This is a genomic window from Enterobacter sp. Cy-643, assembly GCF_011752815.1.
Lineage (GTDB): Bacteria > Pseudomonadota > Gammaproteobacteria > Enterobacterales > Enterobacteriaceae > Cedecea.
On the sequence record NZ_VWWV01000006.1, the window covers coordinates 1 to 175,954 of the forward strand.

Consider the following 175,954-nt stretch of genomic DNA (forward strand, 5'->3'; position numbering starts at 1 on the left):
CTTCAGAACGGCGATGATCTGGTGTTCGGTGAATCGGGCTTTGCGCATGGCGATCTCCTCCGGGGACATAATCAGTATGCCGGAAGATCTCTAAATGTGAATGGTCCGGTTTGCCGGGATGCTTACATAATAAAGCGAGGCAAATTGCAACACAAGCAAACCCGTCTGACGCAGTGGTCGCGCTATGATATTTTGAGAAGATCCTATGAAATTATTAGTCGGCTAATCATTGAACTAAACAGATCATCCAGAGAGCCAAGGATATTTTAAGCATGGGGATGTAAACTGGAACGTGAAGAGAAGTGACACCTATGAGGCGGATTATGGGAATGAAGAGAACCTTACTTTGTGTGCTGGCATGCTGGGCGCATTGCATTAACTTTGGATGAGAAATTGAAGACAGACAGCGCGGAAATCTGCTTATATAGTTGTGCCACTTATGAAAATATAGTGACACTGAAACCACTACAGCTATGCCGCTGCACAATAACCTTAAAGGAGGATCAACTATTGAAAGAGAATAAAGATGTGCGTAACTAAATTAAAAAGGGAGATATTCCTCCCTGTTTTTAATCTGTAATTTTTGTAATTTCTTTGATCAGAAACATAAGCATATGTCGAAAATGATGACCAACTCGATCATACTCCAAAATTTCTTCAGTATCTGAAAAATTATAGTTATCACTACCTTTACAATGGTAATGATACTGTTCGCTTAATATATCCTCGTATCGATTATTTTTCTGATAAATATAAAGATCAATACTTAGATGACTGATCTTATTAAGGAGATTTAACTGAAACTTAAGATCCTCGTTGACCTTAAATAAAAGTAAGTTATGATTTTCGTCTTCTTTTAGTATCTCAATTCCATTACCAAGACTTTTTAACTGTTTAACTGCCTCGGTATAATAAAAACATTTTACATTTTGTATATCTTCAGAAGCTTCGCTAAAACTTCTCATTAAACCCATATCATCTCTATAATCAGAGACTGAAATTTTTTTCACACCCATGACCTCTTTCTCTATGTTAACATTAAAAATAGAATATTCGGTTCAAGCTAAATATGTTATTTTGGATAATAGCTTGCTTCACAGTTTCTACAATACCAGTGTTCACTGGTCCCCCAAGATGGGTTAGCTTTGGCAACACTTAAATGAAACACCAAAGAATTTTTTTCGTAGCATTTAGTGCAAAAAGGTGTTTCATCTCCTTCCAACCAATAAATATTGCCATCAAAAATCGGTTTGTTTTTTCCCTCAAGTTTAGCTTTCAGAGATTGAATCTCTTCTTCTTTGTTTAGCAAAACAGCCTTGAGGCTTATAAATTCGCTTTTTACTTCTACCAAGTCATCCAACAAGTCAATCAACGTATTGCGCATTTCTGCTGCATTAAGTTCATCATCCCCTTTTTTACGGAGATTGCGAACCAAATCAACAGATTTGTTAACAAGCTCAAGAGTACTAGAGATAGCAGCTAAAGAAGCTGGATCAGACATGAAATAACCTCTTTATAAAATTGAGATTGAAAGGATTATAACCATTCCTTCGTGAGGAAAAACCATCTTCCATATAAACCGTCATCTAAACCCTGTAGACATGAAAGAAAGATCTTTAATTTACAATCACTTCAGCCTATATAATATATAGTAGTTACTATTACACTTTATAATCAATTTCTTGATCATCAAGTTCTCCATGCCTAGAAATCTTGATTGAAAAGCGTTTGAATGTTTTGAAAAATTCCTCAAATGTCATTTCAACTTTTTCTCTTCTTAATTCCTGGTTGTCGTCAAAAACATAGGCTTCAACATCAAAGAAACGCTCTGCTGAGTAAAATGAAATACCCTTAACTACCTCACCATCATTCAGCATCCCTTTATTTCTCAGGAAATCACTAAAATCTTCCTGATCAGCGCTATCCGCTGCAACACTACCTTTCCAGTCGTCATACTGAACATGAGCTTTAAAGTGTTCTTTTTCCATATTATTTTTCCTTATCATGTATGTAATCAAAAGAAGATTAGCGTAGATCTTGGATAATACAAGCCATAAAGCCTGTTTAGTGGTAAATGCAACAACCGGAGCTTAACAATTTAATCAGGTTATCAGAGGTATAACACCTTATTACTCAGCATTTTTCTTTGATACGGTAGATATTATACACAGCAGTTACACTGACAACAAGAGCAATGGAATAGAGTAAAGCGCGAAAAAAGCAGCCCCTCCTTAACTTTATTTCTGCCATAATCATTAACCTAGCAATTAGCTTCTAAATCTTTGAAAACAACGTCGATCAATCTCTTCTGCTAATCTGGTATACATCTCTCCATAATTTAATCGTCCCATATCTGAGGAAATTCTCCAACCACACCCCTTGAAATTACACTTAATAATAGGAAATGGGACATAGTTATCGAAATCAACGCTAGAATGTTGGCTAAGAAGGCCTCCACATTTTGGGCACCTCATATGAAGGTTATTTAAAGAATAACCTCTATCTCCTAATCCTCTAATCCATTCCCAGGAAACTATAATTTCAAAAATAGTATCCGATGTATAATCCAAAAAACTCCCTTTCTGCACTGAAGCTTTCGATGAGATACGACGACGCATTACAAATCCAACAGTCGGCAAAATTACTAGCAATAGTATCGATAAGATAAGGATCGCCCATAAAGGCATTGTTACCGAAAAAGTAAGGATGGCCATTAACCATTGGAAGAACTGCTTAACGTAGTTCCATAGCCACACAACGACAGCGATCCCACCTCCACCAGTGATAAGTGCAACAATAACACCCGATATACTGTCTTTGCTAAGGTCTTTCCACCATGCCATAGAAATTCTTCTTATTTAACCTATTCTTTATGCTCAATTTTACAGCGAATCAGATTTAAGACAATAGTAACCATAAAGCCCCGTTAGTGGTATGGAGACAAGCGGAGCATAGCGACTTCATCAGATTGTCAGAAGGATCACACCTTATCAGGGTGCTCGTGTACCTTTCGGAGCGTGAGCGAAACGCTGGCAGAGCCGGATCTGTAGCTACCGGAGCATTAAGCATTACCACTATTTACCTGTTTACGTGACTCATAGGGCCACACATCGGGCTTAAATGCGTATGATCAATCTGTTTGGGAGTTGTGCCAGGTATGCGGCTTTTTGTTCGTTGTTGTGCTGTCGCGGTAAGAACGTGGAACCACCGCCAGCGTGATGATATGCTCCCTTGTACCACAGACCAATCACGCGACAGGTGCGGGCGTAGAACAATGGGTAGTTTAAGTTGTACCTGCTTTAGCGGGGCAACGTAACTAACTGATAAATCGTGATTTATTGATTTATCAGGAGACTGGAGCGGGCGAAGGGAATCGAACCCTCGTATAGAGCTTGGGAAGCTCTCGTTCTACCATTGAACTACGCCCGCTTTGAGGTGTGTTAGGCATTATAGACTTTCAGCTCGCGCTGGCAAGTGTCTTTGTGTCCAGGTGATGGTTTTTCAAGCACTTTTTAGATTAACACGAGGGTTTGAGGTAGCGCTGTGGGTCAATAGCGGTGGCCCGATAGCGAATCTGGAAGTGCAAACGCACCGAATCCGCACCCGTGCTGCCCATCGTGGCAATTTTCTGCCCGGCCTTCACTTTCTCTCCGGTATTCACCAGCATCGTATCGGTATGAGCATAAGCGGTGATGTACTCTTCGCTGTGTTTGATCATCACCAGATTGCCGTAGCCGCGCAGCTGGTTGCCGACGTAAACCACCGTTCCCGCACCGGAAGCATAAATGGGCTGCCCGCGAGAGCCTGAAATATCAATGCCTTTATTGCCTCCGTCACTGTCGGAGAACGGTTCAATAATGTTACCCTTCGTCGGCCACAGCCAGCAGCGAGCCCCCACCGGCGGCGGTGCTACTTTGGCAATGGTCGTATTTTGCGAACGAGAAGGCGCGCTGTTTTTGGCCGTTGCGGTATTTTTCGGTCTGCTTGCAGCGCCTGAGCCTTTGATCCGAATACGCTGTCCTACCTGGATGGTATAAGGCGCAGGGATCCCGTTCAGCCGGGCGAGCTCACCCACGCTGCTGCCGGTCATTCTGGAAATTTTTGAGAGCGTATCACCGCGCTTCACGGTGTAAACCGCGCCGCTGAAGGTGCCTTCGTTTCGGGTACTTTTGGCTGATTTTGAGGAGGAGCAGGCCGTCAGCATCAGGCTCGTCATGATAATGAAAGCGATGATGTGCCAGCGGTTAAAAATGCTTTCCTTGCGCAAACCAGTCCCCGGAAATGTTGATGAGCTTGAGGGAAATCCCCCTCCTTGCGGAGAGGGATGAGGGCGTTACTTAGTCGGACGCAGAGCCGGGAACAGGATAACGTCGCGAATAGTGTGGCTGTTGGTGAACAGCATAACCATACGGTCGATACCGATGCCCAGACCCGCCGTTGGCGGCAGGCCGTGCTCCAGCGCGGTGACGTAATCTTCGTCGAAGAACATGGCTTCGTCGTCGCCAGCCGCTTTCGCGTCAACCTGATCCTGGAAACGCTGCGCCTGGTCTTCTGCGTCGTTCAGCTCGGAGAAGCCGTTGCCGATTTCACGGCCGCCGATGAAGAATTCAAAGCGGTCGGTGATTTCCGGGTTTTCGTCGTTACGGCGCGCCAGCGGAGAGACTTCAGCCGGGTATTCAGTGATGAAGGTCGGCTGAATCAGGTGGCTTTCTGCAACTTCTTCGAAGATCTCGGTCACTACGCGGCCCAGGCCCCAGCTCTTCTCAACTTTGATGCCGATGCTTTCCGCGATGGCTTTCGCAGAGTCAAAGTTATCCAGATCGGCCAGGTTGGTTTCTGGACGGTGCTTTTTAATAGCTTCACGCATGGTGAGCTTTTCAAACGGCTTGCCAAAGTCGAAGGTTTCTTCGCCATACTGCACTTCGGTGGTGCCCAGCACGTCCTGAGCCAGAGTACGGAACAGGGATTCGGTCAGCTCAATCAGATCTTTGTAGTCCGCGTAAGCCATATAGAGTTCCATCATGGTGAACTCAGGGTTATGACGCGGAGAGATGCCTTCGTTACGGAAGTTACGGTTGATCTCGAAGACGCGGTCGAAACCACCCACCACCAGGCGTTTCAGGTACAGCTCTGGCGCAATACGCAGGTACATGTCGATGTCCAGCGCGTTGTGGTGAGTGATGAACGGACGAGCGGATGCGCCGCCAGGGATCACCTGCATCATTGGGGTTTCAACTTCCATGAAGTCGCGGCCAACCATGAACTGGCGGATACCGGCCATGATTTTAGAGCGGATTTTAAAGGTGTTGCGGGACTCGTCGTTAGCGATCAGGTCCAGATAACGCTGGCGATAGCGGGTTTCCTGATCGGCCAGGCCGTGGAACTTGTCCGGCAGCGGGCGCAGCGCTTTGGTCAGCAGACGCAGTTCGGTACAGTGAATGGACAGCTCGCCGGTTTTGGTTTTGAACAGCTTGCCGCGCGCGCCGAGGATATCGCCCAGGTCCCACTTTTTGAACTGCTCGTTGTAGATGCCTTCCGCCAGGTCGTCACGGGAGACATACAGCTGAATACGGCCGCCAACGTCTTGTAAGGTCACGAAGGACGCTTTGCCCATGATACGGCGGGTCATCATACGGCCAGCCACGCTTACCTCAACGCCCAGGTCTTCCAGCTCTTCGTTCTCTTTCGCATCGAAGTCAGCGTGCAGTTGGTCTGAGGTATGATCGCGACGGAAATCGTTCGGGAATGGGATACCCTGCTCACGCAGAGCCACCAGCTTCTCACGGCGCGCTTTCAGTTCATTGTTAAGATCGGCTGCTGCGTCAACGCCCTGTGCTTGTTGTTCAGACATGTTGGTTCCTCATAACCCTGCTTTCAAACTTGCTTCGATAAATTTGTCCAGATCGCCGTCCAGCACCGCCTGCGTATTGCGGGTTTCAACCCCGGTACGCAGATCTTTAATGCGGGAGTCGTCGAGGACGTAAGAACGAATCTGGCTGCCCCAGCCGATATCCGATTTGTTGTCTTCCAGAGCCTGCTTCTCAGCATTTTTTTTCTGCATTTCCAGCTCGTACAGCTTCGCCTTCATCTGCTTCATCGCCTGGTCTTTGTTCTTGTGCTGAGAACGGTCATTCTGGCACTGGGTCACGGTGCCGGTTGGAATATGGGTAATACGTACCGCAGATTCCGTACGGTTAACGTGCTGACCACCCGCACCGGATGCGCGATAGACGTCAATGCGCAGATCCGCCGGGTTGATGTCGATATCAATGTTGTCATCCACTTCCGGGTAAACAAACGCGGAGCTGAACGAGGTATGGCGGCGGCCACCGGAGTCAAACGGACTCTTACGCACCAGACGGTGAACGCCGGTTTCGGTACGCAGCCAGCCAAAGGCATAGTCGCCCTGAATGCGGATGGTCACGGACTTGATGCCCGCCACGTCGCCTTCGGACTCTTCAATAATTTCGGTTTTGAAACCACGAGCTTCTGCCCAGCGCAGATACATACGCTCCAGCATGCTTGCCCAGTCCTGCGCTTCCGTACCGCCGGAACCGGCCTGAATGTCGATATAGCAGTCGGCGCTGTCGTACTCGCCGGAGAACATGCGGCGGAATTCAAGCTGCGCCAGTTTGGCATCCAGCACTTCCAGCTCGGCAACGGCCTCGTTAAAAGTCTCTTCGTCGTCGGCCTCTACTGCCAGATCCAGCAAGCCGGAGACATCTTCCAGGCCCTGAGACATCTGATCTAACGTGTCGACAATGGCTTCCAGCGAGGAACGTTCTTTCCCCAGCGCCTGTGCGCGTTCAGGTTCGTTCCAGACATCGGGCTGTTCCAGCTCGGCGTTTACTTCTTCGAGGCGCTCTTTCTTGGCATCATAGTCAAAGATACCCCCTAAGAACGTCGCTGCGCTCTGTGAGGTCCTGGATGCGGCTTTTTACCGGGTTAATTTCAAACATGCTTAATTTCTTATGTTGATTTCAGAAGACGAAATGCGGTCGTAAACCGGAAAGTTTACCGGATTTACGCCGCATTTTGTAGCATTGTCCCTGATATATAGCCAAGTAATTCACGCTGGAGCAGCGTTGAGAATGCGGGCTAGATCGGCCAGAGATGATCAATTAAAAGCTGCACGCTTCGGTTGCCGCGAAACTCGTTCACGTCCAGCTTGTAGGCCAGCTCAACTTCGCGCACGCCGTTGTCCGGCCAGCGGGTGGTATCCACGTTGAAGGCGATACCGTCCAGCAGTGGGCCACCGCCGACAGGCTCCACCATCACCTTCAGGTGGCGCTCGCCCACCAGGCGCTGCTGGAGAATGCGGAATTTGCCGTCAAACAGCGGCTCCGGGAACATTTGCCCCCACGGTCCGGCATCTCTGAGCATCTCCGCCACTTCGAGCGTCATCTCCTGAGCGGACAGCGGGCCATCGGACCAGATTTCTCCCTGTAACAACGCCGGATCCAGCCACTCACCGACCAAATCACCAAAGCGCTGACGGAACTCCTCAAAGCGAGCCTCTTCCAGCGACAAACCTGCGGCCATGGCATGACCGCCGAACTTCAGCATCATGCCCGGATAAAGCGTGTCCAGACGTTCTAAGGCATCGCGCATATGCAGCCCCTGAACCGAGCGGCCGGAGCCTTTAAGCGTGCCGTCACCCGCAGGCGCGAACGCGATGACCGGGCGGTGGAAACGCTCTTTGATGCGCGAGGCCAGGATGCCGACCACGCCCTGATGCCATTCCGGGTGATACATCGCCAGCCCGTAAGGCAGCGTTTCGCTACTGCGCTCCAACTGCTCGCAAAGAGTCAGCGCTTCGACCTGCATACCCTGCTCAATTTCTTTCCGCGTTTGGTTCAGCGCGTCCAGCTCATTAGCCAGCATGCGTGCTTCGCCAATGTTTTCGCTAAGCAATAACGCCACGCCAACTGACATATCATCCAGCCGGCCTGCGGCGTTCAGGCGCGGCCCCAGGGCAAAGCCCAGATCGCTGGCGGCGATCTTTTGCGGTTCGCGGTTTGCCACTTCGAGCAGCGCGCGAATACCGGGACGGCATTTCCCCGCGCGAATGCGGCTGAGTCCCTGCCAGGTCAGAATGCGGTTGTTGGCATCCAGCGGCACAACGTCCGCCACGGTGCCCAGGGCGACTAAATCGAGCAGTTCAGCCAGGTTCGGAATGGCAAGGCCACGCTGCTCGAACCAGCCGCTATCACGCAGATGGGTACGCAGCGCCAGCATCAAATAAAACGCAACGCCAACGCCGGCCAGGGATTTAGATGGAAATGCGCAGTCGGCAAGATTCGGGTTAATGATGGCTTCGGCGGCGGGCAGTGTTTCCCCCGGCAGGTGGTGATCGGTCACCAGCACCGGGATCCCCAACGCATGGGCGCGTTCAACGCCCGCATGGGATGAGATGCCGTTGTCGACGGTCACGATCACCTGCGCACCGCGGGCATGGGCCTGATCGACCACCTCCGGGCTAAGCCCATAGCCATCCTCAAAGCGATTCGGCACCAGGTAGCCAATATTCTCAGCCCCCATGCTGCGCAGGGCCAGGACGCTTAGTGCGGTACTGGTTGCCCCATCGGCATCAAAATCACCAACAACGATGATACGCAGGCCTTCGCGAAAGGCGTTATAAAGCATGACCACGGCCCGATCGATGCCGCTGAGCTGCTGCCACGGCAGCATTCCTTTTACGCCACGCTCCAGCTCTTGTTCGCCACGCACGCCCCGGCTGGCATACAGCCGCTGTAACAAAGGAGGCAGCGTAGCCGGAAGTGCCACCGAGCTGTCAACGACCCGGCGGCGGAGTTGCGTTTGCTGTTTCACCCGAAATTAACCACCCGCTTTCATTAACTGCTTGTGGGCATCCAGCATTTGCTTCATCTCTTTAGGCCCCTGATAACCCGGGATCATGCTGCCGTTGCTCAGGACGATCGCTGGCGTCCCTTGCACGCCAAACTGCACGCCCAGGTTGTAGTGGTTAGCCAGGTTAATGTCGCAGCTCGCCGGTGCTACATCACCGCCCTTCATTGCGGCATCGAACGCCTTGTTACGATCTTTCGCGCACCAGATAGACTTCATGTCGCTCTCGGCCTGGCTTTGCAGTCCCTGGCGAGGGAATGCCAGATAACGCACGGTAATCCCCAGCGCGTTGTAGTCGCTCATCTCTTCGTGCAGCTTGTGGCAGTAGCCGCAGGTGATGTCGGTGAACACCGTAATCACATGCTGCTCCTTCGGCGCTTTGTAAACGATCATCTCTTTTTCCAGCGCGTACAGCTTGCCGATTAACAGCTGGTTAGTCACGTTCACCGGCTGTGCGCCGCTCACGTCATACAGCGGCCCCTGAATCACATGTTTCCCGTCTTCGGTGACATAGAGCACGCCGCTATCGGTCAGGACTGTTTTCATTCCGGCAACAGGCGCAGCCTGAATCTCAGCCCCCTGCACGCCTAGTTTTGCCAGGGATTGTTTAATAGCGGCGTCATCCGCGTGAGCAAAACCGGAAACGGAAGCGGCCAGCAGCGGAAGCAGCCAAAAACCTTTTTTCATGAGGATTCCTTTATCTCTTGTGGCACTCACGCTCGAGGGTGGTGCTGTTGATGCAGCTGACGTAAACGCGCCGTCGCTACATGTGTATAAATTTGTGTGGTGGACAAGTCACTATGGCCCAACAGCATCTGTACGACACGAAGATCCGCACCATGGTTCAGCAGGTGCGTGGCAAAAGCGTGCCGCAGCACATGCGGAGACAGTTTTTCGCTGTCGATGCCAGCCAGCACGGCATAATGCTTAATGCGGTGCCAGAAGGTTTGTCGCGTCATTTGCTGTGCGCGATTGCTGGGGAAGAGCACATCCAGAGACTGCCCGTTTAACAACTCCGGGCGGCCATATTTCAGGTACTCTTCAATCCAGTACACGGCTTCTTCTCCCAGCGGCACCAAGCGCTCTTTGTTGCCTTTACCGATGACCCGCACCACGCCCTGCCGCAGGCTGATGTCGCTCATTGTAAGCCCAACCAGCTCCGAAACACGCAGCCCGGTTGCGTACAATACTTCAAGCATGGCTTTATCGCGAAGCTCGATAGGCTGATCGACACACGGAGATTGCAACAGCCGTTCAACCTGAGCCTCGCTTAAATCCTTCGGCAAACGCTGGGGCAGTTTGGGGGATGAAAGCAGCGCACTGGGATCGTCCTCCCGCATTTTTTCGCGATACAGGTACTGAAATAACCGCCGCATGGCGCTGAGCAACCGCGCTGAACTGGTGGCTTTATAACCGCCCTCAACGCGCTCGGCAAGCAGTGACTGGAGATCCGAAGCCTGAACGGTTAAAAAACTAAGCTGGTGACGCTGCAGCCACTCGGCCACCATAGTAAGATCGCGGCGATAGGAGCTGAGCGTATTTTCCGCCAGATTTCTTTCCAGCCACAGCGCATCGAGAAACTGTTCTATACGGATCTTATCCTGCTCCACGCTCCACTCCTGATTTGGCGAATTGTGTCCATTATGCATGATGGCGGACGGGATCTGGTACACTTGGCCATCTGCACGCGATTAAAATGAGTTGTTATTGCTATGAACATTGGTCTTTTTTACGGCTCCAGCACCTGCTATACCGAAATGGCCGCCGAAAAAATTCGCGACATCATTGGCCCGGAACTGGTGACGCTTCACAACCTAAAAGACGACGCTCCGGCCATGATGGAGCAGTATGACGTTCTGATCCTCGGCATACCGACCTGGGATTTTGGCGAACTGCAGGAAGACTGGGAAACTGTCTGGCCGCAGCTGGATGAACTGAACCTGGAAGGCAAACTTGTGGCGCTTTATGGTATGGGCGACCAGCTTGGCTACGGTGAGTGGTTCCTGGATGCGTTAGGCATGCTGCACGACAAACTGGCACCGCGCGGAGCACAGTTCATCGGCTACTGGCCAACGGAAGGCTACGAATTTACAAGCCCAAAACCGGTCATTGCCGACGGGCAGCTGTTTGTTGGCCTTGCGCTGGATGAAACCAATCAGTACGACCTAAGCGATGAACGCATTGAAACCTGGTGTGAACAGATCCTTGGCGAAATGGCTGAGCGCTTTGCTTAAACCTGCCCGCTTCTGCTCGCCTGTTGCTGCATCAGCAGGCGGCGCAGCTCTCGCCATTCGCCGATATCCATGCTGTCAGCCGCCAGCCAAAGATGCTGGCAGCGCTGTTTTCCGGCCCGTCGCAGTCTTAGCATCGCCCCGGTATCAATAATCCACGGATTTCCGACGATATCCCAGTCACGACCCTGCCAACGCAGACGAAAATCCGTCAGCAGTTTAATTTCGCCCTGGCGAGCGTGAATGCGGCGCTGGCTGCGTACGCTGTCGAAAACCACAAGGGAAAGCAGCAGCATCCAGACCAGCGTGTAGCTCATCGGCCACGGCATTAGCAGCACGAATAGCGCCACCAGGCCGTGGAGAAGCAACGACATCCATTGCGCACGCCAGGAAACCCGCAGATCAGATTGCCACAGGACCACGTTCTTTATTCCGCGTTTGGATCAGGGCAACCATACGTTGAAGCTCGGCATCTGCTGGTTTACCGTGGTTCATCAACCAGTTAAACAGGTCCGGATCGTCAGACTCAAGCAAGCGAACGAACAACTGCTTGTCGCTGTCGCTGAGCGTTTCGTATTCATGTTCGAAGAACGGCATAATCGAAATATCGAGCTCGCGCATTCCACGGCGGCATGCCCAGTGAATTCGGGCTTTATTATTGATATCCATGTGCACTTTCCTGCTTAGCCATCAAGTTGGGTACGGAGTTAGTGTAACGTGTTTTTGTCACCGGGATTACCTGAATGTTCCATTGTGCGCGTTTTCCCCACGCTAACCCGTGTAACAGCATCGATTGCACCAGATTTTCCGAGGCAACATGCAAACGCACAAATGGCTTTATCAAACTGCTTGCATTGCCCTCTGGCTCTTTTACCATTGAGAAATTAAACCGTTGGATAACCCGGGATCTTTGTTATGGCTTTTAATCCGTTTCCTCCTCGCCAGCCCAGTGCCGCCGCCCGCCTACCGCTGACGTTAATGACGCTGAACGACTGGGCTCTCGTGACTGCCGTGGGTGCAGATGCTGAGAAATACCTTCAAGGTCAGGTTACTGCCGACGTCGCTAAACTTGACGCAGGCCAGCATCTGCTATGTGCCCATTGCGATGCCAAAGGGAAGATGTGGAGTAACCTGCGCCTGTTCCATCGCGGTGAAGGCTTCGCGTTTATTGAGCGCCGAAACCTGCGTGATGCCCAACTCACCGAGCTGAAGAAATACTCCGTCTTCTCCAAAGTCACTTTTAGCGCGGATGACACCAGCGTCCTGTTAGGCCTGGCGGGTTTTCAGGCGCGCTCTGCACTGGCTGCTATCTTTGCTACGCTGCCGGATGAAGAGACTCAGGTTATCCAGCACGGCGAAACGACCTTGCTGTGGCTGAACCTGCCGGCTGAGCGCTTCCTGATTGTCACTGACGAAGAGACGGCTCAGGCGCTAACCGAAAAACTCACTGAAGAAGCGCAGCGCAATGATAGCCAGCAGTGGCTGGCGCTGGATATCGAAGGCGGATTACCGGTCATTGATAGCGTCAACAGCGCACAATTTATTCCACAGGCGACAAATATTCAGGCGCTGGGCGGAATTAGCTTTAAAAAAGGCTGTTACACCGGCCAGGAAATGGTTGCCCGAGCCAAGTTCCGCGGGGCAAATAAACGCGCACTTTGGCTGCTGTCCGGGAGCGCAAGCCGCGTGCCTGAAGCAGGCGAAGATCTTGAATTGCAGATGGGTGAAAACTGGCGCCGTACCGGCACCGTGCTGGCCGCTTCGCGATTAGAAGATGGCCGTCTTGTTGTGCAGGCGGTGATGAACAACGATCTTGAGCCTGACAGCGTCTTGCGCGTACGTGACGATGCAAACAGCAAGCTCGCGCTTGAGCCACTGCCTTATTCTCTGGAAGAAAACTAATCGAACGCTGAGCCCCGAAACCGGGGCTCACTATTTTGACTAGTTTGGCGCGTTAACGGATGTAGAGATAAATCGCGAGGAAATGGCAGACGCTGCCACCCAGTACAAACCCGTGCCAGATGGCGTGGTTGTAAGGAATGCGTTTGCAGACGTAGAAAATCACCCCAAGCGAATAAACGATGCCGCCAATCGCCAGCAGCGTAACGCTGCCGGGAGCCAGTTTGACCACCATCTGGTAGATAACCACCAGCGACAGCCAACCCATCAGCAGATAGGTCACCAGCGATAGCACCTTAAACCGGTGGGCAATGGTGAGTTTAAACAGAATGCCCGCCAGCGCCAGGCTCCAGATAACAATCATCAGCCCTTTTGATAGCGGCGAGTTGAGCCCCACCAGCAAAAACGGGGTATAAGTGCCGGCGATCAGCAGGTAAATGGCGCAGTGGTCGAACTTTTTGAGCCACCGCTTGGCCCGCTCGTGCGGAATGGCGTGGTAAAGCGTTGAGGCGAGAAACAGCAGGATCATGCTGCCGCCGTAAAGACTGTAGCTGGTAATTGCCGTTGCGCTGGCATTGGCATCGACCGCCTGCACCAGCAACAACACCAGGCCAACAATGCCGAACACCAGCCCAATGCCGTGGCTGAGGCTATTGGCTACTTCCTCTGCCAGAGAATATCCATGCGCGATAAGTGGTTTCCGAGCCATCTGGCTCCTCCCGAGATAAAGAAGAATAACGCAGCGTTCCTAGCCTAACTGAGAATGATTCCAGTGAACACATGTAAGCTAAAATAAATATGTGAACGCCTGTGACGACGCCCTTCGTCAGCCTGGAGGATTTCTTTTACAATCAAACGACAGCAAAAACGAGGGGAAACACGATGCAACAGGCATTTGGTGAAATGAGCGCAGTCATCCATTTCCTGATGGAGATTGATAAGCTGAAACTGGTTCAGCGTCGCACCAAAATCATCGGTCATGAAAGACATGAAAACTCTGCCGAGCACAGCTGGCACTTCGCTATGGCGGCAATGAGCCTCGCCCCCTGGGCAGAAAAAGAGGTGAATATTCAGCGCGTGATCCAAATGGCGCTGCTGCACGACATCGTGGAAATCGATGTTGGCGATGTGCTGGTTTATGACATTGCGGCCCGCGAAGCCATCGCCGAAAAAGAAGCGGCGGCAGCGCGTCGTCTGTTTGGTTTATTACCCTCGCCACAGGGGCCAGAATTTCTTTCACTGTGGCAAGAATATGAGGCCGGCACCACGCCCGATGCCCGCTTTGCCGGCGCGCTGGACCGCATTTTGCCTATTTTGCTAAACCTGCATAACGAAGGGCAAAGCTGGCAAGAGAATAATATTTCCCTGCAGCAGGTATTAACCCGCAATGCGCAGGTGGGAGAAAGCTGGCCGGAATTATGGCAACATGTCGAGCGTCAATTATACCAGGCGCAAGAGAAAGGCTGGCTGCGTTAGTTTCAGTCAGCCGTGAGCGCCGAACCAGCAGGAAGAAAAAGTATGTTTACCCATGCGGCAATCGCCACCCTGAACGGCCTCGAAATGATGGTGTACAACTTTGTCATTAAAAACAAAGACAAAGTCATGTATATGACCATCCGTGAGCTGGCGGATGCCGCAGGTGTCTCCACCACTACCGTGCTGCGCTTTTGCCGCAAACTCAACTGTGAAGGATATTCAGAGTTTCGCGTTCGCTTTAAATTATATCTGGAGCAAACCGAAACTCAGCCCGCTAATTTCGGCAGCAGCGAAATTATTAGTTTTTTCAAGAGTACAAATAATGAAGAATTCGATAACTTAATCGAACATGCCGTAGATATTATATGCTCCTCCGAACGTATTATTTTTGTTGGCGCGGGAACATCTGGTGCTTTAGCTAAATATGGCGCGCGGTTCTTCTCAAACGTTGGAAAATTCAGCAATCATATTGATGATCCCTATTTCCCGGTCACCAATGATATGGCACGTAATGCGTTAGCTATTGTGCTTTCTGTTTCCGGTGAGACGGAAGAGATCCTGCGCTTTGCCAGCCAGTTCAGCCTTCACAACTGCAAAGTGATGTCCATCACCAGCCACGAAAACTCATCGCTGGCGAAGCTGGCTGACTTTAATATCTCCTGGCATATTCCACCGGTGCGTATCGCAGGTGTGTATGACATCACCACACAAATCCCCGTTATTTATATTCTTGAAACCATTGGCCGTCGACTGGCAAAAAGAATGCTATAAAAAACACGCTGTTTTTTATTTGTGACAAATCACAATTCGCGCTATTTGTTATATCGTGACAATCCGCTTTCATTTGTTAGACTCCAAAGCAGAAATAATACTTTCAGCGCGACAGTGTAAAACTATGCACATTATTTTATGCGCTAACAATGAGATCAAAGAATATGAAACAACTTAAGTTACCGAAGGACTTTTTATGGGGCGGCGCAGTTGCCGCTCACCAGGTGGAAGGCGGCTGGAACAAAGACGGTAAAGGTCCAAGCATTTGTGACGTACTGACGGGAGGCGCCCACGGCGTCCCGCGCGAGATAACCCTGCAGGTCGAACCCGGCAAATACTACCCGAACCACGAAGCAATTGATTTTCATGGCCGCTACAAAGAAGACATTAAGCTATTCGCCGAGATGGGCTTCAAGTGTTTCCGTACCTCCATTGCATGGACCCGCATTTTCCCTAACGGTGATGAACTACAGCCTAATGAGGCTGGCCTGAAGTTCTACGACGATATGTTCGATGAACTGCTGAAATACAATATCGAGCCGGTCATCACGCTCTCCCACTTTGAAATGCCACACCATCTGGTCACCGAATACGGCGGCTGGACCAACCGCAAAGTGGTCGATTGCTTTGTTCGTTTCGCCGAAGTCGTGTTCGAGCGTTACAAGAGCAAAGTGAAGTACTGGATGACCTTCAACGAAATCAATAATCAGCGAAACTGGCGCGCGCCGCTGTTCGGCTACTGCTGCTCCGGCGTGGTTTACACCGAGCACGACAATCCGGAAGAGGTAATGTACCAGGTGCTGCACCACCAGTTTGTGGCGAGCGCAATGGCGGTGAAAATCGGCCACCGCATCAACCCGGAAATGAAGATTGGCTGCATGCTGGCGATGGTGCCACTTTATGCCTTCTCCTGTAAGCCAGAAGATCAGATGTACGCCCAGGAGTCGATGCGGGAGCGTTACGTGTTTACCGACGTACAGCTGCGCGGCTATTACCCGTCTTATGTACTGAACGAGTGGGAACGTCGCGAGTTCAACATAAAAATGGAAGCCGGTGACGAGCAGATCCTGCGCGAAGGCGTCTGTGATTACCTCGGCTTCAGCTACTACATGACGAACGCCGTTCAGGCCGAAGGCGGCACCGGCGATGCGCTTTCCGGCTTCCAGGGCAGCGTGCCGAACCCGCACGTTAAAGCCTCTGACTGGGGCTGGCAAATTGACCCGGTTGGCCTGCGCTATGCGCTGTGCGAACTGTATGAGCGCTACCAGAAACCGCTGTTCATCGTAGAAAACGGCTTTGGCGCTTACGACAAAGTCGAGGCGGACGGCACCATCAACGATGACTACCGCATTGATTATCTGCGCGCTCACGTTGAAGAATTGAAAAAAGCCGTGACCTACGACGGCGTGGATCTGATGGGCTATACGCCATGGGGCTGCATCGACTGCGTGTCATTTACTACCGGCCAGTACAGCAAGCGCTATGGCTTTATCTATGTGAACAAACACGACGACGGCACCGGCGATATGTCTCGCTCCCGCAAGAAAAGCTTCAACTGGTACAAAGAGGTGATTGCCAGCAACGGCGAGAATCTCTAAAGCAAAAGGCGCCTTCATGGCGCCTTTCAGACAGATGACAAACTTCTGGCAAGAGAAGACGCACCTGGCTGCTCGTAAATAAACAGGAAAATCAATTCATTGATTTTCGGCTGCTCACCACAAAGAGGGAAAAACCACGCTTTTTCCCCTTTGTCAGCAACCTCAAAGGCGCCTTCATGGCGCCTTCTTACTTAAACGGGCAAGCCAAACCGGAAACAGGCCCCCTGCTTTGGCTGGTCCACCAGCGAAATATCGCTGCCGTGCAATTGCAGCATCTGACGAACTATCATCAGTCCAAGCCCGCCCACCCTGAGCCGGGATTGATTCACAATCGAAGGCCGGACAAACAGCCCTTCTTTTAGCTCCTGCGGAATGCCTGGCCCGCTGTCGCTGACCTGCACCATGACTTTATCCACCTCTTTCCACAGCCGGACCGAAATCACGCCTTTGTCCGGCGTATGGCGAATGGCGTTGTCCAACAGATTGGTCAATACTCGCTCAATCATGCTGACATCGGCTTCAATTAGCGGCAATCCAGGCTGAATGTCGGCCAGTAGCTCCAGCTGGCGAGTTTGCGCCGGTAGCTCAAATTTCTGGAACACATCCTGCAGCAATTCGCTCAGGGAGAAGCTCTCTTTATGCGGCTTCACCACCCCGTATTCCAGCCGCGCCAGTTCGAACAGCGACTGCGCCAGCGCCCCAACCTTCTGACTCTGCGCCAGCGCAATATCCAGATAGCGCTTTTTCTCCGCTTCGCTCAGCGTCGCCGACATAACCGACAGGCTTTCCAGGTAACCATGCAGCGACGTTAGCGGCGTTCTCAGGTCATGGGAGATATTGGCGATAAACTCGCGCCGCAGCTGATCTTGCTGGGTCAGGCTATGCCACTGCTCGGAGATTCGCCCGGCCATGGCAATGACCCCGTGGCGCAGTTGAGCAAGCTCATCCCCATCTCCACCCGGTTTTTGCGGCAGAGCCGCCATCGCCTGCATTTCAGCCATTCCCCCTGATTCCAGCGCCTTAACGTGCTGCGAAAGTTCGCGAAGCGGGCGTGTGATCCAGCGAAACGCCAGGCCACCCACTACCAGCCCCAGCACGCAGATCAGGCTGAGCAGAAACAGACTTAGCTTCAGGACGGCATCAAACTGAGCGCTATTGGCAAGCTGATTGTAGGTCTCTCCCAGCAGCACCACGTACAAATAGCCTTCCAGCTTACCGTCCCGCATCATCGGCGCCACGCTAAAGACCTTCTGCCCGTCCAGGCTGCGCGGGTCGTCACCATAAAGCGGGAATTTGCCGCCGTTCAGCGCCGCCCGCAGCGGGGCGAGATCGACCTGATGGCGCTTGATGTGCCCATCCGGCGCCGCGTCGCCAATAATGTTGCCTTGTTTATCCAGCAGGTAAACTTCCACGCTGGGGTTAACGGCCATCAGATGGTCGAACAGCGTGCGAACCGAGTCTTTGTTCAGCCCATCCTGCCCGAGCAGCGGGTAGCTCTGGTTGATATGCTGCGCCAGGTCACCGGAAAGTTGCTGAATCACGGCCTGGCTGTACTGCGTGCTGGTACGCACCTGCAGCCAGCCCAAAAAGGCGCAGGCGGTCAGCAGCAGCACGGCAAAAACCAGCGTCAGGCGACGGGAAAGCGTAAGAATTCGCATAGGGTTACTCACGTATCAGGGCGGTAAACTTGTAGCCTTTACCCCACACGGTGCGAATAAAATTCGGCTCCGCCGGGTTATCTTCAATCTTGATGCGCAGCCGGTTGATGTGGGTGTTGACGGTGTGCTCATAACCTTCGTGCTGGTAACCCCAAACCTGGTTGAGCAGATGCAGCCGCGAAAACACTTTGTCCGGGTTGCGGGCAAAAAAGTAGAGCAAATCGAACTCACGCGGGGTGAGTTCTACGGGCATCTGGTTCAGCCGAACATCTCTGGCCAGCGGATCAATCGTAAGCGGACCAAAAGTTAGCGTGCCGGCGTCTATCTTAAGGTTTTGGCTCATCGCCTCCTGACGGCGGAACAGCGCCTTCACGCGGGCGACCAGTTCGAGCATTGAAAAAGGTTTTGCCAGATAGTCGTCCGCGCCCAGCTCAAGCCCCAGCACGCGGTGCGTTTCGCTGGAGCGAGCGCTGATCATAATAATCGGCGTGTAACGCGTCATGCTTCTGGCAAAGCGGCAAATCTCCAGGCCATCGACGCCCGGCAGCATCAAATCAAGAATCAGCGCATCCCAACCGCCCTGCCTGAGCTTTTCCAGTCCGACATTGCCGTCGGCGGCATGCACAATCTCGAAGCCTTCTTCCCGCAAATGCAGCTGCAGAAGCTCGGCGATATTTTCGTCGTCTTCTACGATCAGTATTTTTTTTGCCTGATTCACTTTGTCTGTCCCCACACGCTGGCATAGCCAAAGTTTACACAACTCGCGTCGGTTAAGTTGTCACATTTAATTTAACTTTGCGTGAGGCAATGGGGAACAAATCTGGCCAATACTCGCTGCATCGAATCACGAGGAAGCCGGACGATGGAAAGCTCAACGCTGCATACCGCCCCAACGCTTATTCACCCGCTATGGCTGAGGCTCTGCCACTGGCTGAATGCGCTGGCGATCCTGATTATGGTCACCAGCGGCTGGCGCATTTATAACGCCTCTCCACTGTTTCATTTCCAGTTTGCCAACGCATTGACGCTCGGTGGCTGGCTGGGCGGCGCGCTGCAGTGGCACTTTGCCGGGATGTGGCTGTTTGCGGTCAACGGCGTGATTTATCTGTTGTGCAATCTCTTCAGCGGCCGCTTTAAGCAAAAATACTGGCCCTTATCGCCTCGTGAATTCTTCCAGGACGCCTTTGCGGCGCTGCGGGGGAAATTAGCCCACGCTGACCTGAGCCATTACAACATGGTGCAAAAGGCGGCCTATCTGTTTGTTATCGCCGACAGCCTGCTACTGGTTGTTTCCGGCCTCGTCGTGTGGAAATCCGTGCAGTTTGCCCTGCTGCGAGAATTGCTTGGCGGCTATGACGCGGCGAGGTTGATCCACTTTTATGCCATGTCCGCCCTGGTCGGTTTCGTGGTGATTCATCTGCTGATGGTGGCGCTGGTGCCCCGCACGTTGCTCGCCATGCTCCGTGGCCGCTGAGGAAGAAACATGAGCGATAAAAACGAAATCATTAAAGAAGCGACGCAGCTGATTAATAAGCAGCTCACGCAGGAAGGCCGCCGTCGTTTTTTAAAGCAGGGCTTGACGCTCGGCGGCATCGCAATGCTCACCGGCTGCGATATCAGCGATAACGCCACGGTTGAAAGTTCTCTCAGCAAGATTTCACGTTTTAACGACCGCATTCAGGCCTGGCTGTTTAACGGCAGCCAACTGGCACCGGTTTACCCGGAAAGCATGATCGACGCTAACTTCCCGTTTAACGCCTTTTACGGCGAGGACGAAGCGCCGGACATCAACGGCGACAGCTACCGCCTGGAGCTTGCCGGGCTAATTACCGACAAGCGCCCGTGGACGCTGGCACAACTTCACCAGATGGCGCAGGTCAACCAGGTGACTCGCCATATCTGCGTCGAAGGCTGGAGCGCCATCGGCAAATGGGGCGGCGTCCCTTTTGCCCTGTTTCTGAAAGGGATTGGGGCCGACCTGCGAGCCAAATACGTCAGCTTTAAATGCGCGGATGACTACTACACCAGCATTGATATGGCCACCGCGCTGCATCCACAAACGCTGATTGCTTTAACCTGGGATGGCAAAGTCCTGCCGCGCAAATATGGCTACCCGATGAAACTGCGTATCCCTACCAAACTCGGCTACAAGAACCCGAAGCATATTCAGGTCATTGAAGTCACCAATCGCTACCCCGGCGGCTACTGGGAAGACCAGGGCTATAACTGGTTCGGTGGTAGTTAACTCTCTGTCTCACTGCAAAATCAAGGAAATACATCATGAAAAAGATCTACGCTGCCCTGCTGTGTTCCACCATGCTGTTCGGTATCGCCGGGGCTAACGCTGCGGACTCAATGAGTAAAGATTCTATGGCCAAAGACGGCATGGGCAAAATGACCCATACCTGTAAAGACGGCATGAACAAGGACGGTATGAAGAAAGATTGCATGTCCAAAGACGGAATGAGTAAAGACCATATGGGCAAAGACAGCATGGCTAAAGATGGTATGGCTAAAGACAGCATGAGCAAGCAATAAGCCTGCCGCTACGCCAGTCTCACCCTCTTCTGGCGTAGCGAACTCATTTCCCACCTGCCGCATCAATAAAGGTGCCGGTCACGTAAGAGGCTTTTTCGCTCAGCAGCCATAGAATGGCCTCCGCGATCTCTTCCGGCTGACCGCCGCGCTGCATCGGCAATGCCGTTTTCACCCGATCAACTCTCCCCGCTTCTCCGCCGGAAGCATGCATTTCGGTATAAATAAAACCGGGCCGCACGCCGTTCACGCGGATCCCCTGCGCGGCAACCTCTACCGCCAGCCCGGTGGTCAACGTATCGACGGCACCTTTGGACGCGGCATAATCAACATATTCCCCAGCAGCGCCTAAGCGCGACGCGGCAGAAGAGACATTCACAATGGCGCCTCCTTCCCCACCGTGACGCCAGGCCATGCGCTTCACCGCTTCCCGGCAGCAGAGAAAATACCCGGTAACGTTTGTCGTCAGCACGCGATTGATACGTTCCGCCGTAAGGTTTTCAATGGTCGATTGCTGGAACAAGATCCCGGCGTTATTCACCAGCGCGGTCAGCGGCCCAAATGCGTTATCGATTTCGGCGAACATCGCCATCACCTGCAGCTCATCGGCAATATCCGCCCGCAGCGCCAGCGCTTCTCCGCCCTGAGCAATGATTGTATTAACCACTTCATCCGCAGCCTGCTTATTACGGAGGTAGTTCACCACCACTTTATAACCATGCTGAGCCAGCAAAAGCGAGGTTGCTTTACCTATTCCCCGGCTGCCGCCGGTAACCAAAGCTATCTTCATGTGACTCTCCAGAAATAAGAAAGGGCACCGAAGTGCCCCTGGTTCAATCTGTAAAAACTATTCGTACTCGCTCATCGGCACGCAGGAGCAGAACAGATTGCGGTCGCCATAAACGTCGTCAAGGCGTTTCACGGTTGGCCAGTATTTATTGCCGTGGCCGGCCGGGAAGACCGCCAGTTCGCGGGTGTACGGATGCGCCCACTCGGCAACGATTTCGTCCTGAGTATGCGGCGCGTTCACCAGCGGGTTGTCTTCCAGCGGCCATTCGCCTGCAACGACGCGGTCGATTTCGCTGCGGATGGACAGCATCGCATTAATAAAGCGATCCAGTTCCATTTTGCTTTCGGATTCGGTTGGCTCAACCATCAGCGTGCCCGCCACCGGGAACGACATGGTTGGCGCGTGGAAGCCGAAGTCGATCAGACGCTTGGCGATATCCAGCTCGCTGATGCCGGTTTCTTCTTTCAGCGGACGAATATCCAGAATACATTCGTGAGCCACGCGGCCGTTCGCGCCGGTGTACAGCACCGGGTACGCGGACTTCAGGCGGGTCGCGATGTAGTTGGCGTTCAGAATCGCTACGGAGCTGGCTTTCTTCAGGCCATCCGCGCCCATCATGCGGATGTACATCCAGCTGATTGGCAGAATGGAGGCGCTGCCAAACGGGGCGGCGGACACCGCGCCTTGCTGGGTCAGCATCTCTTCAATCTGCACCACGCTGTGGCCAGGCACAAACGGCGCCAGATGCGCTTTCACGCCGATTGGGCCCATGCCCGGACCGCCGCCGCCGTGCGGAATACAGAAGGTTTTGTGCAGGTTGAGGTGCGAAACGTCCGCGCCGATATAGCCCGGCGTGGTGATCCCCACCTGGGCGTTCATGTTGGCGCCGTCCAGGTAAACCTGGCCCCCAAACTGATGCACGATCTGGCACACTTCGCGGATCGTTTCTTCGTACACGCCGTGGGTGGACGGATAGGTCACCATGATGCAGGAGAGCGCTTCGCCCGCCTGTTCAGCTTTAATACGCAGATCCTGCAGATCGATGTTGCCCTGTTTATCACAAGCCACGACGATCACTTCCATACCCGCCATTTGTGCCGAAGCCGGGTTGGTACCGTGCGCAGAGCTTGGGATCAGGCAGATGTTGCGGCTGCCCTCGTTACGGCTTTCGTGGTAGCGGCGGATAGCCAGCAGGCCAGCGTATTCGCCCTGGGCACCGGAGTTTGGCTGCATGCACAGCGCGTCGTAACCGGTCAGTTTCACCAGCCAGTCGGACAGCTGAGCGATCATCTGGTGGTAGCCTTCCGCCTGGTTTGCCGGGCAGAACGGGTGCAGCTCAGCAAATTCCGGCCAGGTGATCGGGATCATTTCGGCCGCGGCATTCAGCTTCATGGTGCAGGAGCCGAGCGGGATCATCGCCTGGTTGAGCGCCAGATCTTTACTCTCCAGAGAGTGCATATAGCGCATCATCTCAGTTTCGCTGTGGTAGCGGTTAAAGACCGGGTGGGTCAGGATCGCGTCGTCACGCAGCATCGGAGCCGGAATGGATTGGCTGTCGTTCGCAACGTCGCGATCCAGCTTGTCGATATCCAGGCCGTGAGCGTCGCCCAACAGCACGTCGAACAGGGCAACAACATCTTCACGGGTGGTGGCTTCATCAAGAGTGATGCCTACCGCGTTCAGGATGTCGCTGCGCAGGTTAATTTCACGCGCTTCGGCGCGCGCCAGCACGGAAGCTTTGTCAGCCACTTCAACACAAAGGGTGTCGAACCAGTGTTTGTGACGCAGAACCAGGCCTTTCTGCTGTAGGCCTGCGGCCAGAATGTCGGTCAGGCGATGGATACGACCCGCAATGCGCTTCAGGCCGGCCGGGCCGTGGAAGACCGCATACAGGCTGGCAATGTTCGCCAGCAGCACCTGGGAAGTACAGATGTTGGAGTTCGCTTTCTCGCGGCGGATGTGCTGCTCGCGGGTTTGCATCGCCATGCGCAGCGCGGTGCGGCCAGCGGCATCGCGGGAAACGCCGATAATACGGCCTGGCATGGAGCGTTTAAATTCATCGCGAGCGCCGAAGAACGCCGCGTGCGGGCCGCCGTAGCCCATTGGGACACCGAAGCGCTGGGCTGAGCCGAAGACAATATCCGCGCCCTGTTTACCCGGTGCGGTCAGCATCACCAGCGTCATGAAATCTGCGGCTACGCTGACCACAACCTTGCGCCGCTTCAGCTCGGCAATCAGCGCCGTGTAGTCATGCACTTCGCCGGTGGTGCCCACCTGCTGAAGCAGCACGCCGAACACATCCTGATGATCCAGCACTTTGGCAGCATCATCGACAATGACGTCAAAACCGAAGGTTTCCGCGCGAGTACGCACCACGTCCTGCGTTTGTGGGTGAACGTCAGATGCCACGAAGAAACGGTTGGCGTTTTTCAGCTTGCTGACGCGTTTGGCCATCGCCATGGCTTCAGCTGCCGCGGTGGCTTCATCAAGCAGAGAAGCGGAAGCGATATCCATGCCGGTCAGGTCAAGCGTGACCTGCTGGAAGTTCAGCAGCGCTTCCAGGCGGCCCTGAGAAACTTCAGGCTGGTAAGGCGTGTAGGCGGTGTACCAGCCAGGGTTTTCCAGCATATTACGCAGAATCACCGGCGGCGTTTGTACCGCGGTATAACCCATGCCAATGTAAGTTTTGAAGCGTTTATTGCGGCTGGCAATGCCTTTTAACTCAGCCAGGGCAGCAAACTCGGTCGCTGCAGCGCCAATCTGAGGCGGCTCAGCAAGCTGAATGTCCTGCGGAACAATGCTGGCGATAAGATCGGTCAGCGTCTTCGCGCCGACGGTCTCCAGCATCTCTTGCTGCTGCTGCGCGTCCGGGCCAATGTGACGGTCGATAAACGCTTCGTGATTCTCTAACTGACGTAAAGACTGGGTCATGAGCGGTGATTCCTGAAATGGTTTCCCCTCCCCACCAGGAAGAGGGGTTTAAAAATTACTCGTCTTCTAACAGTGCTTCATAGGCAGAAGCATCCAGCAGCGCGGCAACCTGTGCTTCGTCGCTGGCTTTAATTTTGAAGATCCAACCTTCGCCGTAAGGCTCGCTGTTGACCAGCTCCGGGCTGTCGCTCAGCGCGTCGTTGACCGCAACGATTTCACCGCTGATTGGGGCGTAAATGTCAGAAGCCGCTTTCACGGATTCAGCAACGGCACAATCATCACCGGCAGAAACGGTGGCGCCCACTTCAGGCAGGTCAACAAAAACCATATCGCCCAGCAGTTCCTGCGCGTGTTCGGTGATGCCCACGGTGTAGCTACCGTCAGCTTCTTTACGCAGCCATTCGTGCTCTTTGCTGTATTTCAGTTCGTTCGGCACATTGCTCATTGTTTTCTCCTGATACCTGATTTCAAAATTTAAAGCGCGACCGGCTTACCGGCGCGAACAAAAATAGGTTTGGTGACTTTGACCGGCATTTCGCGGTTGCGGATCTGCACGATCGCCGTTTCACCGATGCCCGCCGGGACGCGAGCCAGCGCAATGCTGTAGCCGAGCGTTGGCGAGAAGGTGCCGCTGGTGATTGCCCCTTCGTGCGTATTGCCCTGCGCGTCGGTAAACCGTACCGGCAGCTCATTACGTAATACGCCTTTTTCGGTCATGATCAAGCCAACCAGCTCTTCGGTACCGTTCGCACGCTGTGCTTCCAGCGCTTCACGGCCGATAAAATCACGATCTTCCGGCTGCCACGCAATGGTCCAGCCCATGTTCGCGGCCAGCGGAGAAACGCCTTCGTCCATGTCCTGGCCGTAAAGGTTCATGCCCGCTTCCAGACGCAGCGTGTCGCGAGCGCCCAGCCCGCAAGGCTTAACCCCGGCTTCAACCAGCTGCGCCCAAAATCCTGCTGCCTTGTCGTTAGGCATCGCAATTTCATAACCCGCTTCGCCGGTGTAGCCAGTGGTGGCAATGAACAGATCGCCGGACTGCACGCCAAAGAATGGCTTCATGCCTTCAACGGCTTTACGCTGCTCTGCGCTAAACAGCGTGGCGGCTTTGGCCTTCGCATTCGGCCCCTGAACGGCAATCAGCGCCAGGTCGTCACGCACGGTAACGGACACGCCAAACGGTGCAGCGTGCTGGTTGATCCAGGCAAGGTCTTTTTCACGAGTAGCGGAGTTAACAACGAGGCGGAAATAGTCTTCGGTGAGGAAATAGATAATCAGGTCGTCAATCACGCCGCCGGAAGCATTGAGCATGGCAGTGTAAAGCGCTTTGCCCGGCTGGGTGAGTTTGGCGACGTCGTTGGCGACTAAGTAACGCAGAAACTCGCGGGTACGGCTGCCGTGCAGATCGACGATGGTCATGTGCGACACGTCGAACATACCGGCGTCGGTGCGTACGGCGTGGTGCTCATCAATTTGCGAGCCGTAGTGCAGCGGCATCATCCAGCCGTGGAAATCAACCATGCGGGCACCGCAGAGCGTGTGCTGTTCAAATAAGGGGGTCTGTTGAGTCATCTTTTCCTCTTTAACCATCTGGTTGCAAAGCGGATTTGGCTTTGCCAACCGTCAGACGAAACCCGGCATCGCCACCGTTCCCCGATAGCGACGCAAACGTTACCTTTGACCTGAACTTACCACCGAACGGGGGCGTAAACCATAAGCGAAAAACGGTCATTGCATTAGCTTATGACCAAAATGGGAGAGGAAGTGTGCAGAGTAATTCACTGTAAAAATGCGATTCACTCCACATTAACAGCAGGTATTTGATGTCGAATTTAGCACTAGCTAACATTTACGACCATTTCAGAAACAAATTAACTACATCGCAGAATTTGTAAGATTAGAAAATATAATCCGAGATTTGTCCTGAGATTAGAATATTTCAAACGAGGGCGAAGCATCCCTTCCCGGTCATCGGGAAGGGAAATGTGACGGGGTTATCACTATGGATTCCATCAGGTGGGTGAGTACTGCTCACACCTCTGTAGCTCGAAGTATGACGAGTATTTATTGCAGCCAGGATGGCAGATCTCGCAACCCCATCGCCTGACGAACCAGCTGAGGCTTAACCCCCGGCAGCGTATCGGCGAGCTTCAGGCCAATGTCTCTGAAAAGTTTTTTCGCCGGGTTGCTGCTGGCGAACAAATCGCGGAAGCCTTGCATACTGGCCAGCATCACCGCCGCGCTGTGCTTGCGGCTGCGCTCATAGCGACGCAGGTAGAGATGCTGCCCAAAATCTTTGCCTTCGCGATGCAGGCGGCGAATTTCCGCGATCAATTCCGCAGCATCCATAAAGCCGAGGTTGACGCCCTGCCCGGCCAGCGGATGAATGGTATGCGCGGCATCGCCCACCAGCGCCAGGCGATGACCGGCAAAGCTGCGGGCGTAGCGGCCCGTCAGCGGGAAGGTGCGGCGCTCGCTTTCAACAGAACACAGGCCGAGACGCATGTTAAACGCGACGGAAAGCGCCTGGTTAAACGCTTCATCGTCGGCCTGCTGCATACGCGCCGCTTCTTCCGGCGGTAGCGACCAGACAATCGAGCAAAGATGTGGGTCAGAAAGCGGCAGAAACGCCAGAATGCCTTCCCCGTGGAACACCTGACGCGCAACGGCCTGATGCGGCTCGGCGGTGCGAATCGTCGCTACCAGCGCATGGTGGTTATAGTCCCAGAACGTCAGCGGGATATCGGCTTTGTCCCGCAGCCAGGAGTTGGCGCCATCTGCGCCCACCACCAGTCTTGCGGTTAACATCGTGCCGTCCTTAAGGGTCAAGAACGCTTCGTTTTCACCCCAGGCAACCTGGTTAATGTCCACCGGAGCCATCAGGCTGATGTCGCTGCATTGCTCCGCACGCTGCCACAGCGCCTGGTGGATCACCGAGTTTTCGATGATGTGCCCCAGGTGGCTAAAACCGAAGCTCTTATCATCAAAGGCGATTTGCCCGAAGCTGTCTCGCTCCCAGACTTCCATCCCGTGATAGCTGCTGGCTCGCTCGCTGATTTTTGGCCACGCGCCCAAATGCGTCAGCAGCTTTTCGCTCGCCGCATTGATAGCCGAAACGCGCAGCTCCGGGGCAGCGTCAGGCCCCAGCGGCTGGGGAAGATGACTTTCAATGACCGCAACGCGCAGGCCGCTGCCCTGAAGCCCGCAGGCCACCGCCAGCCCCACCATACCGCCGCCGACAATCGCCACATCTACGCTTTGCAAATTGACTCTCCTTTAACGCGCCACCCAACCCAGGGTGCGCTGAGCCAGCACGTCTCGTGCCGGGGTGAAATGTTCCATCGCCATCAGGCCAAGGTTACGACCCGCCACCAGCGGTGCCCAACGATTAGCAAACAGCTGCACCAGCCCGTCAGTGACGCCGATGGTTGCTGCTTTATCTGCAGCACGACGCTGCTGATAAGCAGCCAGTACCGGGAAACTGCCGACATCTGTTCCCACAGCGTGCGCTTCTGCCAGCCCTTCAGCCAGCGACATAACGTCCCGCAGACCAAGATTGAACCCCTGCCCGGCTATCGGATGTAGCGTTTGCGCGGCATTGCCCACCAGCGCAAGACGATGGGATACGGTCTGCGAAGCCTGTTGTAACGCCAGCGGATAATGATGGCGAATGCCTGCATGGGTAATTCGCCCCAGCCGCCAGCCAAAAGCACGCTGCAGCTGCAGGCAAAACTCTGCTTCGCTCCAGCGCTCAACTTCCTCACGGGCGTCCAGCGCATGACACCAGACCAGTGAGCAGCGCCCGTCGGACATTGGCAACATGGCAATCGGCCCGTGCTCGGTAAAGCGCTCAAATGCCCGGCCATGATGGGGTTCAGAGGTGGTTACGTTGGCAATCACGGCGATCTGCTGGTAGCTCTGCGGCTGCCAGGTAATACCGCACTGCGCCGCCAGCTTAGAACGCGTACCATCTGCGGCAACCAGAACGCTGCCCTGCAGTTCAACGCCGTTATCCAGAACAACCTGCACGCTATGTTCGTGCCGGGTAAACGACGAAACGCGCTGCGGGCAGTGCAGCGTTACGCCCGGCGCTTTACGCAGCAGTCTAAAAAGACGCAGCCCAACGTCGTGCAGTTCCACAACCTGCCCAAGCGCGTCAATCTGGTAATCCTCAGCTTCAAGGGTGACGAAGCCGGCATGGCCTTTGTCGCTGACGTGCACGGTTTTAATTGCCGTGGCGCAGTCGGCAAGCGCAGACCATACGCCAATGCGGGCCAGCTGCTGCCGGGTGCCCTGGGCGAGCGCGATGGCTCTGGCATCAAAGCCCGGATGAGCGGCTGAGTCCGGGGCACTCGCTTCGATGAGATGCACCGGCAACTTACCCTGGGTGAGGGTTGAGATGGCTAACGCCAGCGTCGCCCCCGCCATCCCGCCGCCAACAATGATGACGCTCATGGCTGACGCGCCGCAGCCATCAACGCTTCGATATCGTCTGCCGACTTCACCACGCTGGCGGTCAGGTTCTCGTTGCCGTCTTTGGTGATCACAATATCGTCTTCAATGCGGATGCCAATGCCACGATACTGCGCAGGCACGTCCGCATCCGGGGCGATATAAAGCCCTGGCTCCACGGTGATGACCATGCCCGGCTCCAGCACGCGTGACCTGTCCTGCCCGTAAGCCCCCACGTCATGCACGTCCAGCCCCAGCCAGTGGCTCAGGCCATGCATGAAGAACGCGCGGTGAGCATTGTTGGCTATCAGATGATCAATATCGCCTTTCAGAATGCCGAGCCTCACCAGCCCCTTAACCATGATGCGCACCACTTCCGTCGTCACTTCCTGCATAGAAGTGCCCGGCCGGTAGAGTTTTAGCGAGGTTTCGAGCGATTCCAGCACGATGTCGTAAATTTCACGCTGTGCCGGGCTGAATTTGCCGTTAACCGGGAAGGTACGTGTGATATCGCCGGCGTAACTTTGGTATTCACATCCGGCGTCGATCAGCACCAAATCACCGTCGCGCAGTTCACTTTCGTTTTCAGTGTAATGCAGAATGCAGCCGTTCTCGCCGCCGCCAACAATGGTGGTGTAGGAAGGATAACGCGCGCCGTGGCGGGTAAATTCGTGATGAATTTCACCTTCAAGCTGATATTCAAACATTCCCGGGCGGCAGGCCTGCATGGCACGAGTATGCGCCAGCGCGGAGATCTCCCCGGCGCGACGCATAACGGCAATCTCTTCTTCGGATTTGAAGAGGCGGAGTTCGTGTACCGTTGGGCGCCAGTCGGTCAGTGTTGCAGGCGCAAACAGGTTTTGACGCGAACCGCGACGCAGCTTATCCAGCGCGGCAAAAACGATGCTATCCGCATATTCGTACTCGCCCTGAGCGTGGTAAACCACATCCAGGCCGTTTAACAGGAGATGTAATTGCTCACCAATTTCGCTGAAGGCCAGCGCGCGATCCACCCCTAACTTCTGCGGAGCCGCGTCCTGGCCAAGCCTGCGGCCAAACCAGATTTCTGCACTTTTGTCCCGCACGCGGTTGAACAATACGCTGTGATTGTGCGACTCATCGCTTTTAATGAGCACCAGCACGGCTTCCGGCTCGTTAAAGCCGGTGAAGTACCAAAAATCGCTGCTCTGCCGATAAGGGTATTCGCTATCTGCATTGCGGGTCGCTTCCGGGGCCGCGAAAATTAACGCAGCGCTGCCGGGCACCATTTTCGCCAGTAGCGCCTGGCGGCGGCGAAGAAATTCCTGCTGGGTCATCACATCTCCTGATTTTTTGATCGTTAGTGGAGCGTAGGTTTCCGTACCTCTGGCGCGGTCGGTGCCGCGTGAGTAAAGGTGTCGTGGCACAGCAGCGCGGCAACGCGCACATACTCAATGATCTCTTCGAGCGACATCTCCAGCTCTTCCTGGTCTTCGTCCTCGTCATAGCCTAGTTGGGCAATATTACGCAGATCGTCAATGGCTTCGCCGGTTTCACCGGTGACTTTGTCGAGCTTGCTCTGCATCACGCCGAGGCCCAGCAGGAAGTGGTTTACCCAGCCGGAAAGCGCATCGGCGCGATCGAAAACGGAGACATCATCCCCGTCCGGCAGGTAAAGCTGGAACAGGAAGCCTTCGTCTTCCAGCGCATCGCCAATGGCGCCGTGCATCTGGCGCAGCGGATCTGCGAGGTTCTGGCTAAAGGCCAGGCCTTCGTTGGTCAGGTCATGCAGCAGCGTTTGCCAGCTGGTGTCTTTGTTACCACCGCAAAGCATGCCGCTGATCAAGCCGTGCATTTCTGCAGGCGTCAGACCCACACCCTGTTGGTTCAAAAGTTGGCCGACTAAGTCGTAGTCCGGCATTGCGTTCTGTATTGACATGCGCATTCGTCATCGTTGGCAGGAATAGTGTGTGTTATGCTACCACCAGGACCCCCGCAGATACCAGAAAAGGGCTTGTATCTTGATATCGGGATAGCTATAGTGGCGCCCCTTCCGCTACCGGGGTCGGTGGCGTAAAGGCAGGCGAGTAAACAGCAGGAAGGTGGCATGTCTGCACAACCAGTCGATATTCAAATTTTCGGTCGTTCATTGCGCGTGAATTGTCCGCCTGAACAACAGGATGCGCTGAATCAGGCTGCGGAAGAGCTGAATCAGCGGTTGCAAGATTTAAAAGTTCGCACTAGAGTCACAAATACCGAGCAGCTGGTGTTCATCGCAGCACTTAATATTTGCTACGAACTGGCTCAGGAAAAGTCGAAAACCCGTGACTACGCCGCCAATATGGAAGAGCGTATTCGGATGCTGCAGCAGACCATCGAACAAGCATTGCTTGAGCAAGGTCGCATTGCAGACCGACAGGGTCCAAAGTTTGAATAACACTTCGCAGTTGACTATGGTAGAGTAACTTCGAAGACAAAATTTCTCTGAGATGTTTGCAAGCGGGCCAGTCCCCTGAGCCGATATTTCATACCACAAGAGTGTGGCGCTCCGCGGTTGGTGAGCATGCTCGGTCCGTCCGAGAAGCCTTAAAACCATGACGACACACTCACCTTGAACCAAGGGTTCAAGGGTTACAGCCTGCGGCGGCATCTCGGAGATTCCCTCTTTACTACCCGGCCATCATGACGCATATCCCGTTAACTTCAACGCTTCGTCAGGACATTCGCCAAACGATACGGCAACGACGCCGGTCGCTCACTCCCGCTGAACAACAAACCTTTGCCCTACAGGCTGCTGAACGCATGCTGGCGTTTGAGCCGGTTGTACGTGCTCAGACCGTGGCGCTGTTTCTCTCGTTTGACGGCGAGCTTAACACCACGCCGCTGATTGAGGCTTTATGGCGGGCGGGCAAAAACGTTTATCTCCCGGTGCTTCATCCTTTTAGCCCCGGCAACCTACTGTTTTTACGCTACACGCCGCAAAGTAACCTGGTCACCAATCGCCTAAAAATTCTTGAGCCTAAGCTGGATGTTCGCGACGTACTGCCGTTGAATGAGCTGGATGTGTTGGTGACGCCGCTGGTTGCCTTCGATGAAACAGGCCAGCGTCTGGGAATGGGCGGCGGGTTTTACGACAGGACGCTGCAGCACTGGCAGCAGCACGGCCTTTACCCGGTGGGTCTGGCGCATGATTGCCAGCGGGTTGAGACATTGCCGGTAGAACAGTGGGATATTCCTTTGCCTGCCGTGGTGACGCCATCGCGCCTTTGGCAGTGGTGATGCCTCTTCCCCCTTCGAGGAAGAGGCGACTCTTCAAATCAGTAAAGCAGGCGGGCACGGATGGTGCCCGGAATCGCTTTCATTGACTTCAGCGCTTTCTCAGCAATATCTTCCGGCGCATCAATATCAATCACTACGTAACCCATGTGCGGCGTGGTCTGCAGGAACTGAGCGGCAATGTTGACGCCCTGATCGGCAAAGATCTGGTTCAGCGCGGTCAGGATCCCTGGACGGTTCTCATGAATATGCAGCAGGCGGCTGGTAGTTCCCCCGTGCAGCGGCAGAGAAACTTCCGGGAAGTTAACCGCAGACAGCGTAGAGCCATTATCCGAGTATTTCGCCAGTTTGCCCGCCACTTCCAGGCCGATGTTTTCCTGTGCTTCCTGAGTCGAACCGCCGATGTGCGGAGTCAGGATCACGTTATCGAACTCGCACAGCGGGGAGTTGAACGGATCGCTATTGGTGGCAGGTTCGGTCGGGAAGACGTCGATAGCCGCTCCAGACAGATGCTTGCTGGAAAGCGCACCGCACAGAGCAGGAATATCTACTACCGTACCGCGAGAGGCGTTGATCAGCAGCGAACCCGGCTTCATCAGCGCCAGTTCGTTCGCGCCAATCATGTTTTTGGTGGAGGCGTTTTCCGGCACGTGCAGGCTCACCACATCGCTCATATTCAGCAGGTCGGAGAGATGCTGAACCTGAGTGGCATTGCCCAGTGGCAGCTTGTTTTCGATGTCGTAGAAGTAGACGTGCATCCCCAGAGATTCAGCCAGGATCCCCAGCTGGGTACCGATGTGGCCGTAGCCAATGATGCCCAGCTTTTTACCACGGGCCTCAAAAGAGCCTACCGCCAGCTTGTTCCACACGCCACGGTGCGCTTTGGCGTTAGCTTCAGGAATACCGCGCAGCAGCAGCAGCAATTCTCCAATCACCAGTTCGGCAACGGAACGGGTGTTCGAGAACGGGGCGTTAAACACAGGGATACCGCGCTTCGCCGCCGCTTCCAGGTCAACCTGGTTGGTGCCAATGCAAAAACAGCCCACGGCCACTAATTTTTCAGCCGCGGCAAAGATCTCTTCGGTCAAATGGGTGCGGGAACGCAGGCCAATGAAGTGAGCATCACGGATCGACTCTTTGAGCGCTTCGGAATCCAGCGCGCCTTTATGGAATTCAATGTTGGTGTATCCCGCTGCGCGAAGGCTGTCTACCGCCTTCTGGTGCACGCCTTCCACAAGCAGGAATTTAATTCTGTCTTTATCCAGTGATACTTTTGCCATTTCCCGACCCTATTTTCAGTGCTGTTGTGTTCGTTTTTAGGCAATGATGCGCCACCGCCTATAAGTTACCCTTCTGTCAAAATATCAAAATCTACGTTTGGGGCAATATGAACGATTGCGTCGCCGTATCGTCTGGCGGGAATAAGGCGGCGAGAGTCAGAATAAAATGCTGAGCGGGAGAGCGAACCAGGTATGAATCACAGTACTGTTACCAAAATGTGATATATGTCACCAAATATGCGGTTAAAATAATTTGTCATTTTTTATACGGTTTTTTGGGGCGCAGGACGCGCCCCAGTCAGATCATTTCATGATGGTTTTTACACCGTCAGCGGTGCCGATCAGCGCCACATCCGCGCCACGGTTCGCAAACAGGCCCACGGTGACGATGCCAGGAATACCGTTAATGGTGTTTTCCAGCTTGATAGGCTCCATGATGCTCAGGCCATGTACATCCAGAATGATGTTACCGTTGTCCGTGACCACGCCCTGACGATACTCCGGGCGCCCGCCCAGCTTCACCAGCTCACGCGCTACGGCGCTGCGCGCCATCGGGATCACTTCCACCGGCAGCGGGAAGTTACCGAGAATATCAACCTGCTTGGAGGCGTCCGCGATGCAAACAAACTTGTCGGCAACGGAGGCGATGATTTTCTCGCGAGTCAGCGCTGCGCCACCGCCTTTAATCATCTGCATCTGGTGGTTGATCTCATCTGCGCCATCAACGTAAACGCCTAATGAGTCCACTTCATTGAGATCGAACACATGGATACCAAGGCTTTTCAGTTTCGCGGTGGAAGCATCGGAGCTGGAAACAGCACCTTCAATCTGGTGTTTGATGGTGCCCAAAGCATCAATAAAATGCGCGGCGGTTGAGCCCGTACCCACGCCCACAATGGTGCCTGGCTGCACGTACTGGAGTGCTGCCCATCCGACTGCTTTTTTCAGTTCATCCTGCGTCATAATTTTATGCCTGTGATGTGGAAACTGACGCGCATTATAGAGCATGCGTCGGAAAAATGTCCCCGGCTTTGCCGCAATGCCGCCCTCATCACGTTCGAACGCCGTGTCAGTTTGCTGATTTGGTCTGAATCAGCGGCAAATTTATGTCATAGTGACTGCACGACGAAATCAGGAGCAGATGAACAACAATGAAACGCCCGGACTACAGAACGCTGCAGGCGCTGGATGCGGTAATTCGTGAACGAGGATTTGAGCGTGCGGCGCAGAAGCTGTGCATTACTCAGTCGGCGGTGTCACAACGTATTAAGCAACTGGAAACGATGTTCGGCCAGCCATTGTTGGTGCGTACCGTGCCGCCCCGCCCTACCGAGCAGGGCCAAAAGCTGCTGGCGCTTTTACGTCAGGTGGAACTGCTGGAAGAAGAGTGGCTGGGCGATGAACAAACGGGCTCCACGCCGCTGCTGCTTTCGCTGGCAGTTAACGCCGACAGTCTGGCCACCTGGCTGCTCCCGGCCCTGGCGCCGGTTCTGGCCGACTCCCCCATTCGCCTGAATCTTCAGGTGGAAGATGAAACCCGCACTCAGGAACGCCTGCGTCGCGGGGAAGTGGTTGGGGCGGTGTCCATCCAACCTCAGCCGCTGCCGAGCTGCCTGGTCGATCGCCTGGGCGCGCTGGACTACCTGTTTGTAGGGTCGAAAGATTTTGCCGAGCGTTATTTCCCTAACGGCGTCACGCGCTCTGCGCTGCTTAAAGCCCCTGCAGTGGCCTTTGACCATCTCGATGATATGCATCAGGCTTTTTTACAGCAGAACTTTGACCTGTCTCCCGGCAGCGTGCCGTGCCATATCGTTAACTCTTCGGAGGCCTTTGTGCAGCTGGCGCGCCAGGGCACAACGTGCTGTATGATCCCGCACCTGCAAATTGAGCGCGAGTTAAATAGCGGAGAATTAATCGACCTGACACCGGGTCTGCTGCAGCGCCGCATGCTCTACTGGCACCGCTTTGCGCCGGAAAGCCGCATGATGCGCAATGTGACGGATGCTTTACTGGAATACGGGCACAAGGTTTTGAGGCAGGATACGGAATAACGCGTTGATTAACCCCCGCCTGAATGGCGAGGGTTAAGGTGAAGATCACATCTTATTGAGCAGGTGCCGCCGGGGTTTGCGCGCCCTGTAGTTCAAACACCACATCGACCTGATCGTCAAACTGAATAGTCTGCTGATCGTAGGTATCCTGAGCGGAAGCCGGTGCTGCCGCGTCCGCTTTCATCATGCGAACCATCGGCGCGGGCTGGTAGTTAGAAACGTGGTAACGCACGCTGTAAACCGGGCCCAGCTTGCTGTTAAAGCCTTCGGCCAGCAGCTTCGCCTGGCGGGTTGCGTCATTAATCGCCTCTTTACGAGCTTTGTCTTTATACTCTTCCGGATGTGCAACGCCGAGCGACACGGAACGAATTTCGTTCAGGCCAGACTTCAGCGCCCCATCCAGCAGCTCGTTCATTTTATCCAGCTGACGCAGGGTGACTTCCACCTCGCGTACCGCACGATAGCCTTTCAGCTGAGTTTTACCGTCTTTCAGATAGTCATATTCAGGCTGAGTGCGCAGGTTAGCGGCATTGATGTCCTTCTTCTCTACGCCATTTTTCTGCAGGAAGGTCAGGTATTGCGCCACGCGATCGTCGGCCTGTTTTTTGGCAGAAGCGGCATCCTTAGCGGACACGTTGACTTCGATAGCGAGCGTGGCGATATCAGGTACGGCATCGACGCTGGCTGTCCCGGAGGTGACCACGTGAGGCCCGTTTGGCAACTCACCTGCCTGCACAGAAACAGAACCTAATCCCATTAACGCGGCTAATGCTAAAATTTTAAACTTCACTGTAACTCCTCCGTGCTACGTTCCACTGTGATTACGCCGATCAACAAACTCCCGGCGTCTGCCAGAAAGCTTAGCCTGTAATGGTAACTTGTCTATCAGATTATGGCGAATTAGCCCACCAGGGCCGCGATATGCTGCACGCCATCCCGGGCAAGTTGAGCGGCAATAAACCACATCACAATCCCCACCACGCCGTTGATAATGCGCTGTGCTTTGGCGGTACGCAGACGAGGAGCCAGCCAGGCGGCAAGAATAGCCAGACCGTAAAACCAAAGAATGGAGGCGCTAATAGTTCCCAGTGCAAACCAGCGTTTTGCTTCGTCCGCAAGCTGGCCGCCCAGGCTACCAAGTACCACAAAGGTGTCGAGATAGACGTGCGGGTTGAGCCAGGTCACTGCCAGCATGGTGACCACGATTTTCCAGCGCCCCTGCTTTAACACTTCGGCCGAGGCGAGTGCCAGGTTACTGCTCATAGCAGTGCGCAGCGCGCCCCAGCCATACCACAGCAGAAATGCAACGCCGCCCCAGGTGACCAGCGCCAGCAGCCAGGGAGACTGCATCAGAATGGCGCTGCCCCCAAAAATCCCGCCGCAAATCAGAATGATATCGCTCAGCGCGCACAGGGAAGCAATCATCAAATGGTACTGGCGACGAATACCCTGGTTCATCACGAAGGCATTTTGCGGCCCCAGCGGCAGAATTAACGCCGCTCCCAATGCAATACCCTGAAAATAATAAGATAACACGCGGCACACCCTTTAAATGTGAATCATTGAGCGTGAGTGTAATGCGCGAAAATTATTAGAGGAAATTGATATTTTTAATCGCTTATAAGAATGGCTAATTATTACAGGTAAAAATAAGGCCAGCGAAAGCTGGCCCCGAGGTTATGCGTTTTCAGAGTCTTTAATCTGGCGAACGTGAACGTCCATTTGCGGATAAGGAATGCCAATGCCGTTCGCATCGAGGGCTTTCTTAATGCGCTCCAGCACGTCCCAGTAGACGTTTTGCAGGTCACCGCTTTTGCTCCAGGCCCGTACCACAAAGTTAACGGACGAAGGGCCAAGCTCGTTAAGGCGCACGGTAATATCGCGGTCTTTCAGCACACGCTCGTCGCTGGTAATGATATCAGTCAGGATCTGCTTAACTTGATCGATGTCCGCATCGTAGGCCACGCCGATGATGAATTCGTTGCGGCGGGCAGGTTCCCGAGAGAAGTTAATGATATTGCCGGCGATGATTTTCCCGTTAGGCACAACCACGATTTTGCCATCCACGGTACGCAGCGTAGTGGAGAAGATTTGCACGTTCAGCACGGTACCCGCAATGCCACCGAGATCGACATACTCTCCGGTACGGAACGGGCGGAAAGTGACGAGCAACACGCCTGCGGCCAGGTTAGAAAGAGAGCCTTGCAGCGCCAGACCAACGGCCAGACCGGCGGCACCCAGCACGGCAATCACCGAAGCGGTCTGCACCCCGACACGGCTCAGGGCCGCAATTAGCGTGAAGGCAATAATCCCGTAGCGCACCAGCGCGGAAAGAAAGTCGGCGACGGTGCTGTCGATGCTGCGAGCCAGCATCAGGCGGTTAACGGCCCCTGAGACCAGACGGGCAACGATCATCCCGGCGATCAAAATGGCCACGGCGGCGACGATGTTTACCGCATAGCTCAGAAGAAGCTCCTGATTGCGAACCAGCCAGCCTCCCGCATTATGAATACTGTCTACTACGTTGAGATCTTCCATTTACAGTTCCTTGTCTGAAAAGTTTCTCCGCCCGGTAAGGCAGTTCAAACCGTAAAGGGTAAACAAAAACGCATGAATGTGCCAAGCAGGTCACAAAATTGATCTCAAATTGAGTATTAATGCAGCAAAAAAGGGAAAAACCCGGACGAATGTCCGGGCTAAAAGTGGGCTTACAACGTTTGCGTAAAGGTCCGGGAAATAACATCCTGCTGCTGTTCACGAGTGAGTGCATTGAACCGCACCGCATAGCCAGAAACACGAATGGTCAGCGTCGGGTAATTTTCTGGATGCGCGATAGCATCCATCAGCATTTCGCGGTTCAACACGTTGACGTTCAGATGCTGCCCGCCTTCCGTTTTCATATCGTGATGGAAGTAGCCATCAAGCAATCCGACCAGGTTCAGGCGGCGAACGGAATCATCTTTCCCCAGCGCAGCAGGCACGATGGAAAACGTGTAAGAGATACCGTCTTTTGCATAGCTGAACGGCAGCTTAGCCACGGAGGTTAACGAGGCAACAGCCCCTTTAGTATCCCGCCCGTGCATCGGATTCGCACCGGGTGCAAACGGCGTTCCTCCCCTGCGGCCATCCGGCGTATTTCCCGTTTTTTGCCCGTAAACCACATTCGACGTAATGGTCAAAATAGACTGCGTCGGCACGGCATTACGATAGGTTGGCAGCGCCTGGATTTTCTTCATAAAACGTTCAACCAGATCGCAGGCGATAGCATCCACGCGATCGTCGTTATTGCCGTATTGCGGATAGTCGCCCTCAATCACGAAATCCACCGCCAGCCCGGTATGGTCGCGCACCGGCTTAACCACGGCATGTTTGATGGCTGAAAGTGAATCCACCGCCACCGAAAGCCCGGCAATGCCGCAGGCCATCGTCCGGTAAACATCCCGGTCATGCAGCGCCATCAGCGAAGCTTCGTAGCTGTATTTATCGTGCATGTAGTGGATCAGGTTCAGGGCCGTCACGTACTGCACCGCCAGCCAATCCATAAAGCTGTCGAGGCTGGCCATCACTTTGTCGTAGTCCAGCACGTCGTCGAGCAACATTGGCGTTTTCGGCCCAACCTGGATCTTGAGCTTTTCATCCATTCCCCCGTTGATGCAGTACAGCAGCGTTTTTGCCAGGTTGGCGCGAGCGCCAAAGAACTGCATCTGCTTGCCAATCACCATCGGGCTAACGCAGCAGGCAATCGCATAGTCATCGCTGGCGAAATCGCTGCGCATGAGGTCATCGTTTTCATACTGCAATGACGAGGTTTCAATCGACACCCGGGCGGCATAAACCTTGAACGCTTTCGGCAATGTCTCAGACCAAAGGATGGTCAAATTCGGTTCCGGCGCAGGCCCCATGGTGTATAGCGTATTCAAATATCGGAAGGTGCTTTTGGTCACCAGCGTACGGCCATCCAGCCCTGTCCCACCCAGAACTTCCGTCGCCCAAATCGGATCCCCGGAGAACAGAGAATCAAACTCCGGCGTGCGCAGGAAGCGCACCATACGGATTTTCATAATAAAGTGGTCAATAAGCTCCTGCGCCTGTTGCTCACTGAGCAGGCCAGAGCGAATATCGCGCTCGATATAAACATCAATAAAGGTTGCAGTGCGCCCCAGCGACATCGCCCCGCCGTTTTGCGACTTTACCGCCGCCAGATACGCGAAATAAAGCCATTGTATCGCTTCCTGCGCGGTGCTCGCCGGCCTGGAAATATCGAAACCGTAGCCCGCGGCCATGTCCTGAATTTGCAGCAGCGCGTGGCGATGCTCCGCCAGTTCTTCACGCAGGCGAATCGTTGCTTCAAGATCTTCGCCACGTTCAAGCTTCTGCTGCAGGTCGGCAAACTGCAGCTCGCGTTCGCGGACCAGGTAAGCAATGCCGTACAGCGCAACACGGCGGTAATCGCCGATGATTCGGCCACGCCCGTAACCATCCGGCAAGCCCGTGAGTACCCCGGACTTGCGGCAACGCAGAATATCCGGCGAATAAACGTCGAACACGCCCTGATTATGGGTTTTCCGCAGCTCGGTAAACTGATACTCAAACTCAGGATCCATTTTGCGGCCATAGGCTTCAAATGAACTTTTGATCATATTGATGCCGCCAAAAGGATGCAGGGCGCGCTTTAGCGGCTGGTCCGTCTGAAGGCCAACAATTTTCTCATGCTGCTGAATAATGTAACCAGGGGCATGGGCGGTAATGGAAGTGGCCACGTTAGTGTCAAAATCGACCGGGGCGTGAGTGGCATTTTCAACGCGAATCCCCTCCATCACCTTTTCCCAGAGCGCCGTTGTCTCAGATGTTGCGCTCGCCAGAAACGCATCATCGCCCTCATACGGCGTGTAGTTTTGCTGGATAAAATCCCGAACATTAATCTCATGCTGCCAGCATTCCCCACGGAACTGCTGCCAGGCCTGAGCATAATTCTCATGGGAAATATCAATATCCATTTTCATTCATTCAATCCTCTGTACCGCAAATAAAATTAAGCGAATTCTGCAAGCCGGGATGCCTTGCCCAATTCTCGGGCATCAAGAGCAATCATTTTTTCTTCGTTGGTCGGAATAACCGCACACAGTACTGCAGAGTTATGGGTTGAAATAACACGCTCGCCGTCAGAATTAGGCCGCATATTTTTTTCTTCATTCAGTTCGAAACCGAACACCCGTAAACGTTGAATAACCAAACGACGAATAAGCGCGGAGTTTTCACCAATGCCACCGGTAAAAATTAGCCCATCAAAATGGGGCAGTGCAGTTGCGTGCCCGCCGATAGTTTTAGCAATACGATGCACAAACGTATTGATAGCCAACTCAGCACGAGTGTCCCCCTGCTGCCAGGCTTTTTCCAACGTTCTTAAGTCAGAAGATATACCTGAAAGCCCCAGCAGCCCTGACTCGGTATTTGCTACCTGCTCAAGATCGTCCAGCGACTGTCCTGTCTGCCTGGCCAGCCACACCATCGCTCCAAAGTCGACATCACCACAGCGTGTCCCCATGATCAAACCTTCCAGCGGCGTCATCCCCATAGAGGTGTCAACACTTTGCCCCTCAACAACCGCGCACACCGAAGCGCCGTTACCCAAATGCGCAATCACCAGCCCCGATGAACGTCCTTTCAATTCAGGTAGCTCGCTTGCCTGCATTGAAACATAGCGGTGAGAGGTTCCGTGGAATCCATACCGTCTGACGCCGTGCTCTTTAAAATAGCGGTATGGCAGGCCGTAGAGATAGGCTTCAGGGTTCATCGTCTGGTGAAAGCTGGTATCAAACACGGCAACCTGCGGCACACCGGGGAAACGTTGTCTGGCCGACGCTACCCCGCTGAGGTTGGCATAGTTGTGCAGCGGCGCGAGAGGAGAGATCGCGCGGATTTGCTCCACAACGTCGTCCGTGAGCAATACCGACTCGCCAAAAACAGCTCCGCCGTGCGCAATGCGGTGGCCTATATAGGCCACGCTTTCGGTCAAATTACGTCTTTCAAGCTGGAGGGCGATTGCCGCCAGCGCATCCTCATAATCAGAATGCGCCAGCTTCAGCGGCTCACCGCTATTAACGATAAGCATTGCGGCTTCGGTATTAATGCCCTCGCAAATACCTGTTAAAAGTGGCTCCATGGTTAATTCATCCAGCACGGAAAATTTAACCGAAGATGAACCGCAATTTATGGTTAATATTACCGGATATTCATTCATATTAACGTTCACTCATCCTGAGCCAATGACAAATAATTAAAAGATTTTGTATACGATATTAAGAATCGTCAGTAAGCCGATCACGGTAACAAAGATATTTTCAGTTCTGCCTTTATATTTGCTCAGCGCAGGAACCTTACGAATCGCGTACATCGGCAGCAGGCAAAGCAGCGAGGCAATAATCGGGGCGCCCATCGCTTCAATCAGGTCAAGAATATTTGGGTTGGCATAGGCTACAACCCAGGTTGACCCCATGATAAACACCATGCTGATCAGATTAAGTTTGCCCTCGGAAACCTTCGTTTTGTCACTCTTATAGCCAAACTTCAGGACCAGGCCATTCAACCCTTCCAGCGTGCCCAGATAGTGGCCGAAGAAGGATTTGAAAATGGCGACGAGGGCAATAATCGACGCGCCATATTCCAGCACCGTGGCAAAAGTCGACTTAGAGCCTGCCAGTGAAGAGAAGTGGTTAGCGAGATAGGAGAGCACCGGGATGTTCTGCGCTTTTGCTTCGGCCATATTCTGTGGCGACAGCGTGAAAAGGCAACTGAACGCGAAGAACATCACCACGCCAACCATCAACATGCTGGCACGTGAGATGATTTTTGAGCACTTATCCTCGGTATAGGCTTTACCGAAGTCCGCTTCGTACTCTTCGCGCTTCGACACCACAAAGGAAGAGACTATCGGTGAGAAGTTGAAGGAGAACACCATGATGGATATCCCGAGCCACACCGTCACCAGAATGCCATCGTGGCCGGTCAGCGCGATTTCACTCATGTTCACCTGCTCAATAACCGCTGAATTCCAGTACGGGATGAGCGACAGGGAAATAATGACCAGGCTTGCGATAAACGGGAACACAAGCCAGCTCATCACCTTCACCATGAGATCCTTGCCAAAGAAGATGACGAAGGCCATCAGCATCAGCAGGAAAAGCGCCACTAGCCCGCGATTTAAGGGCATCAGCTGGAGCTGATTTTCCCAGAAGGTCATGAAGGTGTTAGTAATGGTGACGCCGTAAATCCACAACAGCGGGCAAATCGCGAAGAAGTAAAGGAAAGTGATAACAACGCCACCCGTTTTACCAAAATGCTCCTCGACAACTTCGGTGATATTACCCGAAGGGTTGCTGCCGGAAAGACACAGCCGCGCCAGCGCACGGTGGCAAAGGAAGGCTATCGGATAGGCCAGAACAAGCATGATAAGTATTGGGATAAGCCCGCCGTAGCCCGCGCGAATCGGGAAAAACAGGACCCCAGCACCAATAGCAGTACCAAACAGACCTAAAGTCCAGGTGGTATCGGACTTACGCCACAGGGAGGACTCTTTTTGACCAACAAGGGTTGTTTCTGCATTACTCATAATGAAGATCCTTATTTAGACCAGGCAGGCTTCCGCTGCGCCAGTAATTTCAGAGACACGAGACAAATCGATATTTCCGCCAGAAATAATACTCACTGTCTTCCGGCCCTTAATATAATGATCAAGCTTTCCGCTCAATAAAGCGGCACAGGCAAGTGCCCCTGCACCTTCAGTGACAACTTTGTTTCTTTGAATCAGTGCGACCATGCTATTTCTAATTTCTTCTTCACTGACCAAAATAATATCGGTGACTAATTTTTTAACGATTTCGAAGGTTAACTTTCCTGGGCGAGCGACGTCACAACCGTCAGCCAACGTACCGCCCGCTCGATATGCGGTAATTTCGCCAGTACGGAAAGAGGAAGCCATGCCGTGGACGTTTTCTGCCTGCACGCCAATAATATTAATTGTTGGATTAATGGATTTAATGGCAACCGCAATGCCTGCAATCAGGCCGCCGCCGCCAATAGGCACAATCACGTTATCGACGTCGTAAAGATCTTCAAGAATTTCCAGGCCAATAGTCCCCTGCCCGGCAATGACTTTTTCATCATCGTAAGGTGGGATAAAGATACGCCCCTCCGTCTCAACAATTTCGCTGACCTTAGCGATGGTTTCGTTAAAATTATCGCCGTGGATAATCACTTGAGCTGAATAGTCGGTCGTGGCGGCGACTTTGGACTTAGGTGCACCTTTAGGCATCACCACTTTGCCGTTAATACCGAGCAGTGCGCACGACAGCGAAACCCCCTGTGCATGATTGCCTGCAGAACAGGCGACTACGCCCCGGGATCTTTCTTCTTCATTCAGCGAGCTGAGCTTATTAAACGCGCCGCGCATTTTAAACGAGCCGGTTCGCTGCATGTTTTCAAATTTTAAATAAATGTCCCCTTTACAGCATTCACTAAGATAATTAGATCTCGGCATTCCTGTTTTATACACAAAACCAGAAATTCTTTTTTTAGCGTCCAGGACATCGTTAATGGTAACTGGCAGTTCATTATCTATATGCATGTTAAGCTCCGTATCAAAGCAATAAGTGGCATTAGTAGCGGATAATAAAAATCCGCTATTTTTATTTAATGAGTAATAAGAAGTGATTATGCTAAAGCTAAGCCACCACCGTTAATTTGTTAAATTGACATTTATGACGTAATGAGTGAATTTTGGCTAACTCCACCAATGAAGCCGCTGATTTTTTTATACGGCAATTTTTTGACCATACCGCTGCATAGCGTGCAACAGGCAATTCATCCGTTAAGGGAATCTGAATAAATTCCTGAGAGCCAAAGGGGGCGATCATTTCTCGGGGAATAATCGTCAGAAAACCGGCGGTCAATACCATGTTATAAATGGTGACGACAGAGTCGGTTTTGATGATTTTATCGCTGGAGATATGGTTGTGTTGCAGGATGGTCAGAAGTTCACTGTAGTAGCCCATTTCGGTTTGAGGCAACACCCACTGCTCATGGCTTAATGAGCGGAGCGTCGTCACGCCTCCGCGCGTTCGTGTTCGACTGGCCACCAGAATAAATTCTGACTCAAACAGTGGTTCGATGTGCAAGTCCTGGAGCAGCATCTCATCGCTCAGCGTACCGATAGCAAAATCCAGCCTGCCATCACGTATCGCCGGTAAGAAGGAGCAAAGCTGGGCTTCAAACATTGAAACTTCAGCCTGTGGGTAGCACTCTTTAAAGGCTTTCATCATGCCAGGCAGGAAGGTAAAACCGATGAGCGAGGGATAACCGAATGAAACATCTACCGCTTCGCTTCCGACCAGGCTGTTCATTTCGTTGCACATGTTGCGCATTTCGCGGGTAATCGACTCGGCGTAACCGAGCAGTACTTTACCTGCAACCGTAAGCTGAACGCCGGTATTTTTGCGAATGATAAGCTCCAGACCAAACAAGGCTTCCATATCGCTGATAATTTTACTTACCGCAGGCTGAGTCAAACTTAGCTGCTTTGCAGCAGAGCCAAATGAACCACTCCTTACCACCTCCTGAAATACAACCAGGTGCTGTGTTTTAGGTAATGTCGTATTATCCATAAAGCGCCATGCCTAGTAAGTTATCAATGGCGGCGATCTTACGTATTCTCCCTGCTATGTTATGTGCGGCGACTCACAAGAGCTCAACCTGCATTAGCACAACAAACAACCATATAAATATAAAGCCATAAATAACAACGAGTTACTTTTTTATAATTCGCCATTTCCATGATTAAGGTCAACCAAAACATCCCGAATAAAATAAATTTATGGAGATAATAAATTCATATAACCGCCAATCAACGCTTATTTAAGAGTACAAATGTATAATTATTGACGTTAATTTACTCAGAATAAGATGCATAAAACAAAGAATTAAAAATGACTGCAAATATTACGATTTTATTTGAATATAAAAAAACCCGCCGAAGCGGGTTTTATCGAAGCAAGTACTAGCTCAAATTACAGAACGTCTACTGCGTTCAGCTCTTTGAATGCCTGCTCCAGGCGAACGATCATAGAGGTCTGAGCTGCACGCAGCCAGACACGTGGATCGTAGTATTTTTTGTTCGGCTGGTCAGCGCCTTTCGGGTTACCCAGCTGACCCTGCAGGTAAGCTTCGTTTTCTTTGTAGTACTGCAGGATGCCGTCCCAGGTTGCCCACTGGGTATCGGTATCGATGTTCATTTTGATAACGCCGTAGCTTACGGAGTCTTTGATTTCCTGAGCAGAAGAACCGGAACCGCCGTGGAAGACGAAGTTCAGGCTGTTGTGCGGCAGGTTGTGTTTCTTAGAAACATATTCCTGAGAATCGCGCAGGATGGTTGGAGTCAGAACCACGTTACCTGGCTTGTACACGCCGTGCACGTTACCGAAGGAAGCTGCGATAGTGAAACGTGGGCTGATTTTGCTCAGTTCGGTGTAAGCGTAATCAACATCTTCTGGCTGAGTGTACAGAGCAGAAGCGTCCATGTGGCTGTTGTCCACGCCGTCTTCTTCACCGCCGGTGCAGCCCAGTTCGATTTCCAGGGTCATGCCCAGTTTGGACATGCGCGCCAGGTATTTGGAGCTGATTTCGATGTTTTCTTCCAGAGACTCTTCGGACAGGTCAATCATGTGGGAAGAAAACAGTGGTTTACCGGTAGCGGCGAAGTGTTTTTCACCCGCGTCCAGCAGGCCGTCGATCCACGGCAGCAGTTTCTTGGCACAGTGGTCAGTGTGCAGGATAACCGGCACGCCGTAGTGCTCAGCCATCTGGTGTACGTGGTGCGCGCCAGAGATTGCACCCAGGATAGCAGCACCCTGTGGAACATCAGTTTTCACGCCTTTACCAGCGATGAAAGCAGCACCGCCGTTAGAGAACTGAACGATAACCGGGGATTTTACTTTCGCAGCGGTTTCCAGAACGGCGTTAATAGAGTCGGTACCGACGCAGTTAACGGCTGGCAGAGCAAAATTGTTCTCTTTTGCTACCTGGAAGATTTTCTGTACGTCGTCGCCAGTTACAACACCTGGTTTTACGAAATCAAAAATTTTAGACATGTTGATGTGTCCTGTAGGCCTTGGAAAAATCGAATCACCGTCCTGAATCTTGCCGGGCGGCAATAAATCAACGGGCAGGTTACCCTGCCCGTAGGAATTACTTCTTAGCGCGCTCTTCGAGCATCGCTACAGCTGGCAGTACTTTGCCTTCCACGAATTCGAGGAATGCGCCGCCGCCGGTAGAGATGTAGGAAATTTTGTCTGCGATACCGAACAGGTCGATAGCCGCCAGAGTGTCGCCGCCGCCTGCAATGGAGAAGGCTTCGCTGTCTGCGATAGCACGAGCAACGATCTCAGTCCCTTTACGGAAGTTAGGGAATTCGAATACGCCAACTGGGCCGTTCCACAGAATGGTTTTCGCGTTTTTCAGGATCACGGCCAGTTTCTCAGCGGAAACGTCGCCCATGTCCAGAATCTGCTCTTCGTCTTTGATGTCGTTCACAGACTTCAGGGTTGCGGTCGCAGTTTCGGAGAACTCAGTGGCAACACGCACGTCGGTTGGCACTGGAATATCGCAACGGGTCAGCAAATCTTTTGCGGTATCAACCAGGTCTGCTTCGTACAGTGATTTACCTACGTTGTGGCCCTGGGCTGCAACGAAGGTGTTCGCGATACCGCCGCCAACGATCAGCTGGTCAGCGATTTTGGACAGGGAATCCAGCACGGTCAGTTTGGTAGAAACTTTAGAGCCACCAACGATAGCCACCATTGGGCGAGCTGGCTCTTTCAGAGCTTTGCCGAGTGCTTCCAGTTCGTCTGCAAGCAGCGGGCCTGCACAGGCAACGTCAGCAAATTTAGCGATGCCGTGAGTAGAAGCCTGCGCACGGTGAGCGGTACCGAAAGCGTCCATCACAAACACATCGCACAGTGCAGCGTATTTTTTGGACAGCGCTTCGTCGTCTTTTTTCTCGCCTTTGTTGAAGCGAACGTTTTCCAGCACAACCAGTTCACCCGCGGCAACTTCTACGCCGTCCAGGTAATCTTTTACCAGACGAACCGGGTTAGACAGTTTGTCTTTCAGGTAGTTAACTACTGGCAGCAGAGAGAATTCTTCGTTGTACTCGCCTTCGGTCGGACGACCCAGGTGAGAAGTCACCATAACTTTAGCGCCCTGTTTCAGAGCCAGTTCAATGGTTGGCAGAGAAGCACGGATACGTGCATCGCTGGTGACTTTCCCGTCTTTAACCGGCACGTTCAGATCGGCACGGATGAATACGCGTTTGCCCGCCAGATCCAGATCGGTCATCTTAATTACAGACATGGTGAATCCTCTCGTTGATTCTTAAAGTTTTGCAGACGCAACGTGCGCCTTACCTGAAATCCATTGAGCCATAACCAACGTGGTGTCGAGCATCCTGTTGGCAAAGCCCCATTCGTTATCACACCAGACTAGAGTTTTAATCAGATGTTGCCCACTGACCCGCGTTTGCGTGCCGTCGACGATTGCACTGTGCGGATCGTGGTTAAAATCAGTAGAGACCAACGGTAATTCCGTATAGTCAACTATACCATGAAATGCTTCCTGTGCCGCTTTTTGCAGCAAGTGGTTGACTTCACATGCATTTACTGAATTTCTGACCGTCACACTCAAATCAATAGCCGTCACGTTTATCGTGGGAACGCGTACCGCGATCGCCTCAAAACGGTCATTAAATTGTGGGAAAATACGCGTGATACCGGCCGCAAGACGCGTATCCACCGGAATGATCGACTGACTCGCCGCGCGGGTGCGTCGCAAATCAGGGTGGTAAGCGTCAATAACCTGCTGATCGTGCATGGCCGAGTGGATAGTGGTGACCGTCCCGGACTCAATGCCAAACGCTTCATCCAGCAGTTTAATGATTGGAATAATACAGTTTGTGGTGCAGGAGGCATTGGAGACGATACGGTGACTGTCTTCGACCTGTTCATGGTTCACGCCGTAAACGACGGTCGCATCGAGGTCGTTACCGCCGGGGTGCGAGAACAAGACTTTCTTCGCCCCTGCCGCAAGGTGGGCTTCACCGTCAGCGCGGGAGCCGAACACGCCGGTACAGTCCAGCACGATATCAACGCCCAGCTCACGCCACGGGAGCGCTTCAATAGTCGGTTCGTGCAGCAGGCGAATGCTGTCATCGCCTACAAACAGGACTTCACGCTCCTGGCGCACATCCCAGGCAAAGCGGCCGTGGCTGGTATCGTACTTCAACAGATGCGCGATACCCGCAGCGTCTGCCAGTTCGTTGATTGCTACCACGGTAATTTCCGCACGGCGACCAGATTCGTACAAAGCACGTACCACGTTGCGCCCAATGCGACCGAAGCCATTAATAGCGATGCGTACGGTCATATCTCTCCTGCCAGAATCCCTGGGATTAAGTGGCTGACAGAGTAATCCAGCAACCGCCTGAGGGGAATCCTCGCACTCATGAAACTGCACTTGTTTGCTTAATTGTCGAACATTTATTCGACTGAAACGCTTCAGCTATGTTAAGCGAAAGCGGGAATAAAAGGAACGATACCCCAACATGCTCCGCTCAACTTCTGACGTACATCACAGTTTTGGTGGAATAACTGCAACTGAGCGCCGCAGTGGTGGAATAAAGAACAGGGCATAAGTGGAATAATCGGCATAAAAAAGGGCCGCCGAAGCGACCCTCATATTTAGCGAGACGGATTACAGAATCGCTTTAGCCTGTTTCACCACGTTTTCCACGGTGAAGCCAAACTCTTCGAACAGCAGTTCCGCTGGCGCAGACTCACCGAAGGTGGTCATGCCAACGATAGCGCCATTCAGGCCGACGTATTTGTACCAGTAGTCAGCGATGCCAGCTTCGATAGCCACGCGGGCAGAAACGGCTTTCGGCAGCACGGATTCACGGTAAGCTGCATCCTGCTTGTCGAACGCATCGGTAGACGGCATGGAAACCACGCGCGCTTTCACGCCTTCGGCAGTCAGTTTGTCCCATGCAGCAACCGCCAGCTCAACTTCAGAACCGGTAGCGATGAAGATAAGCTCAGGCTGACCTGCGCAGTCTTTCAGCACGTAGCCACCGCGAGCGATGTCTTTCAGCTGCTGCTCGGTACGATCCTGCTGAGCCAGGTTCTGACGGGAAAGAATCAGCGCGGTCGGGCCATCATGACGCTCAACGCCATATTTCCACGCCACCGCGGACTCAACCTGGTCACATGGGCGCCATGTGCTCATGTTCGGGGTTACGCGCAGGGAAGCAACCTGCTCAACCGGCTGGTGAGTCGGGCCATCTTCGCCCAGGCCGATGGAGTCGTGGGTGTAAACCATCACCTGACGCTGTTTCATCAGCGCAGCCATACGCACCGCGTTACGGGCATATTCTACGAACATCAGGAAGGTAGAGGTGTACGGCAGGAAGCCGCCGTGCAGGGAGATCCCGTTGGCGATAGCGGTCATACCGAATTCGCGCACGCCGTAGTGGATGTAGTTCCCGGCGGTATCTTCGTTAATCGCTTTAGAACCGGACCAGATAGTCAGGTTAGAAGGCGCCAGGTCAGCGGAGCCGCCCAGGAATTCCGGCAGCAGCGGGCCGAACGCTTCGATAGCATTCTGGGACGCTTTACGGCTGGCGATCTTGGATGGATTCGCCTGCAGCTTAGCGATGAACTCGTTCGCTTTCGCGTCGAAGTCAGAAGGCATGTCGCCTTTCACGCGGCGAGTAAACTCAGCGGCTTCCTGAGGGAAGGCTTTCGTGTAAGCAGCAAACTTCTCGTTCCATGCGGCTTCTTTAGCCTGACCTGCTTCTTTTGCATCCCACTGCGCGTAGATGTCAGAAGGGATTTCGAACGGTGCGTGGTTCCAGCCCAGCGCTTCGCGGGTCAGTGCGATTTCTGCATCACCCAGCGGTGCGCCGTGAGAGTCGTGGGTACCGGCTTTGTTCGGGGAACCAAAACCAATGATGGTTTTGCACATCAGCAGGGATGGTTTGTCGGTTACCGCACGCGCTTCTTCTACCGCACGTTTGATAGCCGCTGCATCGTGGCCGTCTACGCCGCGCACTACGTGCCAGCCGTAGGCTTCAAAGCGTTTCGCGGTATCGTCGGTGAACCAGCCTTCAACGTGACCGTCGATGGAGATGCCGTTGTCGTCATAGAACGCAACCAGTTTACCCAGCTTCAGGGTACCGGCCAGAGAGCAAACCTCGTGAGAGATGCCTTCCATCATGCAGCCGTCACCCATAAATGCATAGGTGAAGTGGTCCACGATGTCGTGACCTGGACGGTTGAACTGCGCCGCCAGCGTTTTCTCTGCGATAGCCATACCGACCGCGTTCGCAATACCCTGACCCAGTGGGCCCGTCGTGGTTTCAACACCGGCGGTGTAGCCCACTTCCGGGTGGCCCGGAGTCTGGGAGTGCAGCTGACGGAAGTTTTTCAGCTGTTCAATCGGCAGATCATAACCGCTGAGGTGCAGCAGGCTGTAAATCAGCATAGAACCGTGGCCGTTGGACAGCACGAAGCGGTCGCGATCGGCCCAGGATGGGTTCTGCGGGTTATGGTTCAGGAAATCACGCCACAGGACTTCGGCAATGTCGGCCATACCCATAGGGGCACCCGGGTGACCGGATTTGGCTTTTTGTACTGCGTCCATGCTGAGCGCACGAATAGCATTGGCAAGCTCTTTACGAGAGGACATTTTGACTCCAGATCGGATGGTTGAAGGTCGCGCCTTGACTACGATGCGTTATGGGCTACGCCCGAAAATGTGACAACAATGTACACCAGGGGAATGGTCATGTACATGCGGCGTGCCGTTGACAGGGTAAGAAATCTCTGGATAACGCTCGCAAGTTGCGCAACCTGATGCGCAGGCCATTTATTCTTCTTTATACTGAGTCTGGAGCCGCCTCGCCTGCGGTAAATCCGATTCTGTTTTTACCTATTATAAAGAAAGGAAAATGGCCATGAAGATGCGCCCAATATTGCTGAGCCTGAGCATCGCAGCCCTGCTGAGCGGCTGCCAGGGAATGGATTCCAACGGGCTATTAACCTCCGGAGCCGAAGCCTTTCAGGCCTACACCCTAAGCGACGCGCAGGTGAAAACCCTGAGCGATGATGCCTGTAAGCAGCAGGACAGCAAAGCCACGATAGCTCCGGCAGACAGCCCTTATACCCAGCGGCTGAACAAAATTGCCTCCGCGCTGGGCGATAACATTAACGGCCTGCCGGTTAACTACAAGGTTTACGTGACCAAAGACGTCAACGCCTTCGCCATGGCGAACGGTTGTATCCGCGTTTACAGCGGCCTGATGGATATGATGGACGACAACGAAGTGGAAGCGGTGATTGGCCACGAAATGGGGCACGTCGCGCTGGGTCACGTGAAAAAAGGGATGCAGGTCGCACTCGGGGCTAACGCAGCCCGTGTTGCTGCGGCATCAGCAGGCGGCGTGATTGGCAATCTGTCGCAGTCGCAGCTTGGGGATTTAGGCGAAAAACTGGTAAACGCTCAGTTCTCCCAGCGCCAGGAATCCGAAGCGGACGATTACTCTTACGATCTGTTGCGCAAACGCGGTATCAACCCAACTGGCCTTGCCACCAGCTTCGAAAAACTGGCTAAGCTGGATGAGGGCCGTCAAAGCTCCATGCTGGACGACCACCCGGCGTCTGCCGCTCGTGCCCAGCATATCCGCGACCGCATGGCGGCGGATGGCATTAAGTAAAGCAATACCGCCCCCAAGGGGGCGGTATTTAAAGGCTTATTCGCCTTTCTTGGCTGCCTGGATATACAGCATTTCCAGCGCCAGTGTCGCCGCAGCCAGCGCGGTGATTTCAGACTGGTCGTAGGCCGGAGCCACTTCCACCACGTCCATCCCCACGATGTTCAGATCTTTCAGGCCACGAACCAGCTTGATAGCACGGTCGGACGTCAGGCCACCAATCACCGGCGTACCGGTCCCTGGCGCAAAAGCGGGATCCAGACAGTCAATGTCGAAGGTCAGGTAAACCGGCATATCGCCGACGATCTGCTTCACCTGGGCAATAATATCGTCTACGCCACGATCGTTAACCTGGCAGGCATCCAGCACGGTGAAGCCGTTATCTTTGTCGAACTCGGTGCGAATACCAATCTGCACGGAGTGGTTCGGATCGATCAGGCCTTCGTTTGGCGCGGTGTAGAACATCGTGCCGTGGTCGAACTCGCAGCCATTCGCGTAGGTGTCGGTGTGCGCATCAAAATGCACCAGCGCCATTTTACCAAAGTGCTTCGCGTGAGCACGCAGCAGCGGCAGAGTCACGAAGTGGTCACCGCCGAAGGAAAGCATACGCTTGCCGGAAGCCAGCAGACGCTCAGCGTGCGCCTGGAGATTTTCGCTCATCTCACGGGCATCGCCGAAGGCGTAAACCAGATCGCCACAGTCCACAACGTTCAGACGCTCGCGCATATCGAAGTTCCACGGGAAGCGACTTCCTTCCCAGGCCAGGTTGGTAGACACCTGACGAATCGCTGCCGGGCCGTGGCGGCCACCGGCGCGACCTGACGTTGCTGCATCGAACGGAACGCCGGTGATCACCCAGTCCGCATCGCTATCGTACGGCTGGAAGTTCAGCGGGAAACGTAAAAAACCAAAGGCATTAGATACCAGGGAGTTATCGTATTTGTGGCCTAAGGTGCTCATTGTCTGACCTCTCGGTTGGGGTTAAAAAACGCCTAAAAAAAATCCCCTCCGCGTCGTTAAACCCGACGAGGAAGGGATTGGATTGGTGTACTGCTCTTTATTGCGCGGATTATCGCCGCTAATTCGGACTGGTTCAAGAGAGTATAGGCCATTGCGCGCGCTTTGCTCCTCTCCTCAAAGAGGAGAGGGAAAGCAATAGCTTACTCGTCTTCCAGATAGGTATAACCGTACAGCCCAGCTTCGAACTCTTCGAGGAACTGCTGCTGCAGCGCATCGTCGAGGCCGGTGTTCTTCACCTGGTCGCGGAACTGAGTCAGCAGCTTGTTCGGGTCGAGCTGCACGTACTGCAGCATGTCCGCTACGGTATCACCTTCGTCAGACAGCTCCACTTCCACGGAACCGTCAGGGAAGACGAAAACGTCCACCGCTTCAGTGTCGCCGAACAGGTTGTGCATGTTGCCGAGAATTTCCTGGTACGCCCCCACCATGAAGAAGCCCAGCATCGGCGGGTTCTCAGGATCGTATTCCGGCATCGGCATCGTTGTGGCAATCCCGTCACCATCAATATAGTGGTCAATTGCCCCATCGGAGTCGCAGGTGATATCCAGCAGCACCGCGCGGCGCTCAGGCGCATGGTTCAACCCTTCCAGCGGTAACACCGGGAACAGCTGATCGATCCCCCACGCATCCGGCATCGACTGGAACAGCGAGAAGTTGACGTACATTTTGTCCGCCATGCGCTCCTGCAGTTCGTCGATAATTGGACGGTGCGCGCGGTTGCTTGGATCAAGCTGCTTCTGCACGTCATGGCACATGTTCAGGTAAAGCTGTTCTGCCCAGGCGCGTTCCTGCAGGCTATACGCCCCGGAGGAGTAGCCGACGTGGATATCGTGCAGGTCCATCTGGCTGTCGTGCAGCCATTCACGCAGCGAGCGACGCGTCCCAGGCTGATGCATCTCCAGCCAGGTTTCCCACATGCTTTGCAGCGCGCGAGGGGCGTCATCCGCAGGCGGGGTCGCTTCGGTATATTCGTTACGCTCCACGCCGATAATATTGGAAACCAGCACGGTGTGGTGCGCGGTTACGGCGCGGCCAGACTCGGTGATCACCGTCGGGTGCGGCAGGCCATTCTCTTCACAGGCATCGCCAATCGCCCAGATGATGTTGTTCGCGTATTCATTCAGGCCGTAGTTAACGGAGCAGTCGGACTGAGAGCGCGTTCCTTCATAGTCCACGCCCAGGCCACCGCCAACGTCGAAGCACTGGATGTTCACGCCCAGTTTATGCAGCTCGACGTAGAAGCGAGCGGATTCACGAACGCCGGTGGCGATATCGCGAATGTTCGCCATCTGCGAACCCAGGTGGAAGTGAAGAAGCTGAATGCTGTCGAGGCGGCCGCGTTCACGCAGGATTTCCACCAGCTGCAGAACCTGATTTGCCGCCAGGCCAAATTTGGATTTCTCACCGCCGGACGACTGCCATTTACCGGAGCCCTGAGAGGCCAGACGGGCGCGAACGCCCAGGCGAGGGATCACATTCAGTCGCTCGGCTTCCTCCAGCACGATGCCAATTTCGGACATCTTCTCGATAACCAGGTAGACCTTATGGCCCATCTTCTCGCCGATCAGCGCCAGGCGGATGTATTCGCGGTCTTTATAGCCGTTACAGACGATAACCGACCGGGTCATGCCCGCGTGCGCCAATACGGCCATCAGCTCGGCTTTAGAACCGGCTTCCAGGCCCAGCGGTTCGCCGGAATGAATCAGCGACTCAATCACGCGGCGGTGCTGGTTAACTTTGATCGGGTAAACCAGGAAATAGTCGCCGTTGTAGCCGTAGGATTCACGCGCACGCTTAAAGGCGGCGTTAATCGAACGCAGGCGGTGCTGCAGGATCTGCGGGAAGCAGAACAGCGCAGGCAGGCGCTGGCCCTGAGCTTCACGCGCTTTCACCAGTTCGGCGAGATCCACGCGAGCTTCAGGAACGTCCGGGTCCGGGCAAACGCTGATGTGGCCCAGTTCGTTAACGTCATAATAGTTATTGCCCCACCAGGCAATATTGTATGTACGCAGCATCTTGCTGGCTTCCTCGGAGCTCATGGCAACCTCCTGAATGGAACGATGTACATCCTGCTCGCCCACTGACGAACCCGAAACAGAAGTGATTTTGTCAGTCATGGCGAACCTCAAATTTTGTCGATTGTGCAAAACAGTTGACTACTATCGCAGGGGTATCCTGCAATAACAACCCATTAACAGCGCGCATTGACAGCAGAAGACGCTGACAGCCAGGCTGTGCGACCGGTTTCATTTTCATATCATTGTAAAACACGTATCCGAACCCTGTATGACAGGACGGCGAAACCACGAGAAAACTCTTGTAATACAAGAGCGCCCTTGTTCAGTTACCACGGCGGATTACAAACCGGCCCGGGGATCCTGAGAAGCGCCGAGATGGGTAAAACATCGGCAAGTTTGAAAACATGAGATGCAGGCTGCGAGGAGCATATGCGCGCCAGAACGGCGGGCTGGGTTAAATGAATGACGGCGGTTCATTACTTGTATCACCTCCACGCATACGTTGAACATGTATGCGACAAGCCAAAGCTGCGAACACTGTACCTGACAGGCTCTAAATAATTGCTCAACCCGGCTGGAAGTGGGCAACACGAAACGTGTGCTTTTGATTAAGCCGCGCGCGCCGCTTTATACCTATATAAGGGGTAAAAAGCAAAACAAAATGTGTAAATTGCCAGCAGTGTCAGCTTCACTTTCCACTCAAGATTTATCACATGTTGCCGTTACCCTAAAAAATTCTGGCTATCTGCCGATTGTCTAATCTAAAATGGCCGTCCAGATGTTAATCCATCTATACTGATTAACTGTTAGACTGCCTGTTTTTCAATCTGTGGCAATAAGTTCCCGGGTTGGTCTATCTCGCCACCGCTGTGGCGCAGAGCAGCAGCCTGAACTAAATAAATCCTCTTAGGGTGAAGAAAATATGGCTAAACACCTTTTTACGTCCGAGTCTGTATCTGAAGGGCATCCTGATAAAATTGCTGACCAAATCTCCGACGCCGTCCTTGACGCGATCCTCGAGCAGGATCCGAAAGCGCGTGTAGCCTGTGAGACCTACGTCAAGACCGGTATGGTTCTGGTTGGCGGCGAAATCACCACCAGCGCCTGGGTTGATATCGAAGAAATCACCCGTAAAACCGTGCGTGAAATCGGCTATGTGCATTCAGATATGGGCTTTGACGCCAATTCCTGCGCCGTTCTGAGCGCGATTGGTAAACAATCCCCGGACATCAACCAGGGCGTTGACCGTACCGATCCGCTGGAACAGGGTGCGGGCGATCAGGGTCTGATGTTTGGCTATGCGACTAACGAAACCGACGTGCTGATGCCAGCGCCAATCACCTACGCACACCGTCTGGTGCAGCGTCAGGCTGAAGTGCGTAAAAACGGCACCCTGCCGTGGCTGCGCCCGGACGCGAAAAGCCAGATCACCTTCCAGTACGACGACGGTAAAATCGTCGGTATCGATGCGGTTGTGCTGTCCACTCAGCACTCTGAAGACATCGCGCTGAAAGACCTGCAGGAAGCGGTGATGGAAGAGATCATCAAACCTGTTCTGCCGGGCGAATGGCTGAACGCCTCCACCAAATACCACATCAACCCAACCGGCCGTTTTGTTATCGGTGGGCCAATGGGTGACTGCGGTCTGACCGGGCGTAAAATCATCGTTGATACCTACGGCGGCATGGCTCGCCACGGCGGCGGTGCATTCTCCGGTAAAGATCCGTCTAAAGTTGACCGTTCTGCGGCCTATGCAGCGCGTTATGTAGCGAAAAACATCGTGGCCGCTGGCCTGGCTGACCGCTGTGAAATTCAGGTTTCTTACGCCATCGGCGTGGCAGAGCCTACCTCCATCATGGTGGAAACCTTCGGTACCGAGAAAATCTCTACCGAGCAGCTGACCCTGCTGGTGCGCGAGTTCTTCGACCTGCGTCCATATGGCCTGATTCAGATGCTGGATCTGCTGCACCCGATCTACAAAGAAACCGCCGCTTATGGTCACTTTGGTCGCGAACATTTCCCGTGGGAAAAAACCGACAAAGCTGCACTGCTGCGTGAAGCCGCTGGCCTGAAATAATCTGCCACCGCTTTGTGCTCTAAAGGCCAGCTTATGCTGGCCTTTTGCTTTTTGGTGATGCGTCACCAGGCCTTTCTTCGCCCATCTTCCCGTTTCTTCCACAGCACTTTGAAACCGATTACACATACCAGGTAAGAACATTCACGCTATTTTCATTCAAATATGTTACAGCCACTTCATTTGTTACATAACGCTTCATATTGCACCAATTTTAAACCATTAAATTGGTTTTAATCGCTATTAACGCCATGTTTTATCTGTTTGCAGTCTCTTTTTGATCCATTACCTCAGTGTAAACGATTACATTGCTGTGATTGTAATCACACACTTCCGCCGTTTACTGCCCTATCCTTAAAAACGTCAAATTCGAATAATCCACCTGGAGGGCGATATGCCTGACAATAAAAATATCGGGCGCTCAAACAGGCGCTCAAACAAAAGCATGACCTTTTTTGTCTGCTTCCTTGCCGCGCTCGCCGGCCTGCTGTTTGGCCTGGACATTGGCGTGATTGCCGGTGCGCTACCGTTTATCGCTAAAGACTTTTCCATCACCTCCCACACCCAGGAATGGGTCGTTAGCTCGATGATGTTCGGGGCTGCCGTTGGGGCCATTGGCAGCGGCTGGCTCTCTTTCAAACTGGGGCGAAAATACAGCCTGATGATTGGTGCCGTGCTGTTTGTGCTCGGCTCCCTGTTCTCAGCCTTTGCGCCTAACGTTGAAGTGTTAATCATATCTCGCGTCCTGTTGGGCCTGGCCGTCGGCGTCGCGTCCTACACCGCGCCGCTTTACCTGTCAGAAATTGCACCGGAGAAAATTCGCGGCAGCATGATCTCCATGTACCAGCTGATGATCACCATCGGTATTCTGGGCGCTTATCTCTCCGATACCGCTTTCAGCTACACCGAATCCTGGCGCTGGATGCTGGGAATCATCACCCTGCCGGCCCTTCTGCTGCTGGTTGGCGTCTTTTTCCTGCCGGACAGCCCGCGCTGGTTTGCCGCCAAACGCCGCTTCCATGATGCTGAACGCGTGCTGCTCCGCCTGCGCGATACCAGCGCTGAAGCGAAAAAAGAACTGGAAGAAATCCGCGAAAGCCTGAAGGTCAAGCAGAGCGGCTGGGCGCTGTTTAAGGATAACGCCAACTTCCGTCGCGCGGTCTTTCTTGGCGTGCTGCTGCAGGTGATGCAACAGTTTACCGGCATGAACGTCATCATGTACTACGCGCCAAAAATCTTCGAAATTGCCGGATTCGCCAACACCACGCAGCAAATGTGGGGCACCGTGATCGTCGGCCTGATTAATGTTCTGGCCACCTTCATCGCTATCGGCCTGGTCGACCGCTGGGGGCGTAAGCCTACGCTGGTTCTCGGCTTCCTGGTCATGGCCGTTGGGATGGGCGTGCTGGGCACCATGCTACACATCGGCATTCATTCCCAGGGTGCGCAGTACTTCGCGGTTGCCATGCTGCTGATGTTTATCGTTGGCTTCGCCATGAGTGCAGGCCCGCTGATTTGGGTGCTGTGTTCCGAAATCCAGCCGCTCAAAGGACGCGATTTTGGTATCACCTGCTCCACCGCCACCAACTGGATTGCCAATATGATTGTCGGCGCCACCTTCCTGACCATGCTGAACACGCTGGGCAACGCCAACACCTTCTGGGTTTATGCGGCGCTGAACCTGTTCTTTATCGTCCTGACGCTGTGGCTTATTCCTGAAACGAAACATGTCTCTCTGGAACACATCGAACGTAACCTGATGAAAGGCCGTAAATTACGCGAAATCGGCGCACATAATTAAGCCCGAATGCCCCTTCCCGCTACGGGAGGGGGCTTGCACCGTGCCTTCTCCCCGATTATTCTCTGCCGTTATGAAAGCCCCCCGACTCCCCATCGCTCTCCAGCAAGCCGTAATGCGCTGCCTGCGCGAAAAACTCCAGCAGGCTAACGCGCACTTAGGCCGCAGCTATCCCGAGCCGAAAGTCGTCTATCAGCAGCGTGGCACCGCCGCCGGCACCGCCTGGCTGGAAAGTAACGAAATTCGCCTTAATCCCGTCTTATTGATGGAAAATCAGCAGGCTTTTGTCGATGAAGTCGTCCCCCATGAACTGGCTCATTTGCTGGTCTGGAAGCACTTTGGCCGCGTCGCCCCTCACGGCAGAGAATGGAAATGGATGATGGAAACCGTGCTCGGCGTCCCGGCCCGCCGCACGCATAAATTTGAAGTCGATTCGGTGCGCAAAAATACCTTCCCCTATCGCTGCCCTTGCCAGCAGCATCAGCTCACCGTGCGCCGACACAATCGGGTCCTGCGCGGTGAAGCCGAATATCGCTGCACGCATTGCGGCCAGCTTTTAAAACCCGACGTTACAACCCCATGTAATTAATCGTTTATTTCTGGAATTTTTACACCACCGCTGATTGAAACTGGATATCCGATCAGGTAGGGTGCGGGCACGTTTTAGTAAGGATTCTTGAAATGTCTCGCAAAATTTCTTGGGCTGTTGCATTCGTTGCAGCCTTCAGTTCGCTTCCCGCCTTCAGCAACGGCATCAATAGCTTCGCACAGGCCAAAACCGCAGGCGTCAAGGTCAACGCCGATGCTCCGGGCGACTTCTACTGCGGCTGTAAAATTAGTTGGCAGGGTAAAAAGGGGATCCCGGATCTGGCGTCCTGCGGCTATAAAGTGCGGAAGAATGAAAACCGAGCCACTCGCATTGAATGGGAACACGTCATGCCAGCCTGGCAGTTTGGCCACCTGCTGCAATGCTGGCAGGATGGTGGGCGTAAAAACTGCGCTAAAGATCCGGTCTACCGCAAAATAGAAAGCGATATGCACAACCTGCAGCCTGCCGTGGGCGAGGTTAACGCCGACAGAAATAACTTCATGTACAGCCAGTGGAACGGCGGCGAAGGCCAATACGGCCAGTGCGCAATGAAAATTGATTTTAAGGATAAAGTGGCCGAGCCTCCGGAACGCGCAAGAGGCGCGATTGCTCGTACCTATTTCTACATGCGCGACCAATACCAGCTTTCGCTTTCTCGCCAGCAGACTCAGCTATTCCAGGCATGGGATAAGCGCTACCCGGTCAACACCTGGGAGTGCGAACGGGATGAGCGCATTGCGAAAGTCCAGGGCAATCATAATCCATATGTGCTGCGGGCTTGCCAGGCGCGAAACAGCTAACCTACACTAGCGGCAATTCTTTATTTGCTGTGACGAATATCGCCCTCGACCTACAGAACAAGGGGGCGAAAATCCCCTCTCCCTTTTTGGGATAGAGTCAGGATAAGAGCCCATTCCTGCAGCGCAACTAACCGGAACTCACTTCATGCGTATACCCCGCATTCACCATCCTGAAAATCTTTCCGTCGGCCAGGACGTTGCCCTGAGCGAAGATGCGGCTAACCACGTTGGACGCGTGCTGCGCATGGGCGCGGGCCAGGCCATTCAGCTGTTCGACGGCAGCAATCAGGTGTTCGACGCGGAAATCGTGCAGGCGGATAAAAAAAGCGTGCGTGTTAAAATCCTGGCGGGCAACGTGGACGACCGTGAATCACCGCTCTGGCTGCATCTCGGCCAGGTCATGTCCCGCGGCGAAAAGATGGAATTCACCATTCAAAAAGCCGTGGAGCTGGGTGTGAACGAGATTACACCATTGTTTTCCGAGCGCTGCGGGGTAAAACTGGATGCGGAAAGGCTGAACAAGAAACGCCAGCAGTGGCAAAAAATTGCGATTGCCGCCTGCGAGCAATGCGGCCGCAACCGGGTGCCAGACATTCGCCCGGCGATGGACCTGGCCGCCTGGTGCGCCGAGCAGGATGACGCCCTGAAGCTCAATCTGCATCCGCGAGCCAGCGCCAGCATCAACACGCTGCCGCAGCCGGTTCAACGCGTCCGGCTGCTGATTGGCCCGGAAGGCGGCCTGTCTGCGGATGAGATTGCCATGACCGCAGAGCACCAATTTACTGATATTCTGTTGGGACCGCGCGTTCTGCGTACTGAGACCACCGCGCTCACCGCCATCACCGCACTGCAGGTGCGCTTTGGCGACCTGGGCTAAAGGAGAACAACAATGATCAAGCTCGGCATCGTGATGGACCCCATCGCACACATCAACATTAAAAAAGACTCCAGCTTTGCCATGCTGCTGGAAGCGCAGCGTCGTGGTTACGAACTGCACTACATGGAAATGGCCGACCTGTATCTGAACAATGGTGAAGCACGCGCCCGTACGCGCCTGCTCAGCGTCGAGCAGAACTACGATAAGTGGTATGAGTTTGGCAGCGAGCAGGATATCGCCCTGGCCGACCTGAACGTGGTGCTGATGCGCAAAGACCCGCCGTTCGATACTGAATTTATCTACGCCACCTATATTCTTGAGCGCGCAGAAGAGAAAGGCACGCTGATCGTGAACAAACCGCAGAGCCTGCGCGACTGTAACGAAAAGCTGTTCACCGCCTGGTTTGCCGACTTAACGCCGGAAACGCTGGTCACCCGCAACAAAGCGCAGCTGAAAGCCTTCTGGCAGCAGCACGGCGACATCATTATGAAACCGCTGGACGGCATGGGCGGCGCGTCTATTTTCCGCGTGAAGCAGGATGACCCAAACATCGGCGTGATTGCCGAAACGCTGACCGAACTGGGCACCCGCTACTGCATGGCGCAAAACTACCTGCCGGCTATCAAAGACGGTGATAAACGCGTGCTGGTGGTAGACGGCGAACCGGTACCTTACTGCCTGGCGCGCATTCCGCAGGGCGGTGAGACTCGCGGCAACCTGGCCGCCGGTGGCCGCGGTGAGCCGCGTCCGTTGACCGAAAGCGACTGGGAAATTGCCCGTCGAGTTGGGCCAACGCTGAAGGCCAAAGGGCTGATTTTTGTTGGTCTGGATATTATCGGCGATCGCCTGACCGAGATTAACGTCACCAGCCCAACCTGCATCCGCGAAATCGAAGCTGAATTCCCTGTGTCGATCACCGGGATGCTGTTCGATGCCATCGAAAAACGCCTCGCTCACTAAGCACATCTGGCGGGTAGCTGTTACCCGCCTTTCCCCTTCGAAGGCACGATTCACGGCGGGTAGCCCGCCTTCCTTCATTAGTGGTAAGCTGACCACACTTCGCGCAGCCACTGCCGCTTTTATCAACCGGGATCAGAACCTCTGACAATGAATTTACAGCATCACTTTCTTATTGCCATGCCGGCTCTCCAGGACCCTTTATTTAAGCGCTCCGTAGTCTATATCTGTGAATACAACGATGAAGGCGCGATGGGGATTATCATCAATAAACCGCTGGAAAACCTGCAGGTTGATGGCGTTCTCGAAAAGCTAAAAATAGAACCAGACCCGCGCGACGAAACCATTCGCCTGGATAAACCCGTTTTCATCGGCGGCCCGCTGGCGGAAGATCGTGGCTTTATTCTGCACTCGCCGCCGGATAACTTCGGCTCAAGCATTCGCATCTCCGACGACACGGTGATCACCACTTCTCGTGATGTGCTGGAAACATTAGGCACAGCTAAACAGCCGAAAGAGGTGATCGTTGCCCTCGGCTATGCTTCCTGGGAAAAGGGGCAGCTTGAGCAGGAGATCATGGAAAACTCATGGCTGACGGCGCCCGCCTCAGCCGAGATCTTGTTCCATACGCCCATTTCAGAGCGCTGGCGCGAGGCCGCCCGTCTGATTGGCATTGATATCCACACCATGCCAAACGAAGCGGGGCACGCCTGATGAGCAGCGGAACTTTAATGGCTTTTGACTTTGGCACTAAAAGTATCGGTGTCGCTATCGGCCAGCGTATTACCGGCACTGCGCGCCCGTTAACAGCGCTTAAGGCGCAGGACGGCACCCCGGACTGGAACGCGGTAGAAAAAATCCTGAAAGAGTGGCAGCCGGAAGAAGTGGTTGTTGGCCTGCCGCTGAATATGGATGGGACCGAACAACCCCTGACGGCGAGAGCGCGCAAGTTTGCTAACCGCCTCCACGGCCGCTTTGGCGTAAAAGTCTCTCTGCAGGACGAGCGCCTGAGCACGGTCGAAGCCCGCGCCGGGTTGTTCGAACACGGTGGTTTTCGCGCCCTGAACAAAGGCAGCATAGACTCCGCCTCGGCGGTGATTATTCTTGAAAGCTGGTTCGAGTATCACCCGTGAAAAACTTAACTGCCGGGCGCGTCATTCCCCGCGTTCAGCAGTTCATGCCTTGCGGCAATCGCCAGAAAATGGCTGCGGTCCCGGTAGCCTGAGGAAGGCTGCTTTACCCGGGAATCAATCCGCCGCAGCAGCGCGTCCGGCAACATGATGTTTAGCCGCTGCTGCTTTCCTTCCAGCGCGGATAAATCCACATCAACCAGCAGCCATTGCTGGCAGTAGCTGTACTCCGGGTCTGCGGCATAAGCAAAAGGCCCGGCGTCACACAGCAGAGTAATGTCTTTGCCGCTCTCCACCATTAAATCCACAATCGACAGCACCGCGTCCTGCACCATCGGGGCGATATCTGCCTGGCTATCTGCTGCCGATACGCAGCCAAATTCATCATTGCATAACGCGGGCACGATCAGGCCAAACGCTTCATTTTCAGCTGCGGGTAATTCCACACCAACGGAAAAAAACATCATCAACCTCCGGCAGCGACAGGCTAAATGCCTGCCATTTTACGAATGGATTTGACGGTACCAGCGGGCAAATCCTTTTTAGGATGCGGAACGGGGAATGTTCTTCCGGTTGCGGGTGACCACCAGATCCAGTGACTGCCCCCGGAACGCCTGACGGGTTCGCAGCCTGCAGCCCTCAATTCCTTTATCAGCTCAGCGGAGGTCATCATGCTCTCCCTGAGCAATGATGAATATACACACCAATACACATCATAGCAATAAAAGCGTTCAAGATATCGCCTCCCATGGCCCGCTGACTGCATGATGATGTCCAGCAATCCTACCTTCGCGCAGCAGCAGCGCTTCACTCTGGCTAAAGCTTTGCATGCCGTGCTGCTGGCCGGTTTGCAGCACGCCAGGAAGTTGATGCGTCTTCCCTTCCCGAATCAAATTTGCTACGGCCGGGGTATTGACCAAGAGTTCGTACAGCGCCACCCGGCCACCATCACTTGCCGGCACAAGCTTTTGTGCCAGCACCGCTTTCAGGCTCCCGGCAAGCTGAGTTTGAATCAGGCTTTTCTCCTGAGCAGGGAACACATCCACCAGTCGTTCTACCGCCTGAGCAGCACCGCGTGTGTGCAATGTAGCCAGAACCAAATGCCCTGTTTCTGCCGCGGTCAACGCCAGGCCAATTGTCTCGCTATCCCTAAGTTCGCCCAGAAGAATGACGTCAGGATCTTCCCTTAAAGCGGCTTTTAGCGCCGCAGCATAGCTTTCGCAGTGCAGGCCGGGTTCGCGCTGCTGAATCAGGCAGCGATCAGAGGCGTGAATAAATTCGATAGGGTCTTCCAGCGTGAGCACATGGCCCTCAAGATGTTGATTAAGGTGCTGGATCATCGCGGCAAGGGTTGTAGACTTCCCGCTCCCGGTAGCACCTGTCACCAGTATCAGCCCTTCACTTTCCCGTAAAAGCGCCTTCAGTTGGGACGGTGCACCAAGCGTATGCAGATCCGGGCAAGAAGACGCCAGTAATCTCAGCGCCAGCGAATACCCCTCCTGATGACGAAAAGCATTGCCGCGGAGCCTGATACCGTTCGTGAGCGTGAGCGAAAAATCGAGCTGCCCGGCTCGATGAAGCTGCAACTTTTGCTCTTCACTTAACCATCTGTTGAGAACGTCTTCGACCTCCGGCACGTGCTCCGGACACACTTCCAGCCTGCCACACTTTCGCCAGCGTGCCGCCTGCCGCGCGCACAGGTGTAGATCGGAGACATTATGCTTTACACTAAGGGCCACAATTTCTTCGATATCCATATCACTTCCAACGATCATGAATGAGATAGCGCACAATCTGGCACAGGTACATGGGAAAATCTCAGCCGCGGCAGCACGTTGCGGCAGAAACCCCGAAGAAGTGACTCTGCTTGCGGTCAGCAAAACCAAGCCTGCGAGCGCCCTCGCAGAAGCGATTGCTGCCGGGCAACGCGCCTTTGGCGAAAACTATGTGCAGGAAGGCGTGGATAAGATTCACCACTTTGCTGAACAAGGCGTAACAGGGCTGGAGTGGCACTTTATCGGGCCGCTGCAGTCGAACAAAAGCCGCCTCGTGGCGGAAAATTTTGACTGGTGCCATACCGTCGATCGGCTGAAGATTGCCAGCAGACTCAGCGAACAACGCCCGTCGACGTTGCCGCCACTAAACGTACTGATTCAAATTAATATCAGCGACGAAAACAGTAAGTCCGGCATCGCGTTGAGTGAGCTGGAGCAGTTAGCTGCCGACGTGGCGGCCTTACCGGGGCTGACGCTGCGGGGCTTGATGGCCATTCCTGCGCCAGAACCGGATTACGAGCGCCAGCTTGCCGTTTGCCGCAAAATGGCAGAGGCCTGCAATGCACTCAAAGACCGCTTTACCACGGTCGATACATTATCTCTCGGCATGACCGATGACATGGAAGCCGCGATTGCCGCAGGCAGCACCATGGTGCGCATTGGAACCGCTATTTTCGGCGCGCGGGATTATTCCGCTCGTTAATCACCATCATTTTTGAGGAAAACCATGCTTACGTTGACTTTCCTGGTCAAAACCCTGATTGAGCTTTACGTAATGGTGCTGCTTATCCGTATCTGGATGCAGTGGGCGCGCTGTGATTTCTACAACCCGTTTGCCCAGTTCATCGTTAAAGTTACCCAGCCCGTTGTCGGCCCGCTTCGCCGCGTACTGCCATCCCTGGGCCCAATTGACACCTCATCCCTGCTGGTGGCATTTATTCTCACCACGCTGAAATTCCCTATTCTGCTGCTGATCCAGTCCGGCGGGCTGTCGCTCGATCCGTTAAACTTACTCATCGGCGTTCTGTCGCTGCTGAAATCAGCCGGTACCCTGGTGTTCTGGGTGATCATCGTTCGTTCCCTGATGAGCTGGATAAGCCAGGGCCGCAGCCCTATTGAATACGTGCTGATGCAAATGACCGAGCCAATGATGGCGCCGATCCGCCGCATCTTGCCTGCCATGGGCGGCATTGATTTCTCCGCCATGGTTGTCATTCTTATTCTTTATGCACTGAACTACCTCGGTATGGACCTGTTCCCTGGCCTTTGGTACGCCATTTGAGTGCTGTGACCCAACAGCCTGACGGGCTGGTTCTGCGGCTGTATATTCAGCCAAAGGCCAGCCGCGATAGCCTTGTCGGTGCACATGGCGACGAGTTAAAAGTCGCCATCACCGCGCCGCCGGTAGACGGGCAGGCCAACGCTCACCTGGTAAAATATCTGGCGAAACAGTTCCGGGTAGCAAAAGGCCAGGTAGTGATAGAGAAAGGCGAACTTGGTCGCCATAAACAAGTTAAAATTATCGACCCGCAGCAGATCCCGACGGAAGTCGCGGCATTGATTGCCCCCCTCGAATAACACAGGACTGACTATGCAAAAAGTCGTATTAGCTACCGGTAACGCCGGTAAAGTGCGTGAACTCGCCGATCTGCTGGCGGATTTTGGCTTCGATGTGGTCGCGCAAACCGAGCTGAACGTTGAATCTGTCGAAGAGACGGGCCTGACCTTTATTGAAAATGCGGTTCTCAAGGCTCGCCATGCGGCGAAAGTGACCGGGCTTCCTGCGCTGGCCGACGATTCCGGTCTGGCGGTGGATGCGCTGGGTGGTGCACCGGGTATCTATTCCGCACGCTACGCGGGTGAGGATGCCAGCGACCAGCAGAACCTCGAAAAGCTTCTGGCAGCGCTGAAAGATGTACCGGACGAAAAACGCCAGGCTCAGTTCCACTGCGTGCTGGTCTTCATGCGTCACGCGGAAGACCCAACGCCGCTGGTATTCCACGGCAGTTGGCCAGGCGTGATTACCCACGCGCCAGCCGGGCAAGGTGGCTTTGGCTACGATCCTATTTTCTTTGTTCCGTCCGAGGGGAAAACCGCGGCGGAGCTAACCCGCGATGAAAAGAGCGCGATCTCCCACCGTGGGCAAGCGCTGAAACTGTTACTGGAAGCAATGCGTAATGGCTAATTTGCCACCTCTGAGTCTCTACATTCATATCCCCTGGTGCGTACAGAAGTGCCCGTACTGTGACTTCAACTCCCATGCGCTGAAAGGCGACGTGCCGCACGACGAATACGTGAGCCATTTGCTGCGCGACCTCGACCGCGACGTGGCGCTTGCTCAGGGGCGTGAGGTAAAGACGATTTTCATTGGCGGCGGCACGCCAAGCCTGCTGTCCAGTGAAGCCATGCAAACGCTGCTGGACGGCGTGCGCTCACGCCTGAAGCTGGCAGACGACGCAGAAATTACCATGGAAGCCAACCCCGGCACGGTCGAAGCTGACCGCTTTGTTGGCTACCAGAAAGCGGGCGTGAACCGGATTTCCATCGGTGTACAAAGCTTTAGTGAACCTAAATTAAAACGCCTGGGCCGCATTCATGATGCGGGCGAGGCCAAACGTGCCGCGAACCTGGCCAGCGGTCTCGGGTTGCGCAGCTTTAACCTTGACCTGATGCACGGCCTGCCCGATCAGTCGCTCGAAGAGGCGCTGGACGACCTGCGCCAGGCTATTGCCCTGAATCCCCCGCACCTGTCCTGGTATCAGCTGACTATCGAACCGAATACGCTGTTTGGCTCACGCCCGCCGACGTTACCGGACGACGATGCGCTGTGGGATATCTTCGAGCAAGGCGATAAGTTACTGACCGCCGCGGGCTACCAGCAATACGAAACTTCCGCCTATGCTAAGCCGGGTTATCAGTGCCAGCACAACCTGAATTACTGGCGTTTTGGCGACTATCTGGGCATTGGCTGCGGCGCCCACGGTAAAGTCACCTTCCCGGACGGACGCATTACCCGCACGGCGAAAACGCGACATCCGCGCGGCTACATGGAAGGAAAGTACCTCGACCGCCAGCATGACGTTGAGCAGGCAGATAAACCGTTCGAATTCTTTATGAACCGCTTCCGCCTGCTGGAAGCCGCACCACGCAGCGAGTTCACCCTTTATACCGGTTTAGATGAAGCGATAATTCGCCCGCAGTTGAATGAGGCGCTGGCGAAAAACTATATGACGGAAACGGATGAGTACTGGCAGATAACCGAGCACGGGAAGCTTTTTTTAAACTCCCTGCTGGAGCTATTCCTTGCCGAGTAAGTTTTGTCTGTAACGCCCTGGCCGTTCGGCCAGGGCGGTCGTACGGGTTAGTACTGGTTAAACATGGTCTGAATCTGCTTCGGATCTTTGGTTTTAGTCAGCGCCAGCTGCAGCAGCACGCGGGCTTTCTGTGGGTTCAGCGAACCAGAGGCGACAAAGCCATACTTCCCGTCATCCACTTCCGCGTCACGGGTGGTGTAACCTGTTGGCACACGCGAGGCACGAACCACAACGGTTCCCTTATGCGCTGCGGTGGCAAGAGTATCAAACACTGCTTTATACAGATTACCGTTGCCGACGCCGGCGCTAACGATCCCTTCATAGCCCGCATCCACCAGCGCTTTCGCCGGCAGGTCTGAGGCGTTGGCGTAGTTATAAATGATACCCACCTTTGGCAGCTCGCTCAGCGTCGATACGTCAAACGGTGTGTACGTGGTGTGCTTTCGCACCGGAGTACGCTGATAGTCAATTTTGCCATTATGGATATAGCCCAACGGGCCAAAGTTGGCGGACTTGAACGTCGCCACATCAGTGGTATTTGTTTTGATGACGTCGCGCCCGTCCAGTACGGTATCATTCATCACCACCATTACCCCACGATTGGCCGACTGCGGATCCACAGCGGCAACCACCGCGTTATAGAGGTTAAATGGGCCATCGGCGCTCATTGAGGTAGACGGGCGCATAGCGCCAACCAGCACCACCGGCTTATTACATTTCACCGTTAGGTCGAGGAAATAGGCGGTTTCCTCCATCGTATCCGTCCCGTGAGTAATAACAAACCCGTCGGTCTTATCGCAGTCGGCGTTAATTTTCTTCGCCAGCGTCAACCAGACCCGATCATTCATATCCTGCGAGCCGATATTAACGACCTGCTCTCCCTTCACCACCGCCAGATTTTTTAGCTGCGGAACCGCGTTAACTAAATTCTCTACGCCGACTTTACCGGCGACGTAATTGGATTTCGTTGCCGAGTCACCGCCCCCGGCAATGGTGCCACCGGTTGCCAGGATGGTTACCTGAGGCAAAGCGAGGGCCGCCCCGCTGAACCCCATAACTACTGTGAGAAGCACCGTTTTTCCAAAAAGCTCCATGTTATTTCTCCAGTTATGTGAATGTGCCGCATTATCCCAACCCCTAAGATGAATAATGTGACAGCAGCCCACTAACTAGATAAACACACTTTTATAATCGCAATTATTAGATACAGAAACCAAAAATAGCGATGTATTGATGACATTACTTCTCACAGCCATTCATCGATTTCACGAATAGGATCGCCGGAAGTCTGATTCCATTATTTAGCTTTAGCGCTGGTGGGGGAAAGTGTCTGGCAGAGCAATGAGGGCGAACGAGCACTATCTTTGCGGCCATCAGGCGCCTGAAGAGCCGGGCCTTTTGATACCACGGCCCCTCTCGGGCGCCAGGCCCTCAGAGGAGTGATGACGGAGTTTCAGCGCTCCCGGAAACCGAAAAGCTGCCGCGGGGGAAGAGGCCGGAAGGTCGCCGGCCCCGGATTTACTTGAGCTCGCTCACCAACGCCTTGCGGCTCTGTTCAAGGGCGATCACACGGCCACACACGTCTTTACCAAACTGCTGGAAATCCGCTTCCTGATTATTCCACTCATTCTGAACCGCCGTTTGCAGGCCGCCCAGATTGCCCAGCACATTCTGCAGTGGGTTGCCGCCACCTTTCAGTACCGCCTGAGCGCCCATTTCATTAATGCTGTCCTGCAGAATGCCGCCCATCGCCTGGTTCACCAGCTGCTGGCCGTCGGCTCTCACCTGGTCCACCGCTTTATAGTGGAACGTCAGCCCGTCCTGGCGGCGTTCAATAATCCGGTTCATCTGCTCTTTTAGCTGGGCATCCAGTTTGGTCAGGCGATTACGCATGCTGCTGCTTTCCCCAACCTGTTTAGCAATAATGCCATCCAGCGCTATGCGGCTTTTCTCCACGCGGGCGCGGGCGCCGTTATCGATCCACGGTAAATCCGTGCGTAGCGCTTTCTGATAGTTCAACGCCTGCTGGCGCTGCGCGGCAGTCAGCGTCTTCTGAACACCGTTGTATTTCACGCTGCCGTCAGGCGCGATGACCAGATTGCCGTTCTCACCCACAACCTGCACGGACTGCGGGTTAATGACCACGTCATCGCGTGGATTGACGCTGCACTGATAGTCCGCGTGTGCCGAAGCGGCGGTGACCAGCAGCGCGCCTAAAAGAACCTTACGGATCATATTCTCTCCTGAAAAATCAGCTCCTGAAAAAAAGGCCGGTTAATTAACCAGCCTGTTTTTTACTAAAGCTTAGTCCCACCAAACGTCGAACAGATCGCTGATGCGAACATCTTCGAGCTTGCGGTCTTCTAACCATTTACGCACCAGCGCCTGATGCTCTTCGGTGCATTTGCCAATCTCTTCCATGCACACCAGACCTTCCCAGACCAGATAACCGCTGCCGTCAAACGCCAGCTTGTTCGGCGCAATCACTTCGGCGATCAGCTCGTCCACGGTTTTATCAATTTGCTCTTCGGAAGTGCCCTCCGGGAAGCGCCAGGCAATCGAGAAGCCCAGTTCCTGGAACTCTTCGATGTGCATTTTCTTACGCAGACGACGGCTACGATTCTTTGCCATTATTTCACCCTCTCGAACATTAAGTCCCATACGCCGTGACCAAGACGATGGCCACGTTGTTCAAATTTGGTTACCGGACGTGAGTCCGGACGCGGTACGTAGTCGTGACTCTCCGACTGGTTTTTATACCCTTCGATAGAGGACATCACTTCGAGCATATGTTCAGCATAAGGTTCCCAGTCGGTAGCCATATGGAACACGCCGCCCAGCTTCAGCTTGCGTTTTACCAGGTCAGCAAACGGTGCCTGAACAATACGGCGTTTATTATGACGTGCTTTATGCCATGGATCAGGGAAAAACAGCTGAACCATGTTCAAAGAATTGTCAGGAATCATGTTTTCCAGCACTTCCACCGCGTCGTGGCACATCACACGAAGGTTCTCCACGCCTGCCTCATGCGCGGTGCTCAGACAAGCGCCCACGCCCGGCGAATGCACTTCAATGCCGAGATAGTTATGCTGCGGATTGGTTTGCGCCATGGTCACCAGCGAGGTGCCCATACCAAAACCGATCTCCAGCGTGACCGGCGCTTCGCGGCCAAAAATCTCGCTAAAGTCGGCAGGCTCGGCCTGGAACTCAACGCCCATCACCGGCCAGTAGTTATCCAGCGCATGCTGCTGGCCTTTTGTCAGCCGCCCCTGGCGACGGACAAAACTGCGGATGCGGCGCAGTACACGACCTTCTTCATTAAATTCCGGTGAAATGACGTCATTCTTCATGGTTTTCTTAACGCTTCGCTTAGTGTTCGGGAAACGGGCATTATCCAAAGTTAAGGGTGAGAAGCAAGTGGCAGAAAGTTCCGGTTTACAGCTTTACGCTGCTGTGCTGGAATCGGCTCCTTTATTACACCTTTGCCGGATATCCCGCGTTGACCATGCAAGCTCCTCAATTCGCCCAACAAGTCCTCGACTGGTACCACAAGTATGGGCGCAAAACGCTGCCGTGGCAGCAGGAGAAAACGCCTTATAAAGTATGGCTCTCTGAGGTGATGTTGCAACAAACCCAGGTCGCGACGGTCATCCCTTATTTTGAGCGCTTTATGGCGCGCTTTCCCACCGTAACCGACCTGGCCAACGCCCCGCTGGACGAAGTGCTGCACCTGTGGACAGGATTAGGCTATTACGCCCGCGCACGCAATCTGCATAAAGCCGCTAAGCAGGTTGCCGATAAACACGGTGGCGTTTTCCCTCAAACGTATGATGAAGTTGCCGACCTGCCTGGCGTCGGGCGCTCTACCGCAGGCGCGATTCTGTCTCTTTCGTTAGGTAAACACTTCCCGATTCTCGACGGCAACGTTAAACGTGTGCTCGCCCGATGCTATGCCGTTTCCGGCTGGCCGGGTAAAAAAGATGTCGAAAATCGTCTCTGGGAAATCAGCGAGCGCGTGACTCCGGCGCAGGGCGTCAGCCAGTTTAATCAGGCGATGATGGATCTCGGTGCCATGGTCTGCACTCGCTCAAAGCCCAAATGCGAGCTTTGCCCGCTGAACAACGGCTGCGTGGCTTATGCCAACCATAGCTGGGCGAACTATCCGGGCAAGAAACCTAAAGTGACGCTGCCGGAGCGCACCGGCTATATGCTGATGATGCAGCATGGCGATGAGGTCTTCCTGGCGCAGCGTCCGGCAGTCGGGCTATGGGGAGGCTTATTCTGCTTCCCGCAGTTCGCTGAAGAACAAGAATTACATGACTGGCTGGAGCAACAAGGTATTCCGGCAGATAATCTCACGCAGTTAACGGCTTTCCGCCACACCTTTAGCCATTTCCATCTGGATATTGTACCGATGTGGCTTCCAGTGTCGTCAATGGGCGGCTGCATGGATGAAGGCCCCGCTCTCTGGTATAACTTAGGCCAGCCACCATCTGTCGGGCTGGCAGCTCCCGTAGAGCGCCTGCTAAAACAATTACGTGCCGAACCGGTTGCCTTAGCGCCCGTTCGCGCCGAAGAAGAGGAATGATCATGAGCAGAACGATTTTTTGTACTTATCTACAGCGCGAAGCTGAAGGCCAGGATTTCCAGCTGTACCCGGGCGAACTGGGCAAGCGAATCTACAACGAAATCTCCAAAGAAGCCTGGGCGCAGTGGCAGTCCAAGCAGACCATGCTGATCAATGAAAGAAAGATGAGCATGATGAACCCGGAACACCGTAAAGAGCTGGAAAACGAGATGGTCAATTTCCTGTTTGAAGGGAAAGAAGTCCATATCGAAGGCTTCACCCCGCCAGAAAAACAGTAATCGTCGGCACCTTTTTGCAAACACAACACGCATACACGGAATGATGAAAAAACTTCTCGCGCTGGCTCTCGTGGCCCCGTTGCTGATCTCCTGCTCCAGTAAAAAAGGCGATGACGCTTTTAACGAAGCCTACGTAAAGGACACCAACGGGTTTGATATTTTGATGGGGCAGTTTGCCAACAACATCGAAAATATCTGGGGTATGAAAGAGGTCCTGATCGCTGGTCCGAAGGATTACGTCAAATACACCGACCAATATCTGACGCGGAGCCACATCAACTTTGACGAAGGTACCATCACCGTTGAGACCATCGCGGGCACCGATCCTGCCGCGCACCTGCGCCAGGCCATCATTACCACCCTGCTGATGGGAGACGATCCTGGCTCAATAGATCTCTATTCCGATGCCAACGACGTCCAGATCTCCAAAGAGCCGTTCCTTTACGGCCAGGTCGTGGATAACACCGGCCAGCCTATTCGCTGGGAAGGCCGTGCGACGAAGTTTGCCGACTATTTGCTGCAAACGCGCCTGCAAAAGCGCAGTACCGGGCTGAAAATCGTCTATAGCGTGACCATCAACCTTGTGCCTAACCACCTCGACAAACGTGCCCATAAATACATCGGTATGGTGCGTAAGGCGTCGAAGAAATACGGCGTGGACGAGTCGCTGATTCTGGCCATCATGCAGACGGAATCCAGCTTCAACCCGTATGCGGTTAGCCACGCGGATGCGCTGGGCCTGATGCAGGTTGTTCAGCACAGCGCCGGGGTCGACGTATTTAAGGCGCAGGGGAAATGGGGCAAACCAAGCCGCAGCTTCCTGTTCGATCCGGAAAGCAATATCGATACCGGCACGGCTTATCTGGCCATTCTACAGAACAGCTATCTGGGGCAGATTGATAACCCAACGTCACGTCGCTATGCGGTGATTACGGCCTATAACGGCGGCGCGGGCAGCGTGCTGCGGGTGTTCTCTAACGATAAGATGCAGGCGTTTAGCCTGATTAACAGCATGGCGCCAGGTGATGTCTATCAGACGCTGACCACGCGCCATCCGTCCGCAGAGTCTCGTCGTTACCTGTACAAAGTGAATAACGCCCAGAAGAGCTATCGCCGGCGGTAATTTACCCTCACCCTAACCCTCTCCCTAAAAGGGAGAGGGGACATTTCGGGACTGCCTTGCTTCACCCTTTTCTGCTCCCGCGGGGAGAGAGTAACTTTCCGGGACTACATTTATTCACCCTGCTTTGCTCCCTCGCCCCCTTGGGGAGAGGGCTGGGGTGAGGGGCGGTTCCCTCTTACTTCAGCATATAACCATACAGCCGCTTAATGCCGTCCGAATCCGTCTCGCTGTACACGCCCTGCAGTTCAGGAGAGAAGCCCGGGAGCATATTCACGCCCTCTTCCAGCGCCAGGAAGTAACGCAGCGCCGCCCCGCCCCAAACTTCACCCGGCACCACGCAAAGTACGCCCGGCGGATAAGGCAACGCGCCTTCCGCCGCGATACGTCCTTCGGATTCGCTCAGGCGCACCAGTTCCACATTGCCGCGAATAAACTCGATGTTGGCGTCCTGCGGATTGATCGCCACGGCAGGCAGGCTCTTCTTGCGGAACATCGCCTTCTGCAGCTCTTTGACCTCGAAGCTCACGTACAGATCGTGCATCTCCTGGCAGAGCTGGCGCAGCGTGTAGCCCTTGTAGCGCACCGGGTATTTCTGATAAATCGTGGGCAGCACGTCCGCCAGCGGCGTATCGTCCTCGATATGCTGTTCAAACTGCGCCAGCATGGCCACCAGCTGAGCCAGTTTCTCGTGGCTTTCCGCCGGGGTAAGCAGGAACAGGATCGAGTTAAGATCCGATTTTTCCGGCACAATTCCGTTTTCGCGCAGATAGTTAGCGAGTATTGCCGCAGGCACGCCGAACTCGGTGTAGCTGCCGGTTTCTGGATCAATACCCGGCGTGGTTAGCAGCAGCTTGCAGGGATCAACAAAGTATTCGTCTTTCGCATAGCCTTCAAAGCCATGCCAGCGCTCACCGGGTTCAAAGCTGAAGAAGCGGCGCTCCTGAGCGATCTTCTCCGTGGGGTGATCCTGCCACGGGCGCCCGGCCACTTCCGGCGGAATAAACGGTTTGATCATCTTACAGTTGGCGATAATCGCCTTGCGCGCTTCAATGCCCAGCGCCACGCATTCCGCCCACAGGCGACGGCCGCTTTCGCCCTCGTGGATCTTGGCATTCACATCCAGCGCAGCAAACAGCGGATAAAACGGGCTGGTTGAAGCATGCAGCATGAAAGCATTGTTCAAGCGCTTGTGCGGGCAGAAACGAGCCTGGCCACGAAGATGGTTATCTTTCTTATGGATCTGCGAGGTCTGGGAGAATCCGGCCTGCTGCTTGTGAACCGACTGAGTGACAAAGATCCCTGGATCGTTTGCATTCAGCTCCAGTAACAGCGGCGAACAGTCCGCCATCATCGGAATAAACTGCTCGTAGCCAACCCAGGCCGAATCAAAGAGGATGTAATCGCACAGATGGCCGATGTTATCCACCACCTGCCGGGCGTTGTAAATCGTGCCGTCATAGGTGCCAAGCTGGATAACGGCCAGGCGGAACGGTCTGGCCTCCTGCGCACGTTCAGGAGCCACTTCCGCAATCAGCTCCCGCAGGTATTTTTCATCAAAACAGTGCGCGTCAATACCGCCGATAAAGCCAAAGGGATTGCGGGAAGCTTCCAGATAAACCGGAGTCGCACCGGCCTGGATGAGTGCGCCGTGGTGGTTTGACTTATGGTTGTTACGGTCAAACAGCACCAGATCGCCACGCGTCAGCAGCGCATTGGTTACTACTTTGTTCGCCGCAGAGGTGCCGTTAAGCACAAAATAGGTTTTGTCGGCGTGGAATACTTTCGCGGCAAATTTCTGGGCATGCTTGGCTGAGCCTTCGTGGATCAGCAAATCCCCAAGCTTAACGTCCGCGTTGCACATATCAGCTCGAAACACGTTCTCGCCAAAGAAATCATAAAACTGCCGCCCCGCCGGGTGTTTCTTGAAGAACTTACCGTGCTGGTGACCTGGACAGGCAAAAGTGCTGTTGTCCATCGCCACGTATTTGGTCAGCGTGTTGAAGAACGGTGGCAACAGATCTTCTTCGTAGCCGCTAGCCGCGGTTTCCAGCTCCAGATAATCCTGCGCTTTCCCGGTAATCACGCCGGTTACCGCAGGCAAACCGTCAACGGCGGTTTCGCTAAAAATAAACACCGGTAAATTAAAACCCGTGCGTTTAAGCAAGGCCAGAATGCCGCTGCGGCTGTCCGCAACGGAGATGACAACTGCCGCCACATCGGTGAAGTCAGTCTCGTCGAGCGTGACCACTTCACGATGCGTTGAGAGTAATGCAGCCACGTTGTGGCTGGCGGCAATTTTCAGTGATTTCATAAGCACAAATCCCCGTCTGCAAGGATGAGTGAGTGCCAACCGGCACGGCAAAGGGAAAACTCCCCAACGAAGGCGTTCTGAAGGTCTTAGGTGTGAATCCACTTCGACCGCCAGACATCAGTAAAACCAGGCGATGCCTGATTTTACTGATGTCCTGCAGCAAGCAAGCATTGCCCTCACCGCATGGTGAGCAAGGGACTTCGGAAGGTTATAGCAGCACGGACGAGCGCCATCCCGAAAGATGCATGGGAATTGAGAGTGAACATCAAGGCGCCCCGTAGTAGATAAGAAAACTGGCGCAATCATGGCACCTTCTGCCAGGGGGTTCAACATGAAGTCTGTAACAGCCCGCACATAAATCATGCAAACGCACCGCACTGTGCAACAAAGCCATTGACGCGGAATGGGGTTTACGGTTTAATGCGCCCCGTTGCCCGGATAGCTCAGTCGGTAGAGCAGGGGATTGAAAATCCCCGTGTCCTTGGTTCGATTCCGAGTCCGGGCACCACTATTTAGAAGAACCCGCCTATGGCGGGTTTTTTGCTTTTGGCGATACGGACTCTGCATCGAACAAGTTCGATTATTCGCCTCATCCCTGAGGCTCACCCCTGCGGGGCCAGCACAAGTGCTGTTCAAAAACGTTCCCGACGTTTTTGTCCGAGTCCGGGCACCACTATTTAGAAGAACCCGCCTATGGCGGGTTTTTTGCTTTTGGCGATACGGACTCTCCATCGAACAAGTTCGATTATTCGCCTCATCCCTGAGGCTCCCCCCTTCGGGGCCAGCACAAGTGCTGTTCAAAAACGTTCCCGACGTTTTTGTCCGAGTCCGGGCACCAAATTCAGAAGAACCAGCCTACGGGCTGGTTTTTTGCTTTCTGAAATAGGTGAATGGCTTTCACTCAGATCCGCTTCAAAATCGTCAAATGTTACATTTTCAACTTCTCGTCCATAAAGCCTGTTGCGGAAATTCTACCGTGAACCCCATTCGGATTAATCATCATAAGCACCATATCCTCCCCAACGCTTAATTAAAGCATCAAGATGCCTTACAGATTCATCACCAGGTTTAAAGTGCCCTGATTCATTGGTTGCGAAGATTTTAAAAATGCCTCGAAAATCAGACGCAGCGACTATTTTTCCGGCTGCAATGATCTCTTCAGAATTGTTATAACCAAGCACATTAAATATTGCGGCATGAGTGACATAATACGAACCAACTCTAAGACACTCACCAAGTAAAAGAGTTCTCTGCTTGGTGACAATGAATTTCAGGTCATACTCTGGCACATCTATATCATCGCTCACCCAGCTTATATTGAATATATTTAAAAATGCTTTTAGCTGCACCAGACTTTTTATTTCTGCAATTTTTGGGTTAAGCCTGTCGATGGCTACCAATTCCCTTTCCAATCTACCCGGCATAAGATTAATATAACGCACTGGATCGTTATAAAATAAATCAACTGGAGATGATATTGTATTTTTATTTATACGTTTCCGTCCATAACATCCATTCAGAAATTTCATTCCCATAAACTCCATAAGTTATATAAAGCACTCCCGCAGCAACGAATACCAGACTTTACGACCCTATTTTATCGTCCAGGCATCACTAAACTGTTCGCCGCTGAAAAGCTCAGACAGCCCGCTAATCTGCTTTAACCGCAGCACTTCGTCAGCATCCATTCCCAATTCAGTGCCGATTTTTATATCATCCCAACCTAATCGGGAAAGGTCGCGAACAACATCGGACATCGCCGTTACCTGATGTTTTCCGCGTGCCCTGTTATGGCGGACCGTCACGGCGATACATTCGGCTTCGCCGCTGGATTCCAGGTTAACCACCGCAATCGGAAGAAAACCGTTAATTCTCTTTTTTGCCACTGGCGATGTTTTTCCCACCAGATGCCGGTGAAACCCATCCACAACCTGAAACTTATCTTTCAGCGGTGTCACCACAATCGGCTGAGTGAAACCATCTGTCTCGATTGAAAGCTGTAACAAGCTGCGCTCAACGGGCGCCATAACGTTAGGATTATAATCATTGGCCATAACCTCTCCCTCACGCACCCAAAGGACACAATCAACCGGCTCTTTTTTAAAAGGGCTGTGCTGATGCATAATTTTTTTGACTTCATTTATTGCGGCCACTTTTGATTCATCCGACTCGACGGAAGAAAGATAATTATTCAGTTGTTCTAATAGTGCATTAAGCATCAGAAAATCCCCCACATTTGCCTTTTCTTTTGTATCCGTTCGAGGTAGCGGTTGTAGTGCTGTGGCTTATTAGGGCTAAAGGAGAGCGACCGGCACCAAAAGTCATTCTTCAATATCGTCTTACATATCCTTCGCCACGACGGTATATCCTTCGATCCTGAATCTTTATCCTGCTCATCAGGAATATTTTCTGGAAACTCTCGTTCTCTATACCATTTTAAATAAATGGCAATTTTATTCTTGTAATGCTCCGCTGTTTTTTCCGGCATCGATGCCAGTAAAAACATGGCGTACTCTTGCCAGGTTAAATGGCTCGGTTTTGTGATGCTAGTATTGCGGGCATAGAAAGAACCGCTCTGATGCGCATAAATAGCGCCGCTGTTGGCGCCAGCCACGCGCATGCATACCCGAGACCAGGTTTCCGGCTCCAGAATATGGTAGAGCCAAAGCCCACGGCGCGCCTCCGGGCCAAAAGGTTCACACACCCTCATCGCTTTCATAGGGACACCGGCGCGATACATCAGGTCATAAAGCGGATTCCCGGCAGCTTTGTATTTGCCGTTAAAAATCCAGATATCCTGTACCTTCCAGTCGTACAAAGGATAAGCGACACAAAAATTCCCCTCCCGGCTGGCCGTAGTCCAGGGCTTATCATCGGCATAGCGCGTTTTTCTTTGTGAAGCCAGCGCTAAAAAACGGTTGAGGGATTCGTCGGCCCGGATGCCGGTTAACGTGGCCAGACCTTTATCGCCGGAAAGCCAGCGCGAGAACGCAGGCATAAACTCTTCAAAGGTCATGCCATAGCGATAGAAGGGGAAGAAGTTTGGATCGGTAATGGCGTCTTCCGGCGGCTGGCGAACCCATTCCACGCCCTCCTCCCAGCAAATCCATTCCGGCTGAGCCTGTGAAACCCCGTTCACCGTGGTTAGCGGCAAAGCGACCCAGTAAAAATGCCCAACGATATCGTCATATTGCTGCCTGAGCCGCGATACATGGTCGATGGTATACTGAAACTGAACCTCCCAGTCGATAAATAGCACGTCAAACTGGCGCTCCCGGCGGCGAGCGATTTCAGCCACAAGGTGAAAAAGCACGCTGGAATCCTTTCCACCGGAAAAAGAGACGCAGATCTGATCAAAGGTATCGAATACCCAATCAATTCTCTTTTTAGAAGCATTAAGAACATTTTCATCAAGAATGATTTTTTTATCTTTTCTCACAAAAACTCCCTTTTACTGCTGTCTCAACATGACTACGACAGCAAAATCCCTGCATTTCGTTCAATCCACCCAGGATATCTTAGCGCGCCAGCCTGGTAATATCCTCCACCAGGAAAACCACTCTACTCAGGATAAAACATTTATATAAATTATGATTCACATAATTTATATAAATGCCATCAATACCGCAGTGCAATTATGTTATATCCAGCCTCAACCCCAAACAATAAAAATTTAAAATCATTAAGAAAAAACCGTAATTAATTGAATTACCTACATTTAAAATGGGAACAAAAAGCACATCAACAAAAAATCAAAGAAGCCCCATCTACAGCCTGGCGTTAATTTGATTAAAATAATCGTAGATTAATAAAATGGATAACCACGATAGAAATAAGAAATAGCGCAGGCTATGCCGAAACAGAATAGATGAACTACCGTGGTATAAGCAGACGATTTGCCCGGAACGAAACAGCATCCGGGCCATCTACTCATCCTTAGGCCGCTAAACCGCTAACTGTCTTTCACCACAATCAGCGGCTCGATATCGCTCTCTTTTTTAATCACCAGCGAATCATCCCCACGCAGGCAAGTGCCGCCGTAGCTGCCGCCCACGGTAAAGGTGCAGACCTGGATGTATTTGCCATCCACCTTCGGCAGGCACCACAGCTGCTGATAGATGTTCTTGCGGTCAACAAACTTGCCGCTGGTTTTATCCAGCAGTTCATCGTGGTGGCTTATCAGATCGATATTGCTGCCGCAGCGCCCGGCAATCGGCTTCACCGCATAACCGGTTTTTGCCAGCAGGTCGTTCACCTCAAAATCCGTATCCAGCAGGTAACGATGGTTCGGGAAGAGCTGCCAGAGCACCGGCAGAATGGCTTTATTGCCGGGGATCACCGTCCACAGCGGCTCAAACACCAGCACTTCCGGGCGAAGTAAGACGTCAATCAGGCGTACTTCTCCCTGCGGATGGCCGGTGCGGATTGGCACTGCGGCATATTCGGTTTCGCTAACCTCACGAATTTGCTCAATCGCCGTTTCCCATGCCCAGGTTTTCCAGACGCAGTTTACCGCCCGCCCCTCATTATCAATAAGCTGCCCTGCACTATCCCAGCTTAACTCGCCCAGCCCGTGCAATATTTTGGTGTCAAACCCGGCCTGCATCAGTGAGCGCTGCATAAACAGTGCGTGGTAATCCTCCTCAGCGTCATTGTCCTGCATGATGTGGACAAACGGCCGGGCGCTGCTGTGCTTCCAGGCTCCGGTAAGTTCCCCCAATAACCCTTCCGCCGGATTATGTCCGGTGCCACGGTATCCCGTCTTAACCCACTCCTCAAGGATCAGCCCGCTCTCGGTGTGGCAGGAGGCAGAATCGGCGTTGTATTCGTACACCTTCAGCCCACGCTCATCCATGCAAAAATCCATGCGGCCGCTGACCATCTGATGGCGGCGCCACTGCCAGGAAAGCCTCAGACGCGGCCAGAGAATTTTGGGGATATCAAAAAGCGCCAGCAGATTGTCGTCTTTCAGCACTTTATCCGTGGCGTGCAGGTACATCAGGTGCAGCTCATTGGTGGCCTTGATCAGCTCCTGCTCGGCACTTTCCGTAATGGTGAAATACTGGCAGGGATCTTTATTAATAAAGTGGCCATTAGCCCGTATATAGGCCTGCTGGAGCTCATCTTTTTCATTCAGCCATTTGCCGTCAAACTGGCGCTTATTGGCCAGGCGGGCCCCGCCAATTTTTAGCGCTTCACCGCCGATGTCTGGCTGTGGCTCGCTGTGGGTCGTCTCCTCGGTCTGAATCATCCAGCCAAGAATCGACGTGTCGGCAAACGTATCCTGCAGCGTGTAGCGACCCTCGTGCTCAACCAGAGTTAGCTCGCGCGTCCACTGCTGCCCGGCCGGTAACGGTGCATGAATCACATTCTGCTCGGCAACGCGTACTTTATTGCCGATAAGCTGAGTGATCACCGCAACATGGCCGGTTTCATGAAACTCACCGCCCTTCTGCCAGATAAGCAGCGCGCCGGCTTCCGGCGCCCGTTTTGAGCCATTCGCAAAGGCCTGAAGCGGCAAGATATTGTCGTTCACCACCTGGCGTAAAAAGCGCAGCGAGAAGATTTCCCACGCCATATGAACGTCGGTAAAGACAAAGCCGTAGTTTAAGAAGAGGAAGCGGCGCGCAAACTCTACGCACTGCCATTTGTGGCCCATGTATTCGTTGCCGATGTAGCTGCGGAACTCAGCGTCTTCGGGATAATTTTTCGGGTCGAGGCTGCCGTAATTAGAGGAGTAAATCGCTACGCCACCCGGGGCATAGCCCAGAAGTGTACCGAAGGGCGAATCGTTGTCTGGTGTTCCTGTATGCATGTGTCCAACCTAAATCAGGCAGGCGGCAAAGGTCACGCGGATTGTCGTCTGCACGTTAAAATTAACCTGACAGAGAAGTCATCATACACCTCTGCCCGGCATTATGTGCAGTAGCGCTTCGCTTAAACAAAGTGCGTTTTGCCCAAAGAAAAAGGCCGCCTCATTGGGCAGCCTTTGTTGGTCGGTTTATTCGTTACTTCTGCTGAGCGCCGTACTCGCTGCCGTTAACCCAGGCGTGATCCTTCTCCCAGGTAAACATCCATTTCCGTACCGGCCCCGCCATCACGTTCAGGTAATAGCTGTCGTACCCGGCCATCGTCGCCACCGGGTGGTAGCCTTTCGGCACTTTCACTACGTCTTTGTCGTACACCGCCATGCACTCATCGAGCGCGCGGTCGTCGGTGTAAACGCGCTGCAAACAGAACCCCTGCGGCGGGTTGAGCCGGTGATAATAGGTCTCTTCGAGATAGGTCTCATTGGGCGGATTATCGGTATCGTGCTTGTGGCTCGGGTACGAGCTGGTGCAGCCTTCATTGGTGTACACCTCCACCACCAGCAGGCTGTCGGCGGGCTTATCCTCCGGCAGAATATTGTGGACATAGCGCTGGTTGTGGCCTTTGCCGCGCGCCTCGGCATCAATATCCTGCGGGGCAATCAACCGCGTGGCATAAGTCCCCTTACCCGGCGCGGCGCAAACGGCCAGTTCGAGCGCGGTGAGCGCCTGAACCTTGACCGCCTCGCCGGACGTCACGTACACAGCCCAGGGTTTACGGCGCTCAAACGGGCTCATGCGGTCGCCTATTTCAGGGAAGCGAGCGAGCGGCGTGTCCACCGTCGCACGCCCTGCGACCAGCACCAGGCAGCGCTCTTCTTCCACGGCGGGCAGTTCCAGAACCTGCCCTTCCTGAAGCTGATAAGCGGCAAATCCCACGTAGCCCCAGCCCGCGTTTTCCGGCGTGACGTACTGCGTCTGCCCCTGCGCGTCCGGCTGCTGCCAGCGGGAAAGTAATTCGGCCATGCTCCCTCCTTATATCAGCCCGGCTTCGCGAGCAAAACGGCTCAGGTTAGCGTGGCCCAGACGTGCGTAGGTCATCGGGTGCGCCACCGCCGGATCCTGCTCGGCCTCAACAACCAGCCAGCCCTGATAGCCGTGTTTTTTCAGCAACGCCATGATCGGCGGATAGTTCACGCAGCCATCGCCCGGCACGGTAAACACGCCGCTCAGGACCGCATCCAGGAAGCTGGTTTTGCGGTTTTTCACATCCGCCAGCACGCCAGCGCGCACGTCTTTGCAATGCACGTGGTTAATACGCGAGATCCAGCGCTCGGCCACCGCCAGCGGATCGGCCCCCGCGAAAGTCAGGTGCCCGGTGTCCAGCAGCAGCCCGACTTCCGGCCCGGTGTGAACCATCAAATTATTCACGTCATCCGCGCTCTCAATCACCGTTCCCATATGGTGGTGATAGGCAATTTGCACGCCCTGTTGCTGGGTATAACGGGCGAATGCGGTAAGCTTTTCGCCGTATTCCTGCCAGCGATCGGCCGGAAAACGGGGCCGTAAATGCACCGGGGTTTGCTGCTCCCCGTGAATGCAGTGGGTGACTTCGGCAAACACCAACACCTTCGCCCCCAGCTCGCGCAGCAGCGTCAGATGCGGCTGCACGGCCTCAATTTCCTGCTCAACGGAGCGCTCAAGCAGGCGGCCGGAATACCAGCCGGAGACCAGCTTCAAATCATGCTTATCGAGAATCGGCCCCAGCACGCCGGCCTCTCGCGGGAACTTATTCCCCAGCTCAAAACCTTCAAACCCGGCCTCTTTCCCTTCGCTCAGACAGGTTTCCAGCGGCGTGTCGGCGCCCAAAGAAGGCAGATCGTCATTGGTCCAGGTCAGCGGGTTAATGCCTAAATGCACGGTCATAATGCTCTCCTTATTGTTTATGCTGGCCGCGCTCGCGCCACAGGGCGATCAGCCGCAGGTAATTGTCACGAATGCGCGCCACCAGCTGCGCATCGTCGATATCGCGTTTTAACCAGGCCTGCGAGGCTTCGCCAAACAGCGTGCGCCCTACCGCAAAGCCTTTCACAATCGGGTAATTAGCGGCAGCGTTGAAGCCTTCACGCAGCACCTCTATCGGGGCATCCAGGCCGAGAATCACCACGCCGCGGCAGTGAGGATCCCGTTTTTCAACCAGCTCGCTCATGGCCGCCCAGCCAGCGCTGCTCAGCGGCGGCAGCTTCCACCAGTCCGGGTAGATACCAAGGTTGTAGAAGCGGGAAACGGCTCTGAGATAAAGCTCGTCGCTGCGCGGCATATCCGCCGGCAGAATAACTTCCAGCAGCAGCTCATGGCCCGACTGGCAGCAGGCGCGGTACACTTCAGCAATCTTCTGTTCCTGTTCCAGGCGCAGCGCGTGGGCGTCTTCCGGGTGGAAAAAGACCAGGCACTTAACGATGTGCTCCTGCGGCCAGCTAATCAGCTGCGAGCCGATGTTGCCATGTTCCATTTCCAGCGGACGCGACCCCGGCAGCTCAATCGGGCGGCCAATCCACCAGCCTTCACCGGTGATGGAATTTAGCGCGTCCAGGCCGAAGGTGCCGTCGCACAACAGCCCGGCCTTACCCTCCAGTTCAGCACGCTGAGCGGCTTCACGACTGGCTTGCAGAATCAGCTGTTTCAACACCGGAATACGGCGTAAATCTGCGCCGCTTTTCAGCGCCATCTCCTCCAGCTGGCTGCGGTGATCGAACGCCATCACGCAGAGTTCCGGCCACTGGCGTCGACGCGTGGTGACGCGGTGCAGGTGATTCAGGCGTGCGTCGAGATCCGGGCGAGGTACCTGATGTTCACGCGAAAGGTAATCATCCAGCTCGATTTTGCTCGGCATCGCCGGGGCGCAGCCGTGGCGTGAAACCACCAGTGCGCCGCAGGCATTGGCATAACGACAGGCCTGCTCCCAGCCTTCGTCATTGAGGTAACCACGCAGCAGGCCGGACATGAACGCATCCCCCGCGCCCAGCACGTTAAGCACTTCCACGCGCACGCCGCTGACGTTTATTCCGCCATCCAGCGAGTCAGGGATCAGCCCAAGGAACACGGAGCAACCTTGCGCGCCTCGCTTACAAACCAGCGTTGCTTCGCTGTTCTGACGCACTTTTTTCAGCGCCGCCAGCGTGTCGGTTGACCCACCGGCAATGTGGAACTCTTCTTCGGTGCCGACAATCACATCAAAAAGATGCAGGACAGATTGCAGCTGATTTGTGACCTGTCCGGCTTCAACAAAGCGCGTCTCGCCGTCGCCAAGGGACGTCAGCCCCCACAGCACCGGGCGATAATCAATATCCAGCACGGTACGTACATCGTTCCGACGGGCATAGCTCAGCGCGGTCAGCACCGCCTCGCGGGTACGCGGATTTGAGAGGTGCGTGCCGGTAATCGCCAGACAGCGTGCGGAGGCAATGTACTCTTCACTGAAATCATCCGCCGTAATCGCCATATCCGCGCAGTTGTCGCGGTAAAAAATCAGCGGGAAAGTGTCGCGATCTTTGATGCCCAGCAGCACCAGTGCGGTCAGCCGCTCTTTATCGGTGATTAAATGGCTGGTGTCGCAGCCAACCTGGCTAAGTTCTTCGCGCAGAAAGCGCCCCATGTGCTCGTCGCCAACGCGCGCCAGCATGGAAGATTTCAGCCCTTGCCGGGCTGTGCCATAGGCCACATTGCCGGACGAACCGCCAAGGTAACGGGCGAAGCTGCTGGCATCTTCCAGCCGCGCACCAATCTGCTGGCTGTAGAGATCTACCGCGACCCGCCCCATGCAAATCAGATCCAACTGCTTTTCTTTCATGCTTCGTCCTCAGACAATGTCAGATACGTTGATCCAGCGCCCCTGCTGGTGAGACAGGGCGATAGCATCGAGAATGCGCGACACCTTCCAGCCCTCTTCGAAGTCGGGCCACAGCGGGGCGTCCGCGGCAATGCCGTCGATCAGATCGCGCACTTCCACCGTTTTTTGATCGTTAAAGCCGATGCCGTGCCCCGCGCCCATGCAAAACGAGCCGTAATCCGGGTGAGCCGGGCCAACCAGCAGCGTGCGGAACCCCTGGCGGCCTTCGGGATCGCTTTGCAGATAAAGTTTCAGCTCCGCCATGCGTTCCTGAGTAAAACTCAGCGCGCCTTTCGTGCCGGTGATCGTCCAGGTCAGCCCCATTTTTCTGCCGCTGGCAACGCGTGATGTTTCGATCACGCCCTGAGCGCCACCTTCAAAACGCACCATCGCGTGGGCTTGATCTTCGTTTTCCACGGCGATCATCTCGCGGCTGCCGGCCGAAGCCGGGCGCTGCGGCACCACGATTTTCAGGTCGCCGCAGACCTCACGGATATCGCCGACCAGGTACTGCGCCATATTGACGATATGCGCCGCCAGATCCCCCAGCGCGCCCAGCCCGGCGGTTTCTTTGAAGCAGTGCCAGTGGATAGGCGAAAGCGGATCGGCCATATAGTCTTCATTGTGGGTGCCGTAGAAGTGGATCACTTCCCCGATCTCACCGCGCGCAATGATCTGCTTTGCCAGCTGCGCCGTCGGGTTCTTCATGTAGTTGAAGCCCACCAACGTTTTAACACCGGCCAGATCGGCGGCATCCACCATTAGCCGGGCATCGCGGGCGTTCAGCGCCAGCGGTTTCTCTGAATAAACGTGCTTGCCGTGGCGAATCGCCTCCAGCGCCATCTCTTTGTGCAGGTGGTTTGGGGAGCAAATGTCCACCACGTCAATGTTCGGGTCCGCCACCAGTTCGCGCCAGTCGCCGGTGGAACGATTAAAGCCAAATGCTGCAGCGCGTTTCGCCGCCAGCTCCGGCGTAACTTCCGCGACCATTTCGCGGACCAGTTCGCCCTGCAGGTCAAAGACCGTCGGCGCCTGCGCGTAGGCGATGGCGTGGGCTTTGCCGATGTAGCCGGTACCGATTAAACCAATTCTGACCTTTTTCATGTGTTGTTCCTGAAGTCGTGACCAGCTTTTGTACCCTCACCCCGACCCTCTCCCTGAAAGGGCGAGGGAGAAAAACAGAGGCTACTTTGAAATTTTCCCCTTTGGAGGCATAAGTCATCTTCGCTCTTATCCCCTCTCCCCTTTGGGGAGAGAGTTAGGGTGAGGGGTAATCCCTACAGCGCGCCGCGGCGATTCTTAGCGTAGGTATCAAACGCCACCGCCAGCACGATAATCAGCCCGGTAATGATCTGCTGGTAGTAGGCCGACACGTTCATCAGCACCAGGCCATTAATCAGGATCCCCATGATGATGGCGCCGATGATCGTGCCGCTGATCCGCCCGTAGCCGCCCATCAGCGATGTCCCACCGATCACCACCGAGGCGATCACGCGCAGCTCGAAGGAGATCCCCGCTACGGCTTCAGCACTGCCCAACCTGGCGCTGAGCACAAAACCCGCCAGCCCGGCAAGGCAGCCAATTACCACATACACGCTAACCAGCACGCGCCTCACGTTAACCCCGGCGAGGCGAGCCGCTTCCGGGTTGCCGCCGATGGCATACACAAAGCGCCCCCAGCGAGTTTTATGCAGCGCCAGATAGCCCAGAATGGAGACAATGGCGAAGATCCAGATAGGAATGGAGATACCGAGCATTTCGCCGCGGCCCCACCAGCGATAACCCGCATCAAACCCGGCGATAGGCGCCCCGTCGTTGATCACCAGCGTCAGGCCGCGCCAGATGGTCATCCCGCCCAGGGTAACAATAAATGGTGGCAGGCGTAGGCGAGTGACGCCCAGGCCGTGCAGGAAGCCGATCAGCGTGCCGAGCGCCAGACAAATTCCCATCCCCAGCAGCCAGCTAAAGCCGCCCCAGGCGTTGGGATCGACGGTGGTAAAGTTGTCGCCCTTGATCACGTAGGCTGCGGTCATGGCGCACACGGCGAGGATCGAGCCCACCGAGAGATCGATACCCGCCGTGAGAATGACAAAAGTCATGCCCACCGCGATGATCCCGTAGATGGAAACCTCGGTCAGGATGTTGAAAATATTGCGTTCAGACAGGAAATTGCTGTTCTGCGACTGGAAGAAGATCAGCAGCAGGAACATAAAGATCAGTACCCCGAAACGCTCGAAGAAAGCGATCGGATCGAAGCGCGAGGCGCTTTTTGCCGTAGTCTGGGTTTTGGTAATCATCTGCGTCATGGGCTCCCCCGTTATGCGGCGCTTAAGGCGCTATGGTTGATGGCCATCAGTGTCATCAGCCGTTCTTCGTTGGCTTCATCGCCGTGCAGCTCGCCGGTCACCCGCCCTTCGCTGAGGGTGATTATCCGATCCGACACCGCGAGAATCTCCGGCAGATCGGAGGAGATCACGATCACCGCCACGCCTCGCTTAGCCATATCAAACAGCACCTGATGCACTTCCGATTTGGTGCCTACGTCAATACCGCGAGTCGGCTCATCGACGATCAACACCCGTGGATTCAGTGCCATACAGCGCGCCAGGATCACTTTTTGCTGGTTCCCACCGGAGAGCTTGCGCACCTCCTGCTCGGCGTTGACCATTTTGATTTGCAGCGCCTGCCGGTAGGACTCAATCAGCGCATCTTCTTTGCGCGGGCTGACGAAATAGCGCCAGGTAAGCAGGGACGAAAGGCTGGACAGTGACAGGTTGTCGCGGATAGACAGGCCCAGCACCGCCCCTTCTTTTTTACGATCTTCCGGCACCAGCGCGATGCCCTGGTCCAGCGCGTGCATCGGGTTTTGTGGCCGGTAAGGTTTGCCGTCCAGCTCGAAACTGCCGGTGGTGAATTTGTCTGCGCCAAACAGGCAGCGGGCAACCTCGGTGCGCCCGGCACCTACCAGCCCGGCGATGCCCAACACTTCTCCGGCGTGCACGTGAAAACTGATGTCTTTCAACGCAATGCCGTGGGGATCAAGCGGCGGTTTTTCACGGCTCAGACCCTTCACCGCCAGGCGAATGGGCTTGTCTGCATGGTGCGTGAGGCTGGCATCGCGGCGGTTAAACACCACGTCGCGCCCGACCATCAGGCGGATGATTTGCTCCACGTTGGTGCCCGCCACGTCGCCGGAGCCTGTATAGCGGCCATCCTGGAACACGGTGAAACGGTCACAAAGCTGGAAGACTTCATGCAGGCGATGGGTGACATAAATAATGCTGACGCCGCGGCCTTTTAGCTCGCGCACCACGCGGTGCAGGCTCTCGACTTCGCTGTCGCTCAGGGCAGCGGAAGGCTCATCCATAATGATCAGCCGGGCGTTCAGCGTCAGCGCCCTGGCAATCTCAACCATTTGCTGCTGGGCAACGCTCAGGCGAGCTACGGCGGTCGTCGGCGCGACGTTGAGCTGCAAATAATCCAGAATGACCTGCGCTTCCTGGTTCACCGCTTTGCTGTCGACAATCAGATTACGGCGGCGCGGCTCGCGGCCAAGAAACATGTTTTCCGCCACCGTCATATTGGGCAGCAGGTTAAACTCTTGATAAATGGTGATAATGCCCTTGTTCTGGCGCACCACCGGCGAATCGTCCGCCGAAAGCGTTTCACCGTTAAACCAGATCTCACCGCGCGTTTGCGGCTGCGCCCCGGCCAGCGCCTTCAGCAGCGTGGATTTTCCCGCGCCGTTTTCCCCCAGCAGGGCATGGATTTCCCCCTGCCCGACGCTGAGCTGCGCGCTGCTTAACGCCCAAACGCCGGAGAAACTCTTCGCCAGGTCGGTCACTTTCAGTAAAGGTTGCGACATCAGACTGCTCCTCATTTCAGCGAATATCCTAGAGATTTCAAGCTGCAGCACGGCGGCAACTGAGGGCATCCCCGGGAGCATAGCTAACTATGTGACCGGGGTGCGGGAAGGCAGCCAACACTGCTGCAGCTTGAAGGATGACGGATATTATTTGCCGGCTTCGCCGATACGCTCTGCCTGATCGAGGTTATCTTTAGTGATCATCGTCGGCGCGTAATCTGCCCCGGTAATCGCTTTCTTCTCGCGAATGTTAGCCACCAGCTGGCTCATCGCCGTTTTCACCGCAAAACCAGGGCGCTGATCGGCGGTTGCCGCCAGCCAGCCATCGCGCACGCGGGCCAGCGCTTCCGGCACGGCGTCAAAACCGGTCACCAGCACCTCACCCGGCTTCATGCCCTGGCCCTGCAGCGCTTCAATCGCACCCAGCGCCATATCATCGTTAGCGGAGAGGATCACCTGAGGCTTTTTCGGCAGAGACGGCAGAACGCTTTCAACGATGCGCATACCTTCAGAACGCATCCAGTTTCCGGTCTGATCGGCGACGATCTTGTATTTATCGCCTCCGGCTTTCAGGCCGTCGCGGATCCCTTTGGTACGTTCGATATTGGAAGAGGAGCCTGGCTGCCCGGTCAGCAGCACGATGTCCGCGCCGTCAGGGAATTTGGTTTTCACGAAGTCCGCCACGGCCTGGCCACCTTTGTAGTTGTTGGCACCAAAGTGCGGTACCGGCTTGTCGCTGGCAACCGAGCGATCCAGGGTTACCACCGGCAGCTTAGCGTCCTGAATTTCCCCTACCGCGCTCGACACGGCGTTAACGTCGTTTGGCGAAACGATAAATCCCTGTGCGCCGCGAGTAATGGCGTTTTCCAGGTCCGCGACTTGCTTAGGAGAACTGCCCTGGCTGTCGAGAACCTGCAGCTTGACGCCCATCTCTTTGGCGGCCTGCACGGCGGTGCGCTGCATATGCACTTCAAACGGCATTGCAAGGTTTGGGGTGCTAAACACAATCTGTTCGTTTTCGGCCAGCGCCGGAGCCGTGGTCAGGGCGATGAGGGCGGCAAGGATCAGCTTTTTCATTGTTATCTCTCTTCTATATGTAGGGTCTTCGGAGGTTACAAAGCAACTTCGCGCTGGCTACGCAGTGACTCCAGCGCCTTGTCGGCCAGGTACAGGGCGCGTTCACCGTCATCGCCGCTGCACTCGGGTTTGGCCTCGCCGCGCAGGACGGCAACAAAGTGCTGCCATTCGGCGGCATAGGCATCTTTGTAGCGCTGGAGGAAGAAGTGTTCTGGCAACGCGCTGGTATTCCCACCGTCGCCGAAGAATTGAACCTGGTTTTCCAGGATATTGCCTGCCGTAAGCAGTCCCTTAGCGCCGTGCAGTTCCAGACGCTGGTCGTAGCCATAGGCCGAGCGGCGGCTGTTAACAATGGTCGCCAGCGCGCCGGAGGCATATTTCAGGACGATAAAAGCGGTGTCGATGTCACCCGCTTCGCCAATCGCCGGATCCACCAGATTGCTGCCCTGGGCATACACGGTCACCGGCTCTTCGCCCATGATGAAGCGAGCCATATCAAAGTCGTGGATGGTCATGTCGCGGAACATACCGCCGGAGACACGCACATATTCAGCGGGCGGCGGCGACGGGTCGCGGGAGATAATCACCAGCGATTCCGGCGTGCCTATCCGCCCCTGCAGCGCTTCGTTTTTCAGTTTGCGGAACTGCGGATCAAAGCGGCGGTTAAAGCCGATAAACAGCGGCACGTTATGTTCTTTCACTACTTTCAGGCAGTCACGCACGCGGGCCAGATCCAGGTGTACCGGCTTTTCGCAGAAAATCGCTTTGCCGTGTCTGGCGGCAAGCTCAATCAGGTCGGCGTGAGTATCGGTCGCCGAGGCAATCAGAACGGCATGAACCTCCGGGTCATTCATCGCCTGGGCAACGCTCTGCTGACGCGCCTGGTATTTTTCGGCAATGCGCGCGGCGTTTTCTGCATTAGGGTCGACGACGGACCAAAGGGTGGAATGGGGATGGGCGGCAATATTGGCGGCGTGGATTTGGCCGATACGGCCTGCGCCCAGTAAAGCAATGTTAAACATGGCGGCTCCCGAAAGTGGTGATGCAGTAGGGTCATGAGCCGGGTCTTCCGGCTTTCACATGCGGCTGAATAACGACGCCTTAAATAAAACATTTATTTCATTTTAATGCAGAGTGAAAGTTTCATTTTTGCGCAGAGGTTAACATTTTGATAATTTATCGGCTGTGTTTTGTTAGCAAAATCACAACGCCGAATGAATTAAAACCTTCACAGAGAAGGGATTTGAGAAGGAGCGCGCGCCCATGCTCCAGCCCGAGAAGAGAAGAAGGCCGAAATGAAATAAACATTCCGCCAGATAGTCCAGCGGAATGCTAAAAGGTTAGTACTGACGGGCGTTTTTGAGCTTAGCGGCGGTTTGTTCAGCGGCATCGGCCACCGCGCTCGAGCGAGAAACCTGAGCGTCTCCGGTACGCCACCAGGCTTGGTAGTCGTGCGTCATCGTTTTAGGCAGCACTTTGATATCCAGCAGCGTTGGCCCGGGTTCCCGACGAGATGCCTCCAGCGCGGCCAGCAGCTCAGCCTCGCTATTGACCCGCCAGGATTTACAGCCATAGCTTTCGGCATTTTGCGCAAAATCAACCTTCACCAGCGGGCCATCCAGCCTGCCGCTGTGCGGGTTCCGGTGGCGGTTTTCAGTACCAAAACTGCCCATCCCGTGGCCCATCTGCAGGTTATTGATGCAGCCGAACCCGGCGTTATCGAACAGCAGAATGGTGATTTTTATCCCTTCCTGCACGGCGGTTTGCAGCTCGGAATGCAGCATCAGGTATGAACCGTCTCCCACCATCGCATACACCGGCTGCTGCGGCTTCGCGAGCTTTGCCCCTACCGCCGCGGCTATCTCGTAACCCATGCACGAGTAACCGTATTCCAGATGATAGCTGTCCGGCGTTTTTACCTGCCACAGGCGCTGTAAATCCCCCGGCAGCGATCCCGCCGCGCCCACCACGATAGCGTCATCTTCAATGTGCTGATTCACCAGGCCCAGCACGCGGGTTTGGGTTAATGAGGTGCCTAACTCGCGGCTGTATTCCCGCAACGTTTCGTCCAGATGACCCGCCACTTCCGGGGCTTCTCCAGCCTGCCATTGCCGCGTCCACAGCCGCTGGCACTCGTCACGCCAGGCCGCTTTAGCGTCGGCTGCCTCATTCTGCCAGGCAGCGCGATAGCCAGCCTGATGCAGCCCGGCAGTCAACTGCTCAAGTCCTGTTCGAGCATCGGCCACCAGCGGCGTGGCGTCCAGCTTCAGGGCATCAAATTCGGCCACGTTCAGCAGCAGGAAGTCGGCCTCCGGTGAGAACAGCGATTTAGAGCCGGTGGTAAAATCGGTCAGCCGGGTGCCCACTCCAATAATCAAATCGGCCTGCGGGGCCAGCAGATTAGCCGCCAGACCTCCCGTCACGCCCAGACCGCCCAGATTAAGTGAGTGCTCGCTAACAATCGCACCTTTTCCGGCCTGGGTTTCCGCAAACGGCAGCCTGAAGCGTTCCACAAAATCCTGAAAGGCCTGATGCGCGCCGGAATAGCGAACCCCGCCGCCGCAGATCGCCAGCGGGCGACGCTTGCCAGCAATCAGTTTTAGCGCAGCCTGCAGGCGGTTTTCATCCGGTGGACGTCGCTCGATATGGTGCACCCGCCGGGCAAAGAAGCTTTGTGGGTAATCCCAGGCTTCACCCTGCACGTCCTGCGGCAGGCAAATCGTGACCGCACCGGTTTCTGCAGGGTTAGTAAGCACTCGCATAGCGCTAATCATGGCGCTCATCAGCTGTTCCGGGCGGTTGATTCTGTCCCAGTAGCGGGACACCGGCCGGAAGCAGTCGTTGGTGCTGATGCTGAGGTCGTGATACTGCTCGATTTGCTGGAGCACCGGATCCGGCTGGCGGCTGGCGTAAATGTCGCCGGGCAAGAGCAGGAGCGGAATGCGGTTGGCGGTGGCCGTTGCGGCCGCGGTCACCATATTGGCAGCCCCCGGCCCCACGGATGAGGTCACGGCATAGATGCGCTGCCGCCGATGCTGTTTAGCGAAACCGGTGGCGATATGCGCCATACCCTGCTCGTTACAGCCCTGATGCACCTTCAGGTGGCCGGGATCCTCCTCCAGCGCCTGCCCAAGGCCGAGCACGTTCCCGTGCCCGAAAATGGTCAGAACACCTTCAACAAAGGGCTGTTCCTGCCCGTCGATTTCAACGTACTGCTGGTTTAAAAACCTGACCAGCGCCTGCGCCATGGTCATGCGTTGTGTGGTCATCTTTTATCCCCTTAGCCCAGCGTCGGCATCGAGAACGCTGACCCTTGCTGATGGCTGTTTTCCGGCCAGCGGGCGGTGACGGTTTTCATGCGCGTGTAGAAACGCACGCCGTCGCTGCCGTGCACGTTCAGCGGCCCAAAGATAGAACGTTTCCAGCCGCCAAAGCTATGGAAAGCCATTGGTACAGGAATGGGCACGTTCACCCCAACCATGCCCACCAGGACTTCTTCGGTGAAGCGCCTTGCGGTACCGCCGTCGCGGGTAAAAATCGCCGTGCCGTTGCCGTATTCATGTTGGTTGATCAGCGCCAGTGCGCTGGCATAATCCGGTACGCGCACTACGCTCAGCACCGGGCCGAAGATCTCTTCTTTATAGATGGTCATCTCCGGCGTGACATGGTCAAACAGCGTTGGGCCAACAAAGTAGCCACCTTCGTGGCCTGCCAGCCTGAGGCCCCGGCCATCCACGCGCAGCGTCGCGCCCTGCTGCTCTCCGCTATCAATATAGCCCAGCACTTTGGCCCGGTGCGGCGCGGAAATCAGCGGCCCCATTTCGTTTTCCGGTTCCTGCCCAAGGCCTGGCCCAACGCGCAGCGTAGCGAGCTGTTTTTCCAGCCCCGCGCATAGCGCATCGGCGGTTTCATCCCCTACGGCGACCACCACCGAAAGCGCCATGCAGCGTTCTCCGGCGGCACCAAAAGCCGCCCCCATGATGGCGTTAGTCGCCATGTCCAGATCGGCATCCGGCATCAAAATGCAGTGGTTTTTCGCCCCGCCCAGCGCCTGGCAGCGCTTGCCGTGGGCAGAGGCGGTCTGGTAGATATACTCGGCGATCGGCGTCGAGCCGACAAAGCTGACGGCCTGCACCCTTGGGTCGGTCAACAATACGTCCACCGCTTCTTTATCGCCCTGTACCACGTTGAAGACGCCGTCCGGCAGCCCCGCCTCTTTCAGCAACTGAGCCAGTCGCAGCGACAGCGACGGATCTTTTTCCGACGGCTTGAGAACAAAGGTATTCCCGGTCGCCAGCGCGATAGGGAACATCCACATCGGCACCATCGCCGGGAAGTTAAACGGCGTGATCCCCGCGCAAACGCCAAGCGGCTGCATCAGAGAATGGCTATCGACGCCCGTTCCCACGTTGGCCGAATGCTCGCCCTTTTGCAGATGCGGAATGCCGCAGGCGAATTCCACCACTTCAAGGCCGCGGGTCAGCTCGCCCACTGCGTCAGAATAGACTTTCCCGTGCTCTTCGCTGATGAGCTTTGCCAGGCCGTCCATGTGTTCCTCAAGCAGGCTTTTAAAGCGGAACATCACGCGGGCGCGCTTAAGCGGAGACTGGCGAGCCCAGCCCGGAAACGCTTGCTGGGCAGCGGCAATGGCCTGCTCCGTCTGCCTTGCCGTGCTCATCGCGACCTGACGGATCTGCGTGCCGGTCGCCGGATTGAAGATCGCCTGTACTCGCTGGCCTTCGCCCGCGACGCATTCACCGTGGATAAAATTCGCTACCGTCTCCATCTCTGGCCTCTTGCTGTTAGGGTTGTCTCCCGAACACTGTATATGAAACAAACATTCCATTTTAAGTTGAAATAAAATAAATGTTGATTATTGTGATCAACACTTCGTTTTTATGTTAACTCGCAGAATGCGGCGTCAAGACTTAGAAGCCAGCGGCGTTTCAGCCCCCGCCAGTTTTGGTGCATCTGTTTCATTTTTGGCGGTACTACGCTTAAATACGTTTCAGCAACTACTTTTGAGGATGGCAAATTGACCCCGGCGACAACCCTGAGCGAACTCCAGCAGCAGATCCGCGACCGCTACGACAGCCTGAGCAAAAGGCTGCAGCAGGTTTCCCGCTATGTACTGGACAACACCAACAGCGTGGCATTTGATACTGTAGCCGCCATTGCCGAGCGGGCGGAAGTGCCGCCCTCTACGCTTATCCGCTTTGCCAATGCCTTTGATTTCAGCGGTTTCAACGAGATGAAACAGCTGTTTCGCATGAATCTGGTGGAAGAGACGGCAAGCTATACCGATCGGGCGAGACTGTTCCGCGAGCTGGGCAGCGAAGCCGTGCCGGAAACGCCGCTGGATATTTTGCAGGAGTTTGCCCGCTCAAATGCGCAGGCGCTGCAGCAGCTGGCCGCCCGAACCGAGCCGGAAATGCTGCAGCGTGCCGTGGAACTGCTGGCCGAAGCAGACACGATCTACGTTGTCGGCCTGCGTCGTTCCTTTAGCGTGGCGGCCTATCTGACCTATGCCCTTAGCCACCTGGATTGCCGTGCCGTGCTGCTGGACGGGCTTGGCGGGATGCTACGTGAACAGGTCAACCGGGTGAAAGCGAATGATATTGTGGTGTCGATAAGCTTCTCCCCGTACGCCGAAGAGACGCTGATGGTCAGCGAAATTGCCGCCCGGGCGGGGGCTCGCCAGATAGTGATCACGGACAGCCAAATTAGCCCGTTCGCAACATTCAGCGATCTCTGTTTTGTGGTGAAAGAGGCGCAGGTAGACGCCTTCCGCTCGCAGTCCGCCACGCTTTGCCTGGTACAGTCGCTGATGGTGGCGCTTGCGTATTATCAGGGCACGCCACACAGCGCGCTTTCGCCAGAAGCCTGATTTTCGGATTGCCGAATGTCTCCGCAGGGTTAAGATGGAAACAACGTTTCAAAAAAGAACTCTTACCCTAAGGAGACACCATGCCCTACGAAGCCAGCCCGTCGCGTTATCAATCCATGCAGTATCGTTTCTGCGGTCAGAGCGGCCTGCAGCTGCCCGCGCTTTCTCTCGGTTTGTGGCACAGTTTTGGCGGCGTGAGTCCGCTGGAGTCCCAGCGCGATCTGCTGCGCACCGCGTTCGATCTTGGCATTACGCATTTCGATCTGGCGAATAACTACGGGCCGCCTCCGGGCTCGGCGGAAGAAAATTTTGGCCGCCTGCTGAAGCAGGATTTTAGCGGCTATCGCGACGAGCTGATTATCGCCACCAAAGCGGGGTATGACATGTGGCCAGGCCCTTATGGTTCCGGCGGCTCACGTAAGTATCTGCTGGCAAGTTTGGATCAGAGCCTGAAGCGCATGGGGCTGGAGTACGTCGATATCTTCTATTCCCATCGCGTGGATGAGAGAACGCCGATGGAAGAAACGGCCAGCGCCCTGGCGCACGCGGTGCAAAGCGGTAAAGCGCTTTATGTCGGGATCTCCTCTTACTCCTCCGAAAGAACACAGAAAATGGCCGATCTGCTGCGAGAATGGAAAATTCCGCTGCTTATTCACCAGCCCTCCTACAACCTGTTAAACCGCTGGGTCGATAAAAGCGGCCTGCTGGATACGCTGCAGCAGAACGGCAGCGGCTGCATCGCCTTTACCCCGCTGGCCCAGGGTCTGCTGACCGGCAAATACCTGAACGGTATTCCGGAAGGTTCAAGAATGCAGGTGGAAGGCAGTAAAATTCGCGGGCTGAATGAAAAGATGCTGACCGAGGCTAATCTCAGCAGCCTGCGCTTGCTCAACGAGATGGCGCAGCAGCGCGGCCAGACGATGGCTCAGATGGCGCTGAGCTGGCTGCTGAAAGACGAGCGCGTCACCTCAGTGTTAATCGGTGCGAGCCGGGCAGAACAGCTGAAAGAGAATGTGAAAGCGCTGGATAATCTGCACTTTACGGCAGAAGAGCTGGAGCGAATTGACCGCCACGTCGCCGATGGCGAGCTCAATCTGTGGCAGGCATCGTCCGACAAATAAAAGCAAAAGCCCCTGTAAACAGGGGCTTAATTTTTAATACTTCCCGCTGCGGGAAAGCTTGTCGAGGTACCCCATTACAAACGCCGACAGCACAAACGTCAGGTGGATGATTACATACCACATCAGCTTGTTGTCCGGCACGTTTTTAGCGTCCATAAAAATACGCAGCAGATGGATGGAAGAGATGGCCACTATCGATGCCGCGACTTTATTCTTCAACGAGCCGGAGTCCATTTTCCCCAGCCAGCTCAGTTTCTCTTTGCCTTCGTAAATATCCAGCGTCGAGACAAAGTTCTCATAGCCGGAAAACATCACCATCACCAGCAGGCCACCGACTAACGCCATATCCACCAGCGAAAGCAGGGTCAGAATTAAGTCGGCTTCCGCAATCGAGAAGATATTCGGGAGAACGTGAATAATCTCCTGGAAAAATTTAACCGTCAGCGCAAGCAAGGCCAGAGACAACCCGAAGTAAACCGGGGCCAGAAGCCAGCGCGAGGCGTACATCGCATTCTCAATAAAACGTTCCATAATGTCCTGTCTGGAAATATCAAAGGGCGTCATTATAGCGAATTCCGACGTTTAAGCGTGATCGCCAGACGCCGGATTGCAAAGACTCAGACGTTGTTCAGATCGATCTCCGGACGCCGGTACTGCGGCCACACCAGCGCCACCAGTTCAGGGTAAGCGTCGCGGCTAAACTCGTTAAAACACTGACGCAGGTTCAGCACTTCAATATCCGACAGTGGCACCTGCTCACCTTCGGCACAGCGTTTTTTAATATTGTCATAATATTTGTACACCGCCGAATTTAAATCACTGCAGCGGCGCTGGGCACTAAATAAAATTGGCTGGGAAGTCAGCTCATCGATACGCATTTTTTTAATTGTGGCGTGAGTGAAATCAATATACTCACTGTTAATACGCCAATAATAGCTTGGCGTGATTTTAGACATCAGCATGCCGAAATAATCATCCCGCTCTTCGCTGGAGGTGATGGGTTGTATTTCACCCACAGCACGATTTTTTTTATTATTTGAAGTGCTAAATTCTTTGCGCATCACCAGCACCGCGCATAACAAAATCAAAATTGTGACAATAGAATAAAATATGCTGTGCATAAGAAACTCCTGTTTTTTTTATTTTTGAATTGAGGCATCATATCGCGAATCTCTGAACCTGAATATTGAACCGATATCAAAGGATCACATTCGATGCTGCCTGAACACTTCTTACCACGGCGCTATCCCGTTGTTGCCCCGTCAACGCTCCCTGCAGAAGCTGAAAATAGTACCACGCCGGAAGTCGTTCAGGATAAGATTTTAACGCTGGAAAAAAACATCCTGAGCGGCAGCCATTATGCCGGTCAGGCCAAAAACCGCCTGCTTGAAGAAACCGATCGTCATATTAAAGAGCGGTTGCTGTGCGCGGTTCGGATAGAAGCGTTACACGCACTGATTAGCGAACTGGTTGAAAAAGAACTTATTAGTGCCGCCGATTTGCAGATGCTTATTGAAGACAAAACCGCCTGGGTGAGTGGCAAGGAACAGGAAATTTGGGTTAATCAAATGACTCAAGAAAAACCCTGGCCACTATGCTATTCAATTGAGGAGTAGTGCTATGGCAGAACCTATAAAAAAACAGCCATTATTAATTAGCGCTGATGAAAATAAAGACCATGAATTTACGTTAAGTAAAAATATAGCGATTCTGGTTCGCCTTAAGAATGAAAACATCACCCGCAATACGCAAGAAGTGACGGATATTACTTCGGCGCTTATCGACCTGAAGTGGATGAACCGCCGTGAGATTTTCCCGTGGCGTGCCAAAGAAGAGGTGTATGGCGCGGTGCTGGAAGAGATCCTTAGCCATCACCCAAAGCTTAAAGAGCAGATTCTTAAGCGGCTGGAAGGGCATTACCAGCGCCTGAAAGAACAAGAAGCCCAGACGCTGTCGATAACCCGTGGCCTGGCGGAGAAGACGTGGAAGAGTTCTACGCTGTGATCTAATCACTAAAGCAGTACAAATGCTCTTTGCCGCGCCGGATGAATGGAACAACTACGTAGATAAAAGGTTTTCTGGTTTGCTCCCTCTCCCTGAAGGGAGAGGGCTGGGGTGAGGGTCAGTGACGCTTACTTCGCTTTCGTGACTTCCTGGCCGACCAGGCCAATCTTCAGATACCCTGCCTGGTGCAGCGTATCCATCACGTCCATCAGCGTTTCGTAGTCCACCGTTTTGTCCGCGCGGAAGAAAATGGTGGTGTCTTTTTTCCCTTCGGTTGCGGCAATCAGCGCGTTGACCATCGACTCTTTGCTTACCGGATCGTTACCGATAAACATCGAATGATCGGCTTTGACCGACAGGTAAACCGGCTTCTCAGGGCGTGGCTGTGGTTCACTGCTGGAGGCCGGAAGGTTAACCTTCACGTCCACCGTTGCCAGCGGCGCCGCCACCATGAAGATGATCAGCAGCACCAACATCACGTCGATAAACGGCGTAACGTTGATTTCGTGCATTTCACCATTGTCATCGAGGTTTTCGTTCAGACGCATTGCCATGGGGCATTAACCTACTCGCAGTTGCTGGGTATTGCGCACCGGACGCGGCTGAGCGGTACCATCCAGGTCAAGGTCACGGCTTTGCAGCAGCAGGACCTGAGCCGCCACGTCGCTAAGGCTTGCTTTGTAGCTGCCAATCATACGCGCGAAGATGTTATAGATGACGACCGCCGGGATGGCGGCGACCAGGCCGATTGCCGTCGCCAGCAGCGCTTCTGCGATGCCCGGCGCAACGACCGCCAGGTTAGTGGTCTGGGACTGGGCAATACCGATGAAGCTGTTCATGATGCCCCAAACGGTCCCGAACAGGCCGACGAACGGCGATATCGCACCAATGGTAGCCAGGAAACCGTTGCCGCGCCCCATGTGACGCCCAACGGCGGCCACGCGGCGCTCCAGGCGGAAGCCGGTACGATCTTTAATGCCTTCGTTATCTTCCACGCCGGCTGAAAGTTCCAGTTCGTTCTGGGCTTCATTGATTAACAGCGTGCTCAGGCTTTTACTGTCAAACGCTTCGGCCGCGCTGCTCGCTTCATTCAGGGAGCGCACGTTAGCCAGCTGCTGCTGCTCTCGCTTGAGGCGACGTTTCTGGGTAATCAGCTCCACGCTCTTACTGAAAAAGATTGCCCAGGTGACAACAGAGGCCAGAATCAGGCCAATCATCACGATCTTCACTACGATGTCAGCATGTTGATACATGCCCCAAACGGACAGATCCGTCTGCATCAGATTACTCGTCACGTCTTACGCTCCAGCGAGAAATAAATGTCAAAACTGAGACTAATATATCAAAAAACTATCGAATTGATAGTCGTTCTCATTAGTATTTACAGAGTGCCGGAAATTGTTGAAGCATTCCTTGCGCTTACGCAGGAAAAGCGCCCACCTGGCGAAATGATGACTTTTTTCGCCAACCTGAAAAAACGCCATGATGCCCTTTGCGCATTTTGTGTTAATTTACGTCCAGACATCCAGATGTTTAGACGGGAAAATGAAAATGGCGGAAAAACACATCGAAACGGCGCTGGTCAACGCCGGACGCAGCAAGAAATTCACTCAGGGTTCGGTTAACAGCGTTATTCAGCGCGCTTCCTCCCTCGTCTTTGAAAGCGTTGAGGCCAAAAAGCAGGCCACCGCCAACCGCGCTAAGGGCGAGCTGTTTTATGGCCGCCGCGGTACGCTGACCCATTTCTCGCTGCAGGAAGCGATGTGTGAACTGGAAGGCGGCGCGGGCTGCGCCCTCTTCCCCTGCGGCGCCGCTGCGGTGGCTAATACGATTCTGGCCTTTGTCGAACAGGGCGATCACATTCTGGTGACCGAAACGGCCTATGAGCCAACGCAGGACTTCTGCACCAAAATTCTCTCAAAGCTCGGGGTCAGCACCGGCTGGTTTGCGCCGGAGATTGGCGCCGGTATTGCCGACCTGATTCAGCCGAATACCAAAGTCGTTTTTCTGGAATCCCCCGGCTCCATTACAATGGAAGTCCATGACATTCCGGCGATTGTCGCGGCGGTTAGACGCGTTGCCCCTGATGCTATCATCATGATCGACAATACCTGGGCAGCTGGCGTGCTGTTTAAAGCGCTGGCGTTCGGTATTGATATCTCCATTCAGGCGGGAACCAAATATTTAATTGGCCATTCAGATGCGATGGTCGGTACCGCGGTATCCAATGTCCGATGTTGGGATCGGCTGCGCGAGAACGCCTATCTGATGGGGCAAATGCTGGATGCAGACACCGCGTATATGACCAGCCGCGGTATTCGCACGCTGGGTGTTCGCCTGCGCCAGCACCATGAAAGCAGCTTAAAAGTCGCCGAATGGCTGGCACAGCATCCGCAGGTTGAGCGCGTGAATCATCCGGCGCTGCCCGGCAGCAAGGGACATGAATACTGGAAACGTGACTTTACGGGCAGCAGCGGCCTGTTCTCATTTGTGCTGAAGAAGCGGCTGAGTGATGAAGAGTATGAACGGTACCTCAATCATTTCGAGTATTTCAGCATGGCCTATTCCTGGGGCGGCTATGAATCGCTTATTCTCGCTAATCAGCCCGAAGAGCTGGCGGAGATCCGCCCGGCAGGCGGCGTCGACTTTAGCGGCACCCTGGTTCGCCTTCATATTGGCCTGGAAAACGTGGACGATCTGATTGCCGATCTGGAAGCGGGTTTCCAGCGTATTGACTAAAAATTCCGGTTATCGGTAACCGTTGAACGGAATTTTGCCATTATCGGCGTTTTGTTGAGCCTGGGATCAAGGTGTCGCGAGCATTTTAGCAGTACAATGTGTAGAAATTAAGGTGAGCCTAAGTTGCGGGTGCAATACTCAGGGCGAACTCAATAAGCGGTACCACAGGAATACCTATGGCTGTTATACAAAATATTGTCGAGGCGCTTTGGCATCATGATTTCGCCGCGCTGGCCGACCCCCATGTGATTGGCATTGTCTATTGCGTTATGTTTGCGACGCTGTTCCTGGAAAATGGGCTGCTTCCTGCTTCATTTTTGCCGGGCGATAGCCTGTTGCTGCTCGCGGGAGCGCTTATCGCCAAAGGCGTGATGGGCTTTGTACCGACGCTGGTGATTTTAACCATCGCAGCCAGTCTGGGCTGCTGGCTTAGCTATTTACAAGGGCGCTGGCTCGGCAATACCCGCACGGTTAAAGGCTGGCTGAAACAGCTGCCAACCCAGTACCACCAGCGCGCCACGCAAATGTTTGATCGCCACGGTTTACTGGCGCTGCTCGCGGGCCGATTCCTGGCCTTTGTTCGTACTCTGCTGCCTACCATGGCTGGGATTTCCGGCCTCAGCAACCGCCGTTTTCAGTTCTTTAACTGGCTAAGCGGCCTGCTGTGGGTGGGCGTTGTGATTAGTCTTGGCTACGCGCTCAGCATGATCCCCTTTGTTAAGCGTCATGAAGATCAGGTGATGACCTTCCTGATGATTTTGCCGATTGCTCTGCTGGTAGTGGGTCTGGTCGGCACGGTGTTTGTGGTGCTGAAAAAAAAGGTTAGCGCCGCGTAACCACGCTTAATAAAGAAAGAGCGGATAAGCCCGACTTATTCGCTCTTCGCTTTAGCCTTATTAAATAACCCGCATCCGCGCCATATCTTCCCCCGGCGTCACGCCAAAATAGCGTTTAAACTCCCGGCTAAACTGAGACGCGCTCTCGTAGCCGACGCGAATAGCCGCCGCGCTTGCCTTCATACCGTCATGCAGCATTAACATTCTTGCCTTATGCAGGCGGTAAGTTTTCAGGTATTGCAGCGGCGAAGTGCTGGTCACCGACTTGAAGTTGTGATGAAACGCCGAAACGCTCATGTTGGCCTCGGCCGCCAGCTGGTCAACGGACAAGTTTTCTGTGTACTGATTTTCAATCCGACGCAGCACGCGGCTAATCAGGCTAAAATGCGTCTGACGGCTTACCAGCGCCAGTAGCGCCCCGCCGCTTGGCCCCGTCAAAACGTGATAAAGGATCTCGCGGATAATCTGCTTGCCCAGGACTCGGGCATCGAGAGGCCTCTCTAATACATCCAGCAACCGCTCTGCAGCGCAAAGAATTTCTTCCGACAGTTCGGCAGAATTTATCCCGTCGGTACAGGACTGCGGACGGAAGAGATCGTCTTCTCCGATGTCCATCAGCAAGTCCTGCAGTTGCTGGATATCCACTTTCACACGCATCCCGGCAAGCGGGACGTCGGCCGTCGCAAAAGTTTCGCACTCGAAGGGCAAGGGCACCGTCAGCAGCAGGTATTCATTGGCGTCATAGCGGAATACGCGGTCATTAAGATAACCCGTTTTATGACCCGAAAAGAGAAAAACAATGCCCGGCTCGTACATGACCGGGGTACGAGCCATCGGTTTGGTGCCGTACATCAGCCGTACGCCATCAAAAAATACATCACTCTTTTCTTTTAAAATCAGCTGATTGATTTTATCCGTCAGCTGCTGGCAGATAGCCTGGCGGTTCATTTCTTACGTCTCCACGGCGCTTTTTATCCGGCTTACAGTGTGCGATGGATTCTACGTTTTCTCCAGTCGTTTGGAGAAACAGGCAAGATAAAGGCAGGAATATGCATTGAGAGAGGCAGAGTGGCGGACCACAATAGGCGCCATCAGATTTAGCAATGTGACTCATCTAACGAACGGGAAACCCATCATGAATAACTTCAATCTTCATACCCCAACCCGCATCCTGTTTGGTAAAGGCTCCCTGGCAGAACTGCGTGACCAGATCCCAGCGGACGCTCGCGTACTGATTACCTACGGCGGCGGCAGCGTGATTAAAACTGGCGTACTGGGCCAGGTTAAAGACGCGCTGAAAGGCCTCGACGTGCTGGAGTTTGGCGGGATCGAACCTAACCCGTCTTACGAAACGCTGATGAAAGCCGTAGATATCGCACGTAAAGAAAACGTGACGTTCCTGCTGGCAGTCGGCGGCGGCTCCGTACTCGACGGCACTAAATTTATCGCCGCTGCAGCCCACTATCCGCAGGATATCGATCCATGGAACATTCTGTTGACCCGCGGTAACGACGTGAAAAGCGCGATCCCAATGGGTTCCGTGCTGACGCTGCCTGCAACCGGCTCCGAGTCTAACAAAGGCGCAGTGGTTTCCCGCCGCTCTACCGGCGACAAACAGGCGTTCATGTCTGATTTCGTGCAGCCTGTCTTTGCGGTTCTGGACCCGGTTTACACCTACACCCTGCCGCCTAAACAGGTTGCTAACGGCGTGGTGGATGCCTTTGTTCACACCATCGAGCAGTACCTGACTTACCCGGTTAACGCCAAAGTCCAGGATCGTTTTGCTGAAGGCATTCTGCTGACGCTTATCGAAGATGGCCCGAAAGCGCTGAAAGATCCTGAAAACTATGACGTGCGTGCGAACGTGATGTGGGCTGCAACAATGGCGCTGAATGGCCTGATCGGCGCTGGCGTGCCGCAGGACTGGGCTACCCATATGCTGGGCCACGAACTGACCGCGATGCACGGTCTGGATCATGCTCAAACGCTGGCGGTGGTTCTGCCTTCTCTGATGAATGAAAAGCGTAACGAGAAGCACGCCAAACTGCTGCAATACGCAGAACGCGTCTGGAACATCACCTCCGGCAGCGAAGAAGAGCGTATTGATGCGGCTATCGAAGCAACCCGTAATTTCTTCGAGAAAATGGGCACCGCGACCCGCCTGTCCGCCTACGGCCTGGACGGCAGTTCCATCCCTGCTCTGCTGGTGAAACTGGAAGAAAAAGGCATGACTAAGCTGGGCGAGCATCAGGACATTACGCTGGACGTTAGCCGCCGCATTTACGAAGCCGCGCGCTAAGAGAATCCAGGTTAGCGCTTTGACTGCCTGAGTTTCGACTAGACTTAATACAAAACTTACACCGGGCTTGCCCGGTGTTTCAGATTTCTGCCAAACCTATGGCGAGCGGAGAAATATCAGAAGGCTCGTTAAAAAAAACTGGAAAATCAATTCATTGATTTTCAGCTGATAATCACAAAGAGGGAAAAATCACGCTTTTTCCCTCTTTGTCAGCAACCTCAAACACCGGGCTTGCCCGGTGTTTTTCGCACTATTAAGGAGATACGCATGACTCATCCAACCTTAATTAAACTCCAGGATGGCAACGTGATGCCGCAGCTTGGGCTCGGCGTCTGGCAGGCCAGCAACGACCAGGTCAGGACAGCCATTGAGAAAGCGCTGGAAGTGGGATATCGCTCCATTGACACCGCCGCCGCCTACAAAAACGAGGATGGCGTAGGCGCCGCGCTGAGAAGTGCAGGCATTGCTCGCGATGACCTGTTTATTACCACCAAGCTCTGGAACAGCGACCAGCAGCGTCCTCGCCAGGCGCTGGAAGATAGCCTTAAGAAACTGCAGCTCGATTATGTCGATCTTTATCTGCTGCACTGGCCGGTGCCGAGTAAAGATCACTATCTCGAAGCCTGGAAAGGGCTGATTGAGCTGCAAAAAGAGGGGCTGGCGAAGAGTATCGGGGTGTGTAACTTCAATATTAATCACCTCCAGCGGCTGATCGACGAAACCGGCGTTAGCCCGGTTATCAACCAGATTGAGCTGCACCCTCTGCTGCAACAGCGCCAGCTTCACGCCTGGAATGCGACCCACAAAATCCAGACGGAGTCCTGGAGCCCGCTGGCTCAGGGCGGTGAAGGCGTGTTTGATCAGAAAATCATTCGTGATTTAGCCGACAAATACGGCAAAACCCCGGCTCAGGTGGTGATTCGCTGGCACCTCGATAGCGGACTGGTGGTTATCCCTAAATCGGTCACGCCTGCCCGTATTGCCGAAAACTTTGACGTGTTCGACTTCCGACTGGACAAAGAAGAGCTGGCTGAAATTGCGAAGCTCGACAGCGGCAAACGCCTTGGGCCCGACCCGGACGTGTTTGTCGGCTAAGTCCGGCTTCTCTTTTCGTCCCTAAAACCACCTTCGCCTTCACCGGCCGGGTGGTTTTTTTATTTCCTGCACAACCCCTGCCCCAGCGGTTTCTACGTGTAGCACGTCAGTGTTCCAGGCGAGTGAATTTTCACGGCGTTCATTATTTGTTCTTTTAGCCGTAATCAAAAAGTCACACAACACCACGATAAATAGGGCCAGCTTCGCTAACTCATTTGGAATGGTCATGAACAGATCCCTTGCCGTTGTTACCAACTCAGACCTGGAGTCTCTGCCGCAGTTTGCGCCAGTCCCAGGACGAAAAGTACTGAGCGTTAAGAGCCTGAGTAAGGCCTATAACTCACACCAGACCGTGCTGCACGACATTAACTTCGACCTGCACGCGGGTGAGTTAGTTGGCGTCATTGGCCGTTCAGGCGCGGGCAAATCCACGCTGCTGCATATTCTCAACGGTACGCATTCTGCCACGTCGGGCGAGATCCTCAGCTTTCCGGAAGTCGGGATGCCGCACGATGTGTCTAAACTCAGCGGTCGCGCCCTGAACCAGTGGCGCACCGAATGCGGCATGATTTTCCAGGATTTCTGCCTCGTGCCCAGACTGGACGTGCTGACTAACGTGCTTCTTGGCCGCCTGAGCCAGACCTCCACGCTGAAATCCCTGTTTAAAGTTTTCCCTGAGGCAGACCGCGCCCGCGCCATTTCCCTGCTGGAGTGGATGAACATGCTGCCCCACGCCCTGCAGCGCGCCGAGAATCTTTCCGGCGGCCAGATGCAGCGCGTGGCGATTTGTCGCGCGCTGATGCAGAACCCAAGCATTCTGCTGGCCGACGAGCCGGTCGCGTCCCTCGATCCGAAAAATACCCAGCGCATCATGAAAGTGCTGCGTGAAGTGTGTGAGCAAGGCATCAGCGTGATGGTGAACCTGCATTCCATCGAGCTGGTGAAGGAGTACTGCACCCGCGTTATCGGGGTTGCAAAAGGAAATATCGTGTTTGACGGTCATCCGTCGATGTTAACGGACGACGTGCTGCATCTCTTGTACGGCGATGAAATCAATCAAGTGCATTAATTCTCTCTCCAATTGATACAACACAGGCAATGATAATGAAAAAGCAACTGACTGGCGCATTACGTTTATCTGCACTGATTACTGGCCTTGTGATTGCAGGCCACGCTATGGCTGCCGACCAGCCGCGCGAACTGAACCTCGGGATCCTCGGCGGGCAGAATGCGACCCAGCAAATTGGTGATAACCAGTGTGTGAAGCAGTTCATGGATAAAGAACTGAATGTCGACACTAAATTGCGTAACTCTTCTGACTACTCTGGCGTAATTCAGGGCCTGATCGGCGGTAAAGTCGATCTGGTGCTGAGCATGTCTCCTTCTTCCTATGCTTCGGTGTACATGAACGACCCGAAAGCAGTGGATATCGTTGGTATCGCGGTTGACGATAAAGACCAGTCCCGCGGCTACCATTCCGTGGTGATCGTGAAAGCCGACAGCCCGTACAAAACCATCGAAGACCTGAAAGGCAAATCCTTCGGATTCGCGGATCCGGACTCCACTTCTGGCTATCTGATCCCTAACCACGAGTTCAAACAGAAACTCGGCGGCACCGCGGACAACAAATACAACAACTTCTTCTCCAGCGTCACCTTCTCCGGTGGCCACGAGCAGGACATCCTGGGCGTGCTGAACGGCCAGTTTGCTGGCGCAGTGACCTGGGCTTCAATGGTTGGCGACTATAACGACGGCTACACCGCCGGGGCGTTTAACCGCCTGATCCGTATGGATCACCCTGACCTGATGAAGCAGATCCGCATCATCTGGACTTCCCCGCTGATCCCTAACGGCCCGATCCTGGTCAGCAACAAGCTGCCAGCTGACTTCAAGGCCAAAGTGGTGGATGCAGTGAAGAAGCTTGATAAAGAAGATCACGGCTGCTTCGTGAAGGCAATGGGCGGCACCCAGCACATTGGCCCGGCATCTGTGGCTGACTTCCAGCAGATCATCGACATGAAGCGTGAGCTGGTTAGCGCCCGCTAATTGATGCCCACCGCATAAAAATCGCACCCCGGCGGCCTGCCTGGGTGCTTTTTTATCAGAACGGGGCAACCCGTCACCGGAAACAAACCGGATAATAAGTGATGATGTTGAATACGGAATTTGAGCGTTACTACCACCAGGTCAGAATGCGCCAGAAGCGCGATACCCTGATTTGGTCCCTACTGCTGGTAGGTCTGTATCTTACCGCCGGTCATATCGCTGAGTTCAGCCTGACCACCATCTGGCAATCGCTGCCCAACTTCTTCGACTACATGTTCGAAACCCTGCCGACGCTGCACCTTCCGGTTCTGCTGGCCGACGTCCACACCAAAGGCTCGCTCGCCTATTGGGGATACCGTCTGCCTATTCAGTTGCCGCTGATTTGGGAAACGCTGCAGCTGGCGCTGGCTTCGACACTGATTTCGACCTGTATTGCCGCCGTGCTGGCGTTTCTCGCCGCCGGCAATACCTGGACGCCGCCCGCCGTGCGCTTCGGCGTTCGCGCGTCGGTCGCCTTCCTGAGAACCATGCCGGAGCTGGCGTGGGCGGTCATGTTCGTGATGGCCTTTGGCATCGGCGCCATTCCGGGGTTTCTGGCGCTGGCCCTGCACACCGTTGGCAGCCTGACCAAGCTGTTTTATGAAGCCATCGAAAGCGCGTCCGACAAACCTGTGCGCGGCCTGGTGGCCTGCGGTGCCACGCCAATTCAGCGCGTGCGCTTCGCTCTGTGGCCGCAGGTGAAACCGATCTTCCTGTCCTACAGCTTTATGCGTTTTGAAATTAACTTCCGCTCCTCCACCATTCTCGGCCTCGTTGGCGCGGGAGGGATCGGTCAGGAACTGATGACCAACATTAAACTCGATCGCTACGATCAGGTCAGTATCACGCTGCTGCTGATTATCGTGGTGGTTTCCATCCTCGATGTCCTGTCCGGCAGGCTGCGCCGCTGGGTTCTGGAGGGGAAAAAATGAGCATTTCACAGGCAACACCGGATATCGCTAAAAGCCGCGAGCAGCACCGCGAACTTTACCGGATGCAGGGGCGTTATCTGCGCCACATTGGGCTTCTTGCCGCCGCCATCCTCGGTTACTACGTGTGGTTCTTCTTCACTTTTGGCATCGACTCCGGGCAAATCCTGACCGGCATCGCTCAGCTCGGGCGCTATTTCCTGCGCATGTTTGTCTGGCATGACTTTGTTAACTGGCCGTTCGCCTATTACTTCTCGCAAATCGCCATTACGCTCGCCATTGTTTTTGCCGGGACGCTGACCGCCACGGTGCTGGCGCTGCTGCTGTCGTTCTTTGCCGCCCGTAATATCATGCAGGGCCCGGTGGCAAGAGTCATTGCACTGCTGGTACGCCGCCTGTTTGATCTGCTGCGCGGCGTGGATATGGCGATTTGGGGGCTAATATTTGTGCGCGCCGTGGGGCTTGGCCCGCTGGCGGGCGTGCTGGCAATCATCATGCAGGATACCGGCCTGCTGGGCAGGCTGTATGCCGAGGGCCACGAAGCCGTAGAACGCTCTCCGAGTCGGGGATTAACCGCCGTGGGTGCCGCGGGGATTCAGAAGCACCGCTTCGGGATCTTCACTCAGTCATTCCCGGCATTTCTCTCCCTCAGTCTGTATCAGATTGAGTCCAATACCCGTTCAGCGGCGGTGCTGGGCTTTGTCGGCGCGGGCGGCGTCGGCCTGGTTTACGCCGAGAACATGCGGCTGTGGAACTGGGACGTGGTGATGTTTATCACCCTGATTCTGGTCTGCGTGGTGATGGCGATGGACGCTATTTCCGCCTGGCTGCGCCGCCGTTATATCACCGGCAAGCCGGTGCCGCTGTATTCTCCGCAATAATGTCTGAACGGGGCACGGCTTCGCCATGCCCCGGTTTCGCTACAAAGACCAGCTCAGCGTTTGCCAGCCGTAGCGTGCACCCTGTGCCGCAAGTTTCTGGCAAGGATTTACCATCAGCACTTTATCGGCCTCAAGGCAAAGCGGTAAGTCATTGATAGAGTCGGTATAAAACGTGAGTTCCCCACAGTACTCCGGGTTCACCTCCAGCCACTCTTTAAGACGGGTAATTTTGCCGGCCTGATAACTCGGCACGCCGCTTATCACGCTGGTCCAGGCATTATTGCCGGTCACCAGGTCGATACCGATGGCGTGTTCAATACCCAGCCGTGGCGCGATGGCCTTGACCAGCAGACTAACTGACGCGGAGATAATCATCATCTGCTGACCCTGGGCGTTCAGCTGCTCAATCAGGCGCTGAGCTTCCGGGTAAACCTGAGGCAGAACATCGGTTTCTACGCAGCGGGCCACCAGCGTATCGACATCGGCAATTGTCATGCCGGCCAGCGGAGCCAGCGTGACGCTAACATATTCGTGAATATTCATTTCGCCACGCTGGTAATCGAGCATCAGCTTGTGCTCTTTGGCCAGATAATCAGGGTCTTTTATCAGCCCTTCGCGGGAAAGGAAGCGGCTCCAGAGCGTGCTGCAATCGGCGTCAATCAGGGTGTGGTCGAGGTCAAAAACGTACAGCGGGTTAGACATGTTCATTTCTCATTTCAGCAAAGAGGCCGCCGGGCAGCTTAGCACCAGACCCGGCGGACAGGGATTCCCACTTCTCTTTGTCGCAGAAAAAAATGACAGCGGCATGAAAGCACGCCGTTACTTCACATGCGGCTTCCTCTTTCCTGCTGCTGCCGGACGGTGATGCGACGCAAGCGGAGTGTGCCTGGTCAGTGCCGGGCGGTGATGCGACGCAAGCGGAGTGTGCCTGGTCAGTGCCGGGCGGGCGTGGCGAGCATGCCTGCGGGCCTCACGCATCTCTTCCAGGGTCGGGGCAGGCACCAGGCATTCACGTCTGCCGCCAATCAGGTGCTTTTTCCCCATCGCCTCCAGCGCCTCGCGAATCAACGCCCAGTTAGCCGGGTCGTGATAGCGCAGCAGGGCTTTATGGAGGCGGCGCTGGCGGTCGCCGCGAGGCACAACGATATCCTCACTTTTGTCGTTCACCTTGCTCAGCGGATTTTTGCCCGTGTAATACATGGTGGTGGAGTTAGCCAGCGGTGACGGATAGAAGTTCTGGACCTGATCGAGGCGGAACCGATGCTGTTTCAGCCACAGCGCGAGATTCACCATGTCCTCATCACGCGTCCCAGGGTGCGCGGAGATAAAGTATGGGATCAGATACTGCTCTTTGCCAGCCTGCTTCGAGTAGGTGTCAAACAGCTCTTTAAAGCGGTGATAGCTGCCCATTCCCGGCTTCATCATCTTCGACAGCGGCCCTGCTTCAGTATGCTCTGGGGCAATTTTCAGATAACCGCCCACGTGGTGAGTGGCCAGCTCTTTGATGTAGCGCGGATCGGCAACCGCCAGATCGTAACGCACGCCGGAGGCGATTAAGATCTTTTTCACCCCCTTAAGATCGCGGGCGCGCCGACTTGCAGCGCAGCATATACAAATGGCGGCGGTTATACGCCGATTAGCAGTAATTTTTGAAGGGTTATTCAGTGTTTTATGCCCCTCCCCCCGGCCCTCTCCCCAAAGGGGCGAGGGGGAAAAAGACTCTGCGTAGAGTGCCATGCTGTCCCCTCTCCTTTGTAGGGAGAGGTTTAGGGTGAGGGTGAGGGTAAAAACTACGGCGCGGGCTGAACCAATAGCTGACCGATGGAACCACGGTCGGCAAGCTCCAGCGTCTGGCTGGAATAAAGGAACGGGAAATGCTCCCAGGAGGGCTGCCCAAAGTAGACCAGCAGCTCAACCTGCCCGTCGATCCACACGGTATCCTTCCAGCCGCGATCTTCCCCGAATGGCGAAGCCCCGTTGACGTTACGCACCAGAAAACTGACGCCCTCAATATGGAAAGACTGCGGCGTATCGGCGCGCACCGTCCAGCGCTCCCAGGTGCCCTGCTGAGTCTGAATATCAATCCGCTTCATATCCCACAGCTGGCCGTTAATGCCCGGATCGTCACCGAGGGTGATTTCACGGCTGCGCGCTGGGCTACCGCCGGTAATTTCTTCCGGCAGCAGGCGCATTGGCAGCGTGTCGGTGACCAGCGGCAGCAGCCCGGTAGGCCGCAGCGTTAGCACCAGCGTGGAGATCAAAATGCTCGACGGCTCAAAGAAACCACGAATGCGATCCATGATCCCCGCGGCTTCCCCGGCGGTAATCGAGACTTCTTTGCCTTCGGTCATGTCGATCAGAATTTCTCGCCGCTCTCCCGGGGCCAGCGACAGCTGCTTGACCGAAACAGGTGCCGGCAGGAATCCCTGATCGCTGGAAATCACCGCGATGGAGCGACCATCGCTCATTTGTAGCTGATAGCGACGCGAGTTTGATGCGTTCAATAAACGCAGGCGCACCCAACCGCGGGAAACTTCCACGTACGGGCTCTGCACCCCGTTCACCAGCAGCGTATCGCCAACAAAACCACCGCTGCCTGGCTCCTGATACTCCGGCGCACCGAAGTTATCGAGCCGTTTGTCCTGGATGATGATAGGGAAGTCGTCCACCCCGTAATGGTTAGGGATAGGCAGCGACTTGCTAACCTCATCTTCAATCAGCCACATTCCCGCGAGCCCGTTATAAACCTGCCTTGCAGTACGGTTAGGCGTATTGGCGTGGTACCACAGCGTGGCAGCACGCTGGCGAATAGGCAACACCGGCGCCCAGTCTACGTTGGGGGACATCATACGTGCTGCCCCGCCAATCAGCGGGCCCGGCACCTGCAGACCAGCAATCGTCATTGCGACGTTTTCCTGCAGACGGTTGCTGTAAATCATCTTCACGTCATCCCCATTCCAGACGCGTATGGTTGGCCCCATATAGCGCCCGTTAAAGCCCCAAACGGGCGCCTTCGCGCCGCCGGTAAATGACCAGTGGGCGCGCTGTAGCGTCAGGAATAAAGGCTGGCCTCGACGAGATTCAAGCAGAGGAGGGACTGGTAAAGGTTGCTGCTGCCCTGCCGCGTTTGCCCTCAGCGGCACTGAGCCGGCACAAAGCGCAACTCCGGATGCCTGAATAAACTGACGCCGACTGAGTGACATAATTGCTCCATGTAAAACTGAATAACGAAAGGCGATACAAACCGTACCGCCAAAGGCGGCATTTAACTCGCCTGATTCTTTTCAACTTTGCCGGCAGCTTCACGCGCGGCAACTTCTTGATTGAGTTCGTCGATTTTGGCCATCATCAGTTCACGACAGTCAGTGGCCAGCTTACGGACCTGATCTTTCCCATAAGCGCTGGTATCAATTGGCGGCAACATTTCGACGATAACCAGACCGTTGTTCCAACGGTTTAGCTTAATTTTATTACTGGTATTGGAAACGCACACCGGAATAATCGGTACGCCCGCGGCAATCGCGGCATGAAACGCGCCGGTTTTAAACGGCAGCAGGCCACGACCACGGCTACGGGTTCCTTCCGGGAACATCCAGATAGAAACGTTGCGTTTGCGGATCTGCTCGACAACCTGGGAGATAGTGCCGTGGGCTTTGGCCCGGTTATCCCGGTCAATCAACAGGTTGCCTGTCAGCCAGTAGAGCTGGCCAAAAAACGGGATCCACACCAGGCTTTTTTTCCCAACCGTCACCGTTGGCGGCTGCACGATACTCGAGGCCGTCACCATATCGTAGTTGTTTTGATGGTTACCGATGTAAATCGCGGTGGGATGTTTATCTGCCCCGGCAGGTAAGCGGGTTTCAACCTTGAGACCGAATACCGGCGCCAGACGTCCGAAAAGGTGCCCAAAAGTTGCCACATGGCGCGGATTGCGCGGGCTAAACAGACAATAAATTGAGCCAAAGATGCATACCAGGATGCAGTAAATAACGACAATAATAAAACGTACAATCGCTAGCATAACTACCTCATGAGCCGAAGCCGTTGATAAGTATATCGGCTTTAGCGTAAAACACACCGGACGACGGCATCGCTGCCGCCGTAACCCGGATTATTCTTCGCTGTCTCCAGCTCCAGCCCGCATTGGGGAATCGACGTCTACGCGGTCGATACGCTGCAAGCCACGCATCAGCGTCCCGCGACGGCCTCGCTCACCGGTAATTTTCTGCAGCTCTTCAGGACGCAGCTTAATTTTCCGCTTCCCAACATGCAGCGTCAGCGTGCTTTGCGGCGGCAGGATAAACAGATGTGCCAGCTTATCTTCGCCTTTCGCCGCTTCGGCTGCCGGGATAGAGATAATTTTGTTGCCTTTGCCTTTCGACAGTTCCGGCAGATCGCTCACCGGGAACATCAGCATGCGCCCGGCGGCGGTGATCGCCAGCAGCATGTCGTCTGCGCTGTGAATTTCCAACGGAGGAAGCACACGAGCGTTCTCCGGCAGAGAAATCAACGTTTTACCCGCACGATTGCGTGAAACAACGTCGTTAAAGGTACAGACGAAGCCATAGCCTGCATCCGAAGCCATCAGCAGCTTCTGGTCGTCTGCGGCCATCAGCACGTAGTCAACCGTCGCGCCCGGTGGCGGCGTCAGCTTACCTGTCAGAGGTTCACCCTGACCCCGCGCTGACGGCAGAGTGATGGGATCCAGCGCGTAGCTTCGCCCGGTGGAGTCAATGAATGCCACGGGTTGATTGCTTTTGCCTTTGGCGGAGCCAAGGTAGCTGTCGCCGGCTTTGTAACTCAGGCCCGGCGCGTCAATATCGTGGCCTTTAGCGCTGCGTACCCAGCCCATTTGCGACAGTACAATGGTAACCGGTTCAGACGGCACCATATCATGCTCGCTCATCGCCTTCGCTTCACCGCGCTCATGCAACGGTGAACGGCGGTCGTCGCCGTAGGTATCTGCGTCGGACTGCAGCTCTTTTTTCAGCAGCGTGTTCATTTTGCGCTCTGAAGCGAGAATACCCTGCAGCTGATCGCGTTCTTTTTCCAGCTCGTTCTGCTCGCCGCGGATCTTCATCTCTTCCAGTTTGGCGAGGTGGCGCAGCTTCAGCTCAAGGATGGCTTCGGCCTGCGTTTCGCTGATATCAAAGCGAGACATCAGCACCGGCTTCGGCTCGTCCTCGGTACGAATGATATGGATCACTTCGTCGATATTGAGGAACGCCACCAGCAAACCTTCGAGGATATGCAGGCGCTTAAGGACTTTTTCCAGACGGTAATTCAGGCGGCGACGCACCGTGTCACGACGATAAACCAGCCACTCGCTGAGGATCTCCAGCAGGTTTTTCACCGCCGGGCGACCGTCAAGGCCGATCATATTCAGGTTAACGCGGTAGCTTTTTTCCAGGTCGGTGGTTGCGAACAGATGGTTCATCACCTGCTCAACGTCCACGCGATTGGAACGAGGCACGATTACCAGCCGGGTCGGGTTTTCATGATCCGACTCGTCGCGCAGGTCTTCGACCATCGGCAGCTTTTTCGCACGCATCTGGCTGGCAATTTGCTCCAACACGCGAGCGCCAGACACCTGATGAGGCAGCGCGGTAATCACCACGTCACCGTCTTCTTTACGCCACACCGCACGCATGCGGATGGAGCCGCGCCCGTTCTGATAGATTTTGCGTATATCTTCACGCGGCGTGATGATTTCCGCTTCGGTCGGATAGTCCGGGCCGTGAACGATATCCAACAAGCTGTCCAGCGAGGTTTTTGGCTGGTCAATCAGCGTTATGGCGGCCTGGGCAACCTCACGCAGGTTATGCGGAGGTATGTCTGTCGCCATGCCTACCGCAATACCGGTTGTGCCGTTAAGCAGGATGTTAGGTAAACGCGCAGGCAGCATTTTTGGCTCCTGCAGCGTTCCGTCAAAGTTCGGGATGTAATCAACCGTTCCCTGACCAAGCTCGCTAAGCAGCAGCTCCGCGTACTTCGACAGGCGGGATTCGGTATAACGCATTGCAGCAAAGGACTTAGGATCGTCCGGCGCCCCCCAGTTCCCCTGCCCGTCAACCAGCGGGTAGCGGTAAGAGAACGGCTGCGCCATCAGCACCATCGCTTCATAACAGGCGCTGTCGCCGTGCGGATGGTATTTACCCAGCACATCACCCACGGTACGGGCAGACTTTTTGAATTTCGCGCTGGCGTTTAGCCCCAGCTCAGACATTGCATATACAATTCGACGCTGAACCGGCTTGAGCCCGTCGCCGATAAACGGCAGGGCGCGGTCCATGATGACGTACATGGAATAGTTGAGATACGCATTTTCCGTGAATTCGTGCAGCGCAAGACGCTCAGCACCATCATGAGTCAAATCACTCATTGCTCATTCATCCTCAAACTGACGAACCGATTGTGGCCACAATCGGCGTAATTGCCGCCGATAGTACCTTATCTGGCCTGTTGAGTCATAGCGATGAATAGCTTTATGCGAAGCGGCAGCCCGGGAAGGCTTGCCGCATTTTTACGTTATTTGAGTTTGCTAATTTGCTTTACGTCGATTTCCACTGAGTTCCAGTCTTTATCGACTTCCCCCTGAATAACGACGGTGTCTTGCGGGGTTACTGTCAGGCCCTGCCAGCGTTTGTGATCGATATCCACGTTGATGCTATCGGTCGCATCGCGGAAGATATAGTGATCGCCTCCTATACGCTGTTCGATTTTCCCGGTCAGCGTTACCCAGGTATCGTCGGAATAGGTCTTAGCCTGTTTTACCGTGGTTTTATTCCCCATAGGGCCAATAAACCCACCTTGCTGCATTGGCTGGGTTTGAACAGGTGCGTTCGGGTCAACAAACCCGCCCGTTTGCGCGGCAAACAGAGGGGCAGAAGTTAAAGCCATAATGGCGACTAAAGCGGCTGTTTTTTTCATCATGTTATTCTCCTTTCGTTTCCTGACCACCATTAAAACGCCTAAATCTTAGCGAGATCTTAATCCCTACCCAAGGAAGTGTTTTTTATTGTCAATTTGCGGTCTTTGCCGAAGGAGCAGGTTTTTCTTCTGTACACGCTAAGTCGACAGGTATTTACTGCTCGTCTTAACGGCAGCAACAAGGAGTGCGCCATGCGCCTGTTACTTATTGAGGATGACCCGCTCATTGGCGACGGCATTAAAGCCGGACTCATCAAAATGGGGTTTGCTGTTGACTGGTTTAGCGATGGCCCCAAGGGGCAAGCCGCACTCGGTCTGGCACCCTACGACGCCGTAGTGTTAGATCTCAGTCTCCCGGGAATAGATGGCCTGGATATTCTGCGTGCCTGGCGTAAAGAGGGGCACAGTCAACCTGTACTAATCCTGACGGCCAGAGACTCGCTGGAAGAGCGCATTGAGGGATTACAGCTGGGCGCGGACGACTACCTTTGCAAACCATTCGCACTGACAGAAGTGGCTGTGCGGCTACAGGTGCTTATCCGCCGGGCGCACGGCCACGCACAGCCAGAACTTACCCACGGAAATGTTGTGCTCTCACCGGCAAATCATACGGTATCTCTTAGCGGCGCCCCCCTACAGCTAAAGCCGAAGGAATTCGCTTTACTCGAGCTGCTTATGCGTAATGTCGGGCGTGTTCTGCCACGCACACTGATCGAGGAAAAAATCTATAACTGGGACGACGAAGTCTCGCGCAATGCCCTTGAGGTTCACATCCATCATCTAAGGAAAAAACTGGGCAGTAGCTTCATTCGCACCGTACACGGTATCGGCTATACGTTAGGTGATTCATGCTGAACACGTTATTAACCAAAAGCTTACGCACGCGCCTGACCTTAGGCTTTATAGTGCTGACCCTTGTAGCAGCGGCCTTTGCCAGTACCGCCGCGTGGTATGAAGCCCGTAAATCGCTCAACAAGCTCTTTGATACGCAACAACTGCTTTTTGCTAAGCGGCTAAGCGTGCTGGATTACGAGGGCGCAAACAACGCCGAGCCACAGCTTCCCCGCAGTAAAAACATACTGAAAAAACATCGCGGTAAGCTCGATGATGACACACTGGCCTTCGCCATTTTTACCGCAGAGGGCAGGCTTGTGCTCAATGACGGCGACAGCGGTAAAGGACTGACCTATTCATGGCATAGAGATGGATTTGCGGACGGGCAACTCGATGATGATGACGATCTGTGGCGTCTGATCTGGCTGACAACAGCTGATGGCCGTTATCGTATCGTGGTCGGCCAGGAGTGGGATTACCGAAACGATATGGCTCTGGATATCGTTTCTGCTCAGCTCACGCCCTGGCTAATAGCGCTGCCGCTGATGCTGCTTCTGCTGATTTGGTTAGTCAGCAGAGAGCTGGCACCGCTGCGTAGACTGGCACAGAAGCTACAGCGCCGCCCTCCCGGTGACAACAGCACACTCGAAACTCAGGCGCTCCCGCTGGAAGTCAGCCCACTTGTGGATGCCTTAAATCAGCTCTTTGAGCGTACAGAAGCGTTTATGCAGCGTGAAAGGCGCTTTACGTCCGATGCCGCACACGAGCTCCGAACCCCGCTTGCCGCCCTGAAGGTACAGGCAGAGGTGGCTCAACTGGCGGAAGATGATACTCAGGTCAGAGAGCAAGCTCTGACCCATCTTCACCACGGCATCGATCGCGCCTCCCGTCTCGTTGAACAACTACTGACGCTTTCCCGGCTGGACTCCCTGGCTGAACTTAATGATGTGCAAGTAATGTCACTTCAGACACTCCTGCAGGAAAGCGTTATGGAAGCCTGGCACGGCGCTCAGCGAGAGCATATTGATATCCACCTGCAGATGCCGGAAAAACCAGTAATCCAGCGCGTTCAGCCACTTCTGCTCGGGTTGATGCTGCGCAATATTCTCGATAACGCCGTTCGCTACAGCCCGGCAGGCTGCGTTGTGAACGTCATACTTAAGGAGAATGAGCTTGAGGTTATCGACAATGGGCCAGGCGTGAACCCTGAATATCTTTCTTCTTTGGGTGAACGCTTCTTTCGCCCGCCAGGACAACAAAAAACCGGCAGCGGGCTGGGGCTGTCCATTGTAAGTCGAATTGCGGCGTTGCACGGTATGCAGGCAACTTTTAGCAACGCAGAAAGCGGCGGCTTTAGGGTCCACATCAGTTGGCTTTGAGAGATTTCAACCAGATTATTGCTAACTCAGCAAAAGTCTTTGCACATTTTGATCATTTTTTCGCATCAGCATGCTGCTTATAATAATTGGCAAACGTAATTATTTAAGGGCTAACGATGAGCAATATCCTGATTATCAACGGCGGTAAAAAATTCGGCCATTCCAACGGCCAGCTTAATGACACCATGACTGAAGTCGCGGAAGGCTATTTGCGCGACCTCGGGCATGATGTTCAGGTCACCCGCGCAGACAGCGAATACGACGCTAAAGCGGAAGTTGAGAAATTCCTCTGGGCGGACAGTATCATCTGGCAGATGCCCGGCTGGTGGATGGGTGCTCCATGGACGGTCAAAAAGTACATTGACGATGTGTTCACCGAAGGCCACGGTTCGCTGTATGCCAGCGACGGCCGTACCCGTTCAGACGCCTCTAAAAAATATGGTTCCGGCGGCCTGATTCAGGGCAAAACCTACATGATGTCTCTGACCTGGAACGCACCTTTAGAAGCGTTCACCGAAAAAGATCAGTTTTTCCATGGCGTTGGCGTAGACGGCGTTTATCTGCCGTTCCACAAGGCTAACCAGTTCCTGGGTATGGAAGGGCTGCCAACCTTTATCGCTAATGACGTCATCAAAGCACCTGATGTGCCACATTATGTAGCAGAATATCGCAAGCATCTGGCTGGTATTTTTGCTTAACTGTTGGCCGGATAACATAAGGAGTTAGTCATGCTGACAGTGATTGCAGAAATTCGCACCCGTCCAGGTTCACACCATCGTCAGGCGGTAATTGCAGCGTTTGAGAAAATTATTCCAACCGTGCTGCAGGAAGAAGGCTGCCACGGCTACGCGCCGCTGGTCGACCATAACGCTCAGGTAGCGTTCCAGACTACCGCGCCGGACTCCATCTTCATGCTGGAAAAATGGGAAAGCGTTGCGCATCTGGAAGCCCATCTTCAGACGACGCACATGAAAGAACATAGCGCCCGCGTGAAAGACGACGTGCTGGAAGTGCATATCCGCATTCTCGAAGCAGCCGTGAAGTAACTGGCGTCCACGAATGCAAAAAGGGATGGCCTGAGCCATCCCTTTTACGTTTTGGAGCAAAACGTTTAGCCCTCGATATCGGCCATGTCGCCTTTTTCCTGCAGCCAGTTGCGGCGATCTTCAGAACGTTTCTTGGCCAGCAGCATATCCATGGTCGCCAGCGTGCGCTGGTCGTCTTCGTCGCTGATGGTCAACTGAACCAGACGGCGCGTATTCGGATCAAGCGTGGTCTCGCGAAGCTGAAGCGGATTCATCTCTCCCAGCCCTTTAAAGCGCTGCACGTTTGGCTTCCCTTTCTTGCGCTTAAGTTGTTCCAGCACGCCTGCTTTTTCTTCTTCATCCAACGCGTAATAAACCTCTTTACCCAGATCGATGCGGTAGAGCGGCGGCATCGCCACGTAAACGTGACCACCTTTCACCAGTGCCCGGAAGTGGCGCACAAAGAGCGCGCACAGCAGCGTGGCAATGTGCAGACCATCGGAGTCCGCATCCGCAAGGATGCAGACCTTGCCATAGCGCAATTGGCTCAGATCTTCACTGTCTGGATCAATACCGATCGCCACAGAAATATCGTGCACTTCCTGCGAGGCCAGTACTTCGTCAGAAGAAACTTCCCATGTGTTCAGGATCTTCCCTTTCAGCGGCATGATCGCCTGATACTCGCGATCGCGGGCCTGCTTCGCAGAGCCGCCCGCAGAGTCCCCTTCCACCAGGAAAAGCTCGGTCCGGCTTAAATCCTGCGCGGTACAGTCCGCCAGCTTACCCGGCAGCGCCGGTCCACTGGTCAGCTTTTTACGCACAACCTTCTTCGCGGCGCGCATACGACGCTGGGCGCTGGAAATAGCCAGCTCGGCCAGCTGTTCTGCAGCCTGCACGTTCTGGTTCAGCCACAGACTAAAAGCATCCTTCACTACGCCAGAAACAAAGGCCGCACACTGGCGCGAGGAAAGACGCTCTTTCGTCTGGCCAGCAAACTGGGGATCCTGCATTTTGACCGACAGCACATAGGCACACCGCTCCCAAATATCTTCCGCAGAAAGCTTCACGCCGCGCGGCAGGATATTGCGGTATTCGCAGAACTCACGCATCGCGTCAAGCAGCCCCTGACGCAGACCGTTTACGTGAGTACCGCCCTGCATGGTTGGAATCAGGTTTACGTAGCTTTCCGTCAGCAGTTCACCGCCTTCCGGCAGCCAGAGCAGCGCCCAGTCAACGGCTTCGGTATCGCCCGCAAAATTGCCAATAAACGGCGCTTCCGGCAGCGTAATCAGGCCATTCACGGCTTCGCAAAGGTAGTCGTTCAGGCCGTCCTGATAACACCAGCGCTGCTCGGTATTATTCACTTTATCGGTGAAGGTAATCTCGACACCCGGGCACAGTACGGCTTTCGCTTTCAGCAGGTGGCTGAGACGTGAAACGGAAAAGCGCGGGCTGTCGAAGAAGCTTTCGTCCGGCCAAAAATGTACGCTGGTCCCGGTATTGCGCTTCCCGCAGGTGCCAATCACTTCCAGATCCTGCACCTTCTCGCCGTTTTCAAAAGCGATGCTGTATACCTGAGCGTCACGGCGGACGGTCACTTCAACGCGTTTGGAAAGGGCGTTAACCACAGAGATCCCTACGCCGTGGAGGCCGCCGGAGAATTGGTAGTTTTTATTCGAGAATTTCCCGCCAGCATGCAGGCGGCAAAGGATCAGCTCAATGGCCGGTACCTTTTCTTCGGAATGGATATCGACAGGCATTCCTCGCCCGTCATCAATGACTTCCAGCGACTGGTCGGCGTGCAGGATGACATCCACGCGCTTAGCGTGACCTGCCAGCGCCTCATCCACGCTGTTATCAATGACTTCCTGCCCTAAGTGGTTAGGACGAGTGGTGTCAGTGTACATCCCCGGGCGGCGGCGAACAGGCTCAAGCCCGGTGAGTACCTCTATATCATCGGCATTATAGGATTGCGTCATGGTTTATTCATTCAGATAGCGAAACAGGAAATCGGCCGTCAGGCCTCAGCGCAAGCCGAGGAAGTCGACAATCTGTGTGAAATAATCTTCGAAGCCCGTGAAGGCATGATTGCCACCGGGTTTCACCGTCTGGCGGCAGAGCGCGTAGTAAGCTACGGCCTGGCGGTAATCAAGCACCTCATCGCCCGTTTGTTGCAGCAGCCAAATCAGGTCTGGCGCTTCCAACGGGTCAATCTGCATGACTTTCAGATCGTAAATATGGCGTGACTCTAGCACATATTGCTGCCCGGTGTAGGGGTTCTCGTTTTTACCAAGGTAACCCACCAAAAGCTCAAAGGGGCGAACAGCTGGGTTAACTACCACAGCAGGCAAAGTGAAGCATTGCGAAAGCCAGGTCGCGTAATAGCCGCCGAGAGAAGATCCCACAATGCCCAGCGGCTCGCCTCCACGTTTAAGCACAAGCGACTCTAGCAGCTCGGAGGCCTCTGCCGGATATGGCGGTAACTGAGGCACAATCATTTCAATTTCAGGATGCTGCTGGGCCAGCCATGCCTTAAAACGGGTCGCTTTTGCGGAGGCCGGAGAGCTATTAAACCCGTGCAGATACAGTAACGCAGGCATTAATAACCCTCAGAAGCCGTGTCAGGACTGAATTTACCGCTTTGCAGACGGCCAACTTCCGTCGTCAGGCTGCCGTCGGGGTAAAGATCGAGCCAGCGCCAACCCGGCTCAATGGTGTCGAGTGTGAAATTAGCGCAGTGAGGTTTGAACTGGACGCATGTCGAAGGTGTAGCCAGCATTCTGCGACCGTTCCAGTCGAGATCCAGTTCCTGATGAATGTGCCCACAAAGCAGTGTTTTCACCTGCGGCCAGGGCTTGAGCACGGCATCCAGTGCGGCAGCATTGCGCAGGCTGTGCTGATCCAGCCAGCTACAGCCGGCAGGAAGAGGATGATGATGCAACAGAAGTAACGTGTGACGCTCTGGAGCCGCAGCCAGCTGACGCTCAAGCCATTCCAGCTGATAGTCGCTTAGTTCACCGTGGGGAACGCCAAAGACCTGACTGTCCAGCAACAGAATTTGCCAGCGATCGCCAATGTAAACGCGCTTAGCCGGGGAAATGCCCGCGTCCTGTAGAGCGTTAAACATCGCAGGCTGAAAATCGTGGTTACCCGGTAGCCAAACGCAAGGCGCAGCAATACGGGAGATCCCCTCAGCAAAGTGCTGATAAGCCTCCACGCTGTGATCCTGTGCCAAATCCCCGGTTGCCACCAGTAAGTCGCAGGCACGCTGTTCGGCAAGAATGGCGGTCAACACCGCCTGATAGCTCTTCCAGGTATTAATACCGAGCAGCGTTTCGTTCTTTCCAGCGAACAAATGGGTATCGGTTATTTGCAATATCCTGATTCGGCCTCCATCGGCCACAGGAAGGGTTAACAGGCTTTCCAAATGGTGTCCTTAGGTTTCACGCACTCACTACCCACCACACTTGAGCTGCTGATATCCAGGCGGCAGCTCGATTCATTCAGGGTATCAATATCATCCATTTATTCAGGGCGTTGTGCCGTTAGCCGTCCTGGGCCCTAAAAAACTAGGTATACACGGGCACGGCCATTGCTCCATGCGCTAAACAGTAGCGCAGCCAGTCAGCAAGAAACTGGTTAATTTGATGCTTTTCGTCGCGTTGATGCAACTTTTTATTCGGATAATCATATCGCGCTTTGAAGCGAAAGATCTGCTGGCTTGAACACACTTCCGCGACCATCGCATCGTGATACAGCCTGACCGACATTGACGGCAGGCTCCAGTAACTCACCGCGGGTTGCGTTTGTTCTATTTCCACCAGAGTGGTATAACGCGTTGATTCTGAGATAGTTAATCGATATCTGGCGCTATTAACCTGATAGGTTACCGTTTCGCCCGCTGCATCATTTTTCGGCAACAGACGGCGCAGCTGCGCGAAGTTGGTTTCGCACAAACGCATCATTTCGGGGAAGTCAGGGGTATAGCGCTTCATAATCAGTGATTCCACTCTTTTCTTAGTTGCTCATAATGCAGCTGCAGCCATTGCAAAGCGATGACCGTCGCCGCGTTGTCGATGCTCCCCTCTTCGACACACTGGTAAGCCTGTTCCCGGCTAACCACATGAACACGAATATCTTCGTTTTCTTCCACCAAGCCATGAATACCGTTGGCCTGAGTGGCATCCACTTCGCCGACTAAAATAGACAACCTTTCGCTGGTGCCGCCGGGGCTGGCTAAATAGCTCAGAACCGGTTTGGTTCGGCCCACGGCAAGGCCTGCTTCTTCTACGGCTTCACGGCGCGCAACATCCTCTACGCTTTCACCTTCTTCAATCATGCCGGCGATCATTTCTAACAGCCATGGGGTTTTGCTGGTATCCCAGGCAGCAATACGAATCTGCTCTATCAGCACGACTTCATCACGCACAGGGTCATAGGGTAGCAGCACCGCAGCGTGACCGCGCTCAAAAATTTCACGCCTGACTTCGCCACTCATTTCGCCGTTGAACAAACGATGGCGAAAACGATAAAGATCGAGTGAAAAAAAGCCACGATAAAGCGTTTCCCGTGCAATAATTTCTACATCCTTTTTGGCGAAAGTAGCCGCTAGCTTTTCTGACTTGTTCATAGATGATGTCCTGATGACAAATGGGCGCTGACCGGGTGATTTCAACCCTGCGTAACTGCCCTTTCAATTTTGATGTGGTAGATTGGTGAAAATTAAGGTAGATGGCACTTTACGCCAACCTGCCCGGCTGACGGAATCTGTAGAATCGGCGATCATCTTTGACTCCTGTCGGCGTTAAACAAAATAATTCTGCTTCACAACAAGGAATGCAAATGAAGAAACTGCTCCCCATTCTTATCGGTCTGAGCCTAACGGGTTTCAGCGCCATGAGCCAGGCAGAAAACCTGCTGCAGGTTTATCAACAGGCCCGCACCAGCAACCCGGACCTGCGTAAATCCGCTGCTGACCGTGACGCCGCATTCGAAAAAATTAATGAAGCACGCAGCCCATTACTTCCACAGCTGGGCCTGGGTGCAGATTACACCTACGGTAACGGTTTCCGCGACTCTAACGGTATTAACTCCAACACGACCAGCGCAACGTTACAGCTGACGCAAACCATTTTTGATATGTCGAAATGGCGCGCACTGAGCCTGCAGGAAAAAACCGCAGGGATTCAGGACGTCAGCTTCCAGACCGATCAGCAGTCTCTGATCCTGAACACGGCAACAGCCTATTTCAACGTGCTGAGCGCGATTGACGCGCTTTCCTATACTGAAGCGCAGAAACAGGCCATTTACCGCCAGCTGGATCAAACCACCCAGCGCTTTAACGTAGGCCTGGTTGCCATCACTGACGTACAGAACGCCCGTGCGCAGTACGACACCGTGCTGGCGAACGAAGTGACCGCCCGTAATAATCTGGATAACGCGGTGGAATCGCTGCGCCAGGTCACCGGGAACGACTACCTGAGCCTGGCTTCTCTGAACGTGGACGGTTTCAAAACCACCAAGCCAGATGCAGTCAATAACCTGCTGAAAGATGCTGAAAAACGCAACCTCAGCCTGCTTCAAGCTCGTCTGAGCCAGGATCTGGCGCGCGAACAAATTCGCCTGGCTGAAGACGGCCACCTGCCGACGCTGAGCCTGAACGCATCCAGCGGCGTCACTAACAGCAGCTACAATGGTTCTAAAACCTCCGGCAATTCGCAGTATGACAACAGCTATAAAGGGCAGAACCAGGTTGGCCTGAGCTTCTCCCTGCCGTTGTACCAGGGTGGCCAGGTTAACTCTCAGGTTAAACAGGCTCAGTACAACTTTGTGGGCGCCAGCGAGCAGTTGGAAAGCGCGCACCGCAGCGTGGTACAGACCGTGCGTTCTTCCTTCAATAACGTAAATGCCTCTATCAGCACCATCAACGCTTACAAACAGGCCGTTGTGTCTGCGCAAAGCTCCCTTGATGCGATGGAAGCCGGTTACTCAGTGGGTACCCGTACTATCGTTGACGTACTGGACGCGACCACCACGCTGTATAACGCCAAGCAGCAACTCTCCAGCGCACGTTATAACTACCTGATTAACCAGCTGAATATCAAATCAGCGCTGGGTACGTTGAACGAGCAGGATCTGATTGCGCTAAACAATACGCTGGGCAAACCGGTTTCAACCTCTGCGGACAGCGTTGCGCCGGAAACCCCAGAGCAAGATGCCCGTGCTGATGGCTACAACACCACCCCAGCAGCCGCATCAACTAAAGCTGCTCATGCTACTCCGGCTGCGGCCACCAGCGGGAAAAAAGCGAACCCATTCGCTAATTAATCGCCGGAATGCCAACAAAAGGGGCGTATTTTTACGCCCCTTTTTTTCTGTCTCGCGTTTGAACGTAAGGCAACGTAAAGATCTCCTGCCAACAGGCCAACATCGCTTCAATTTCAACCGCTCATCCCCTATCCTTAGCACCAAACCTACTGGGCTCAGGACTGATTAAATGAAACGGACAAAAAATATAAATCATTCATCGTTCCGCAAAAGCTGGAACGCACGCCATTTAACGCCGGTGGCGTTGGCGGTCACCGCCGTCTTTATGCTGGCCGGCTGTGAACAAAGCGACGAAACCGTCTCAATGTACCAAAACGCGGACGACTGCTCGCAGGCAAACCCGAGCAAAAGCGCGGAATGTACCACCGCCTATAATAACGCTCTGAAAGAAGCCGAGCGCACGGCACCGAAGTACGCTTCCCGTGAAGCCTGCGTGGCCGAGTTTGGCGAAGGCCAGTGCCAGCCAGCCCCTGCTCAGGCAAGCCTTGCCGGCGAAAGCCAGGCTCAGGCTCAACCGCAGCAAAGCGGCAGCTTCTGGATGCCGCTGATGGCGGGCTACATGATGGGCCGTCTGATGGGCGGCGGCGCGGGCTTTGCGCAGCAGCCGCTGTTTACCTCAAAAAACCCGGCCAGCCCGGCTTACGGCAAGTACGCCGATGCCAGCGGTAAAAGCTACGGCGCGGCCACCCCAGGCCGGACGACAACCGTTCCGAAAAGCGCGATGGCACCAAAACCTGCGACCACCTCAACGGTGACTCGCGGCGGCTTTGGTGAGTCAGTGGCCAAGCAATCCACCATGCAGCGCAGCAGCGCCACCTCCGGCAGCAGCCGTTCGATGGGCGGCTGATACATCATGGAAAGAGTTTCAATCGTCGAACGCCCTGACTGGCGCGAAAAAGCCACGGAATACGGCTTCAATTTTCACACCATGTACGGGGAGCCGTACTGGTGTGAAGACGCCTATTACAAGCTCACGCTGGCTCAGGTTGAACGCCTGGAAGAGGTCACCGCCGAGCTGCATCAAATGTGTCTGCAGGTTGTGGAAAAAGTGGTGGCCAGCGACGAGCTGATGGCCCGTTTCCGCATTCCGAAACACACCTGGGAATTTGTTCGCCAATCATGGCGCAGCCAGCAGCCCTCCCTTTATTCCCGCCTGGATCTGGCGTGGGATGGCGTGGGTGAACCCAAGCTGCTGGAAAACAATGCCGATACGCCAACTTCGCTGTATGAAGCGGCTTTCTTCCAGTGGATCTGGCTTGAAGATCAGGTGGCTGCGGGCAATCTGCCCGAAGGCGCAGACCAGTTCAACAGCCTGCAGGAAAAACTGATCGAGCGTTTCGCCGAACTCAAACAGCAGTATGGCTTTAATCTGCTGCACTTTGCCTGCTGTCAGGAAACAGTCGAAGATCGCGGCACCGTGCAATATTTGCAGGACTGCGCCGCCGAATCCGACGTCGCCAGTGAGTTCCTGTTTATCGAGGAAATTGGCCTCGGCGAAAAAGGTCAGTTTACCGACCTGCAGGATCAGGTTATCAGCAACCTGTTCAAGCTCTACCCGTGGGAATTCATGCTCCGCGAGATGTTCTCCACCAAGCTGGAAGATGCCGGCGTGCGCTGGCTGGAGCCAGCCTGGAAAAGCATTATCTCCAACAAAGCCCTGCTGCCGATGCTGTGGGAGATGTTCCCGGGCCACCCTAACCTGCTGCCGGCTTATTTCGCCGAAGATAACTTCCCGCCGATGGAAAAATACGTCGTGAAGCCAATCTTCTCCCGCGAAGGCGCCAACGTGAAGATCATCGAGAATGGCCAGGAGATCGCGCGCGTTGACGGGCCGTACGGCGAAGAAGGCATGATCGTCCAGCAGTTCTATCCGCTACCAAAATTCGGCGACAGCTATACGCTGATTGGCAGCTGGCTTATTAACGATCGGCCTGCAGGGATCGGCATTCGTGAGGATCGCGAACTTATCACCCAGGATCTTTCCCGTTTCTATCCGCATATCTTTGTGGAATAAAACATTAAAAAAGCGCCCATCGGGCGCTTTTTATTTACCCCACCACAACCGACAGCATACTCAGCGATCCCATCTCTATGCCGTCGACCGGAATCGCGATCGGCTCTTTGCCGTCCCATGCGCCCAGGACATAAAGCAGCGGCAGGAAGTGTTCTGCCGTCGGGTTAGACAGTGAACCGCCTTCATGGCTGAGATAGTTCACCAGCGGATGCTGCTCCGCAGGCCCCTGCCAGGCCAGGTTCGCTTTAACATAATCGTTAAACGACTCGGCCCATGGGTAAGGCATATTTTCGCCGTGCCAGCGCGCCGTTCGCAGGTTATGCACCACGTTACCGCTCGCCACCAGCATGATGCCCTGGTCACGTAGCGTAGCCAGTTTACGGCCAATCTCCAGATGCCAGGCTGCAGGCTTCGTGCTGTCAATGCTCAGCTGCACCATCGGGATATCCGCGTTAGGGTACATCTTGATCAGCACTCCCCACGAGCCGTGGTCAAAGCCCCATGCCTCTTTATCTAACGCCACCGGCGTTGGTGCCAATAATTCAACCAGCTGCTGCGCCAGCTCAGGCGAGCCGGGTGCCGGATAGTGCGTGTCATACAGCGCCTGCGGAAAACCGCCAAAGTCGTGAATCGTTTTCGGCGCTTCCATCGCGGTCACGCCCGTTCCACGAGTGAACCAGTGGGCCGACACCACCACAATCGCTTTTGGCCGCGGCAGCGTTTCGCCAAGCTGAGCCCAGGCGCGGGTATAGCGGTTATCTTCCAGCACGTTCATCGGGCTACCGTGGCCAAGGAACAGCGCGGGCATACGTGGGGTTGTCATGATGGTGTCCTTAAATGGCTAAGATTCAATACACACAGATTACGCCCAATTTTTGAGGGAAGAACTCAGATAAGCATGATGATGATCATCAGAAATTTTGAACAGGTCTGAAAGGTCGAAAACAGCAAGGCGGGAGTGAAAAACAAAAGCCCGATCGCGCTGACCGGGCTTTACTTTTTTAGCTGGCTTTACGCGCTTGGGCCTGGCGATATTCCACCAGATCTTCGATAGTCACAACCGCCATATTGTGTTTACGAGCAAACTCGATACACTCCGGCGCGCGCGCCATGGTGCCGTCGTCGTTGGTCAGTTCACACAGCACACCCGCTGGTTTGAAACCGGCCAGAGACACCAGATCGATAGTAGCTTCGGTGTGGCCGCCACGAGTTAACACGCCGCCCGGCTGCGCACGCAGCGGGAAAACGTGGCCAGGGCGATGCAGATCGCTCGGCTTAGCGCCGTCGGCAATGGCTGCACGAACGGTGGTCAGACGGTCGGCTGCGGAAACGCCGGTTGTCACACCGTGAGCGGCTTCGATGGTCACGGTAAACCCGGTGCCGAAAGCGCTGGTGTTATTTTCAACCATCATCGGCAGATCGAGCTGTTTACGGCGTTCGTCGGTCAGGCACAGGCAGACAATGCCGCTCCCGTGGCGAATGGTCAGCGCCATTTGCTCAACGGTCATGGTTTCAGCCGGGAAGATCATATCGCCTTCGTTCTCACGATTTTCATCGTCGAGAACCATGGCGCCACGGCCTTCGCGAAGCGCATCAAGAGCACGCTCAACGCGCTCAGTCGGAGTGCCAAATGCAGAAAGTAGCGTCTGATTCATGGTAATAAAAACCTCATTAATATTATGGTTACCAGAATCAGGGCAGTCTTAGGAGCTAAAAAAATAACGCGGGCAGGCCAGGGCCTGACGTGATCGTTACTCTCTCCCATCCGGACTTTAACCGTCGGCCCCGGAATTACACCGGATCTGCTGACCTTCAGACAAAGCCTGAAGCGCTCGCGGGCTTTCAGCGTTCGCTGATTTACCGCCGGTGGGGAGTTTCGCCCCGCCCTGAGAATAAGCAGGTTCACTATAGCGCTAATCATTTTTGTGGGCAACGATTACACAGGCAACATTTCCAGTTTATCCCCTGGCAATCAGGCATTACAATTAACCTCATTACCCGCCAGATAATGGAAGCCGCTATGATTGACCCGAAAAAAATTGAACAAATCGCCCGCCAGGTCCATGAGTCAATGCCGAAAGGGATTCGTGAGTTCGGGGATGATGTGGAGAAGAAAGTACGCCAGATCCTGCAGTCTCAGTTAACCCGTCTTGACCTTGTGAGCCGCGAGGAGTTTGACGTGCAAACTCAGGTACTGCTGCGTACCCGCGAGAAACTGGCTCTGCTGGAGCAGCGCCTGACAGAACTGGAAAACCGCGAAGCCCCGAAAGACGCCGAGTAACGCTCCGCCCCCTGACGCTCCCGCAAAGGAAAGCGTCAGGGGGAAATCCTCAGCGTAAAAATGCCTCACTCAACCGAACCCAATATGTAGCCCCCACCGAAATACAGGCATCGTTAAACTGATACAGAGGATGATGCACTGAATAGTCATCTTTCCCCGTCGCCGTACCCAGCCAGAGATAACACCCAGGCACCTCTTCCAGCATAAAAGAGAAGTCCTCGCTGCCCATCATGCTCTTCACCTGCTGAGGATCCGCCACGTTATCCGCGCCGAACGTATCCCGGGCAACCTGAAGCGCGAATGCCGTCTGTGCTTCGTTATTTATCGTCACCGGATAGCCAAAATCCACCTCTATACAGGCCTTCAGGCCAAAACTGTCCGCCTGAGCGTGGACGAGGGTTTCAACCCGTTGTTTGAGCGCCTCACGAACCTCTTTTTTAAAGGCACGCATGTTCAGCTTCAGCACGGCTGTGTGCGGGATAATGTTGTGTGTTGTGCCGCTCTGCAGGCTGCCTACGGTCACCACCGCCGCATCCTGCGGATCGATATTGCGCGAGACAATAGTTTGCAGCGCCATCACAATAGAAGCTCCGGCAATCGTAGGATCGATACAGTGCTCCGGCATCGAGCCATGCCCACCTTTACCTTCCAGCGTAATGGTCAGGCTGTCGGAAGAGGCCATTAACGCCCCCGGCTTCGTCACCCACTGACCGGCGGGGATCAGGGGAAAATTATGCAGCCCAAACACCGCGTCGCACGGGAACAGCCTGAACAGACCGTCGTCGATCATGCGCTTAGCACCGCCGATCTTTTCTTCCGACGGCTGAAAGATCAGATGCAGCGTCCCGTTAAAAGGCTTCTTCTCCGCCAGGTAGCGAGCCGCAGAAAGCAGAATGGCGCAGTGGCCGTCATGCCCGCAGGCATGCATCTTACCTTCCACCTGGCTTGCCCAGGGCAGCCCGGTTTGCTCTTGCATCGGCAGCGCGTCCATATCGGCGCGGATCCCCAATCTTTTACTGCCGCTTCCCACTTTTAGCGTCCCAACCACCCCGGTGCCGCCTAACCCGCGATGTACTTCATAACCCCAGCCGGTCAGCAGTTCAGCAATACGATCGCTGGTGCGGAACTCTTCAAACCCCAGTTCCGGGTACTGGTGGAAATCGCGCCGAAGGGCGATCATCTCTTCTTCACGATCCAGAATCTCTTTAATCAACATAGGTAGCTCCTTGTATTAAGCGTCAGGTCGCGTTTTCCGTTCCCGCCAGGCAAGCAGCGCCGCCAGCGAAACGAAAGAGCAAAAAATCAGATACCAGGCCGGCGTCATCGGCTGACCCGTCGCTTTAAGCAACCAGGTCACGTTAAATTGCGCAAAGCCGCCAAATAGGGTGACGCCAACGGCATACACAATGCTGATGCCCGAGGCCCGAACCGTTTTCGGAAATGCTTCGAGCAGCAGCAGGAACAGTACCACCGTGCAAACATTCGCCAGCACCTGGTCGACAGCGATTAACGCGATAGTTACCCACAGCGGCATACCGTTCAAAATCGAGGCGAAGATCGGCCAAATCAGCACGAGCGATACGGCAAAACAGGCGATCATGATTGGCTTGCGTCGGGGCAGCCTGTCCGCCAACTTTCCTGCGAAAAAAGGGATCAGGAGCGTCATCAGCGCCGCCGTCAGGCTTATCCAATAGGAGGTTGCCGCCGGCATATGCAGCGTATTCACCATGTATGCAGGCATGTAATAAATGATGATGTAGAACGTTGTCGTGCCTTTCATTATCAGCAAAATGCCCAACAGCAGCGCCCGACGATGCTCTCGCCAGAGGACTTTGGCCGAGTTCTCCTTTTGGGGAGTCGCTTCAGTATGATGGGTTTCCGGCAAATGGCGCCGGATGTACATCCCAATGGGCATGATCGCCAGACCCAGAATAAAGGGCACGCGCCAGCCCCAATCGTACAGGGCCTCTTCGCTGAGGTAGTGGCTCAATCCTGCTCCCATTGCCGCCCCAAACAGCGCCGCGCCGCCCTGACTGGTCATCTGCCAGCTCACGCGCTGCCCGCGCCGGGATTTATCGCCGGCCTCCATCAGCCAGCTGGTTGCCGCGCCGATTTCGCCCCCGGCGGAAAATCCTTGCAGCAGGCGGCCGGCAATCAACACGATGGGACCCAGTATTCCGACCTGGCTGTAAGTCGGCGCAAACGCCACCAGCATCACGCCAAGGGCCATCAGTCCGAGGATCAACGTCATCCCGGAACGGCGGCCATGCTTATCCGCATAGTTACCCAGCACCAGGCTGCCCAATGGGCGCATCACAAAACCGACGCCAAAGGTCGCTACCGCCAGCAGCAGCGAAACATAGTCATTACTGGAGGGAAAAAAAAGGTGGCCAATGATCACTGAAAAGAAGCTATAAACCGCAAAATCATAGATTTCTAATCCGTTTCCCAACGTTACCGCCACCAGAGACTTAGCGCAGGTTCGCTCTTCCAGAGGGCGGCTTTGAGGCGGCATCGCGGCGATCAACCCGCTCGCCGCAGAGGCAGTACTTGCAGATGATTTCATGCTCACTTCCTTCTCATTATTTTTTGCATGTCGGGCTGTGACTTCTGAGGATGATTCGACTATCTGCATAAAAAAAGAACATCGCAAACATAAAAATTAGTTATGACTTTGGTTATATTCTTCGTATCCTGAAAGTGCATTTTTTGCACTATGGCGAAAGCCAATGGCGGAGTGACAAATGAAAATCAAAATAAATCAATTAGATGTATTACTGGAAGTTGCCGCACAGGGCAGCATAGGCAAGGCCGCCCGGGCGCTGCATCTCACTCAACCCGCTATTTCCAAAACCATTCAGGAGCTGGAGACGGAAATCGGCATGCCAATTTTGCAACGCTCATCACGGGGCGTGACGCTCAATGAGTACGGGCAAGTGCTGTTGCGCCATGCCAGGGATATCGATCGCTCGTTACATCAGGCGCGGGATGAAATCGATAATCTGCTCGGAAAAGCCATGCGTCAGCTGCGCGTTGGATTTACCTCCGCCGCCTCTTACGGTCCCTTTAGTACCACAATGAGCCAGTACCAGAGCCGCTATCCCGGCGTGAAGTTAATCGCAATGGAAGGCAGGCCGCTCCAGATTCTGGATGCGCTCGCTAATCAGCGGCTGGATATGGCGGTGATGACCAGCGCCAGCGGAACGCCCATCGGCACGTTTTACCAGGAAACGCTCTACGCCCTCAGCAACACCATTATTGCCGGCGAGCATCATCCCGTCACCCACACCACCACGCTGAAAAGCCTGATGCAATTTCCCTGGCTGGACTGGGATGAGCCGGGAGAGCACTCTATTCTGGGCCAGGTCTTCCGCCGCTATAACCTGCCGCTACCGCCGACGATTGTGCACTGCTCCTCGCCGTGGATTATGGCGCGCATGATGGAACAGGCGCCCATTGTCAGCATGTGGACTTCGGTCAGGCTCCGCTTTCCTGGCTATGAAAAAAACCTTCGGCCACTGACGCTTAAAGAAGTGCTGCCGGCAACCAGCGTGAATATCGTTTGCCCTAGTATAGGGCGGCTGTCCACCGCAGGGACGACCTTTATGGAAATGCTGAGGATCAATTCGCGCGACTGGCTTCAGGACAGCGACGCGCTGGAAATGGTAGCGAGGGTATAAAAAAGGCGGACAGCTTTGCGCTATCCGCCTTGTTGTTCCAATACAGCTCGAATCAGAAGGTTTCCCAGTTATCGTCAGATGCCGCAGCCACGGCCTTACGCGGTGCAGCCGTCGTCGCGACAGCCTTCGGCGCAGCGGCCTGGGCTTTAGTCTGGCGTTCCTGAGCGATGCGGAATACGGAAACGGACTGCGTCAACCGGCTGGCCTGTTCTTCCAGCGCGGCGGCGGCGGCGGCAGACTCCTCGACCAACGCGGCGTTCTGCTGGGTCACACGATCCATTTCTGCAACCGCTAGCCCAACCTGATCGATCCCGCGGCTTTGCTCGTCAGACGCAGAGGCAATCTCACCCATGATATCGGTCACGCGGGTAACCGCATTAACGATTTCCCCCATGGTTTCCCCGGCGCTTTCAACCAGCGTAGAACCGGTATCTACCTTGCTGACCGAGTCCTCAATCAGGGTTTTGATCTCTTTCGCTGCCTGCGCGCTACGCTGCGCCAGGTTACGCACTTCCCCGGCAACCACGGCAAAACCACGTCCCTGCTCACCGGCACGGGCCGCTTCAACGGCGGCGTTAAGAGCCAGAATGTTAGTCTGGAAGGCGATGCCGTCAATGACGCTAATAATGTCGGCGATTTTCTGCGAACTGCCGGCAATCTCGCTCATGGTATGCACCACATTATCTACAACTTTACCGCCGCGCTGTGCGGTTTCAGAAGCGCTTAGCGCCAGCTGGCTAGCCTGACGGGCGTTTTCAGCATTCTGTTTAACCGTGGCAGTCAGCTGCTCCATGCTCGCGGCCGTTTCCTCAAGCGATGCCGCCTGCTGTTCGGTACGAGACGAGAGATCGTTATTGCCGATGGAAATCTCGCTGGCGCCGCTATAAATGGCATTCGCACCGTTGCGGACCTCGCCTACGGTTACCACCAGCTCATTTTGCATATGGCGCAGGTTCTCGGCCAGCTGCCCCATCTCGTTGGTGCCTTCCACGTCGATTTTGCGCACCAGATCGCCGCTGGCGATATGGCGAATACTGTCGATCAGACGATTAAGCGGAGAGATAAGCGTGGTACGGATCCCCTGCCAGACCACCAGGATCACCACCAACACCACGATCAGAACGCCAATCAGGATCCAAATCGCCATGCTGTAGGAACTGTTGCTGCTGTCGACCGCTTCCTGATAAAGGTGGTCGTTTTGCTGCAGATAGTTAACGTATTGCTTCTCAAAGCCGTCCTGATACCCCTGGGTCGGCTGATCGAAGAATTCATTAATTTTCCCCGCACCGAGCAGTTGAATCAGCTCCGCCAGCGCGCCGTGATAAATATCGTAGTTGCGCTTAATTTCTTGTGCGGCCGCGTCGCTTTGGCGTGGATCGCGCGGCAAAGCTTCATAAGCCGCCCACTCAACCTCGGCCTGTTTTAGCGAGGTGCTGGCGATGGCCATAAGCTCTTCAACGGTTGCGCCGCTGCCGATTTTATTGGCATCCATCATGTAACGAATACCGGCGCGGTTCAGGGTATTGCGGGTCTGCAACAGCGCGACCCAGCTGCCGTTCAGCGTTGACTGCTGCTGACGAATGGTTTGTAGAACGGTGAAATTTTCTTTGTCCTGCTTCAGCGCATTGAAGAACAACCCGCCGGAAGCTATCTGCAAAATGCCAAACAGCCCCAGGACGACCAGTAAGCTTGTAACGATTTTGATACGGTTTAACATTGCTTCTCATTCCCTGTAAGACAAGTCTTAATCATCGGCCTAACAGCAGAAAACTTTACCCAAAGCGTTTTTTTGCCGTTTTTTCTGCTACTCCCAGGAAATGGCCTGGCAATAATTCATCCTCCACACCTGCGGGGTTAAGTCGTAACACATTCATAACCCGAGTTTTTTTCACTATCATTTTTTTAATAGTCAACCAGCCCGGAGGAAAGCATGCTTACCGTTGCTATCTGTGAAAGAAATAGCCATTTTGCAAATGGCATTAAAATTATTATCCAGCAGCTCTGCCATCAGTTTAGCGAGACTTATCATTTCCTACCGTTGGCACATCAGGACGTCGCCGATCTGGTTTTTTTCGCGCTAGACGACAACTGGTCAACCGCCAACTGCTACAAAATACCGCAGACAACGCGCCATCAGCGGGTGATCCTCATCTGCAAAAAGCAGGATCAGGAGAACCTGATGTTTCGTCCCTGCCTGTATATGCTGCCGTCTATCTACCGTGAGGATGAGGTCGAAGATGTCAGGCTCAAACTGGCCCCCTGGGTAGATCCAGAACGGCGCAAAAAAAACACCCTGCCCGTGCCTACGTCTATTTGCCACTACTGCACAACGCGGCATTTCAACATGCAGGAGCGTGAATTACTGAAGCTAATGGCCTGTGGTTACTCGCTGATTGATGCGGCTTTTATTATGCATATTGATGAAAATACTGCGCGGGATAAACGACTGTCGATTATGAAAAAACTTAATATCAAGAGCCAATATAAACTCATGAATTATATCAAACTCAATCTGCCGTTCTTGCTGGATTGAATTATTTAATTAAGTACTTTCTTATTATGCCAGGGAATTACTCTTAATTATAAAAAAAACGCGCCCCTCACTCTTCAGGGTTGCGAATTTTCGCAACCTGGAATAAGCCATCCCCGGTATTCACTCATTCGAGGCGCTGAGAGAATACGCTCAGAAAAATCTCCAAATTTGCTGAAAGCACACCACCTCTTCCTCTCAGGGCATTGATTGCTCAGCAATTCAGTAATAGCTGTCACAATTAGCGACAAAATAATGATAAATATTTCTAGAGATAACAATTTATTATCTGTTGACCAGCATATTTCCGGTTTCCGTCTGGAACCGATTGTTAATTTATTTAGCGGACACATTATTAGCCACGAAGTACTCAGCCAGCTCGCCGCGCCATCACGCGATTCCGAGGTTTTTTTTGCGAACCTGTCGGCTGCCGACAGCGTGGCGCTTTTTTGCCGTCAGGCCAACCTGCTGAAGTCCCGACAGGCATCCGGTAGCTTCTTTCTTAACCTTCCCCTTATGGCGCTGATTGACGAGCGGCTATTCGCCCGGCTGCTTGATGTTTGTGAATCATGGATAACAATTGAGATACAGGATGCTCCACTTTTTGATACGTGCTCCAGGCGGCATCAGCTTTGCCTGCGGGAGCGAATTAAGCTGTTACAGCAACAAAGGATATCGGTATGGCTGGATGACCTTACCGAGGGCTGTATTGAAAGCTTCCACCGCTACGCCATTGATGTCGGCGGAGTAAAAATTGATAAGCAAGCATTCTGGACGCTCGGTAAAAATCCCAGGGCACTTCAACGCCTGGTCGCACGGTGCGCGGACATTTCACCTCACATTATCATTGAAGGTATCGAAGACACACATCATCTCGAGCTCGCTCGCCAGTCTGGCGCCAGACTCGGGCAAGGCTATTTATGGCCGCATAAACGCTGGCTGCTCTCTGATACCTTGTCATTGTGAGCAGGCTTATGTGCGCAGCTATGAGGCGAAATAAACACCGTCGTACCCGGACTGATTATCTTCTAAACCCCGCCAACTCCTCCGCGCCACTTTTTTTTGATCGACTCGAATATATTCAACAGCAATTGATTGGGGGGCAAAAACCAAAGAAGCCCGACGCCATCCTCGTTTCTGCCGACAATTTCCTCAGCAGCGCAATCACCGGCACGCTTTTCCATCGCCTTAACATTCCCGTGCTCTCTTGTCTGGATGACGTTATTGCGCATCAGGTGCACTCTCCCGTACCGCGGCTGATCGTCGACCTCGACAGCCTGGAGATCCCCACACTTGACGTTTTGAAGGCCATTCGCCAACAAGTTATCACCACGCCGCAACACCAAATCATGCTACTTAGCGCGCAGCGAAAGCCCGAAATCACACGATTTATTCAGCAGGCCGTTGGCTGCAAGATTGTCGAGCGTCGTCTGCCCCCGGACAAACTGAAACAGGCTTTAAGCCCCGGCGACCCAGATTTGGCGGCGAGTTGCGACACGCAGGTTTTTTCCCTCAGAGAGTGGGCGATTTTACTGGCGCTGAGCCGCGGAGAGTCATTGAAATCAATCGCCCTTTTACTTGAGAAACCCTATCATTACGTCGTTTATCGCTTCAACGTTTTGCTGACCCGACTGGCGCTCGATAACCGCAGTAAATTGCTGCACCTTCTACATGAAATTTCTGTTGCAAATAGCGCACATTGGCTATCGAACTAACCTACTGAGGCATAAGATATTTTAAGAATTTACTTAATTTCAATGTTCAAATTGAGTTAAAAACAAACAAAAAATTAACAATTACAACTATTCCTGGAAGCAATTATTCCGCTATGACGCCATTCAGCACTTTTTGATCCAAAACAAAATAACAACATTTAGAACTAAATGTCATTTTTTCTCCAATAAAAAGTCTTTTAACCCACCTTAACTAAAAAATTAGGTTCGTTAATTCAATTTAGAAAAAGGTCAATTAACTACACAGCATTTCGTATTGACTTAGACTTATTCCAGGAACATCAGACTTTTCCCACAAAAACTGCGCTGTATAATCACCTCATCACATATTTATATTTGCCATGACATTTATAAGGATTACATGTGAAGTTATTTAGGCAGTCATTCTCCCGCCGACAATAACGAATTTAAAAAGGAAGAGCGTTTAAAAAAACAAGGAGGTTCCCGCATAAAGACCGGCAACCGCCAACTCACTGTTTATCACTTTCGCTGCCATTGACGCTGTGTCAAAGCGATGTTTTTATCAAACAATCGAGGCAAAAAAAAATGAAACCGGCATCCGTAATCATTATGGACGAGCATCCTATTGTCAGAATGTCGATAGAAGTTCTCCTCCAGAAAAATAAAGATATTAATGTTGTTTTAAAAACAGATGATGGTCGGGAAGTTATCGACTATATGCGCGCGAATCCAGTCGATCTGGTGATTCTTGACGTTGAGCTCCCCAACACGGATGGCTTTACATTACTCAAGAGAATCAAAGGATTACAGGAAAAAACCAAAATCCTTTTCCTGTCTTCGAAATCAGAGTCGTTTTACGCAGGGCGCGCGATTCAGGCCGGCGCCAACGGATTTGTGAGCAAACGTAAGGAACAGGAAGATATATTTAACGCGGTTGAAATGTTGCTTTCTGGCTACTCCTTTTTCCCTTCGGAAACGCTGCATTTTATCAGCAGCCATAAATCACGCCGGGGAACGATGGACGATATGCCGTTATCCAACCGCGAAATCACAGTCTTGCGTTATTTGGCAAACGGCCTGTCAAATAAAGAGATTGCCGAACAGCTATTACTGAGTAACAAGACCATTAGCGCACATAAAGCTAATATATTCTCTAAACTCGGACTCACTTCCATTGTCGAGCTGATTGACTATGCCAAGGTGCATGAACTGCTATAAAGGACCATTACGCACCGGAAGCGGAAATACCGGGAAGACTCCTCCCGGTTATTTTCTGGAACCATTAAAGATGTTTTAATTGTAGTTAATCAGAAACGTCGCATCCGCATTGGCCAGCCCGGCATCCGCGTTGTCCGCCGTGGCAATATAGTTTGCCCAAAACTTGAGCGTCACATCGCCGTTGGCATCAACCGGCATCGTTTTACTGGCATCATTCAACAACAATCGGGACTTATCCTCATTCAGTAGCTCAATGGCCACATTTTTCGCCGTACTGGCAGCGTTTAGCGCCAGCAGTCCCGGTCCGGTACTCTTGCCATTAAAGGTGATTGATGCGGTGCCGCTCGGAGGACACCCGGTAAGCTTCAGGTTAAACGGCATTGCCTGAGTTGTGCTCCCGGCGGTGCGCAGCTGTTTGGTCGGCCACGAGCCAAGCTTCACCGTCTTATTGTCCCCGCCCGTCTCCACGACACAGGTGTAATCCACGATTGTTCCATGCAGCTCAACGTTGATTTCCCCCAGCGGCGAGGCCGCTTTCACTGGGGGCACGCAGAGTATCGGGACCAGCGCCAGCGCGCTCAGGATAAACTTGTTCATCAGGTCCCCTTAATCGAAATCAACGCGCAGATAGCCGCGAGCGGTAAATGGCCCTTCCTTCGGCTTTACGCCCGTGACGCTTACCGGCCAGGCGCGAATTCCCACCCGAGCCGCAGCGGCATCATCAAGCTGGAAATTAATCTTGCTGCCAAGATTGTTTGGCGTCAGCGGTGTCCCGCTGGCGTTCGCTACGATAAAGCCCAGATCGCTGTTATCGGATATCATCATATTGCCGCTGCTTTTCTCCGCCTCAAGGCGCAGCGTGAGGTAAGCCTGGGCATCTATGTTGGTACATTTGATGCCCACCGTTTTACTTTGCGGCGTCACGCTTTGCGGGCGGTTACCGGCCCCGGCCTGGCTGAATAACGATGCCCCGATGCTGCCAAAATCAAACTCCACCACCTGCCCGGCGTTGATTTCGCAGGTCTGCGGGACTTCAACTTTGCCGCTGTAGCTGATGGTGTAAACGACCGTATCTAACGGGTCCGCAGAGGTGGTCGTTACGTAGACCCGGAACATCGTCTGGCGTGGAATCGGCACCATGTTAATAAAACGGCGGGTGACTTTAAGGCGAAACACCAGCTTCGAATCCGTGACCCCAAAAGGTTTGTTCTTCGATACGTTAGGGTGCGACCCCATTTGCATGTAGCTCACCGGCGGATAAAAATCGCCCGCATAGCTGTCGTTTATTTTCATGGCGCCATTAAGGTAGTCATTTATCTTCAGATACTTATAACTCCCCACCACTTCCTGAATGGGTAAATCGGTAACATAGCTACGCTTGGTGGTATTCCCCGACGTTCCTTTAGGACAGATGGCATTCACCCCAATCAGCCCTGTTTTTTCACTCAGAGTCACGATCTGCCCGACGTTGTTGTTACTGCTATTAAATTTGTCAGACAGGTCGTACGAAATATCGGTTGGGACCTTAAGCTCGTTTTCACAAACCGTCGCCAGCGCTGGGGCAGCAAACGCCAGCAGCAGCGACCCGGCCATCAAATTTTTCAGTTTCATTTTCATCTTCCTGAATCTCTCCGCACGCTATGAACAGGTGGCGGTTGCCATGACGACAGCCTGCTTCAGGCTCTCTTCCGGCAGGGAGTAGCTGGCGCGACACTGGGAACCCTTCCCGTCGCCCCACTGGATCAGCAATTTGCCTTTCAGCGGCAGGCCGCTGAGGTAAATCTGCCCGTCGTCACCGGCCATGCTGGTCACACCGCTTTGCTCTTCCCGCACCACGGAACCAAACGGCACCGGGCGGTCGCCGCGTTTAACGGTGAGGATGGCGCGTACGCCAATTCGGGCATCGAAGGTGGCGCGGACCAGGGCACCCTCCGTCGGCACTACGCTGCTGACGTTATTTTCAATGTCGGTGTGGTTGTCCATTGTGTTGGTGTCGAGCGCTACGCGGTTGTAGCGGTAAACCGTGGCATACGGCATAACGGCATAGCCACGCCAGTCGGTTTTCACCCCGGTCTGGTTTTCAATGCTGACGCCGGAAGCGCCCGGCGCTTTAATCAACACGTTGGTGTCGCCCAGCGGCTGGCTGAAGGTCACCCCGTCCGCATGGCCGACCACGCCGCCGGAAGCCTGCCAGTTGAAGTCATGCTGGTTGCGGTCATAGTTGTAGCCCAGACCAAGCGTGCCGTACGTGGCCTGCCAGTTGGCAGTGGCGCTGCCGGAATAGCCGTTATTGCTGGTATGTCCCTGACTCACGCTGTAGTTCAGGTTGCGACCTTCCAGCAGCGTGCCGCCGACCCCGGATTGCCAGCTGTTTTTACCGTCAGAACTGCGGCTTGTGGCCAGCGTGGCGTAGGCACGATCCAGCGCCGTATCGCGCGAATAACCGTGCCCAAGCAGCGTGCTAAACGGAATCGAAAGGTTGAAGGCGACAATCCGGTTGGTGTCTGCCAGGCCGAGCGACTTACTCCACGACCAGGAGAGCGAGTAGCTGATCCCGCGCCAGCCGCTGGAATAGCCCAGCTGATACCAGGTGTTGTCCTGATCGGTTCCCCAGTAAGTTTGCTGGCTACCGGAAACATAGACCGAGCCGTAATCCCCCAGAGACTGGGAGATATTGACCTGAAATCGGCCCTTTTTGTTGTAGCGCAGGTTGTGATAGCTGGTCGCCACCAGCTCCTGCCGGTTGCTGTCATTGTTTTGCCACTCGTACTGGTAGCCTTCCATATTCCGGTAGGCCACATCATCCAGGGTGTAAAAACCGCGCGTAGAGTAGCGATAGCCCAGCAGCTGGAAGTTGGTCCCGTAGCCGCTCAGGGATTTAGCATACAGAAAGCGCAGCGACTGCCCCTGATGATCGCTGTCATCCGCCAGCTTGCTGCGCGCATGGGTAAGATCGAGCGAAATCGCCCCCCAGTCGCCGAGGTTTTTCCCGGCACCTAAGGCAACGGCGGTGTAGCGTTCTGCCAGCTGCGTCCCGCCATAGGCGGTGTAGCCGTTCGGCAGACCGGCAATCAGCGTGCCCTGAGTAAAGAACGGCTTATCCTGCTGGTTATTCCCGCTGCGGAAATCCCCCATCACCACGTCATATTTAAACCGGCCTTCACGCTGCAGCATCGGCACGGTGGAATAAGGCACGGTGTACTTCTGCACAGAGCCGTCTTTCTCCTCTACCGTTACCTCTAAGTCACCGCTTGAAGACGTCGGGTTAAGGTCGCTGATGGCAAACGCGCCCGGAGAGACATAGCTCTGATAAATCACGTAGCCGTTCTGACGGACAACAATCTTGGCGTTGGTGCGGGCAATCCCGCGCACGGTTGGCGCGTAGCCCTGCAGGCTGTCCGGGTACATGCTGTCGGAAGAATACAGGCGCGCCCCGCGAAATCCGAGGCTGTCGAACACATCGCTGCCGGTGTTGCTGTCGCCCATGACCAGCTCGCCCTTGAGCGGAATAATCGTGCGCTGCAGCGTCGTGCTGATATTCTGCCACTGGTTCTGGTGGTGGCCATCGCCGCTGGTGTAGTTCCAGGCCCCGTTATTGCGCAGGCGCCACGGGCCCAGATTCAGGCCGCTTTGCAGGTTCAGATAGTAGCTGTCGTTGTAAGTGCCGCGGTTGCCGGTGAAGGTGTAGTTCAGCAGCGCCGCAGGGATCCCTTCATCCCACTGATCCGGGGGAATGTAACCGCGGGCGCTGTTGATTAAAGAGGCCTGAGGCAGGCTAATATCCAGTCGCAGACGCGAAAAGTCATAGCTCATTTCAGCGCCTGGCACGGCCGTTGTCACGGGGACGCACTCCCCGGACTTATATTTCGCCAGCTCAGGATACGCCAGCATATTCAGCCCGAGCCGCTTGAGCCAGTCGACGTCGAGGCAGGCCGTCAGCCCGCCGGACTTCACGGCTTCAGAAGCAGGGACTTTCGATTCCGTCGCCGTAAAATGCACGTCTTCGGTGGCAACAAATTCATCGTTGCGCCAGATATCCACGCGATAAACGCCCGGCGGCTGGCTGCTGCCTTTTTCGAAGCGAGACAGATCCGCCACCGCCGCGGTATCGTCCGACAAAAATGCCGGGTTGAAATAGCTCTCAGCGGCAGCGAACGCGGGCCAAAATGAGGCCACAATGGTCGCCGCCAGCGGCGCTAGCGTAAACACTTTACGCGAGACTGATCTCTTCATGATTTACCTGCTTCCCTTTGCCCGCCTGGCGTTACTGCATGACACCCGCTTGTGCTTTAGTCACCGCGCCGTAGTCGTTCACGGTCTGGAAGCTCACTGCCCCCTGAACGCCGGATGGAACGGCAACCTGTACGCTATTTTTTGGCGCCACCATGGTGTTAGGCAGTTTTTCACTGCCCATTTTCAGGTTGACCAGCGAAACGTAGTAAGGTGAAGGGTTGCTGATCTTCAGGTACTGGCCGTTGCGCGCGAAGCGGATCTCTTTCAGCGCGTCTTCCGGCTGCATCTGCAGATTTTTAGGGCGCACGAACAGCTTGATGCGGGAAAGCACGGCGAGCTGAAGGACGTTTTTACCCTCAACGCTGTTTTTATCCACGGAAGGAATGGCCTTCACGTTCATCCAGAAAATAGACTCGCGATCCGTCGGTAATGCCGGCCCGGCATAGATAATACGCAGCGTGTTTTCGCTTTTTGGCTCACTGACAAACAGCGGCGGCGTAACCACAAAACTTTTCTCTTTCTGGCCGAGATCGTTCTCGATCCAGGAGTTCACCAGGAAGCGCTCTTTCGGATCGCTGTTGGTGATGGCCAGCGAAGTTTGTTTCGCGTCGGCCGGATAAATAACGCGCGTAGCGCCCAGGGCAATACCGCCCGCAGCCTGCGCATTAAACGTCATCATCATTAAAGAGAGCATCAGTGCCGAAACGGCTTTATATAATTTGTTCATCACGACAGGTACCATCAAAATAGCCAGAATGGAAAAGCAGAGGTTCAGGGATAAACCAGCGTGAACCAGACGTCAGAGCGAATATTTCCGGGCGACATATGCTTAGAAACCGCGCGATAACGGGCAGTAAAATGAAAACTCATTTCCTGCGTGGTTATTTCCGAATAAGACGCCGGTTCACTATTGGGAATAATCAGCTGCTGCTGTTGATCGAATAATGCGAGGCCAATGCCGCTGCTGGCGTCATTGCCACTTACGCTGGACGTGGCCAAAAAGACCAGAGGATCTTCCGCCGGAGTAGATCCCTGAAACGCGATGCCCACATGGTCATAAACCTCCGGGCGACAGTCCGTCAGCCGAAGGGTAAAAGGGATGCTGGGCGGCGCGTAGCTGCCAACATCTTTAAATACGTTGCTCGGGTACTGGCCCATTTGCACAGTCATTTCCTGGCTTTCAGGCGCGACGGCGCAGGCGCCGTTGACCAGCTCACCCTGCATATGTACTTCCCCACCGTGGATAACCACAATGCGCTTTGCCTGAACGGGATTCACCGCAGCCAGCATAGCCAGTAGCAGGATTTTCCTTATCATCATCGTCCTCTCTGGACTCGCGTCGGACAAGCCTCATCCGTGAGGCTGAATCATCCCTGTGCTCTCAGCCGTGGCTGATTATTCGTATTTCATAACGAAAGTTGCGTCCGCGTTCGCAGCACCGGCAGTCGCGGTGGCAGCGGTTGCTTTATAGCGAGCGGTGAACGGAATGGTGTTCTCACCGTCGTTCAGAGTCTGAGCGGTAGAGAAGGTAGAACCGTTCGGAGACAGGGTCTTAGAGGTACGATCCAGGATCTCGATACCTACGCCTTTCGCGGTGGTTGCGTTTCCGCCGGAGTTCACCGCCAGCAGCGTTGGGTCGGTCGCATCAGTCTGGCCGGTGAAAGCGACAGAAGCGGTAGCCGCCACGGTGCTATCGCAATCGGTCAGGACGATGTTGAATGGGATCTGGGAAGAAGTATCGCCCACTTTGGTGAAAGCAGCGGTACGGTACTGGCCCAGTTTAACGATCTGGCCGTCGGACTGAGTGCTTACCGCACAAGCGGCGTTAACCAGTTCGCCCTGGAAGTGTACGGTTCCGCCATTAACGGTAACAGGATCTGCTGCGTTAGCGGCGCTGCTGACCAGAGCAACGGTTGCGATCAGAGAAGAGGCGATTTTGCTTAATTTCATGGGTATTCCTTCATATATAAAACGCACATCGGAGTTATGCATCCTTCATGACTCCGTTTGAATCATCATCGGTCTTAAATGACCGCATAACGCATTCCCCACATCCTGTGGGAATTCCTTAGAATGCTCAGTGGTTTCATTAGAATTAAAGACAAACGTTTCCCCAGCACATTATTTAATGCGCCGTATAAAGTTATCCTTAATAATTCAAGATGAAATTTTTATATATTCGCGATGGGCTACGAAGTATGGCTAAATTAAGCTAAATTTTATTTAAGTAATAGATACCAATTCTTTATGTTGCATAAGCGTAGTCTTAATAACGCCTAAGAAATGACCAGGTAAACCTTTCGGGAAAATGATTCTAAAGAGATAAAAGCCTAGTTAATTTAGGGGGTTATATTATTCTCTTAGCCCCAGAAAATTGTTCTTTTTTTGTTAAATTTGTTTATTTTTTGTTTGATTCAGATAAAGGGCTCTTGAACGCCCGCCGCGCAATACTGAGTGAAGTTGCCAAAAGGTTAAAGACGTTGCGCAAGCGGTGATACACTGGAAGGCTTGCCCCAAACTTTGACCCAGGACTTCAGGATGAATGAAACCGCCCCCCACGCCATTCCGGCAACCTCGGTAACCCGCCCCAACTGGTCGGCAGTCTTTGCCATCGCGTTTTGCGTGGCCTGCCTGATTACCGTTGAATTTTTGCCGGTTAGCCTGCTGACGCCGATGGCGCAGGAACTGAATATCTCCGAAGGCCTTGCTGGGCAGTCGGTCACTGTCACCGCCTTTGTGGCGATGTTTGCCAGCCTGTTTATCACCAACCTGATAGGATCGACCGATCGCCGCCGCGTGGTGCTGCTTTTTGCCATCCTGCTCACGGCCTCCTGCCTGCTGGTCTCATTCGCGGGGAACTTCTCTCTGCTGCTGCTTGGTCGCGCCTGCCTCGGGCTGGCGCTGGGCGGCTTCTGGGCCATGTCGGCCTCGCTGACCATGCGCCTCGTTCCCGCGCGCACGGTACCTAAGGCGCTGTCCGTTATCTTCGGCGCCGTCTCGATAGCCTTAGTGATTGCCGCCCCGCTGGGCAGCTTCCTCGGCGGGATTATCGGCTGGCGCAACGTCTTTAACGCCGCCGCCCTGATGGGTGTCGCCTGTATTATCTGGGTCTGGAAAGCGCTGCCTTCTCTGCCGGGCGAAGCGGCGCACCAGAAGCAAAACATGTTTGGCCTGCTCAAACGCCCGGGCGTGCTGGCGGGTATGCTGGCTATTTTTATGGCGTTCGCCGGGCAATTCTCGTTCTTTACCTATATCCGCCCGGTTTATATGACCCTGGCGGGCTTTGACGTGGACGGCCTGACGCTGGTGCTGCTGAGCTTCGGTATCGCCAGCTTCGTTGGCACCTCCCTTTCTGCCCCGATCCTGAAACGGTCGCTCAAGCTGGCCCTGGCCTGCGCGCCCTTAATTCTCGCTATCAGCGCGGCGGTACTGGTGCTTTGGGGGGCGAACAAAGCCGTGGCGTCAGTAATTGCCATTGTCTGGGGGCTGGCCTTTGCCCTCGTACCGGTCGGCTGGTCAACGTGGATCACCCGCTCGCTGGCGGATCAGGCGGAAAAAGCCGGGTCGATTCAGGTGGCCGTGATCCAGCTGGCCAACACCTGCGGAGCGGCGATAGGCGGCCTCGCGCTGGATAACCTCGGCCTGCTGGCCCCGCTTATCTTGTCCGGCAGCCTGATGCTGCTGACAGCGGTGCTGGTAACGGTGAAGGTTCGGGCCTAAAAACAGGTATAAAAAGCGCCCATCATTGGGCGCTTTTTTCTGTCAGCCGCGCCAGAAAGGCTTATCCCCGAGGATTGTCGCGCGATGCATGATGCGGCGGGCCGGGAGATAATCGGCGTTGGCGTAATGCTGCGTGACGCGGTTGTCCCAGATGGCAATATCGTTTTGCTGCCAGCGCCAGCGCACCTGGAACTCCGGTTTAGTGATGTGGGCAAACAGGAAACCCAGCAGCGTCTCGCTCTCTTTCTCCGTCAGGTTAACAATGCGCGTGGTAAAGCCTTCGTTGACGAACAGCGCCTGCCTACCGCTAACCGGATGAGTACGAATCACCGGATGGCGCAGCGGCGGGTTCTTCGCCACGGCTTCGCGCCAGCGCTGGTGTTCCACTTCATTATGAGCGTACTTGTACTCCTGGAACGATTTACGGAAATCGTGCTCGGCCTCCAGCCCGGACAACAGCTTTTTAAACGGTTCCGACAGCGCCTCGTAAGCGGCAATCCCGCTGGTCCACAGCGTATCACCCCCGGTTTCCGGCAGCTGCTTCGCCGCCAGAATCGCCCCGGCTGGCGGCGTTTCAATAAAGGTCACGTCGGTGTGCCAGTTGTCGTTATCCGGCGGATTATCGTTGTGGGTATCCAGCACGATAATTTCTTCCACGCCTTCGGCATGGGGGTAAATCGGGTGAATATGCAGGTCGCCGAAGCGCAGAGCGAGCGCACGCTGCTGTTCAGGCGTGATTTCCTGTTCGCGGAAGAACAGTACCTGATGGCGGATCAGCGCGTGGTAAATCTGCTCGAACTGGTTGTCGCTCAGGGCGCGCGTTAAATCCACGCCGTCAATCTGCGCCCCGATGTACGGCCCCAATGGCTTAATGTTCACTTTTTCACTCATTGCCCTTCTCCATGCCACGGGGTCAGGCGGCGCTGTAGCGCCCGCAGCCCCAGTTCTAAACAAAATGCGATGACGGCAATGACGCCGATCCCCGCCAGCACCACGTCGGTCGCCAGAAACTCACCTGCGGACTGCACCATAAAGCCCAGCCCGCGCGTGGCGGCGATCAGCTCTGCGGCCACCAGCGTGGACCAGCCCACGCCCAGCCCAATGCGAAATCCGGTCAGAATTTCCGGTAGCGCGCCCGGCAAAATCACATGCCAGATAACCTGCCAGCGAGACGCGCCGAGTGCCTGAGCGGCACGAATGCGTACCTGCTTCGCGCTGCGCACGCCCGCCATGGTGGACATGGCCACCGGCGCAAAAATCGCGAGATAAATCAGCAGGATTTTAGATGTCTCGCCGATACCGAACCAAATTACCATCAGCGGTAAATAGGCCAGCGGTGGCACCGGGCGGTAAAGCTCGATCAACGGATCAAGAATGCCGCGCACGGTGGGATTCAGCCCCATTGCAATGCCCACCGGGATGCCTATCAGCACCGCAGCGGCAAGCGCGGTAAGAATGCGCCCCAGGCTCGCGGCCAGATGCTGCCACAGCGTGGCGTCCATAAAGCCCTGCGGCCCGGCGATAGTGATAAGCTTCGCCAGCACCTGCCCCGGCGGCGGCAAAAACAGCGGGCTTATCCAGTGCTGCGCCGCCACCCACCACCAAAGCAGTACCAATACGATCAGCGTGGTTGCGCTCAGGGTGAGCTGACGCGAAAGCGGCCAGCGCCAGGCTAATCTGCGACGCACGGGTTTGTCCTGAATCACTACGCTCATAAGAACCCCTCCCGCTGCTCGAACACTCGGCTCAGCACATATTCACGTTTGGCGATAAATTCCGGGTCAGACTTGATGCTGCGGCAAGGCTCTCCGGCGGCAAAGCGGCGGCCAAAATCAAGCGGGAGCCGTTCCAGTACGCGGCCCGGGCCAGGTGACAGCAAGACAAGTTCCGTCGCCAGAAAGACGGCTTCTTCAATATCGTGGGTGATCAGCAGCACCTGGCGGCGACTTTCGTGCCACAGTTTCAGCAACAGGGTCTGCATCTGCTCGCGGGTAAAGGCATCCAGCGCGCCGAAGGGTTCGTCCAGCAGCAAAAGCTGCGGCTTCGTCGCCAGCGCCCGGGCAATGCCCACCCGCTGCCGCTGCCCGCCCGAAAGCTGCCAGATAGCGTTTTTCGCCTTATCTTCCAGCCCAACCTTGCGCAGCATGTCGAGCGCTGTCTCTTCCCGCTCGGGCTTAGCCTGCCCGGCAAGCTGCAGCCCGAAGGCCACGTTATGCAGCACCGAGCGCCAGGGCAGCAGCCCTTCGTTCTGAAAAACAACCCCACGCTCGGCGCCGGGACCTGCAACTGTTTTTCCCTGCAGCGTAATGCTGCCGGAGCAATAAGGAACGAAACCGGCGATCAGGTTAAGCAGCGTAGTTTTACCGCAGCCGGAAGGCCCGAGCACCACCAGCAGCTCGCCCTCGTCCACCGTCAGATTAATGTCATCGAGTACCGGCTTGCCGCCGTACTCCGCGCTGAGATGTGAAACCTGTAGCATCGCCGTGTCTCCTGTTTACTGCGCCAGCGGCTTCACGAAGCGGTCGGTCACAAACTGGCTATAATCGGTGGCGACCGCCGGCACTTTGCCCTGCTCTTTCAGGAAGTGCGCGGTGTCCACGATAGCTTTATTCACCGGGCCGCTAAGCTGTTCAACCTGCTGCTTTGCCGTCAGGTAGGTATTGCCCTTCACCAGCCCCGGCACATCGCTTTCCGGCACGCCGCTCAGGCGCGAAAGCTTGCTCAGGTTATCCGGCTTTTGAAGCCAGCCGTCCGGGTTGTCGAGGTAGCCTTTCTGAGCCGCAACGGCGCTGCGGGCGAAAGCGGTGACCACCTCAGGGTGTTTTTCAGCAAAGTCTTTACGCACGACCCAGACGTCGAGCGTTGGGGAGCCCCACTGGCCCACCTGCGCCGAATCCGTGAGCACATTGCCGTCTTTTTCCAGCTCGTTCACCGCCGGAGCCCAAACGTAGGCGGCGTCGATATCCCCGCGCTGCCAGGCGGCGATGATTGCCGGAGGCTGAAGATTAAGGATTTGCACCTGGTCCGGCTTGATGCCCCAATGTTTGAGGGATGCCAGCAGGCTGTAATGGGTAGTGGAAATAAACGGCACGGCGATGCGTTTGCCGATCAAGTCCTGCGGTGATTTGATGCCTTTTTTGACCACCAGCGCTTCGGAGTTACCCAGCTGGGAGGCCAGCAGGAAAACTTCTATCGGCACGTTCTGGCTGGCAGCAACGGCCAGCGGGCTGGAGCCAATATTGCCGATTTGCACATCGCCCGAGGCCAGCGCCCGCACCACGCTCGCGCCGCTGTCGAACTTACGCCATTCCACTTTCGCCCCGCTGTCTTTGGCAAACGCGTCATCCGCTTGCGCAACTTTGGCGGGTTCGGCGGAGGTTTGGTACGCCACGGTGACGTCCACCGCGTGGGCCTGAACCGCAATAAGGGCCAGTGCAACCAGCCAGAGTGAGTGTCGTTTTGCTGCCATGATTCTGCTCCTGTCTCGGGGGAGAAAGCAGTATTTCCAACGGCAACGATTCCATAAAAGAATAAAAAATTATCGCTAATGCTTTTCCGTCCTTAGAAAAAAAGCGGGAAAGATTAGCCACCGGGTGGGAATAACGCCGCCCGCAGAGGGCGGGCGGGCAAGAGTCATATTAACTTAAGTCAAATCAACGTTTTTACTGCCGAAGCACCAGGTCATGATAAACCCGGCCACATAGGCAATAACAATCCCGGCAACGTAAACCGCCATTCCGGCGAAGATCCCCTGGTGGGAAGTCATCAACGGAATCGACACCAAACCCGACGGCCCAAACACCGTATTCAGCCCGACGGGCAGCCCCATCCAGGCCACCAGCCCGATAAAGAACCCGCCGATCCCACCGCCGATACAGGCGGTGATAAACGGCTTCAGGCGCGGCAGCGTCACGCCGTAAATCAGCGGCTCGCCAATACCCAGCAGGCCAGGAATAATCGCGCCTTTGATTTGCGTACGCAGGACCGAACCTTTCGGCGAACGGGCAAACAGGGCCAGCGCCGCCCCAACCTGCCCCGCACCGGCCATCGCCAGAATCGGGAACAGCGAGTTAAAGCCCTGAGCATCCATCAGCGCGAAGTAGACCGGGACAAATCCCTGGTGGATACCAAACACCACGGCGATCAGGAACAGTCCGGCCAGAATCGCCGTGCCGAACGGGTTACCGTTCAGGTGCATAAACAGCCAGGACATGCCTTTGAACAGCTCGCCGCCGATGGGCATGATCGCCACGAAGGTAATCGCCCCGGCGATCAATAAGGTAATTGTCGAGGTAAGGATCATATCCAGATTGTCCGGGATCATCCGCCGAACCTGACGTTCGATCCACGCCCCGAGCATACAGGCCAGCAGTACGCCAATGATGTTGCCGCGCGGGTCAATAGCCAGCCCAAAGAAGGTATCCATCCCGGCGTAATAGCCCACTTTCCCTTCCGGCACGTAGCGCAGAATAAACAGCGAGGCGATGATCGCCCCGTTTACGCCGGTGCCGCCGAAAGCTTTCTGGGTGTTGAAGCCAATCAGAATACTCAGGAAGGTAAACAGCCCGATGCTGAACACCTTCATATAGGCAATAAGCTGGGTCAGCCAGGCCGCAGGAGTTGTGCCTTCTACCACCAGCGTTTGCTGAAGCAGCGTGGCAATCCCGAGCAGCAGCCCGGCGGCGATAAAGCCCGGGATCAGCGGCGTGAAAATGGTGGCAAATTTAGTGAGGAAGTTATGCACAGCGCTGTTCTGCTTCGCCTTCATCTGCTGTTTATTCTGGCTGGCGAGCACGGCTAAATCCGCGCTTTCGTCACTCTCCGGCTCGCTTAAGCCCTCCTGCCTGAGCATCGAATTCATCAGCTCGCTGGCGGTTTGCGCTTTGCCGGGGCCGAGAATAATTTGCAGCTGGTCGTCGCCGTTGACCACGCCCATCACGCCGGGAATTTTCTTCAGGTCGTCGTGCTGAACGAGGTCTCTGTTTTTGAGCGTCAGCCTGAGGCGCGTCATGCAGTTGCCGCAGACAAGAATATTGCCTCTGCCGCCCGTCAGGCGCAGGATGTCTTCTATCATCGAACCGGTGATTTTCGCCATAGCTACCCGTTTAACCCCCGCAATGCTTCACGTATAAAGCCTTGTTTTTTGGCCAGCAGATCGCTTGCCTCTTCGGCTGACAGGCCGCTCAGCAGCATGAAGATCGCCGTTTTACAGTGGCGGTGACAGGCGCTCAGCGCGGCTTCGGCCTGCTCCGGACTGCATTCGGTCGCCGCCACCACGATATTGACCTGGCGCTGGATCAGCTTGGCATTGGTCGCTTCCACATCCACCATCAGGTTGCCGTAGACTTTGCCGCTGCGGATCATCGACCCGGTGGTGATCATATTCAGGATCAGCTTTTGCGCGGTCCCGGCTTTCATGCGCGAAGAGCCGGTAACGATTTCCGGGCCGACGACCGGTTCAATGGCGATATCCGCCGCCAGGCTCATTTCGCTGCCCGGGTTACAGGAGATCGCGGCCACGGTGGCCCCCACGCTTTTTGCATAGGCCATCGCGCCCAGCACGTAAGGCGTACGCCCGCTGGCGGCAATCCCCACCAGCACATCACGCGCGCTGAAGTTCAGGTTACGCAGATCCTGCTCGCCCATTTGCCGGTTGTCTTCGGCGTTTTCTACCGCCTGCAGAATGGCAGGATGCCCGCCGGCAATCAGCCCGACGACCTGCTCACGCGGCGTGCCGAATGTTGGCGGGCACTCACTTGCATCCAGAATGCCCAGACGACCGGACGTTCCCGCGCCGCTATAAATCAGCCTGCCGCCCTGAGCGAAAGCAGCGACTACTTTATCGACAACCTGAGCGACCTGTGGCAGCGTGGCCTCCACCGCCAGCGGCACCTGCTTGTCTTCGTTATTGATAACTTTAAGCATCTCTAAGGTTGGCAGCGTGTCGATTTCCGCGCTGGCCGGATTGCGGCCTTCGGTGACCAGTTTGGTTAAGTTAATTTTCATCGGGACATCCGTTATGTGTGTTCTGTTGTGCATAGTATGGAATATTTTATTCCATGTGCGTGAACATAATCACGAATATTTTATTCCACGACAAAGGGAATAGCAGAATAACTCAGGCGAGAAAGCCGCCCTTATGGGCGGCAAAAGAGGGAATCAGGCGATGCGGGTAAAACCGGCTTCCAGGTCGGCAATCAGTTCTTCAACGTTTTCCAGGCCAATATGGACTCGCACCAGCGTGCCGCTGAAATCCACCTTACCTGCCGGACGAATGTCGTTCAGCTCTTCCGGCTGGTTGGCCAGGATCAGTGACTCAAACCCGCCCCAGGAATACGCCATATGGAACAGCGTAAAATTATCCAGGTAACCCGCAAGCTGCTCGTCCGTCAGGCGCTGTTTTAGCACAAAGGAGAACAGGCCGGAGCTGCCGGAAAAGTCGCGTTCGAAGAACGCATGCCCCGGACATTCAGCCAGCGCGGGATGGTTAACTCGTTCCACCAGCGGATGAGCCGACAGCCAGCGGGCAATCGCGAGGCTGCTTTCCTCATGCTGCTTCAACCTGACTCCCAGCGTGCGCAGGCCACGAGCGGCCATATATGCCGTATCGGCATCCAGCGTCTGGCCCATCAGGTACGAGTTTTCACGCAGGCGATCCCAGCAGCGCGCGTTGGCAACCGCCGTCCCCAGCATGCCGTCCGAATGGCCGATGGTGTATTTGGTCCCGGCCTGAATCGAGATATCCACGCCATAATCCAGCGCCCGGAACAGCACTCCGGCGGCCCACGTGTTGTCCAGCATGACAACAATTTCAGGGTTAACGGCGCGAATCGCCTTGATCATACCGGGCACGTCCTGAACCTCCATGGTAATTGAGCCCGGAGATTCAAGGAAAACGACGCGGGTATTGGGCTGGATAAGTTCAGCGATCCCGGCGCCAATCAGCGGATCGTAATACGTTGTTGTGACGTTGAATTTGCTCAGGATCTTGTTGCAGAAATCCTGAGTTGGCTCGTAGGCCGCGCCGGTCATCAGGATATGATCTCCGCCGCTGACAAAAGCCAGAATCGCATTGGTGACCGCCGCCGCGCCGCACGGATAAAGCGAGCACCCGGCGCCGCCTTCTAACTCCGTCATCGCCTTCTGGAAGGAAAAATGCGTCAGCGTGCCTCTGCGGCCATAGAACAGCTCGCCGTTTGCCCGGTTTGCAGTGGCAAATTTTTTGGCTGTCACGCTGTCAAATACCAGCGAGGACGCACGCTGGATGACCGCATTTACCGCCCCCTGGGTGTAGCGTTTTTCACGCCCGGCGACGACCAGCTGAGTTTCAAGATGACTTTTCTGTTTCATAAAATTCTCCCGTTATTTCCTGATTCATTCCATTCAGAGGGCTTAGCCAGCAACGCTGTTTGCGGCCAGCGGAGCGCTGGTTTCCGGTTCACCGCGCTTCTTTCCGGCGAAGCGTTCCACGATTTGCGCCGCATTAAGATCGTGGATCACGTTGATAAGCGTGGCCGGTGCATCGGTAATGGTGCCAAGCACCACCAGCAGCGGGATGGCTTCCATTGGCAACCCCAGCGTCGTAACGATAAAGATTTCCCCGAGGAACGCGCCGCCCGGCACGCCACCAACGATGATCGCCGACAGCACGGCAATCAGCATCGCGAGGAAGAAGGTTTCGCTGGTAAACGGCAGGCCAAGAACCGAATAGATAAAGACGATTTTCAACGCGGCAATCATCGCCACGCCGCCTTTATTGAGGTTCACCAGCAGCGGAATCGAGACATCGACAATTTCAGGGTTGATGCCCATTGCCTTGCCCGCACGCAGCGTAACCGGCAGAGTACCGAGCGAAGAGCAGGTGCCCAGCGCGGTCGCGGAAGGTTCAATCGCGTGTTTCCAGAACGCTTTTACTGCCGGAAGCCCGCCGCCAATCCACGAATAGAAAATGGAGCCCAGCACGTAATAGATAAGCGTTGCGGCCATAAATAACCCGATGGCCCGGGCGAAGGTCATCAGCAGCGAAGCATCCTGGCTCGCCATGGTTGCAGCGAAGTAGCAGCCCAGGCCGACAGGTGCCACCTTCATGATAATCGAGACAATTTTCATGATAACGGTGTTGGCATCCTGCAGCAGAGCGGCGATACGTTTGCCCGCATCCGCCGACTGACCAATCGCCACGCCGGCGATAATCGCAATCACGATCAGCGCCAGAATGTTCGACTTGGAGAACAGACCGACAAAGTCGCTGGTGGTCACCATGCTGACAAAATCCATCTCCCCCGAGCCGCCTTTCACCGAATGGGAAAGATCGATGGTCACCCCCTGGGCCGGGTTGTACCAAAGCGCCAGCAGCACAATGCCTGCGGCGGGAATAAGCGCCATGGCGATGGAAACAATAAAAATAACCACCATGATGCGCCCCAATCTTTTAAGGTCGGTCATACCGGCAATAGAAGACATCACGCTGACGCCGACCAGCGGCACAATAATCATAAACAACAGGTTGAGGAATATTTGACCGACTGGCTGTAATTTAATGGCGTAAGTCGGGGCATAAATACCCAGCAGGCCGCCGACAATAAGCGCAAATAAAAGAGCAAAGGATGATTTGTAGGGTTCGAGGCGTGTCCACATAAAGGATACCTTCTCAATAAAAGTAATAATAACTGGGACGAAAATCACAATTATCAGCTGCTGTAATTAAATCCCCGGAATTTTGTGATTCAAATCACGAATGATGTATAAAATTCATTTTCTAACTTCTTTATTTACTACATCGCAATAGTTACACTTTTAAAATTCGATTGGTATGGGGAATTAATACCGTTTTCGCAAATCACTTGTGAATAAAAGGAAAAAATGAGCGCGCCAATTTCACTCAAGCATCTCGAGGTATTCGTCAAAATTATTGATTGCGGCGGGCTGTCAGAAGCGGCAGCGCAGCTCAGCGTGTCACCTTCGGCGGTGAGCAAGAGCCTGGCGGCGCTGGAGGATTTGCTGGGCACTACGCTTATCAAAAGAACAACCCGCAGCATTACGCTGACCGATGCCGGGCAATATTTGTTTAACCGCGCTAATAAGTTAATTAAAGAATTCGACGACACGCTAAATACCACATCAAGCTATTACAACAATCCGCAGGGTGAATTACGCATCACCTGCTCTATTGCGTTTGGCTACGCCAGGCTGGTCAACCTTGTTGATAAATATCGAGCAAACTTTCCCGATGTGAATCTTTATATAGACCTCAACGATAACTTTATTAATCTTAATGAATCCGACTTCGATATCGCCCTGCGAATATCCACCTCTCCGCCGCAAAATTACGCCATGCGCAAACTGGCCCCCGTACGCTGGGCTTACTGCGCCACCGCAGGCTATCTCAGCAAGAAAGGGATGCCGGGCAAACGCACGGATCTGGTCACGCACGACTGCCTGGTTTACCCTGGGTTAACGCCGCAGATAAAAACGACCGATGAGCATGAACGGCAGCACCTGCTAAAAATGCGCACGCCAATCCAGGCCAACAGTAGCCTGGTCCTGCTTAAATCGGTGCTGGAAAACCAGGGCGTTGCCTACCTGCCTACCTACCTGATTGGCGACCATATTCAAAAGGACGAGCTAACTCCGCTGCTGCTGGACGGCATCATCACCTACGACACCCACGCGCTGTACGCCCTTTATTTCCCGAGCAAATACAGCAACCCGAAGGTCCGCTCGTTTATTGATTTCCTGGTGGGGGAGCTTTCGCCGCAGCCGGCATGGGATAACTGGATCCCTTGATTATTCCCCTTTAGTTTTTATGTGTTATTATTCGCCCGTTTCCTCAACCAAAGTCACTCAGAGGCCTGATGCTGGAGAATGTCATCATCCGATAATCAGTTTCCCGCCCACCAAAGGACGGACTGATTATCACTGCGCTTAATCCGTATGCGAACACACGCGTTGTGTTGGCACGTTTAGCACATGATGATGAAAAGGTTTTTCAGCATGAATTTATCCCGTCAGGAACAGCGTACCCTCCACGTTTTAGCGAAAGGGGGACGAATCGTTCACACTCGCGACCAGTCAGGCCGCGTCACCGCCGTTGAATGTTATTCCCGCGAAGGGTTGCTGTTGAGCGACTGCACGCTGGCCGTGTTCAAAAAACTCAGGACCAAGAAGCTGATTAAATCCAGCAACGGGCAACCGTACCGGATCAACACCAGCGGGCTGAACAACGTTCGCGCCCAGCCGGATAACAGGTAATTGACGAAAGCCTGGATGAAACTGGCGTTTTGAAGGGCTGAAACAAATAACGGGCCACCCGGCCCGTTGAGACTGATGACAAACCTCATGCGGATAAAATTCTGCAATCTGTCGCCAGAAAAATAAACTGGAAAATCAATGCATTGATTTTCGGCTACTCACCACAAAGAAGGAAAAACCACGCTTTTTCCTTCTTTGTCAGCAACCTGAACGGGCCACCCGGCCCGTTATTTCAGTGCTCGAGCTCGGCGGCCCGGGATTCCTCTTCGCAATACTGGTTAAAACGTTCGCAGAACCACATTTTTTGCTCGCGGCTCATGTTGCCGGTCACGGCCTGGAGATTCACCTGCTGCCCCGAAGCCTGCATACGCGCGAAGCTACGCGCCAGAAAATCAAAATTCTTTACTGCCCGTAGGTCTCTGTTCATCAGCATATCCCTCTGTGAGTTAACTTTTGGGTAAGTCATATGCTTCTGTTTTCAGTATCGACCCGATGACGATTGTTTTTTGAACAATGAATGCGGTTTTTGGCAAAAGGAGCGGAACGCCAGTTGTCAGCCCCCGGAAACAGAACGCTGACGCAGCCCCTGCCACAGCAAAACAATCGCCGACAAAGCCAGCCACGGCAGGAGCAGCTCGTTAAGTTTTTCCCAGCCAAGCCACTCGAGTAATGCCCCGGCGCTTAAAGAACAGCTCAGGCCAACAATAAAGATAGTCATATCGTTAACCGCCTGCGCAACGCCCTTTTCCGTTGCAGAAAAGGTGGTGGTTAGCAGGGCAGTCCCGCCGATATAAAGGAAGTTCCACCCCAGACCAACGAAGATCAGCGCGCTGGCAAACGAGGTGAAGCTCGTTCCCGTCAGCGCCAGCAGAATATGGCAGCCAAATAGCGCCACACCGGACAGCATCACGCGGATACTGCCGAAGCGGGCAATCAGTTTGCCGGTAATGAAAGAGGGGAGAAACATCGCCAAAACATGCAGTTGAATAACGCTGGAGGTTTGCGCCAGCGAATGGTGGTGGTGCAACATCGCCAGAGGCGTAGCCGTCATCGCCAGAATCATGATGCCGTACCCGGTTGCCGCGCTAAAAAGCGCCGTCAGATAAGCAGGCTGCCTGATAACCGTCCTCCAGGGCCGCGCCGGGGCATAATTAGCGGCGGCTTCCCGGCTCGCGGGAGCGGAAAGACGGGCAAGCAAAAGCACCGCCACAGAGGAGATCCCGGCCAAAATAATGAAGGATCCCAGATAGCGTGGGGTCATGAGATCGCTGCCGAATCGGGCAAGGAATGGTCCCGCCAGCGCCGCCACAATTCCACCCGTCATAACCAGTGAAATGGCCTTTGGCCGGAAGGCATCGCTGGCCACTTCGCTGGCGGCGAAACGATAGAACTGAGCAAAAGATTGATACACCCCCACCAGCAGTGTGCCAACGCACAGCAGAAGAAATGAGGCAGACATAATCCCTAAACCCGCTATCACACCGCCAGTTACCCCCGCAGCAGCTCCGGCCATAAACCCTGTTTTTCGTCCCACTCTGGCCATCCACAGCGAAGCGGGAAAGGTCGTCAGCGCGGTACCGAGGAACATCGCGGCGATAGGCGCCGTCGCAAGCCCTGGTGAAGGCGCCAGCCGCCCACCCGCCAGGCCGCCAATTGTCATCACCAACACTGAGACGGTTTGAAAAATTGCCTGGGCACCCACCAAAAGGAGCACCTGGCGGTACATGTTTTTATATGACATCGGATTTATCCCGTATAACATTGAGCTGGTTACCGACGAAAAACCTTTCTCTTCAGGTGGGATTTTTCGTCCTATTGCGCTATCATTTAAACATTCAATTGAATGATTGAATGTTGCTGTTAACGAGGTGAAGAGTCAATGAGCCAGCCGGAAAAATTTTTGTATTCGCACCTCGGCGAACTGGCGAGGTTGCTGGGCAATGGCGCGAGGATTGAAATTCTGGAGCATCTTGCCGGAGGAGAACTGTCCGTTGATATGCTGTCCGGACTGACGGGCATGTCCACGGCCAGCACCTCGCAACACCTGCAAAACCTTCGAAAGGGCAACTTTGTGACCTCCCGGCGCGACGGTAAACATATCATTTATCGGCTGGCTGACGGCCCGGTAAGAAGCGTGATTGCCAGCCTTCGCTGCTTTGCTGAATACCACAGCGAGGCTATTCGCAGCATTGCTGCCGACTACCAAAATGCCAGTGAGAGACTGGAACCGGTTGGCCGGGATGAGTTGTTAAGTCGCCTGGAATCCGGCGCCGTGACGCTGCTGGACGTCAGGCCAGAGGATGAATTTGGCGATGGTCATCTTCCGGGAGCCCTGAATATTCCACTCAAGGAGCTGGAAGCACGCCTGGCCGAACTGCCCAAAGATAAAGAAATTGTCGCCTACTGCCGGGGCGCGCACTGTATTCTTTCCGTCGAAGCAGTCGAGTATCTTCGTCGCAAAGGCTACAAGATACGCCGCTTTGATGCCGGGTACCCGGAATGGGTGGCTGCAGGTCTGGAGACTGAGGCTTAGCGCTGCCGCACCGGCTTTGTAAGCTGCGCCGCCTCCAGCGTTAACCTTGCGGCAGCGAATCTGTCGCTACGCACGGCAAGGATCTCCTTTTCCCACAGCGGATTCAGCGGAACGTGGTAGCCCGCGTTCTTGGCCTGCAGCACCAGCTCCGCGAGATCGTCTTTATTTTCAATGATGCACAAAGGCGCGAAGCGCCCGATTTTACGCGGCAGCGCGAACGTCGCCGGGTAATTGCTCTCCGGATCGGTGACCGGGTTGGCGCTGTCCGTGGCGTGATGTACCACTTTTTCTCCGTTCCCCACCAGCGCCTGGTTCAGCACGCCAATCATCCGGCGGGCGCGCTCGCTCGTGTTGCCTGTTTCGTTATCGCTCTTGCGGTAGAAGCTTGCCGGGTTGTCATAGTCCCCGCGCAGCGCCTGGTGCTCAGGCAGCGTGCGGTAATTTTCCAGCCGCTGACGAAATACCTGATGGGACACATCCGGCACCTGCAAATTATCCTCAGGCCCTAATTCGCTAACGTGCGGGGCGATGACCAGCAGATCGTAATCCGCGGTGAAGGGCCGGGCTTCTGTATTCGGGGCAAGCACCTGGAGCGGCACGCCCTGATGGGAAATTTGATACCGCGCTTCTCCGCTGCCCGGCAGGCGCCGGGCCTCAAACGCATAGCGCTCCCCGCCTGGCCCGCTGGCTCTGAGATGACTCACGCCGCCGGCGTTCTCCGGCGACAACTTGTCGATAAGCCCCTGCTCAAACAGGCCGTGCAGGCGGCTTTGGGAAACTTCCAGCGGCACGGCTGCGGCATGCCCTTCGGCAATGCAGGCCTGCGTTTGCAGGTTAAACTTCGCGATTCGCTCGGGCGAGGCATTCTCCAGCTTGCTGAACCGCTGCTCCACGCAGATAAACCCCGCCTGCGGCCCCCACGAGGCGCTTTTCCCCTTGATGTGAAATCCTTTGGTCGGATGCCCGGCCTCTATCAGCGCCGTCGCCAGCTTGTCTACCGGCCTGACGCCAATGATGCAGTTTTGCTCCGAGGCAACTCTCTGAAGCGGGATAAGATGCGCTGGCACGATGCCGGTTTTGTCTTTGATTTGCGAGACGAGCCGTGGGAGATCCGTGCCGGGCGTTTGACTCGCTACGGCCAGGTGACGTTCTGGAGGGCGGTACGCCGCTGGGGTGGATTCAACTTTCATTTTTACGGCCAGACTCCCGGCGATAAACAACAGGCCATTGAGGCTGCGACCGGGAAAAGGCGGCCGGGGCAGCATCGCACAAACACATCACCCAGGTGAGTGCTCGCGAATTGCCCCGCCGCCCCTGGTTCCGGTTAAGTCTTGTCTTTCACCGTTTCGGTTCCACCGTTATTTTTCACCGAGGCAATGCCTTTATCCCGGGACTGCTCCGTGGCGTACATCTGGCTGGTGCCAATCACCTGATGATTGCCGGCCTTAAGGTTAAAGTAGAACTTCCCGTTGCTGGCGACCTTTTTGTCGTAGCGCTCCTCCAGCGGGCTGTTGGTGCGCACGGAGGCGATGCCGTTGTCCGCCGAGGCGCGGGTTTTATACAGCTCGCTGGTGAGCACCACTTCGCCATTGCCCGCCTTGAGCACGAATTTAAACTGCCCGTCGCTGCTTTTGCTTAATTCGAACCAACCAGACATGTTAACTCCTTGATTAAAATCATAAACAGTTAATAGATTGGGTGAACTTCAAAAACAGTATGTACGAAAAACAACCATATCGCCCACCCCGCCAGCGCCCTGCCGGGACAAATGTCCCGGCAACGATGCGGATTTCAGATCCCGCTGGCAGTTTTCACGCTAATCTGTGGGCAACACGGGACGGGCGTCCTGTCCTTATTTGACGGGAAATTTTATAGTGAACACCATGAAAAACGAGAGCAGGCCCGGCGACTGGCTGAACGTCATTGAACGCGTGACCGGCGACCCGGTGCTGTATGAGCTGCTGAAGTACTGCCCGCTGGATATTCTGCGCAGCTGGCAGCTAAAACATTACCCTCGTGGCTCACTGATTTTTCGCCAGGGTGAAATATGCGATGAGTTTCACCTGATCGTTAAAGGAGAAATCGACGTTTTCACCACCGCCGACGACGGGCGAAAATATTCCCAGGCGCGCTATAAAAAAGGCGACATTCTGGGAGAGCTGGAAATCTTCGAGCGGCGGCAATACATCTGCTCGGTAGAAGCGGTTAGCGACGCGGCACTTTTAGTGCTGACGCGGGAAGAATTTATTCGCTGGCTGGGGTTAGACAATTACTTTAATCAAAAAATATTACAGGCCGTGAGCGATCAATATTATCAGCTCTCCAAAAAGGCCGGAGAAGATATTCTTTATTCGTTACATCAGCGTATTTGCCTGGTGCTGTGGCAGAAATACCAGCCAATACAGGGCAATATCCCGCTTAATAAGCAGCAATTAAGCGAGCAGTTTGCGGTGGCCCCGCGCAGCATTAACCGCATTTTATCTGAACTGCGGGAAGACAATATTATTGCGATTCACGGCGAGCAGATTCAGGTTCTCGACCCTCAGCGCCTGCGCCAGCACGCCGAACATTAAATAACAGCAGCCAATCCTGAGCCATGCCAAATGGCTCGTTTAACGCCAGGTAACTATCATGACCCAACTCCAGCCCCATATCCGGCTCAGCCGGGAGATGACGCACGCCCGTTATGCGCTCCTGCCGGGCGATCCGAAACGCGTGGAACACGTCGCGCAGTTTCTGGACAACGTTGAAGACTTCGGCAGCAACCGCGAATATCGCGCCCTGCGCGGCTGGTTCCGCGGCGTGGAAGTGCTGGTAATGTCCACCGGCATGGGCGGGCCTTCTACCGCCATCGCCGTGGAAGAGCTGCGCCAGATTGGCGTCACCAACCTCATCCGCATCGGCAGCTGCGGGGCGATGCAAAATCACATTCGTCTCGGCGACCTGGTGATTGCCACCGCCGCCGTGCGGGATGAAGGTACCAGCCAGATGTACATCGACAAAGGCTACCCGGCCTGCGCGGACATCGGCCTGGTTCACCACCTGACACAGCAAGCCAAACGCCTGGGCTACGCCAGCCACTGCGGCTACGTGCGCAGCCACGACAGCTTCTACACCGAACGTGAAGACGAGATTAATCAGTTCTGGTCCGGTAAGGGCATTCTCGCTGCAGACATGGAAACGGCGCCGCTAATGGTCGTGGGCGCGCTGCGCGGCCTGCGTATCGCCTCCGTACTGAACGTCGTCGTGGAGCACAGCGGCAATCTGGAAGAAGGCATTAACAACTACCAGCAGCAGGAACAATCCTGCCTGCAGGGTGAATCCCGCGAGATCTTACTCGCCCTCGAAGCGCTCTACCTTGACAGCCAGGAGCAGTAATCATGGATTTCTTCAGCATTAAGAATGTGATGGTCACCATTCCGCTCGGCGAAGGCGGCTACGCGCTCTCGTGGATCGAGGCCATCGGCACCGTCTTCGGCCTGCTCTGCATCTGGTTCGCCAGCAAAGAGAAAATTATCAACTACCTGTTCGGCCTGATTAACGTCACGCTGTTTGCGGCGATCTTCTTCCAGATCCAGCTTTACGCCAGCCTGCTGCTGCAGGTGTTCTTCTTTGCCGCCAACCTGTACGGCTGGTACGCGTGGAGCCGCCAGAACGAGGCCAACGAGGCGGCGCTGAAGATCCGCTGGCTGCCGCGCAGCAAGGCGTTCACGCTGGCGGCGGTTTGCCTGGTGGCCATTGCGCTGATGACGTTCTTTATCGACCCGGTCTTCGCCGTGCTGACCCACATTGCGGTGGGCATTATGCAGAGCCTTGGCGTCGCGGTTGAGATGCCGCAGCTGCAGCCGGATGCCTTCCCGCTGTGGGATTCCGCGATGCTTGTCCTGTCGATTGCCGCAATGGTGCTGATGACGCGTAAATACGTCGAAAACTGGCTGCTTTGGGTGATTATCGACGTGATTAGCGTGGTGATTTACGCCATTCAGGGCGTGTATGCCATGTCGCTGGAGTACATCCTGCTGACGGCGATCGCGGTGATGGGGTCAATGGCGTGGATCAAAAGCGCCAGAATCATTGGCTCCCGTCCTCTCGCTTAAATCATTTTATTGACTTCAAAGGCCGCTTAGCGGCCTTTTTGCTATTCGGATATATCTCATTTATCACGCCGGATGAAAATTAAGGGCTTTTTTAAAATCTCGCGATTTTCAGCGACCGCTTTCAACCCCCTCAGCGTATTCATCTACACTTTATTTAAGGTACAGCAGCGACATAATTTTTAACGATCGTTAGCAGGTCGTTTTCACTCTCTCTTTTTACCGGCTTATTCGTTTCTATTTTCATTCAGGCCTTTCCCTTTAATCGTGCACGACCACTGGATAACCTCATGAAAATATTGTTTTTAAAAATCTTCACGCTGAATTTCAACCCACAATTTTACCTATCAGAGCAATCAAACAACTCGCAAAACAGTTTGTTATAACCAGCTGACTGCCGCGCATAAGCCCGCAGCACAAAATTTTGCGACATCTGTTTTTTGCACCTTCTAATAAAAGTACGGGGTTAAACGATGAATAAGTTAAAAACATTAAAACTGGCGCTGAGTATTACCGCCCTCGCCTGCACCGGGCTGGCACAGGCCGCCACGGTAGCCATGAATACCGTAGACGCCAGCGGCACTTCCACCCCGGCGGGCACCATTGAATACCACGCCACCCAGTACGGCGTGGTCTTTACCCCGAACCTGAAAGGCCTGCCACCGGGCATTCACGGCTTCCACGTGCACACGAATCCGAACTGCGGGCCAGGCATGCAGGACGGCAAAATGGTGGCAGGCCTGGCGGCGGGCGGCCACCTTGATCCGGCCCACACCGGAAAGCATGAAGGCCCGTGGGGCAACGGCCACCTCGGCGATCTGCCTGCGCTGTACGTCGACAGCGACGGCACCGCGACCTATCCGGTGCTGGCGCCACGCCTGCGCATGTCAGACTTAAAAGGCCACTCGCTGATGATCCACGCCGGCGGCGACAACCACTCTGACCATCCGGCAATGCTCGGCGGCGGCGGCGCGCGTATGGTTTGTGGAGTGACGTCATGAGCAAGCGTGTCTTAACGGCGGCGTGCTTAACGCTGATGATGGGCGGAGTACCCGCCCTGGTAAACGCGGCAGAGACTTCCATCGACGCGCCCAAAGGCGAGCACCTGCAAACCGAGCTTTATGCCCGAGGCGTGCAGATCTACCGCTGCGCGGCGGCGGACGCCGAGGCAAAAACCGGGAGCTGGGTATTCCAGGCCCCAGAAGCTGACCTGTTCAGCGACAAAGGCCTGAAGCACCTCGTCGGCAAACACTTCGACGGCCCGCACTGGCAGGCCACGGACGGCAGCGTGGTGGCCGGCGCGCTAAGCGCCACTCGCCCGTCGAAAGATAAAGGCTCGATTCCGTGGCTGCTGCTGACCGGCACTTCAGACGCTCAGCCAGGCCTGTTCGCCAACGTGAGCAGCATCCAGCGCGTGGACACCCGCGGCGGCGTAACCGGCCCCACGGTTTGCGACCCGGCGACATTTGGCGCAACGCTGAAAGTGCCTTACACGGCGACTTATAAGTTCTATACGAAGTAGCAGCCTGCGAAGTCCTGGCCGGAAGGCCGGGGCTTTGTGCTAATGGCGTTATTTTTAGGGGAACGGGTGCTTATTGATATTTAGTTTTTACCCTCTCGCCATTTTTAGTTATGCAATACTCACCGTCATTAACACCAAAATCGACAGGGCATAGGGATGGTCAAATCTGGCTAAAAATAATACTCATCCAGTTAAAAACCACATCCATTAATTTTTATTTTATCATGCTCTTCATTAATTCCCTCTGCGGCCTCCATATTGGTTACAAGGGGTTTAGAAGCATGTCACTCATTTGAAAAACATTAATACGATTGATAGACAACAGAATAATACTCAATATAACAATTACAATATGAAGAAATTCACTTCCAGATTAATAATCCTCCCGCACCATTTCATCATTTTTTATACTATAAATACCACTTTCCAACCAAAATGAAACCCCTGTATTATTACTATCCTTAACAAACATGAGTGAATTTTTATCAATGCAGTTTTTCTTTGTTTTCTTATCTTTAAAGCACCTTCTGTCATACTTCCCTTCTTCTTTATAGCCTTCACCAAAATCCCAGAAAACAACCGTAAATGAGCCGTTTGGACCAGGATTGGGAATATCATATTTATATTTAAGCATTTTTTTATTTTTAAGCCACCAGTTGATCTTCCCCGGATCTGTAAATGGGAATGATTTAACCAAAACAGAGGCATGGTTACCGTCCTTATGAACAGCGATAATTTCCACCGGACGAGTTGACAGCCAAAGAAGATAACTTGCCAGCAAAGATACGGATATATATATAGCAGAGAGAATGTTTTTATTTTTTACTCTCATTACGCTCTCCGTAAATATCAACTGTGGCTTCCATATTTGTCATAAAAGGCTTGAACGCAAACAGGCTGTAGCGCTGAAGAATAAACCAAATACCAAAAAATCGAAAATACTTAAACTTGACCTTAGAAATATCATCATCATCCAGCCCGAAATGATCTTGAACCTCATAGTGAACTTTAGCGTGATATCTCTCTTTATCAATATATAGAGACTTGATTGTGATATGCGTTGCCCAGGTATCATGCACGGTAATTCCCAGGCCATTAAAATTATCTTTATAACGATCAAACTTAGGAAGTTTACCATCTAGAATAGCTTTATTTAGCTCACTTTTACCGTTAGAAGATATGCTTTTGCTTTCCCAGTCGATCTCCGCATCCAGAGCATCTTTTAATAAACGAAGAGTACTATTTTTGGTTTTGTCATTAACAATATGTTCCTTCAACGCGCTATCCAGTAATTGATGACTAAACTGTTTGCCATTACCTTTTTGCATATGTGTGATCATCAGATCGATCAGCAGGTTGTACGGGGGTGCAACGCAAACAGTATGGACAAGTGCCGGAGCTCATCAAAAAGGATCTCAGCACATTCCCACCGGGTCAGTTTTTCACCTTCTCCCCGGGAGCCGTGGAACATCGACTGCGGCTGGCTGAATGGGCTTATTTTCGTCATTGTGTAAGGATCTACCCTTGTGGAAACGCCCACCAAATGAAACTTCGCCCTCAGTTCAATCTCAGACAGATCGCCGGACTTCATATCTTTGGCGTTTTTGTCATTCATCTTTTTCTGGATTTCAAATATCTTGCAGGGAAATTGCAATGCCGACATAAATCACGTCCATCTATATTGTTGTCTCTATCATCCCGGTAGCCAGGCATGATAAGCAGTCTTTATCCGCTGTGTAAGTGTTGTACATTATTAAGAGTCTGAATTCAGATTTCTTAATTGGGATTTTATTCATATCAGAGATGTTGATTTACGTCGTTCCCCAGCGCTCTACAACAAATTGCCTCATTAAAAGGCCATGAGTTATGCTCAATAAAATTAATTCTATTCACCGGGGCAGGCCATCATGAAAAAACGAAAAAGCGGCATACGCGACGTGATTGCAGCTGACGATGTAACGGTTGTTGAACCAGTTAACCTCTACGAATGCACTCTGCAGGAGGGCGTATTCGTCGGACTTTTTGTCGAGATCCAGCGCCACTGCTAGATCGGAGCCGGTACCCTGAAAGGCCTGCCACCGGGCATTCACGGCTTCCACGTGCACACTAATCAGAACTGCGGGCCAGGCATGCAGGACGGCAAAATGGTGGCCGGAAGGCCGGGGCCTGGTGCTGATGGAGTTGTCTTCAGGGGAACAGGCGTTCACTGATATTTTATCAGCTCCCCTTTTTCACTTAATCGATATTGACCATCACGAAAAATAACTACTGTATTTTTATATCTATCCTGCCATACCGTAAAAGCTTTATCTTTATCGATGCAATTTAACGGTGGCTCAAGATCGTCAAAACATAGCCGATCGTAACCATCGGTTTCTACATAACCGTCCCCAAAATACCAAAATATAATTTCAAAAAAACCATCTTTCCCTGTGCCTGGAACATCATATTTTTCTTTGAGCATATCTTTATTTTTCAACCACCAGTGTACTTTACCTTTATTTGTTAAGGGGTAGTTTTTCACTAAAATGTGGCTGTAACTATTTCTCTTATGAACTGCAACAATTTCAACTGGTCGAAATGCTAACCATAAGCAGTATCCTGCCAATAGACTGCCAGCTAGAAATTTCAGTCCCTTTACACTACGTCTCAACAATTCGGGTACTGTCATGTTTATTCAACCTTTATAATTAAAATTTCTTATCAATACCTCTGCCGTATAACCAACCATTATTTATTGATTTTTATAACCCTGCCATTTTCATCAACTCGATAAATTCCATCGGAGAGAGTAAATCTGGTTCCATACCTCTGGCTATTACCGACAGTAAGCACTGTATTTTTATCAATGCAGTTTACTTTTGTTGCCATATCATTGAAACAAAGCCGATCATATTTCCCCTCTTCTTTATAACCATCATCAAACAGCCAAAAAACAATACTAGAACTACCGTAGGATGAAGGCTTAGGAATATCATACTTCGTCTTTAGCATTTCTTTATTTTTCAACCACCAGTCTATTTCACCTTTGTTAGTAAAAGGAAAATTACTCACTAAGACATCGCTATAGCTATTTCTCTGGTGTACGGCAATAATTTCTACCGGACGAAATGACAACCATAAATAATATCCTAAAAAAACACCACCAGATAATAATAGACTAATTATTATTTTATTTTTTAATTCCATAACGGCCCCCAATAATATGAATAGTGGCTTCCATATTGGTAATAAAGGGTTTGAAAGCAAATTCTCTGTAACGTTGCAGGACAAACCATATACGAAATAATCGAATGCTTTTGAATTTTATTTTTAAAATATCATCATCATCCAACCCAAAATGATCCTGAACTTTATAGTGAACTTCAGCGTGATATTGTTCGTTATCAATCGTTAGGGACTTAATTGTGATATGCGTTGCCCAGGTATCATGCACGGTAATCCCCATGCCATTCACCCGATCCTGGAGGCGATCAAATTTTGGCAGCCTGCCGTTCACAATAGCATCATTCAGAGCTTTTTTTGTTCTGCTGGATAGCATTTTCTATCCCAGTCAATTGTAGAAATATCTGTCAGGTGGAATTTTGCCTTCAGATCGATTTCGGACAGATCGCCGGACTTCATATCTTTGGCGTTTTTGTCATTCATCTTTTTCTGGGTTTCAAATATCTTGCAGGGAAATTGCAATGCCGACATAAATCACCTCCTTGTATATTGTTGTCTCTATCATCCCGATAGCCAGGCATGATAAGCAGTCTTTAGCCGCTGTGTAAGTGTTGTACATTATTAAGAGTCTGAATTCAGATTTCTTAATTGGGATTTTATTCATATCAGAGATGTTGATTTACGTCGTTCCCCAGCGCCACTGCGCGATTGGAGTCGGTACCCTGAAAGGCCTGCCGCCGGGCATTCACGGCTTCCACGTGCACACTAATCCGAACTGCAGGCCAGCCATGCAGGACGGTAGCGTGGTGGCCGGAAGGCCGGGGCCTGGTGCTGATGGAGTTATTTTCAGGGAAACGGGTGCTTATTGATATTTTATCAGCTCCCCTTTTTCGCTTAATCGGTATTGACCATCACGAAAAATAACTACTGTATTTTTATATCTATCCTGCCACACCGTAAAAGCTTTATCTTTATCGATGCAATTTAACGGAGGCTCCAGATCGTTAAAACATAGCCGATCGTAACCATCGGTTTCTACATAACCGTCCCCAAAATACCAAAATGTAATTACATAAAAACCATCCTTGTCTGGCCCTGGAGCACCATATTTTTCTTTGAGCATATCTTTATTTTTCAACCACCAGTGTACTTTCCCTTTTTTTGTAAAAGGAAAATTTTCCACTAATACATCGCTGTAACTATTTCTCTGATGCACAGCAACAATTTCTACCGGTCGAAATGCTAACCATAAGCAGCATGCTGCCAATAGGCTGCCAGCTAGAAACTTCAGATTCCTTATTATGTTACTTTTCACTTTGATCACCCCAATAAACGGACTACAAGCCAAAATATTTTCCGTTTATTCAAAACTTCAGAAACTATATTCTAATATTCAAGCCTGACAATCTTACCGTTCTCTTCCTCTCGATAAATAGCATCATCCACAGTAAATGTAATTCCTCTGTTTTTACTATTCCTTATAGTAAAAACAGAGTTTTTATCAATGCAGTTTATTTTGGTATTCATATCATCAAAACAAAGCCTGTCATACTTACCCTCTTCTTTATAGCCATCCTTAAATAGCCAAATAGTGATGGTAAAACCGCCGTAAGATGCAGGTTTTGGAATATCATAGTTTGCTTTGAGCGCATCCTTATTTTTTAACCACCAGTCAATCTTACCTTTGTCCGTGAATGGAAAGCTTTTGACCAAAATACTGCTATAGTTATTTCTCTGATGAACTGCGACGATTTCAACAGGGCGAAATGATAGCCATGATAAATATATCAACGCTATAATTCCAATCAGAGAGAAAAGAACCATCATTATTTTATTTTTTAACTGCATTTCGCCTTCCAACAATATGAATAGTGGCTTCCATATTGGTAATAAAGGGTTTGAAGGAAAACTCGCTGTAACGTTGCAGGACAAACCATATACGAAATAATCGAATGCTTTTGAATTTTATTTTTAGAATATCATCATCATCCAACCCAAAATGGTCCTGAACTTTATAGTGAACTTCAGCGTGATATTTTTCGTTATCAACCGTTAGGGACTTAATTGTGATATGCGTTGCCCAGGTATCATGCACGGTAATTCCCATACCATTCACCCGATCCTGGAGGCGATCAAATTTTGGCAACTGTCCTTCCATAATTGCATCAATGAGCTCCTGTTTTTTCTCTACTGGATAACACTTCTTATCCCAATCAATGTAGTCCCTAAAAACCTCCTGTAGACGAAGCCGCGTACTGTTTTCCTTCGAGCGATCGCTTAATATTTGCTCTTCCAGCGCACTGTTCAGTAATGGATGACTGAAGGACTTCCCGTAACACTTTTGCATGTGCGTGATCATTAGTTCGATCAAAGAGGTGTAAGGGCCATTCCACGAAAAAGGACGGGATAAATACCTAAACTCATCAAAGAGGATTCCAGCGCACTCCCATTTCGTCAGTTTTTTAGCCTCCTTCTTAGGGCGGAAGAACAGCACCATCGGATGCTCATATGAAGAGATCTCCGTCAACATGTAAGGATTTACACTTGTAGAAATATCTGTCAGGTGGAATTTTGCCTTCAGATCGATTTCGGACAGATCGCCGAACTTCATATCTTCGGCATTTTTGTCATTCATCTTTTTCTGGGTTTCAAATATTTTGCAGGGAAATTTCAATGCCGACATAAATCACCTCCTTGTATATTGTTGTCTCTATCATCCCGGTAGCCAGACATGATAAGCAGTCTTTAGCCGCCGTGTAAGTGTTGTACATTATTAAGAGTCTGAATTCAGATTTCTTAATTGGGGTTTTATTCATATCAGAGATGTTAATTTACGTCGTTCCCCAGCGCTCTACGACAAATTCCCTCATTAAAAGGCCATGAGTTATGCTTAATAAAATTAATTCTATTCACCGGGGCAGGCCTCATGAAAAGACGAATAAGCGGCGTCCACGACGTGATTGCATCTGACGACGTTACCGTGGTTGAACCAGTTAACCTCCACGAATGCACTCTGCAGGACGGCAAAATGGTGGCCGGCGCGCTAAGCGCCACTCGCCCGTCGAAAGATAAAGGCTCGATTCCATGGCTACTGCTGGCCGGCACTTCAGACGCACAGCCGGGCCTGTTCGCCAACGTGAGCAGCATCCAGCGCGTGGACACCCGCGGGGGCGTAACCGGCCCCACGGTTTGCGACCCGGCGACCTTTGGCGCGACGCTGAAAGTGCCTTACACGGCGACTTATAAGTTCTATACGAAGTAGCAGCCTGAAAAGCCCTGGACTTACTGCCAGGGCTTTATGCTGCTGGGATCAATTCAGAGAGTAAGCACTAATTCGGGTGCTGAATACTTATTCCGCCGGAAGCGTTTTCCGTGACAGAAAACTCAGCGGTGACCAGATGAGAGGAAGAATTATCAGATTTTACATCGTAAGCGACTGAGTATTTTTTGCCGGGAGAGAAGGTAAAACCAAAGGCTGGCAGACAGTCTCCCTTCGCGACATAAACTGGGGCATCATCGAAAGTCTTGTACTGCACGTTCCCATGCCCTTCGTTAATTTGTACGGCCGTTATGCGCTCGCCGCTGCCAAGCGGAGACACCACGCAAACAATATTGCCTTTGGCCACGACTTCTGCAGGCTGACGCGGCACCATTCTGTCGCCCGGACCAGGACACCCGGCCAGCAAGAGCACGGCAGCGGCTAACAAACATTTTCTCATAGCGTTTTTCTCACCTTCCCTGTGACTATTTTGCGATACAGCACCGGAATTTCACGGATACTTTCTGTACCTCTGTATTTCCCCATCCGCCCGGGCCTTTGGTAGTAGGACCACGCGTCTATACCATAAACCAATAACAGCCAGTAATCCGCTAAAATGGAGGCCTGCTGCTCCAGGGAATAATCTGTTAGCGCCTCTTTATCTAATTTATAGGTATATTCAGCCGCCCAGCTAAAAGCCCCCTTTAGCCTTACCCATTGCCCGTGTTGATGTTGCCACACATGGCCCAGCTCATGGATAAAAACATATTTATCTTCAAGAAAGACGCTGCCAGATGAGAAATCATCTTTATACATCGTCTTGCGGTACCACAATTCTCCGTTTGGCGTCATCGCGTAGTTTTGTTTCTGCAGGCCGAACGGGAGATAGCTGTCGCAATGAATCCATACTCGGCTGTAAGAAATTGAATCGCCGAAAACCCGGCGAACCATTGCAATTTCGCCCAATGTCATTCTTCTGAGGCTGCCCTCTTCCGCCTGTGCGCTCATTCCTTTTCCTTAAGGTTTGCTTTTCCACAGCCTAAAACCAACGCTCAATATAATCTATGTCCCGATTTCTTATTTTTCGATAGTCAGAATTTGGCGCTTAGAAATTTATGGGATAAAAAAATGTTATGCAGCCGGTGGTTCCAACAAAGTTGTGGCCGTTGGACAGTGACTTCTGTCTAATGGAGACCACTTTATTCGCCAGGACAAACCAAGATGAAAATCCTGAAAAGCGGCATCCGCGACGTGATTGCCAGCGACGACGTAACGGTTGTTGAACCAGTTAACCTCTACGAATGCACATTGCACGACGGCGTATTCGTCGGGCCTTTCGTCGAGATCCAGCGCCACTGCGTGATTGTAAGCATCCCGGCAAACCGGACCATTCACATTTAGAGATCTTCCGGCATACTGATTATGTCCCCGGAGGAGATCGCCATGCGCAAAGCCCGATTCACCGAACACCAGATCATCGCCGTTCTGAAG

176 protein-coding genes, 2 tRNA genes, 1 other RNA gene, 5 pseudogenes and 1 riboswitch are annotated in these 175,954 nt (G+C 53.9%); of the genes and pseudogenes, 69 read left to right on the forward strand and 115 right to left on the reverse strand.

What is annotated here, in order from left to right; genetic code table 11:
* Nucleotides 1–569: 569 nt before the first annotated feature.
* The 11 genes from F3J29_RS18760 to xerD form a co-directional block, all read right to left on the reverse strand.
* Nucleotides 570–1,016 (reverse strand): hypothetical protein, encoded by a 447-nt coding sequence (locus F3J29_RS18760; protein WP_166868378.1) that lies wholly within the window; start codon nt 1,014–1,016, stop codon nt 570–572.
* Between the two features lie 56 nt (nt 1,017–1,072).
* A complete protein-coding gene (locus F3J29_RS18765) occupies nt 1,073–1,501 on the reverse strand; it encodes a hypothetical protein (protein ID WP_166868379.1) in 429 nt (142 codons plus the stop codon).
* A 160-nt stretch (nt 1,502–1,661) separates the two neighbouring features.
* Entirely contained in the window at nt 1,662–1,988 is a 327-nt protein-coding gene (locus F3J29_RS18770; protein WP_166868381.1) for a hypothetical protein, read from the reverse strand.
* A 279-nt stretch (nt 1,989–2,267) separates the two neighbouring features.
* Nucleotides 2,268–2,843, reverse strand: coding sequence for a hypothetical protein (locus tag F3J29_RS18775; RefSeq protein WP_166868383.1), 576 nt, complete (start codon nt 2,841–2,843; stop codon nt 2,268–2,270).
* A gap of 512 nt (nt 2,844–3,355) precedes the next feature.
* A tRNA-Gly gene (locus tag F3J29_RS18780) sits at nt 3,356–3,429 on the reverse strand.
* 88 nt (nt 3,430–3,517) lie between these two features.
* Complete coding sequence (gene actS, locus F3J29_RS18785; protein ID WP_286175446.1) at nt 3,518–4,267, reverse strand: amidase activator ActS; 750 nt, start codon at nt 4,265–4,267, stop codon at nt 3,518–3,520.
* Nucleotides 4,268–4,333: 66 nt separating this feature from the next.
* Nucleotides 4,334–5,851 carry a lysine--tRNA ligase gene (lysS, locus tag F3J29_RS18790; RefSeq protein ID WP_166868385.1) on the reverse strand — a complete coding sequence of 506 codons (1,518 nt, stop codon included), beginning with the start codon at nt 5,849–5,851 and terminating at the stop codon, nt 4,334–4,336.
* A gap of 9 nt (nt 5,852–5,860) precedes the next feature.
* Nucleotides 5,861–6,959, reverse strand: a protein-coding gene (gene prfB / locus F3J29_RS18795) for a peptide chain release factor 2 (protein WP_166868387.1) whose coding sequence is annotated in 2 segments (ribosomal slippage) — nt 5,861–6,883 and nt 6,885–6,959 — 1,098 coding nt in all. Because the reading frame shifts where the segments join, the coding sequence is not laid out codon by codon here.
* Nucleotides 6,960–7,098: 139 nt separating this feature from the next.
* Nucleotides 7,099–8,832: a single-stranded-DNA-specific exonuclease RecJ gene (recJ, locus tag F3J29_RS18800; protein WP_166868389.1), complete on the reverse strand. Its 1,734-nt coding sequence runs from the start codon at nt 8,830–8,832 to the stop codon at nt 7,099–7,101.
* A gap of 6 nt (nt 8,833–8,838) precedes the next feature.
* Nucleotides 8,839–9,555, reverse strand: coding sequence for a bifunctional protein-disulfide isomerase/oxidoreductase DsbC (gene dsbC / locus F3J29_RS18805; protein ID WP_166868391.1), 717 nt, complete (start codon nt 9,553–9,555; stop codon nt 8,839–8,841).
* A 26-nt stretch (nt 9,556–9,581) separates the two neighbouring features.
* Nucleotides 9,582–10,478, reverse strand: coding sequence for a site-specific tyrosine recombinase XerD (xerD, locus tag F3J29_RS18810; protein WP_166868393.1), 897 nt, complete (start codon nt 10,476–10,478; stop codon nt 9,582–9,584).
* A 102-nt stretch (nt 10,479–10,580) separates the two neighbouring features.
* On the opposite strand from xerD, the gene fldB reads away from it, so the two are divergent.
* On the forward strand, nt 10,581–11,102 hold the full coding sequence (fldB, locus tag F3J29_RS18815; protein WP_085541156.1) for a flavodoxin FldB: 522 nt from the start codon (nt 10,581–10,583) through the stop codon (nt 11,100–11,102).
* Here fldB and F3J29_RS18820 read toward each other — a convergent pair.
* Entirely contained in the window at nt 11,099–11,521 is a 423-nt protein-coding gene (locus F3J29_RS18820; RefSeq protein WP_166868396.1) for a protein YgfX, read from the reverse strand. The genes fldB and F3J29_RS18820 overlap by 4 nt on opposite strands.
* Entirely contained in the window at nt 11,502–11,768 is a 267-nt protein-coding gene (gene sdhE, locus F3J29_RS18825) for an FAD assembly factor SdhE (protein WP_008461626.1), read from the reverse strand. The genes F3J29_RS18820 and sdhE overlap by 20 nt, the downstream gene beginning before the upstream one ends.
* Nucleotides 11,769–12,014: 246 nt before the next feature.
* Between sdhE and ygfZ the strand changes: the two genes are divergently transcribed.
* Nucleotides 12,015–13,001, forward strand: coding sequence for a tRNA-modifying protein YgfZ (ygfZ, locus tag F3J29_RS18830; protein ID WP_166868398.1), 987 nt, complete (start codon nt 12,015–12,017; stop codon nt 12,999–13,001).
* A gap of 52 nt (nt 13,002–13,053) precedes the next feature.
* On the opposite strand, the gene trhA is transcribed toward ygfZ, so the two are convergent.
* Complete coding sequence (trhA, locus tag F3J29_RS18835; RefSeq protein ID WP_166868400.1) at nt 13,054–13,707, reverse strand: PAQR family membrane homeostasis protein TrhA; 654 nt, start codon at nt 13,705–13,707, stop codon at nt 13,054–13,056.
* 173 nt (nt 13,708–13,880) lie between these two features.
* On the opposite strand from trhA, the gene F3J29_RS18840 reads away from it, so the two are divergent.
* The 3 genes from F3J29_RS18840 to F3J29_RS18850 all read left to right on the forward strand — a co-directional run bounded on the left by F3J29_RS18840 (nt 13,881) and on the right by F3J29_RS18850 (nt 16,843).
* Nucleotides 13,881–14,474, forward strand: a complete 594-nt coding sequence (locus F3J29_RS18840) for an HD domain-containing protein (RefSeq protein ID WP_166868402.1) — start codon at nt 13,881–13,883, stop codon at nt 14,472–14,474.
* A 42-nt stretch (nt 14,475–14,516) separates the two neighbouring features.
* The gene (locus F3J29_RS18845; protein ID WP_166868639.1) at nt 14,517–15,245 is read left to right on the forward strand and encodes a MurR/RpiR family transcriptional regulator; all 729 of its coding nucleotides are present in this window, start codon (nt 14,517–14,519) and stop codon (nt 15,243–15,245) included.
* A 164-nt stretch (nt 15,246–15,409) separates the two neighbouring features.
* Nucleotides 15,410–16,843 carry a 6-phospho-beta-glucosidase gene (locus F3J29_RS18850; protein WP_166868404.1) on the forward strand — a complete coding sequence of 478 codons (1,434 nt, stop codon included), beginning with the start codon at nt 15,410–15,412 and terminating at the stop codon, nt 16,841–16,843.
* Nucleotides 16,844–17,034: 191 nt separating this feature from the next.
* Here F3J29_RS18850 and F3J29_RS18855 read toward each other — a convergent pair whose 3' ends face one another.
* Entirely contained in the window at nt 17,035–18,501 is a 1,467-nt protein-coding gene (locus F3J29_RS18855) for a sensor histidine kinase (RefSeq protein ID WP_166868405.1), read from the reverse strand.
* A 4-nt stretch (nt 18,502–18,505) separates the two neighbouring features.
* A complete protein-coding gene (locus tag F3J29_RS18860) occupies nt 18,506–19,219 on the reverse strand; it encodes a response regulator transcription factor (protein WP_166868407.1) in 714 nt (237 codons plus the stop codon).
* A 144-nt stretch (nt 19,220–19,363) separates the two neighbouring features.
* Here F3J29_RS18860 and F3J29_RS18865 point away from each other — a divergent pair, with 144 nt between their 5' ends.
* The 3 genes from F3J29_RS18865 to F3J29_RS18875 are packed head-to-tail and all read left to right on the forward strand — an operon-like array spanning nt 19,364 to nt 21,039.
* Nucleotides 19,364–19,975: a cytochrome b/b6 domain-containing protein gene (locus tag F3J29_RS18865; RefSeq protein WP_166868409.1), complete on the forward strand. Its 612-nt coding sequence runs from the start codon at nt 19,364–19,366 to the stop codon at nt 19,973–19,975.
* Between the two features lie 9 nt (nt 19,976–19,984).
* Nucleotides 19,985–20,746 carry a molybdopterin-dependent oxidoreductase gene (locus F3J29_RS18870; protein WP_166868411.1) on the forward strand — a complete coding sequence of 254 codons (762 nt, stop codon included), beginning with the start codon at nt 19,985–19,987 and terminating at the stop codon, nt 20,744–20,746.
* A 35-nt stretch (nt 20,747–20,781) separates the two neighbouring features.
* Nucleotides 20,782–21,039: a pentapeptide MXKDX repeat protein gene (locus F3J29_RS18875; protein ID WP_166868413.1), complete on the forward strand. Its 258-nt coding sequence runs from the start codon at nt 20,782–20,784 to the stop codon at nt 21,037–21,039.
* Here the strand turns inward: F3J29_RS18875 and F3J29_RS22885 are convergent.
* From F3J29_RS22885 to F3J29_RS18915, 9 genes and pseudogenes are all read right to left on the reverse strand, one after another.
* A pseudogene (locus F3J29_RS22885) lies at nt 20,983–21,102 on the reverse strand (hypothetical protein); the annotation flags it as partial. The gene F3J29_RS18875 and the pseudogene F3J29_RS22885 overlap by 57 nt on opposite strands.
* Nucleotides 21,083–21,826, reverse strand: coding sequence for an SDR family oxidoreductase (locus F3J29_RS18880; RefSeq protein WP_166868415.1), 744 nt, complete (start codon nt 21,824–21,826; stop codon nt 21,083–21,085). The gene F3J29_RS18880 and the pseudogene F3J29_RS22885, both read right to left, overlap by 20 nt.
* Nucleotides 21,827–21,883: 57 nt before the next feature.
* Nucleotides 21,884–24,757: an aminomethyl-transferring glycine dehydrogenase gene (gene gcvP, locus F3J29_RS18885; protein ID WP_166868417.1), complete on the reverse strand. Its 2,874-nt coding sequence runs from the start codon at nt 24,755–24,757 to the stop codon at nt 21,884–21,886.
* 55 nt (nt 24,758–24,812) lie between these two features.
* Nucleotides 24,813–25,202, reverse strand: a complete 390-nt coding sequence (gene gcvH, locus F3J29_RS18890; protein WP_008461608.1) for a glycine cleavage system protein GcvH — start codon at nt 25,200–25,202, stop codon at nt 24,813–24,815.
* Nucleotides 25,203–25,231: 29 nt separating this feature from the next.
* Nucleotides 25,232–26,329 carry a glycine cleavage system aminomethyltransferase GcvT gene (gene gcvT / locus F3J29_RS18895; protein ID WP_166868419.1) on the reverse strand — a complete coding sequence of 366 codons (1,098 nt, stop codon included), beginning with the start codon at nt 26,327–26,329 and terminating at the stop codon, nt 25,232–25,234.
* A gap of 492 nt (nt 26,330–26,821) precedes the next feature.
* The gene (gene ubiI, locus F3J29_RS18900; protein WP_166868421.1) at nt 26,822–28,021 is read right to left on the reverse strand and encodes an FAD-dependent 2-octaprenylphenol hydroxylase; all 1,200 of its coding nucleotides are present in this window, start codon (nt 28,019–28,021) and stop codon (nt 26,822–26,824) included.
* 12 nt (nt 28,022–28,033) lie between these two features.
* The gene (gene ubiH, locus F3J29_RS18905; protein WP_166868423.1) at nt 28,034–29,212 is read right to left on the reverse strand and encodes a 2-octaprenyl-6-methoxyphenyl hydroxylase; all 1,179 of its coding nucleotides are present in this window, start codon (nt 29,210–29,212) and stop codon (nt 28,034–28,036) included.
* Nucleotides 29,209–30,525, reverse strand: coding sequence for a Xaa-Pro aminopeptidase (pepP, locus tag F3J29_RS18910; protein WP_166868425.1), 1,317 nt, complete (start codon nt 30,523–30,525; stop codon nt 29,209–29,211). Before pepP ends, ubiH begins: the two co-directional genes overlap by 4 nt.
* A gap of 23 nt (nt 30,526–30,548) precedes the next feature.
* Nucleotides 30,549–31,127, reverse strand: coding sequence for a YecA/YgfB family protein (locus F3J29_RS18915; protein WP_008461600.1), 579 nt, complete (start codon nt 31,125–31,127; stop codon nt 30,549–30,551).
* A 168-nt stretch (nt 31,128–31,295) separates the two neighbouring features.
* Here F3J29_RS18915 and zapA point away from each other — a divergent pair, with 168 nt between their 5' ends.
* The 3 genes from zapA to F3J29_RS18930 all read left to right on the forward strand — a co-directional run bounded on the left by zapA (nt 31,296) and on the right by F3J29_RS18930 (nt 32,467).
* Entirely contained in the window at nt 31,296–31,625 is a 330-nt protein-coding gene (gene zapA / locus F3J29_RS18920) for a cell division protein ZapA (protein ID WP_008461599.1), read from the forward strand.
* 41 nt (nt 31,626–31,666) lie between these two features.
* A non-coding RNA gene (ssrS, locus tag F3J29_RS18925) (6S RNA) lies at nt 31,667–31,850 on the forward strand.
* A 20-nt stretch (nt 31,851–31,870) separates the two neighbouring features.
* Nucleotides 31,871–32,467, forward strand: a complete 597-nt coding sequence (locus F3J29_RS18930) for a 5-formyltetrahydrofolate cyclo-ligase (protein ID WP_166868427.1) — start codon at nt 31,871–31,873, stop codon at nt 32,465–32,467.
* Between the two features lie 38 nt (nt 32,468–32,505).
* Here F3J29_RS18930 and serA read toward each other — a convergent pair whose 3' ends face one another.
* Both serA and rpiA read right to left on the reverse strand, forming a co-directional pair.
* The gene (serA, locus tag F3J29_RS18935) at nt 32,506–33,744 is read right to left on the reverse strand and encodes a phosphoglycerate dehydrogenase (protein ID WP_166868429.1); all 1,239 of its coding nucleotides are present in this window, start codon (nt 33,742–33,744) and stop codon (nt 32,506–32,508) included.
* 303 nt (nt 33,745–34,047) lie between these two features.
* The gene (gene rpiA / locus F3J29_RS18940) at nt 34,048–34,707 is read right to left on the reverse strand and encodes a ribose-5-phosphate isomerase RpiA (protein ID WP_205246852.1); all 660 of its coding nucleotides are present in this window, start codon (nt 34,705–34,707) and stop codon (nt 34,048–34,050) included.
* Between the two features lie 188 nt (nt 34,708–34,895).
* Here rpiA and argP point away from each other — a divergent pair, with 188 nt between their 5' ends.
* A complete protein-coding gene (gene argP / locus F3J29_RS18945; protein ID WP_008461592.1) occupies nt 34,896–35,795 on the forward strand; it encodes a DNA-binding transcriptional regulator ArgP in 900 nt (299 codons plus the stop codon).
* 52 nt (nt 35,796–35,847) lie between these two features.
* Here the strand turns inward: argP and F3J29_RS18950 are convergent, their stop codons facing one another.
* From F3J29_RS18950 to tkt, 12 genes are all read right to left on the reverse strand, one after another.
* Nucleotides 35,848–36,585, reverse strand: coding sequence for an oxidative stress defense protein (locus F3J29_RS18950; RefSeq protein WP_166868433.1), 738 nt, complete (start codon nt 36,583–36,585; stop codon nt 35,848–35,850).
* Nucleotides 36,586–36,695: 110 nt separating this feature from the next.
* Nucleotides 36,696–37,331 carry an arginine exporter ArgO gene (gene argO / locus F3J29_RS18955; RefSeq protein WP_166868435.1) on the reverse strand — a complete coding sequence of 212 codons (636 nt, stop codon included), beginning with the start codon at nt 37,329–37,331 and terminating at the stop codon, nt 36,696–36,698.
* A 141-nt stretch (nt 37,332–37,472) separates the two neighbouring features.
* On the reverse strand, nt 37,473–38,333 hold the full coding sequence (locus F3J29_RS18960; RefSeq protein WP_166868437.1) for a small-conductance mechanosensitive channel MscS: 861 nt from the start codon (nt 38,331–38,333) through the stop codon (nt 37,473–37,475).
* A 170-nt stretch (nt 38,334–38,503) separates the two neighbouring features.
* Nucleotides 38,504–40,798 (reverse strand): formate C-acetyltransferase, encoded by a 2,295-nt coding sequence (gene pflB / locus F3J29_RS18965; RefSeq protein WP_166868439.1) that lies wholly within the window; start codon nt 40,796–40,798, stop codon nt 38,504–38,506.
* Nucleotides 40,799–40,827: 29 nt separating this feature from the next.
* Nucleotides 40,828–42,036, reverse strand: coding sequence for a propionate kinase (gene tdcD / locus F3J29_RS18970; protein WP_166868441.1), 1,209 nt, complete (start codon nt 42,034–42,036; stop codon nt 40,828–40,830).
* A gap of 36 nt (nt 42,037–42,072) precedes the next feature.
* Nucleotides 42,073–43,404: a threonine/serine transporter TdcC gene (gene tdcC / locus F3J29_RS18975; protein WP_166868443.1), complete on the reverse strand. Its 1,332-nt coding sequence runs from the start codon at nt 43,402–43,404 to the stop codon at nt 42,073–42,075.
* Nucleotides 43,405–43,419: 15 nt separating this feature from the next.
* Nucleotides 43,420–44,418 carry a bifunctional threonine ammonia-lyase/L-serine ammonia-lyase TdcB gene (tdcB, locus tag F3J29_RS18980; protein ID WP_166868444.1) on the reverse strand — a complete coding sequence of 333 codons (999 nt, stop codon included), beginning with the start codon at nt 44,416–44,418 and terminating at the stop codon, nt 43,420–43,422.
* A 97-nt stretch (nt 44,419–44,515) separates the two neighbouring features.
* Nucleotides 44,516–45,454, reverse strand: a complete 939-nt coding sequence (tdcA, locus tag F3J29_RS18985) for a transcriptional regulator TdcA (protein WP_166868446.1) — start codon at nt 45,452–45,454, stop codon at nt 44,516–44,518.
* A 402-nt stretch (nt 45,455–45,856) separates the two neighbouring features.
* Nucleotides 45,857–46,936: a class II fructose-bisphosphate aldolase gene (gene fbaA, locus F3J29_RS18990; protein WP_085542353.1), complete on the reverse strand. Its 1,080-nt coding sequence runs from the start codon at nt 46,934–46,936 to the stop codon at nt 45,857–45,859.
* A gap of 97 nt (nt 46,937–47,033) precedes the next feature.
* Nucleotides 47,034–48,197 carry a phosphoglycerate kinase gene (pgk, locus tag F3J29_RS18995; protein ID WP_008461573.1) on the reverse strand — a complete coding sequence of 388 codons (1,164 nt, stop codon included), beginning with the start codon at nt 48,195–48,197 and terminating at the stop codon, nt 47,034–47,036.
* A 21-nt stretch (nt 48,198–48,218) separates the two neighbouring features.
* Complete coding sequence (epd, locus tag F3J29_RS19000; RefSeq protein ID WP_166868448.1) at nt 48,219–49,265, reverse strand: erythrose-4-phosphate dehydrogenase; 1,047 nt, start codon at nt 49,263–49,265, stop codon at nt 48,219–48,221.
* A 327-nt stretch (nt 49,266–49,592) separates the two neighbouring features.
* Nucleotides 49,593–51,584: a transketolase gene (gene tkt, locus F3J29_RS19005; RefSeq protein ID WP_166868450.1), complete on the reverse strand. Its 1,992-nt coding sequence runs from the start codon at nt 51,582–51,584 to the stop codon at nt 49,593–49,595.
* Nucleotides 51,585–51,852: 268 nt separating this feature from the next.
* Here tkt and loiP point away from each other — a divergent pair, with 268 nt between their 5' ends.
* On the forward strand, nt 51,853–52,611 hold the full coding sequence (loiP, locus tag F3J29_RS19010) for a metalloprotease LoiP (RefSeq protein ID WP_166868452.1): 759 nt from the start codon (nt 51,853–51,855) through the stop codon (nt 52,609–52,611).
* A 36-nt stretch (nt 52,612–52,647) separates the two neighbouring features.
* Here loiP and speB read toward each other — a convergent pair whose 3' ends face one another.
* The 4 genes from speB to yqgG form a co-directional block, all read right to left on the reverse strand.
* The gene (gene speB / locus F3J29_RS19015) at nt 52,648–53,568 is read right to left on the reverse strand and encodes an agmatinase (protein ID WP_166868454.1); all 921 of its coding nucleotides are present in this window, start codon (nt 53,566–53,568) and stop codon (nt 52,648–52,650) included.
* Between the two features lie 200 nt (nt 53,569–53,768).
* Nucleotides 53,769–55,745: a biosynthetic arginine decarboxylase gene (gene speA / locus F3J29_RS19020; RefSeq protein ID WP_166868456.1), complete on the reverse strand. Its 1,977-nt coding sequence runs from the start codon at nt 55,743–55,745 to the stop codon at nt 53,769–53,771.
* A complete protein-coding gene (gene yqgB, locus F3J29_RS19025; protein ID WP_166868642.1) occupies nt 55,738–55,884 on the reverse strand; it encodes an acid stress response protein YqgB in 147 nt (48 codons plus the stop codon). The genes speA and yqgB overlap by 8 nt, the downstream gene beginning before the upstream one ends.
* Nucleotides 55,885–55,985: 101 nt before the next feature.
* The gene (yqgG, locus tag F3J29_RS22965; protein WP_502706570.1) at nt 55,986–56,156 is read right to left on the reverse strand and encodes a small protein YqgG; all 171 of its coding nucleotides are present in this window, start codon (nt 56,154–56,156) and stop codon (nt 55,986–55,988) included.
* Nucleotides 56,157–56,568: 412 nt separating this feature from the next.
* Here yqgG and metK point away from each other — a divergent pair, with 412 nt between their 5' ends.
* The 8 genes from metK to ruvX all read left to right on the forward strand — a co-directional run bounded on the left by metK (nt 56,569) and on the right by ruvX (nt 63,874).
* Entirely contained in the window at nt 56,569–57,723 is a 1,155-nt protein-coding gene (metK, locus tag F3J29_RS19030; RefSeq protein ID WP_008461565.1) for a methionine adenosyltransferase, read from the forward strand.
* Between the two features lie 391 nt (nt 57,724–58,114).
* Nucleotides 58,115–59,521 carry a sugar porter family MFS transporter gene (locus tag F3J29_RS19035; protein ID WP_166868458.1) on the forward strand — a complete coding sequence of 469 codons (1,407 nt, stop codon included), beginning with the start codon at nt 58,115–58,117 and terminating at the stop codon, nt 59,519–59,521.
* 70 nt (nt 59,522–59,591) lie between these two features.
* Nucleotides 59,592–60,107, forward strand: a complete 516-nt coding sequence (locus tag F3J29_RS19040) for a SprT family zinc-dependent metalloprotease (RefSeq protein WP_166868460.1) — start codon at nt 59,592–59,594, stop codon at nt 60,105–60,107.
* Between the two features lie 92 nt (nt 60,108–60,199).
* Complete coding sequence (gene endA, locus F3J29_RS19045) at nt 60,200–60,907, forward strand: deoxyribonuclease I (RefSeq protein WP_166868462.1); 708 nt, start codon at nt 60,200–60,202, stop codon at nt 60,905–60,907.
* A 145-nt stretch (nt 60,908–61,052) separates the two neighbouring features.
* Nucleotides 61,053–61,784: a 16S rRNA (uracil(1498)-N(3))-methyltransferase gene (gene rsmE, locus F3J29_RS19050; protein WP_166868463.1), complete on the forward strand. Its 732-nt coding sequence runs from the start codon at nt 61,053–61,055 to the stop codon at nt 61,782–61,784.
* Between the two features lie 12 nt (nt 61,785–61,796).
* Nucleotides 61,797–62,744 carry a glutathione synthase gene (gene gshB, locus F3J29_RS19055; protein ID WP_045783932.1) on the forward strand — a complete coding sequence of 316 codons (948 nt, stop codon included), beginning with the start codon at nt 61,797–61,799 and terminating at the stop codon, nt 62,742–62,744.
* A gap of 147 nt (nt 62,745–62,891) precedes the next feature.
* Complete coding sequence (locus F3J29_RS19060; RefSeq protein WP_166868465.1) at nt 62,892–63,455, forward strand: YqgE/AlgH family protein; 564 nt, start codon at nt 62,892–62,894, stop codon at nt 63,453–63,455.
* Nucleotides 63,455–63,874: a Holliday junction resolvase RuvX gene (gene ruvX / locus F3J29_RS19065; RefSeq protein WP_008461550.1), complete on the forward strand. Its 420-nt coding sequence runs from the start codon at nt 63,455–63,457 to the stop codon at nt 63,872–63,874. The genes F3J29_RS19060 and ruvX overlap by 1 nt, the downstream gene beginning before the upstream one ends.
* A gap of 5 nt (nt 63,875–63,879) precedes the next feature.
* On the opposite strand, the gene F3J29_RS19070 is transcribed toward ruvX, so the two are convergent.
* The 3 genes from F3J29_RS19070 to F3J29_RS19080 form a co-directional block, all read right to left on the reverse strand.
* Nucleotides 63,880–64,335 (reverse strand): type II toxin-antitoxin system HicB family antitoxin, encoded by a 456-nt coding sequence (locus F3J29_RS19070; protein WP_166868644.1) that lies wholly within the window; start codon nt 64,333–64,335, stop codon nt 63,880–63,882.
* A 23-nt stretch (nt 64,336–64,358) separates the two neighbouring features.
* Nucleotides 64,359–64,541, reverse strand: a complete 183-nt coding sequence (locus F3J29_RS19075) for a type II toxin-antitoxin system HicA family toxin (protein ID WP_166868646.1) — start codon at nt 64,539–64,541, stop codon at nt 64,359–64,361.
* Nucleotides 64,542–64,602: 61 nt separating this feature from the next.
* On the reverse strand, nt 64,603–65,628 hold the full coding sequence (locus F3J29_RS19080; protein WP_166868467.1) for a type IV pilus twitching motility protein PilT: 1,026 nt from the start codon (nt 65,626–65,628) through the stop codon (nt 64,603–64,605).
* A gap of 16 nt (nt 65,629–65,644) precedes the next feature.
* Between F3J29_RS19080 and F3J29_RS19085 the strand changes: the two genes are divergently transcribed.
* Genes F3J29_RS19085 through hemW form a run of 5 tightly spaced genes read left to right on the forward strand, consistent with a single transcriptional unit; the run spans nt 65,645 to nt 68,960 of the window.
* Nucleotides 65,645–66,349 carry a YggS family pyridoxal phosphate-dependent enzyme gene (locus F3J29_RS19085; protein WP_166868469.1) on the forward strand — a complete coding sequence of 235 codons (705 nt, stop codon included), beginning with the start codon at nt 65,645–65,647 and terminating at the stop codon, nt 66,347–66,349.
* Nucleotides 66,350–66,373: 24 nt separating this feature from the next.
* Nucleotides 66,374–66,928: a YggT family protein gene (locus F3J29_RS19090; RefSeq protein WP_008461544.1), complete on the forward strand. Its 555-nt coding sequence runs from the start codon at nt 66,374–66,376 to the stop codon at nt 66,926–66,928.
* Nucleotides 66,925–67,224, forward strand: coding sequence for a DUF167 family protein YggU (gene yggU, locus F3J29_RS19095; RefSeq protein ID WP_166868471.1), 300 nt, complete (start codon nt 66,925–66,927; stop codon nt 67,222–67,224). Before F3J29_RS19090 ends, yggU begins: the two co-directional genes overlap by 4 nt.
* A 13-nt stretch (nt 67,225–67,237) precedes the next feature.
* Nucleotides 67,238–67,831: an XTP/dITP diphosphatase gene (locus F3J29_RS19100; RefSeq protein WP_166868473.1), complete on the forward strand. Its 594-nt coding sequence runs from the start codon at nt 67,238–67,240 to the stop codon at nt 67,829–67,831.
* Nucleotides 67,824–68,960 (forward strand): radical SAM family heme chaperone HemW, encoded by a 1,137-nt coding sequence (gene hemW / locus F3J29_RS19105; protein ID WP_166868475.1) that lies wholly within the window; start codon nt 67,824–67,826, stop codon nt 68,958–68,960. The genes F3J29_RS19100 and hemW overlap by 8 nt, the downstream gene beginning before the upstream one ends.
* 47 nt (nt 68,961–69,007) lie before the next feature.
* Here hemW and ansB read toward each other — a convergent pair whose 3' ends face one another.
* The 4 genes from ansB to trmB form a co-directional block, all read right to left on the reverse strand.
* Entirely contained in the window at nt 69,008–70,054 is a 1,047-nt protein-coding gene (ansB, locus tag F3J29_RS19110; RefSeq protein WP_166868477.1) for an L-asparaginase 2, read from the reverse strand.
* A 424-nt stretch (nt 70,055–70,478) separates the two neighbouring features.
* Nucleotides 70,479–71,195 (reverse strand): YggN family protein, encoded by a 717-nt coding sequence (locus tag F3J29_RS19115; RefSeq protein WP_166868479.1) that lies wholly within the window; start codon nt 71,193–71,195, stop codon nt 70,479–70,481.
* A gap of 69 nt (nt 71,196–71,264) precedes the next feature.
* On the reverse strand, nt 71,265–71,591 hold the full coding sequence (locus F3J29_RS19120) for a YggL family protein (protein WP_008461534.1): 327 nt from the start codon (nt 71,589–71,591) through the stop codon (nt 71,265–71,267).
* A complete protein-coding gene (gene trmB, locus F3J29_RS19125) occupies nt 71,591–72,310 on the reverse strand; it encodes a tRNA (guanosine(46)-N7)-methyltransferase TrmB (RefSeq protein ID WP_166868480.1) in 720 nt (239 codons plus the stop codon). Before trmB ends, F3J29_RS19120 begins: the two co-directional genes overlap by 1 nt.
* 155 nt (nt 72,311–72,465) lie before the next feature.
* Between trmB and mutY the strand changes: the two genes are divergently transcribed.
* The 3 genes from mutY to mltC are packed head-to-tail and all read left to right on the forward strand — an operon-like array spanning nt 72,466 to nt 74,949.
* Nucleotides 72,466–73,548, forward strand: coding sequence for an A/G-specific adenine glycosylase (mutY, locus tag F3J29_RS19130; RefSeq protein WP_205246853.1), 1,083 nt, complete (start codon nt 72,466–72,468; stop codon nt 73,546–73,548).
* A gap of 2 nt (nt 73,549–73,550) precedes the next feature.
* The gene (locus F3J29_RS19135; RefSeq protein ID WP_039297939.1) at nt 73,551–73,826 is read left to right on the forward strand and encodes an oxidative damage protection protein; all 276 of its coding nucleotides are present in this window, start codon (nt 73,551–73,553) and stop codon (nt 73,824–73,826) included.
* A 43-nt stretch (nt 73,827–73,869) separates the two neighbouring features.
* On the forward strand, nt 73,870–74,949 hold the full coding sequence (mltC, locus tag F3J29_RS19140; protein ID WP_008461527.1) for a membrane-bound lytic murein transglycosylase MltC: 1,080 nt from the start codon (nt 73,870–73,872) through the stop codon (nt 74,947–74,949).
* 175 nt (nt 74,950–75,124) lie between these two features.
* On the opposite strand, the gene F3J29_RS19145 is transcribed toward mltC, so the two are convergent.
* Nucleotides 75,125–77,260, reverse strand: coding sequence for an ornithine decarboxylase (locus F3J29_RS19145; RefSeq protein WP_166868484.1), 2,136 nt, complete (start codon nt 77,258–77,260; stop codon nt 75,125–75,127).
* Nucleotides 77,261–77,692: 432 nt separating this feature from the next.
* Between F3J29_RS19145 and F3J29_RS19150 the strand changes: the two genes are divergently transcribed.
* A tRNA-Phe gene (locus tag F3J29_RS19150) sits at nt 77,693–77,768 on the forward strand.
* 484 nt (nt 77,769–78,252) lie between these two features.
* Here F3J29_RS19150 and F3J29_RS19155 read toward each other — a convergent pair.
* The 14 genes from F3J29_RS19155 to F3J29_RS19220 all read right to left on the reverse strand — a co-directional run bounded on the left by F3J29_RS19155 (nt 78,253) and on the right by F3J29_RS19220 (nt 96,684).
* The gene (locus tag F3J29_RS19155) at nt 78,253–78,789 is read right to left on the reverse strand and encodes a hypothetical protein (RefSeq protein WP_166868486.1); all 537 of its coding nucleotides are present in this window, start codon (nt 78,787–78,789) and stop codon (nt 78,253–78,255) included.
* Between the two features lie 63 nt (nt 78,790–78,852).
* Nucleotides 78,853–79,479 (reverse strand): ParB N-terminal domain-containing protein, encoded by a 627-nt coding sequence (locus F3J29_RS19160; RefSeq protein ID WP_166868489.1) that lies wholly within the window; start codon nt 79,477–79,479, stop codon nt 78,853–78,855.
* Nucleotides 79,479–80,699, reverse strand: coding sequence for a phosphoadenosine phosphosulfate reductase (locus F3J29_RS19165; protein ID WP_166868491.1), 1,221 nt, complete (start codon nt 80,697–80,699; stop codon nt 79,479–79,481). The genes F3J29_RS19160 and F3J29_RS19165 overlap by 1 nt, the downstream gene beginning before the upstream one ends.
* Before the next feature lie 513 nt (nt 80,700–81,212).
* Complete coding sequence (gss, locus tag F3J29_RS19170) at nt 81,213–83,075, reverse strand: bifunctional glutathionylspermidine amidase/synthase (protein ID WP_166868493.1); 1,863 nt, start codon at nt 83,073–83,075, stop codon at nt 81,213–81,215.
* A 193-nt stretch (nt 83,076–83,268) separates the two neighbouring features.
* Complete coding sequence (gene iolB, locus F3J29_RS19175; RefSeq protein ID WP_166868495.1) at nt 83,269–84,093, reverse strand: 5-deoxy-glucuronate isomerase; 825 nt, start codon at nt 84,091–84,093, stop codon at nt 83,269–83,271.
* 9 nt (nt 84,094–84,102) lie between these two features.
* Nucleotides 84,103–84,993, reverse strand: a complete 891-nt coding sequence (gene iolE, locus F3J29_RS19180; protein WP_166868497.1) for a myo-inosose-2 dehydratase — start codon at nt 84,991–84,993, stop codon at nt 84,103–84,105.
* Nucleotides 84,994–85,003: 10 nt separating this feature from the next.
* Nucleotides 85,004–86,917 carry a bifunctional 5-dehydro-2-deoxygluconokinase/5-dehydro-2-deoxyphosphogluconate aldolase gene (locus tag F3J29_RS19185; protein ID WP_166868499.1) on the reverse strand — a complete coding sequence of 638 codons (1,914 nt, stop codon included), beginning with the start codon at nt 86,915–86,917 and terminating at the stop codon, nt 85,004–85,006.
* A gap of 9 nt (nt 86,918–86,926) precedes the next feature.
* Nucleotides 86,927–88,060, reverse strand: a complete 1,134-nt coding sequence (locus F3J29_RS19190) for a Gfo/Idh/MocA family protein (protein ID WP_166868502.1) — start codon at nt 88,058–88,060, stop codon at nt 86,927–86,929.
* 173 nt (nt 88,061–88,233) lie between these two features.
* Nucleotides 88,234–89,262 carry an ABC transporter permease gene (locus F3J29_RS19195; protein WP_166868504.1) on the reverse strand — a complete coding sequence of 343 codons (1,029 nt, stop codon included), beginning with the start codon at nt 89,260–89,262 and terminating at the stop codon, nt 88,234–88,236.
* An 11-nt stretch (nt 89,263–89,273) separates the two neighbouring features.
* Nucleotides 89,274–90,821, reverse strand: coding sequence for a sugar ABC transporter ATP-binding protein (locus F3J29_RS19200; protein WP_166868506.1), 1,548 nt, complete (start codon nt 90,819–90,821; stop codon nt 89,274–89,276).
* Between the two features lie 147 nt (nt 90,822–90,968).
* Nucleotides 90,969–91,898, reverse strand: coding sequence for a sugar ABC transporter substrate-binding protein (locus tag F3J29_RS19205; RefSeq protein WP_166868507.1), 930 nt, complete (start codon nt 91,896–91,898; stop codon nt 90,969–90,971).
* A gap of 35 nt (nt 91,899–91,933) precedes the next feature.
* Complete coding sequence (iolG, locus tag F3J29_RS19210; protein WP_166868509.1) at nt 91,934–92,920, reverse strand: inositol 2-dehydrogenase; 987 nt, start codon at nt 92,918–92,920, stop codon at nt 91,934–91,936.
* A gap of 318 nt (nt 92,921–93,238) precedes the next feature.
* A complete protein-coding gene (iolD, locus tag F3J29_RS19215) occupies nt 93,239–95,167 on the reverse strand; it encodes a 3D-(3,5/4)-trihydroxycyclohexane-1,2-dione acylhydrolase (decyclizing) (RefSeq protein ID WP_166868511.1) in 1,929 nt (642 codons plus the stop codon).
* A gap of 11 nt (nt 95,168–95,178) precedes the next feature.
* Nucleotides 95,179–96,684, reverse strand: a complete 1,506-nt coding sequence (locus tag F3J29_RS19220; RefSeq protein WP_166868513.1) for a CoA-acylating methylmalonate-semialdehyde dehydrogenase — start codon at nt 96,682–96,684, stop codon at nt 95,179–95,181.
* Between the two features lie 249 nt (nt 96,685–96,933).
* Here F3J29_RS19220 and F3J29_RS19225 point away from each other — a divergent pair, with 249 nt between their 5' ends.
* Both F3J29_RS19225 and mgrA read left to right on the forward strand, forming a co-directional pair.
* Nucleotides 96,934–97,785 carry a MurR/RpiR family transcriptional regulator gene (locus F3J29_RS19225; protein WP_166868515.1) on the forward strand — a complete coding sequence of 284 codons (852 nt, stop codon included), beginning with the start codon at nt 96,934–96,936 and terminating at the stop codon, nt 97,783–97,785.
* Nucleotides 97,786–97,865: 80 nt separating this feature from the next.
* Nucleotides 97,866–98,906 carry an L-glyceraldehyde 3-phosphate reductase gene (gene mgrA, locus F3J29_RS19230; protein WP_166868518.1) on the forward strand — a complete coding sequence of 347 codons (1,041 nt, stop codon included), beginning with the start codon at nt 97,866–97,868 and terminating at the stop codon, nt 98,904–98,906.
* Nucleotides 98,907–98,939: 33 nt separating this feature from the next.
* On the opposite strand, the gene F3J29_RS19235 is transcribed toward mgrA, so the two are convergent.
* Together F3J29_RS19235 and F3J29_RS19240 are read right to left on the reverse strand one after the other, a co-directional pair.
* Nucleotides 98,940–99,437 (reverse strand): TIGR00645 family protein, encoded by a 498-nt coding sequence (locus tag F3J29_RS19235; RefSeq protein WP_008457009.1) that lies wholly within the window; start codon nt 99,435–99,437, stop codon nt 98,940–98,942.
* An 86-nt stretch (nt 99,438–99,523) separates the two neighbouring features.
* A complete protein-coding gene (locus F3J29_RS19240) occupies nt 99,524–100,027 on the reverse strand; it encodes an ESA_00282 family adhesion-associated protein (protein WP_166868520.1) in 504 nt (167 codons plus the stop codon).
* Nucleotides 100,028–100,120: 93 nt separating this feature from the next.
* Here F3J29_RS19240 and F3J29_RS19245 point away from each other — a divergent pair, with 93 nt between their 5' ends.
* Both F3J29_RS19245 and F3J29_RS19250 read left to right on the forward strand, forming a co-directional pair.
* The gene (locus tag F3J29_RS19245) at nt 100,121–100,522 is read left to right on the forward strand and encodes a hypothetical protein (RefSeq protein ID WP_166868522.1); all 402 of its coding nucleotides are present in this window, start codon (nt 100,121–100,123) and stop codon (nt 100,520–100,522) included.
* A gap of 4 nt (nt 100,523–100,526) precedes the next feature.
* Nucleotides 100,527–100,910 carry a cytoplasmic protein gene (locus tag F3J29_RS19250; RefSeq protein WP_166868525.1) on the forward strand — a complete coding sequence of 128 codons (384 nt, stop codon included), beginning with the start codon at nt 100,527–100,529 and terminating at the stop codon, nt 100,908–100,910.
* A gap of 128 nt (nt 100,911–101,038) precedes the next feature.
* Here the strand turns inward: F3J29_RS19250 and exbD are convergent, their stop codons facing one another.
* Both exbD and exbB read right to left on the reverse strand, forming a co-directional pair.
* Entirely contained in the window at nt 101,039–101,464 is a 426-nt protein-coding gene (exbD, locus tag F3J29_RS19255) for a TonB system transport protein ExbD (protein ID WP_061277273.1), read from the reverse strand.
* Between the two features lie 6 nt (nt 101,465–101,470).
* On the reverse strand, nt 101,471–102,205 hold the full coding sequence (exbB, locus tag F3J29_RS19260; protein ID WP_166868526.1) for a tol-pal system-associated acyl-CoA thioesterase: 735 nt from the start codon (nt 102,203–102,205) through the stop codon (nt 101,471–101,473).
* Nucleotides 102,206–102,229: 24 nt separating this feature from the next.
* Between exbB and F3J29_RS19265 the strand changes: the two genes are divergently transcribed.
* The 3 genes from F3J29_RS19265 to yghB all read left to right on the forward strand — a co-directional run bounded on the left by F3J29_RS19265 (nt 102,230) and on the right by yghB (nt 104,485).
* Entirely contained in the window at nt 102,230–102,535 is a 306-nt protein-coding gene (locus F3J29_RS19265; RefSeq protein ID WP_166868529.1) for a hypothetical protein, read from the forward strand.
* Nucleotides 102,462–103,649, forward strand: a complete 1,188-nt coding sequence (gene metC / locus F3J29_RS19270) for a cystathionine beta-lyase (protein WP_166868531.1) — start codon at nt 102,462–102,464, stop codon at nt 103,647–103,649. The genes F3J29_RS19265 and metC (F3J29_RS19270) overlap by 74 nt, the downstream gene beginning before the upstream one ends.
* A 176-nt stretch (nt 103,650–103,825) precedes the next feature.
* Complete coding sequence (gene yghB / locus F3J29_RS19275; protein ID WP_166868533.1) at nt 103,826–104,485, forward strand: DedA family general envelope maintenance protein YghB; 660 nt, start codon at nt 103,826–103,828, stop codon at nt 104,483–104,485.
* A gap of 60 nt (nt 104,486–104,545) precedes the next feature.
* Here the strand turns inward: yghB and F3J29_RS19280 are convergent, their stop codons facing one another.
* The gene (locus tag F3J29_RS19280) at nt 104,546–105,433 is read right to left on the reverse strand and encodes an AraC family transcriptional regulator (protein WP_008460951.1); all 888 of its coding nucleotides are present in this window, start codon (nt 105,431–105,433) and stop codon (nt 104,546–104,548) included.
* 187 nt (nt 105,434–105,620) lie between these two features.
* On the opposite strand from F3J29_RS19280, the gene yqhD reads away from it, so the two are divergent.
* Together yqhD and dkgA are read left to right on the forward strand one after the other, a co-directional pair.
* Nucleotides 105,621–106,784: an alcohol dehydrogenase gene (gene yqhD, locus F3J29_RS19285; RefSeq protein ID WP_166868535.1), complete on the forward strand. Its 1,164-nt coding sequence runs from the start codon at nt 105,621–105,623 to the stop codon at nt 106,782–106,784.
* 267 nt (nt 106,785–107,051) lie between these two features.
* A complete protein-coding gene (gene dkgA, locus F3J29_RS19290; protein WP_166868537.1) occupies nt 107,052–107,879 on the forward strand; it encodes a 2,5-didehydrogluconate reductase DkgA in 828 nt (275 codons plus the stop codon).
* Between the two features lie 39 nt (nt 107,880–107,918).
* Here dkgA and F3J29_RS19295 read toward each other — a convergent pair whose 3' ends face one another.
* The gene (locus F3J29_RS19295) at nt 107,919–108,107 is read right to left on the reverse strand and encodes a hypothetical protein (protein ID WP_166868539.1); all 189 of its coding nucleotides are present in this window, start codon (nt 108,105–108,107) and stop codon (nt 107,919–107,921) included.
* Here F3J29_RS19295 and phnC point away from each other — a divergent pair.
* The 4 genes from phnC (at nt 108,106) to phnE (F3J29_RS19315) (ending at nt 111,774) form a co-directional block, all read left to right on the forward strand.
* On the forward strand, nt 108,106–108,948 hold the full coding sequence (gene phnC / locus F3J29_RS19300; RefSeq protein ID WP_166868540.1) for a phosphonate ABC transporter ATP-binding protein: 843 nt from the start codon (nt 108,106–108,108) through the stop codon (nt 108,946–108,948). The two genes, F3J29_RS19295 and phnC, sit on opposite strands and share 2 nt — an antisense overlap.
* 35 nt (nt 108,949–108,983) lie before the next feature.
* Entirely contained in the window at nt 108,984–109,925 is a 942-nt protein-coding gene (gene phnD, locus F3J29_RS19305; RefSeq protein ID WP_166868542.1) for a phosphonate ABC transporter substrate-binding protein, read from the forward strand.
* A gap of 101 nt (nt 109,926–110,026) precedes the next feature.
* Nucleotides 110,027–110,896 carry a phosphonate ABC transporter, permease protein PhnE gene (phnE, locus tag F3J29_RS19310; RefSeq protein WP_205246854.1) on the forward strand — a complete coding sequence of 290 codons (870 nt, stop codon included), beginning with the start codon at nt 110,027–110,029 and terminating at the stop codon, nt 110,894–110,896.
* A complete protein-coding gene (gene phnE, locus F3J29_RS19315; protein WP_008460938.1) occupies nt 110,893–111,774 on the forward strand; it encodes a phosphonate ABC transporter, permease protein PhnE in 882 nt (293 codons plus the stop codon). The genes phnE (F3J29_RS19310) and phnE (F3J29_RS19315) overlap by 4 nt, the downstream gene beginning before the upstream one ends.
* 39 nt (nt 111,775–111,813) lie before the next feature.
* Here phnE (F3J29_RS19315) and F3J29_RS19320 read toward each other — a convergent pair whose 3' ends face one another.
* The 6 genes and pseudogenes from F3J29_RS19320 to F3J29_RS19345 all read right to left on the reverse strand — a co-directional run bounded on the left by F3J29_RS19320 (nt 111,814) and on the right by F3J29_RS19345 (nt 118,704).
* Nucleotides 111,814–112,476: an HAD family hydrolase gene (locus F3J29_RS19320; protein ID WP_166868546.1), complete on the reverse strand. Its 663-nt coding sequence runs from the start codon at nt 112,474–112,476 to the stop codon at nt 111,814–111,816.
* 117 nt (nt 112,477–112,593) lie between these two features.
* Nucleotides 112,594–113,367: pseudogene (locus F3J29_RS19325) on the reverse strand (DUF3362 domain-containing protein); the annotation flags it as partial.
* Between the two features lie 197 nt (nt 113,368–113,564).
* Complete coding sequence (gene ftsP / locus F3J29_RS19330) at nt 113,565–114,977, reverse strand: cell division protein FtsP (RefSeq protein ID WP_166868547.1); 1,413 nt, start codon at nt 114,975–114,977, stop codon at nt 113,565–113,567.
* Nucleotides 114,978–115,039: 62 nt separating this feature from the next.
* Complete coding sequence (locus F3J29_RS19335; protein ID WP_166868549.1) at nt 115,040–115,795, reverse strand: 1-acylglycerol-3-phosphate O-acyltransferase; 756 nt, start codon at nt 115,793–115,795, stop codon at nt 115,040–115,042.
* 90 nt (nt 115,796–115,885) lie between these two features.
* Nucleotides 115,886–118,156, reverse strand: a complete 2,271-nt coding sequence (parC, locus tag F3J29_RS19340; RefSeq protein ID WP_166868551.1) for a DNA topoisomerase IV subunit A — start codon at nt 118,154–118,156, stop codon at nt 115,886–115,888.
* Nucleotides 118,157–118,302: 146 nt separating this feature from the next.
* Nucleotides 118,303–118,704 (reverse strand): YgiW/YdeI family stress tolerance OB fold protein, encoded by a 402-nt coding sequence (locus tag F3J29_RS19345; RefSeq protein WP_166868648.1) that lies wholly within the window; start codon nt 118,702–118,704, stop codon nt 118,303–118,305.
* Nucleotides 118,705–118,896: 192 nt separating this feature from the next.
* On the opposite strand from F3J29_RS19345, the gene qseB reads away from it, so the two are divergent.
* The 4 genes from qseB (at nt 118,897) to F3J29_RS19365 (ending at nt 121,963) form a co-directional block, all read left to right on the forward strand.
* On the forward strand, nt 118,897–119,559 hold the full coding sequence (gene qseB, locus F3J29_RS19350; protein WP_166868553.1) for a quorum sensing response regulator transcription factor QseB: 663 nt from the start codon (nt 118,897–118,899) through the stop codon (nt 119,557–119,559).
* Entirely contained in the window at nt 119,556–120,917 is a 1,362-nt protein-coding gene (qseC, locus tag F3J29_RS19355) for a quorum sensing histidine kinase QseC (RefSeq protein WP_502706572.1), read from the forward strand. Before qseB ends, qseC begins: the two co-directional genes overlap by 4 nt.
* Nucleotides 120,918–121,033: 116 nt before the next feature.
* Nucleotides 121,034–121,615: an NAD(P)H-dependent oxidoreductase gene (locus F3J29_RS19360; protein WP_166868556.1), complete on the forward strand. Its 582-nt coding sequence runs from the start codon at nt 121,034–121,036 to the stop codon at nt 121,613–121,615.
* A 30-nt stretch (nt 121,616–121,645) separates the two neighbouring features.
* The gene (locus F3J29_RS19365) at nt 121,646–121,963 is read left to right on the forward strand and encodes a putative quinol monooxygenase (protein WP_166868558.1); all 318 of its coding nucleotides are present in this window, start codon (nt 121,646–121,648) and stop codon (nt 121,961–121,963) included.
* 65 nt (nt 121,964–122,028) lie between these two features.
* Here F3J29_RS19365 and parE read toward each other — a convergent pair whose 3' ends face one another.
* The 5 genes from parE to nudF all read right to left on the reverse strand — a co-directional run bounded on the left by parE (nt 122,029) and on the right by nudF (nt 126,572).
* A complete protein-coding gene (gene parE / locus F3J29_RS19370) occupies nt 122,029–123,921 on the reverse strand; it encodes a DNA topoisomerase IV subunit B (RefSeq protein ID WP_045783988.1) in 1,893 nt (630 codons plus the stop codon).
* Between the two features lie 45 nt (nt 123,922–123,966).
* Complete coding sequence (gene yqiA, locus F3J29_RS19375) at nt 123,967–124,542, reverse strand: esterase YqiA (RefSeq protein ID WP_166868560.1); 576 nt, start codon at nt 124,540–124,542, stop codon at nt 123,967–123,969.
* The gene (cpdA, locus tag F3J29_RS19380) at nt 124,542–125,369 is read right to left on the reverse strand and encodes a 3',5'-cyclic-AMP phosphodiesterase (protein ID WP_166868562.1); all 828 of its coding nucleotides are present in this window, start codon (nt 125,367–125,369) and stop codon (nt 124,542–124,544) included. Before cpdA ends, yqiA begins: the two co-directional genes overlap by 1 nt.
* A 142-nt stretch (nt 125,370–125,511) precedes the next feature.
* The gene (locus F3J29_RS19385; RefSeq protein ID WP_166868563.1) at nt 125,512–125,937 is read right to left on the reverse strand and encodes a DUF1249 family protein; all 426 of its coding nucleotides are present in this window, start codon (nt 125,935–125,937) and stop codon (nt 125,512–125,514) included.
* Between the two features lie 2 nt (nt 125,938–125,939).
* Nucleotides 125,940–126,572 carry an ADP-ribose diphosphatase gene (gene nudF / locus F3J29_RS19390; protein WP_166868565.1) on the reverse strand — a complete coding sequence of 211 codons (633 nt, stop codon included), beginning with the start codon at nt 126,570–126,572 and terminating at the stop codon, nt 125,940–125,942.
* A gap of 212 nt (nt 126,573–126,784) precedes the next feature.
* Between nudF and tolC the strand changes: the two genes are divergently transcribed.
* The 3 genes from tolC to F3J29_RS19405 all read left to right on the forward strand — a co-directional run bounded on the left by tolC (nt 126,785) and on the right by F3J29_RS19405 (nt 130,283).
* Nucleotides 126,785–128,269 (forward strand): outer membrane channel protein TolC, encoded by a 1,485-nt coding sequence (tolC, locus tag F3J29_RS19395; protein ID WP_166868567.1) that lies wholly within the window; start codon nt 126,785–126,787, stop codon nt 128,267–128,269.
* Between the two features lie 169 nt (nt 128,270–128,438).
* A complete protein-coding gene (locus tag F3J29_RS19400) occupies nt 128,439–129,116 on the forward strand; it encodes a DUF1190 family protein (protein ID WP_008460913.1) in 678 nt (225 codons plus the stop codon).
* Nucleotides 129,117–129,122: 6 nt separating this feature from the next.
* On the forward strand, nt 129,123–130,283 hold the full coding sequence (locus F3J29_RS19405; RefSeq protein ID WP_166868569.1) for a glutathionylspermidine synthase family protein: 1,161 nt from the start codon (nt 129,123–129,125) through the stop codon (nt 130,281–130,283).
* 34 nt (nt 130,284–130,317) lie between these two features.
* Here F3J29_RS19405 and ygiD read toward each other — a convergent pair whose 3' ends face one another.
* Both ygiD and ribB read right to left on the reverse strand, forming a co-directional pair.
* Nucleotides 130,318–131,106 carry a 4,5-DOPA-extradiol-dioxygenase gene (ygiD, locus tag F3J29_RS19410; RefSeq protein WP_166868571.1) on the reverse strand — a complete coding sequence of 263 codons (789 nt, stop codon included), beginning with the start codon at nt 131,104–131,106 and terminating at the stop codon, nt 130,318–130,320.
* 178 nt (nt 131,107–131,284) lie between these two features.
* Nucleotides 131,285–131,938 (reverse strand): 3,4-dihydroxy-2-butanone-4-phosphate synthase, encoded by a 654-nt coding sequence (gene ribB / locus F3J29_RS19415; protein ID WP_008460907.1) that lies wholly within the window; start codon nt 131,936–131,938, stop codon nt 131,285–131,287.
* A gap of 94 nt (nt 131,939–132,032) precedes the next feature.
* Nucleotides 132,033–132,181, reverse strand: a riboswitch (FMN riboswitch).
* A gap of 122 nt (nt 132,182–132,303) precedes the next feature.
* Here ribB and ubiK point away from each other — a divergent pair.
* Nucleotides 132,304–132,564 (forward strand): ubiquinone biosynthesis accessory factor UbiK, encoded by a 261-nt coding sequence (gene ubiK / locus F3J29_RS19420; RefSeq protein ID WP_008460905.1) that lies wholly within the window; start codon nt 132,304–132,306, stop codon nt 132,562–132,564.
* Nucleotides 132,565–132,613: 49 nt separating this feature from the next.
* Here ubiK and F3J29_RS19425 read toward each other — a convergent pair whose 3' ends face one another.
* Nucleotides 132,614–133,780, reverse strand: coding sequence for a M20 aminoacylase family protein (locus F3J29_RS19425; RefSeq protein WP_166868573.1), 1,167 nt, complete (start codon nt 133,778–133,780; stop codon nt 132,614–132,616).
* Nucleotides 133,781–133,795: 15 nt separating this feature from the next.
* On the reverse strand, nt 133,796–135,130 hold the full coding sequence (locus F3J29_RS19430) for an MFS transporter (protein ID WP_166868574.1): 1,335 nt from the start codon (nt 135,128–135,130) through the stop codon (nt 133,796–133,798).
* 178 nt (nt 135,131–135,308) lie between these two features.
* Between F3J29_RS19430 and F3J29_RS19435 the strand changes: the two genes are divergently transcribed.
* The gene (locus F3J29_RS19435; RefSeq protein WP_166868575.1) at nt 135,309–136,244 is read left to right on the forward strand and encodes a LysR family transcriptional regulator; all 936 of its coding nucleotides are present in this window, start codon (nt 135,309–135,311) and stop codon (nt 136,242–136,244) included.
* A gap of 52 nt (nt 136,245–136,296) precedes the next feature.
* Here F3J29_RS19435 and tsr read toward each other — a convergent pair whose 3' ends face one another.
* Nucleotides 136,297–137,961, reverse strand: coding sequence for a methyl-accepting chemotaxis protein (gene tsr / locus F3J29_RS19440; protein WP_166868576.1), 1,665 nt, complete (start codon nt 137,959–137,961; stop codon nt 136,297–136,299).
* A 213-nt stretch (nt 137,962–138,174) separates the two neighbouring features.
* Here tsr and fimW point away from each other — a divergent pair, with 213 nt between their 5' ends.
* From fimW to fimZ, 4 genes are all read left to right on the forward strand, one after another.
* Nucleotides 138,175–138,777, forward strand: a complete 603-nt coding sequence (fimW, locus tag F3J29_RS19445) for a fimbria biosynthesis transcriptional regulator FimW (RefSeq protein ID WP_166868577.1) — start codon at nt 138,175–138,177, stop codon at nt 138,775–138,777.
* 252 nt (nt 138,778–139,029) lie between these two features.
* Nucleotides 139,030–139,740: an EAL domain-containing protein gene (locus F3J29_RS19450; protein WP_166868578.1), complete on the forward strand. Its 711-nt coding sequence runs from the start codon at nt 139,030–139,032 to the stop codon at nt 139,738–139,740.
* A gap of 20 nt (nt 139,741–139,760) precedes the next feature.
* Nucleotides 139,761–140,489, forward strand: a complete 729-nt coding sequence (locus tag F3J29_RS19455; RefSeq protein ID WP_286175449.1) for a DNA-binding response regulator — start codon at nt 139,761–139,763, stop codon at nt 140,487–140,489.
* Between the two features lie 564 nt (nt 140,490–141,053).
* On the forward strand, nt 141,054–141,686 hold the full coding sequence (gene fimZ, locus F3J29_RS19460) for a fimbria biosynthesis transcriptional regulator FimZ (RefSeq protein WP_008460895.1): 633 nt from the start codon (nt 141,054–141,056) through the stop codon (nt 141,684–141,686).
* A 75-nt stretch (nt 141,687–141,761) separates the two neighbouring features.
* Here fimZ and sfmF read toward each other — a convergent pair whose 3' ends face one another.
* From sfmF to fimA, 6 genes are all read right to left on the reverse strand, one after another.
* Nucleotides 141,762–142,283 (reverse strand): fimbria assembly protein, encoded by a 522-nt coding sequence (sfmF, locus tag F3J29_RS19465; RefSeq protein WP_166868580.1) that lies wholly within the window; start codon nt 142,281–142,283, stop codon nt 141,762–141,764.
* A gap of 9 nt (nt 142,284–142,292) precedes the next feature.
* Nucleotides 142,293–143,297 carry a type 1 fimbria D-mannose specific adhesin FimH gene (gene fimH / locus F3J29_RS19470; RefSeq protein ID WP_008460890.1) on the reverse strand — a complete coding sequence of 335 codons (1,005 nt, stop codon included), beginning with the start codon at nt 143,295–143,297 and terminating at the stop codon, nt 142,293–142,295.
* A gap of 27 nt (nt 143,298–143,324) precedes the next feature.
* Nucleotides 143,325–145,919 carry a fimbrial biogenesis usher protein gene (locus F3J29_RS19475; protein ID WP_166868581.1) on the reverse strand — a complete coding sequence of 865 codons (2,595 nt, stop codon included), beginning with the start codon at nt 145,917–145,919 and terminating at the stop codon, nt 143,325–143,327.
* Nucleotides 145,920–145,950: 31 nt separating this feature from the next.
* Complete coding sequence (gene fimC / locus F3J29_RS19480; RefSeq protein WP_166868650.1) at nt 145,951–146,646, reverse strand: type 1 fimbria chaperone FimC; 696 nt, start codon at nt 146,644–146,646, stop codon at nt 145,951–145,953.
* Nucleotides 146,647–146,690: 44 nt separating this feature from the next.
* Nucleotides 146,691–147,236 (reverse strand): type 1 fimbrial protein subunit FimI, encoded by a 546-nt coding sequence (gene fimI / locus F3J29_RS19485; protein WP_008460884.1) that lies wholly within the window; start codon nt 147,234–147,236, stop codon nt 146,691–146,693.
* A gap of 78 nt (nt 147,237–147,314) precedes the next feature.
* Nucleotides 147,315–147,869, reverse strand: coding sequence for a type 1 fimbrial major subunit FimA (fimA, locus tag F3J29_RS19490; protein ID WP_039298013.1), 555 nt, complete (start codon nt 147,867–147,869; stop codon nt 147,315–147,317).
* A 588-nt stretch (nt 147,870–148,457) separates the two neighbouring features.
* Between fimA and nepI the strand changes: the two genes are divergently transcribed.
* Nucleotides 148,458–149,639: a purine ribonucleoside efflux pump NepI gene (gene nepI / locus F3J29_RS19495; protein WP_166868582.1), complete on the forward strand. Its 1,182-nt coding sequence runs from the start codon at nt 148,458–148,460 to the stop codon at nt 149,637–149,639.
* 42 nt (nt 149,640–149,681) lie between these two features.
* Here the strand turns inward: nepI and tauD are convergent, their stop codons facing one another.
* From tauD to F3J29_RS19535, 8 genes are all read right to left on the reverse strand, one after another.
* Nucleotides 149,682–150,530, reverse strand: coding sequence for a taurine dioxygenase (gene tauD, locus F3J29_RS19500; RefSeq protein WP_166868585.1), 849 nt, complete (start codon nt 150,528–150,530; stop codon nt 149,682–149,684).
* A complete protein-coding gene (gene tauC / locus F3J29_RS19505; protein ID WP_166868587.1) occupies nt 150,527–151,354 on the reverse strand; it encodes a taurine ABC transporter permease TauC in 828 nt (275 codons plus the stop codon). The genes tauD and tauC overlap by 4 nt, the downstream gene beginning before the upstream one ends.
* Nucleotides 151,351–152,118 (reverse strand): taurine ABC transporter ATP-binding subunit, encoded by a 768-nt coding sequence (gene tauB / locus F3J29_RS19510; protein ID WP_166868589.1) that lies wholly within the window; start codon nt 152,116–152,118, stop codon nt 151,351–151,353. The genes tauC and tauB overlap by 4 nt, the downstream gene beginning before the upstream one ends.
* A gap of 15 nt (nt 152,119–152,133) precedes the next feature.
* The gene (gene tauA, locus F3J29_RS19515) at nt 152,134–153,108 is read right to left on the reverse strand and encodes a taurine ABC transporter substrate-binding protein (RefSeq protein WP_166868591.1); all 975 of its coding nucleotides are present in this window, start codon (nt 153,106–153,108) and stop codon (nt 152,134–152,136) included.
* 174 nt (nt 153,109–153,282) lie between these two features.
* Complete coding sequence (murP, locus tag F3J29_RS19520) at nt 153,283–154,734, reverse strand: PTS N-acetylmuramic acid transporter subunit IIBC (RefSeq protein WP_166868593.1); 1,452 nt, start codon at nt 154,732–154,734, stop codon at nt 153,283–153,285.
* Between the two features lie 2 nt (nt 154,735–154,736).
* Entirely contained in the window at nt 154,737–155,645 is a 909-nt protein-coding gene (gene murQ / locus F3J29_RS19525; RefSeq protein ID WP_166868594.1) for an N-acetylmuramic acid 6-phosphate etherase, read from the reverse strand.
* A 153-nt stretch (nt 155,646–155,798) separates the two neighbouring features.
* Nucleotides 155,799–156,989, reverse strand: coding sequence for a cystathionine beta-lyase (metC, locus tag F3J29_RS19530; protein WP_166868596.1), 1,191 nt, complete (start codon nt 156,987–156,989; stop codon nt 155,799–155,801).
* A 42-nt stretch (nt 156,990–157,031) separates the two neighbouring features.
* Nucleotides 157,032–158,276 carry a dicarboxylate/amino acid:cation symporter gene (locus F3J29_RS19535; RefSeq protein WP_166868597.1) on the reverse strand — a complete coding sequence of 415 codons (1,245 nt, stop codon included), beginning with the start codon at nt 158,274–158,276 and terminating at the stop codon, nt 157,032–157,034.
* Nucleotides 158,277–158,501: 225 nt separating this feature from the next.
* Between F3J29_RS19535 and F3J29_RS19540 the strand changes: the two genes are divergently transcribed.
* On the forward strand, nt 158,502–159,425 hold the full coding sequence (locus F3J29_RS19540) for a LysR family transcriptional regulator (protein ID WP_166868599.1): 924 nt from the start codon (nt 158,502–158,504) through the stop codon (nt 159,423–159,425).
* Nucleotides 159,426–159,632: 207 nt separating this feature from the next.
* Nucleotides 159,633–159,890: a YjhX family toxin gene (locus tag F3J29_RS19545; RefSeq protein ID WP_166868601.1), complete on the forward strand. Its 258-nt coding sequence runs from the start codon at nt 159,633–159,635 to the stop codon at nt 159,888–159,890.
* A gap of 232 nt (nt 159,891–160,122) precedes the next feature.
* Here F3J29_RS19545 and F3J29_RS19550 read toward each other — a convergent pair whose 3' ends face one another.
* Nucleotides 160,123–160,323 carry a glycogen synthesis protein GlgS gene (locus F3J29_RS19550; protein WP_205246855.1) on the reverse strand — a complete coding sequence of 67 codons (201 nt, stop codon included), beginning with the start codon at nt 160,321–160,323 and terminating at the stop codon, nt 160,123–160,125.
* 120 nt (nt 160,324–160,443) lie between these two features.
* A complete protein-coding gene (locus tag F3J29_RS19555) occupies nt 160,444–161,631 on the reverse strand; it encodes an MFS transporter (RefSeq protein WP_166868604.1) in 1,188 nt (395 codons plus the stop codon).
* A gap of 138 nt (nt 161,632–161,769) precedes the next feature.
* Between F3J29_RS19555 and F3J29_RS19560 the strand changes: the two genes are divergently transcribed.
* On the forward strand, nt 161,770–162,423 hold the full coding sequence (locus F3J29_RS19560; protein ID WP_166868606.1) for an ArsR/SmtB family transcription factor: 654 nt from the start codon (nt 161,770–161,772) through the stop codon (nt 162,421–162,423).
* Here F3J29_RS19560 and F3J29_RS19565 read toward each other — a convergent pair.
* Together F3J29_RS19565 and F3J29_RS19570 are read right to left on the reverse strand one after the other, a co-directional pair.
* Nucleotides 162,420–163,688, reverse strand: coding sequence for an anthrax toxin-like adenylyl cyclase domain-containing protein (locus tag F3J29_RS19565; RefSeq protein WP_166868608.1), 1,269 nt, complete (start codon nt 163,686–163,688; stop codon nt 162,420–162,422). The two genes, F3J29_RS19560 and F3J29_RS19565, sit on opposite strands and share 4 nt — an antisense overlap.
* Before the next feature lie 59 nt (nt 163,689–163,747).
* Nucleotides 163,748–164,080 (reverse strand): YegP family protein, encoded by a 333-nt coding sequence (locus F3J29_RS19570; protein ID WP_008460852.1) that lies wholly within the window; start codon nt 164,078–164,080, stop codon nt 163,748–163,750.
* A gap of 217 nt (nt 164,081–164,297) precedes the next feature.
* On the opposite strand from F3J29_RS19570, the gene F3J29_RS19575 reads away from it, so the two are divergent.
* From F3J29_RS19575 to F3J29_RS19595, 5 genes are all read left to right on the forward strand, one after another.
* A complete protein-coding gene (locus F3J29_RS19575; RefSeq protein WP_502706571.1) occupies nt 164,298–164,996 on the forward strand; it encodes a Crp/Fnr family transcriptional regulator in 699 nt (232 codons plus the stop codon).
* A gap of 58 nt (nt 164,997–165,054) precedes the next feature.
* Nucleotides 165,055–165,801, forward strand: coding sequence for a nucleoside phosphorylase (locus F3J29_RS19580; protein WP_166868610.1), 747 nt, complete (start codon nt 165,055–165,057; stop codon nt 165,799–165,801).
* A gap of 2 nt (nt 165,802–165,803) precedes the next feature.
* Entirely contained in the window at nt 165,804–166,520 is a 717-nt protein-coding gene (pnuC, locus tag F3J29_RS19585) for a nicotinamide riboside transporter PnuC (RefSeq protein ID WP_166868612.1), read from the forward strand.
* Between the two features lie 470 nt (nt 166,521–166,990).
* Nucleotides 166,991–167,518 (forward strand): superoxide dismutase family protein, encoded by a 528-nt coding sequence (sodC, locus tag F3J29_RS19590; protein WP_166868614.1) that lies wholly within the window; start codon nt 166,991–166,993, stop codon nt 167,516–167,518.
* Nucleotides 167,515–168,039 (forward strand): DUF3455 domain-containing protein, encoded by a 525-nt coding sequence (locus F3J29_RS19595; RefSeq protein WP_166868616.1) that lies wholly within the window; start codon nt 167,515–167,517, stop codon nt 168,037–168,039. The genes sodC and F3J29_RS19595 overlap by 4 nt, the downstream gene beginning before the upstream one ends.
* Before the next feature lie 373 nt (nt 168,040–168,412).
* Here the strand turns inward: F3J29_RS19595 and F3J29_RS19600 are convergent, their stop codons facing one another.
* Together F3J29_RS19600 and F3J29_RS19605 are read right to left on the reverse strand one after the other, a co-directional pair.
* Nucleotides 168,413–168,871: a DUF943 family protein gene (locus tag F3J29_RS19600; RefSeq protein ID WP_166868618.1), complete on the reverse strand. Its 459-nt coding sequence runs from the start codon at nt 168,869–168,871 to the stop codon at nt 168,413–168,415.
* Nucleotides 168,855–169,702, reverse strand: a pseudogene (locus tag F3J29_RS19605) (DUF3289 family protein). The gene F3J29_RS19600 and the pseudogene F3J29_RS19605 overlap by 17 nt, the downstream one beginning before the upstream one ends.
* A gap of 244 nt (nt 169,703–169,946) precedes the next feature.
* Between F3J29_RS19605 and F3J29_RS19610 the strand changes: the two are divergent.
* A complete protein-coding gene (locus F3J29_RS19610) occupies nt 169,947–170,087 on the forward strand; it encodes a hypothetical protein (protein WP_286175450.1) in 141 nt (46 codons plus the stop codon).
* A 15-nt stretch (nt 170,088–170,102) separates the two neighbouring features.
* Nucleotides 170,103–170,189, forward strand: a pseudogene (locus F3J29_RS19615) (superoxide dismutase [Cu-Zn] SodC2); the annotation flags it as partial.
* Between the two features lie 53 nt (nt 170,190–170,242).
* Here F3J29_RS19615 and F3J29_RS19620 read toward each other — a convergent pair.
* The 6 genes and pseudogenes from F3J29_RS19620 to F3J29_RS19655 form a co-directional block, all read right to left on the reverse strand.
* A complete protein-coding gene (locus tag F3J29_RS19620) occupies nt 170,243–170,710 on the reverse strand; it encodes a DUF943 family protein (RefSeq protein ID WP_166868620.1) in 468 nt (155 codons plus the stop codon).
* 59 nt (nt 170,711–170,769) lie between these two features.
* Nucleotides 170,770–171,228 carry a DUF943 family protein gene (locus F3J29_RS19625; protein ID WP_166868622.1) on the reverse strand — a complete coding sequence of 153 codons (459 nt, stop codon included), beginning with the start codon at nt 171,226–171,228 and terminating at the stop codon, nt 170,770–170,772.
* Nucleotides 171,212–171,735 (reverse strand): annotated as a pseudogene (locus F3J29_RS19630) (YPO3983 family protein). The gene F3J29_RS19625 and the pseudogene F3J29_RS19630 overlap by 17 nt, the downstream one beginning before the upstream one ends.
* Nucleotides 171,736–172,066: 331 nt before the next feature.
* On the reverse strand, nt 172,067–172,525 hold the full coding sequence (locus F3J29_RS19645; RefSeq protein ID WP_166868654.1) for a DUF943 family protein: 459 nt from the start codon (nt 172,523–172,525) through the stop codon (nt 172,067–172,069).
* 65 nt (nt 172,526–172,590) lie between these two features.
* The gene (locus tag F3J29_RS19650) at nt 172,591–173,052 is read right to left on the reverse strand and encodes a DUF943 family protein (protein ID WP_166868627.1); all 462 of its coding nucleotides are present in this window, start codon (nt 173,050–173,052) and stop codon (nt 172,591–172,593) included.
* Nucleotides 173,036–173,887 carry a YPO3983 family protein gene (locus tag F3J29_RS19655; RefSeq protein ID WP_166868629.1) on the reverse strand — a complete coding sequence of 284 codons (852 nt, stop codon included), beginning with the start codon at nt 173,885–173,887 and terminating at the stop codon, nt 173,036–173,038. Before F3J29_RS19655 ends, F3J29_RS19650 begins: the two co-directional genes overlap by 17 nt.
* Nucleotides 173,888–174,130: 243 nt before the next feature.
* On the opposite strand from F3J29_RS19655, the gene F3J29_RS19660 reads away from it, so the two are divergent.
* The gene (locus F3J29_RS19660; RefSeq protein WP_166868631.1) at nt 174,131–174,466 is read left to right on the forward strand and encodes a DUF3455 domain-containing protein; all 336 of its coding nucleotides are present in this window, start codon (nt 174,131–174,133) and stop codon (nt 174,464–174,466) included.
* 67 nt (nt 174,467–174,533) lie between these two features.
* Here F3J29_RS19660 and F3J29_RS19665 read toward each other — a convergent pair whose 3' ends face one another.
* Nucleotides 174,534–174,923: a putative T6SS immunity periplasmic lipoprotein gene (locus F3J29_RS19665; RefSeq protein ID WP_166868633.1), complete on the reverse strand. Its 390-nt coding sequence runs from the start codon at nt 174,921–174,923 to the stop codon at nt 174,534–174,536.
* Nucleotides 174,920–175,471, reverse strand: a complete 552-nt coding sequence (locus F3J29_RS19670; protein ID WP_166868635.1) for a type IV secretion protein Rhs — start codon at nt 175,469–175,471, stop codon at nt 174,920–174,922. The genes F3J29_RS19665 and F3J29_RS19670 overlap by 4 nt, the downstream gene beginning before the upstream one ends.
* Nucleotides 175,472–175,684: 213 nt before the next feature.
* Here F3J29_RS19670 and F3J29_RS19675 point away from each other — a divergent pair, with 213 nt between their 5' ends.
* Nucleotides 175,685–175,864: a hypothetical protein gene (locus tag F3J29_RS19675; protein WP_353620563.1), complete on the forward strand. Its 180-nt coding sequence runs from the start codon at nt 175,685–175,687 to the stop codon at nt 175,862–175,864.
* Nucleotides 175,865–175,954: the final 90 nt, after the last annotated feature.

Bases quoted from the DNA above. Each gene is read 5' to 3' on its own strand.
- F3J29_RS18760 (WP_166868378.1), bottom strand. From the start codon at position 1,016: ATGGGTGTGAAAAAAATTTCAGTCTCTGATTATAGAGATGATATGGGT.
- F3J29_RS18765 (WP_166868379.1), bottom strand. From the start codon at position 1,501: ATGTCTGATCCAGCTTCTTTAGCTGCTATCTCTAGTACTCTTGAGCTT.
- F3J29_RS18770 (WP_166868381.1), bottom strand. From the start codon at position 1,988: ATGGAAAAAGAACACTTTAAAGCTCATGTTCAGTATGACGACTGGAAA.
- F3J29_RS18775 (WP_166868383.1), bottom strand. From the start codon at position 2,843: ATGGCATGGTGGAAAGACCTTAGCAAAGACAGTATATCGGGTGTTATT.
- lysS (WP_166868385.1), bottom strand. From the start codon at position 5,851: ATGTCTGAACAACAAGCACAGGGCGTTGACGCAGCAGCCGATCTTAAC.
- dsbC (WP_166868391.1), bottom strand. From the start codon at position 9,555: ATGAAAAAAGGTTTTTGGCTGCTTCCGCTGCTGGCCGCTTCCGTTTCC.
- fldB (WP_085541156.1), top strand. From the start codon at position 10,581: ATGAACATTGGTCTTTTTTACGGCTCCAGCACCTGCTATACCGAAATG.
- sdhE (WP_008461626.1), bottom strand. From the start codon at position 11,768: ATGGATATCAATAATAAAGCCCGAATTCACTGGGCATGCCGCCGTGGA.
- ygfZ (WP_166868398.1), top strand. From the start codon at position 12,015: ATGGCTTTTAATCCGTTTCCTCCTCGCCAGCCCAGTGCCGCCGCCCGC.
- trhA (WP_166868400.1), bottom strand. From the start codon at position 13,707: ATGGCTCGGAAACCACTTATCGCGCATGGATATTCTCTGGCAGAGGAA.
- F3J29_RS18840 (WP_166868402.1), top strand. From the start codon at position 13,881: ATGCAACAGGCATTTGGTGAAATGAGCGCAGTCATCCATTTCCTGATG.
- F3J29_RS18845 (WP_166868639.1), top strand. From the start codon at position 14,517: ATGTTTACCCATGCGGCAATCGCCACCCTGAACGGCCTCGAAATGATG.
- F3J29_RS18850 (WP_166868404.1), top strand. From the start codon at position 15,410: ATGAAACAACTTAAGTTACCGAAGGACTTTTTATGGGGCGGCGCAGTT.
- F3J29_RS18855 (WP_166868405.1), bottom strand. From the start codon at position 18,501: ATGCGAATTCTTACGCTTTCCCGTCGCCTGACGCTGGTTTTTGCCGTG.
- F3J29_RS18865 (WP_166868409.1), top strand. From the start codon at position 19,364: ATGGAAAGCTCAACGCTGCATACCGCCCCAACGCTTATTCACCCGCTA.
- F3J29_RS18870 (WP_166868411.1), top strand. From the start codon at position 19,985: ATGAGCGATAAAAACGAAATCATTAAAGAAGCGACGCAGCTGATTAAT.
- F3J29_RS18875 (WP_166868413.1), top strand. From the start codon at position 20,782: ATGAAAAAGATCTACGCTGCCCTGCTGTGTTCCACCATGCTGTTCGGT.
- F3J29_RS18880 (WP_166868415.1), bottom strand. From the start codon at position 21,826: ATGAAGATAGCTTTGGTTACCGGCGGCAGCCGGGGAATAGGTAAAGCA.
- gcvP (WP_166868417.1), bottom strand. From the start codon at position 24,757: ATGACCCAGTCTTTACGTCAGTTAGAGAATCACGAAGCGTTTATCGAC.
- gcvH (WP_008461608.1), bottom strand. From the start codon at position 25,202: ATGAGCAATGTGCCGAACGAACTGAAATACAGCAAAGAGCACGAATGG.
- gcvT (WP_166868419.1), bottom strand. From the start codon at position 26,329: ATGACTCAACAGACCCCCTTATTTGAACAGCACACGCTCTGCGGTGCC.
- ubiH (WP_166868423.1), bottom strand. From the start codon at position 29,212: ATGAGCGTCATCATTGTTGGCGGCGGGATGGCGGGGGCGACGCTGGCG.
- pepP (WP_166868425.1), bottom strand. From the start codon at position 30,525: ATGACCCAGCAGGAATTTCTTCGCCGCCGCCAGGCGCTACTGGCGAAA.
- F3J29_RS18915 (WP_008461600.1), bottom strand. From the start codon at position 31,127: ATGTCAATACAGAACGCAATGCCGGACTACGACTTAGTCGGCCAACTT.
- zapA (WP_008461599.1), top strand. From the start codon at position 31,296: ATGTCTGCACAACCAGTCGATATTCAAATTTTCGGTCGTTCATTGCGC.
- F3J29_RS18930 (WP_166868427.1), top strand. From the start codon at position 31,871: ATGACGCATATCCCGTTAACTTCAACGCTTCGTCAGGACATTCGCCAA.
- serA (WP_166868429.1), bottom strand. From the start codon at position 33,744: ATGGCAAAAGTATCACTGGATAAAGACAGAATTAAATTCCTGCTTGTG.
- rpiA (WP_205246852.1), bottom strand. From the start codon at position 34,707: ATGACGCAGGATGAACTGAAAAAAGCAGTCGGATGGGCAGCACTCCAG.
- argP (WP_008461592.1), top strand. From the start codon at position 34,896: ATGAAACGCCCGGACTACAGAACGCTGCAGGCGCTGGATGCGGTAATT.
- F3J29_RS18960 (WP_166868437.1), bottom strand. From the start codon at position 38,333: ATGGAAGATCTCAACGTAGTAGACAGTATTCATAATGCGGGAGGCTGG.
- pflB (WP_166868439.1), bottom strand. From the start codon at position 40,798: ATGAAAATGGATATTGATATTTCCCATGAGAATTATGCTCAGGCCTGG.
- tdcD (WP_166868441.1), bottom strand. From the start codon at position 42,036: ATGAATGAATATCCGGTAATATTAACCATAAATTGCGGTTCATCTTCG.
- tdcC (WP_166868443.1), bottom strand. From the start codon at position 43,404: ATGAGTAATGCAGAAACAACCCTTGTTGGTCAAAAAGAGTCCTCCCTG.
- tdcB (WP_166868444.1), bottom strand. From the start codon at position 44,418: ATGCATATAGATAATGAACTGCCAGTTACCATTAACGATGTCCTGGAC.
- tdcA (WP_166868446.1), bottom strand. From the start codon at position 45,454: ATGGATAATACGACATTACCTAAAACACAGCACCTGGTTGTATTTCAG.
- fbaA (WP_085542353.1), bottom strand. From the start codon at position 46,936: ATGTCTAAAATTTTTGATTTCGTAAAACCAGGTGTTGTAACTGGCGAC.
- pgk (WP_008461573.1), bottom strand. From the start codon at position 48,197: ATGTCTGTAATTAAGATGACCGATCTGGATCTGGCGGGCAAACGCGTA.
- epd (WP_166868448.1), bottom strand. From the start codon at position 49,265: ATGACCGTACGCATCGCTATTAATGGCTTCGGTCGCATTGGGCGCAAC.
- tkt (WP_166868450.1), bottom strand. From the start codon at position 51,584: ATGTCCTCTCGTAAAGAGCTTGCCAATGCTATTCGTGCGCTCAGCATG.
- loiP (WP_166868452.1), top strand. From the start codon at position 51,853: ATGAAGATGCGCCCAATATTGCTGAGCCTGAGCATCGCAGCCCTGCTG.
- speB (WP_166868454.1), bottom strand. From the start codon at position 53,568: ATGAGCACCTTAGGCCACAAATACGATAACTCCCTGGTATCTAATGCC.
- speA (WP_166868456.1), bottom strand. From the start codon at position 55,745: ATGACTGACAAAATCACTTCTGTTTCGGGTTCGTCAGTGGGCGAGCAG.
- yqgB (WP_166868642.1), bottom strand. From the start codon at position 55,884: ATGAAAATGAAACCGGTCGCACAGCCTGGCTGTCAGCGTCTTCTGCTG.
- yqgG (WP_502706570.1), bottom strand. From the start codon at position 56,156: ATGTTCAACGTATGCGTGGAGGTGATACAAGTAATGAACCGCCGTCAT.
- metK (WP_008461565.1), top strand. From the start codon at position 56,569: ATGGCTAAACACCTTTTTACGTCCGAGTCTGTATCTGAAGGGCATCCT.
- F3J29_RS19035 (WP_166868458.1), top strand. From the start codon at position 58,115: ATGCCTGACAATAAAAATATCGGGCGCTCAAACAGGCGCTCAAACAAA.
- F3J29_RS19040 (WP_166868460.1), top strand. From the start codon at position 59,592: ATGAAAGCCCCCCGACTCCCCATCGCTCTCCAGCAAGCCGTAATGCGC.
- endA (WP_166868462.1), top strand. From the start codon at position 60,200: ATGTCTCGCAAAATTTCTTGGGCTGTTGCATTCGTTGCAGCCTTCAGT.
- rsmE (WP_166868463.1), top strand. From the start codon at position 61,053: ATGCGTATACCCCGCATTCACCATCCTGAAAATCTTTCCGTCGGCCAG.
- gshB (WP_045783932.1), top strand. From the start codon at position 61,797: ATGATCAAGCTCGGCATCGTGATGGACCCCATCGCACACATCAACATT.
- F3J29_RS19060 (WP_166868465.1), top strand. From the start codon at position 62,892: ATGAATTTACAGCATCACTTTCTTATTGCCATGCCGGCTCTCCAGGAC.
- ruvX (WP_008461550.1), top strand. From the start codon at position 63,455: ATGAGCAGCGGAACTTTAATGGCTTTTGACTTTGGCACTAAAAGTATC.
- F3J29_RS19070 (WP_166868644.1), bottom strand. From the start codon at position 64,335: ATGTTTTTTTCCGTTGGTGTGGAATTACCCGCAGCTGAAAATGAAGCG.
- F3J29_RS19075 (WP_166868646.1), bottom strand. From the start codon at position 64,541: ATGACCTCCGCTGAGCTGATAAAGGAATTGAGGGCTGCAGGCTGCGAA.
- F3J29_RS19080 (WP_166868467.1), bottom strand. From the start codon at position 65,628: ATGGATATCGAAGAAATTGTGGCCCTTAGTGTAAAGCATAATGTCTCC.
- F3J29_RS19085 (WP_166868469.1), top strand. From the start codon at position 65,645: ATGAATGAGATAGCGCACAATCTGGCACAGGTACATGGGAAAATCTCA.
- F3J29_RS19090 (WP_008461544.1), top strand. From the start codon at position 66,374: ATGCTTACGTTGACTTTCCTGGTCAAAACCCTGATTGAGCTTTACGTA.
- F3J29_RS19100 (WP_166868473.1), top strand. From the start codon at position 67,238: ATGCAAAAAGTCGTATTAGCTACCGGTAACGCCGGTAAAGTGCGTGAA.
- hemW (WP_166868475.1), top strand. From the start codon at position 67,824: ATGGCTAATTTGCCACCTCTGAGTCTCTACATTCATATCCCCTGGTGC.
- ansB (WP_166868477.1), bottom strand. From the start codon at position 70,054: ATGGAGCTTTTTGGAAAAACGGTGCTTCTCACAGTAGTTATGGGGTTC.
- F3J29_RS19115 (WP_166868479.1), bottom strand. From the start codon at position 71,195: ATGATCCGTAAGGTTCTTTTAGGCGCGCTGCTGGTCACCGCCGCTTCG.
- F3J29_RS19120 (WP_008461534.1), bottom strand. From the start codon at position 71,591: ATGGCAAAGAATCGTAGCCGTCGTCTGCGTAAGAAAATGCACATCGAA.
- trmB (WP_166868480.1), bottom strand. From the start codon at position 72,310: ATGAAGAATGACGTCATTTCACCGGAATTTAATGAAGAAGGTCGTGTA.
- mutY (WP_205246853.1), top strand. From the start codon at position 72,466: ATGCAAGCTCCTCAATTCGCCCAACAAGTCCTCGACTGGTACCACAAG.
- F3J29_RS19135 (WP_039297939.1), top strand. From the start codon at position 73,551: ATGAGCAGAACGATTTTTTGTACTTATCTACAGCGCGAAGCTGAAGGC.
- mltC (WP_008461527.1), top strand. From the start codon at position 73,870: ATGAAAAAACTTCTCGCGCTGGCTCTCGTGGCCCCGTTGCTGATCTCC.
- F3J29_RS19145 (WP_166868484.1), bottom strand. From the start codon at position 77,260: ATGAAATCACTGAAAATTGCCGCCAGCCACAACGTGGCTGCATTACTC.
- F3J29_RS19155 (WP_166868486.1), bottom strand. From the start codon at position 78,789: ATGAAATTTCTGAATGGATGTTATGGACGGAAACGTATAAATAAAAAT.
- F3J29_RS19160 (WP_166868489.1), bottom strand. From the start codon at position 79,479: ATGCTTAATGCACTATTAGAACAACTGAATAATTATCTTTCTTCCGTC.
- gss (WP_166868493.1), bottom strand. From the start codon at position 83,075: ATGCATACAGGAACACCAGACAACGATTCGCCCTTCGGTACACTTCTG.
- iolB (WP_166868495.1), bottom strand. From the start codon at position 84,093: ATGGCCGAATTACTTTCCCGCTGGCAGCAGCCGGACGCGCAGGGGCAG.
- iolE (WP_166868497.1), bottom strand. From the start codon at position 84,993: ATGACCGTGCATTTAGGCATTAACCCGCTGACCTGGACCAATGACGAT.
- F3J29_RS19185 (WP_166868499.1), bottom strand. From the start codon at position 86,917: ATGAAAGAAAAGCAGTTGGATCTGATTTGCATGGGGCGGGTCGCGGTA.
- F3J29_RS19190 (WP_166868502.1), bottom strand. From the start codon at position 88,060: ATGAAAAAGGTCAGAATTGGTTTAATCGGTACCGGCTACATCGGCAAA.
- F3J29_RS19195 (WP_166868504.1), bottom strand. From the start codon at position 89,262: ATGACGCAGATGATTACCAAAACCCAGACTACGGCAAAAAGCGCCTCG.
- F3J29_RS19200 (WP_166868506.1), bottom strand. From the start codon at position 90,821: ATGTCGCAACCTTTACTGAAAGTGACCGACCTGGCGAAGAGTTTCTCC.
- F3J29_RS19205 (WP_166868507.1), bottom strand. From the start codon at position 91,898: ATGAAAAAGCTGATCCTTGCCGCCCTCATCGCCCTGACCACGGCTCCG.
- iolG (WP_166868509.1), bottom strand. From the start codon at position 92,920: ATGTTTAACATTGCTTTACTGGGCGCAGGCCGTATCGGCCAAATCCAC.
- iolD (WP_166868511.1), bottom strand. From the start codon at position 95,167: ATGACCACACAACGCATGACCATGGCGCAGGCGCTGGTCAGGTTTTTA.
- F3J29_RS19220 (WP_166868513.1), bottom strand. From the start codon at position 96,684: ATGGAGACGGTAGCGAATTTTATCCACGGTGAATGCGTCGCGGGCGAA.
- mgrA (WP_166868518.1), top strand. From the start codon at position 97,866: ATGCCCTACGAAGCCAGCCCGTCGCGTTATCAATCCATGCAGTATCGT.
- F3J29_RS19235 (WP_008457009.1), bottom strand. From the start codon at position 99,437: ATGGAACGTTTTATTGAGAATGCGATGTACGCCTCGCGCTGGCTTCTG.
- F3J29_RS19240 (WP_166868520.1), bottom strand. From the start codon at position 100,027: ATGCACAGCATATTTTATTCTATTGTCACAATTTTGATTTTGTTATGC.
- F3J29_RS19245 (WP_166868522.1), top strand. From the start codon at position 100,121: ATGCTGCCTGAACACTTCTTACCACGGCGCTATCCCGTTGTTGCCCCG.
- F3J29_RS19250 (WP_166868525.1), top strand. From the start codon at position 100,527: ATGGCAGAACCTATAAAAAAACAGCCATTATTAATTAGCGCTGATGAA.
- exbD (WP_061277273.1), bottom strand. From the start codon at position 101,464: ATGGCAATGCGTCTGAACGAAAACCTCGATGACAATGGTGAAATGCAC.
- F3J29_RS19265 (WP_166868529.1), top strand. From the start codon at position 102,230: ATGTCAAAACTGAGACTAATATATCAAAAAACTATCGAATTGATAGTC.
- metC (WP_166868531.1), top strand. From the start codon at position 102,462: ATGGCGGAAAAACACATCGAAACGGCGCTGGTCAACGCCGGACGCAGC.
- yghB (WP_166868533.1), top strand. From the start codon at position 103,826: ATGGCTGTTATACAAAATATTGTCGAGGCGCTTTGGCATCATGATTTC.
- F3J29_RS19280 (WP_008460951.1), bottom strand. From the start codon at position 105,433: ATGAACCGCCAGGCTATCTGCCAGCAGCTGACGGATAAAATCAATCAG.
- yqhD (WP_166868535.1), top strand. From the start codon at position 105,621: ATGAATAACTTCAATCTTCATACCCCAACCCGCATCCTGTTTGGTAAA.
- dkgA (WP_166868537.1), top strand. From the start codon at position 107,052: ATGACTCATCCAACCTTAATTAAACTCCAGGATGGCAACGTGATGCCG.
- phnC (WP_166868540.1), top strand. From the start codon at position 108,106: ATGAACAGATCCCTTGCCGTTGTTACCAACTCAGACCTGGAGTCTCTG.
- F3J29_RS19295 (WP_166868539.1), bottom strand. From the start codon at position 108,107: ATGACCATTCCAAATGAGTTAGCGAAGCTGGCCCTATTTATCGTGGTG.
- phnD (WP_166868542.1), top strand. From the start codon at position 108,984: ATGAAAAAGCAACTGACTGGCGCATTACGTTTATCTGCACTGATTACT.
- phnE (WP_205246854.1), top strand. From the start codon at position 110,027: ATGATGTTGAATACGGAATTTGAGCGTTACTACCACCAGGTCAGAATG.
- phnE (WP_008460938.1), top strand. From the start codon at position 110,893: ATGAGCATTTCACAGGCAACACCGGATATCGCTAAAAGCCGCGAGCAG.
- F3J29_RS19320 (WP_166868546.1), bottom strand. From the start codon at position 112,476: ATGTCTAACCCGCTGTACGTTTTTGACCTCGACCACACCCTGATTGAC.
- ftsP (WP_166868547.1), bottom strand. From the start codon at position 114,977: ATGTCACTCAGTCGGCGTCAGTTTATTCAGGCATCCGGAGTTGCGCTT.
- F3J29_RS19335 (WP_166868549.1), bottom strand. From the start codon at position 115,795: ATGCTAGCGATTGTACGTTTTATTATTGTCGTTATTTACTGCATCCTG.
- parC (WP_166868551.1), bottom strand. From the start codon at position 118,156: ATGAGTGATTTGACTCATGATGGTGCTGAGCGTCTTGCGCTGCACGAA.
- F3J29_RS19345 (WP_166868648.1), bottom strand. From the start codon at position 118,704: ATGAAAAAAACAGCCGCTTTAGTCGCCATTATGGCTTTAACTTCTGCC.
- qseB (WP_166868553.1), top strand. From the start codon at position 118,897: ATGCGCCTGTTACTTATTGAGGATGACCCGCTCATTGGCGACGGCATT.
- F3J29_RS19360 (WP_166868556.1), top strand. From the start codon at position 121,034: ATGAGCAATATCCTGATTATCAACGGCGGTAAAAAATTCGGCCATTCC.
- F3J29_RS19365 (WP_166868558.1), top strand. From the start codon at position 121,646: ATGCTGACAGTGATTGCAGAAATTCGCACCCGTCCAGGTTCACACCAT.
- parE (WP_045783988.1), bottom strand. From the start codon at position 123,921: ATGACGCAATCCTATAATGCCGATGATATAGAGGTACTCACCGGGCTT.
- yqiA (WP_166868560.1), bottom strand. From the start codon at position 124,542: ATGCCTGCGTTACTGTATCTGCACGGGTTTAATAGCTCTCCGGCCTCC.
- F3J29_RS19385 (WP_166868563.1), bottom strand. From the start codon at position 125,937: ATGAAGCGCTATACCCCTGACTTCCCCGAAATGATGCGTTTGTGCGAA.
- nudF (WP_166868565.1), bottom strand. From the start codon at position 126,572: ATGAACAAGTCAGAAAAGCTAGCGGCTACTTTCGCCAAAAAGGATGTA.
- tolC (WP_166868567.1), top strand. From the start codon at position 126,785: ATGAAGAAACTGCTCCCCATTCTTATCGGTCTGAGCCTAACGGGTTTC.
- F3J29_RS19400 (WP_008460913.1), top strand. From the start codon at position 128,439: ATGAAACGGACAAAAAATATAAATCATTCATCGTTCCGCAAAAGCTGG.
- F3J29_RS19405 (WP_166868569.1), top strand. From the start codon at position 129,123: ATGGAAAGAGTTTCAATCGTCGAACGCCCTGACTGGCGCGAAAAAGCC.
- ygiD (WP_166868571.1), bottom strand. From the start codon at position 131,106: ATGACAACCCCACGTATGCCCGCGCTGTTCCTTGGCCACGGTAGCCCG.
- ribB (WP_008460907.1), bottom strand. From the start codon at position 131,938: ATGAATCAGACGCTACTTTCTGCATTTGGCACTCCGACTGAGCGCGTT.
- ubiK (WP_008460905.1), top strand. From the start codon at position 132,304: ATGATTGACCCGAAAAAAATTGAACAAATCGCCCGCCAGGTCCATGAG.
- F3J29_RS19425 (WP_166868573.1), bottom strand. From the start codon at position 133,780: ATGTTGATTAAAGAGATTCTGGATCGTGAAGAAGAGATGATCGCCCTT.
- F3J29_RS19430 (WP_166868574.1), bottom strand. From the start codon at position 135,130: ATGAAATCATCTGCAAGTACTGCCTCTGCGGCGAGCGGGTTGATCGCC.
- F3J29_RS19435 (WP_166868575.1), top strand. From the start codon at position 135,309: ATGAAAATCAAAATAAATCAATTAGATGTATTACTGGAAGTTGCCGCA.
- tsr (WP_166868576.1), bottom strand. From the start codon at position 137,961: ATGTTAAACCGTATCAAAATCGTTACAAGCTTACTGGTCGTCCTGGGG.
- fimW (WP_166868577.1), top strand. From the start codon at position 138,175: ATGCTTACCGTTGCTATCTGTGAAAGAAATAGCCATTTTGCAAATGGC.
- F3J29_RS19450 (WP_166868578.1), top strand. From the start codon at position 139,030: ATGATAAATATTTCTAGAGATAACAATTTATTATCTGTTGACCAGCAT.
- F3J29_RS19455 (WP_286175449.1), top strand. From the start codon at position 139,761: ATGAGGCGAAATAAACACCGTCGTACCCGGACTGATTATCTTCTAAAC.
- fimZ (WP_008460895.1), top strand. From the start codon at position 141,054: ATGAAACCGGCATCCGTAATCATTATGGACGAGCATCCTATTGTCAGA.
- sfmF (WP_166868580.1), bottom strand. From the start codon at position 142,283: ATGAACAAGTTTATCCTGAGCGCGCTGGCGCTGGTCCCGATACTCTGC.
- fimH (WP_008460890.1), bottom strand. From the start codon at position 143,297: ATGAAACTGAAAAATTTGATGGCCGGGTCGCTGCTGCTGGCGTTTGCT.
- F3J29_RS19475 (WP_166868581.1), bottom strand. From the start codon at position 145,919: ATGAAGAGATCAGTCTCGCGTAAAGTGTTTACGCTAGCGCCGCTGGCG.
- fimC (WP_166868650.1), bottom strand. From the start codon at position 146,646: ATGAACAAATTATATAAAGCCGTTTCGGCACTGATGCTCTCTTTAATG.
- fimI (WP_008460884.1), bottom strand. From the start codon at position 147,236: ATGATAAGGAAAATCCTGCTACTGGCTATGCTGGCTGCGGTGAATCCC.
- fimA (WP_039298013.1), bottom strand. From the start codon at position 147,869: ATGAAATTAAGCAAAATCGCCTCTTCTCTGATCGCAACCGTTGCTCTG.
- nepI (WP_166868582.1), top strand. From the start codon at position 148,458: ATGAATGAAACCGCCCCCCACGCCATTCCGGCAACCTCGGTAACCCGC.
- tauD (WP_166868585.1), bottom strand. From the start codon at position 150,530: ATGAGTGAAAAAGTGAACATTAAGCCATTGGGGCCGTACATCGGGGCG.
- tauC (WP_166868587.1), bottom strand. From the start codon at position 151,354: ATGAGCGTAGTGATTCAGGACAAACCCGTGCGTCGCAGATTAGCCTGG.
- tauB (WP_166868589.1), bottom strand. From the start codon at position 152,118: ATGCTACAGGTTTCACATCTCAGCGCGGAGTACGGCGGCAAGCCGGTA.
- tauA (WP_166868591.1), bottom strand. From the start codon at position 153,108: ATGGCAGCAAAACGACACTCACTCTGGCTGGTTGCACTGGCCCTTATT.
- murP (WP_166868593.1), bottom strand. From the start codon at position 154,734: ATGGCGAAAATCACCGGTTCGATGATAGAAGACATCCTGCGCCTGACG.
- murQ (WP_166868594.1), bottom strand. From the start codon at position 155,645: ATGAAAATTAACTTAACCAAACTGGTCACCGAAGGCCGCAATCCGGCC.
- metC (WP_166868596.1), bottom strand. From the start codon at position 156,989: ATGAAACAGAAAAGTCATCTTGAAACTCAGCTGGTCGTCGCCGGGCGT.
- F3J29_RS19535 (WP_166868597.1), bottom strand. From the start codon at position 158,276: ATGTGGACACGCCTCGAACCCTACAAATCATCCTTTGCTCTTTTATTT.
- F3J29_RS19540 (WP_166868599.1), top strand. From the start codon at position 158,502: ATGAGCGCGCCAATTTCACTCAAGCATCTCGAGGTATTCGTCAAAATT.
- F3J29_RS19545 (WP_166868601.1), top strand. From the start codon at position 159,633: ATGAATTTATCCCGTCAGGAACAGCGTACCCTCCACGTTTTAGCGAAA.
- F3J29_RS19550 (WP_205246855.1), bottom strand. From the start codon at position 160,323: ATGCTGATGAACAGAGACCTACGGGCAGTAAAGAATTTTGATTTTCTG.
- F3J29_RS19555 (WP_166868604.1), bottom strand. From the start codon at position 161,631: ATGTCATATAAAAACATGTACCGCCAGGTGCTCCTTTTGGTGGGTGCC.
- F3J29_RS19560 (WP_166868606.1), top strand. From the start codon at position 161,770: ATGAGCCAGCCGGAAAAATTTTTGTATTCGCACCTCGGCGAACTGGCG.
- F3J29_RS19565 (WP_166868608.1), bottom strand. From the start codon at position 163,688: ATGCTGCCCCGGCCGCCTTTTCCCGGTCGCAGCCTCAATGGCCTGTTG.
- F3J29_RS19570 (WP_008460852.1), bottom strand. From the start codon at position 164,080: ATGTCTGGTTGGTTCGAATTAAGCAAAAGCAGCGACGGGCAGTTTAAA.
- F3J29_RS19580 (WP_166868610.1), top strand. From the start codon at position 165,055: ATGACCCAACTCCAGCCCCATATCCGGCTCAGCCGGGAGATGACGCAC.
- pnuC (WP_166868612.1), top strand. From the start codon at position 165,804: ATGGATTTCTTCAGCATTAAGAATGTGATGGTCACCATTCCGCTCGGC.
- sodC (WP_166868614.1), top strand. From the start codon at position 166,991: ATGAATAAGTTAAAAACATTAAAACTGGCGCTGAGTATTACCGCCCTC.
- F3J29_RS19595 (WP_166868616.1), top strand. From the start codon at position 167,515: ATGAGCAAGCGTGTCTTAACGGCGGCGTGCTTAACGCTGATGATGGGC.
- F3J29_RS19600 (WP_166868618.1), bottom strand. From the start codon at position 168,871: ATGAGAGTAAAAAATAAAAACATTCTCTCTGCTATATATATATCCGTA.
- F3J29_RS19610 (WP_286175450.1), top strand. From the start codon at position 169,947: ATGAAAAAACGAAAAAGCGGCATACGCGACGTGATTGCAGCTGACGAT.
- F3J29_RS19620 (WP_166868620.1), bottom strand. From the start codon at position 170,710: ATGACAGTACCCGAATTGTTGAGACGTAGTGTAAAGGGACTGAAATTT.
- F3J29_RS19625 (WP_166868622.1), bottom strand. From the start codon at position 171,228: ATGGAATTAAAAAATAAAATAATAATTAGTCTATTATTATCTGGTGGT.
- F3J29_RS19650 (WP_166868627.1), bottom strand. From the start codon at position 173,052: ATGCAGTTAAAAAATAAAATAATGATGGTTCTTTTCTCTCTGATTGGA.
- F3J29_RS19655 (WP_166868629.1), bottom strand. From the start codon at position 173,887: ATGTCGGCATTGAAATTTCCCTGCAAAATATTTGAAACCCAGAAAAAG.
- F3J29_RS19660 (WP_166868631.1), top strand. From the start codon at position 174,131: ATGAAAAGACGAATAAGCGGCGTCCACGACGTGATTGCATCTGACGAC.
- F3J29_RS19665 (WP_166868633.1), bottom strand. From the start codon at position 174,923: ATGAGAAAATGTTTGTTAGCCGCTGCCGTGCTCTTGCTGGCCGGGTGT.
- F3J29_RS19670 (WP_166868635.1), bottom strand. From the start codon at position 175,471: ATGAGCGCACAGGCGGAAGAGGGCAGCCTCAGAAGAATGACATTGGGC.
- F3J29_RS19675 (WP_353620563.1), top strand. From the start codon at position 175,685: ATGAAAATCCTGAAAAGCGGCATCCGCGACGTGATTGCCAGCGACGAC.